General features: G+C 69.7%; 218 protein-coding genes and 5 tRNA genes (1 of these 223 only partly in view). 102 read left to right on the top strand and 121 right to left on the bottom strand.

Translation table 11 applies throughout. The annotated features are described in order from the left end of the window. The 3 genes in view from trpC to ACO06I_RS04940 are tightly spaced (each overlapping or abutting the next) and all read right to left on the bottom strand, a layout consistent with a single transcriptional unit that may run on beyond the window. Positions 1 to 305 carry the 5' portion of an indole-3-glycerol phosphate synthase TrpC gene (gene trpC / locus ACO06I_RS04950; protein ID WP_421931489.1) on the bottom strand. It extends 484 nt beyond the left edge of the window, so 305 of the gene's 789 nt are visible here — the first part of the coding sequence; the start codon lies at positions 303 to 305; the stop codon falls past the left edge of the window. Next, positions 302 to 1,318, bottom strand: coding sequence for an anthranilate phosphoribosyltransferase (gene trpD / locus ACO06I_RS04945; RefSeq protein ID WP_421931488.1), 1,017 nt, complete (start codon positions 1,316 to 1,318; stop codon positions 302 to 304). The genes trpC and trpD overlap by 4 nt, the downstream gene beginning before the upstream one ends. Continuing rightward, a complete protein-coding gene (locus ACO06I_RS04940) occupies positions 1,318 to 1,908 on the bottom strand; it encodes an anthranilate synthase component II (protein ID WP_421931487.1) in 591 nt (196 codons plus the stop codon). The genes trpD and ACO06I_RS04940 overlap by 1 nt, the downstream gene beginning before the upstream one ends. 80 nt (positions 1,909 to 1,988) lie before the next feature. On the opposite strand from ACO06I_RS04940, the gene ACO06I_RS04935 reads away from it, so the two are divergent. After that, positions 1,989 to 2,189 carry a hypothetical protein gene (locus ACO06I_RS04935; protein WP_304699897.1) on the top strand — a complete coding sequence of 67 codons (201 nt, stop codon included), beginning with the start codon at positions 1,989 to 1,991 and terminating at the stop codon, positions 2,187 to 2,189. 9 nt (positions 2,190 to 2,198) lie between these two features. Here the strand turns inward: ACO06I_RS04935 and trpE are convergent, their stop codons facing one another. Together trpE and ACO06I_RS04925 are read right to left on the bottom strand one after the other, a co-directional pair. Further along, entirely contained in the window at positions 2,199 to 3,731 is a 1,533-nt protein-coding gene (gene trpE / locus ACO06I_RS04930; protein WP_421931486.1) for an anthranilate synthase component I, read from the bottom strand. Next, the gene (locus ACO06I_RS04925) at positions 3,728 to 5,659 is read right to left on the bottom strand and encodes a SurA N-terminal domain-containing protein (protein ID WP_421931485.1); all 1,932 of its coding nucleotides are present in this window, start codon (positions 5,657 to 5,659) and stop codon (positions 3,728 to 3,730) included. The genes trpE and ACO06I_RS04925 overlap by 4 nt, the downstream gene beginning before the upstream one ends. 137 nt (positions 5,660 to 5,796) lie before the next feature. Here ACO06I_RS04925 and tpiA point away from each other — a divergent pair, with 137 nt between their 5' ends. After that, positions 5,797 to 6,540 carry a triose-phosphate isomerase gene (gene tpiA, locus ACO06I_RS04920; protein ID WP_421931484.1) on the top strand — a complete coding sequence of 248 codons (744 nt, stop codon included), beginning with the start codon at positions 5,797 to 5,799 and terminating at the stop codon, positions 6,538 to 6,540. A 22-nt stretch (positions 6,541 to 6,562) separates the two neighbouring features. Here tpiA and ACO06I_RS04915 read toward each other — a convergent pair whose 3' ends face one another. Further along, positions 6,563 to 7,687 (bottom strand): esterase-like activity of phytase family protein, encoded by a 1,125-nt coding sequence (locus ACO06I_RS04915; RefSeq protein ID WP_421931483.1) that lies wholly within the window; start codon positions 7,685 to 7,687, stop codon positions 6,563 to 6,565. Positions 7,688 to 7,791: 104 nt separating this feature from the next. On the opposite strand from ACO06I_RS04915, the gene ACO06I_RS04910 reads away from it, so the two are divergent. Next, positions 7,792 to 8,718 (top strand): oxygenase MpaB family protein, encoded by a 927-nt coding sequence (locus ACO06I_RS04910; protein WP_421931482.1) that lies wholly within the window; start codon positions 7,792 to 7,794, stop codon positions 8,716 to 8,718. A gap of 128 nt (positions 8,719 to 8,846) precedes the next feature. On the opposite strand, the gene ACO06I_RS04905 is transcribed toward ACO06I_RS04910, so the two are convergent. Both ACO06I_RS04905 and ACO06I_RS04900 read right to left on the bottom strand, forming a co-directional pair. Then, positions 8,847 to 9,257: a VOC family protein gene (locus ACO06I_RS04905; protein ID WP_421931481.1), complete on the bottom strand. Its 411-nt coding sequence runs from the start codon at positions 9,255 to 9,257 to the stop codon at positions 8,847 to 8,849. Positions 9,258 to 9,288: 31 nt separating this feature from the next. Next, positions 9,289 to 9,804 (bottom strand): GNAT family N-acetyltransferase, encoded by a 516-nt coding sequence (locus ACO06I_RS04900; protein ID WP_421931480.1) that lies wholly within the window; start codon positions 9,802 to 9,804, stop codon positions 9,289 to 9,291. Positions 9,805 to 9,917: 113 nt separating this feature from the next. On the opposite strand from ACO06I_RS04900, the gene secG reads away from it, so the two are divergent. The 3 genes from secG to rpmF all read left to right on the top strand — a co-directional run bounded on the left by secG (position 9,918) and on the right by rpmF (position 12,449). Then, positions 9,918 to 10,343: a preprotein translocase subunit SecG gene (secG, locus tag ACO06I_RS04895; RefSeq protein WP_421931479.1), complete on the top strand. Its 426-nt coding sequence runs from the start codon at positions 9,918 to 9,920 to the stop codon at positions 10,341 to 10,343. A gap of 148 nt (positions 10,344 to 10,491) precedes the next feature. Further along, positions 10,492 to 12,132 carry a CTP synthase gene (locus ACO06I_RS04890; RefSeq protein ID WP_421931478.1) on the top strand — a complete coding sequence of 547 codons (1,641 nt, stop codon included), beginning with the start codon at positions 10,492 to 10,494 and terminating at the stop codon, positions 12,130 to 12,132. 134 nt (positions 12,133 to 12,266) lie between these two features. Continuing rightward, positions 12,267 to 12,449, top strand: coding sequence for a 50S ribosomal protein L32 (rpmF, locus tag ACO06I_RS04885; protein ID WP_304701635.1), 183 nt, complete (start codon positions 12,267 to 12,269; stop codon positions 12,447 to 12,449). A gap of 99 nt (positions 12,450 to 12,548) precedes the next feature. Here the strand turns inward: rpmF and ACO06I_RS04880 are convergent, their stop codons facing one another. After that, positions 12,549 to 12,791, bottom strand: coding sequence for a hypothetical protein (locus tag ACO06I_RS04880; protein ID WP_421931477.1), 243 nt, complete (start codon positions 12,789 to 12,791; stop codon positions 12,549 to 12,551). Positions 12,792 to 12,966: 175 nt separating this feature from the next. On the opposite strand from ACO06I_RS04880, the gene eno reads away from it, so the two are divergent. From eno to lpdA, 11 genes are all read left to right on the top strand, one after another. Next, positions 12,967 to 14,247, top strand: a complete 1,281-nt coding sequence (gene eno / locus ACO06I_RS04875; RefSeq protein WP_421931476.1) for a phosphopyruvate hydratase — start codon at positions 12,967 to 12,969, stop codon at positions 14,245 to 14,247. A gap of 266 nt (positions 14,248 to 14,513) precedes the next feature. After that, entirely contained in the window at positions 14,514 to 15,068 is a 555-nt protein-coding gene (locus ACO06I_RS04870) for a cytochrome b (protein ID WP_421931475.1), read from the top strand. Between the two features lie 84 nt (positions 15,069 to 15,152). Further along, complete coding sequence (locus tag ACO06I_RS04865; protein WP_421931474.1) at positions 15,153 to 15,827, top strand: VIT1/CCC1 transporter family protein; 675 nt, start codon at positions 15,153 to 15,155, stop codon at positions 15,825 to 15,827. 249 nt (positions 15,828 to 16,076) lie between these two features. Next, on the top strand, positions 16,077 to 16,373 hold the full coding sequence (locus tag ACO06I_RS04860; protein WP_421931473.1) for an FtsB family cell division protein: 297 nt from the start codon (positions 16,077 to 16,079) through the stop codon (positions 16,371 to 16,373). Between the two features lie 173 nt (positions 16,374 to 16,546). Next, complete coding sequence (gene pdhA, locus ACO06I_RS04855) at positions 16,547 to 17,608, top strand: pyruvate dehydrogenase (acetyl-transferring) E1 component subunit alpha (RefSeq protein WP_421931472.1); 1,062 nt, start codon at positions 16,547 to 16,549, stop codon at positions 17,606 to 17,608. After that, on the top strand, positions 17,605 to 19,002 hold the full coding sequence (locus ACO06I_RS04850; RefSeq protein WP_421931471.1) for a pyruvate dehydrogenase complex E1 component subunit beta: 1,398 nt from the start codon (positions 17,605 to 17,607) through the stop codon (positions 19,000 to 19,002). Before pdhA ends, ACO06I_RS04850 begins: the two co-directional genes overlap by 4 nt. Continuing rightward, the gene (locus ACO06I_RS04845) at positions 18,999 to 19,400 is read left to right on the top strand and encodes a GFA family protein (protein WP_304701642.1); all 402 of its coding nucleotides are present in this window, start codon (positions 18,999 to 19,001) and stop codon (positions 19,398 to 19,400) included. Before ACO06I_RS04850 ends, ACO06I_RS04845 begins: the two co-directional genes overlap by 4 nt. Continuing rightward, positions 19,397 to 19,831 carry a GFA family protein gene (locus ACO06I_RS04840; protein WP_421931470.1) on the top strand — a complete coding sequence of 145 codons (435 nt, stop codon included), beginning with the start codon at positions 19,397 to 19,399 and terminating at the stop codon, positions 19,829 to 19,831. The genes ACO06I_RS04845 and ACO06I_RS04840 overlap by 4 nt, the downstream gene beginning before the upstream one ends. Positions 19,832 to 19,834: 3 nt before the next feature. Then, positions 19,835 to 21,166 carry a pyruvate dehydrogenase complex dihydrolipoamide acetyltransferase gene (locus ACO06I_RS04835; RefSeq protein WP_421931469.1) on the top strand — a complete coding sequence of 444 codons (1,332 nt, stop codon included), beginning with the start codon at positions 19,835 to 19,837 and terminating at the stop codon, positions 21,164 to 21,166. A gap of 9 nt (positions 21,167 to 21,175) precedes the next feature. Continuing rightward, positions 21,176 to 21,652 carry a glutathione peroxidase gene (locus ACO06I_RS04830; RefSeq protein ID WP_421931468.1) on the top strand — a complete coding sequence of 159 codons (477 nt, stop codon included), beginning with the start codon at positions 21,176 to 21,178 and terminating at the stop codon, positions 21,650 to 21,652. After that, positions 21,652 to 23,061, top strand: coding sequence for a dihydrolipoyl dehydrogenase (gene lpdA, locus ACO06I_RS04825; RefSeq protein WP_421931467.1), 1,410 nt, complete (start codon positions 21,652 to 21,654; stop codon positions 23,059 to 23,061). The genes ACO06I_RS04830 and lpdA overlap by 1 nt, the downstream gene beginning before the upstream one ends. Here lpdA and ACO06I_RS04820 read toward each other — a convergent pair. The 4 genes from ACO06I_RS04820 to ACO06I_RS04805 form a co-directional block, all read right to left on the bottom strand. Next, positions 23,058 to 24,293, bottom strand: a complete 1,236-nt coding sequence (locus ACO06I_RS04820) for an acetyl-CoA C-acetyltransferase (RefSeq protein ID WP_421931466.1) — start codon at positions 24,291 to 24,293, stop codon at positions 23,058 to 23,060. The genes lpdA and ACO06I_RS04820 overlap by 4 nt on opposite strands. Positions 24,294 to 24,386: 93 nt before the next feature. After that, entirely contained in the window at positions 24,387 to 24,782 is a 396-nt protein-coding gene (locus tag ACO06I_RS04815) for a DoxX family protein (protein ID WP_421931465.1), read from the bottom strand. A gap of 65 nt (positions 24,783 to 24,847) precedes the next feature. After that, positions 24,848 to 26,404 (bottom strand): AMP-binding protein, encoded by a 1,557-nt coding sequence (locus ACO06I_RS04810; RefSeq protein WP_421931464.1) that lies wholly within the window; start codon positions 26,402 to 26,404, stop codon positions 24,848 to 24,850. Between the two features lie 98 nt (positions 26,405 to 26,502). Further along, positions 26,503 to 27,522, bottom strand: coding sequence for an alpha/beta fold hydrolase (locus ACO06I_RS04805; RefSeq protein ID WP_421931463.1), 1,020 nt, complete (start codon positions 27,520 to 27,522; stop codon positions 26,503 to 26,505). 153 nt (positions 27,523 to 27,675) lie between these two features. On the opposite strand from ACO06I_RS04805, the gene lipA reads away from it, so the two are divergent. Together lipA and ACO06I_RS04795 are read left to right on the top strand one after the other, a co-directional pair. Then, entirely contained in the window at positions 27,676 to 28,638 is a 963-nt protein-coding gene (gene lipA / locus ACO06I_RS04800) for a lipoyl synthase (protein ID WP_421931462.1), read from the top strand. 4 nt (positions 28,639 to 28,642) lie between these two features. Continuing rightward, on the top strand, positions 28,643 to 29,086 hold the full coding sequence (locus ACO06I_RS04795; RefSeq protein ID WP_421931461.1) for a type II toxin-antitoxin system RatA family toxin: 444 nt from the start codon (positions 28,643 to 28,645) through the stop codon (positions 29,084 to 29,086). Here the strand turns inward: ACO06I_RS04795 and ACO06I_RS04790 are convergent. Further along, on the bottom strand, positions 29,083 to 29,574 hold the full coding sequence (locus ACO06I_RS04790) for a CinA family protein (RefSeq protein ID WP_421931460.1): 492 nt from the start codon (positions 29,572 to 29,574) through the stop codon (positions 29,083 to 29,085). The genes ACO06I_RS04795 and ACO06I_RS04790 overlap by 4 nt on opposite strands. A gap of 83 nt (positions 29,575 to 29,657) precedes the next feature. On the opposite strand from ACO06I_RS04790, the gene ACO06I_RS04785 reads away from it, so the two are divergent. After that, positions 29,658 to 31,955: a fused MFS/spermidine synthase gene (locus ACO06I_RS04785; protein ID WP_421931459.1), complete on the top strand. Its 2,298-nt coding sequence runs from the start codon at positions 29,658 to 29,660 to the stop codon at positions 31,953 to 31,955. On the opposite strand, the gene ACO06I_RS04780 is transcribed toward ACO06I_RS04785, so the two are convergent. Continuing rightward, positions 31,952 to 33,097, bottom strand: a complete 1,146-nt coding sequence (locus ACO06I_RS04780) for a bifunctional 2-C-methyl-D-erythritol 4-phosphate cytidylyltransferase/2-C-methyl-D-erythritol 2,4-cyclodiphosphate synthase (RefSeq protein ID WP_421931458.1) — start codon at positions 33,095 to 33,097, stop codon at positions 31,952 to 31,954. The two genes, ACO06I_RS04785 and ACO06I_RS04780, sit on opposite strands and share 4 nt — an antisense overlap. 92 nt (positions 33,098 to 33,189) lie before the next feature. Between ACO06I_RS04780 and dusB the strand changes: the two genes are divergently transcribed. The 9 genes from dusB (at position 33,190) to ACO06I_RS04735 (ending at position 43,365) form a co-directional block, all read left to right on the top strand. Continuing rightward, positions 33,190 to 34,200, top strand: a complete 1,011-nt coding sequence (gene dusB / locus ACO06I_RS04775) for a tRNA dihydrouridine synthase DusB (RefSeq protein WP_421931457.1) — start codon at positions 33,190 to 33,192, stop codon at positions 34,198 to 34,200. Continuing rightward, complete coding sequence (locus tag ACO06I_RS04770) at positions 34,197 to 35,318, top strand: two-component system sensor histidine kinase NtrB (RefSeq protein WP_421931456.1); 1,122 nt, start codon at positions 34,197 to 34,199, stop codon at positions 35,316 to 35,318. Before dusB ends, ACO06I_RS04770 begins: the two co-directional genes overlap by 4 nt. Next, positions 35,315 to 36,745 (top strand): sigma 54-interacting transcriptional regulator, encoded by a 1,431-nt coding sequence (locus tag ACO06I_RS04765; protein WP_304701655.1) that lies wholly within the window; start codon positions 35,315 to 35,317, stop codon positions 36,743 to 36,745. The genes ACO06I_RS04770 and ACO06I_RS04765 overlap by 4 nt, the downstream gene beginning before the upstream one ends. Before the next feature lie 85 nt (positions 36,746 to 36,830). Then, entirely contained in the window at positions 36,831 to 39,068 is a 2,238-nt protein-coding gene (locus ACO06I_RS04760; protein WP_421931455.1) for an ATP-binding protein, read from the top strand. Next, positions 39,058 to 40,449 carry a sigma-54-dependent transcriptional regulator gene (locus tag ACO06I_RS04755; protein ID WP_421931454.1) on the top strand — a complete coding sequence of 464 codons (1,392 nt, stop codon included), beginning with the start codon at positions 39,058 to 39,060 and terminating at the stop codon, positions 40,447 to 40,449. Before ACO06I_RS04760 ends, ACO06I_RS04755 begins: the two co-directional genes overlap by 11 nt. Positions 40,450 to 40,521: 72 nt before the next feature. Next, positions 40,522 to 41,385: a D-amino-acid transaminase gene (locus ACO06I_RS04750; RefSeq protein ID WP_421931453.1), complete on the top strand. Its 864-nt coding sequence runs from the start codon at positions 40,522 to 40,524 to the stop codon at positions 41,383 to 41,385. A 103-nt stretch (positions 41,386 to 41,488) separates the two neighbouring features. Next, entirely contained in the window at positions 41,489 to 41,737 is a 249-nt protein-coding gene (gene hfq / locus ACO06I_RS04745) for an RNA chaperone Hfq (RefSeq protein ID WP_421931452.1), read from the top strand. Beyond that, positions 41,734 to 43,047, top strand: a complete 1,314-nt coding sequence (gene hflX / locus ACO06I_RS04740; RefSeq protein ID WP_421931451.1) for a GTPase HflX — start codon at positions 41,734 to 41,736, stop codon at positions 43,045 to 43,047. Before hfq ends, hflX begins: the two co-directional genes overlap by 4 nt. A gap of 15 nt (positions 43,048 to 43,062) precedes the next feature. Next, positions 43,063 to 43,365 (top strand): hypothetical protein, encoded by a 303-nt coding sequence (locus ACO06I_RS04735; RefSeq protein ID WP_421931450.1) that lies wholly within the window; start codon positions 43,063 to 43,065, stop codon positions 43,363 to 43,365. Here ACO06I_RS04735 and mazG read toward each other — a convergent pair. Further along, complete coding sequence (gene mazG / locus ACO06I_RS04730) at positions 43,362 to 44,162, bottom strand: nucleoside triphosphate pyrophosphohydrolase (protein ID WP_421931449.1); 801 nt, start codon at positions 44,160 to 44,162, stop codon at positions 43,362 to 43,364. The two genes, ACO06I_RS04735 and mazG, sit on opposite strands and share 4 nt — an antisense overlap. 208 nt (positions 44,163 to 44,370) lie before the next feature. Between mazG and ACO06I_RS04725 the strand changes: the two genes are divergently transcribed. Continuing rightward, a complete protein-coding gene (locus ACO06I_RS04725) occupies positions 44,371 to 46,185 on the top strand; it encodes a methyl-accepting chemotaxis protein (protein ID WP_421931448.1) in 1,815 nt (604 codons plus the stop codon). Here ACO06I_RS04725 and ACO06I_RS04720 read toward each other — a convergent pair. From ACO06I_RS04720 to ACO06I_RS04695, 6 genes are all read right to left on the bottom strand, one after another. Beyond that, positions 46,170 to 46,667 (bottom strand): hypothetical protein, encoded by a 498-nt coding sequence (locus ACO06I_RS04720; RefSeq protein ID WP_421931447.1) that lies wholly within the window; start codon positions 46,665 to 46,667, stop codon positions 46,170 to 46,172. The genes ACO06I_RS04725 and ACO06I_RS04720 overlap by 16 nt on opposite strands. A gap of 95 nt (positions 46,668 to 46,762) precedes the next feature. After that, on the bottom strand, positions 46,763 to 47,122 hold the full coding sequence (locus ACO06I_RS04715) for a hypothetical protein (RefSeq protein ID WP_421931446.1): 360 nt from the start codon (positions 47,120 to 47,122) through the stop codon (positions 46,763 to 46,765). A gap of 233 nt (positions 47,123 to 47,355) precedes the next feature. Then, complete coding sequence (locus ACO06I_RS04710; RefSeq protein WP_304696930.1) at positions 47,356 to 47,565, bottom strand: cold-shock protein; 210 nt, start codon at positions 47,563 to 47,565, stop codon at positions 47,356 to 47,358. Positions 47,566 to 47,800: 235 nt separating this feature from the next. Beyond that, positions 47,801 to 48,886 (bottom strand): lipocalin-like domain-containing protein, encoded by a 1,086-nt coding sequence (locus ACO06I_RS04705; RefSeq protein WP_421931445.1) that lies wholly within the window; start codon positions 48,884 to 48,886, stop codon positions 47,801 to 47,803. Then, positions 48,886 to 51,462, bottom strand: coding sequence for an FtsX-like permease family protein (locus ACO06I_RS04700; protein WP_421931444.1), 2,577 nt, complete (start codon positions 51,460 to 51,462; stop codon positions 48,886 to 48,888). Before ACO06I_RS04700 ends, ACO06I_RS04705 begins: the two co-directional genes overlap by 1 nt. Then, positions 51,452 to 52,138 carry an ABC transporter ATP-binding protein gene (locus tag ACO06I_RS04695; RefSeq protein ID WP_421931443.1) on the bottom strand — a complete coding sequence of 229 codons (687 nt, stop codon included), beginning with the start codon at positions 52,136 to 52,138 and terminating at the stop codon, positions 51,452 to 51,454. Before ACO06I_RS04695 ends, ACO06I_RS04700 begins: the two co-directional genes overlap by 11 nt. A gap of 86 nt (positions 52,139 to 52,224) precedes the next feature. Between ACO06I_RS04695 and mobA the strand changes: the two genes are divergently transcribed. From mobA to ACO06I_RS04650, 9 genes are all read left to right on the top strand, one after another. Further along, on the top strand, positions 52,225 to 52,782 hold the full coding sequence (gene mobA, locus ACO06I_RS04690) for a molybdenum cofactor guanylyltransferase (protein WP_421931442.1): 558 nt from the start codon (positions 52,225 to 52,227) through the stop codon (positions 52,780 to 52,782). Between the two features lie 111 nt (positions 52,783 to 52,893). Continuing rightward, positions 52,894 to 53,472, top strand: a complete 579-nt coding sequence (locus ACO06I_RS04685) for an ANTAR domain-containing response regulator (protein ID WP_421931441.1) — start codon at positions 52,894 to 52,896, stop codon at positions 53,470 to 53,472. Then, positions 53,469 to 54,530 (top strand): CmpA/NrtA family ABC transporter substrate-binding protein, encoded by a 1,062-nt coding sequence (locus tag ACO06I_RS04680; RefSeq protein WP_421931440.1) that lies wholly within the window; start codon positions 53,469 to 53,471, stop codon positions 54,528 to 54,530. The genes ACO06I_RS04685 and ACO06I_RS04680 overlap by 4 nt, the downstream gene beginning before the upstream one ends. A 213-nt stretch (positions 54,531 to 54,743) precedes the next feature. After that, positions 54,744 to 55,967, top strand: coding sequence for a nitrate/nitrite transporter (locus ACO06I_RS04675; RefSeq protein ID WP_421931439.1), 1,224 nt, complete (start codon positions 54,744 to 54,746; stop codon positions 55,965 to 55,967). An 11-nt stretch (positions 55,968 to 55,978) separates the two neighbouring features. Next, positions 55,979 to 58,441 carry a nitrite reductase large subunit NirB gene (nirB, locus tag ACO06I_RS04670; protein WP_421931438.1) on the top strand — a complete coding sequence of 821 codons (2,463 nt, stop codon included), beginning with the start codon at positions 55,979 to 55,981 and terminating at the stop codon, positions 58,439 to 58,441. Beyond that, entirely contained in the window at positions 58,438 to 58,779 is a 342-nt protein-coding gene (locus ACO06I_RS04665; protein ID WP_304696921.1) for a nitrite reductase (NAD(P)H) small subunit, read from the top strand. Before nirB ends, ACO06I_RS04665 begins: the two co-directional genes overlap by 4 nt. Before the next feature lie 2 nt (positions 58,780 to 58,781). Beyond that, positions 58,782 to 61,457: a molybdopterin-dependent oxidoreductase gene (locus tag ACO06I_RS04660; protein ID WP_421931437.1), complete on the top strand. Its 2,676-nt coding sequence runs from the start codon at positions 58,782 to 58,784 to the stop codon at positions 61,455 to 61,457. Position 61,458: 1 nt separating this feature from the next. Continuing rightward, complete coding sequence (gene cobA / locus ACO06I_RS04655) at positions 61,459 to 62,238, top strand: uroporphyrinogen-III C-methyltransferase (protein WP_421931436.1); 780 nt, start codon at positions 61,459 to 61,461, stop codon at positions 62,236 to 62,238. Between the two features lie 14 nt (positions 62,239 to 62,252). Further along, positions 62,253 to 62,858, top strand: a complete 606-nt coding sequence (locus tag ACO06I_RS04650) for a hypothetical protein (RefSeq protein ID WP_421931435.1) — start codon at positions 62,253 to 62,255, stop codon at positions 62,856 to 62,858. A gap of 429 nt (positions 62,859 to 63,287) precedes the next feature. Here the strand turns inward: ACO06I_RS04650 and ACO06I_RS04645 are convergent, their stop codons facing one another. The 3 genes from ACO06I_RS04645 to folE are packed head-to-tail and all read right to left on the bottom strand — an operon-like array spanning position 63,288 to position 65,171. After that, the gene (locus tag ACO06I_RS04645) at positions 63,288 to 63,806 is read right to left on the bottom strand and encodes a DUF4142 domain-containing protein (RefSeq protein WP_421931434.1); all 519 of its coding nucleotides are present in this window, start codon (positions 63,804 to 63,806) and stop codon (positions 63,288 to 63,290) included. A gap of 58 nt (positions 63,807 to 63,864) precedes the next feature. Continuing rightward, complete coding sequence (locus ACO06I_RS04640) at positions 63,865 to 64,554, bottom strand: RNA polymerase sigma factor (RefSeq protein ID WP_421931433.1); 690 nt, start codon at positions 64,552 to 64,554, stop codon at positions 63,865 to 63,867. Beyond that, complete coding sequence (folE, locus tag ACO06I_RS04635; protein WP_421931432.1) at positions 64,551 to 65,171, bottom strand: GTP cyclohydrolase I FolE; 621 nt, start codon at positions 65,169 to 65,171, stop codon at positions 64,551 to 64,553. The genes ACO06I_RS04640 and folE overlap by 4 nt, the downstream gene beginning before the upstream one ends. A 336-nt stretch (positions 65,172 to 65,507) precedes the next feature. Between folE and ACO06I_RS04630 the strand changes: the two genes are divergently transcribed. Further along, complete coding sequence (locus tag ACO06I_RS04630; protein WP_421931431.1) at positions 65,508 to 66,872, top strand: flavin-containing monooxygenase; 1,365 nt, start codon at positions 65,508 to 65,510, stop codon at positions 66,870 to 66,872. On the opposite strand, the gene ACO06I_RS04625 is transcribed toward ACO06I_RS04630, so the two are convergent. The 6 genes from ACO06I_RS04625 to ACO06I_RS04600 are packed head-to-tail and all read right to left on the bottom strand — an operon-like array spanning position 66,869 to position 71,728. Next, positions 66,869 to 67,471, bottom strand: a complete 603-nt coding sequence (locus ACO06I_RS04625) for a formyltransferase family protein (protein ID WP_421931430.1) — start codon at positions 67,469 to 67,471, stop codon at positions 66,869 to 66,871. The genes ACO06I_RS04630 and ACO06I_RS04625 overlap by 4 nt on opposite strands. Next, positions 67,471 to 68,295 (bottom strand): MBL fold metallo-hydrolase, encoded by an 825-nt coding sequence (locus tag ACO06I_RS04620; RefSeq protein ID WP_421931429.1) that lies wholly within the window; start codon positions 68,293 to 68,295, stop codon positions 67,471 to 67,473. Before ACO06I_RS04620 ends, ACO06I_RS04625 begins: the two co-directional genes overlap by 1 nt. Further along, positions 68,292 to 69,068: a TatD family hydrolase gene (locus ACO06I_RS04615; RefSeq protein ID WP_421931428.1), complete on the bottom strand. Its 777-nt coding sequence runs from the start codon at positions 69,066 to 69,068 to the stop codon at positions 68,292 to 68,294. The genes ACO06I_RS04620 and ACO06I_RS04615 overlap by 4 nt, the downstream gene beginning before the upstream one ends. A 7-nt stretch (positions 69,069 to 69,075) precedes the next feature. Next, positions 69,076 to 70,074, bottom strand: coding sequence for a DNA polymerase III subunit delta' (locus ACO06I_RS04610; protein WP_421931427.1), 999 nt, complete (start codon positions 70,072 to 70,074; stop codon positions 69,076 to 69,078). Then, positions 70,067 to 70,714 (bottom strand): dTMP kinase, encoded by a 648-nt coding sequence (tmk, locus tag ACO06I_RS04605; RefSeq protein WP_421931426.1) that lies wholly within the window; start codon positions 70,712 to 70,714, stop codon positions 70,067 to 70,069. Before tmk ends, ACO06I_RS04610 begins: the two co-directional genes overlap by 8 nt. 39 nt (positions 70,715 to 70,753) lie before the next feature. Beyond that, entirely contained in the window at positions 70,754 to 71,728 is a 975-nt protein-coding gene (locus tag ACO06I_RS04600) for a septal ring lytic transglycosylase RlpA family protein (protein WP_421931425.1), read from the bottom strand. 158 nt (positions 71,729 to 71,886) lie between these two features. Between ACO06I_RS04600 and ACO06I_RS04595 the strand changes: the two genes are divergently transcribed. Beyond that, positions 71,887 to 73,515 (top strand): sensor histidine kinase, encoded by a 1,629-nt coding sequence (locus ACO06I_RS04595; protein ID WP_421931424.1) that lies wholly within the window; start codon positions 71,887 to 71,889, stop codon positions 73,513 to 73,515. A gap of 17 nt (positions 73,516 to 73,532) precedes the next feature. After that, positions 73,533 to 73,886 carry a response regulator gene (locus tag ACO06I_RS04590; RefSeq protein WP_421931423.1) on the top strand — a complete coding sequence of 118 codons (354 nt, stop codon included), beginning with the start codon at positions 73,533 to 73,535 and terminating at the stop codon, positions 73,884 to 73,886. 2 nt (positions 73,887 to 73,888) lie between these two features. Here the strand turns inward: ACO06I_RS04590 and ACO06I_RS04585 are convergent. Beyond that, a tRNA-Ser gene (locus ACO06I_RS04585) sits at positions 73,889 to 73,978 on the bottom strand. A gap of 9 nt (positions 73,979 to 73,987) precedes the next feature. Continuing rightward, entirely contained in the window at positions 73,988 to 74,557 is a 570-nt protein-coding gene (gene efp, locus ACO06I_RS04580) for an elongation factor P (protein WP_421931422.1), read from the bottom strand. Positions 74,558 to 74,664: 107 nt separating this feature from the next. Here efp and epmA point away from each other — a divergent pair, with 107 nt between their 5' ends. After that, the gene (gene epmA / locus ACO06I_RS04575; RefSeq protein ID WP_421931421.1) at positions 74,665 to 75,711 is read left to right on the top strand and encodes an EF-P lysine aminoacylase EpmA; all 1,047 of its coding nucleotides are present in this window, start codon (positions 74,665 to 74,667) and stop codon (positions 75,709 to 75,711) included. On the opposite strand, the gene ACO06I_RS04570 is transcribed toward epmA, so the two are convergent. From ACO06I_RS04570 to ACO06I_RS04545, 6 genes are all read right to left on the bottom strand, one after another. Then, positions 75,708 to 76,103 carry a hypothetical protein gene (locus ACO06I_RS04570; protein ID WP_421931420.1) on the bottom strand — a complete coding sequence of 132 codons (396 nt, stop codon included), beginning with the start codon at positions 76,101 to 76,103 and terminating at the stop codon, positions 75,708 to 75,710. The genes epmA and ACO06I_RS04570 overlap by 4 nt on opposite strands. Continuing rightward, positions 76,100 to 76,498, bottom strand: coding sequence for a hypothetical protein (locus ACO06I_RS04565; RefSeq protein WP_421931419.1), 399 nt, complete (start codon positions 76,496 to 76,498; stop codon positions 76,100 to 76,102). The genes ACO06I_RS04570 and ACO06I_RS04565 overlap by 4 nt, the downstream gene beginning before the upstream one ends. 31 nt (positions 76,499 to 76,529) lie before the next feature. Beyond that, positions 76,530 to 77,021: a hypothetical protein gene (locus ACO06I_RS04560; RefSeq protein WP_421931418.1), complete on the bottom strand. Its 492-nt coding sequence runs from the start codon at positions 77,019 to 77,021 to the stop codon at positions 76,530 to 76,532. 126 nt (positions 77,022 to 77,147) lie between these two features. Next, positions 77,148 to 77,492 carry a hypothetical protein gene (locus ACO06I_RS04555; protein ID WP_421931417.1) on the bottom strand — a complete coding sequence of 115 codons (345 nt, stop codon included), beginning with the start codon at positions 77,490 to 77,492 and terminating at the stop codon, positions 77,148 to 77,150. Between the two features lie 83 nt (positions 77,493 to 77,575). Then, the gene (locus ACO06I_RS04550) at positions 77,576 to 78,130 is read right to left on the bottom strand and encodes a hypothetical protein (protein ID WP_421931416.1); all 555 of its coding nucleotides are present in this window, start codon (positions 78,128 to 78,130) and stop codon (positions 77,576 to 77,578) included. Positions 78,131 to 78,508: 378 nt separating this feature from the next. Next, a complete protein-coding gene (locus ACO06I_RS04545) occupies positions 78,509 to 80,209 on the bottom strand; it encodes a class I adenylate-forming enzyme family protein (protein WP_421931415.1) in 1,701 nt (566 codons plus the stop codon). 92 nt (positions 80,210 to 80,301) lie between these two features. Between ACO06I_RS04545 and ACO06I_RS04540 the strand changes: the two genes are divergently transcribed. Both ACO06I_RS04540 and ACO06I_RS04535 read left to right on the top strand, forming a co-directional pair. Beyond that, entirely contained in the window at positions 80,302 to 81,459 is a 1,158-nt protein-coding gene (locus ACO06I_RS04540; protein WP_421931414.1) for a Gfo/Idh/MocA family protein, read from the top strand. Positions 81,460 to 81,580: 121 nt separating this feature from the next. After that, positions 81,581 to 81,826 carry a hypothetical protein gene (locus ACO06I_RS04535; protein ID WP_421931413.1) on the top strand — a complete coding sequence of 82 codons (246 nt, stop codon included), beginning with the start codon at positions 81,581 to 81,583 and terminating at the stop codon, positions 81,824 to 81,826. On the opposite strand, the gene hisC is transcribed toward ACO06I_RS04535, so the two are convergent. Continuing rightward, positions 81,823 to 82,881, bottom strand: coding sequence for a histidinol-phosphate transaminase (gene hisC / locus ACO06I_RS04530; protein ID WP_421931412.1), 1,059 nt, complete (start codon positions 82,879 to 82,881; stop codon positions 81,823 to 81,825). The two genes, ACO06I_RS04535 and hisC, sit on opposite strands and share 4 nt — an antisense overlap. Positions 82,882 to 82,925: 44 nt before the next feature. Here hisC and ACO06I_RS04525 point away from each other — a divergent pair, with 44 nt between their 5' ends. Next, the gene (locus tag ACO06I_RS04525) at positions 82,926 to 83,360 is read left to right on the top strand and encodes a cupin domain-containing protein (RefSeq protein WP_421931411.1); all 435 of its coding nucleotides are present in this window, start codon (positions 82,926 to 82,928) and stop codon (positions 83,358 to 83,360) included. Between the two features lie 223 nt (positions 83,361 to 83,583). Here the strand turns inward: ACO06I_RS04525 and ACO06I_RS04520 are convergent, their stop codons facing one another. Further along, positions 83,584 to 84,555, bottom strand: coding sequence for an SDR family NAD(P)-dependent oxidoreductase (locus tag ACO06I_RS04520; RefSeq protein ID WP_421931410.1), 972 nt, complete (start codon positions 84,553 to 84,555; stop codon positions 83,584 to 83,586). Between the two features lie 166 nt (positions 84,556 to 84,721). Between ACO06I_RS04520 and ACO06I_RS04515 the strand changes: the two genes are divergently transcribed. The 3 genes from ACO06I_RS04515 (at position 84,722) to ACO06I_RS04505 (ending at position 87,839) form a co-directional block, all read left to right on the top strand. Further along, the gene (locus ACO06I_RS04515; RefSeq protein WP_421931409.1) at positions 84,722 to 85,114 is read left to right on the top strand and encodes a hypothetical protein; all 393 of its coding nucleotides are present in this window, start codon (positions 84,722 to 84,724) and stop codon (positions 85,112 to 85,114) included. A 74-nt stretch (positions 85,115 to 85,188) separates the two neighbouring features. Continuing rightward, positions 85,189 to 87,114, top strand: coding sequence for a M61 family metallopeptidase (locus tag ACO06I_RS04510; RefSeq protein ID WP_421931408.1), 1,926 nt, complete (start codon positions 85,189 to 85,191; stop codon positions 87,112 to 87,114). Positions 87,115 to 87,116: 2 nt separating this feature from the next. Continuing rightward, complete coding sequence (locus tag ACO06I_RS04505; RefSeq protein ID WP_421931407.1) at positions 87,117 to 87,839, top strand: GNAT family N-acetyltransferase; 723 nt, start codon at positions 87,117 to 87,119, stop codon at positions 87,837 to 87,839. A gap of 180 nt (positions 87,840 to 88,019) precedes the next feature. On the opposite strand, the gene ACO06I_RS04500 is transcribed toward ACO06I_RS04505, so the two are convergent. Continuing rightward, positions 88,020 to 89,597, bottom strand: coding sequence for a metallophosphoesterase (locus tag ACO06I_RS04500; RefSeq protein WP_421931406.1), 1,578 nt, complete (start codon positions 89,595 to 89,597; stop codon positions 88,020 to 88,022). 183 nt (positions 89,598 to 89,780) lie between these two features. Here ACO06I_RS04500 and ACO06I_RS04495 point away from each other — a divergent pair, with 183 nt between their 5' ends. The 4 genes from ACO06I_RS04495 (at position 89,781) to ACO06I_RS04480 (ending at position 92,948) form a co-directional block, all read left to right on the top strand. Then, positions 89,781 to 91,319, top strand: coding sequence for a sensor histidine kinase (locus ACO06I_RS04495; RefSeq protein WP_421931405.1), 1,539 nt, complete (start codon positions 89,781 to 89,783; stop codon positions 91,317 to 91,319). A 2-nt stretch (positions 91,320 to 91,321) separates the two neighbouring features. Beyond that, entirely contained in the window at positions 91,322 to 92,014 is a 693-nt protein-coding gene (locus ACO06I_RS04490; RefSeq protein ID WP_421933598.1) for a response regulator, read from the top strand. Positions 92,015 to 92,125: 111 nt separating this feature from the next. Then, positions 92,126 to 92,482 carry an ArsR/SmtB family transcription factor gene (locus ACO06I_RS04485; RefSeq protein ID WP_421931404.1) on the top strand — a complete coding sequence of 119 codons (357 nt, stop codon included), beginning with the start codon at positions 92,126 to 92,128 and terminating at the stop codon, positions 92,480 to 92,482. Then, positions 92,472 to 92,948 carry an SRPBCC family protein gene (locus ACO06I_RS04480; protein ID WP_421931403.1) on the top strand — a complete coding sequence of 159 codons (477 nt, stop codon included), beginning with the start codon at positions 92,472 to 92,474 and terminating at the stop codon, positions 92,946 to 92,948. The genes ACO06I_RS04485 and ACO06I_RS04480 overlap by 11 nt, the downstream gene beginning before the upstream one ends. A 52-nt stretch (positions 92,949 to 93,000) precedes the next feature. On the opposite strand, the gene ACO06I_RS04475 is transcribed toward ACO06I_RS04480, so the two are convergent. The 4 genes from ACO06I_RS04475 to ACO06I_RS04460 all read right to left on the bottom strand — a co-directional run bounded on the left by ACO06I_RS04475 (position 93,001) and on the right by ACO06I_RS04460 (position 99,497). Then, positions 93,001 to 94,911, bottom strand: coding sequence for a potassium transporter Kup (locus ACO06I_RS04475; RefSeq protein ID WP_421931402.1), 1,911 nt, complete (start codon positions 94,909 to 94,911; stop codon positions 93,001 to 93,003). Positions 94,912 to 95,035: 124 nt separating this feature from the next. Continuing rightward, on the bottom strand, positions 95,036 to 97,504 hold the full coding sequence (locus ACO06I_RS04470) for an ATP-binding protein (protein ID WP_421931401.1): 2,469 nt from the start codon (positions 97,502 to 97,504) through the stop codon (positions 95,036 to 95,038). Between the two features lie 140 nt (positions 97,505 to 97,644). Next, positions 97,645 to 97,995, bottom strand: coding sequence for a cupin domain-containing protein (locus ACO06I_RS04465; RefSeq protein WP_421931400.1), 351 nt, complete (start codon positions 97,993 to 97,995; stop codon positions 97,645 to 97,647). A gap of 62 nt (positions 97,996 to 98,057) precedes the next feature. Next, positions 98,058 to 99,497: an MFS transporter gene (locus ACO06I_RS04460; RefSeq protein ID WP_421931399.1), complete on the bottom strand. Its 1,440-nt coding sequence runs from the start codon at positions 99,495 to 99,497 to the stop codon at positions 98,058 to 98,060. An 82-nt stretch (positions 99,498 to 99,579) separates the two neighbouring features. Between ACO06I_RS04460 and ACO06I_RS04455 the strand changes: the two genes are divergently transcribed. Beyond that, on the top strand, positions 99,580 to 99,810 hold the full coding sequence (locus ACO06I_RS04455) for a sulfurtransferase TusA family protein (protein WP_421933597.1): 231 nt from the start codon (positions 99,580 to 99,582) through the stop codon (positions 99,808 to 99,810). Here ACO06I_RS04455 and ACO06I_RS04450 read toward each other — a convergent pair. After that, positions 99,782 to 100,732 carry a YihY/virulence factor BrkB family protein gene (locus ACO06I_RS04450; RefSeq protein WP_421933596.1) on the bottom strand — a complete coding sequence of 317 codons (951 nt, stop codon included), beginning with the start codon at positions 100,730 to 100,732 and terminating at the stop codon, positions 99,782 to 99,784. The two genes, ACO06I_RS04455 and ACO06I_RS04450, sit on opposite strands and share 29 nt — an antisense overlap. Before the next feature lie 344 nt (positions 100,733 to 101,076). Between ACO06I_RS04450 and ACO06I_RS04445 the strand changes: the two genes are divergently transcribed. Further along, complete coding sequence (locus ACO06I_RS04445) at positions 101,077 to 102,150, top strand: substrate-binding domain-containing protein (protein WP_421931398.1); 1,074 nt, start codon at positions 101,077 to 101,079, stop codon at positions 102,148 to 102,150. A 57-nt stretch (positions 102,151 to 102,207) separates the two neighbouring features. Here ACO06I_RS04445 and ACO06I_RS04440 read toward each other — a convergent pair whose 3' ends face one another. Together ACO06I_RS04440 and ACO06I_RS04435 are read right to left on the bottom strand one after the other, a co-directional pair. Continuing rightward, positions 102,208 to 103,341, bottom strand: a complete 1,134-nt coding sequence (locus tag ACO06I_RS04440; protein WP_421931397.1) for a CaiB/BaiF CoA transferase family protein — start codon at positions 103,339 to 103,341, stop codon at positions 102,208 to 102,210. Between the two features lie 66 nt (positions 103,342 to 103,407). Continuing rightward, the gene (locus ACO06I_RS04435; protein ID WP_421931396.1) at positions 103,408 to 104,184 is read right to left on the bottom strand and encodes an SDR family NAD(P)-dependent oxidoreductase; all 777 of its coding nucleotides are present in this window, start codon (positions 104,182 to 104,184) and stop codon (positions 103,408 to 103,410) included. Between the two features lie 134 nt (positions 104,185 to 104,318). Between ACO06I_RS04435 and ACO06I_RS04430 the strand changes: the two genes are divergently transcribed. Next, entirely contained in the window at positions 104,319 to 105,641 is a 1,323-nt protein-coding gene (locus tag ACO06I_RS04430; protein ID WP_421933595.1) for a diguanylate cyclase domain-containing protein, read from the top strand. Positions 105,642 to 105,783: 142 nt separating this feature from the next. Here ACO06I_RS04430 and mfd read toward each other — a convergent pair whose 3' ends face one another. Genes mfd through ACO06I_RS04415 form a run of 3 tightly spaced genes read right to left on the bottom strand, consistent with a single transcriptional unit; the run spans position 105,784 to position 110,232 of the window. Further along, the gene (gene mfd, locus ACO06I_RS04425; RefSeq protein ID WP_421931395.1) at positions 105,784 to 109,290 is read right to left on the bottom strand and encodes a transcription-repair coupling factor; all 3,507 of its coding nucleotides are present in this window, start codon (positions 109,288 to 109,290) and stop codon (positions 105,784 to 105,786) included. Then, the gene (locus tag ACO06I_RS04420; RefSeq protein WP_421931394.1) at positions 109,280 to 109,570 is read right to left on the bottom strand and encodes a succinate dehydrogenase assembly factor 2; all 291 of its coding nucleotides are present in this window, start codon (positions 109,568 to 109,570) and stop codon (positions 109,280 to 109,282) included. Before ACO06I_RS04420 ends, mfd begins: the two co-directional genes overlap by 11 nt. Positions 109,571 to 109,620: 50 nt before the next feature. Next, entirely contained in the window at positions 109,621 to 110,232 is a 612-nt protein-coding gene (locus ACO06I_RS04415) for a hypothetical protein (RefSeq protein WP_421931393.1), read from the bottom strand. Between the two features lie 77 nt (positions 110,233 to 110,309). Here ACO06I_RS04415 and recG point away from each other — a divergent pair, with 77 nt between their 5' ends. Next, positions 110,310 to 112,385 carry an ATP-dependent DNA helicase RecG gene (gene recG / locus ACO06I_RS04410; protein ID WP_421931392.1) on the top strand — a complete coding sequence of 692 codons (2,076 nt, stop codon included), beginning with the start codon at positions 110,310 to 110,312 and terminating at the stop codon, positions 112,383 to 112,385. Here recG and ACO06I_RS04405 read toward each other — a convergent pair. From ACO06I_RS04405 to kdsA, 5 genes are all read right to left on the bottom strand, one after another. Continuing rightward, positions 112,382 to 113,308 carry an alpha/beta hydrolase gene (locus tag ACO06I_RS04405; protein ID WP_421931391.1) on the bottom strand — a complete coding sequence of 309 codons (927 nt, stop codon included), beginning with the start codon at positions 113,306 to 113,308 and terminating at the stop codon, positions 112,382 to 112,384. The two genes, recG and ACO06I_RS04405, sit on opposite strands and share 4 nt — an antisense overlap. Before the next feature lie 63 nt (positions 113,309 to 113,371). Continuing rightward, complete coding sequence (locus tag ACO06I_RS04400; protein WP_421931390.1) at positions 113,372 to 114,553, bottom strand: DUF3089 domain-containing protein; 1,182 nt, start codon at positions 114,551 to 114,553, stop codon at positions 113,372 to 113,374. Positions 114,554 to 114,556: 3 nt separating this feature from the next. Continuing rightward, positions 114,557 to 115,555 carry an ADP-glyceromanno-heptose 6-epimerase gene (gene rfaD / locus ACO06I_RS04395; protein WP_421931389.1) on the bottom strand — a complete coding sequence of 333 codons (999 nt, stop codon included), beginning with the start codon at positions 115,553 to 115,555 and terminating at the stop codon, positions 114,557 to 114,559. Beyond that, on the bottom strand, positions 115,552 to 117,012 hold the full coding sequence (gene rfaE2, locus ACO06I_RS04390) for a D-glycero-beta-D-manno-heptose 1-phosphate adenylyltransferase (protein ID WP_421931388.1): 1,461 nt from the start codon (positions 117,010 to 117,012) through the stop codon (positions 115,552 to 115,554). Before rfaE2 ends, rfaD begins: the two co-directional genes overlap by 4 nt. Positions 117,013 to 117,067: 55 nt before the next feature. Continuing rightward, positions 117,068 to 117,919, bottom strand: coding sequence for a 3-deoxy-8-phosphooctulonate synthase (kdsA, locus tag ACO06I_RS04385; protein ID WP_421931387.1), 852 nt, complete (start codon positions 117,917 to 117,919; stop codon positions 117,068 to 117,070). A 191-nt stretch (positions 117,920 to 118,110) separates the two neighbouring features. On the opposite strand from kdsA, the gene ACO06I_RS04380 reads away from it, so the two are divergent. From ACO06I_RS04380 to sseA, 3 genes are read left to right on the top strand one after another with little or no spacing between them, the layout of a single operon-like run. Then, positions 118,111 to 119,364, top strand: a complete 1,254-nt coding sequence (locus tag ACO06I_RS04380; RefSeq protein ID WP_421931386.1) for a class I SAM-dependent methyltransferase — start codon at positions 118,111 to 118,113, stop codon at positions 119,362 to 119,364. 43 nt (positions 119,365 to 119,407) lie between these two features. Continuing rightward, positions 119,408 to 120,406 carry a cysteine synthase A gene (locus ACO06I_RS04375; protein ID WP_421931385.1) on the top strand — a complete coding sequence of 333 codons (999 nt, stop codon included), beginning with the start codon at positions 119,408 to 119,410 and terminating at the stop codon, positions 120,404 to 120,406. Then, entirely contained in the window at positions 120,403 to 121,239 is an 837-nt protein-coding gene (sseA, locus tag ACO06I_RS04370; RefSeq protein ID WP_421931384.1) for a 3-mercaptopyruvate sulfurtransferase, read from the top strand. The genes ACO06I_RS04375 and sseA overlap by 4 nt, the downstream gene beginning before the upstream one ends. A 10-nt stretch (positions 121,240 to 121,249) precedes the next feature. On the opposite strand, the gene ACO06I_RS04365 is transcribed toward sseA, so the two are convergent. Together ACO06I_RS04365 and ACO06I_RS04360 are read right to left on the bottom strand one after the other, a co-directional pair. Further along, positions 121,250 to 122,524 (bottom strand): cytochrome P450, encoded by a 1,275-nt coding sequence (locus tag ACO06I_RS04365; protein WP_421931383.1) that lies wholly within the window; start codon positions 122,522 to 122,524, stop codon positions 121,250 to 121,252. A gap of 113 nt (positions 122,525 to 122,637) precedes the next feature. Continuing rightward, entirely contained in the window at positions 122,638 to 123,735 is a 1,098-nt protein-coding gene (locus tag ACO06I_RS04360; protein WP_421931382.1) for an amino acid ABC transporter substrate-binding protein, read from the bottom strand. A gap of 86 nt (positions 123,736 to 123,821) precedes the next feature. Between ACO06I_RS04360 and metC the strand changes: the two genes are divergently transcribed. Beyond that, the gene (gene metC, locus ACO06I_RS04355; protein ID WP_421931381.1) at positions 123,822 to 124,979 is read left to right on the top strand and encodes a cystathionine beta-lyase; all 1,158 of its coding nucleotides are present in this window, start codon (positions 123,822 to 123,824) and stop codon (positions 124,977 to 124,979) included. Between the two features lie 4 nt (positions 124,980 to 124,983). Here metC and ACO06I_RS04350 read toward each other — a convergent pair. The 3 genes from ACO06I_RS04350 to ACO06I_RS04340 all read right to left on the bottom strand — a co-directional run bounded on the left by ACO06I_RS04350 (position 124,984) and on the right by ACO06I_RS04340 (position 125,487). Next, positions 124,984 to 125,060, bottom strand: a tRNA-Arg gene (locus ACO06I_RS04350). Positions 125,061 to 125,069: 9 nt separating this feature from the next. Next, entirely contained in the window at positions 125,070 to 125,375 is a 306-nt protein-coding gene (locus ACO06I_RS04345) for an ETC complex I subunit (protein ID WP_421931380.1), read from the bottom strand. A gap of 35 nt (positions 125,376 to 125,410) precedes the next feature. Beyond that, positions 125,411 to 125,487, bottom strand: a tRNA-Pro gene (locus ACO06I_RS04340). Positions 125,488 to 125,612: 125 nt separating this feature from the next. Here ACO06I_RS04340 and ACO06I_RS04335 point away from each other — a divergent pair. Further along, positions 125,613 to 125,771, top strand: coding sequence for a hypothetical protein (locus ACO06I_RS04335; RefSeq protein ID WP_421931379.1), 159 nt, complete (start codon positions 125,613 to 125,615; stop codon positions 125,769 to 125,771). Here ACO06I_RS04335 and ACO06I_RS04330 read toward each other — a convergent pair. The 9 genes from ACO06I_RS04330 to ACO06I_RS04290 form a co-directional block, all read right to left on the bottom strand. Further along, positions 125,768 to 126,205 carry a PaaI family thioesterase gene (locus ACO06I_RS04330; RefSeq protein WP_421931378.1) on the bottom strand — a complete coding sequence of 146 codons (438 nt, stop codon included), beginning with the start codon at positions 126,203 to 126,205 and terminating at the stop codon, positions 125,768 to 125,770. The two genes, ACO06I_RS04335 and ACO06I_RS04330, sit on opposite strands and share 4 nt — an antisense overlap. Beyond that, positions 126,202 to 126,996 carry a glutaminyl-peptide cyclotransferase gene (locus ACO06I_RS04325; protein ID WP_421931377.1) on the bottom strand — a complete coding sequence of 265 codons (795 nt, stop codon included), beginning with the start codon at positions 126,994 to 126,996 and terminating at the stop codon, positions 126,202 to 126,204. Before ACO06I_RS04325 ends, ACO06I_RS04330 begins: the two co-directional genes overlap by 4 nt. Before the next feature lie 72 nt (positions 126,997 to 127,068). After that, positions 127,069 to 127,698, bottom strand: a complete 630-nt coding sequence (locus ACO06I_RS04320; RefSeq protein WP_421931376.1) for a cold-shock protein — start codon at positions 127,696 to 127,698, stop codon at positions 127,069 to 127,071. 174 nt (positions 127,699 to 127,872) lie between these two features. Continuing rightward, positions 127,873 to 127,947, bottom strand: a tRNA-Glu gene (locus ACO06I_RS04315). Between the two features lie 92 nt (positions 127,948 to 128,039). Then, positions 128,040 to 129,845, bottom strand: coding sequence for a single-stranded-DNA-specific exonuclease RecJ (gene recJ / locus ACO06I_RS04310; protein ID WP_421931375.1), 1,806 nt, complete (start codon positions 129,843 to 129,845; stop codon positions 128,040 to 128,042). Next, the gene (gene glpX, locus ACO06I_RS04305; RefSeq protein ID WP_421931374.1) at positions 129,845 to 130,798 is read right to left on the bottom strand and encodes a class II fructose-bisphosphatase; all 954 of its coding nucleotides are present in this window, start codon (positions 130,796 to 130,798) and stop codon (positions 129,845 to 129,847) included. Before glpX ends, recJ begins: the two co-directional genes overlap by 1 nt. A 51-nt stretch (positions 130,799 to 130,849) precedes the next feature. Further along, positions 130,850 to 132,139, bottom strand: coding sequence for a homoserine dehydrogenase (locus ACO06I_RS04300; RefSeq protein ID WP_421931373.1), 1,290 nt, complete (start codon positions 132,137 to 132,139; stop codon positions 130,850 to 130,852). Between the two features lie 82 nt (positions 132,140 to 132,221). Further along, entirely contained in the window at positions 132,222 to 133,442 is a 1,221-nt protein-coding gene (locus tag ACO06I_RS04295) for an LL-diaminopimelate aminotransferase (RefSeq protein WP_421931372.1), read from the bottom strand. Between the two features lie 109 nt (positions 133,443 to 133,551). Next, positions 133,552 to 133,986, bottom strand: a complete 435-nt coding sequence (locus tag ACO06I_RS04290) for a hypothetical protein (RefSeq protein ID WP_421931371.1) — start codon at positions 133,984 to 133,986, stop codon at positions 133,552 to 133,554. A gap of 111 nt (positions 133,987 to 134,097) precedes the next feature. Here ACO06I_RS04290 and phaC point away from each other — a divergent pair, with 111 nt between their 5' ends. Continuing rightward, on the top strand, positions 134,098 to 136,146 hold the full coding sequence (gene phaC / locus ACO06I_RS04285; protein ID WP_421931370.1) for a class I poly(R)-hydroxyalkanoic acid synthase: 2,049 nt from the start codon (positions 134,098 to 134,100) through the stop codon (positions 136,144 to 136,146). Position 136,147: 1 nt separating this feature from the next. Further along, entirely contained in the window at positions 136,148 to 136,399 is a 252-nt protein-coding gene (locus ACO06I_RS04280; protein WP_421931369.1) for a UvrB/UvrC motif-containing protein, read from the top strand. On the opposite strand, the gene ACO06I_RS04275 is transcribed toward ACO06I_RS04280, so the two are convergent. The 5 genes from ACO06I_RS04275 to rplM all read right to left on the bottom strand — a co-directional run bounded on the left by ACO06I_RS04275 (position 136,396) and on the right by rplM (position 139,670). Continuing rightward, on the bottom strand, positions 136,396 to 136,974 hold the full coding sequence (locus ACO06I_RS04275; RefSeq protein WP_421931368.1) for a histidine phosphatase family protein: 579 nt from the start codon (positions 136,972 to 136,974) through the stop codon (positions 136,396 to 136,398). The two genes, ACO06I_RS04280 and ACO06I_RS04275, sit on opposite strands and share 4 nt — an antisense overlap. A gap of 146 nt (positions 136,975 to 137,120) precedes the next feature. Further along, positions 137,121 to 137,615 (bottom strand): peptide-methionine (R)-S-oxide reductase MsrB, encoded by a 495-nt coding sequence (gene msrB / locus ACO06I_RS04270; RefSeq protein WP_421931367.1) that lies wholly within the window; start codon positions 137,613 to 137,615, stop codon positions 137,121 to 137,123. Between the two features lie 62 nt (positions 137,616 to 137,677). After that, entirely contained in the window at positions 137,678 to 138,625 is a 948-nt protein-coding gene (argC, locus tag ACO06I_RS04265) for an N-acetyl-gamma-glutamyl-phosphate reductase (protein ID WP_421931366.1), read from the bottom strand. A 96-nt stretch (positions 138,626 to 138,721) separates the two neighbouring features. Then, entirely contained in the window at positions 138,722 to 139,192 is a 471-nt protein-coding gene (gene rpsI, locus ACO06I_RS04260; RefSeq protein ID WP_304701864.1) for a 30S ribosomal protein S9, read from the bottom strand. A gap of 4 nt (positions 139,193 to 139,196) precedes the next feature. Further along, positions 139,197 to 139,670 carry a 50S ribosomal protein L13 gene (gene rplM, locus ACO06I_RS04255; RefSeq protein WP_304701863.1) on the bottom strand — a complete coding sequence of 158 codons (474 nt, stop codon included), beginning with the start codon at positions 139,668 to 139,670 and terminating at the stop codon, positions 139,197 to 139,199. A 230-nt stretch (positions 139,671 to 139,900) separates the two neighbouring features. Between rplM and ACO06I_RS04250 the strand changes: the two genes are divergently transcribed. Next, positions 139,901 to 141,310, top strand: a complete 1,410-nt coding sequence (locus tag ACO06I_RS04250) for an alkaline phosphatase PhoX (RefSeq protein WP_421931365.1) — start codon at positions 139,901 to 139,903, stop codon at positions 141,308 to 141,310. Here ACO06I_RS04250 and ACO06I_RS04245 read toward each other — a convergent pair. Continuing rightward, the gene (locus tag ACO06I_RS04245; RefSeq protein ID WP_421931364.1) at positions 141,307 to 142,338 is read right to left on the bottom strand and encodes a COX15/CtaA family protein; all 1,032 of its coding nucleotides are present in this window, start codon (positions 142,336 to 142,338) and stop codon (positions 141,307 to 141,309) included. The genes ACO06I_RS04250 and ACO06I_RS04245 overlap by 4 nt on opposite strands. A gap of 137 nt (positions 142,339 to 142,475) precedes the next feature. Between ACO06I_RS04245 and ACO06I_RS04240 the strand changes: the two genes are divergently transcribed. Further along, the gene (locus ACO06I_RS04240; protein WP_421931363.1) at positions 142,476 to 142,724 is read left to right on the top strand and encodes a GlsB/YeaQ/YmgE family stress response membrane protein; all 249 of its coding nucleotides are present in this window, start codon (positions 142,476 to 142,478) and stop codon (positions 142,722 to 142,724) included. Positions 142,725 to 142,744: 20 nt separating this feature from the next. Next, positions 142,745 to 142,942, top strand: a complete 198-nt coding sequence (locus ACO06I_RS04235; RefSeq protein WP_421931362.1) for a DUF2842 domain-containing protein — start codon at positions 142,745 to 142,747, stop codon at positions 142,940 to 142,942. Between the two features lie 45 nt (positions 142,943 to 142,987). On the opposite strand, the gene ACO06I_RS04230 is transcribed toward ACO06I_RS04235, so the two are convergent. Beyond that, positions 142,988 to 143,064 (bottom strand) — tRNA-Pro (locus ACO06I_RS04230). Between the two features lie 82 nt (positions 143,065 to 143,146). Here ACO06I_RS04230 and ACO06I_RS04225 point away from each other — a divergent pair. Continuing rightward, entirely contained in the window at positions 143,147 to 143,632 is a 486-nt protein-coding gene (locus tag ACO06I_RS04225) for an SRPBCC family protein (RefSeq protein ID WP_421931361.1), read from the top strand. On the opposite strand, the gene ACO06I_RS04220 is transcribed toward ACO06I_RS04225, so the two are convergent. From ACO06I_RS04220 to ACO06I_RS04195, 6 genes are all read right to left on the bottom strand, one after another. Next, the gene (locus tag ACO06I_RS04220) at positions 143,629 to 144,054 is read right to left on the bottom strand and encodes a MerR family transcriptional regulator (RefSeq protein ID WP_421931360.1); all 426 of its coding nucleotides are present in this window, start codon (positions 144,052 to 144,054) and stop codon (positions 143,629 to 143,631) included. The two genes, ACO06I_RS04225 and ACO06I_RS04220, sit on opposite strands and share 4 nt — an antisense overlap. Positions 144,055 to 144,066: 12 nt before the next feature. Next, the gene (locus ACO06I_RS04215) at positions 144,067 to 144,369 is read right to left on the bottom strand and encodes an integration host factor subunit alpha (protein ID WP_304701856.1); all 303 of its coding nucleotides are present in this window, start codon (positions 144,367 to 144,369) and stop codon (positions 144,067 to 144,069) included. Between the two features lie 135 nt (positions 144,370 to 144,504). Further along, positions 144,505 to 145,500, bottom strand: coding sequence for a beta-ketoacyl-ACP synthase III (locus ACO06I_RS04210; protein WP_421931359.1), 996 nt, complete (start codon positions 145,498 to 145,500; stop codon positions 144,505 to 144,507). Continuing rightward, a complete protein-coding gene (gene plsX, locus ACO06I_RS04205) occupies positions 145,478 to 146,542 on the bottom strand; it encodes a phosphate acyltransferase PlsX (RefSeq protein ID WP_421931358.1) in 1,065 nt (354 codons plus the stop codon). Before plsX ends, ACO06I_RS04210 begins: the two co-directional genes overlap by 23 nt. An 85-nt stretch (positions 146,543 to 146,627) precedes the next feature. Then, a complete protein-coding gene (locus tag ACO06I_RS04200) occupies positions 146,628 to 147,158 on the bottom strand; it encodes a YceD family protein (RefSeq protein ID WP_421931357.1) in 531 nt (176 codons plus the stop codon). Continuing rightward, on the bottom strand, positions 147,155 to 147,685 hold the full coding sequence (locus ACO06I_RS04195) for a ubiquinol-cytochrome C chaperone family protein (RefSeq protein ID WP_421931356.1): 531 nt from the start codon (positions 147,683 to 147,685) through the stop codon (positions 147,155 to 147,157). Before ACO06I_RS04195 ends, ACO06I_RS04200 begins: the two co-directional genes overlap by 4 nt. Positions 147,686 to 147,790: 105 nt before the next feature. Between ACO06I_RS04195 and ACO06I_RS04190 the strand changes: the two genes are divergently transcribed. Beyond that, positions 147,791 to 148,276, top strand: coding sequence for an outer membrane protein assembly factor BamE (locus tag ACO06I_RS04190; protein ID WP_421931355.1), 486 nt, complete (start codon positions 147,791 to 147,793; stop codon positions 148,274 to 148,276). A gap of 77 nt (positions 148,277 to 148,353) precedes the next feature. On the opposite strand, the gene ACO06I_RS04185 is transcribed toward ACO06I_RS04190, so the two are convergent. The 9 genes from ACO06I_RS04185 to glyA all read right to left on the bottom strand — a co-directional run bounded on the left by ACO06I_RS04185 (position 148,354) and on the right by glyA (position 156,108). Continuing rightward, positions 148,354 to 150,483: a sodium-translocating pyrophosphatase gene (locus ACO06I_RS04185; protein ID WP_421931354.1), complete on the bottom strand. Its 2,130-nt coding sequence runs from the start codon at positions 150,481 to 150,483 to the stop codon at positions 148,354 to 148,356. Positions 150,484 to 150,669: 186 nt separating this feature from the next. Then, positions 150,670 to 151,137 (bottom strand): hypothetical protein, encoded by a 468-nt coding sequence (locus tag ACO06I_RS04180; RefSeq protein ID WP_421931353.1) that lies wholly within the window; start codon positions 151,135 to 151,137, stop codon positions 150,670 to 150,672. Positions 151,138 to 151,182: 45 nt separating this feature from the next. After that, positions 151,183 to 152,124 carry a thiamine-phosphate kinase gene (thiL, locus tag ACO06I_RS04175; RefSeq protein ID WP_421931352.1) on the bottom strand — a complete coding sequence of 314 codons (942 nt, stop codon included), beginning with the start codon at positions 152,122 to 152,124 and terminating at the stop codon, positions 151,183 to 151,185. Beyond that, the gene (gene nusB / locus ACO06I_RS04170; RefSeq protein WP_421931351.1) at positions 152,108 to 152,569 is read right to left on the bottom strand and encodes a transcription antitermination factor NusB; all 462 of its coding nucleotides are present in this window, start codon (positions 152,567 to 152,569) and stop codon (positions 152,108 to 152,110) included. The genes thiL and nusB overlap by 17 nt, the downstream gene beginning before the upstream one ends. Beyond that, positions 152,566 to 153,027 (bottom strand): 6,7-dimethyl-8-ribityllumazine synthase, encoded by a 462-nt coding sequence (gene ribH, locus ACO06I_RS04165; protein WP_421931350.1) that lies wholly within the window; start codon positions 153,025 to 153,027, stop codon positions 152,566 to 152,568. Before ribH ends, nusB begins: the two co-directional genes overlap by 4 nt. Before the next feature lie 38 nt (positions 153,028 to 153,065). Further along, positions 153,066 to 153,656 carry a riboflavin synthase gene (locus ACO06I_RS04160; protein WP_421931349.1) on the bottom strand — a complete coding sequence of 197 codons (591 nt, stop codon included), beginning with the start codon at positions 153,654 to 153,656 and terminating at the stop codon, positions 153,066 to 153,068. Continuing rightward, a complete protein-coding gene (locus ACO06I_RS04155) occupies positions 153,657 to 154,301 on the bottom strand; it encodes a RibD family protein (RefSeq protein ID WP_421931348.1) in 645 nt (214 codons plus the stop codon). Between the two features lie 3 nt (positions 154,302 to 154,304). After that, entirely contained in the window at positions 154,305 to 154,778 is a 474-nt protein-coding gene (gene nrdR / locus ACO06I_RS04150; RefSeq protein ID WP_421931347.1) for a transcriptional regulator NrdR, read from the bottom strand. A gap of 40 nt (positions 154,779 to 154,818) precedes the next feature. After that, complete coding sequence (glyA, locus tag ACO06I_RS04145; RefSeq protein ID WP_421931346.1) at positions 154,819 to 156,108, bottom strand: serine hydroxymethyltransferase; 1,290 nt, start codon at positions 156,106 to 156,108, stop codon at positions 154,819 to 154,821. Between the two features lie 176 nt (positions 156,109 to 156,284). On the opposite strand from glyA, the gene ACO06I_RS04140 reads away from it, so the two are divergent. Continuing rightward, positions 156,285 to 156,716 (top strand): MucR family transcriptional regulator, encoded by a 432-nt coding sequence (locus ACO06I_RS04140; protein ID WP_421931345.1) that lies wholly within the window; start codon positions 156,285 to 156,287, stop codon positions 156,714 to 156,716. 115 nt (positions 156,717 to 156,831) lie between these two features. On the opposite strand, the gene ACO06I_RS04135 is transcribed toward ACO06I_RS04140, so the two are convergent. From ACO06I_RS04135 to ACO06I_RS04105, 7 genes are all read right to left on the bottom strand, one after another. Beyond that, positions 156,832 to 157,965, bottom strand: coding sequence for a hypothetical protein (locus ACO06I_RS04135; RefSeq protein WP_421931344.1), 1,134 nt, complete (start codon positions 157,963 to 157,965; stop codon positions 156,832 to 156,834). A 43-nt stretch (positions 157,966 to 158,008) separates the two neighbouring features. Then, complete coding sequence (locus ACO06I_RS04130) at positions 158,009 to 158,767, bottom strand: helix-turn-helix transcriptional regulator (RefSeq protein WP_421931343.1); 759 nt, start codon at positions 158,765 to 158,767, stop codon at positions 158,009 to 158,011. 48 nt (positions 158,768 to 158,815) lie between these two features. Then, positions 158,816 to 160,045, bottom strand: coding sequence for a 5-aminolevulinate synthase (gene hemA / locus ACO06I_RS04125; protein ID WP_421931342.1), 1,230 nt, complete (start codon positions 160,043 to 160,045; stop codon positions 158,816 to 158,818). A 169-nt stretch (positions 160,046 to 160,214) separates the two neighbouring features. Then, entirely contained in the window at positions 160,215 to 161,102 is an 888-nt protein-coding gene (gene mmsB / locus ACO06I_RS04120) for a 3-hydroxyisobutyrate dehydrogenase (protein ID WP_421931341.1), read from the bottom strand. 33 nt (positions 161,103 to 161,135) lie between these two features. Then, on the bottom strand, positions 161,136 to 161,891 hold the full coding sequence (locus ACO06I_RS04115; protein ID WP_421931340.1) for a class I SAM-dependent methyltransferase: 756 nt from the start codon (positions 161,889 to 161,891) through the stop codon (positions 161,136 to 161,138). 56 nt (positions 161,892 to 161,947) lie between these two features. Beyond that, the gene (locus ACO06I_RS04110; RefSeq protein ID WP_421931339.1) at positions 161,948 to 162,997 is read right to left on the bottom strand and encodes an enoyl-CoA hydratase/isomerase family protein; all 1,050 of its coding nucleotides are present in this window, start codon (positions 162,995 to 162,997) and stop codon (positions 161,948 to 161,950) included. Then, positions 162,994 to 164,133: an acyl-CoA dehydrogenase family protein gene (locus tag ACO06I_RS04105; RefSeq protein WP_421931338.1), complete on the bottom strand. Its 1,140-nt coding sequence runs from the start codon at positions 164,131 to 164,133 to the stop codon at positions 162,994 to 162,996. The genes ACO06I_RS04110 and ACO06I_RS04105 overlap by 4 nt, the downstream gene beginning before the upstream one ends. 73 nt (positions 164,134 to 164,206) lie before the next feature. Here ACO06I_RS04105 and ACO06I_RS04100 point away from each other — a divergent pair, with 73 nt between their 5' ends. The 4 genes from ACO06I_RS04100 to ACO06I_RS04085 are packed head-to-tail and all read left to right on the top strand — an operon-like array spanning position 164,207 to position 166,444. Continuing rightward, the gene (locus ACO06I_RS04100) at positions 164,207 to 164,686 is read left to right on the top strand and encodes a hypothetical protein (protein WP_421931337.1); all 480 of its coding nucleotides are present in this window, start codon (positions 164,207 to 164,209) and stop codon (positions 164,684 to 164,686) included. A gap of 11 nt (positions 164,687 to 164,697) precedes the next feature. After that, positions 164,698 to 165,714 carry a porphobilinogen synthase gene (gene hemB / locus ACO06I_RS04095; RefSeq protein WP_421931336.1) on the top strand — a complete coding sequence of 339 codons (1,017 nt, stop codon included), beginning with the start codon at positions 164,698 to 164,700 and terminating at the stop codon, positions 165,712 to 165,714. Beyond that, the gene (locus ACO06I_RS04090) at positions 165,711 to 166,094 is read left to right on the top strand and encodes an NUDIX hydrolase (protein WP_421931335.1); all 384 of its coding nucleotides are present in this window, start codon (positions 165,711 to 165,713) and stop codon (positions 166,092 to 166,094) included. The genes hemB and ACO06I_RS04090 overlap by 4 nt, the downstream gene beginning before the upstream one ends. Before the next feature lie 23 nt (positions 166,095 to 166,117). Further along, entirely contained in the window at positions 166,118 to 166,444 is a 327-nt protein-coding gene (locus ACO06I_RS04085) for a hypothetical protein (protein ID WP_421931334.1), read from the top strand. A gap of 110 nt (positions 166,445 to 166,554) precedes the next feature. Here the strand turns inward: ACO06I_RS04085 and ACO06I_RS04080 are convergent, their stop codons facing one another. Further along, a complete protein-coding gene (locus tag ACO06I_RS04080) occupies positions 166,555 to 167,061 on the bottom strand; it encodes a GNAT family N-acetyltransferase (RefSeq protein WP_421933594.1) in 507 nt (168 codons plus the stop codon). A gap of 92 nt (positions 167,062 to 167,153) precedes the next feature. On the opposite strand from ACO06I_RS04080, the gene ACO06I_RS04075 reads away from it, so the two are divergent. Beyond that, complete coding sequence (locus ACO06I_RS04075) at positions 167,154 to 167,483, top strand: hypothetical protein (protein ID WP_421931333.1); 330 nt, start codon at positions 167,154 to 167,156, stop codon at positions 167,481 to 167,483. Here the strand turns inward: ACO06I_RS04075 and ACO06I_RS04070 are convergent. Together ACO06I_RS04070 and ACO06I_RS04065 are read right to left on the bottom strand one after the other, a co-directional pair. Next, complete coding sequence (locus ACO06I_RS04070) at positions 167,480 to 168,019, bottom strand: GNAT family N-acetyltransferase (RefSeq protein WP_421931332.1); 540 nt, start codon at positions 168,017 to 168,019, stop codon at positions 167,480 to 167,482. The two genes, ACO06I_RS04075 and ACO06I_RS04070, sit on opposite strands and share 4 nt — an antisense overlap. Beyond that, the gene (locus ACO06I_RS04065) at positions 168,016 to 168,873 is read right to left on the bottom strand and encodes an NAD(P)-dependent oxidoreductase (RefSeq protein WP_421931331.1); all 858 of its coding nucleotides are present in this window, start codon (positions 168,871 to 168,873) and stop codon (positions 168,016 to 168,018) included. Before ACO06I_RS04065 ends, ACO06I_RS04070 begins: the two co-directional genes overlap by 4 nt. 87 nt (positions 168,874 to 168,960) lie before the next feature. Between ACO06I_RS04065 and ACO06I_RS04060 the strand changes: the two genes are divergently transcribed. Together ACO06I_RS04060 and ACO06I_RS04055 are read left to right on the top strand one after the other, a co-directional pair. Then, positions 168,961 to 169,863 carry a flagellar motor protein MotB gene (locus ACO06I_RS04060; RefSeq protein ID WP_421931330.1) on the top strand — a complete coding sequence of 301 codons (903 nt, stop codon included), beginning with the start codon at positions 168,961 to 168,963 and terminating at the stop codon, positions 169,861 to 169,863. Between the two features lie 86 nt (positions 169,864 to 169,949). Continuing rightward, positions 169,950 to 170,711 (top strand): arginyltransferase, encoded by a 762-nt coding sequence (locus ACO06I_RS04055; protein WP_421931329.1) that lies wholly within the window; start codon positions 169,950 to 169,952, stop codon positions 170,709 to 170,711. On the opposite strand, the gene ACO06I_RS04050 is transcribed toward ACO06I_RS04055, so the two are convergent. Continuing rightward, on the bottom strand, positions 170,708 to 173,047 hold the full coding sequence (locus ACO06I_RS04050) for a glucose/quinate/shikimate family membrane-bound PQQ-dependent dehydrogenase (protein ID WP_421931328.1): 2,340 nt from the start codon (positions 173,045 to 173,047) through the stop codon (positions 170,708 to 170,710). The two genes, ACO06I_RS04055 and ACO06I_RS04050, sit on opposite strands and share 4 nt — an antisense overlap. A 124-nt stretch (positions 173,048 to 173,171) precedes the next feature. Here ACO06I_RS04050 and ACO06I_RS04045 point away from each other — a divergent pair, with 124 nt between their 5' ends. Next, on the top strand, positions 173,172 to 174,032 hold the full coding sequence (locus ACO06I_RS04045) for a pirin family protein (RefSeq protein ID WP_421931327.1): 861 nt from the start codon (positions 173,172 to 173,174) through the stop codon (positions 174,030 to 174,032). Between the two features lie 22 nt (positions 174,033 to 174,054). On the opposite strand, the gene ACO06I_RS04040 is transcribed toward ACO06I_RS04045, so the two are convergent. Next, the gene (locus ACO06I_RS04040) at positions 174,055 to 176,349 is read right to left on the bottom strand and encodes a TonB-dependent receptor (RefSeq protein WP_421931326.1); all 2,295 of its coding nucleotides are present in this window, start codon (positions 176,347 to 176,349) and stop codon (positions 174,055 to 174,057) included. A gap of 298 nt (positions 176,350 to 176,647) precedes the next feature. Here ACO06I_RS04040 and ACO06I_RS04035 point away from each other — a divergent pair, with 298 nt between their 5' ends. From ACO06I_RS04035 to ACO06I_RS04020, 4 genes are all read left to right on the top strand, one after another. Next, positions 176,648 to 177,319, top strand: a complete 672-nt coding sequence (locus tag ACO06I_RS04035) for a chromosomal replication initiator DnaA (protein WP_421931325.1) — start codon at positions 176,648 to 176,650, stop codon at positions 177,317 to 177,319. Between the two features lie 63 nt (positions 177,320 to 177,382). Next, entirely contained in the window at positions 177,383 to 179,590 is a 2,208-nt protein-coding gene (locus tag ACO06I_RS04030) for an RNA degradosome polyphosphate kinase (protein ID WP_421931324.1), read from the top strand. Further along, positions 179,571 to 181,064, top strand: a complete 1,494-nt coding sequence (locus ACO06I_RS04025) for a Ppx/GppA family phosphatase (RefSeq protein WP_421931323.1) — start codon at positions 179,571 to 179,573, stop codon at positions 181,062 to 181,064. The genes ACO06I_RS04030 and ACO06I_RS04025 overlap by 20 nt, the downstream gene beginning before the upstream one ends. Before the next feature lie 4 nt (positions 181,065 to 181,068). Further along, positions 181,069 to 182,055, top strand: coding sequence for an NAD(P)-dependent oxidoreductase (locus ACO06I_RS04020; RefSeq protein WP_421931322.1), 987 nt, complete (start codon positions 181,069 to 181,071; stop codon positions 182,053 to 182,055). Positions 182,056 to 182,605: 550 nt separating this feature from the next. On the opposite strand, the gene ACO06I_RS04015 is transcribed toward ACO06I_RS04020, so the two are convergent. Both ACO06I_RS04015 and rnd read right to left on the bottom strand, forming a co-directional pair. Continuing rightward, positions 182,606 to 183,001, bottom strand: coding sequence for a YccF domain-containing protein (locus ACO06I_RS04015; protein ID WP_421931321.1), 396 nt, complete (start codon positions 182,999 to 183,001; stop codon positions 182,606 to 182,608). Next, on the bottom strand, positions 183,002 to 184,180 hold the full coding sequence (gene rnd / locus ACO06I_RS04010) for a ribonuclease D (protein ID WP_421931320.1): 1,179 nt from the start codon (positions 184,178 to 184,180) through the stop codon (positions 183,002 to 183,004). Between the two features lie 71 nt (positions 184,181 to 184,251). Between rnd and purM the strand changes: the two genes are divergently transcribed. Both purM and ACO06I_RS04000 read left to right on the top strand, forming a co-directional pair. Further along, complete coding sequence (gene purM, locus ACO06I_RS04005) at positions 184,252 to 185,277, top strand: phosphoribosylformylglycinamidine cyclo-ligase (protein ID WP_421931319.1); 1,026 nt, start codon at positions 184,252 to 184,254, stop codon at positions 185,275 to 185,277. 118 nt (positions 185,278 to 185,395) lie between these two features. Next, positions 185,396 to 185,593, top strand: a complete 198-nt coding sequence (locus ACO06I_RS04000; protein ID WP_421931318.1) for a hypothetical protein — start codon at positions 185,396 to 185,398, stop codon at positions 185,591 to 185,593. On the opposite strand, the gene ACO06I_RS03995 is transcribed toward ACO06I_RS04000, so the two are convergent. Continuing rightward, positions 185,568 to 186,236 carry a glutathione S-transferase family protein gene (locus ACO06I_RS03995; RefSeq protein ID WP_421931317.1) on the bottom strand — a complete coding sequence of 223 codons (669 nt, stop codon included), beginning with the start codon at positions 186,234 to 186,236 and terminating at the stop codon, positions 185,568 to 185,570. The genes ACO06I_RS04000 and ACO06I_RS03995 overlap by 26 nt on opposite strands. A gap of 122 nt (positions 186,237 to 186,358) precedes the next feature. On the opposite strand from ACO06I_RS03995, the gene ACO06I_RS03990 reads away from it, so the two are divergent. Continuing rightward, positions 186,359 to 187,477, top strand: a complete 1,119-nt coding sequence (locus ACO06I_RS03990; RefSeq protein ID WP_421931316.1) for a serine hydrolase domain-containing protein — start codon at positions 186,359 to 186,361, stop codon at positions 187,475 to 187,477. Here the strand turns inward: ACO06I_RS03990 and ACO06I_RS03985 are convergent. The 4 genes from ACO06I_RS03985 to ndk all read right to left on the bottom strand — a co-directional run bounded on the left by ACO06I_RS03985 (position 187,464) and on the right by ndk (position 191,149). After that, on the bottom strand, positions 187,464 to 188,243 hold the full coding sequence (locus ACO06I_RS03985; RefSeq protein ID WP_421931315.1) for an enoyl-CoA hydratase/isomerase family protein: 780 nt from the start codon (positions 188,241 to 188,243) through the stop codon (positions 187,464 to 187,466). The genes ACO06I_RS03990 and ACO06I_RS03985 overlap by 14 nt on opposite strands. Beyond that, positions 188,240 to 189,463, bottom strand: coding sequence for a CoA transferase (locus ACO06I_RS03980; protein WP_421931314.1), 1,224 nt, complete (start codon positions 189,461 to 189,463; stop codon positions 188,240 to 188,242). Before ACO06I_RS03980 ends, ACO06I_RS03985 begins: the two co-directional genes overlap by 4 nt. A gap of 7 nt (positions 189,464 to 189,470) precedes the next feature. Next, the gene (locus ACO06I_RS03975; protein WP_421931313.1) at positions 189,471 to 190,634 is read right to left on the bottom strand and encodes an acyl-CoA dehydrogenase family protein; all 1,164 of its coding nucleotides are present in this window, start codon (positions 190,632 to 190,634) and stop codon (positions 189,471 to 189,473) included. A gap of 95 nt (positions 190,635 to 190,729) precedes the next feature. After that, positions 190,730 to 191,149 carry a nucleoside-diphosphate kinase gene (gene ndk, locus ACO06I_RS03970; RefSeq protein WP_421931312.1) on the bottom strand — a complete coding sequence of 140 codons (420 nt, stop codon included), beginning with the start codon at positions 191,147 to 191,149 and terminating at the stop codon, positions 190,730 to 190,732. Between the two features lie 242 nt (positions 191,150 to 191,391). Between ndk and ACO06I_RS03965 the strand changes: the two genes are divergently transcribed. From ACO06I_RS03965 to ACO06I_RS03930, 8 genes are all read left to right on the top strand, one after another. Next, positions 191,392 to 193,272: an ABC-F family ATP-binding cassette domain-containing protein gene (locus ACO06I_RS03965; protein ID WP_421931311.1), complete on the top strand. Its 1,881-nt coding sequence runs from the start codon at positions 191,392 to 191,394 to the stop codon at positions 193,270 to 193,272. 76 nt (positions 193,273 to 193,348) lie between these two features. Continuing rightward, the gene (locus ACO06I_RS03960; protein WP_421931310.1) at positions 193,349 to 194,809 is read left to right on the top strand and encodes a sensor histidine kinase; all 1,461 of its coding nucleotides are present in this window, start codon (positions 193,349 to 193,351) and stop codon (positions 194,807 to 194,809) included. A 118-nt stretch (positions 194,810 to 194,927) separates the two neighbouring features. Continuing rightward, entirely contained in the window at positions 194,928 to 195,794 is an 867-nt protein-coding gene (cpaB, locus tag ACO06I_RS03955; RefSeq protein WP_421931309.1) for a Flp pilus assembly protein CpaB, read from the top strand. Between the two features lie 14 nt (positions 195,795 to 195,808). After that, complete coding sequence (locus ACO06I_RS03950) at positions 195,809 to 197,134, top strand: type II and III secretion system protein family protein (protein WP_421931308.1); 1,326 nt, start codon at positions 195,809 to 195,811, stop codon at positions 197,132 to 197,134. Further along, entirely contained in the window at positions 197,131 to 198,312 is a 1,182-nt protein-coding gene (locus ACO06I_RS03945; protein ID WP_421931307.1) for an AAA family ATPase, read from the top strand. The genes ACO06I_RS03950 and ACO06I_RS03945 overlap by 4 nt, the downstream gene beginning before the upstream one ends. After that, entirely contained in the window at positions 198,312 to 199,718 is a 1,407-nt protein-coding gene (locus tag ACO06I_RS03940; RefSeq protein WP_421931306.1) for a CpaF family protein, read from the top strand. The genes ACO06I_RS03945 and ACO06I_RS03940 overlap by 1 nt, the downstream gene beginning before the upstream one ends. Beyond that, positions 199,715 to 200,674 carry a type II secretion system F family protein gene (locus ACO06I_RS03935; protein WP_421931305.1) on the top strand — a complete coding sequence of 320 codons (960 nt, stop codon included), beginning with the start codon at positions 199,715 to 199,717 and terminating at the stop codon, positions 200,672 to 200,674. Before ACO06I_RS03940 ends, ACO06I_RS03935 begins: the two co-directional genes overlap by 4 nt. 4 nt (positions 200,675 to 200,678) lie before the next feature. After that, a complete protein-coding gene (locus ACO06I_RS03930) occupies positions 200,679 to 201,611 on the top strand; it encodes a type II secretion system F family protein (RefSeq protein WP_421931304.1) in 933 nt (310 codons plus the stop codon). Here ACO06I_RS03930 and ACO06I_RS03925 read toward each other — a convergent pair. Further along, positions 201,604 to 202,494, bottom strand: coding sequence for a LysR substrate-binding domain-containing protein (locus ACO06I_RS03925; RefSeq protein WP_421931303.1), 891 nt, complete (start codon positions 202,492 to 202,494; stop codon positions 201,604 to 201,606). The two genes, ACO06I_RS03930 and ACO06I_RS03925, sit on opposite strands and share 8 nt — an antisense overlap. A 117-nt stretch (positions 202,495 to 202,611) precedes the next feature. On the opposite strand from ACO06I_RS03925, the gene ACO06I_RS03920 reads away from it, so the two are divergent. The 6 genes from ACO06I_RS03920 to ACO06I_RS03895 all read left to right on the top strand — a co-directional run bounded on the left by ACO06I_RS03920 (position 202,612) and on the right by ACO06I_RS03895 (position 209,181). Continuing rightward, the gene (locus ACO06I_RS03920; RefSeq protein WP_421931302.1) at positions 202,612 to 203,997 is read left to right on the top strand and encodes a cytochrome P450; all 1,386 of its coding nucleotides are present in this window, start codon (positions 202,612 to 202,614) and stop codon (positions 203,995 to 203,997) included. Positions 203,998 to 204,302: 305 nt separating this feature from the next. Beyond that, complete coding sequence (locus ACO06I_RS03915; RefSeq protein ID WP_421931301.1) at positions 204,303 to 205,607, top strand: glycosyltransferase family 4 protein; 1,305 nt, start codon at positions 204,303 to 204,305, stop codon at positions 205,605 to 205,607. Next, positions 205,601 to 206,320: a class I SAM-dependent methyltransferase gene (locus ACO06I_RS03910; RefSeq protein WP_421931300.1), complete on the top strand. Its 720-nt coding sequence runs from the start codon at positions 205,601 to 205,603 to the stop codon at positions 206,318 to 206,320. Before ACO06I_RS03915 ends, ACO06I_RS03910 begins: the two co-directional genes overlap by 7 nt. Further along, positions 206,317 to 207,366, top strand: coding sequence for a hypothetical protein (locus ACO06I_RS03905; RefSeq protein WP_421931299.1), 1,050 nt, complete (start codon positions 206,317 to 206,319; stop codon positions 207,364 to 207,366). Before ACO06I_RS03910 ends, ACO06I_RS03905 begins: the two co-directional genes overlap by 4 nt. A gap of 69 nt (positions 207,367 to 207,435) precedes the next feature. Then, positions 207,436 to 208,395 (top strand): acyl-CoA thioester hydrolase/BAAT C-terminal domain-containing protein, encoded by a 960-nt coding sequence (locus ACO06I_RS03900; RefSeq protein ID WP_421931298.1) that lies wholly within the window; start codon positions 207,436 to 207,438, stop codon positions 208,393 to 208,395. Positions 208,396 to 208,407: 12 nt separating this feature from the next. Continuing rightward, positions 208,408 to 209,181 carry a MerR family transcriptional regulator gene (locus ACO06I_RS03895; protein ID WP_421931297.1) on the top strand — a complete coding sequence of 258 codons (774 nt, stop codon included), beginning with the start codon at positions 208,408 to 208,410 and terminating at the stop codon, positions 209,179 to 209,181. Positions 209,182 to 209,716: 535 nt separating this feature from the next. Here ACO06I_RS03895 and ACO06I_RS03890 read toward each other — a convergent pair. Beyond that, entirely contained in the window at positions 209,717 to 210,316 is a 600-nt protein-coding gene (locus ACO06I_RS03890) for a YdeI/OmpD-associated family protein (RefSeq protein ID WP_421931296.1), read from the bottom strand. Next, entirely contained in the window at positions 210,309 to 210,920 is a 612-nt protein-coding gene (locus ACO06I_RS03885) for a class I SAM-dependent methyltransferase (protein WP_421931295.1), read from the bottom strand. The genes ACO06I_RS03890 and ACO06I_RS03885 overlap by 8 nt, the downstream gene beginning before the upstream one ends. 77 nt (positions 210,921 to 210,997) lie before the next feature. Between ACO06I_RS03885 and ACO06I_RS03880 the strand changes: the two genes are divergently transcribed. Together ACO06I_RS03880 and ACO06I_RS03875 are read left to right on the top strand one after the other, a co-directional pair. Beyond that, entirely contained in the window at positions 210,998 to 212,335 is a 1,338-nt protein-coding gene (locus ACO06I_RS03880) for a M28 family peptidase (protein WP_421931294.1), read from the top strand. A 58-nt stretch (positions 212,336 to 212,393) separates the two neighbouring features. Further along, positions 212,394 to 212,702 carry a glycine zipper 2TM domain-containing protein gene (locus ACO06I_RS03875; protein ID WP_421931293.1) on the top strand — a complete coding sequence of 103 codons (309 nt, stop codon included), beginning with the start codon at positions 212,394 to 212,396 and terminating at the stop codon, positions 212,700 to 212,702. 12 nt (positions 212,703 to 212,714) lie between these two features. On the opposite strand, the gene ACO06I_RS03870 is transcribed toward ACO06I_RS03875, so the two are convergent. Next, positions 212,715 to 213,098 (bottom strand): hypothetical protein, encoded by a 384-nt coding sequence (locus ACO06I_RS03870; protein WP_421931292.1) that lies wholly within the window; start codon positions 213,096 to 213,098, stop codon positions 212,715 to 212,717. A 52-nt stretch (positions 213,099 to 213,150) separates the two neighbouring features. Here ACO06I_RS03870 and ACO06I_RS03865 point away from each other — a divergent pair, with 52 nt between their 5' ends. Continuing rightward, entirely contained in the window at positions 213,151 to 213,861 is a 711-nt protein-coding gene (locus ACO06I_RS03865; RefSeq protein ID WP_421931291.1) for a hypothetical protein, read from the top strand. On the opposite strand, the gene ACO06I_RS03860 is transcribed toward ACO06I_RS03865, so the two are convergent. From ACO06I_RS03860 to ACO06I_RS03840, 5 genes are read right to left on the bottom strand one after another with little or no spacing between them, the layout of a single operon-like run. Next, a complete protein-coding gene (locus ACO06I_RS03860) occupies positions 213,854 to 214,810 on the bottom strand; it encodes an alpha/beta fold hydrolase (RefSeq protein WP_421931290.1) in 957 nt (318 codons plus the stop codon). The genes ACO06I_RS03865 and ACO06I_RS03860 overlap by 8 nt on opposite strands. Positions 214,811 to 214,865: 55 nt before the next feature. Next, positions 214,866 to 215,186, bottom strand: coding sequence for a peptidase inhibitor I78 (locus ACO06I_RS03855; protein WP_421931289.1), 321 nt, complete (start codon positions 215,184 to 215,186; stop codon positions 214,866 to 214,868). Next, on the bottom strand, positions 215,183 to 215,632 hold the full coding sequence (locus tag ACO06I_RS03850; protein ID WP_421931288.1) for a DNA polymerase III subunit chi: 450 nt from the start codon (positions 215,630 to 215,632) through the stop codon (positions 215,183 to 215,185). Before ACO06I_RS03850 ends, ACO06I_RS03855 begins: the two co-directional genes overlap by 4 nt. 2 nt (positions 215,633 to 215,634) lie before the next feature. Then, positions 215,635 to 216,315 (bottom strand): alpha/beta fold hydrolase, encoded by a 681-nt coding sequence (locus tag ACO06I_RS03845; RefSeq protein WP_421931287.1) that lies wholly within the window; start codon positions 216,313 to 216,315, stop codon positions 215,635 to 215,637. Between the two features lie 9 nt (positions 216,316 to 216,324). Then, positions 216,325 to 217,785: a leucyl aminopeptidase gene (locus tag ACO06I_RS03840; protein WP_421931286.1), complete on the bottom strand. Its 1,461-nt coding sequence runs from the start codon at positions 217,783 to 217,785 to the stop codon at positions 216,325 to 216,327. Positions 217,786 to 217,936: the final 151 nt, after the last annotated feature.

Below are 217,936 nucleotides of genomic sequence, written 5' to 3'. Positions count from 1 at the left end.
CCCTGGAAGCTGGGCCCGTCGGTCAGCACCGAGAGGCAGGCCGCGCCCCCGGCCTCATAGGCGCGGGCGAGCGCCGGCGGGTCGAAGTCGGCGCGGATCAGCCCCTTGGAGGGCGAGGCCTTCTTGATCTCGGCGATCAGGGCCAGGCGACCCGGCGCGTGGGCGCGTTCCAGGGCGGCGCGGAAGCCCCGCGGCGCGGAGGCCCGGGCCGCGGCGGCCTCCACCTGGGCCACGGTGCGCAGGGCCTTCCGCTCGGCGACCTCGTCACGCTTGTAGGCGGCGATCTTGGCGAGGATGTCGCTCACGGTACGCTCGTGATGGCCACGAGCTGCTCCAGGGCGCGCCTGGCCCGGCCGTCGTCGATGACGGCGCGCGCCAGGTCGATCCCGTCGCGCAGGGTCTCCACCTTCTCCCCCACCAGGAAGGCGGCGGCGGCGTTCAGCAGCACGATGTCGCGATAGGCCCCGGTCTCGCCGTCCAGCAGGGCGCGCAGGGCCACGGCGTTCTCGGCCGGCGTCCCCCCGGTCAGGTCGGCCAGGGCCGCCCGCTTCAGGCCCACGGCCTCAGGGGTGACGGTGAACAGCCGCGACTGGCCCTCGCGCCATTCGGCCACGACCGTTTCCCCCGTGGTGGTCATCTCGTCCATGCCGCCGCCGTGGACGACCCAGGCCCGCTCGGTCCCGAGCGCGCCCAGCACGCGGGCCAGGGGTTCGACCCAGCGTTCGGCGAAGACCCCCATCACCTGGCGCTTGGCGCCGGCCGGATTGGTCAACGGTCCCAAGAGGTTGAACAGGGTTCTGAACCCCAGCTCGGCCCGGATCGGCGAGACGTGGCGCATGGCGCCATGATGGGCCTGGGCGAACATGAAGCAGATGCCGGCCTCGTCCAGCGCCTGCAGCTGGCGCTCGGTGGAGGCCGAGATGTCGACCCCCAGCTCGCTCAGCACGTCGGCCGCGCCGGAGCGTGAGGACAGCGCCCGGTTGCCGTGCTTGGCGACCTTCAGGCCGCCGCCGGCCGCCACGAAGCCCACGGCGGTGGAGATGTTCAGGGTGTGCAGGCCGTCGCCGCCGGTGCCGCAGACGTCGATGACGTCATGGGGGTGGTCCAGGGTCACGGCGGCGCGGCGCATGGCCCGCGCGCAGGCGGTGATCTCGCCGACGGTCTCGCCGCGCAGGCGCATGGCGGTGATGGCCGCGGCCACCTGGGCCGGGGTCGGCTCGCCCCGCAGGCAGGCGGCGAAGAAGTTTCCGGCGTCCTCCTCCGACAGGGTCGCGCCGTCGGCCAGCAGGCCCAGCAGAGGCTTGAAGGCGTCGGACATCAGGCCGGGACGGTCCGCGGCGCGCCGGCCAGGTCCAGGAAATTGGCCAGCAACTGGTGGCCGCCCTCGGTGGCGATGGATTCCGGGTGGAACTGCACCCCGTGGATCGGCCGGGTCCTGTGCTGGAAGCCCATGACCTCGCCGTCGTCGGTCCAGGCGGTGACCTCCAGGACGTCGGGCAGGGTCTCCTTGGCCACCGACAGGCTGTGATAGCGGGTGGCGGTGAAGGGGTTGGGCAGGCCGGCGAACACCCCCTTGCCGGTGTGGTGGATGGGGCTGGTCTTGCCGTGCATGATCGCCTTGGCGCGCACCACCTCGCCGCCGAAGGCCTGGCCGATGGCCTGATGGCCCAGGCAGACCCCCAGGATCGGCAGGTCCTGCGGCGCGCCGGTGATCAGGCCCAGGCAGATGCCGGCCTCGTTGGGGGTGCAGGGGCCCGGCGAGAGCAGGATGCCGTCCGGCTTCAGCCCCAGGGCCCCCGGAACCGTCAGGGCGTCATTGCGATAGACGAGCGTCTCCGCCCCCAGCTCGTTCAGATAGTGGACGAGGTTGTAGGTGAAGCTGTCGTAGTTATCGATGACCAGGATCATGATCGTCCATCTAGGCTGTAGGCGCTCCTGCGCCAAGTCCGCGCATTGCGCCGGGTGCAAGTTGAGCGGAGGCTGTGGCCATGCCGCCCGCTGATTCCGTCCTCGACGCCGACCAGATCGCCCGCGCCCGCCTGTTGCTGGCGACGCCGGCGGCCAAGGAATCGATGTGGCCGGTGCTCTGCGCCGCGGCCTTCGCGGCCTCCACGGCCCTGACCCTGGCCACCGCCATGATCCTGGCGCCGCCGGTGATCACCCAGCACGTCGTGCAGGGCGACCGCTAGGCGCCTCGACTAGACGAAGCGCCAGCTTTCCTCGGCCGCCCGGCGCAGGGCGCGGGCCTTGTGCAGGGTCTCGTCGTACTCGGCGTCGGGATCGCTATCGACCACCACACCGCCGCCGGCCTGGACGTACATCATCCCGTCCTTGAAGCAGGCGGTGCGCAGGACGATGCAGGTGTCCACCGAGCCGTCGGCGCCGAAATAGCCGACGGCGCCCGCATAGGCGATGCCGCGCTTCTCCAGCTCCAGCTCGTCGATGATCTGCATGGCCCGGACCTTGGGCGCGCCCGAGAGCGTGCCGGCGGGCAGGGCGGCCATCAGCACGTCCACGGGATCCAGGCCCTCGGGCGCGTCGCCCTCGACATTGGAGACCAGGTGCATGACGTGGCTGTAGCGCTCCACGAAGAAGCTGGCGGTCACCCGCACGTGCGACCCCTTGGAGGGCGTGGGCGGCTCGTTGGCGCCCGGCTTGTTCAGCATCGCCACCCGGCCCACGTCGTTGCGGCCGAGGTCCAGCAGCATCAGGTGTTCGGCCCGCTCCTTGGGGTCGGCGATCAGCTCGGCCTCCAGGGCCAGGTCCTCCTCCGGCGTCGCGCCGCGGGGACGGGTGCCGGCGATGGGGCGGATGGTGATCTTGCCGTCCCGCAGCCGCACCAGGATCTCGGGGCTTGAGCCGGCGAGCTGGAAGTCGCCGAAGTTCAGATAGAACAGGAAGGGCGAGGGGTTCATCCGCCGGAGCGACCGGTAGAGGGCGAAGGGATCGCGGCTGAAGGGCGCGCGGAACCGGTGGCTGGGCACCACCTGGAAGATGTCGCCGGCGCGGATGTAGTCCTTGGCCCGTTCCACGATGGCCCGATAGTCCTCGCGGCTGACCGGGGTGGTGAAGGCGTCGGGCTCGGCCACGCCGTCGCCGGAGAGCGGCGGGGCGGGCTTGCGGAAGTCGTCCATCACCCCCTCCAGCCGCGCCTGGGCCGCGTCGAAGGCCGCCCGCGCCGACAGCCCGTCGGGCCGCACGGTCGTCACCAGGATGATCTCCTGGGCGATGGCGTCGAAGATGGCGACGATGGAGGGCCGGATCATCAGGCCGTCGGGCAGGTTCAGGGGGTCGGGATTGACGTTGGGCAGCTTCTCCACCAGCCGGATCATGTCGTAGCCGATGGCCCCGAACACGCCGGCCGACATCGGCGGCAGGCCCGCGGGCAGGTCCAGGCGCGATGCGGCCACCAGGTCGCGCAGCGAATCCAGCGCGCCGCCCTTCTGGGTCACGAACTGGCCGGCGGCGATGCCGGCGCCCTGCGCGATCTCGGCCACGTCGCCCCGGCACCGCCAGACGAGATCGGGCTTCATGGCGATCACCGAATAGCGGCCCCTCCAGGCGCCGCCCTCCACGCTCTCGAACAGGAAGGCGTAGGGCCGCCCGTGGGCGATCTTCAGATAGGCCGAGACCGGGGTCTCGAGGTCGTCGATCAGACGGGTCCAGACGACCTGCGGCGCGCCTTGGGCATATTTCTGCTCAAAGTCCGCAAACGCAGGTTCGATCGTCACTTCGCCGTCTCCGTCTTGGCCGCCTTGGCGTCCTTCTTGGTCTCGAGGGGTTCGAGGCCCAGCGCGATGCGCGCATTGTTGGCATTGGTCTTCACCTTCACCAGGGACCGCGCGGCCTTGCGGGCGTCCTCCTGGATCTCGCGGAAGGTCCCCTCGGTCATCTGGGGGCGGCTTTCCTCGGTGATGCGGGCCAGGGTCGGGCCGGTGGGGGCGCGGACCGCCTCCAGCTTGCCGACGATCAGGCCGAAGGTTGTAGCCTCGGCGGTGAACACCTCGCCGGACTTGGCGTTGAAGGCCTTGATCAGGGCGTCGCGGGACAGGATCTTGTTCTGGCCGGCGTTCTGGCGGTCGATTCCGGTGGCGCGGCCCACCTGGCCCCCCACCGTGGCGGCGACGGCCTCCAGGCTCTCACCCTTGCGCACCCGGGCGGCCAGCTCGTCGGCCTTGGCCTGCAGGCGCTTGACCATCTCGCGCATCATCCAGACGCGGGTCAGCTGCGGCTTGACCTCGGCCAGCGGCGGCATGGCCTTGGGGATGATCTTGTCGACGCGGACGGCGTAATACTCGCCCTGGCCGGCTTCCTCGACCTCGCTTTCGCCGCCCTGGGGCAGGCTGAAGGCGCTCTTCAGCAGCTTCTCGTTCACGCCGGGCACGGGCTGGCCCTGCGGGCTGCCGCCCTGTTCGGACACCGGGCCAATGGTCAGGACCGGCACATTGGCCTTCTTGGCGGATTCGGCCAGGTTGGCGCCGCTGTCGTGGGCGTCCGAATAGGCCTGGCTCATGGCGTAGACCTTTTCGGCGGCCGCGTCCTTGCGCAGCTCGGCCTCCAGTTGCGGACGGATCTGGTCGAGGGTGACGGCCTGACCAGGCGTGATCTTGCTGACCGCGATCACCGCGAAGCCGAGGTCGCCCTTCACCGGGGTGATCTGGCCGACGGGCAGGCGGAAGGCGGCTTCCCCGACCTTGGGGTCGGCGATCGCCGTGCGCGGCTTGTCGGCATAGGTGATGGCGTCGACCCCCAGGGACTTGGCGATGGCGGCCGGCGCCTCGCCCTTGGCCAGGCGGGCGGCCACGGTCTGGGCCGCGGCGGCGTCCTTCACCGGAATCTGGATCAGGCTGCGGGTCTCGGGCTTGGAAAGGGTGTCGCGGCGATATTCGAAGCGCTTCTGCAGCTCTGCGGGATCGATCGGCAGATCGGCGCTGACCATGGAGGGGCTGAAGCGGACCACGGTCAGGACGCGGAATTCCGGACGGGTCAGGGCCGCGGCGTTTTCCTGCATCAGGGTGGTGAGTTGGGCGTCGGTGGGCAGGGGCGGCGGGGCCACCGTGCGCGGATCGACGGTGAAGTAGCCGACATCGCGGCTTTCCAGCCCGTAGATGGCGCCCAGGGCGGTATAGGCGCGCGGCACCCGCAGGCCGTTGGCGAAGGCCGAGGCCAGGTGCGCCTCGGCGATCTGGTCGCGCATGATCATCTCGAAGGCTGGCGGGGTCAGGCCGTTCTCGCTCAGGCGCTGGGCGTAGAGGGCCTTGTCGAAGCGGCCGGAGACCTGGTCGAAGAAGGCCGGAATCTTCTGCAGCTCGCGGGTGATCAGCACGTCGGAGGGCCGCACGCCGATCTTCCACAGCATCTCGCCGAAGGCCTCGCGGTTGGCGACGTCGTTCAGCACCCGGGTGTCCAGGCCGTTGGCGGCGGCCACCTCGTTGGTGATCGGCTGGCCCACCTGCTGCTCGGCGCCTTTGCGGAAATTGTCGAACTCCCGCTTGAAGTCGGTGGCCGAGACCTTGCGCGACCCGGCAGTCACCACGGAATTGGAGACCCCGCCCTTGAAGACGTCATGAATGCCGAAGATGGCGAAGCTGACGATCAGCAGGCCGATAAGAACGGCGGCGACCCAGGATTTGGCGAAGGTGCGGACGGCGGCGAGCATGTGGACGGTCTTCCTGGCCCCGCGGGGCGAGCATCGGAACGGGCGGTATAGTGGAGGCCGCTTGGCCCCCGCAAGCGCGTGACAGAAAACACAAGGCGCCTTACTCGCCCAGGGAACACGACAAAAGCGAGGCCTTGATGACCGCCCCCACCCCCCTGATCGCCGGAAACTGGAAGATGAACGGGGATTCCGCGTCCCTTGGGGAGGCGCTGGCCACCGCCGCCGGCCTCGGATCGACCAAGGCCCGCGTCGCCATCTGCCCGCCCGCCACCCTGGTTTCCCGCATGGCCAATGCGCTGAAGGCCACCAATGTGCTGGTGGGTGGCCAGGACTGCCGCGCCGAGGCCGCCGGCGCCTATACCGGCGACATCGCCGCCAGCATGCTGGCCGACGCCGGCGCCGAGCTGGTGATCCTCGGCCACTCCGAACGTCGCAGCGGCTATGGCGAGACCGACGCCCTGGTGGCCGCCAAGACGGTGGCGGCCCTCGCCGCCGGCCTGGAGCCCATCGTCTGCGTCGGCGAGACCCTGGAGCAGCGCAAGGCCGGCAAGGCCCTGGAGGTCGTCACCGGGCAGGTGAGGGGCTCTCTGCCCGCCGACCTGGCCGGCCAGGCCTTCTGCGTCGCCTATGAACCCGTCTGGGCCATCGGCACGGGTCTCACCCCCTCCACCGAGGAGATCGTCGAGGTCCACCGCGCCATCCGCGCCACCCTGACGGACGTCTTTGGCGCCCACGGCGCGACGGTGGCCATCCTCTACGGCGGCTCGGTGAAGCCCTCCAACGCCGCCGAGATCCTCCACGCCGACGAAGTGGGCGGCGCCCTGGTGGGCGGCGCTTCGCTGAAGGCCGCCGACTTCCTGGGAATCATCGGCGCGGTCTGAGGCTGAGGCGGCCCCGGTTCAGCTAAATCACCGCCCGGTCGAACCGCACCCGGAAGAACCGCGTCTCCACGCCCTCGATGCCGAAGTCGTTGTCGTTCACCAGCAGGAGTTCGCGGTCCGACAGCGCGATCATGCCTTCAAGGTCCGGGGCGACCTCCGGAGCCTCGTCGCTGGTGAAGATCAGCTCCTTGTCGAGCACCTCGGCGCCGGTCAGGTCGACCGCGTAGACCTTGCTGGTATGGGTGATGCGCTCCAGCACCAGCAACCGGCCGGAGCCCACGCACAGCAGCTCACCGATCTTCAGGTCGCTGGGCGCCACCGGTCCCGCCGCGAGGTCCCTCAGGAAGCTTTCCGGGGGATCGAGGGGATAGCTGTGCTCGGCCAGCAGCGCGCCGGACACCGCGTCCAGGGTCCATATCCGCGCGGCTCGGGCGTCGTCGCCCTCGAAGGCGCTTTGGAACCCGACATAGAGCCGCGTCTCGTCGTGCGACACCGCCAGGCCTTCGAACCCGCGGTTGAGCCGCCGGCGGCTCGCCATGGACGGCAGGATGTCCCGCCCGCCGGCCGCCACCAGCCCCTCCGGCGTCCAGCGCAGATCCACCACGCCATCGGCCCGCACCTTCATCAGTGATGGCCCGTATTCCTCCGCGACCCAGAACGAGCCGTCGGTCATGGCCACGACCGCCTCGCTGTCGGCGCCGTTCGGATCGGCGCCCAGGGGCCGGCCATCCAGGTCGAACAAAGGCTCCATCGCTGCGGCGTCGCCGCCGGGCAGGGGCAGGCCGGTGATCGGCGCCCCCGAAGCCGCCCGCAGCGGCAATGTCCTCAGCCACTCGACCCGGTTTCCCGTGATCTGCAGTTCCGACAGGCTCGGCCCGAACTCGGGCATCGGCAGAATCTTGGCGCCCGGCACATCGCGCAGGTGGGTGAGCCCCTGCACGCCATAGATATTCCGAGCCTGATCCACCTTCAGGTTGGGGCCCCGGTCTCCCAGCGCCCATAGTCGTCCGGGCCGATCGCCGGGGCGTCGCGTCAGGCCCGAGCCTAGCCCCAGGGTGGCGCGCAGCACCTGGTCGGGCAGCACCACCTCGCCCAGCGAACGATCCTGCCAGGCCAGCCGTTCGACCGTGAAGCGCGGCGGCGTCATGCAAATCCTTCTGAAGCGGCCTGTCGGATTCGATAGCTTGAACCGCGCCTGCGCATCGCGACGATCCTCCGGATCGCAGAGCGTCGCCACACCGGAGTTCGACCATGACCGAAATGACCTCCTATCTCGGCTGGAAGATCGACTACGGCCAGCCCTTGGGGGAGGCGGCCTATCTGCAGCCCGGTTCGGTGCACTGGCGGGTCTACAAGAACCCCATCGCCCTGGCGGTCGGCGGCGTCGCCGCGGTGCTGCTGGAGTTCGCCGACGCCCGCATCTGCTCCGGGGTCTGGGACCATTCCACCTACAAGGCCGACCCCATCGGCCGCTCCAAGCGCACCGGCGTGGCGGCCATGGTGGGGGTCTATGGCCCGCAGAGCGCCGCGCGCCGGGTGATCCAGGGCGTCTCCAACATGCACGCCAGAGTCAAGGGCGCGACGCCCACGGGCGAGGCCTACAAGGCCCTGGATCCGGAACTGCTGGACTGGGTCAGCGCCACGGCGGCCTACGGCTTCCTCAACGCCTATGACCGGTTCGTCTCGCCGGTCTCGGAGGCCGACAAGACCCGCTTCTACGAGGAGGGCGGGCCGATCGCCCGGCTCTACGGCGTGCAGTACGCGCCGAAGTCCACCGCCGACTTCCTGGGCATGATGGACAGGCTCGTCGACCGCTTCGAGCCGCACCCCATCGTCGAGGAGTTCCTGGCCATCATCCAGTCGGGCCAGGCCGCGCCGGGCCTGCCCAAGTTCCTGCACCGGGCCCTGGCCCGCGCCTCGGTCTCCCTGCTGCCGCCCATCGTGCGCGAGAAGCTGGCCCTGGGCCCGGAATACGACCTGACGGGCGCCGACCGCCTGGCCCTGAAGATCGCCGGCAAGCTGGCCGACCGCATCCCGGTCCGCGATTCGGCGCCGTGCCAGGCCAGCAGGCGCCTGGGGCTGCCGGAGAACTTTCTCTATCGCAGCCGGCGCGCGCAGGAACGCCTGCTGGCGGCCCGCGCGACACCCACCCAAAGTGTCATCCCGGTTTCCGCGTAGCGGAAGACCGGGACCCAGAAGCACCGATCCATCCTGCACGCCCCGCGCATCTGGGTCCCGCACTTCCGCGCCTGCGGCGCTCCATGCGGGATGACACAATGGAGCACGGGGTGACACAGTGGAGTGGCCTAAGGCCCCTTCAGCTCCACCGTGTTCCCCTCGGGGTCCTGCAGGTAGATCGACAGGCCGTCGCCGTGGGCCCCGTAGCGGGGGCCCTCCTCGCTGATGGCCACGCCATGGGCGGCCAGATGGGCGCGGATGACGGCGTCGTCGAAGCCCGTGACGGTCAGGCAGAAATGGTCGAGGTTGCGGCCCTCATTGCCCGGCGCAGCGCCGCCCAGGGCGCCCAGCTTCCCGTCGATCGTCACCAGGTCGATCAGGCTGGCCCCGGCCCGTAGATGGGTCAGGCCGAGCTCCGGACGGTCCCAGTCCACGGAACATCCCAGGACGTCGGTGTAGAAGGCGATCATCGAGGCCTTGTCGCGGATGCGCAGGACGATGTGGTCGAAGCCGGCGAGTTGAAGCGGATGGTCGGTCATGGGTCTCAGATAGTCCGTTCAGGTCGCAAGGCTAGAGCAGCAGGCCGAACAGACGGCAGTCGCGGCGGTCGCCGTCGCGCAGGACGTGGCCGCGCAGCAGGCCCTCTTCCTTGAAGCCCAGCTTCTCCAGCAGGGCGTCGGAGCGCCGGTTGCCCAGGTGGGTGCGCGCCGTCAGCCGCCGCAGGCCCGTCGACGCGGCGTAGGCGATGACCGCCCGCATGGCCTCCACGGCGTAGCCTTGTCCCCAGGCGCCGCGTCCCAGCATGAAGCCGACCTCGGCGCGCTTGTGCCAGCGGTCGATGTCCGACAGGTCGCAGCAGCCCAGGAATTGCTCCCCCTGCAGGGTGCGCATGGCCCAGTAGAGCGCCCGGCCCCCCGCCATGTCCTCAACCTGACCGGCGACGATGGCGCGGACCAGGTCGGGATCGTCGATTTCGGGCACGTCCCAGTGGGCCATGACCTCGGCGTCGTTCATCAGGGGAAACAGCAGATCGGCGTCGGAGACCTCGAGGGGACGGAGGTTCAGGCGTTCGGTTTCGAGAATCATTGGTCTTGCCCGCGACGTGCGACGCCCTAGCTATGGCCTTGCGCGCATCTCAGTGGTAGAGCGCGCGCTTCATTTCGGCTCCGCTCCTTCGGCCGAGGCTATCGGACGTACACATGCTGCTTGGCATCCTTCTCACCATCCACATCATCGTCTGTGTCTGCCTCATCGTCGTGGTGCTGATGCAACGCTCGGAAGGTGGAGCGCTCGGCATGGGCGGCGGACCGACCGGTTTCATGAGCGCCCGCGGCGCCGGGGACCTGCTCACCCGCGTCACCTGGATCCTGGGTTCCACCTTCTTCGTGCTCAGCCTGGCGCTCACCCTGCTGTCGGGCCGCCAGGGCGCGGCGGAGTCCGTCGTCGACCGCATGAAGGTCGAGTCCATCGACCCCAACAAGCTGAACCGCGCTCCGCAGCCGCAGCCGGAGAGCCCCAGCGCGGCGCCGGCGCCCCTGACCGCCCCGACCCCGCAGGTGCGCAATCCCTTCACCGGCGAGGCGGAGGGGACGACCCCGGCCGCGCCCGCCCCCGCCAAGCCCTGATCCGATCGCCATGGTCGATCTGGCGTCGGCGCCGCGCACGCGGCGTGATCCCTCATGGGTGGGGCGAGGTGCGGCGTTTGCGCCCGCAAGCAAGTTTCACGAATCACCACAGCGCGCGCGCTGCGAATCACGGCTAATCTGAACGCCCATGACGCGGTACATTTTCATCACCGGCGGCGTGGTCTCCTCCTTGGGGAAGGGTCTGGCCTCCGCGGCGCTCGGCGCGCTCCTGCAGGCTCGGGGCTACAAGGTCCGCCTTCGCAAGCTCGACCCCTATCTCAACGTCGATCCGGGGACGATGAGCCCCTATCAGCACGGCGAGGTCTTCGTCACCGACGACGGCGCCGAGACCGACCTGGACCTGGGCCACTACGAGCGCTTCACCGGGGTGAACGCCACCAAGGCCGACAACATCACCACCGGCCAGATCTACAAGACCATCATCGAGAAGGAGCGGCGCGGCGACTATAACGGCGCCACCGTCCAGGTGATCCCGCACGTCACCGACCAGATCCGCGAGTTCGTGCTGTCGGACCCAGGGGAGGGCGTCGACTTCGTCCTGGTGGAGATCGGCGGCACGGTGGGCGACATCGAGGGCCTGCCGTTCTTCGAGGCGATCCGCCAGCTGGGCCAGGAGCTGCCTCGCGGCCACGCCTGCTACATCCACCTGACCCTGCTGCCCTACATCAAGACCGCCGGCGAGATGAAGACCAAGCCGACCCAGCACTCCGTCAAGGAGCTGCGGTCCATCGGCATCCAGCCCGACATCCTGCTCTGCCGCTGCGAAATGCCCATCCCCCAGGGCGAACGCCGCAAGATCGGCCTGTTCTGCAATGTGCGCGAAAGCGCCGTCATCCAGGCGATGGACAGCGCCAACATCTACCACGTGCCCCTCGACTATCACGAGCAGGGCCTGGACCGGGAGGTGCTCGACGTCTTCGGCATGGCCGAGTCGGCGCCCGCGCCGGACCTGACCCGCTGGAAGGCCATCTCCGCCAGCCTGACCAATCCGGACGGCGAGGTGAACATCGCCATCGTCGGCAAGTACACCGGCCTCACCGACGCCTACAAATCCCTGGTGGAGGCCCTGATCCACGGCGGCGTCGCCCAGAACGTGCGGGTGAGGTTCGACTGGATCGAGGGCGAAGCCTTCGAGCGGGAGGAGGGGCTGATCGCCCAGCGCCTCACCGACGTCCACGGCGTCCTGGTCCCCGGCGCCTTCGGCGAGCGCGGCTCGGAGGGCATGATCCGCGCCGTCCAGTTCGCCCGCGAGCACATGATCCCCTATTTCGGCGTCTGCTTCGGCATGCAGATGGCCATGATCGAGGCGGCCCGGAACCTGGCCGGCATCGAGGGCGCCTCCTCCACGGAGTTCGGCCCCACCGCCGAGCCCATCGTCGGCCTGATGACCGAGTGGACCAAGGGCAATGAGCGCCAGGTCCGCAAGGAGGGCGACGACCTGGGCGGCACCATGCGCCTGGGGGCCTACGAGGCGGTCCTGACGCCCGGCTCCAAGGTTTCGGAGATCTATGGCGGCCTGACCATCAGCGAGCGCCACAGGCACCGCTACGAGGTCAATATCGACTACCGCGACCGCATCGAGCAGACCGGCCTGGCGTTTTCGGGCCTGTCGCCCGACGGCGTCCTGCCGGAAATCTGCGAACGCAGCGACCATCCCTGGTTCATCGGCGTCCAGTTCCACCCTGAGCTCAAGAGCCGTCCCTTCGAGCCCCACCCCCTGTTCGCCAGCTTCATCGGCGCCGCGAAGGACCGCTCGCGGCTGGTCTAGGTCGGGGGTGAAGACGCGATCTCGGTTTCAGGGCCTTCGGCGCTTGAAACGAAGCGGGGTTTGCGTCATACACCCGCGCTCACGTCGGCGGCCCCGGGCCGCCGCTTCCATTTCCACGCCTGAGAGATTCTCCCATGGCCGTTCCGAAACGCAAAACTTCCCCCTCGCGTCGCAACATGCGCCGCAGCCACGACGCCCTGGGCGCCAACTCCTATGTCGAGGACAAGGAAACCGGCGAACTGAAGCGCCCGCACCACGTCGACCTGAAGACCGGCATGTACAAGGGCCGCCAGGTCATCACGCCGAAGGAAGACTAGTCTTCCTCGCCGCCCTCACGGGCGCGCGGCGTCTTCGAGCTTGAAGATCAGAAAGCCACCCGCTGCGGGCTCCGCGGCGGGTGGCTTTGCCTTGGGCGCTCAATAGCCGGCGTAGCGGATTCCGGCCCGGGTCTCGGCGATGGCCGCGTCGGTGGCCGAGATCGCCGCGGCGCGGTGGCCCCCCTTGTCGTTGTTGGCGGCGATCAGGTGCGCGCGCGCGCCCTGCAGGGCGTCCAGCGCCGCCGCCATCTGCGGCTGGGCCGCCGTGGCGCGCCCGATCAGGGCCCCAAGGGCCATGGCGGCGGCGACGCCGGCGATGTTCAGCTTGGTCTTCGGTGTCATCTGGGTCTCCGGGTATGTCTCCCCCCACGGTGACGGTGCGCCCGCCGCCCCAGGCGGGGTACTGGCGAATTTTGGGCCGCCGGCCGCCCTCCGAACCCCCCACAGGATTTGCCCCGCGGCCCGAAGCTGGCTAAGGGTCGCGCGCCTTTTCTCAATGCCCACCCCGGGGACTTCCATGACCGAGATCGTCGACATCACCGCCCGCGAAATCCTCGACAGCCGCGGCAACCCGACGGTCGAGGTGGACGTGGTGCTGGAGGACGGCTCGATTGGCCGCGCCGCCGTGCCGTCGGGCGCCTCCACGGGCGCCCACGAGGCGGTGGAGAAGCGCGACGGCGACAAGAGCCGCTACGGCGGCAAGGGCGTCCTGCAGGCGGTCGACGCCGTCAACGGCGAGATCTACGACGCGCTCTCCGGCTTCGAGGCCGAGGACCAGCGCCGCCTCGACACCCTGCTGATCGAGCTGGACGGCACCCCCAACAAGTCGCGCCTGGGCGCCAACGCCATCCTCGGCGTCAGCCTGGCCGTCGCCAAGGCCGCGGCCACCGCCGCCGACCTGCCGCTCTACAAGTATGTCGGCGGAGTCTCGGCCCGCGTCCTGCCGGTGCCGATGATGAACATCATCAATGGCGGCGCCCACGCCGACAACCCGATCGACATCCAGGAATTCATGATCCTGCCCACCGGGGCGGTCACCTTCGCCGAGGGCCTGCGCATGGGCGCGGAGATCTTCCACGGCCTGAAGAGCGCGCTGAAGGCCGCCGGCCACAACACCAATGTCGGCGACGAGGGCGGCTTCGCCCCCAACATCGCCACGGCGGAAGAGGCGCTCGCCTTCATCGTCAAGTCCGGCGAGGCCGCCGGCTACAAGGCCGGCCGCGACTTCGTGCTGGGTCTGGACGTCGCCTCCACCGAGTTCTTCAAGAACGGCAAGTACGAGATGACCGGGGAGGGCAAGAGCCTCGATCCCTCCGGCATGGTCGACTACCTGGCCAACCTGGTCTCGGCCTTCCCGATCGTCACCATCGAGGACGGCTGCGGCGAGGACGACTTCGAGGGCTGGAAGCTGCTGACCGACAAGCTGGGCGCCAAGGTCCAGCTGGTGGGGGACGACCTCTTCGTCACCAATCCCAAGCGCCTGGCCATGGGCATCGAGAAGGGCCTGGCCAATTCGATCCTGGTGAAGGTCAACCAGATCGGCACCTTGTCGGAGACACTTGACGCCGTGGAGATGGCCCACCGCGCCGGCTACACCTCGGTGATGAGCCACCGCTCCGGCGAGACCGAGGACTCCACCATCGCCGACCTCTCCGTCGCCGCCAATTGCGGGCAGATCAAGACCGGGTCCCTGGCCCGCTCCGACCGCACCGCCAAGTACAACCAGCTGCTGCGCATCGAGGAAGAGCTGGGCGACCAGGCGGTCTATCTCGGCCGCGCCGCCCTCAAGGGCCGCTAGGGCCGGGACTCAGTAGGCCGAACCCCACCCCGTCATCCCGGCTGCAGCGTAGCGGAGAGCCGGGACCCAGGGGCCCAGCGCATGGCCCCTGGGTCCCGGATCGACCTACCGGCCGTCCGGGATGACGCAGAGAATTGGCTAGGGGGTTTGATCGCGGTCGCCCCGACCAAATTCGAAGCCAAATGCCTCAAGCGTCGCTATTGACGCCGGTCAAGGCGGCGCGCGGACCCCTGGGGCATGGCGGACGGGAAAACCGGAGTCCCGCCATGTCCCTTCGCAACACCCGCGCCGCCTATGGCTGGGCGGCCATCGCCCTCCACTGGATCAGCGCGGTCGGCGTCACCGCCCTCTACCTGCTGGGCGAGCAGATGGAGGAGGCGCCGGACCGGGCCGCCAAGATCGCCGCCCAGAACCTGCACGTCTCGGTCGCGGTCCTGCTCTTCACCTTCCTGGCCGCCCGTCTGCTGTGGAGCGTCTCGCAGCCCCATCCCCGGCCTCTGGAGCAGAATGTCTGGCTGCATCGGGCCGCCATGGCGGTGCAGGTCCTGTTCCTGCTGATGATCGCGGTGTTGCTGATCACCGGGCCGCTGGCGGTCTGGTCGGTCGCCCGGCCGATCCAGGTCTTCGATCTCTTCGCCATCCCCAGCCCCTTCCCGGTGCGAATCGGCTGGCTGCACGAAGCCGCCGAGGAGGTGCACGGCGCGGCCAGCAAGCTGTTCTGGCCGCTGATCGCCCTGCACGTGGCCGGCGCCCTGAAGCACCTGGTGATCGATCGCGACGGGACCCTGCAGCGGATCCTGTGGGTCAAGCGCGCCGGATAGGGCTAACCTCGCCCCGCCTTCTTCGCTCCGGCCAGGCCGGCGTCTCAGCCCCAAAGGGTCAGCATGGTTCGATCTCACCGCGAAATGCACCTCATCGAGCGGGTCGGCTGGCTGCGGGCCGCGGTCCTGGGCGCCAATGACGGCATCGTCTCCACCGCCAGCCTGATCGTCGGCGTCGCCGCCGCCGCCCAGGGGCGCAGCGAAATCCTCGTCGCCGGCGTGGCGGGCCTGGTGGCCGGCGCCATGTCCATGGCCGCCGGTGAATATGTCTCGGTCAGTTCGCAGTCCGACACCGAGCGGGCCGATCTCGCCCGGGAGAAGGGCGAACTGGCCACCCAGCCGGAGCTCGAGCTGGCGGAGCTGGCGGGAATCTACGCCGAGCGCGGGGTCGAACCCGGCCTGGCGCGCGAGGTGGCCCGTCAACTGATGGCCAAGGACGCCCTGGGAGCCCATGCCCGCGACGAGCTGGGCATCTCCGAGATGACCACGGCCAAGCCGGTGCAGGCGGCCATCACCTCGGCGCTCACCTTCGCGACCGGGGCGGCCCTGCCGTTGGTCCTGGCCATCGTGACGCCGCTTCCGGCCCTGGTTCCGGCGGTCTCTGCGGCCTCCATCGCCTTCCTGGCCCTGCTGGGCGGGGTGGGGGCGCGGGCCGGCGGCGCGCCGATCTGGAAGGCGGTCGCTCGAGTGACCTTCTGGGGCGCCATGGCCATGGCCCTGACGGCCGGCGTCGGAGCGGTGTTCGGCGTCGCGGCCTAGGGGGCTCAACAGCGCGCCGGCTTGCCAAGACAATTCCGTCATCCCGGACGGCCGTCAGGCCCGGCTCTCCGCTTCGCTGCGGCCGGGATGACGGGAATTTGTCGGAGTGCGACCACGCCTCAGGCCCCGCCCCAATATCCTCAATCCGATGCGACCCTTGGCCCCGCGGCCTCAAGCTTGACCGCAACGCAATATTAAACATGAAGCGTCACCCTGACCGGGTCCTGAAACGCGTTTGATTCCAAGCCAGTGCTCGCACGAATTCGCCCCTATCTGCCGACCGCCGCCCTGGCCTTCCTGATCTTCTATTTCGGGTTCCACGCCTTCACGGGCGATCGCGGCCTGCTGTCGTCGGATCTGCGCGACGCCACCCTGGCCGCCAAGATCGCCGAACTGAACAAGGTGCGCATTGAGAGGCAGGATCTTGAGGCCCGCGCCCGCCTTTTGCGCGACACCAGTCTTTCGGCCGATCTGCTGGAAGAGCGGGCTCGTTCCCTGCTAGGTTTCGCCGACCCGAGAGACTATGTGATCCGGGTGAAGCCGTAGGGCGGATTCGTTCGTTCCAGGGTGCGATGGCCGTGACCGGAGACCGGTCTTTGGCCTTTATCGCGCTCTACAGAAGGTTTGGAGCGTTATAGCTTCGACCCTGAAGCGATGACGCTCCACAGGACGACTGACTCGGGAACGAGGCCCCAGTGGCGAACTCCACGGAGAAACGAATGGCGCGCGGGCAGGCAAGCTCGACTTCCAAGCGGAAGAAGAATGACACCGGTGTCACGGCTGATGGCGCCGGGGGCGCCGCGGAGGGGCCGGTGACCCAGGAAACCTTGCTCAAGTTCTATCGCGACATGCTGCTGATCCGCCGCTTCGAGGAGCGGGCGGGCCAGCTCTACGGCATGGGGCTGATCGGCGGATTCTGCCACCTCTATATCGGCCAGGAAGCCATCGCCGTCGGGGTGCAGTCCATCAAGCAGCCGGGCGACCAGGTGATCACCGGCTACCGCGACCACGGCCACATGCTGGCCTGCGGCATGGATCCCAAGGAGGTCATGGCCGAGCTCACCGGCCGCTTCACCGGCTCCTCCAAGGGCAAGGGCGGGTCGATGCACATGTTCTCGACGCAGGCCGACTTCTACGGCGGCCACGGCATCGTCGGCGCCCAGGTCAGCCTCGGCACGGGACTGGCGCTGGCCAACCGCTACAAGGCCAACAAGAAGGTCGCCTTCACCTATTTCGGCGATGGCGCGGCCAACCAGGGCCAGGTCTATGAGAGCTTCAACATGGCCACGATCTGGAAGCTTCCGGTCGTCTATGTGATCGAGAACAACCAGTACGCCATGGGCACCTCGATCGAGCGGTCGTCCTCCGAGACCCACCTCTACAAGCGCGGCGCCTCCTTCCGGATTCCGGGCGAGGAGGTCGACGGCATGGATGTCCTGGCCGTGCAGGCCGCCGCGCGGAAGGCCGCCGAGCACGCGCGCTCCGGCGAAGGCCCCTACATCCTGGAGATGAAGACCTACCGCTACCGCGGCCACTCCATGAGCGACCCGGCCAAGTACCGCACGCGGGAGGAGGTCGACGAGGTGAGGAAGACCCGCGATCCCATCGATCATCTTCAGGAATTGCTGGAGCAGAAGGGCTGGGCCGACGAGGCCGCGCTGAAGGCCATCGACGCGGAGGTCAAGCGCATCGTCGCCGACGCCGCCGAGTTCGCCCGCACCTCGCCCGAGCCCGAGCTCTCCGAGCTCTATACCGACGTCTATCTGGAGGCCGCCCAGTGACGGACGTCCTGATGCCCGCGCTGTCCCCCACCATGGAGGAGGGCACGCTCGCCAAGTGGCACGTGAAGGTCGGCGATTCCGTCCGCTCCGGCGACGTCATCGCCGAGATCGAGACCGACAAGGCCACCATGGAGGTGGAGGCCGTCGACGAGGGCGTGGTCGAGGCGATCCTGGTTCCGGAAGGGACCGAGGAGGTCAAGGTCAACACCCCCATCGCCCGCCTGTCGGGAGAGGCCGGGGCGGCCGCTCCCGCGCCCAAGGCCGATGCGCCCGCTCCTGAGGCCGAACCGGCCGCCAGCGGGGATCCGGAGAAGCAGGCGCCCGAGGCCGCCAGGCCGCAGCCGGAAGGCGAGGGGGCGACTGCCGTCGTTCCCAGGCCCGCCCTGCGCGATCCGGAGCTCCCCGAGGGGGTGAAGCTGGTCAAGACCACCCTGCGCGACGCCCTGCGCGACGGCATGGCCGAGGAGATGCGCCGCGACGAGACCGTCTTCCTGATGGGGGAGGAGGTCGCCCAGTACCAGGGCGCCTACAAGGTCTCCCGCGGCCTGCTGGAGGAGTTCGGCGACCGCCGGGTCATCGACACCCCGATCACCGAGCACGGCTTCGCCGGCCTGGGGGTCGGCGCCGCCATGGCGGGTCTGAAGCCGATCATCGAGTTCATGACCTTCAACTTCGCCATGCAGGCGATCGACCACATCATCAACTCGGCGGCCAAGACGCTCTACATGTCCGGCGGTCAGATCAAATGCTCGGTCGTGTTCCGCGGACCCAATGGCGCGGCGGCCCGCGTCGGCGCCCAGCACAGCCAGGACTATTCGGCCTGGTACGCCCAGGTGCCGGGCCTGAAGGTGGTGGCGCCCTATGACGCCGCCGACGCCAAGGGGCTGCTCAAGGCCGCCATCCGAGACCCCAACCCCGTGGTCTTCCTCGAGCACGAGATGCTCTACGGGGTGGAGTTCGACGTGCCCGAGGGCGACTGGCTGGTGCCGATCGGCAAGGCCAAGGTCCGCCGTGAGGGGACCGATGTCACCATCACCGCCCACTCTCGCGCCGTGGGCATGGCCCTGGAGGCCGCCGAGCGCCTGGCGGGCGAGGGGATCGAGGCCGAGGTCATCGACCTGCGCACCCTGCGCCCGCTCGATCACGAGACGGTCGTCGAAAGCGTCAAGAAGACCAATCGCCTGGTCACGGTCGAGGAGGGCTGGGGCCCCATGGGCGTCGGCGCCGAGGTGATCGCGCGCGTCCTGGAGCACGCCTTCGACTATCTCGACGCCCCGCCGGCCCGGGTGCATCAGGAAGACGTGCCCATGCCCTACGCGGCCAACCTGGAGGCGTTGTCCCTGCCCTCGGTCGACAAGATCGTGAAGGCGGTGAAGGCGGTCACCTACCGATGAGCGGGGACGGCTTCACCTGGCGCGCCGGCGGCTGCCACTGCGGCGGCGTGCGGTTCGAGGTGGCCTTGCCGGAGGTCGTCGAGGCCCAGAGCTGCAACTGCTCCATGTGCGCCAAGTCCGGCTTCATCCACATCATCGTGCCCGAGAGCCGTTTCCGCGTGACCAAGGGCATGGAGCGGCTGGCCGAGTACAGCTTCAACACCCGGGTGGCCAAGCACCTGTTCTGCGCCGAATGCGGCATCAAGAGCTTCTACCGCCCGCGCTCCAACCCGGACGGCTGGTCGGTCAACGCCCGCTGCCTGGACGAGGCCGCCAGGCTCGATCTGACCGCCTTCGACGGCCAGAACTGGGAGGCCAACGCCGACCAGCTCGCCCACCTGTCGCTGGAGCCGTCATGACCACCCTGGCCGGCCATTGCCATTGCGGCGCGATCCGGGTGGCGTTCGAGCCCGGCCAGCCGCTGGGCGACCTGCCCCTGCGCGCCTGCCAGTGCGGCTTCTGCCGCCGCCACGGCGCGGCCACCACCAGCGATCCCGCCAGCCGCCTGCATATCGAGGCTTCGCCCGGCGCGCTGAACCGCTACCGGTTCGGCCGCCGCCAGGTGGACGCCCTGCTGTGCGGGGAATGCGGCGTCTATGTCGCCTCCGTGCTGGCGGTGGATGGCCACGCCTTCGCCACCTTGAACGTCGCCGGCGTCGCCCTGGCGGGCTTCGAGGGCCGAACCCCCGATCCGATCTCCTATGACGATGAAACCGATGCGGCGAAGCTCGCCCGGCGCCAGGCGCGCTGGACGCCCACCGTCCTCGTCGAAACCAGCCCGAGCGCCTGACCCATGCCCATCGACATCCTGATGCCCGCGCTGTCGCCCACCATGGAGGAGGGGACCCTCGCCAAGTGGCACGTGAGGAAGGGCGACGTGGTGAAGTCCGGCGATGTCATCGCCGAGATCGAGACCGACAAGGCCACCATGGAGGTGGAGGCCGTCGACGAAGGCGTTGTGGACGCCATCCTTGTCCCCGAGGGCACGGAGAACGTGAAGGTCAACGCCCCCATCGCCCGGCTGTCGGGGGAAGGCGAGGCGGCGTCGCCACCCCCTCAGTCGCAGCCTGCGGCTGCGCCAGCTCCCCCGAAGGGGGAGCAAGTGGCTCCGACTCCCGCCGCCAAGGCAGAGACCAATTCCTCCCCCATCGGGGGAGGGGAACCGCGTAGCGGTGGAGGGGGCGCGGCCCTTCCCGCCGCACAGAGTTCCGGCGGCCAACGCGTCTTCGCCTCGCCGCTCGCCCGCCGCATCGCTGCCCAGAAGAACCTCGACCTCACCGCCCTGAAGGGCTCCGGCCCCCACGGCCGCATTATCAAGCGCGACGTCGAGGGCGTGGCTCCCGGCGCCGCCAAGGCTCCGGCGAGGGCCGGCGCAGCGGCCTCGACCACGGCCCCGCGCCAGGTGCTCAGCCTGGCCCAGATGGGCATTCAGGACGGCTCCTACGACCTCGTGCCCCTGGACGGCATGCGCAAGACCGTCGCCCGCCGGTTGACCGACAGCTTCCGGGACGTGCCGCACTTCCCGCTCACCATCGACCTGGAGATCGACGCCCTGCTGGCTGGCCGGACCAAGATCAACGCCATGCTGGAAAAGCAGGGGGTGAAGGTCAGCGTGAACGATCTGGTGATCAAGGCCTGCGCCATCGCCCTGAAGCAGGTGCCCGAAGCCAACGCCTCCTACTCGCCGGAGGGGATCGCGATGCACCACCACGCCGACATCGCCATGGCCGTGGCCATCGACGGCGGCCTGATCACCCCGATCATCCGGGCGGCCGAGACCAAGGGCCTGGCGGCCATCGCCACCGAGGCCAAGGACCTGGCGGCCCGGGCGCGGACCCGCAAGCTGAAGCCCGAGGAGTTCCAGGGCGGCACCTTCTCCGTCTCGAACCTCGGCATGTTCGGAATCAAGGCCTTCGCCTCGATCCTCAATGAGCCCCAGGGCGCCATCCTCTCGGTGGGCGCGGGCGAGCAGCGCCCTGTCGTGAAGAACGGCCAGTTGGCCATAGCCACGGTCATGACCGTGACCCTGACCTGCGATCACCGCGTCGTCGACGGGGCCATCGGCGCCCGCTGGCTGCAGGCCTTCAAGGTGCTGATCGAAGATCCCATCACGATGATCGTCTAGGAGCCGGGCATGAGCATCTATGATTTCAGCGCCCAGACTCTCGACGGCGCCGCTGCGCCGCTGGCCGCCTATCGCGACAAGGTGGTCCTGATCGTCAACACCGCCAGCAAGTGCGGCTTCACCCCGCAATACGAGGGGCTGGAGGAGCTTTATCGCAAGTACAGGGACCGCGGCCTGGTGGTCCTGGGCTTCCCCTGCAACCAGTTCGGCGCCCAGGAGCCGGGAAACCCCGACGAGATCGCCAACTTCTGTTCGCTGACCTACGAGGTGGACTTCCCGATGATGAGCAAGATCGACGTCAACGGGCCCCAGACCCATCCGCTCTACGCCTACCTCAAGAAACAGAAGAAGGGCGTGCTGGGCACGGCCAACGTGAAGTGGAACTTCACCAAGTTCCTCGTCGACCGGAAGGGGGAGGTGGTGGACCGCTTCGCCCCCACCGTGACGCCCAAGTCGCTGGAAAGCGCCATCGAGGCCCTGCTCTGATGGCCGACTCCTTCGATCTCATCGTCATCGGCTCGGGCCCCGGCGGCTATGTCACCGCCATCCGCGCCAGCCAGCTCGGCCTGAAGACCGCCATCATCGAGCGCGAGGCCCTGGGCGGCATCTGCCTCAACTGGGGCTGCATCCCCACCAAGGCCCTGCTCAAGTCGGGCGAGGCCTATGAGAACCTCTCCCACCTGGCCGACTACGGCATCAAGGTGGAGAAGGCCTCCTTCGATTTCACCGGCATCATCAAGCGCTCCCGCAAGGTCGCCGCCCAGCTCAATTCCGGCGTCGCCTTCCTGATGAAGAAGCACAAGATCGAGGTGGTGGAGGGGACCGCCCGGCTGGAGAAGGGCTCCCCCGCCCCCAAGGTGGTGGTGGCGCTGAAGGCCGGCGGCTCGCGCACCCTGACCGCCAAGAACGTCATCCTGGCCACCGGCGCCCGGGCCCGCACCATCCCCGCCGTGGGGCTGGAGCCGGACGGCGACCGCGTCTGGACCTATCGGGAGGCCATGGCCCCCAAGGCCGCGCCCAAGTCCGTCATCGTCATCGGCTCAGGCGCCATCGGCATCGAGTTCGCCAGCTTCTACCGCGCCCTCGGCGCCGAGGTGGTGGTGATTGAAGCCCTGCCGCGAATCCTTCCCGTGGAAGATGAGGAAATCTCCACAACCGCCCGCAAAGCCTTCGAAAAACGCGGCATCAAGTTCCGCGTCGGCGCCCAGGTGGAGAAGGTCGAGAAGCCGAAGTCCGGCGGCGTGCGCGTCACGACCGCCAGCGGTGGAACGTCCGAAATCCTGGAGGCCGAGGTCGCCATCGTCGCTGTCGGCATCGTCGGCAATGTCGAAGACATGGGCCTGGAAGCCCTGGGGGTGGAGATCGACCGCACCCACGTGGTGACCGACGAGCACGGCGGCACGGGCGTGCCCGGCCTCTACGCCATCGGTGATGTCGCCGGCCCGCCCTGGCTCGCCCACAAGGCCAGCCACGAGGGCGTCCACTGCATCGAACACATCGCCGGCCTCGCGCCGTCGAACCTCAACGCTCCGATCCCGGGCTGCACCTATTCGACCCCGCAGATCGCCTCGGTGGGGATCACGGAAGCGGGCGCCAAGGAAAAGGGGATCGCCGTCAAGGTCGGCCGCTTCCCGTTCCGCGTGAACGGCAAGGCCATCGCCTCGGGCGAGACCGAGGGCTTCGTGAAGACCATCTTCGATGAGAAGACCGGGGCCCTGATCGGCGCCCACCTGATCGGCGGCGAGGTCACCGAGATGATCCAGGGCTTCGCCCTGGCCATGACGCTCGAGGCCACCGAGGCCGAGCTGATCGCCACCGTCTTCCCCCACCCGACGATGAGCGAGGCCATGCATGAGGCCTCGCTCGACGCCTATGGTCGGGTCCTACATATCTAGATTCGCTCGATGATCGCCGCCGGGGCCATGCCGCCGGCGGCGCACAGGGTGGCCATGCCGACCGACAGGTCGCGGCGTTCCATCTCGTCCAGCAGGGTGCCCAGGATCATGGCCCCGGTCGCCCCGATCGGGTGACCCAGCGCGATGGCGCCGCCGTTCACATTGACGATGGCCGGATCGACGTTCAGGTCGCGCATGAACTTGATCGGCACCACGGCGAAGGCCTCGTTGATCTCGACGAGCTGGATGTCCTTCATGGTCATGCCGGCCTTGGCCAGCGCCTTGCGGGCCGCCGGGCCGGGGGCGTTCAGCATCAGCTCGGGCGAATCGCCCGCGGTGGAGACCGAACGAATCCGCGCGCGGGGCTTCAGGCCATGCGCCCGGGCGTATTCCGGCGAGGCGATGACCACGGCGCCGGCGCCGTCCACCACGCCCGACGAGTTGCCGGCATGGTGCACGTGGTTGATCTTCAGGTCGGGATAGGTCGCTTCCACCAACTTGCGGAAGGACAGGCCCTCCTCGTCCAGCGGCACGTCATAGAGGGTCGCGAAGGCGGCCTTCAGGGCCGCCAGTCCCTCGGCGGTCGTGCTGGCGCGGGGATATTCCTCCCGATCCAGGGCGACGCTGCCGTCGTCGTTGTAGACGGTGACCAGGCTGCGGTCGAAATAGCCGTTGGCGATGGCGTGGGCCGCGCGGCGTTGGCTTTCCAGCGCCAGCGCATCGACGTCCTCGCGGGTGATGCCCTCAAGGGTGGCCACCACGTCGCCGCAGACGCCCTGGTGCGGCTGGGGGTGGATCGCGCGAAGGTGGGCGTTGCCGGAGTCCAGGGTCGGCCCCACGGGGCGCTTCAGAGTCGAGCCATAGGACATCGACTCAACGCCGCCGGCCACCACCAGGTCCTGGGCGCCGGACATCACGCCCATGGCCGCCAGGTTCACCGCCGTCAGGCCCGAGCCGCAGAAGCGGTCCAGGGACATGCCGGCCGCCTCGTTGGCGTAACCGGCGTCCAGGGCCGCCATGCGGGCGATGCAGGAGCCCTGCTTGCCGAACTGGGTGCCGCACCCGGCGATGACGTCGTCGATGTCGGCCGTATTGAGGTTGTTGCGCTCCGCCAGGGCCTTCAGCACCGTGGACAGGATGCGTTGCGGATGGACGCCCGACAGCGCGCCCTTCTCAGGCTTGCCCACGCCACGGGGGGTGCGGGCGACGTCGATGATCCAGGCCTCGGTCATAGGGTGATCCCCTCAAGCTCAGTTTGCGCGCAAGCGCCGATCGAGGGGCGACCATGGACCCGGCGACCCCACGGCAGCCAAGCGCCGATTTCGTCAGGGCTTCTTGCGCGCCAGGGCGTCGACGCTCCATTCCCCGCCACCGGCCAAGGCCAGGTAGAGGAAGGTGAAGCAGTAGAGCACCGCGGCCTCGCCGCCGTTCAGGGCGGGATAGAATCCCGCCGGGGCGTGGGCCATGAAATAGGCCACGGCCATCTGGCCCGACAGGATGAAGGCCACCGGCCGGGTGAAGAAACCAAGCGCCAGCAGGGCGCCGCCGCCGATCTCCAGGCAGGCCGCCGCCAGCAGCAGGGTGGGGAGGGGATCGGGGGCCCCGGGCTGGGCCGCCGGGAAGTGGAAGATCTTCATCAGCCCGTGCTCCATGAAGAGCAGGGCGGAGACGATGCGCAGCAGGCTCAGGACGCGCGGCGCCCAGACGTCCAGGTTCGGCATGGCTTCCTCCACGCGCCTTCACGGCGCTTGAGCGAAGGAGCCGCCTTCCCCGACCATCCGTCAAGCTAGGCGGCGCGGCGGCCCTCGGCCTCAACCATGCGCTGGATCACCACATAGTCGGTCTTGCCGGTCCCCAGCACGGGCACCTCGGGGACCTTGATGATCTTCTTGGGCACGTTCAGCTCCGAGGCGCCGATGGCCTTGGCGTGGGCCACCAGGGCCGTCGAATCGGCGTCACGGCGGTCGGTTACCAGGATCAGGCGCTCGCCCTTGCGGGCGTCGGGCATGGCGATCACCGCGTGGCGGCTTTCGGGCCAGACGGCGACGGCCAGGTCCTCTGCGGCGGTGAGGGAGACCATCTCGCCGCCGACCTTGGCGAAGCGCTTCACCCGGCCGCGGATCGTCACCCAGTCGTCGTCGGAGATATCGACCACGTCGCCGGTGTCATGCCAGCCGTCGGCCAGGGGCTCCACCGAGCCATCGGGCCTCAGATAGCCGCTCATCACATTGGGGCCGCGAACATAGAAGCGGCCGCCGCCGGGAATGCCCTCCACCGGCTCCAGGCGCGTCTGGATGCCCGGCAGAAGGCCGCCGACGGTGCCACGGCGGTTGTCGATGGGCTTGTTGACCGCGATCACCGGCGCGGCTTCCGTGGCGCCGTAACCCTCGAGGACGGGCACGTCGCCGAACCTGTCCCGGATGAGGTTGTGGGTCTCTTCTCGAACCTTTTCCGCGCCGCAGACGATGAACTTCAGATTCGCCAGCTCGTCATATTCGGCGACCCGTGCGTACTGGTTCAGGAAGGTGTCGGTGGCCAGCAGGATGGAGGCCTTGGAGTCCTTCAGGAGCGGCGGGATGACCTTGGTGTGCAGGGGCGAGGGGTACTGGAACGCCTTCATGCCGGTCAGGATCGGCAGCAGGGCGCCGCCCGTCAGGCCGAAACAGTGGAAGGTGGGCAGGGGATTGAACATCACCCAGTCCGGATCCAGCGGGATGTGGGCGGCGATCTGGTAGACATTGGCCACCAGATTGGCCTGGCTCAACACCACGCCCTTGGGGGCGCCGAAACTGCCCGAGGTGAACAGGATCACCCCCGGATCGCCCGGCTGGGTCTCGGCCACGAAGGGCTTGGGGAAGGCCGCGGCGGTGGCGGCGAACAGCTTGTCGGCCAGGCCGATCTTCTGCCTCACGTCCTCAAGGTAGGTGACGGTGGAGACCTCCTCCAGGGCGTCGATCAGATCGTGAAGCTGGCCCTGCTCGATGAACCGGTTGGCGGTCAGCACCCGCTTGACCCCGGCCAGCTTGCAGGCGGCCTTCAGGTTCCGGATGCCGGCCGTGAAGTTCAGCATGGTGGGCACGCGGCCAAAGGCGTGCAGGGCGAAGAAGGTCACCACGGCGGCCGAACTGGCGGGCAGCATGACGCCCACCCTTTCGCCCTTCTCCGTCATCGCCGCGATCTTGCGGCCGAGCGCGAAGGCGGCCCGGACAAGGTCGGTATAGGACAGCGGATTGCGCTCCTGGTCCTCCAGGATGAGCTTCTTCGCGCCGTACCTGGCGCGAGCGTCGAGCAGAGCGTCGAACAGGGTCCGTTCGCTCTCAAGCGGATCAAATGTACGCGACAAAGGCGAAGACCTCCCCGATCGGATCGCCGTTTCTTGGAACCTAAGCCTATCGTCGGGGGTCGCCATTGCAAGGATACGTTACAAACCGTGAGGTGGTTTCACGGGGTAGGCGGAGAATTTTCCTCGGGAATCGCGGCGGGGACGGGGGTTGCGGCTGCAGGCGGCGCGACTTCCGCGGCGCGTTCGGCGTCGACCTTGGCGGCGATATAGCCGCTCACCTCGTCCATCCAGGGCTGGCGGAAGCGGTCCTGTTCCAGATGCAGGGCCGGCCAGGCGCCGGGAATGGCCACGGAGCGGCAACGGGGAAGGGCCTTGCAGAGAGCCAGGTTGGGGGCCGCCGTGCGCGCCGGCAGCAGCATCAGGACGTCGGCCTTCACCAACCCAACATCGGTCTCCACCGCGCGGCTGGCCGCCTGGTGCGCGCCGCGCCAGCCGAGGCTGGCCGAGGACATGCGCAGGTCGGGATTGGCGGTCTGCCAGGCCTGCTGCACCCGTCCGCGCCAGGCGTCGTGGGTGAGGCCTTGGCCCCGGGCGTCCGGTGACGACCGGCTCCAGGGTCGCCAGTCGGGAGAGGGCAGGCGGCCCAGTCCGGCCCGTCCGGCCAGGGCCTGGGCGGAGTCGGCGCTTACCGCCTTGGGCGCCAGGGCTGGGGAGGAGACGATCACTCCGTCGGCCTTCAGGCCCGTCTCCACGGCCCGCAGGGCGACGATCGCGCCGTCGGCGTGGCCGAGCAGGATCAGGGGCTTGGTGTCCACCGGCCGGATCACCACCCGGACCAGGGCCCGCAGATTGGCGACATCGGGATCGAAGCTGGGAACGAAGCCCAGGTCGCGGGGCAGGGTGTAGCGGGCCGAGCCCCCCTGGCCGGCGCGCTCCAGGATCCAGACGGTGTAGCCTCGGCGGATCAGGTCCGCGGCGGTCTCGAACCAGGCCTCGGCCGACTCCCCATAGCCCGGCAGGATCACGACGGTCGCCCGCGGCGCCCGCCAGCCTGCGGCGACGCCGTAGCGCTGGGCGGGCTTGCCGCCGGTCTCGATCAGGCCCCAGGCCCAGCCCTCGGGCGGATAGAAGCGCGGACTGAGGGACGGCGGGGCCTGGCTTTCCGCGAACGGGCCCATCACATCGCTCCGGCCGCACGCCGCGAGCAACAGGAGCAGAGCGGCGACGGCGAACGCGCGGACCATGCCGTGTTTGACCCCAGATCGCCGCCGTGGCGCAAGGCCGCTCAATCACGGCTTGATCCGGGAGCCTCGAACGCCGATTTAGGGGTCATGGCGACCGTCATCGACACCGTCACCGGCGCAAGGCCGCGACACCCCGAAAAGCAGTCACGGCCCGACACGCCGATGCTGCGCAAGCCCGAGTGGTTGCGCGTGCGCGCGCCGGGCTCCCCGGGCTATGCGGCGACACGGGCGACGGTGAAGGAACACGGCCTCACCACGGTCTGCGAGGAGGCCGCCTGCCCGAACATCGGCGAGTGCTGGTCCATCAACCACGCCACCATGATGATCATGGGCGACACCTGCACGCGGGCCTGCGCCTTCTGCAATGTCATCACCGGCAAGCCCCAACCCCTGGATCCCACCGAACCCGCCCGCGTCGGCGATGCGGTGGCCAAGATGGGGCTGAAGCACGTGGTCATCACCTCTGTCGACCGCGACGACCTAGCCGATGGGGGCGCGGCGCACTTCGCCGCCGTGGTGCGCGCGATCCGCGCGGCGGCGCCTGCCACCACCATCGAGATCCTGACCCCGGACTTCCTGCGCAAGCCAGTGGCGGCGGCGGAGCTGGTGATCGACGCCAAGCCCGACGTCTTCAACCACAACCTTGAGACCGTGCCGCGCCTCTACCTCTCTATCCGTCCCGGCGCGCGATACTTCCACTCCCTGCGCCTGCTGGAGCGGGTGAAGGAGCGCGATCCCGAGCAGTTCACCAAGTCGGGCCTGATGGTCGGCCTAGGGGAGACCAAGGAAGAGGTCATGCAGGTGATGGACGACATGCGTTCGGCCGGCATCGATTTCCTGACCATCGGCCAGTACCTGCAGCCGACCCGCAAGCACGCCGCCATCGATCGCTACGTGACCCCCGACGAGTTCCGCGCCTATGAGGAGATCGCCCGAGCCAAGGGCTTCCTGATGGTCTCGGCCAGCCCGCTGACCCGCTCGTCGCACCACGCCGGCGAGGACTTCGCCAAGCTGCAGGCCGCCCGCCGGGCCAAGGACGCCGCGGCCTAAGCGCTTGCGCCATCACGTCGCCAGGACGCTGCCCTATGCGCCGGAGCAGCTCTTCGCCCTGGTGGGCGACGTCGAGTCCTATCCCCAGTTCGTGCCCTGGGTCACAGGCATGCGGACGTGGAACGCGCGCACCGACAGCCAGGGCCTGAGCTGGGTGGACGCCGAGGCCAGGGTCGGTTTCGCCTTCCTGAAGGAGAGTTTCTCCACCCGGGTGCGGCGCGATCCGGACGGCCGCCAGATCGACGTCGCTCTGTTGTCCGGACCGTTCAAGACCCTGCGCAACCAGTGGCGGTTCGAGCCCGACCCCGCCGGAACCCGCGTCGAGTTCGACATCGAGTTCGCGTTCAAGTCGCGAATGCTGGAGGCCCTGTTGGCCGCCAATTTCGGCCACGCGGTCGACAAGCTGATGGAATGCTTCGAGGCCCGCGCCAAGGCGCTCTACGGCTAGGTCATCCGGTCGCGCAGGGCCTGGAGGGCGGCCTGGACGGCCGCGAGCTGGATCTCCGAACGGGTTTCGTACTGGAAGAATTCCTGGCGGTGCATCAGGCCGTGATTGGTCCGCGCCGTGGCGATGTGGACCGTGCCCACCGGCTTGAACGACGTGCCGCCGTGCGGGCCCGCCACGCCGGTGATGGCCACCGATATGTGGGCGTTCGAGGCCTCCAGGGCGCCCTCCGCCATCATCCGGGCCACCGGCTCGGAGACGGCGCCGAGGTCGGCCAGCAGGTCGCCGGGAATGCCAAGAAGTTCCTGCTTGGCCCGGTTGGTGTAGGTGACGAAGCCGCGCTCGAAGACGTCCGACGCGCCGGAGATCGAGCAGATGGCCCCGGCCACCAATCCCCCGGTGCAGCTCTCCGCTGTGACGATGCGCAGATTGCGCTCGCGGGCCTCGTCGATCAGCAGTCGCGCCAGGGTCTCGATCTCGAGGGAAAACATGCGGCGTGACTCCGACAAAGCTAGGCAAGGGTGAGGCGAGACCACAACATCGCCGCGACCCCGGACACAAGACGATTCGAGACATGACCACGCAGGACGCCGCCGCCAATACCGCCGCGGACCGATCGCCGGCCCTGTTCGCCATCACCGTCTTCGCCAGCGCGGGCCTGGTCTTCCTGGTCGAACCGATGATCGCCAAGCTGGTCTTGCCCTTGCTGGGTGGCGGGCCGTCGATCTGGAACACCAGCCTGGCCTTCTTCCAGGTCGCCCTCCTGGCCGGGTACGGCTACGCCCACCTGCTGCAGCGGGTCCGGTCGATCCGCCTGCAGGCGGGCCTGCATCTGGCCGCCATGGTGCTGGCGGCCCTGGTCTTGCCCCTGCACGTCACAGGGGTGTTCGGCGCGCCCAGTTCCGAGCACCCGGCCCTCTGGCTGCTGGGGGTGATGACCGTCTCCATCGGCGCCCCCTTCGCCGTGCTCTCGGCCACCGCCCCTCTGGCCCAGGCCTGGCACGCCCGCACCCTGCATGCCGCGACCGGGACCGAGCCCTACGCCCTCTACGCCGCCAGCAATCTCGGCAGCCTGCTGGCCCTGCTGGCCTATCCGATCCTGGTGGAGCCGCTGGCGACCCTGCACGGCCAGGCGGTGGGCTGGAGCCTGGGCTACGGGGCGTTCGTCCTGCTGATGGCCGCCCTTATGGTCTTCGTGACCCGCGCGGGGGGCGAGGCGACCCCGGTCGTGGTGGTGGCGGGCGACACCGTCGAGGCGGCGCCCAGCTGGCGCGATCGCCTGACTTGGGTCGTGCTGGCCGCCATCCCCTCCAGCCTGATGATGGGGGTGACGACCCACCTGGCCACGGACGTGGCCTCGGCGCCCTTCCTGTGGGTGATCCCGCTGGCGCTCTATCTGGTCACCTTCATCATCGCGTTTTCCACCAAGCCCGCGATATCGGAGCAGACCACCCTGATCCTTCAGGCCGCGGCGGTGGCCGCCTGCGCCTCGATCCTGCCCTTCAAGGCCAGCAACCTCTTCCTGCAGCTCTTCATCCACCTCTCGGCCTTCTTCCTGACGGCCCTGATGTGCCACCAGGCCCTGGTGGCGCGCCGCCCGGCGCCCGGACACCTGACCGGCTTCTATCTCTGGATGTCCTTCGGCGGCGTGGTGGGCGGCGGGTTCAACGCCTTCCTGGCCCCGGTGATCTTCAACAATGTCTGGGAATATCCCCTGATCCTGGCCCTGGCCTGTCTGGTCCGGCCCTGGGGTGAAGGGCCGGTGGAGCGCTGGCGCTGGGTGACCCTCGCCCTGGGGTGCCTGGCCGCGGCGGGCGCGCCCCTGGCCACCATGGCCGCCTATAGCGGCGAAATCGGCCGGGCCCATCTGATGGGAACCACGGGCCACGACCTGATGCTTCTCCTGGTCAAGGTGTGCCTGGCCGCGGCCGTGGTCTGCGCCTTCCTCGTGCGCCGGCGGGGCATCGTCTTCTTCGGCCTCATCGCGATCATCTCGCTCGCCGCGGAGGGGGCCGGCGACAAGGTTGACGTGCTCAAGAGCTGGCGCAGCTTCTTCGGCGTGGTGCGGCAGTCAGAGCTGAAGCTTCCGGAGATGGGCGGCACGGTGCGCATGCTGTCCCACGGCACCACCTTGCACGGCGCCCAGGCCCAGGACCCGCGCTGGCGCTGCCGTCCCCTGGTCTATTACGCCCCGGAGACGCCGATCGGCCAGGTCTTCACCGAGGTGGAGCGGCGCAAGCCGGCCCTGCGCATCGGCGCCGTGGGCCTGGGGACCGGCGCTGTGGGCGCCTATACGCGCCCGGGCGACCGGCTGACCTTCTTCGAGATCGATCCGCTGGTGATCCGGATTTCCAGCGATCCGGCCCATTTCAGCTACACGACGACCTGCGCCAAGGGGAAGATCGACTATGTGGTGGGCGACGCCCGCCTGACCCTGGCCAAGCAGCCGAGGGACCAGTTCGACATCCTGCTGATCGACGCCTTCTCCTCCGACAGCGTCCCGGCTCACCTGCTGACCGTCGAGGCCATGCGCGGCTACCTGTCCCGCATCAAGCCCGACGGCGTGCTGATCCTGCACCTGTCCAACCGCAACCTCGACCTGCGCAGCCCGGCCATGGCCGTGGCCTACGCCGCCGGCGGCGAGGCGCTGCTGCAGCGGCACGACGCGGCCAAGAGTTCGCCCATGCTGTGGGAGTCCTCCGAGGACGCCCTGATCGTGGCGCGAAACGCCAAGGCGCTGGCGCCCTTCGCGGCGGACCCGCGCTGGAAACCCACCGAGCCCGTGCTCGTGCGCCCCTGGACCGACGACTACACAAACCTGATCGGGGCGCTCTACGGGCGCATGAAGGAACGCTGGGCCTGGCTGCCCTAGAGGGGCGTCTCGACGGTCGCGACCGCCTGGGCCATCAGGCCTTCGCCGCGGCCGGTGAAGCCCATCCCCTCGGTCGTGGTGGCCTTCACGCTGACCCGGTCCAGGGGCAGGCCAAGCAGGTCCGCCAGCCGGGCGCGCATGGCGTCGCGGTGCGGGCGGATCTTGGGACGCTCGCAGATCAGGGTGACGTCGACATTGACGATCAGGCCGCCCTTGGCCGCCACCAGGCCCGCGGCGTGGAGCAGGAAGCGGTCGGAGGATGCGCCCTTCCATTGCGGATCGCTGGGCGGGAAGTGTTCGCCGATATCGCCTTCGCCGATGGCGCCCAGAAGGGCGTCGGTGAGGGCGTGCAGTCCGGCGTCGGCGTCCGAGTGGCCGATCAGGGTCTGATCGTGGTCGATCCTCACCCCGCAGAGCCACACCGCCTCGCCTGGGCCCCAGCGGTGGGCGTCGACCCCGAACCCGGTGCGGGTGATCCGGCGGCCGCCGGCCAGGTGTTCGGCCATGGCGAAGTCCTCCGGATAGGTCAGTTTCATCAGCAGGGGATCGCCGGCGACCAGGGCCACCCTGCCGCCGGCCCGCTCCACCACCGCGGCGTCGTCGGTGGGCTCGGCGTCGGCGGGCCAGGCGGCGTAGGCGTCCAGGAGGGTGCGGTAGCTAAAGGCCTGGGGCGTCTGGGCCCGCCAGAGACCCTCACGGGAGACGGTCTCGACGATCACCTCGGCGCCGCGCTTCAGGGTGTCGGCGACGGGCAGGGCGGGAACGGCGCCGTCGGCGTCCGCTAGGGCCGCCAGCAGGCGTTCGACGTGCGTCGTGGTCACGAAGGGGCGGGCCGCGTCGTGGATCAGCACGGTCTCGTCGTCGGCCGCCGACAGGGCGGCGAGGCCCGCCTGCACCGATTCAGCCCGCGTTGCGCCGCCGGCGACGGCTTTCCAGCCCGTTAGTCCGGCAAGCGCCTCGGTTGCATCCGTCATGCGCTCGCCGGCGGTGACCACGATGATTTCTCGGGCTCCGGCGCGGGCCAGGGCCTCAACCGACCAGCGTAGAATCGGCCGCCCACCCAGACTGCGCCAGGGTTTGGGAACTCCTGGCCCAGCCCTCGTGCTCGAGCCTGCGGCGACAACGACGGCAGAAAAGTTCATGGCGACGTTGTTTAGAGGGCGATCGTGTCCTGTCTAGGCTTTACGGCGCCGCACAATATGCCTAAAAAGACGGCGATGGGGTTGATTACAAAATGAGCAACACGCTCACAGTCGGGGATGTCGAGGTGTCGGGGCGGGCGTGGATCGCGCCCATGACCGGCGTTTCGGACCTTCCGTTCCGCAAGGCCGCAAGCAAGCTTGGGGCCGCCTATGTGGCCACCGAGATGGTGGCCAGCGCCGAGTTCTCCCGCGGCCGGCCTGATGTCGTGCGCCGCGCCGCGGTGGGCGAGGGGCTGCCCCTGATGGTGGTCCAGCTGGTCGGCCGCGATCCGGCGCTCATGGCGCGTGGCGCCGTCATGGCCGCCCAGGCCGGCGCCCAGATCATCGACCTCAACTTCGGTTGTCCCGCGAAAGAGGTCACCGGCGGCGCCCAGTCCGGCTCGGCCCTGATGCGCGAGCCTGACCTGGCCGAGGCGATTGTCGCCGCGACGGTGGACGCCGTCGACGTGCCGGTCACCGTCAAGATGCGCCTGGGCTGGGACGACACCTCGAAGAACGCGCCGGAGATCGCCGCGATGGCGCAGCGTCGCGGGGCCAGGGCGGTCACGATCCACGGCCGCACCCGCAGTCAGTTCTACAAGGGCGTCGCCGACTGGAGCGCCGTCCGCGAGGTGAAGAGCGCAGTCTCCATTCCGGTGATCGTCAACGGCGACATCGTCGACGGCGCCACCGCCCGCGAGGCCCTGGCTCAATCGGGCGCAGACGGGGTGATGATCGGGCGCGGCGTCTATGGCCGCCCCTGGGTCGCAACCCAGATCGAGACCGAATTGAACGGCGGGACCTTCGTCGAACCCGACGCCGAGACCCGTCTGGGCATCGCCCTGGAGCACTTCCGGGACAGCCTGAATTTCTACGGCGACCGCCTGGGCCTGCGGATCTTCCGCAAGCACCTGGCGTCCTATGTCGATAACGCGCCTTGGCCCATGCAGGCCGAGGCCAGGCAGATCGCACGTTCCGCGCTCTGCCGCCTGGAGGATCCCGCCCTGGTCGAGGAAGGCCTGATCGCGCTCTGGCGCGATCCTCAAACGAGATTGGCGGCATGAACAGTCGAACAAGGGCCGCAACCAGCGGCGTGAACATGGACGTCCTGAAGGCCGCGGCCTTCGACCTCTCCCCCGAACCGGCCCTGGTCGTGAACGCCGACGGCGCACTGGTGGCGGTCAACGAGGCCGCCGAGGCCCTGTTCGGCCAGGGGCTCAGCCTGCTGACCCGCGGCCGCTTCGGCGCCGCCCTGCCGGAAGGCTCGGCCCTGGTCTCCCTGCTCAACCGGGCCCTGGAGGAAGATGCTCCGGTCCGCGAGCGCGGGGTGGAGATCAGCCTGTTCGGTCACCCCTCCTTCGAGGCCGACGGCGCGGCCGCGCCCCTGGGGGATGGCTCGGTCCTGCTGACCCTGCACGTCAAGGGCGGGGCCCTGGGCGGCGAGCGCACGGGCGCCGAGGCCGCCGGCCTGCGCACCATCGTGGGCCTGGGCCGCATGCTGGCCCACGAGATCAAGAACCCGCTGATGGGCATCCGCGGCGCGGCCCAGCTGCTGAAGGCCGGCGCCAAGGCCGAGGACACCCCGCTCGCCCAGCTCATCGTCGACGAGACCGACCGCGTCCGTCGCCTGGTGGACCGCATGGAGGCCTTCTCCGACGACGCCCTGCCGGTCTGCACCCCGATCAACATCCACCAGGTTCTGGACCGCGTCCGGGCCCTGGCGGTCAACGGCTTCGCCGACGGCCTGGTGATGAAGGATCTCTACGATCCCTCGCTGCCGCTGACCTATGGCGACGAGGATCAGCTGATCCAGATCTTCCTGAACCTGGTGAAGAACGCGTCCGAAGCCGCCCACAGCCGGGGCGACAATCGGGGCGAGGTCACCATCCATACCGCCTACCGGCACGGCGTCCGGGTTCGGGCCGCCAAGGGTCAGGCCCTGCGCGGGGCGCCCCTGGAAATCCGCATCCAGGACAACGGCCCCGGCATTCCCGCCCACCTGCGCGAAAGCCTGTTCCAGCCCTTCGTCACCACCAAGGTCAATGGGGCGGGCCTCGGCCTGGCCCTGGTCTCCAAGCTGGTCTCCGGACACGGCGGCCTGATCGATTTCGAATCCGAGCCTGGCCGCACGATCTTCCGCGTGCTGCTCCCCATCGCATCTGAAGAGGACGTCTCGGCATGAACGCGATCGCCAACGCCAACAAGAAGATCCTGATCGCCGACGACGACTCCTCGATCCGTCTGGTGCTCAGCCAGGCCTTCACCCGCCTGGGCTATCAAGTCCGCGCCACCGGCAACGCCACCACCCTGCTGAAGTGGGTGTCGGATGGGGAAGGGGACCTGGTCGTCACCGACGTGATGATGCCCGACGAGAACGTCTTCGACGTGCTGCCGCGCATCCGCAAGGACCGCCCCAAGCTGCCGGTCATCGTGATGAGCGCCCAGAACACCCTGCTGACGGCGGTCAACGCCGCCGAGGTGGGCGCCTTCGACTACATCTCCAAGCCCTTCGACCTGGACGACATGACCTCGGCCGCGCGGCGGGCGCTCGCCAAGCCCGCGGACTCCGAGGCCTCCAAGGCCCAGGCCCGCGCCGTGCGCGACGAACGCCTGCCGCTGATCGGCCGCTCGGGTCCGATGCAGGACGTCTACCGCACCATCGCCCGCCTGGTGGGCGCCGACCTGACGGTCCTGATCCTGGGCGAGTCGGGCACCGGCAAGGAGCTGGTGGCCCGGGCCCTGCACGAGATGGGACGCCGCAAGGACGGCAAGTTCGTGGTCATCAACCTGGCCGCCGTGCCCCGCGAGCGGGTGGAGACCGAGCTGTTCGGACGCGAGGACGGCGACCACGGCAAGCTGGTGGAGGCCGACGGCGGCACCCTGTTCCTGGACGAGATCGGCGACATGCCACTGGACGCCCAGACCCGCCTGCTGCGCGTCATCGACGGCTCGGAGCCGGCGCTCAACCCCAAGACCGGCCGCCGGCCCAATGTGCGGATCATCGCCGCCACCAACCGCGACCTGCGCGGCCTGATCCAGCAGGGCCTGTTCCGCGAGGACCTGTTCTTCCGGCTCAATGTCGCCCCTCTGCGCCTGCCGCCGCTGCGCGACCGGGTGGAGGACATCCCCGACCTGGCGCGGGCCTTCCTGCTGCGGGCCAACCGCGAGGGCCTGCCGTCCAAGACCATCGACGCCGCGGCCCTGGAGCGCCTCAAGCTGCACTTCTGGCCGGGCAATGTCCGCGAGCTGGAGAACCTGATCCGCCGCATCTGCGCCCTCTACGCCGAGGAGCTGATCAGCGCCCGCATCGTCGAACGCGAACTGGCCGACCAGCAGCCCCAGGTCCAGGGGCAGGAGGGACCGGTGACCCTGGCCACCCTGGTGGAGCGTCATCTCGGCGGCTACTTCGCCGAGCAGCCGGACGGCCTGCCGCCCGCGGGGCTCTATGACCGGGTGCTGGAGGAGATCGAGCGTCCCCTGATCCAGCTCACCCTGACGGCGACGCGGGGCAACCAGGTCCGCGCCGCCGAGATCCTCGGTCTCAACCGCAACACCCTGCGCAAGAAGATCCAGGACCTCGGGGTGGAGATGGCGCGCGGACGTCGTTGACGGTCGGCTTCCTGACGCGGATGTGAAGCATTCCCGCAACAACCTGTTGAGTTGGGGGCACAGTTCCGCCTAGGGTCGCCGCGTTATGGCGTCCCTGACCCACGACGGCGAGAATCCTCGAGCGCCGGCCGCGCGGCTGTGGCGGGCGATACAGTCACGCTATGTGCTTGGCGGGGGCTATGCGCTGGCCCTGCTGCTGACCGGCGTGGCCATCCTGCTGGCCGCCTCACCTCCCGAAACCGGTCCCCTGGCGCCGGCCAGCAAGAACATCCTGGTGCTGCTGGGCTTCAACCTGGTGCTGATCCTTGGCTTGGCCGGGATCATGGGGGCGCGGCTCGTGGCCCTGCTGGACGCGCGCTCCATGGACGCCGGCGCCCGCCTGCACCTGAGATTCGTGGCCCTGTTCGCCCTGGCCGCCGTGGCGCCGGCCGTGGTGGTGGCGCTGTTCTACGGTGTCCTGGTCAATCGCGGCGTCGAGAACTGGTTCTCCGAGCGGGTGCAGACCGTGGTGGAGAACTCCGCGACGGTGGCGAGGTCCTATGTCGAGGACCAGAAGCGCTATATCGGCGACCACGTGACCCTGATGGCCGTGGACCTGAACCGCGCCGCCCCGGCCCTGCAGTCCAGTCCCATCACCTTCAGCCATTTCCTGGCCTACCAGGCCTCCTATCACGCCTTCCCGGCGGCCTATCTGATCGACCGCGAGGGCCGGGTCCTGGCCCGCGCCGAGGCCGGCGACGCCCCGGCCTATGTCACGCCCCCGGACTCCAGCTTCAAGGCCGCCGACGAGGGCGACATCTCGGTGCCGGCCTTCGATTCGGCCGACCTGATGCGGGCGGTCTACAAGCTGTCGGCCTATCCCGACGCCTATCTCTACGTGGCCCGGCCGGTGGAGAAGGGGATCATCAACCACCTGACCGACGCCGACGCCTCCCTGGTCTCCTATCGCGAGGCCGCTCAGAGCCGGCAGAGGATCCAGGCGGTCTTCGCCCTGTCCTACATGGAGACCGCCCTGCTGGTGCTGGTGGGCGCCGTCTGGCTGGGCATGGCTGCGGCCAACGCGATCTCCGGGCCCGTGGGCCGTCTGGTGCAGGCCGCCGGCCGGGTGGCCAGCGGCGACCTGACGGCCCGGGTAGATGCTGAGAACGATCCTGATGAGATCGCGGTGTTGTCTCGTGCATTCAATAGTATGACCCACGATCTTCAGGCCCAGCAGGCCGCCCTGCAACGCGCTCGGGACGAGGCCGACCAGGACCGCCAGTTCATCGAGACCGTGCTGGCCGAAGTGTCCGCGGGCGTGATCGGCCTGGATTCCGAGGGCCGCATCTCGGCGGCCAACCGCCAGGCCAGTGAGCTGCTGGGCCTGGGCGAGGCGCCGGCGCGCGGCCGCAAGCTGGCGGAGATCGCGCCGGAGTTCGCCACCATCGCCGACAACGCCCGCAAGGCCGGCGAGGCCGAGGAGGAGGTGGATGTCGAGCGCGACCGCGAGACCCGCCGCCTGCGAGTCCGCGCCAGCCGCAGCGAAAGCGGCCTGGTCCTGACCTTCGACGACATCACCCGCCTGGTCTCGGCCCAGCGGAACGCCGCCTGGCGCGACGTCGCCAGGCGCATCGCCCACGAGATCAAGAACCCGCTGACCCCGATCCAGCTCTCGGCCGAGCGCCTGCAACGCAAGTTCCGCAAGGGGGTCGCCGCCGAGGACCTGGAGATCTTCGACCGCTGCACCGACACCATCGTGCGCCAGGTGGGGGACATCGGCCGGATGGTGGACGAGTTCTCCTCCTTCGCCCGCATGCCCGCGCCGAAGTTCGCCGAACAGGACCTTGTGGAGTTGTTGCGGGCCGGGGTCTTCGCCCAGCGGGTGGCCACCCCCGACATCGAGATCGACCTGGTGGAGCCCTTGCCGGCCACCACCCTGATGGCGGATGGCCGCATGCTGGCCCAGGCCCTGACCAATATCCTGAAGAACGCCTCGGAGGCCGTGGCCGCCCGGGTGGCCGAACAGCCCGAGCCCCGGGGCCGGATCGTCGCCGAACTGATCTCAGACGGATCCGGCGTCTGCGTCGCCATCGAGGACAACGGCGTAGGCCTGCCCGAGAAGGACCGGGACCGCCTGACCGAGCCCTATGTGACGACCCGCGAGAAGGGGACGGGCCTTGGTCTGGCCATCGTCAAGCGGATCCTCGAGGACCACGGCGGGGAACTGATTCTGACCGACGCGAAGCGCGGACGCGGCGCGCGCGCGCTCCTGAAACTTCCGACGACGGCGCGGGTGAGCGCCGTCACCGACGATCGCGGCTTAGAGGTGACCAATGGCGGCTGATGTTCTGGTAGTCGACGACGAGGCGGACATCCGCGAGCTGGTGGCCGGCATCCTGTCGGACGAAGGCTACGCCGTGCGCACGGCCAACGACTCGGAGTCGGCGCTCGCCGCCATCCGGGCCCGCAAGCCGGCCCTGCTGATCCTCGACATCTGGATGCAGGGCGGGGGCATGGACGGGTTGGAGCTGCTGGACATGCTCCGCACCCTGGACGCCGACATTCCGGTGATCATGATCTCCGGCCACGGCAATATCGAGACCGCCGTGAGCGCCATCAAGCGCGGCGCCTACGAGTTCCTGGAGAAGCCGTTCAAGTCCGACAAGCTCTTGCTGACCGTCGAGCGGGCCCTGGAGACCACCAGCCTCAAGCGCGAGAACCGCCGGCTGCGGACCCAGGCCATCATGCCCGACGGCCTGGTGGGCAGGTCCATGGCCACCCAGCAGCTCCGCAGCCTGATTCCGAAGCTGGCCGGCGCCAACAGCCGCGTCCTGATCGCCGGTCCCCCCGGCGCCGGCAAGGAAACCGTCGCGCGCATGATCCACGCCGCCAGCGCCCGGGCCAAGGCCGAGTTCGTGGTGATCAGCGCCGCCGGCATGACCCCCGAGCGCATGGACCTGGAGCTGTTCGGCGAGGAGGCGGAGAACGGCCGCCCGGCCAAGATCGGCGTCTTCGAGCGCGCCCACACTGGCACCCTCTATCTGGACGAGGTGGCCGACATGCCCTTCGAGACCCAGAGCCGCATCCTGCGGGTGCTGGTGGAGCAGCGGTTCCGCCGGGTCGGCGGCGACAATGACGTGCAGGTGGACGTCCGGGTGGTCTCATCCACCTCGCGGGACCTGCGCGAGGAGATCGCCGCCGGACGGTTCCGCGAGGACCTGTTCCATCGCCTGAACGTGGTGCCGGTGACGGTGCCGGGTCTGGCCGAGCACCGGGAGGATATTCCGGAGCTGGTGGACTATTTCATCCAGCGCATCTGCGAGGCGACCGGCATGCCGCGCCGCAGGCTCGCCGACGACGCGCTCGCCACCCTGCAGGTCAAGGCCTGGCCCGGGAACCTGCGCCAGCTTCGCAACAATGTGGAGCGCATGCTGATCCTGGCCTCCGGCGATCCCAGCGAGCCGATCAGCGCCGACATGCTGCCGGGAGACTCGTCGCCCTCGGACCAGGGCTCGTCCCTGGGCGCCGACCGGATCATCGCCCTGCCGCTGCGCGAGGCCCGCGAGGTGTTCGAACGGGAGTACCTCAACGCCCAGATGCTGCGGTTCTCCGGCAACATCTCGCGCACCGCGGCCTTCATCGGCATGGAGCGTTCGGCCCTGCATCGCAAACTGAAGTCGCTGGGCCTGTCCGGCGCCCGACCTGTGGAAGAAGAGGACGCCTGATGGGACTGCTACGCCAAGGCTTCGCAGGCCGCATCCCCAATCCTTTGAAGCTCACGAAGGGAGCGAAATAGGATGGGCCGCATCGCCTATGTGAACGGTCGCTTCTCGCGCCATGCCGACGCCGTGGTCCATATCGAGGATCGGGGCTATCAGCTGGCCGACGCGGTCTATGAGGTCTGGTCGCTGTTCGACGGCAAGCTGGCCGATCCGGAGGGGCACTTCGCCCGCCTGGAGCGGAGCCTGGGCGAGTTGAAGATCGCCATGCCCATGAGCCGCCGGGCGCTGACCATGGTCCTGAAGGAGACGGTGCGTCAGAACCGGATCCGCGAGGGCATGGTCTATCTGCAGGTCGGCCGCGGCGTGGCGCCGCGCGACCACGCCTTCCCCCATCCCGACACCCCGCCCAGCATCGTGGTCACGGTGAAGGCGGTGGACCGGGTGGCCACAGAGGCCAAGGCGGCCAAGGGCGTCTCGGTGATCACCCTGCCGGAGAACCGCTGGGGCCGGTGCGACATAAAGACCGTCGGCCTGCTGCCCAACGCCATGGCCAAGCAGGCGGCCAAGGAGCGCGGCGCGGCCGAGGCCTGGTTCGTCGACGAGATGGGTCTGGTGACGGAGGGCGCGTCCTCCAACGCCTGGATCGTCGACGCCGACGGGACCGTCCGCACTCGCGCCACCAACGCAAACATCCTGCGCGGCGTCACCCGCTACAGCCTGCTGGACATCCTGAGGGAGCAGGGGATGAAGGTCGACGAACGGCCCTTCACCCCCGACGAGGCCAAGGCGGCCAAGGAGGCCTTCATCACCGGCGCGGGGGCCCTGGTCCTGCCCGTGGTGGCGGTCGACGGGGCGCCCGTGGGCGACGGAACCGTCGGTCCAGTGGCGATGAAGCTCCGGAGCCTCTATATCGAGCGTGCGCGAGCAACTGCGATCTGAGGCCAACGGGGCGATTGCGCCGGTCACAGAGAGCGGTCTAGCGTCCAACTTGTGTGTGGCGACCGGTTTGCGGACGCCGATCCAAAACAAAGGGCGAAAAGCCATGTCGAACGAAAAGAAACAAAACCTGCAGGACACGTTCCTGAACAGCGTGCGCAAGTCGAAGACGCCGCTGACCATCTTCCTGGTGAACGGCGTCAAGCTGCAGGGCGTGGTGAGCTGGTTCGACAATTTCTGCGTGCTTCTCCGCCGCGATGGCCAGTCGCAACTGGTCTACAAGCACGCCATCTCGACCATCATGCCGGCTCAGCCCGTGCAGCTGTATGAGCCGGCGGAAGACGAGGTCGATTGAGTTCAAAATCCATAGATCGCGAGGCGCCTGCCCAGCAGGCCATCGTCATCCACCCCGCCCGTGATGAGCGGGGCACGTCCCGGACCGCCGAAGGGCGACTGGAGGAGGCCGTCGGCCTGGCCCAGGCCCTGGACCTCGAGATCCACGACGCCTTCGTCGCGCCGTTGCGCAAGCGCGTGCCCGCGACCCTGTTCGGCAAGGGCAAGGTCGAGGAGATCGGCAAGCTCCTGGAGGACGCCGAGGCTGATGTCGCGGTGATCGACGACGCCCTGAGCCCAGTCCAGCAGCGGAACCTGGAGAAGACCTGGAAGGTCAAGGTCATCGACCGGACGGGCCTGATCCTGGAGATCTTCGCCCGCCGGGCGCGAACCCGCGAGGGCCGCCTGCAGGTGGAGCTCGCGCGCCTCTCCTACGAGAAGTCGCGCCTGGTCCGCACCTGGACCCACCTGGAGCGTCAGCGCGGCGGGGCCGGGGTGATGGGCGGGCCTGGGGAGACCCAGATCGAGACCGACCGCCGGCTGATCGCCGACAAGATCGTCAAGCTGAAGAAGGACCTGCTGGAGGTCCGCCGCACCCGGGACCTGCAGCGGGGCGCCCGTCAGCGGCATCCGTACCCGGCCGTGGCCCTCGTGGGCTACACCAACGCCGGCAAGTCGACCCTGTTCAATCGCCTGACCAAGGCCGAGGTTGTGGCCGAGGACATGCTGTTCGCCACCCTGGATCCCACCATCCGGATGCTGGACCTGCCCGACGGGCGGCCCGCCATCCTGTCGGACACCGTCGGCTTCATCTCCGAGCTGCCCCACGAACTGGTGGAAGCGTTCCGCGCCACCCTGGAGGAGGTCAAGGAGGCTGACGTGATCCTGCACGTGCGCGACATCTCCAGCGAGGAGACCGACGCCCAGGCCCAGGACGTCCGCACCGTGCTCTCACGTCTCGGCGTGGACATGGAGGAGCGCCGTCTGATCGAGGTCTGGAACAAGATCGATCTGGTGGAGCCCGAGGCCCGCGAGCGGCTGATCGGCGACGCGCGCCGGGCCCATCCCCCGGCGGTCACGGTCTCGGCCGTCACCGGCGAGGGCTGTGACGAGCTCCTGGCCCTGGTCGCAGAGATGGTGGACGAGGCGCCGGCGGTGGAGATCGTGGCGCCGCCCAGCCAGGGCGCGGCGGTGGCCTGGCTCTATCGCCATGGCCGGGTTCTCGAACGGGCGACCGAGGACGACGGTGGCACGCGGCTTGCTGTCAAACTCAGCGCCCAAGCCCTGGGCCAGTTCGAACAACTCTTCCCGCAGGCCCACCTGCGGGCCTGACCCCGGAGCCGGCCCTTGGACTACATCCCGATTCAGCCTGGCCGGCGGCGCGCGCCGCGGGAGCTGATCCTGATGAGCGGTGTGGAGGGGCTGCTGGCCCTCGTCGCCGGCTGGGTGGCCCTCGCGAGAACGCCTGTCCAGGAGACCGCCGATCACCGCGAGCTCATCGTGGCGGCGGCCGGAAACACCCTGCCGCTGGCCCTGCTGGTCTTCCCGGCCCTGGCCTGGCTCGCCTTTCATCGCCGCGCCGACGGCGCGGTCTGGCCTCTCTTGTGGAGCCCGGCCCTCTGGGCGGTGTTGATGATCGCCGGTTCCTAGAGCCTTTCGGCCGCCTTCGCCGCGTCCCACAGGGCGTCCATCTCGGCCAGGTCGGACTGGTCCGGGGTCTTGCCCCGCGCCTTCAGCGCCGCCTCGATGAAGCGAAAGCGGCGGGCGAACTTGGCGTTGGTGGCGCGGACGGCGTCCTCCGGATCGATCTCGAGGGTGCGCGCGATATTGGCCACGACGAAGAGCACGTCCCCCAGCTCGTCGCGGGCCTTGGCCACGTCGCCGGCCGCGATCTCCGCCTTCAGCTCCGCCACCTCCTCATCCAGCTTCTCCAGCACCTGATCCACCGAGGGCCAGACGAAGCCGACCCCGGCCGCCCGGCGCGACAGCTTCACAGCGCGCGTCAGGCCCGGCAGGCCGACGGGGACGTCGTCCAGCAGGCTCTGGTCGCGTCCCTTGCCGGCGCGCTCCTGGGCCTTGATCACCTCCCAGGCGCGGGTCTGTTCGGCGCTGCTGCGCTGGGCCTCCTGGCCAAAGACGTGGGGATGGCGGCGGATCATCTTCTCGGAGATGGCGGTCGCCACGTCGTCGAAGGAAAAGGCGCCCTGTTCCTGCGCCATGCGGGCGTGGAAGACCACCTGCAGCAGCAGGTCCCCCAGCTCGTCGCGCAGGTCGGTCAGCTCGCCCCGCTCGATGGCGTCGGCCACCTCATAGGCCTCCTCCACCGTATAGGGGGCGATGGTGGCGAAGGTCTGCTCCAGGTCCCACTCGCAGCCGCCGTCCGGGTCCCGCAGGCGGGCCATGATGCCCAGCAGGCGGTCGATCGGGCGCTGGTTGGTGTCGCGCATGGAGATCCTCGGCTAGGTCGCGGTCCGACAGCGGACATCCCTGTGGCGCGGCGGTGATCTGACCGTGGGGGGCTGGCGGAGGCAAGGTGGTTTTGGGTCGGCGGCAGACATCGCGTCGCACCACCAGGGGGTGTAAGGGCGTCGTTAACCAAGTCCGCCACAGGCTCGCCGAACGACCTCTAGAGTCGGTGGAATGGGGGAGGGCGTCATGCGCCTCCGAATATCCAGGGCCATTGGCCTGATTGGCGCGCTGGTGTTCGCCGCCATGCTCGCCAGCGTCGGCGCGAGCTTCTACGCCATCCAGCAGCTTCGGGTCGGCGGGCCGCTCTATGAGCGGATCATCCTGGGCAAGGACCTGGTGGCCGACATCCTGCCGCCGCCGGAATATGTGATCGAGGCCTATCTCGAGGCGCGCCTGGCCATCGACAATCCCGCGGGCGTGGCCCAGTCGAAGGCGCGGCTGAAGCAACTGCACAAGGACTATGACGACCGCCACGCCTACTGGCTGGCCGCGCGCCTGCCCGTGAACCTCAAGCGCGAGATGGTGGAGACCTCCCACGCCCAGGTGCAGAGGTTCTGGCGGCAGGTGGAGGACGACTACATCCCGGCCCTGGAGCGAGGCGACAAGACCGGCGCGCAGGCGTCCCTCGACGAGATCGCCGGCTCCTACGCCGCCCACCGGCTGGTGGTCGACCGCATGGTGGTCGCCAGCAATGCGATGAACGCGGCCGTCGAGGGCCAGGCGGCGCGCCAGCGGACCGTGCTGCTGACCCTGGCCTCCAGCCTGGCCCTGTTCGCCGCCGCGGCCCTGGCCGCCGGACTCTGGGCGATTCGCGCCGGACTGGTGGGGCCGCTGGTGCGCATGACGCGCGTGATGAGCCGCCTGGCCGCCGGCGAGCATGATCAGGAGACCCCCTTCAAGGCCCGGGGCGACGAGGTGGGCGAGATGGCCCGGGCTGTGGAGGTGTTCCGCGCCGCGGCCACGGAGCGCGAGGCGCTGGAGGCCCGTGGGATCCAGGAACGCGCGCGGGCCGATCAGGCGCGTGACCAGAACGCCGCCGAGCGCGAGGCCGCCAGCCTGTCCCGCGAGGGGGTGATGGTGGCCCTGGCCGGCGGTCTGGAACGGCTTGCCCTCGGCGATCTCGACTGCCGCCTACCGGAGGAATTCCCCAGCGAATACGAGGCGCTGCGGGGGAACTTCAACACCGCCATCCTCGAACTCGCCCAGACCCTGGGGGTCATCGCCGGCGCCACGACCCAGGTGCGCACCAGCGCGGCCAGCATCTCCCAGGCGGCCGACGATCTCTCACAGCGGACCGATCAGCAGGCTTCCTCCCTGGAGGAGACCGCCGCGGCCCTGGAGCAGATCACCGCCACCGTCCGCCAGACCGCCGAGGGCGCCGAACAGACTCGCCAAGTGGTGGCCGAGGCCAACGAGGTGGCGGAGCGCTCCGGCGCCATCGTCGGCGAGGCGGTCGGGGCCATGGAGCGCATCGAGCGATCCTCCCGGGAAATCGCCCAGATCGTGGGCGTGATCGACGAGATCGCCTTTCAGACCAATCTGCTGGCCCTGAACGCGGGGGTCGAGGCCGCCCGGGCCGGGGACTCCGGCAAGGGGTTCGCCGTTGTGGCCCAGGAGGTGAGGGGCCTGGCCCAGCGCTCTGCGGAGGCGGCCAAGGAGATCAAGGGTCTGATCGCCATCTCGACCGGCGAGGTGGAGACCGGTGTCGGTCTGGTCAACAGCGCCGGTGAGGCCCTTTCGGCGATCACCGGCAAGGTGGCGCAGATCAACGACCTGGCCCTGGAGATGGCCGCCTCGATCCGCGAGCAGGCCACGGGCCTGGCCCAGGTCAATCTGGCGGTGACCGAGATGGATCGCACGACCCACCACAACGCGACCATGGTGGAGGAGACCACCCGCGCCAGTCACGCCCTGGCCGGTCAGGCCGAGGCGTTGAACGGGATGGTGGCGCGCTTCGGCGCCGGTCATCCGCCGGCGAGCGCGGTTCAGCGGGCGGCGTAGGTCTCGCCACGGCCATAGCGGTAGGCGAAGCGGTCGAAGGCGTAGTTGGCGTCGGCCCAGGTCGGCTTGCGCCAGGCTTCGCGGATGTCGCTCTCGTACCATTGGAAGTGGATGGGCGTGACCTCGCCCTCCACGGAGATGGCCTGGCCATCCACGGTGGCGCCGCCGATGCCGAAGCTTTCATAGGAGAGGCCGGGCTTCTTGCCGAGCTGGCGCATGGTGGGCCGGTTCGGTTTCGCGTCGGTGAGCACCAGTTCCATGCGGCCGCCGGCCAGGACACCGGTGCGTTCCAGCTCGCGCTGGACGTCGCGGCGCAGTTCCGCGGCCAGGCGCTGGACGTCCTTCTCGCCGAGATCCTCGACGGCCTTCTTGTGAAGCTCAGGACCGATCTGGACGTCGACGCTGGCCACGGTGGACAATGGGGCGGCGGTGGCCGATCCCGCGGTCAGGACGGTGATGGCGGAGGCGATGAGCAGGCGCATGGCGGGCTCCGGGTCAGGCGCAAATCCGGGGCGGACCAAGCCGCCCCGCCGCCATGAAGGCCCGCAAGCGTGGCCTTACTGTGGCGGAGCCGTGCTCAGGCGGCGGTGGCCGCCGCGGCGACCTTCGGCTTGGCCTTGGCGCGGGTCTTCTTGACCTTCACGGGCGGGGCCACCGGCTCGGGCTCGGGCTGAGGGTCGAGATCCAGCACGCTGACCGGAATGTTGCCGACGATGACGCGCACGCCCACGAAGCGCATCTGGCCGTCGACGAAGGAAACCTCGTCCAGGCCGACATCGGGGCTGCGCTTGATGAGGGACTCGTCTCGGAAGGTCAGGCGCAGGGCCATGGTCTCGCGCGAAACGCCGTCGGCCTCGCCCTTCGCGACAGCGTCACGAAGATCGTCGATGGTGGGTCCGCGGGTGTTCACCGGTGAGACCTTGTAGGACTTGATCATAGTTCGCCTTTCTTCCCCGATGGGCCCCACAAGGCGCGGGACGCGGTTCGGGCAGGTCGGCGGGGTGGGCGAGTCGCCGGCAGGGCTCCTGCGGGGAGCGAGCTGCAACATAGCACGAACCCGGCCCGCCGGGGGGTCTTTGTCGTAGAACCGACAGACAAAAGAAAACGGGCCGGCGCGAGGCCAGCCCGTCTGACGTTCAGAGCTCCGCTCAGGCGGACGCTCGGTCGGTCTTATGCCGCAGTGAGTTGCCCGGCGGACATCTTGCCGCTGCGCTGGTCACGCTCGAGCTCGTAGCTCAGCTTTTGACCCTCATGGATCGAGCCGAGGGTCGAACGTTCAACGGCCGAAATGTGGACGAACACGTCGCCGCCGCCATTTTCAGGCTCGATGAAGCCGAAGCCCTTTTGGGCGTTGAACCACTTAACAGTTCCGGTAGCCATAGTCGTTTAGTCCTAGCAATAGTGTATTCGGCTGGCAAAGCGCCGCCGCAGAATCAAAGTTCATGATGGTAGGGAGGGTAACTTCGGGGCTCCACCGGGGTGGGCCGAAATCGCTAGCCGCGCCAAATCGAAATTCGATGGGGCGCGTATCCCATGAATAGGTGAGATTAGCAAGGATTCATTGGCGTAATGGCCAAGCATCTGCGCGAAATTCTGTTTCGGGCGAGCGAAATCCTCACATCTTCAGCGGCGAAACATAGCCGGTGAGTTCCAGATAGCCCCGCGCGCCGGGCGCTCGAACCGCCCCTTCCCAATAGACGGGGCCGCCGGTTCGGCGGCTGTCCAGTTCCTGGTCGTCGAACAGCGGGGTCAGACGCCAGCGCCGCTCGCCGGCCGGCGTTCGCACCACCAGCTCCCGCTGCACGGGATAGCGGCCGCCGGTCCGCGGCGATCGCCAGATCCGCTCCGTGGTGAAGCTGACGTCGCTAGGGCCCAGATGCGCCGTCGCCCCGCCCGCGGAGCGCAGGGAGCCCCCGGCCCAAACCGTCTGGCCCGCGGCGTCGCGCACTCGGAACGCCGTCAGAGCGCCGCCGTCGTCCAGGTTGAGCCCCACCCAGTCCCAGCCCACGGCCTTGGGGTCCAGCAGGGTGGATGACCATTCATGGTCGAGCCAGGCTTCGCCGGTGACCTTCACCCGCTTGCCACCCTGGATGACGCTCCCCGTCACCTTCAGGTGCGGCAGACTGTAATAGTGGCTCGCCTGGGAGGGCAGGGGCCCCTTGCGGCTGAACCCGCGGTCGCCCTGCAGCAGGACCGGTTGGGTGGGGGCGAAGGCGAGGTCCAGGGTGAAGTCGTCGGCCTTGGCCCGGGCCTGGAAGCGATTGTCCGGCCCCCGCGCCAGCCGCCAGTCGTCGATGACGATGTCGGCGTCGCCGACCTTGGCCTGCGCCAGGCCCAGTCCCGCCCGCGCCATGCGCCCGTCGTGCTGCAGCCTGCCGAGCTTGGGGTCAGACAGGCCGGCATGGGCGAACAGGATCTGCTTGGGCGCGAAGGCGCTGGGATTGCGCTGGTCCACCGACAGACGGCTGCGGAAGAAGGTGACCTGGAACCCAAGGTCGCGGCCATCCTGCGTCTTCAGCCAGCCGGTGACGTACCACCACTCGGTCCGGTAGTCGGGATGGGCGCCGTGGTCGGCCGGGAAGCTCAGGGCCTGGTCGGGACGGACGGGCGGAAACACCGGCATCACCGGGGCGTCCGGCGCCGCGGCCAGCAACAGGACCGCCAACAGGGCCAGGCCTGCCCGCTTGAGACCTCGGGCCATCACCAATCCTCCCGCACGGCGCGCACCGCGTCGCCCGACAGGGCGCGGCGCCCGGCCAGGACCGCCGTGCCGGCGCCGGCCGCCACCAGGGCCACCGCCAGGCTGGCGAACAGGCCAAGCGGCAACCGGGTCTCCATCGTCCAGTGGAAGGACTGCGGATTGACCACGTGGATCAGCACCTGGCTCATGGCCAGGCCAAGGCCCAGGCCGGCGATCACGCCCACCGCCCCCAGCAGCGCGCCCTCGGCCGCCAGCATGGCCATCACCTGGCGGCGCAGGACGCCGACGTGGCGCAGCATGCCGAACTCCTTGGTGCGCGCCAGGGTCTGGGCCGAGAAGGTGGCCGCCACCCCGGCCAATCCGACGACGATGGCGATGGCCTCCAGGGCGTAGGTCAGGGCGAAACTGGAGTCGAACAGCCGCAGGGCGAGCGCCCGCATCTGCCGGGTCTCGAAGAACTGCACCTGGGCGGCGAGCGGGGCGGGCAACAGGGCCCGCAGGGTCTTGGTCGCCTGGTCCGGGGTGACCCCGGGCGAGAGGTCGAGGGACGCCTCGGTGCGCAGGTCGTCCCCGGTCAGCCGGGTGTAGTCGGCGCCGTCCATGGCGATGGCGCCGGCCTGGCGGGCGTAGTCGCGCCAGATTCCCCCGATGAAGACCTGGGAGCTGCCGCCCCCGAGCGGCAGGATCATGCGTTCGCCGACCTTGCGGCCATAGAGCCGGGCGGCGGGTTCGGAGAGCCAGACCGGCGTCACCCCCGCCGGCGCCTCGACCACGGCGCCGATCATCGGCAGCTTGTCGGCGGGCCGTCGCCGATCCACCGGTCTCACCAGCAGGATCAGGGGCGGCATGTCAGGCGACAGCCTTACCGGCAGGGTCTTCTGGAACAGGGCCGTCTCCACCCCCGGGGCGGCGGCGAGCTTGGCCCGCAGATCGGGATCAAATCCGCCGCTCTCCACCCGGAACAGCAGGTCCGAGGGCAGGATGTCGTTGAGCCAGTCGTCCACCGAGCCGCGCAGGCTGGCCACCATCACGGCCATGGCCACCATTAGGCTGGTGCTGGCCACGATGCCGCACAGCGCCACGGCGGCCTGGGCCGGGGCGCCCCAGAGCCGCTGGATCGCCAGGTCCAGGACCAGGACCCGCCGCGCCGGACCGCGCAGGGGTGACAGCAGCACGCGGGCCAGCCAGGGCATGGCCGCCACGCCGCCCGCCAGCATCAGGCCGATGGAGAGATAGCCGAACAAGGGCAGGCCGCCGAGCGCCGGCAGGAAGGCCGCCAGGGTCCCGGCCGCCAGCAGACCGACGCCCCACCAGGCCGCGGGCCGGGCGTCGGGGTCATTGCGGTCGCCGATGTCCTTCAGCGCTATGCCCGGCTGGGCGCGGGCGGCCTCCATCGCCGGCAACAGGCTGCCGATCAGGGCCGCGGCCAGGCCAAGAGCGAAGAAGATCAGGGCGGGCGTTGGGGTGATCACCAAGTCCGGCGTCGTCCCGCGGAAATAGCCGCCGCCCAGGTCGCCCCCGAGGAATTTCAGCGTGCCGACCGCCACGCCAAGTCCGAGCGCCAGGCCCAGCACCGCGCCAACCCCGCCCACCAGGGCGCCTTCGACGAAGACCTGGGCCAGCAGGCCGCGGCGCTCCAGGCCCAGGACCCGCAGCAGGGCGAATTGCGGCCGGCGGCGCGCCACCGACAGCGACTGGGCCGAATAGACCAGGAATCCGCCGGTCAGCAGGGCCATCAGGGCCAGCATCTCCAGATTGACCCGATAGGCCTTGGTGAGGTTGTCGCCGCGGCGGGCCTCGGACTGGGCGGTGACGATCTGGGCGTCGGCGGGCAGGCGCGCGCGCAGGGCGGCCTGCACCGTCTGGGGGTCAGCGCCGGGGGCGAATTTCAGGTCGATGCGCTGCAGGCGGCCCAGGCTGCCGAAAAGCCACTGGGCGGCGGCGATGTCGATCACCGCGATCTGCTGCTCGGAGGACGCCTGGGACAGGACTCCTGCAACCGCGAAGGTCACGGTCCGGCCCGCGGCGGTAAGGGTGACGGTCTCGCCCACCTTGCGCCCGCTCGCGGCCAGGGCGGCCGGCGACAGGGCGATGGCGCGGGGGTCGAAGACGCTCTCGGGCACGAAACCGCTCGCGCCGTCGGCCGCCTGGACCGCGCCGCGGCCCAGCAGGGTCGGGGTGACCGCGGCGGCCCGGAGGGGGTCGATTCCCAGCAGGGTCAGGCCGCCGCCCTCCAGGGACTGGGACGGCCCCGCGCCGAAGCGGGCGTGCAATTCCACGACCGGACTGGCCGCGGCGATCCCCGGCGCCCGGGCCAGGATGGGATAGAGGTTCTCGTCGAAGCCCAGGGGCGTGGTGGCGTGGACCTGCAGGTCGGCGTCGGCGTTGACGGTCCGCACCGCCCGGGCGAGTTCGTTCTGAGCCGAGCCGTTGATCAGGTGAACCGCGAAGCCCAGGGCAACGCCGATGGCGATGGCGAGCGCGGCTGTGACCACGCGGCCTGGATGGGCGCGCCACTCCCCCACCATCATCCAGGCCAGGGCCGTGCGGCTGAGGGGCCGGCGTTCAGCCGTCATGGCGCGCGACGAGGCCCTCGCGGGTCAGAGTCAGGCCCCGGTCGGCCACCGCCGCGGCCCGCTCGGAATGGGTGACGAGGATCGCCGCGGCGCCGAAGCTGCGCACCTGGGCGACGAAGAGGTCGAGGATGCGCGCGGCGGTCTCCGGGTCGAGATTGCCGGTCGGCTCGTCGGCCAGGACCAGGGCGGGGCGGTGGACCAGCGCGCGGGCCAGAGCCACCCGCTGCAGTTCGCCGCCGGAAAGCTGGGCGGGGCGATCGTTGGCGCGTCCGGTCAGGCCGATGGCGTCCAGCAGCGCGGTCGCCCGCCGGGTCGCCTCGCCGGCCTCCACCGACTGCAGGACCAGGGGCAGGGCGACATTCTGGGCCAGGGTCAGGTGGGGCAGGATGTGGAAGGCCTGGAAGACGAAGCCGATCCGATCGCGCCGCAGTCGTGTGCGGCCGTCGTCGTCGAGGCTCTGCAGCGCCATCCCGTCTATGGCCACCTGGCCGCTGTCGGCCTGATCCAGGCCGGCGATGAGATTGAGCAGGGTCGACTTGCCCACGCCGGACTCACCCATGATGGCGACGATCTCGCCGGGGGCGACCTGGAGGTCCAGCCCCTCGAACAGGATGCGGCCGCCAGGGACCGACTTGCGCAGGGCGGTCAGGGACAGGACCGGGGACGAAGCACTCATGGCGCGCAAACTATCCCGAGCCGGGCGCCGCGCGCGCGGCCTTTCTGGCGGCTTGACGCTGTCTGGCCCGACGCGACACTGAGGCGATGTCGGACAACGCTCCCAGCCGCCTCGGCGCCATCATTCTGACCGGGGGCGCCTCGCGCCGGATGGGAACGGACAAGGCGCTTCTGCCATGGGGCCGCGTCCGCGCCATCGACCGGGTCGTGGCCCTGGCGCGGAGCGCGGGCGCGGTGCGAATCGTGACGGCCGGGGAGGGGGACTTCGGGCTGCCCCGCGCGCCGGACCCCGCACCCTTCAGTGGCCCGGTGGCCGGCGTCCTGGCCGGGTTGGCCCTGCTGGGCGAGGCGCTGGACCGGGTCCTGATCCTCGCGGTTGACGCCCCGACCTTGACCGCCGAGGACCTGGCGCCGCTTCTGGACACCCCAGGGCCGGGGGCGGCCTTCGCGGGATTCCCGGTGCCCATGGTGATCGATCCCGCCGCGGTCCCCGCCGATATCGGCCAGGACTGGCCGCTGCGGCGGCTTGTCGAACGCGCGGCCCTGGCCCAACTCGCCGTGGCCGCCAACGCCGCCGATCGAATCCGCGGCGCCAACACGCCGGCGGAGCGCGCGCGGCTGTTGAAGCTCGCGGGACTGGGCTGAACGCCTAAACCGTGGGCGAGGGGCGCCCGCAAAATAGACGACTTGCGCATGTCATGCCCCGCCGACACAGGCTAAGGCTTGCCGCCGCTCACCCCCAGCTAGAAGCGGCCCATGCGCGTCCTCGTTATTGATCCCGATCCAGCCCGCGCCGCGCTGGTGGCCGAGGGCCTGCAGGGCGTCGATCCCCTGGAGGTCCGGCAGGCGGCGGTCTTCGACGCCGAGGCCCTGGCCGGATTCTCCCCCGACATCATCGTCATCGCCTGCGACAGCGCCGACCGCGATATCCTGGAGAGCTTGCGCGAGGCGGGTGAGACCAATCCCCGCCCCGTGGTGATGTTCGCCGATCGCTCCGAGCCGGGCCTGGCCGAGCAGGCCATACGCGCCGGGGTGGCGGCCTATATCGTCGATGGCCTGGCGCCGGGGCGGGTGCGCTCGATCCTGGAAGTGGCCATGACCCGCTTCTCCTTGATGCAGCAGCTCCGCGGCGACCTGGCCAAGGCCAAGGCCAATCTGGAGTCGCGCAAAGTGGTGGACCGGGCCAAGGGCCTGCTGATGAAGGAGCGCGGCCTGGACGAGGACGGCGCCTACAAGCTGCTGCGGAAGCTCGCCATGGACAAGGGCCGCCCGATCGGCGCGGTGGCCGCCGACCTGCTGACCTTCGCGGGCGTGCTGAAGGGAGACGCCTCGTGAGCGCCCTGACCCTGGGGTTCATCCCCCTGACCGATTGCGCGCCGCTGATCGTGGCCCAGGACCGGGGCCTGTTCGCCGCCGAGGGCCTGGACGTGGCCCTCAGTCGGGAAGCCTCCTGGGCCACCATCCGCGACAAGGTGGCGGTGGGCGCGCTCGACGCCGCCCACATGCTGGCCCCCATGACCCTGGCCGCCACCGCCGGGATCGGCGAGCCGGCCGCGCCCATGCTGGCGCCCCTGGCCCTGGCGGTGAACGGGGCGGGCGTCACCCTCTCCAACCGCCTGATCCACGCCCTGCCCACCGGCGCCGAGACGCCGCAAGAGACCGCGATGGCCCTGGCCGGCTTCATCGCCCAGGGCCGCGCCGCCGGTGAGCCGCCGCTCACCTTCGCCGTCGTCTTCCCCTTCTCGATGCACATGTACGCCCTGCGCTACTGGCTGGCCTCGGCCGGCGTCGATCCGGACCGGGACGTCCGCCTGGTGGTGGTGCCGCCCCCGCGCATGGTGGAGCAACTGCGCACCGGCCAGGTGGATGGCATCTGCGTCGGCGCGCCCTGGAACACGGTGGCCAGCCGTGGCGGCCTGGGTCGGGTGGTGCTGCGCACGTCGCAGTTCTGGCCCGCCGGCCCGGACAAGGTGCTGGGGGTGACGGCGGAGTTCGCCCGGCGCGAGCCGCAACACCTCCAGGCCCTGCTGCGCGCCCTGGTCCGGGCCCAGGCCTGGTGCGACGCCCCGGAAAATCACCGCGACCTCGCCGACCTCCTGAGCCGCCCCGAATATGTGGGCGCGGAGGCCGACGTCATCGCGCCCGCCATCGCCGACGAGCTCGTTTTCCACCGCGACGGCGCCAGCGTGCCGCGCCTGGAGCACGCCCGCTGGTTCCTGGACCAGATGCGCCGGTGGAATCAGATCGGCCCGGAGGTGGACGCGGCCGGCCTGGCCACGGCCGTCTATCGGCCGGACCTGGCGCTGGAGGCGCTACGGGCCACCGGACTCGCCACGCCGATCCTGCCGGCCCCTGGACCGCTGTTCGACGGCAAGACCGCGGGATCCGCCTAGTCTTTCACCAGACCCCATCTTTGGGCGCCTCGAAATTGAGCGGGTAGGGCGAACTTCCCCGCGCGCCCCTCGCCACGCCTGACAGCAGTCATGTTGCAGTGCGTCATGAGCTCAGGCCCACGGACAACGAGGTTCGCGGCTGATCGAGAAGACCGCTCGGATGCGGTCACCCCAACGGCGCCGTCGCCGCTCTCGTTCACCCGAGGTTTGTCCATGTTGAGCCGCTCCTTCCTCAAGTCGGGCCACACGCCGACCCTGTTCGCCGCCTTCCTCTATTTCGACTTCAGCTTCATGGTCTGGGTGCTCCTGGGCCCGCTGGGCGTGGCGATCGCCAAGGAATTCCACCTCGACCCCGCCCAGAAGGGTCTGATGGTCGCCGTGCCGGTGCTGTCGGGCGCCCTGCTGCGCCTGGTGGCTGGGGTCATGGTCGACCGCATCGGTCCCAAGCGCACCGGCCTCATCGGACAGGCGATCGTCCTGACCGGCCTGGCCACCGCCTGGCTGCTGGGGGTCCACAATTATCACCAGGTCCTGGCCCTGGGCGTCCTGCTGGGCGTCGCCGGCGCCTCCTTCGCCGTGGCCCTGCCGCTGGCCTCGCGCTGGTACCCCCAGGAACACCAGGGACTGGCGCTCGGCATCGCCGGGGCCGGCAATTCGGGCACCGCCCTGGCCGCCCTGTTCGCGCCGCTGCTGGCCAAGTCCTTCGGCTGGACCAATGTCATCGGCCTGGCCATGCTGCCGCTGCTGGTGGCCTTCGTGGTCTACCTGCTGTTCGCCAAGGACGCCCCCGAGCAACCCGCGCCCAAGCGGCTCGGCGAGTACCTCGAAGTGCTCAAGGTTCCCGACGCCTGGTGGCTGATGCTGCTCTACAGCGTCACCTTCGGCGGCTTCGTGGGCCTGTCGTCCTCCCTGACCATCTACTTCAACTCCGAATATGGCCTCGACCCGGTGATCGCCGGCTTCTTCACCGCAGGCTGCGTCTTCGCCGGGTCCTTCGTCCGGCCCGTCGGCGGGGCCCTGGCCGACCGCTTCGGCGGGGTACGGACCCTGATCGTGGTGCTGGGTCTCGCCGCCGTGGGCCTGGCCACCGCCAGCTTCCAGATGCCCAGCGCCTGGATGGCCCTGGCGGTGCTGCTGCTGAGCATGGCCGCCCTCGGCGCCGGCAATGGCGCGGTCTTCCAGCTCGCCCCCCAGCGGTTCCGCAAGGAGATCGGGGTGATGACCGGGTTCATCGGCATGACCGGCGGGATCGGCGGCTTCTATCTCGCCTCGACCCTTGGCCTGGCCAAGAAGCTGACCGGCTCCTACCAGCTGGGCTTCCTGGGCTTCGCGGCCCTGGCCCTCTTCGCCCTGGTGGCCCTGACGAGCCTGAAGAACCACTGGCGCGCTGTCTGGCCGACCCTGGCGCCCGCCGACTCCATGCCGGTCCGGGTCTGAGGGGCATCACCATGCAAGCGTTCAAGCAACGACTCGTCGTCATCGGCAACGGCATGGCCGGCTGCCGGGTGGTGGAGGACATCCTCAAGCGCGACCCCGACCGCTACGAGATCAACATCTTCGGGGCCGAGCCGCGGGTGAACTACAACCGCATCATGCTCTCGCCGGTCCTGGCCGGGGAGAAGGCCTTCGAGGACATCGTCATCAATGACGAGGCCTGGTACCGCGACAACGCCATCACCCTGCACGCCGGACGGGCCGTCACCGGCGTCGACCGGGCGACGAAGACGGTCACGGCCGAGGGCGGGCTCGTCGTTCCCTACGACCGGCTGATCCTCGCCAGCGGTTCGGATCCGGTGCGCCTGCCGCTGCCGGGCGCCGACCTGAGGGGCGTGGTCACCTTCCGCGACCTCGACGACGTCGATCAGATGGTGGCCGCCGCCGACGCCGGTGGCGCGGCCGTGGTGATCGGCGGGGGCCTGCTGGGCCTCGAGGCCGCCTACGGCCTGGCCAAGCGCGGCATGAAGGCCACCGTCGTCCACCTGATGGACGTGCTGATGGAGCGCCAGCTCGACAGCGCCGCGGGCTTCCTGCTCACCGAGGCCCTGGCCCAACGCGGGGTGGAGACCGTGCTCTCGGCCCAGTCGGAGGCGATCCTCGGCGAGGACGGCAAGGTCAGCGGGCTGAAGCTGGCCGACGGCCGGGTCCTGCCCTGCTCGATCCTGGTGATGGCCGTGGGGATCCGACCCAATACGGCGCTCGCCCAGGCGGCGGGGCTGGCGGTCGGCCGCGGCGTGGTGGTCGACGACCAGATGCGCACCGACGATCCGGACATCTATGCGGTGGGGGAGTGCGCCGAACACCGGGGCGTCGCCTACGGCCTGGTGGCCCCCATCTGGGACATGTGCAAGACCCTGGCCGCCGCCCTGACCGGCGACGAGGCCAGCGCCTATGGCGGTTCCATGCTCTCGACCCGGCTGAAGGTCTCCGGCGTCGACGTCTTCTCGGCCGGCGCCTTCGCCGGCGGCGAGGCCTGCGAGGACATCGTGTTCCGCGACGCCGGGCGCGGGGTCTACAAGCGGGTGGTGCTGGAGAACGGCAAGGTCGCCGGCGCGGTGCTGTTCGGCGACGCCACGGACGGCGGCTGGTACTTCGACCTGATGCGCCAGGGCGCCGATGTCACCGGCATCCGCGAGACCCTGATCTTCGGTCAGGCCATCACGGAGGGCCTGTCGGGCCTGGACCCTAGTTCGGCCGTTGCGGCCATGTCCGACGACCAGGAGGTCTGCGGCTGCAACGGCGTGTGCAAGGGCCAGATCACCGGCGCCATCACGGGGCAGGGGCTCTCGACCCTCGACGCGGTCCGCGCGGTCACCAAGGCCTCGGCCTCCTGCGGCTCCTGCACGCCGCTGGTGGAGAAGCTTCTGAAGCTGACCCTGGGCGACGGATTCCAGGTCCAGACCGGCCCGGCCCCGATGTGCAAGTGCACGGGCCACACCCACGACGTGGTCCGCCGGGCCATCCTCGAGGGCGAGCTGAAGTCGATGCCGGCCATCCACCAGGCCCTGGAATGGAGCACGCCGGATGGCTGCGCCTCGTGCCGGCCGGCGCTGAACTATTACCTGCTCTGCGCCTGGCCGGGGGCCTATCAGGACGACAAGCAGTCGCGCTTCATCAACGAACGGGTTCACGCCAACATCCAGAAGGATGGCACCTATTCCGTCGTCCCACGGATGTGGGGCGGCATGACCTCGCCGGCCGAGCTCCGCGCCATCGCCGACGTGGCCGACAAGTTCTCGATCCCCGCGGTCAAGGTCACCGGCGGCCAGCGGATCGACCTGCTGGGGGTCAAGAAGGACGACCTGCCGGCCGTCTGGGCCGACCTCAACGCGGCGGGCATGGTCTCCGGCCACGCCTACGCCAAGGGCCTGCGCACGGTGAAGACCTGCGTCGGCTCCGACTGGTGCCGGTTCGGGACCCAGGACTCCACGGGCCTGGGCATCCGGCTGGAGAAGTTCATGTGGGGGTCCTGGACCCCGGCCAAGGTCAAGCTGGCGGTCTCCGGCTGCCCCCGCAACTGCGCCGAGGCCACCTGCAAGGACGTGGGCGTGGTCTGCGTCGACTCCGGCTTCGAGATCCATGTCGGCGGCGCGGCCGGCCTGCACATCCGCGGCACGGAGATCCTCACCAAGGTCGGCACCGAGGACGAGGCCGTCTGGACCATCTGCGCCCTGGTCCAACTCTATCGGGAGCAGGGCTGGTACCTGGAGCGGATCTACAAATGGATGGATCGCGTCGGCCTGGACGCCATCAAGGCGGCGCTCGCCGATCCGGACGACCGCCGGGCGCTCTACGACCGCTTCGCCTATTCCCAGCGCTTCGCCCGCATGGACCCGTGGGCCGAGCGGGTGGCGGGGCGCCACACCGACGAATTCACCCCCCTCAGCCGCCGCCTGGAGTTCGAACCCGCATGAACGCCATCGTCCGAGAACCCGTCTGGATCGATGTCGGCGCCGTCACCGACATTCCCCGCCGCGGCGCGCGCCGCCTGCCCAGTCCCCGGGGCGATGTCGCCATCTTCCGCACCGGCGACGGGGCGGTCTTCGCCCTGATGGACGCCTGCCCGCACAAGGGCGGCCCGCTGAGCCAGGGCATCGTCCATGGCCAGTCGGTGACCTGCCCCCTGCACGGCCGGGTCATCGACCTGGCGACCGGGGAGGGGGTCGGCGCCGACAAGGGCGGGGGCTGCGCGCCGGTCGTCCCCCTGGAGGTGCGCGACGGCCGCCTGCTGCTGCGTCTCGACAGGATCTAGCCATGGCCGACGGCGCCCTGACCCCGGCGACCGCCACCACCTGCCCCTATTGCGGGGTCGGGTGCGGCGTCGAGGCGCGCGCCGAGGGCCGCAGCCTGGCGGTGAGCGGCGACCTGCGTCACCCGGCCAACGCCGGCCGCCTCTGCTCCAAGGGCTCGGCCCTGGGGGCGACGGTGGGTCTGGAGGGCCGGCTGCTCACCCCGATGATTGGCGAGCGCGAGGCCAGCTGGAGCGAGGCCACGGCCCTCGTGGCGCGGCGCTTCAGCCAGACCATCGCCCGGCACGGCCCGGACTCCGTGGCCTTCTATGTCTCCGGCCAGCTGCTGACCGAGGACTACTACGCCGCCAACAAGCTGATGAAGGGCTTCATCGGCTCCGGCAATATCGACACCAATTCCCGGCTCTGCATGGCCTCGGCGGTGGCGGCCCACAAGCAGGCCTTCGGGGCCGACCTGGTGCCCGGCTGCTATGAGGATCTGGATCTCGCCGACCTGGTGGTGTTCAGCGGCCACAACGCCGCCTGGACCCATCCGGTGCTGTTCCGGCGCATGGAGGCCGCGCGGGGCAGGGGGCAGCGGCACGTCGTCATCGATCCGCGCCGCACCGACACCGCCGAGGTGGCCGATCTGCACCTGGCCCTGGCGCCGCAGACCGACGTGCGGCTGTGGAACGGCCTGCTGGCCGACCTGATCCGCCGCGGCGCGATCGACCGGACCTATATCGCCGAGCACGTGAACGGCTTTGCCGCCGTGGAGGCCGCGCTTTGCGAGGCCGACCAGTCCCCGTCGGCCGTCGCCGCCGACTGCGGCCTGGCGCTCGGCGACCTGGAAACCTTCTTCCAGATGTTCGCGGAGACCCCAAAAACCGTCAGCCTGTTCTCCATGGGCGCCAACCAGTCGGCTCAAGGGGTCGCCAAGGGCCTGGCCATCCTCAACGCCCACCTGGCCACCGGCCGGATCGGCAAGCCTGGCGCCTGTCCCTTCTCCATCACCGGCCAGCCCAACGCCATGGGCGGGCGCGAGACCGGCGGCATGGCCAATACGCTGGCCGGCCACATGGACTTCGCCCCCGCCGACGTCGCCCGCGTGGCCCGCTTCTGGGGCGCGCCCGAAACCGCCGCCAAGCCGGGTCTCAAGGCCGTCGACATGTTCGAGGCGGTGCGTGACGGGCGCATCAAGGCCATCTGGATCATGGCCACCAACCCGGCGGTCAGCATGCCCGACGCCACCCGCGTTCGCGAGGCCCTGGCCAACTGCCCCTTCGTGGCGGTCTCCGACTGCATGGCCGACACCGACACCATGGCCTTCGCCCACGTGAAGTTGCCGGCCCTGGCCTGGGGCGAAAAGGACGGCACGGTCACCAATTCCGAGCGCCGCATCTCCCGCCAGCGCGCCCTGTTCCCGGCGCCCGGTCAGGCGCGCCCGGACTGGCGGATCATCGCCGAGGTGGCCGAGGCCATGGGGTTCGGCGACGCCTTCGCCTGGACCAGCCAGGCCAGCGTGTTCCGCGAATGGGCGCGCCTGACCGCCTTCGAGAACACGGACCGCACCCTCGATCTGGCGGGCCTCGTGGGCCTGTCCCGCGATGAGTATGACGACCTTCGCCCCGTCCAGTGGCCGGTGGGCTCCGATCGGGCCGGCACGCCACGCCTGTTCACCGACGGGCGCTTCCAGACCGCCGACGGCCGCGCCAACATGGTCCCGGTCCAGGCCAAGGGGCCGGCGACGGCCTGCGACCCGGCCTATCCACTCTCCCTCAACACCGGCCGCATCCGCGACCAGTGGCACACCCTGACCCGCACAGGCCTGGCGGCCGACCTGTGGCGCCATGCGCCCGAGCCCTTCGTCGAGATTCACCCCGAGGACGCCGCCGCCGTCGGCGTGGGGCAGGGGGCGTTGACCCGCGTGCAGACGGCTCGCGGCGAGGCGGTGGCCATCGCCCGCCTCACCGACCGCCAGCGGCGGGGCGGGGTCTTCATGCCCATGCACTGGACCGACGCCTACGCCCCCTCGGGCCGCTCCAATTCCCTGATCGCCCCCAATATCGATCCCACCTCCGGCCAGCCGGAGTTCAAGCACACCCCGGCCCGGGTGCGGGCCTATCGCGAGACCTGGAAGGGCTTCCTGATCTCCCGCCAGGCCTTCGCGGCCCCCGAAGGCGCCGAGCTGATCTGGCGGCGAATCCCCCAGACCGCCTGCACCCTGCACGAGTTCGCCGGCCGCGGTGACGAGGCGGAGCGCGAGGTCCTGCGCCGCGCCCTGGGCGAGCCGGCCGGGGAACTGCTGACCTACGGCGACCCCGCCACTGGCGCGCGCCGCGAGGCCTGGATCGCCGGCGGCCGCCTGGAGCGGGTGCTGTTCATCGCCACCGGCGGCGCCCTGCCGCCCCGCGATTGGCTGGCGGAGCTGTTCGAGCCCGCGATCCTGCCGGCTGAGGCCCGCGCCACCCTGCTGTTCGGCCGCCCGCCCGGTCCTGTCATCGACAAGGGCCCGATGGTCTGCGCCTGCCTGAAGGTCGCGGCCCGCACCATCGACCAGGCCGCCCTGGCCGGCGCCGCCACCGTCGAGGCCGTTGGCGCAGCCACAGGGGCCGGGACCAACTGCGGGTCCTGCCGGCCCGAGATCGCCCGCCGCCTCGCCGCCTTCACCCCCGTTCGGGAGACCCAGGATGCCGCATGACATGGGATATGACATCGGAGAGGTTCTGCTGGTGGGCGCGGGTCCGGGTCCCGTCGACCTGATGACGGTCCGCGCCCTGCGCGCCGTGGAGAGCGCCCAGGCCCTGCTCTATGACGCCCTGGTGGGGGAGGAGATCCTCACCCTGGCGCCTCAGGGCTGCCTGCGCATCCAGACCGGCAAGCGCGCCGGGCGAACCAGCATGAAGCAGGAGACCATCAACCGCCTGATGCTGCGCCTGGCCCGCCGGGGCCTGCGCGTGGTGCGGCTGAAGGGCGGCGATCCGTCGATCTTCGGCCGGGTGGGGGAGGAGCGCGCCTTCCTGCAGGGCCACGGGGTGCCGGTCCAGATCGTCCCGGGCGTCACCGCGGCCTGCGCGGCGGCGGCCCAGTTCGGTTTTCCCCTGACCCATCGCGGCCAGGCGCGCCGCGTGGTGTTCACGACCGCCCGGCTCGAGGCCGGCAAGCTGGCCCTGGACTGGCGCGCCGCCGCCGATCCGGAGGCGACGCTGGCCATCTATATGGGCGGCGGCGCGGCCCAGGCCCTCAGTGAGGCCCTGATCGCCGCCGGTCGCGCGCCTTCGACCCCGGTCCTGGCGGTGGAGAGCGCCGGCGGCCCGCAGGCGCGCCTCGCCAGCGGCCGGCTGGAGGGCCTCGGGCCCCTGTGCGCGCCGGCCCATGGCGGGCCGGTGCTGATCGTGGTGGGGGAGGTGGCCGCCCTGGCCGACGGCGCCCTCGACAGCTTGGCCCTGGGCGGATCAAGCTTGGAGCGACGCACCGCCTGAGTCCCGGAGCCCGCATGGACATCGCCGCCTATGTCGACCGCTGGCGGACCTCCACCTTCGGGCGCCTGACAGACCCGCCCTGGACCGTGACCCAGGCGGCGGAGGCCCACATCGGCGCCGCCATCGCCGGCCTGGCGGCCCCCTATGTGGTTAATGGCGACGTCGCGATCCACGCCTCGGCCACTGTCGAGGCCGGCGCGCTCGTCAAGGGGCCCGCCATCATCGGTCCGCGCTGTTTCGTGGCCGCCGGCGCCTATCTGCGCGGCGGGACCTTCCTGGACGAGGACTGCATCGTGGGGCCGGGCGCGGAGCTGAAGACCAGCTTCATGTTCAAGGGCTCCAAGCTGGCGCACCTGAACTTCGTCGGCGACTCCATCCTGGGCGCCGGGGTCAATATCGAGGCCGGCGCCATCGTCGCCAACTACCGCAACGAGCTGGAGGACAAGGCCATCCGGATCGTCGTGGACGGTCGGGTGATCGAAACGGGCGTCGACAAGTTCGGCGCGCTGCTGGGGGACGGCGCACGGGTCGGGGCCAATGCGGTGATCGCGCCCGGCGCGGTGATCGCCCGGAACGCCCGCGTGCCCAGGCTGTCCCTGGTGGACCAATATCCGCGCTGAGGGGCACTGGAGAGCCAGGGCGCCCGGGATCGCCGCATCCATTGTCTATGCCGGTTAGAAATGTCGCGCTGGCTGCCATTTAGACATGTCAGGGCAGCGCTCGACGGGGGGAGGGGGTGACTTTCAGAGTGAGCGTCATGCCGGGATGATAGCGGCAGTAGACACGGACCGTGCCGGCCTTTGACAGGCGCACGGTCGCCTCACCCTTAGGCCGCAGGTCTAGGTCGAAGCTAGCGTCGCGGGACGTCGCCGAATGCTGGAAGATGTCCCGATTGCGAAACGTGACCTGGTCCCCAACCCTCAATCCCGCCGGTGCGGGCCCAAATGCCATATTCTGCAGGAGGATCACCTTAGGGGGCGGCGAAGCCGCCCCCAGAACGATTGCGACAACGGCGCAGAGCACAGCATGCGAAGCGAGGCGACGAGACGTCACTTGATTTGACCGGCAAGATGTTCGGCATGAGCCTGGTGCTCGGAGAACAGTTTCAGCCCGGTCTGTAGCAGGCTCTTAAGCTCGCCATTGTTGGCGTTGGGGATAAGGACGTCTGACAGCGCGCCATTCACGGCCCCGTGGTAGGCAATCTCGTTGGCGACATAAGCGCGATCGAAGGCTACGCCGCTCAGCCCCGCGAGTTTCGCCCGCTCGGCAATCGCGGCCTTGACCAGGCCTTGGCTGGTCGAATTGTCCTCTGGCGTTACGCCAAGTTTGCGGACCAGCGCCAGAGCTTGCTCGTTCACCGCAGCGTGGTCGCGAACCATCTCTTCGGCGAAGGCCCTGACAGCTGGGCTCTTGGCCTTGGTGATAGCGAGTTTGCCGACGCTGATGTCGATTTCGCCAGCCGTATAGGCGATGTGGGCAATCTGGGGGTCAGTTGGCGTGGCGGCCGCGATGGCGGTGGCTGGCAAGAGCAAGGCGAGCATAAAGCCGAGCGTGGTGAGGGATTTCATCGAAGGTCTCCGGATCGGGCGCCCTTTGCGCCTCGACCCATTGGATGGCGATCGGCCGCTATGGTTCCCTGGGCCGGCAAACCGCTTGCACGATACGCACTGTCATCGCCTCGCAGGCGGCCCCAGCGAAGGGAAAGGTTCCCGCCAGCGCGGCGCGCATTTCCGGGCCCAAGGCTTCGCGAAGTCGACGGCGCGCTCGCAACCGACGGGTCTTGACCGTTCCGAGGGGGATCTCCAGCAAATCCGCCATCGCCTCGGTGCTGAGGCCCTCGACGTCTCCGAGCACGAAGGCCAGCCGGAAATCCTCTGGAAGGTCGCTTATCGCCGCCTCCAGCAGCCGGCGGATTTGCTCGCGGGCCAGCGCAGCCTCGGGGGTGTCGGCGGTCGATCCGCCAGCCATCTTCGCTTTGTAGACCTCCAGCATCACCACTTGCTCCCCCGCGTTGGCGCGGGCGCGGGCCAGCCGCCGACGCCGTTCCAAAGCCTCGTTGATCAAGATCCGCGTTAGCCAGGTGCTGAGTTGCGAGCCCCCTCGAAACTCAGCCATGGCGGCGAAGCTCTTCAGATAGGCGGACTGCACGGCGTCTTCGGCCTCGGCCCGATCTTTCAGGATCGCCCAGGCGGTTCTGAACAGGCGTTGATTATTGGCCTGCGTGAAGGCGCGGACCGCTTCGGGGTCGCGAGCCTTAAGCCGGTCGGCCAAGACAAGGTCGACATCCACCGGCAGATCGTGGTTGCTCAGCGTCATGCGACCCCCGTCGAGCCGCCATACTCGGCCCCGAACGCCTCTAGGCGCAAGGCGGGGTCGGTCTTGAAGGCGCCTCGCCAGCAGCGGGTCACCATCAGGGCGTTTGGATGGTTTACACCGCGCGTCGTCATACAGGCATGGCGCGCGGCGACGATCACCCCGACACCCTTTGGCTCCAACGCTCCCTCCAGCGTCAGGGCGAGTTGCCGGGTCATGCGCTCTTGGATCTGTAGGCGACGACCGAAAACGTCGACCAGCCGCGCCAGTTTGGAGACGCCGACGACTCGCCCCGCCGGTCGATAGGCGATGTGCACCACGCCTGTAATCGCCGCCATGTGGTGTTCACAGGTCGAGACGAGGGGGATATCGCGCAATACGACGGTGTCGTCATAGCCTTCCGTGTCCTCAAAACTCCGAGCGAGGACAGCGGTTGGATCAAGGTTATAGCCTGCAAACCATTCGTTGTAGGCGCGCACCACGCGCGCAGGAGTCTGGAGAAGGCCCTCACGGTCCGGATTTTCGCCGATACCCAGGATCAAGGTGCGAACCGCAGCCTCCATTTCGGCGGGGGTCGGTCGCTCGGCCAGCGTGGTCAGGGGTTGTGGGCCAAAGTCCATAGTGGGTTCCTCGTGTGGCGTGCTGCGCCCATTGGACGGCGCTGACGCGTTGAGGTTCCCGGCCGCAGATCAAACTGGTGCGGTGAAGCCGCCTCGGTGACGCGACGCAGCTTATCGAAGGTGCGGTCGCGCATGCTGCGGCCCTTGAGGCGGATCGCCAAACGTCCATCGGGAAGGGCCACGATCTCGTCCCTCTGGCCGATACATCCATTTCTCGCCTAAGGAATATTATCGGAAATCGGAAGATGGCGTTGCGGCATGCCGTCGGGTGACCTTTGACGGCCCCAGGCCCGCTGCCTAGGCTTCCCAGCCGCACAGAAGACCAGGAGTTCCGCCGTGAGCCAACTGCCCAAGGCCTGCATCATCGGCGCCGGATGTTCCGGATTCACGACCGCCAAGCGGCTGAAGGACTTCGGCATTCCCTACGACTGCTTCGAGGTGTCCGACGACATCGGCGGAAACTGGTACTTCAAGAATCCCAACGGCATGTCGGCCTGTTACGAGAGCCTGCACATCGACACCTCGAAATGGCGCCTGGCCTTCGAGGATTTCCCGGTCCCGGCCGACTGGCCCGATTTCCCGCATCACGCCCAGCTGCTGCAGTACTTCAAGGACTATGTCGACCACTTCGGCCTGCGGGAGACCATCACCTTCAACACCGGGGTCGAAAAGGCGCGGCGCACGCCGGACGGCCTGTGGTCGGTGACGCTTTCCACAGGTGAAACAAGAACCTACGACGTGCTCTTCGTCTGCAATGGCCACCACTGGAGCCCGCGCATCCCGGAATATCCGGGCGAGTTCGACGGCCCGGCCTTCCACAGCCACGCCTATTCCGACCCCTTCGATCCGGTCGACATGCGCGGCAAGAACGTCGTGGTGGTGGGCATGGGCAATTCGGCCATGGACATCGCCTCGGAGCTCGCCCAGCGGCCCATCGCCAAGAACCTTTGGGTCTCGGCCCGCCGCGGCGTCTGGGTGCTGCCGAAATACATGAACGGCAAGCCGGCGGACAAGTCGGCCATGCCGTCCTGGATGCCCCGCAAGCTGGGCCTGGCCATGGCCCGCAGGGTGATCAAGAAAACCCTTGGAAACATGGAGGACTATGGCCTTCCGAAGCCCGATCACGAGCCCTTGGAAGCTCATCCTTCGGTGAGCGGCGAGTTCCTCACCCGCGCCGGCTGCGGCGACATCAAGTTCAAGCCGGCCATCAAGGCCCTGGAGGGCAAGCGGGTCCGCTTCGCCGACGACAGCGTCGAGGAGGTGGACGCCATCGTCTTCGCCACCGGCTACGACATGCGCTTCCCGTTCTTCGACGATCCGGACCTGGTTCCGGACGCCGATCACCGCCTGCCCCTGTTCAAACGGATGATGAAGCCCGGCGTGCCGAACCTGTTCTACATGGCCCTGGCCCAGCCCCTGCCGACCCTGGTGAACTTCGCCGAGCAGCAGACAAAGCTGGCCGCGGCCTATCTGGCTGGCCGCTACCTGCCGCCCTCGCCCGCCGAGATGGAGACGATCATCGCCAAGGACGAGCAGACCCATCTGGGTCAGTACTACCAGTCCAAGCGCCACACGATTCAGGTCGACTTCGGGACCTATGTCGACGACCTGCACCGGGAGATCGCCCGCGGCGAGAAGCGCGCCCGGGCGGCGGGAAACTCCCTGCCCGTTCCGGCCCGCGCCGGTCTCACGGCGGCCTAGCCGGGAAGAACCAGCCCGCCGGCGGCGATGGCCTGCAGGGTCTCGACGAAGAACAGCGGCTCCAGGGCGGTGATCCTCGCCTCCAGGCTGTCGGCGGTCTCACCCGGGTTCAGGGCCAGGTCCCGGCGCGCCAGGATCGGGCCTCGGTCGTATTCCTCGTCCACCAGGTGGATGGTGACTCCGCTGGCCGGGACGCCGGCGGCGATCACCGCCTCATGCACGCGCCGGCCATACATCCCCTCCCCGCCGAACTCGGGCAGGCGGCCGGGGTGGATGTTGAGGACGCGGTTTCGGTAACGGGCCAGGGTCGCCGGCCCCAGCTTGCGCAGGTAGCCCGACAGCACGATCAGTTCGACCCCGGCGGCCGCCATGGCGTCGCGCAGGGCCAGGTCGGCGGCCTCGGGATCCTTCTCCGTCGGCAGGCAGAGGCTCTCGATCCCGTGGGCCTGGGCGAACTCGAGGGCCGCGGACTTGCGGTTGTTGCTCACCACCAGCCGCGCCTCGGCAGGCAGGGCGCCCGCCGCGATCGCCGCCACCACGGCGCGCATGGACGAGCCGTTGCGGGAAGCGAGAAAGCCCAGCTTAAGAGGCGGTATCATCAAAGAAATCTGCCGCCCAGTTCATGTTCGAACCGCAGGCCGTCATAGGCCGGCTCGACCCCCTCGGGCAACTGCGCCTTCAGGTCTTCGTAGTCCAGGTCGATATGCATGTTGGTGAGGATGGCGCGCCGGGGCCGCAGGCGCTCGATCCAGTGCAGGGTGCGCTCGACATGGGCGTGGGTCGGGTGCGGCCGCCAGCGCAGGGCGTCGACGATCCAGACGTCGAGGTCGCTCAGGGCCTCGAAAGCCGCGTCGTCCAAGTCCACCACGTCGCTGGAATAGGCCACGCCACCGAACCGGTAGCCCACCGAGCGGACCAGGCCGTGGTCCTGGTCGAAGGTGACCACGGGGATCACGCCCGAGGGGCCGTCCACGTGCCAGGGCTCGCCGTGCGGCGGGATCGGCTGCAGGTCGGCGATGGGGGGATAGCCGCCCTCCCCCTCGAAGATGTAGCCGAAGCGGCGACGGGCCGAGATGGCGGTGGCCGCGTCGCTGTGGCAGGGAATCCGCGTCCGCTGGCCCAGGGCGAAGGCGCGGATGTCGTCGATGCCGTGGATCTGGTCGGCGTGGTCGTGGGTCAACAGCACGGCGTCCAGCCGCCGCGCACCGGCGTCGGAAGTCTGCCCCACCAGGTCGGGCGAGGTGTCGACGATCACCGTGGTGGAGCTCTCAGGGCTCTCCCCGGGACGGCGCACCAGCAGGGAGCAGCGGCGGCGGCGGTTCTTCGGATTGCCGGGATCACAGGCGCCCCAGTCGCCGTCGGCCCGCGGCACGCCGCCGGAGGAGCCGCAGCCCAGGATGGTGAACTCCAGCACGCCGCTCACGGGTGGGGAATCCGGTTGAACAGAGCGAAGAAGGCGGCCTCGGTCCGCGCCTCGGCCTCGTCCCGAGACCAGCCGCGAATCTCCGCCAGCTTGACCAGGACATCGGGCAGATAGGCCGGCTCGTTGCGGCGTCCGCGATGGGGAACCGGCGCCAGATAGGGGCAGTCAGTCTCCACGATGATCCGGTCGGCGGGCATGTCGCGCACGACGGAGCGCACGTCCTCTGCGGCCTTGAAGGTGGCGATGCCCGAGACCGAGAACCAGGCGCCCAGGGCCGCGGCCCGTGCCGCGAGTTCCGCGCCGGAGGTGTAGCAGTGCATCAGGATGCGGAAGGCGCCCCTGGCGTGCTCCTCCTCCAGCATGTCCCCCATCACCTGATCGGCCTCGCGCGTGTGGACCACCAGCGGCAGGCCGGTCTCGCGCGCCGCGGCGATGTGCTGCCGAAAGACGGCCGCCTGGATGTCGCGGGGACTGAGGTCATAGTGGAAATCCAGTCCCGTCTCCCCGATCCCCACCACCCGCGGATCGGCGGCGAAGTCGGTCAGGGCCCGGGCGGTCAGGTCGGTATGGTCCTTGGCCTCGTGCGGATGGGCGCCCACCGTGCACCAGATGTCCGGCTGATCGGCCAGGGCTCGAACCGCGGGGAAGTTCGGGATCTTGTCGCAGATGTTGACCATCAACCCGACGCCGGCGGCGCGGGCCCGGGCGATCACCGCCTCGCGGTCCTCGTCGAATTGCGGGGCGTGCAGGTTGACGTGACTATCGATCAGCATGACGGGCTCAGGCGCGCGCGGCGTCACGCAGTTCGGAAAGCGCCGTGAAGAGGGCGTCCGTGCGGTCGAGGTTCACGGCTTCGACGTCGCGCGGCAGGCGCTGCAGCGTCTCCCACGCCGAGGCCCAGCGATCAAGGGCGCCATAGCCCTCATTGGCCTGGGCCAGAACCTGGGCGTGGACCCGCTCGGCCAGGCGCTCGAACAGCAGGTTGAACTGGTTCGCCCCCTCGCCGCCGCGGAACCTGTCGGCCAGGGACAGGGCGGCGGCCTCGTCGATCTTCGGCAGGTCGCGGAGCAGCTCCTTGGCCGCGTCGTCGATGGCCACGGCGCCGGCGTTGGCCAGCGCCCAGGCCCGCCCCGGCGCTCCGCCCGACATCCGCGCCAGGCGGATGGCGTCCTCGGCGTTGGCCTGGGTGTGGGCCTGGACGAAGGCGGCGGTCGCGGCCTCGGGCAGGCCGTGGAAGCCCAGCCTGCGGCAGCGCGAGCGGATGGTGGGCAGCAGACGGCCCGGCGAATGGGAGACCAGCAGCAGCACCCCGCTGGGGGGCGGCTCCTCCAGGGTCTTGAGGACGGCGTTGGCGCTGTTGGCGTTGAGGTCGTCGGCGGCGTCGATGATCGCCACCCGGTGCGGTGCGCTGGCCGGGGACTTGGAGAAGAACTCCGAGAGCTTGCGGGCCTCGTCCACCGGGATGACCTTGCGCGGCTTGCCGTCTTCGCCGACCCGTTCCAGCACCAGGATGTCGGGATGGGAGCGGGCCATCATCTGCCGGCTGACCGGATCTGCGGGATCGGCCCCCAGGATCCCGTAGTCCGGGGCGGGCGCGGCCCCCAGCAGCCGGCGCGCGGCGCGATAGGCGAAGGTGGCCTTGCCCACGCCCTCGGGGCCGGTCAGCAGCCAGGCATGGTGCAGCCGGCCCCGCGCGCGGCTGGCCTCGAAGGCCTCTTCCGCCGCCTCGTGCCCCTGCAGGCGGAAGACGTCGCGGGGATGGGGAATCTCGTCAGCCATGGGGGCGCAACCGATCCGACACCGCCGCCCAGACATCGGTCTCCACCGCCTCGAGGGTTCCGGCGGCGTCCACCAGGACACAGCGCTCCGGCTCGGCCGCCGCGATCTGGCGGAAGGCGGCGCGCAGGCGCTCGTGGAAGGCCAGGCCCTTGGACTCGAACCGCGTCTCGGCGTGGCCGGACGCGGTGGCGTGCATCTCGGCCCGGGCCAGTCCAACCTCCACCGGCAGGTCGAAGACCAGGGTCAGGTCGGGTCGAACCGCGCCCAGCACGTGGGTCTCCAGGGCGGCGATCAGCTCCGGCGCCACGTCGCCCGCCCCGCCCTGATAGGCGCGGGTCGAATCGGCGAAGCGGTCGCAGACCACCCAGGCGCCGCGCTCCAGGGCCGGGGTGATGGTGCGCTCGATGTGGTCGCGGCGCGCGCCGTACATCAGCAGGGTCTCGGTGATCGGGCTCCAGCGATCGGCCGAACCGGTCAGGACCAGCGCGCGAATGGCCTCCGCGCCGGGCGAGCCCCCGGGTTCACGGGTGGCGACCACCTCGACCCCGGCCGCCTCCAGCCGCGCGACAAGGCGCCGGACCTGGGTGGATTTCCCCGCCCCTTCCCCGCCTTCGAACGTGATGAACCTGCCGCGCGCCACCGGCGCAACATGGCGGCTCCGCGCCGTTTGTCCAGAACCCTAGAAGGGACGCAGCACCCGGGCCTCGGCGAAGCCGTAGGACGCGACCTTGTCGCGCAGGCCCCAGGCCTCGCCCTCGTCGGCTCCCCCCTGCAGGACGACGCGATAGAGCGTCACCCCGTCGGCGCGTTGCAGGGGCTCGATGGTGGCCACCCCGGCGCCGGAAAGCTGGTTGGCGACCCGCTGGGCGTTGGCCGGGTCGCTGAAGGCGCCGGCCTGCACCCGGTAGGCGCTGGCCGCCGCGACCTTCGGCGCGCCGCTGAACACGGGCGCCGCGGACGAGACCGGCGGAATCTGGGTGGGGGCGATGGCCGCCCCGGTGATCGGCGGCAGGCTCGCCGAGGCCACCGCCACCGGGGTGGGCGGCGCATAGGCCGGCAGCGGCGGGACATAGGCCGGTAGGGCCGGCGGCGGCGTGGTGTTGCTGGCGTAGCGCATGCCGGTGTCCGGGCCGCCCAGGGTGGCGGGGCCGATATACTTCACCCGCACATTGGCCAGGCCCTTGCGGTCATAACCGAGTTGGCGCGCCGCCTCGTGACTCAGATCGATCACCCGGCCGCCGACGAAGGGGCCGCGATCATTGACCCGCACCTGAATCTTCTTGCCGTTGTCGAGGTTGGTCACCTCGACGATCGACGGCAGCGGCAGGGTCGTGTGCGCAGCCGACACCGCGTGCATGTCGAAGATCTCGCCATTGGCGGTCGGCTTCATGTGGAATTCGTCGCCGTACCAGGAGGCGACCCCGGTGGCGTCGTACTGCGGATCCTCATGGGGGACGTACCAGACGCCCGCCACCTGATAGGGCGATCCCACCTTGTATCGGCCCCCGGCCCCCGAGGGCGCCGTCCCGGGTGTGACGCCGGGCAGCTTGCTGGCCAGGCGCGGGTGGGGCGTGGCGCAGGCCGCGAGCGCGGCGCTGGACATCAGGATGAGGACGAGATTGCGCCCGACGGCGCTGTGGCGATGGGCGAACATGGTCGCAGATCCTTCTTCCCGAGCGCCCCCCAGCGCACGGTTCTTGCCCGCGACCATGCGCGCCAAGGCTTTGAACTGCGGTTAAGGAGGATGGTTAATCCGTTAAGGTTGTGGATCGCGCCTCCTGGGGCCCGAGTCGCCCGTTGCGAGGTCTGCCGATGACGTTCTGGGAATGGCTGCTGAACCCGTCGGGCCTGACCCCGCACGGCTTCTGTCTGAGCTGGGCGCCCGGCCTGGTGGCCCTGCACGCGGGCTCCGACGCGGCTATCGGCCTGGCCTACTTCTCCATCCCCCTGGCCATCGCCGCCTTCGTCGGCCGCCGGCGTGACCTGGAATACGGCTGGGTGGCCTATCTCTTCGTGGCCTTCATCGTCGCCTGCGGCGCAACCCACCTCATGTCGATCCTCACCCTATGGGTCCCGTCCTACGGGATCGAGGGGCTGATCAAGCTGGTGACCGCCCTGCTCTCCATCGCCACGGCCGTGGTGCTCTGGCCGCTGCTGCCCAAGGTGGTCGCCCTGCCCTCCGCCGGCCAGTTGGCCGAGCTGAACCTCCAGCTCGCCGCCACCGTGTCCCAGCAGGGGGAGACCGCCGCCCGTCTGCGGGAGAGCGAGGCCCAGGTGCGGGCGGCCAATCTCGAGCTGGAGCGCCGGGTCGCCGACCGGACCGCCCAACTGCAGGCGGCCAACCTGCAACTTACCGAGGCCCTGGCGAAGCGCTCCCTGGCGGAGCAGGCCCTGGCCCGCAACGAAGCCGAGTACCGGGCCAGTTTCGAGGCCGCCGCGGTGGGGAAGGTCCAGACCGATCCGCTCACCGGCCGCTTCATCCGGGTCAACCGGGCCTTCGCCCATATGCTGGGCTACGAGCCGGAGGACCTGATCGGCCAGGACGGCTGGCGATTCACCTGGCCGGAGGACCTGGAGGACGGCAGGGCGGGCTACGCCCGCCTGCTGGCCGGCGAGATCGACACCTATCACCGCGAGAAGCGCTACCTGCGGCGGGATGGCCAGCCGATCTGGGGCCGGCTGTCGGGATCGATCGTCCGCGACCCCGAGACGGGCGACCCCCTCCTGTCGGTCGGCGTGGTGGAGGATATCGACGAGCGACACAAGGCCCTGGCGGCGCTGGAGGCCGCCAAGCGGGACCTGGAGGCGATGGTGGAGACCCGCACCGCCGCCCTGGCCCAGCGCGACCTGCTGCTGCGCGAGGTCTATCACCGGGTGAAGAACAATCTGCAGGTCATCGACAGCCTGCTGATCATGCAGGCCCGCGAACTCGCCGACCCCGCCGCCCGCGAGGCGGTTCTGGGCCTCCGCAGTCGGGTCTACGCCCTGGGCCTGGTGCATCACCAGCTGATGGGCTCGCCGAACCTCAGCACCTTCGATATCGCCCCCTTCCTGCAGGAATTGTCGGCCAATGTGGTGGAGGGTGGCGCGGCCGGGGGAATCCAGCTCAAGGTTGAGGCCGCCCCGCTGGAGGTTGGCCTCGACTTCGCGATCCCCCTCGGGTTGCTGGTGACCGAACTGGTGACCAACGCCCTCAAACACGCCTTCCCGACGGGGACCGGACGCATCGATGTCCTCCTGGAGCGCAGCGAGGATGGGCAGGTCGCCCTTATCGTGGCCGACAACGGCCAGGGCTATCGCGTCGATGAGTCCGCCGCGCCGGCGGGCCTCGGCGCCCGCATTATCAAGGGCCTGGTGGCCCAACTGGGAGGAACGATGACCGTGCAGGCCGAGAACGGAACGCGCTGCGAGATCCGCGCGCCAGCGCCGGTGGCGCCGTGAGCGACCTGAATGCGTGCGTGTTGATCGTGGAAGACGAGTTCCTGATCGCCGAGGGCCTGCGGCTTCAGGTCGAGGACATGGGTCTGACGGTCTGCGCCGTCGCCGCCACCGCGGAGGACGCCATCAGCCTGGCCCAGGCCCACCGGCCCTATCTGGTGCTGATGGATATGCGCCTGCGGGGGCTGAAGGACGGGGTCGACGCCGCCCTGGCGATCAATGCGACGGTGGGGTCGAAGATGATCTTCGTCACCGGCTCGCGGGAGCCGGCCACCATGGAGCGGATCCAGATGGACCACCCCTCGGCGGTGCTGTTCAAGCCGGTCTCCGACCGCCAGCTGCAGGCGACCATCAACGGTGTCCTGGCTGGCTAGGATGGCGGACGGGGTGGGATTCGAACCCACGGTGGGCTCTCACCCACGGCGGTTTTCAAGACCGCTGCCTTAAACCACTCGGCCACCCGTCCTGGTCCGGACTAGTCCTTGGCGCGTTCCACGTAGGAGCCGTCCTCGGTGAGGATCACAACCCGGGTGCCCGGCGCGATATAGGGCGGGACCATGGTGCGCAGGCCGTTGGACAGCACGGCGGGCTTGTAGGAGGACGAGGCGGTCTGGCCCTTCACCGAGGGCTCGGTGTCGACGATCTCGAAGGTGGCCAGGCGCGGCAGGGACAGGGCGATCGGCACCTCGTTGTGGGTCGAGAGCTGGACGGTCATGCCTTCCTGCAGATAGGGGGCGGCGTCGCCGACGACATCTTCGGTGGCGGTCAGCTGGTCGTAGTTCTCGGGGTTCATGAAGTGGAACCCGTCGCCGTCCTGATAGAGGAAGGTGTGGTCGCGTTCGTCGACGAAGGCCTTCTCCACCTGCTCGGTCGTGCGGTAGCGCTCCGACACCTTCACCCCGTCGGAGATGCGGCGCATGTTGAGCTGGGTCACCGGGGTGCCCTTGCCGGGGTGGATGTTCTCGGCGCTGAGGACCACGTAGAGCTTGCCGTCCATATCGACGACGGAGCCCTTGCGGAGGGAGCTGGCGGCTACTTTCGGCAAGTCATTCGTCCTTTGGTCGCGCGGGCCATCGGCCGGCGCGTTGTGCTAGGTTCCTGCGCTCCTATAGCGATCCGGGCCAGGATCGCCAGCGTCTTGGAGCCGCGACCTTGACCAGCCCCCTGCCCTCGCCCTGGTGGCGGCCCGAGAACCATCAGGACCGGCGGCCCTTCCTGCTGGCCCGCAACGCCATCCAGAGGGCGATCCGGGGCTGGTTCGAGGGCCAGGGGTTCACCGAGGTGGACGCCGCGGCCCTGGCCGTTTCGCCGGGCAACGAGGCCCACCTGCACGCCTTCGCCACCGAGGCGATCACGACGGACGGCCAACGGTCGCAGCTCTATCTGCACACCTCCCCGGAGTTCGCCTGCAAGAAGCTGCTGGCGGCGGGCGAGACGCAGATCTTTGATTTCGCGAAGGTTTGGCGCAACCGGGAGCGCGGGCCCCTGCACCATCCCGAGTTCACGATGCTGGAATGGTACCGCGCCGAGGCGCCCTACGAGACGCTGATGGACGACTGCGGAGCCCTGCTGGCCCTGGCGGCGGAGGCGGTGGGAGCGGAGTCCCTGCGGTTCCGGGGCCATGCCTGCGACCCCTATGCGGAGGCCGAGCGGGTGACGGTGGCGCAGGCCTTCGAGCGGCACGCCGGGATCGACCTCTTCGTGTCGGTCTCCGCGGATGGAACAGTCGACCCCTTGGCGCTAGCGGGCCAAATGGCCGAGCGGGGGATCCGGACGGCGGCCGACGACACCTGGTCCGATATGGTGTCACGGGTTCTGGTGGAGAAGGTCGAGCCGCACCTGGGGATGGGCCGACCGACCATCCTCTACGAGTACCCGACGAAGGAGGCCGCCCTGGCGCGTCCGAAGCCGGGAGACTCCCGAGTTTCCGAGCGATTTGAATTATATGCGTGCGGCGTCGAACTGGCCAACGCGTTTGGCGAACTGACCGACGTTGACCAACAACGTGACCGACTGACCGACGAGATGGACGAGAAGCAGCGGGTCCACGGCGAGCGCTATCCGATCGACGAGGACTTCCTGGCGGCGCTGGCGGTGATGCCGGAGGCCAGCGGCGCGGCCCTGGGCTTCGACCGCCTGGTGATGCTGGCCACCGGGGCGTCGCGCATCGACCAGGTCATCTGGACCCCGGTCCCCTAGGGCTTCATCGCGCAGACCTGCGCCGCCAGCTGCTGGAAGCCGCTGGTGTAGTCGGTCCAGGGGGCGGCCGGGCTCGGCTGGGCGGCGTTGATGAGGCCGCCGCCGAGGGCGTAGTTGGCCCCGCTGAGGAAGGTCGCGGTCCTGGCCTGGCAGTCGAAGGCCACCTGATGGGTCGACCAGGCCACCGGGGTCGGAAGGCCGTTGAAGGGGGTCGGGGTGTCGTAGAGGGTCCCCACCGAGGTGGTCTTCACGGTCCCCTGGGTGCGGACCTCGCCGGAGGTGAAGGACCAGGCGCCGAGGCTGTCGCGGGCCACGCCCTCGTAATAGGGCGCCGCGGCGCTCCCCTGCAGGGCCAGGGCCAGGCCGGCGGTCAGGATCAGGGGCCCCATCATTGCGCCGTCAGGCCGGCGGTCTCCATGACGCCGTCCGGCCCCGGCACGCCGGTGACCGTGACCGACATGGTGCCGCTGCCGCCGCCGTTGTCCTGCACGTTGAAGACCACGATGTTGGGCTGTTTCAGGGTGATGAGCTTGACCCGGGTGAAACCGCCGTCGGTCCCGTTGACCAGGGGCTTGGTGTAGGTGGTGAAGCCGTCGGCGTCGGGCGCCGGGATCTCCGAGGCCGGGCGGCAGCCGAAGAACCGGATGGGACCGGCGGTGGGGTCCACGGCCCAGGCGGCGTCCGCCAGGCACTTGGGGTCCAGGATGATCCCCGCCCCGCCCATGGCCGAGGCGCTGGATCCGGTGGTCAGGGCGAGCAGGGTCGCCGCCAGCAGAAGCCGCTTCATTGTCGTCTCTCCAGGAAGTTCGGGCGGCGGCTCAGGAGGCCGGGGTCAGGCCCAGGGTGATGGTGTAGCGCATCTGCGCCGCGGTCGGATGGCAGCTGGCCACCGGGGCGTCCGACGGGCAGACCCCCTTGGGGGTGCTGTAGTTGACGCTGACGGCCACGGCCTGGGCGGCCTTGCGATAGCCCATGGCCGTGCCGGTGGGGCCGTCGGCGGCGGCGTTGTTGTCCGGCGCCCAGCCGCGCCCCTGCATCATGGCGTCCAGCTTGGCGGCCACCGCCTGGAAGCTGGTCCCGAACACCTTGCCGGACCCGGTGAAGGTGATGGTGCAGCCCGGGGCGTCGGCCTGGCCCGGATAGGAGACCGGCCCCAGGGCGGCGGTGGAGGTGGATGACAGCGTCGCCTCGGCCCCCGACTTGAGCGCCAGGCAGGCGGCCGGGACCGGCGTCGCGGCCTGGGCCGCCAGGGGCGCCAGGGCGACCAGGGCCACGAGCCCCGCCTTACGAAGACCCACCAGACGGCGCATGACCAACCTCCCGCGTTTGGAAAGGAGGGTCCGTCAGGCGCCGGGACCTGACAAGCGAGGGATAACCCGAATTGTGGACACCCCGCCCCGCCGGTCGGGGCCGGGGCCCCTGGGTGGCGATGACTCCTAGTCGTTGCGCCGCGGCTGCCACCAGACGCCGGAGTCGGCGGCCATGGGCGCGTCGAGGGCGTAGCACATGAAGAGGGCGGTCCCGTCCAGGACGTTGCGCGCCTTCTGCTGCTCTCTCAGTTCCGCGACGCGGGCCTCGCAGGCCGGGCGGGTGGCGAAGGGTCCCTCGATCGGACCGTAATAGTGCTCGGTCGGATTGCCGCTTCGGTCGTCGCGGCCGACGACATAGGTGCTGTAGACCACGACGTACTGTCCCGGCCCGTTATAGACCCCGGCCGCCGCGGGGGCGGCGCCTAGGGTCAGGAGCCCCAGGCCCAGGGCGACGCGAAGGTACTGGCGCATGCAAACCTCCAGATCGGACGCGAGGCCGCGCCCCGCGAGGGAGAGGCTAGGCCCTTTCCCGAGGGGCCGCGAGGGCCGGGGCCCTAGTTGGGAGCGACGCAGATATAGTCGCCGTTATTGCCCTTCTTGCAGGTGAAGGTGGGCTCCGTGGTGGCGATGGTGTCGATGATCTGGTGGCCGCTGCCGTCCTGGTGGGCGAACTTATGGTAGTGCCGGTGGGTGTTGAAGCTCGACTTCAGCGCCGCCAGGTCCGCCGTCATGGCGGTCTTCGCGGCCGCCAGGTCCGACTTCACAGCCAGGATGTTCCCAGCGTTGGCGAAGCCGTTGACCGAGGTGGTCTTCAGGCCGCTGTTGAGCCCGGCGATGTCCTTGGCCTGGGCCGCGGTCTGGCCCTGCAGGATCTGCACCTGCTGCTGCAGGGTCGCCACCTGGCCGCGCAGCAGATTGACCTGCTTGAGCAGCTCCATGGGATCGGCGGCGCTGGTCATCGGGCCGTTGGGCATCTGGAGCTGCGGGTTGGTCGAAGGCTGGGCCGGCGCGATGCGGATCGGCGCCATCGGGCGCTGGGCCCAGGCGGCGGGCGCGGCCAGGGCCAGGGCGGCCAGGGAGACCCCCAGCAGGCGGAGCGGCTTGGTCATCGGATGGTCCCCCATTTCGGCCGGTTCATTCGGCGTCCCCGACGCTAGCACAATCGAACACCGGTCGACGAACGTGCATCCGTGAGGCGAGTGGGGGGGCTTGGGTCCTGGCGGTCGGGGCGGGCGGCCCGTGTCGTCTATGTCGATCCCCCTCCGGCGCGAACCTTCGGTCCGCGCCACCTCCCCCACATCGCGCTGCGCGCTGGGGGAGGATCTTGGGCGAAGATGCTCCCCCACTGGGGGAGCTGGCGGCGAAGCCGACTGAGGGGGACTTTGACTCTTGTTAGCCGCGTGTCGACTACGTCGATCCCCCTCCGGCACGGACCTTCGGTCCGCGCCACCTCCCCCACATCGCGCTGACGCGCTGGGGGAGGATCTCTAGGCGGCGTCCTCGATCTTCAGGCTTTCGCGCAGGGCGCGCTTGAGGAACTTGCCCGAGGCGTTGCGCGGGATGGCCTCGTCGAGGAACCAGACGTAGCGGGGGACCTTGTGCTTGGCCATCAGGGCCACGCAGTGGGCCCGCAGCTCGTCGGCGGTGAGGCTGTGGCCGGGGCGGAGCAGGACGGCGGCGCCGACCTCCTCCCCCAGACGCTCGTCGGGGACGCCGAACACGCAGACCTCGGCCACGGCCGGGTGGCGGTAGCAGGTGGCCTCCACCTCGGCGCAATAGACGTTCTCGCCGCCGCGCAGGACCATGTCCTTCTTGCGGTCGACGATAAAGATGAAGCCGTCCTCGTCGATGCGGGCCACGTCGCCGGTGTGCAGCCAGCCGTTGGTGATGCTCTCGGCGGTGGCGTCGGGGCGGTTGAGGTAGCCCTTGATCACCGGTGCGCCCTTGACCCAGAGCTCGCCGACATGGCCCGGCGGCACTGTCTGACCGTCGTCGTCCACGCAGCGGGCCTCGAAGGTGGGCATGGCCGGGCCGCAGCTGTCGGGCTTGTCGACGAAGAAGTCGGCGCTGACCGAGGTGATGATGCCGCAGGTCTCGGTCATGCCGTAGCCGGTGTTGGGCCGGGCGGTGGCGACGGCGGCGTCGATCTTGGCCACCAGGTCGGGCTGCAACTGGGCGCCGCCCCCGCCAAGCGACAGCAGGCTGGAGGTGTCGGTCGTGGCGAAGTCCTGGTGGGTGATGACCTCGCGGGCCATGGTGGGCACGCCGCTCATGGCGGTGATCTTCTCGCGCTCGATCAGCTTGAGGGCCTCGCCCGGATCCCACTTGTACATCAGCACCATCTTGCCCCCGGCCGAGGTCAGGGCGTAGGCGGCGCAGTTGTTGGCGGTGACGTGGAACAGCGGGGTGACGATCAGGCCCGCGGGCACGCCCGGGACCGGGGCGGCGGCCGGGTCGATGCCGTTGGCCCGCATGGTGGCCAGGCCCTGGACCTGGCCGGAGAAGCCCATGTTCATCAGGTTGGCGACGCAGCCGCGATGGGTGAGCTGGGCCCCCTTGGGGAAGCCCGTGGTGCCGGAGGTGTAGAAGATGCAGGCGTCGGCGTCGGGGTCGATCTGGACGTCGGGCATGTCGCCGCCGCGGCGGGTGACTTCGCTGAACGGCAGGACCCCCTCCGGCGGATTGTCCATGCGGGTGACGATCAGGCGGATGCCCTGCGCCATGGCCGGGCGCTCCAGGATGCGGGCCAGGCGCTCCTCGTCGCAGAAGACCACCTTGGGGCTGGAATCCTTGAGCCCATATTCCATCTCGTCGGTGACCCACCAGGCGTTCATGCCCACGCAGGCGACGCCGATGGAGACGCAGGCCCAGTAGATCAGCATCCATTCGGGATAGTTGCGCATGGCCACGGCCACCCGGTCGCCGGGGCGAACGCCCTCGGCCCAGAGCCAGGCGGCGATGGCGTTCACCTTCTCATGGGCCTGGGCGTAGGTGATCCGCTCGTCCTGGTAGACCAGGTAGTCGCGGTCGCCATAGGCGGCGGTGGCGAGCCAGACGGCGCGGATATTGGGCGGGGCGTGCTTGAAGCTGCGGATCGTATTGCCGCGCACCTCGATCTCTTCGATCTCGAAGGGCTGCCCCGGCGCCGTCAGCTCGGCCCAGGCCTGCTTCAGTTCCTTGTAGTGCATGTTCCGTCCCGACGTTTTTTGATTTTTGGCTGAAGCTCCATAGTGTCGGAATTCCGTAGGGTGCGCCAAGCGGGAAACGGGGGAAGCGCCAGATGAAGACCTATCGCGTCGGGGTGATCGGCCTGGGCCAACGGATCGCCCACGTGCTGGCCGCCATGAAGGAGGTCGGCTGGAACCTGGAGGTGGCCGGCCACGTCGACCCCGCGCCGGTGGGGGCGCCGATCCTGGCCGCGGCCGGGATCGATCCGGGGGTCAGCTACCCCTCCCCCGGCGCCCTGCTGCACGACGGGCCCTATGACCTGGTGATGATCGGCACACCCAACCACCTGCACATGCGCCATCTGGGCCTGGCCATGGCGGCGGGCTATCCGATCTTCGCCGAGAAGCCGATCGTGCGCACGGTGGAGGAGACCTACGCCCTGGCCCGCGCCCTGGCCGAGCCCGGCCGCCCGCCGCTGTTCATCGGCCTGGTGATGCGCTCCATGCCCATCGTCCGCGAGGTGATCAGGCGGGTGGACTCGGGCGAGCTGGGGGAGATCATCTCCATCGACGCCACCGAGCACCTGAACGTCGAGCACGGCGCCTATCTGGCGCGCAACTGGCGGCGCAAGCAGGAATGGGGCGGGTCCTACCTGCTGGACAAGGTCTGCCACGACTTCGATATCTTCGGCCGCATCGCCGGGGCGCGGGCCGCCAAGGTGGCGAGTTTCGGCGGGCGGCGGATCTTCACCTCAGAGCGGGCGGGCGCGCCGCGCACCTATGACGACGGCAGCCCGGCCTATGTGGCCACCGATCCCGGCTGGATGGGCGCCAACGACGCCTTCGAGAGCGACATGGACGTCACCGACCACCAGACCGCCATGGTGGAGTACGAGAACGGCGTGCGGCTGTCCTTCCACGCCAACAGCCACGTCAGCCTGCCCGAGCGCCGCTGGTACGTGGCCGGGACCGACGCCACCCTGATCGCCGACCTGGTGCGCAACAAGCTGATGATCCGCCGCACGCTGAGCCGCGAGAAGCCGGAGCGGATCGAGTATGGCGGGGTCACCGCCGACAGCCACAACGGGGCGGACCAGGCGATGGCCCGCGACCTGCTGGCGACCCTGGAGACCGGGGCCGCGTTCCCGGTGACGCCCTATGACGCCATGGAGGCGGGGCTGACGGTGATGGCGATCGACGAGGCGATGGCCGAGGGGACGATGCTGGACTGCGGGGCGATGTGGGCGGGGTTGGATGAGGCGCGGGGGTGAGGGTGCGGGTTTCCTCCACCCGGCGAAGGTCGAGGCAAGGTGGAGGAACCCCGTCCCGCGCTTTACAGATCCCGCGCGGCGTATGACGCTCCCGGTCGGATCCATGGCCTGGGAGGGCGCGATGGCGACGGACATGACGTCGGAGGAGCTGGAGGCCGGCCTGAGAAGCGGGTCTTCCATCGACAGCTTCGAGCACCGCAGCGACGAGAACGAGGACGACTATATCGTCGCCCAGCTCTACCGGACGTCGGACGGGCGGCTGTTCCGCTATGTGGAGAGTTCGGGCATGGACTCGACCTTCTCCGGGGCCGGCGAGTTCGGCCAATGGCTCGAGGCCTCCGAACAGGCGGGCTGGAGCCGGTTCTAGCCGGTGATCTCCGCCAGGGCCGCCCGCAGGCTGTCGGTCTCTTCCTGCGTCCCCACCGTGATCCGCAGATGGTCGGCGATCCTCGGCGCGTCCCAGCGGCGCACCAGGATGGCGCGCTCGCGCAGGGCGGCGGCCAGGGCCGCGCCGCCGTGATCCGGATGCCGTGTGAACACGAAGTTGGCGGCGGACGGGAGGGTCTCGAAGCCGAGGGCGGCGAGGCCCTCCACCAGCTTGGCGCGCGTGGCGATGATCGTCGCCAGGGTCTGTCGGAAATACCCCTCGTCCTGCACCGAGGCGATGGCGCCGGCCTGGGCGGGGCGGCCGAGCGGGTAGGAGTTGAAGCTGTCCTTCACCCGGGTGAGCGCCGCGATCAGGTCGGGATGGCCGAGCGCATAGCCGACGCGGAGGCCGGCGAGCGCGCGGCTTTTGGAGAAGGTGCGGACCACCAGCAGGTTGTCGTGCTTCGCGATCAGGGGGACGGCGGTCTCGGCGCCGAAGTCCACATAGGCCTCGTCGATGACCACGGGGGCGTCCGGATGGTCGGTGAGCAGGGTCTCGATATCGGCCAGCGGCAGGGCCACGCCGGTGGGGGCGTTGGGGTTGGGCAGGATGATGGCGCCGGCCGGCCGGCGGTAGTCGGCGACGCGGACCTGGAAGGCCTCGTCCAGGGGGATGGTCTCCGCCTCGATGCCGAACAAGCGGCTGTAGACCGGATAGAAACTGTAGCTGATGTCGGGGAACAGCAGGGGCGCGTCGTGCTTCAGCAGGGCGGCGAAGGCGTGGGCGAGGACCTCGTCGGAGCCATTGCCGACGAAGACATTGGCGGACTCCAGGCCGTGATAGGCGGCGAGCGCCCGGCGCAGGGCCGTCGCCTCGGGGTCCGGATAGAGCCGCAGGGAATCGCGGGCCTCGGCGGCCACGGCGGCGAGCGCCTTGGGCGAGGGAGGAAGCGGGCTCTCATTGGTGTTGAGCTTGATGAGGCCGGCGATTTGCGGCTGCTCGCCCGGGACATAGGGCGAAAGGGTGCGGGTCAGGTCGCTCCAGAGGCGGCTCATGGAATCTCGCGCTAGGATGGCGGGGCAAGCGGGAGGTCTGTGACATGGAAACCCAGGTTCTGCACCTGTCGGCGGTGGAGATGATCCCCTGGCGCGACCGGGCGCGCGGCGACGCCATCAAGCCGCACTGGTTCGAGGGCCAGGTCGAGGGGCGGCTGGCCAAGCCGCTGGGGATCACCCAGTTCGGGGTGAACCTGGTGACGCTCGCGCCCGGCGCCTATTCGGCCCTGCGCCACTGGCACGCCGCCGAGGACGAGTTCGTCCACGTGCTGGCCGGTGAGCTCGTGCTGATCGACGAGACCGGCGAGCACGTGCTGACCGCCGGGTCGTCGGCGGGGTTTCCGGCCGGCGTCGCCAACGCCGACCACCTGGCCAACCGCTCGGATGCGCCCGCCACCTATCTGGCGGTGGGGTCGCGGCGGCCGGGAGAGGAAGAAATCAGATATCCGGACGACGACTTCGGGCCAGTGACGAAGTAGGCGCCCTGCCCTCTCCAATCACGTCATCCCGGCCGCAGCGCAGCGGAGAGCCGGGACCCAGGGGCGGTGCGCTGGGCCCCTGGGTCCCGGCTCGGCCTAACGGCCGTCCGGGATGACGGGTTGGGCTATCCTCCGGCCCGCGTCTGGCGACGCGGGCGTTCGTTGCGGCGATCGACAAGCCGTTGTCGATCGCATGCGGCTCGCGAGCGCGAGCCGCCGCGCCTCACCCGCCCAGCTTCCACCCTGCCGCCTTGACGAAGGCCTCGTAGAAGGCGGGTTCGTAGGCGGCTTCGGGGTCCTTGCGGACCCATTCATCCAGCAGGTGGGCGTCGTCGCCCACCAGGATGCGCCAGCGTTGCGCCTTCACCCCGTCGAGGATGACGGTGGCGGCGGCCGCGGCGGTCATGGGGGCGTCCTCCAGGAAGCGGCGGGCGGCCTCGGCCACCATGGCCTGGATGGCGGCGTCGGGAACCTGGGCGGCGTCCACCCCGGCGGCGGCCATGCGGGCGCGGGCCACCTCGATCTCCTCGGGGCTCAGGGCGTCGGCCTCGGTCCCGACCTGGACCTTGCGGGAATTGGCGACGATGGAGGTGCCGATGTGGCCGGGCATGACCACGCTGGCCTTCACGTGGGGGGCGGTCAGCCGCAGGTCGGTGATCAGGGCCTCGGTGAAGCCCTTCACCGCGAACTTGGCCGCCGCGTAGGACGTGTGGGAGGTGTTGGGGCCGATGCTGGCCCAGAAGCCGTTGACGCTGGAGGTGTTGACGATGTGGGCCTCCGGCGCGGCGATCAGCATGTCCAGGAAGGTGCGCACCCCCAGATAGACCCCGCCCCAGCAGACATTGAAGGTCCGCTCCCAGGCCGCGCGGCTGTCGGTGACCATGCTGCCGCCGCCGCCGATGCCGGCGTTGTTGAACAGCAGGTGGATGTGATCGGTCTGGTGCTGATCCTCGATCTCCCGGCGGAACCGCTGGAGCTGGGACTCGTCGGAGACGTCGGCCAGGTGGGCGGTGATCCGCACGCCCTGGGGGATGCGGTCGGCCGTCGCGAGCGCGATGGTCTCCTTCATATTGGCCGCCGAGACGTCGCACATGGCGACATGGCAGCCCTGGGCCACCAGCTGGCGGGCCAGTTCGCGGCCCATGCCGGTGCCGCCGCCGGTGACGACGGCGATCTTGCCGGTGAAGTCCTGCATCGCGCTCTCCCTTGAGGCGCTGTTCGCGCGCCCTTGGCGGGAGCTTGAACCCCGGCGGGCGCGGGCGGAAGCGTGACCCTGCGTCAGTGGGGCGGGGTTAAGCGGTATTCACCGTGTTTTTTGGCCGGGTGTTCACGCGGCGAGGGCAGGTTCAGTCCGAACAGGAATGGACGCCATCCCTTTGGATCAGGTCAGCAAAATCGCCAATGCGGGTGGGATCTCCGCCAGGGTGATCCTCGACGCCTTCGACCGCTGGCTCAGCCATCGGGTGGCCGAGGCGCGCGGGGCCGGCATGGACCTCGCCTTCCACGACCGCGAGTTCGACATCGCGCCGGGCCGCGACCCGGCCCTGGTGGGCTGGAGCCACGTCCTGCTGGCGCCGGGCGCCAAGCCGCCGCCGGGCCAGGACTGGACCGTCTACCGCCTGCAGAACCAGGGCCTGACCCACAGCGCCGGCGTCGGCGTGCTGAACCAGGACGCCCTGCGCACGGCGCTGGAGGCCCTGGGTTACGGCGCCTATCTGGGCGATCCCCCCGCCAGCGCCGCCTCGGGCGCCTGACGCCGGATTTGCCGTGGGCGCGTGGGGGTATCAGGATGGGGCAAAGCCCTCCTGATTCAGAAAGTCCGCCGCCCTTGAAACGCGCGCTCTTCGCCGCCGCCGCCCTGCTGCTCAGCAGCGGCGCCGCGCTCGCCCAGTCCGCCGGCCCACAGCCGGTTCCCCTGCCCGCCCCCATCCCCGCGCCGCAGGACAGGCCCTATCCGGGCCTGATCACCCTGTCGGTGGACGCCACCGACCTGGACCGCCGGATCTTCCGGGTGAAGGAGACCATCCCCGTGGCCCAGCCGGGGCCCATGACCCTGCTCTATCCGAGCTGGATCCCCGGCAACCACGCCCCGCGCGGCCCCATCGACAAGCTGGCGGGGCTGGTGATCACCGGCGCCGACAAGCCGCTGGAGTGGACCCGCGACCCCGTCGACGTCTCGGCCTTCCACATCGACGTGCCGGCCGACGTGAAGTTCGTGGAGCTGAACTTCCAGTACGTCTCCCCCACCGATCCCGACCAGGGCCGGGTGGTGGTCACTCCGGAGATGATGAACGTCCAGTGGTTCGCCCTGGCCCTCTATCCCGCCGGCTATTTCACCCGCCAGATCCAGATCCAGCCCCATATCCGCCTGCCCGACGGCTGGTCCTTCGCCACCGCGCTGGAGGACCGCGACAGCGTCCGCGAGATGGTCCGCTTCAAGCCCGTCAGCTTCGAGACCCTGATGGATTCCCCCATGTTCGCGGGGCGTTACGTCAAGAAGCTCGACCTCGATCCCGGCGGCCGCTCGCGGGTGACCCTGAACGTGGTGGCCGACGATCCGAGCCTGCTGGAGATCAAGCCGGCCCAGCTGGCGGCGCACCGGGCCATGGTGGCCCAGGCCGACAAGCTCTATGGCGCGCGCCACTACGACCACTACGACTTCCTGTTCGCCCTGTCCGACCGCATGGGCGGGATCGGGGTGGAGCATCAGCGCTCCAGCGAGAACGGCACGGCGCCGCGCTATTTCCTCGACTGGGACAAGCTGCCGGCCACCCGCGACCTGCTGCCCCACGAATACACCCACAGCTGGAACGGCAAGTACCGCCGCCCGGCCGACCTGTGGACCGCCAACTTCAACACCCCGATGCGCAACAGCCTGCTCTGGGTCTATGAGGGCCAGACCCAGTACTGGGGCTATGTCCTGGCCGCGCGCTCGGGCCTGCTTACCAAGCAGGAGGCGCTGGACGCCATCGCGGCGACGGCGGCGGCCTATGACAACCGGGTGGGCCGGTCCTGGCGGGCCATGGAGGACACCACCAACGACCCGATCATCTCCGCCCGCCGGCCCCAGGCCTGGACCAGCTGGCAGCGCAGCGAGGACTATTATTCCGAGGGCCAGCTGATCTGGCTGGACGCCGACACCCTGATCCGCGAGCAGTCCAAGGGGAAGAAGTCGCTGGACGACTTCGCCAAGGCCTTCTTCGGGGTCAATGACGGCGACTGGGGCCAGCTCACCTACGACTTCGACGAGGTGGTGAAGACCCTCAACGCCGTGCAGCCCCATGACTGGGCGGGGTTCCTGAAGACCCGGCTGGAGGGCCACGGCCCCGGCGCGCCCCTGGATGGGGTGACCCGCGGCGGCTACCGCCTGGTCTATGGCGAGACACCCACCGACTACGCCAAGAGCAACGAGACCCGGCGCAAGATCACCGACCTGACCTATTCGCTGGGCCTGACGCTGGGCAAGGACGGCGAGCTGGCGGCGGTGCAGTGGGAGGGACCGGCCTTCAAGGCGGGCCTGGCCGACGGCATGAAGCTGATCGCGGTGAACGGCCTGGCCTATGACGCCGACCGGTTGAAGGACGCGGTCACCGCCGCCAAGGGGGGCAAGGACCCGCTGGAGCTGCTGGTGAAGTCCGGCGAGCGCTATCGCACCGTGAAGATCGATTACCACGGCGGCCTGCGCTACCCGCGCTTCGAGCGGGTGGCGGGGACCCCTGCCCGGCTGGACGACATCCTGGCGCCGCGGAAATAGCGGTGACGCTCGCCCTGCTGGAGACCAATCTCGCGACGACCTTCGTGACCTCCGAAACCGGGCGGATCGTGTCGGAGGACGAGCCTGGCCTGCCGCCCGGACCGCGCCTCTATCTGGCAGGCTGCCGGTACGGCACGCGGGTCCGTCTGCGCCACGACGTGGACGACGAGACCGCGCGGATCATCGAGGCTCTAGTGGCGCGCGAGGGGCCGTGGGTGGATCCGGCGACCGACCCCGCCTGCCTGGCGGAAATGCTGGCCCGGCTGACGCCGGTGGAGAGCGTCAGCCGGTCGATCCTCTACCGCCTGCCCCACGGCCTGACCCAGGAGGCCGGGGCGACGATCCTGCGCGGGGACACCGCCGAAGGCCGGGCCTGGCTGGCGCGGCTGGCGGAAAGCGGCATGCCGCAGCACCTGCTGGACGCGGGCTTTCTCGGCGCCGGGGACTTCTGGGAGCCCTGGTGCGTGGCCCTGGAGGAGGAGACCATCGCAGCCATGGCCTTCGCCGCGCGGATCGGACAGCAGGCGGCCGAGGTCGGGGTCTACACCTTCCCTGGCTTCCGAGGCCGCGGCCTGGCGGCGGCGGTGACGGCGGCCTGGTCGGGCCTGGCGGAGCTTGTCGACCGGCCGCTGTTCTACAGCACGTCGGTGACCAACCTCTCGTCCCAAAGGGTGGCGGCGCGGCTCGGGCTGCCGGTGTTCGGGGCGGCGATGCGGGTGACGTAGTCGTCCGGTGTCATCCCATTCGTCGGTGCCATCCCGGCCGCAGCGAAGCGGAGGGCCGGGACCCAGAGGCGCGGGGCTTGTCGGAGAAATCGGCGCCTCTGGGTCCCGCACTTCCGCGCCTGCGGCGCTCCATGCGGGATGACACCTTGGATGAAGCGGCGCCGCGCGAGGTCGCGACTCTCAGACGCTGAACCGCACGAACAGCGGATGCCCGGCGCGGGGCGCGACGTTGGGGGCGGCCCAGTCCTTGCCGCCGACGCGGGCGACGAAGGGGGCGCCGGAGGCCTGGTTGGCCGCCACGCCGGTGGGACAGGCGAAGCGCAGCTCCAGGGGCGGTCCGTCCGCGCGGTCGTAGGTGACGATCCCCTCCGAGCCGCGGGCGCCGGCGTTGTCCTGGATCCAGAAGCGGGTGACGTGGCCCCTGGGGATGACGGGGGGCGGCGCCACCACGTAGCGGCCGTGGGCGTCGACGGTGGCGCGGCGGACCAGGTCGGCGGTCCCGCGGGTGTTGTCCACGGTGACATAGGTCGAATAGTCGAGGGTCGGGCCGTAGACGATGCTGTCCTGCGGGGCGGCGTGGTCCTCGATGACATAGGCGCCCGAGGCCTGGGCGGTCACCTGGCGCAGGCGGGCGGTGAGGCTCACGGTGTCCACCTCGATGAAGGTGGGGTGCTTGGTCCCGATGTCGGCGCGGCTGGGGCAGTCGAAGCCGGTGTTCACATAGTTGATGAAGCCGTCCCTCAGGCCCGACCGGGGCTCGTGGGTGTGGCCGAACACCACCAAGTCGGCGCCGGTTTGCAGGGCCAGGCGCTGGGCGAACCAGGGCAGGTAGTGGCCGTCGATATCGGCGGCGGCGGCCTTGGCCGCGGAGATGTCGCCCCCCACTGCGCCCGCCCAGCGGCCCCACAGGCCCTGATAGACCCGCTTCACCTCCCCCAGATTGGTGGTCCGGCCGTCCGGCAGCAGGATGGGTTCGGCCTCGGTGATGCCCGTGACCTTCACCGCGTAGTTCACCGCCGACTCGATCAGCGAGCCGTTGATGGAGCCGGCCAGTTTGGAGAGCTCGATGCCGTTGGGCGCGCCCTGGTCGGGCAGGTCGGCGACGCTGCGCCCCGGCGGCAGGTCGCGCTCCAGCATGAAGGCCACCGAGCGGGTGACGAAATGGCCGAGCGGAATGGGGGCCAGCGGCGTGGCTAGGTCCGGGGCGTTGAACATGGTCCAGCGGTGGCCGTGGGAACAGGCCAGGCGGCGGTCGGGCGCCAGCGGGAAATAGACCTCCTCGTCGCGCAGCTGGATGGGCCAGCCCTCGCGGCTGGCGACAAGGTCCAGGTCGCGCTGGGTGATCCCCATGTCGTGGTTGCCCGGCACATAGGTCACCCGCCCCTTCAGAGCCGACAGCGCCTGGGCGAGCTTGCCGCCGGGACCGAAGATGGCCGGATTGGCCGCGGCGATCTCCCGGAAGCCCGGCGGCCGGCGCCGCGGGGCGTAGGTCCAGAAGTCCACGAAGTCGCCGAGGATGATCAGCTCGCGGATCTCGCCCGCGCCGGCGATCACATAGTCCAGCAGGGCGGCGAGATAGGGCTCGTGGAAGTCGCGCTGGTACCAGACGGTGGGGGAGTTGTCCCCGATGTGGACGTCGCTGAGGAAGACGATCTTGGTCCGGCCGGGCCCGATCGGCGGCAGGGCGGCGGCGGCCTGGCTCGCGAGCGCGCTGGCCGCGGCGCCGGCGACGACCGCGCGACGGTTGATGCGAGGCATTGGCGCGCCCTCCCCCGTGTCCGGAGGCGATTACAGCATGGCCAAGCTGGAGCGTGAACCTGGCGATAAGTGGGGGGAAATTCGCGCCTCAGGGGCGCCGAAGGCCGGAGCCCTCAGCCGCAAACAGGTGTCCCCCGAGCCCGGGCGCCGGTAGGATCGAGGCGGGCAGCGATCGGCGGCGGCATGGCGACGGACTCCAACCTGACAGACGCGCCACCCGTCCCGCGCCGCCGCGCCTGGACAGGGGATGTCGCGGGCTATGGGGCCTCGGCGATCCTCGTCGCCGCGGCCAATCTCATCGCCCACCTGGCGGCCGATCAGCTCACCGGCGCCAACCTGGCCATGCTGTTCCTGGCCAGCGTGCTGCTGAGCGCCTTCTGGTTCGGGTTGGGCCCCGCCCTGCTGGCCGCCTGCGCCGCGGCCCTCAGCTACAACTTCTTCTTCCTGGTGCCGCGCCTGAGTTTCCGGATCGAGCGCCCGGCCGACCTGCTGACCTTCGTGGTGTTCTTCGCCGTGGCGACCTCCACCGGATGGCTGGCGGCCCGGGTGCGCGCCCAGGCCCGCAGCGCCGCGCGCCGGGCCCGGGAACTCGCCGCTCTGTTGGAGGCCAGCAGGGGTCTTTCGGCCGCCGCCAGTCCCGACGAAGCCGCCCGCATCCTGGCGCAACAGGCGGGCCTCGCCGCCGGCCGGGCCGCCATCGTCCTGCTGCCGGAGGCCGACGCCCTGCGGTTGGCCGCGGGCCCCGAGGGCCTGACGGAGCTGGCCGACACCACGCGGATCGCCGCCCGCCAGGCCTGGGAGACCGGCGCCGGCAGCGCCGACCAGGCCGGCTGGAGCCTGCGGCCGCTGCAGGGGCTGCGCGAGCGGGTCGGGGTGATCGGCCTGCGCGGTGCCTCGCCCCTGTCGCCGGAGCAGGAGGGACTGCTCACCGCCCTGTTGCACCAGGGCGCCGTGGCGCTGGAGCGGGCCAACCTGGCGGCCGCCGCGGCGGAGGTGGACGCCCTGCGCAAGGCCGACCATCTGCGGTCGGCCCTGCTCAACTCCATCAGCCACGATTTCCGCACCCCCCTGGCCACGGTGCTGGGCGCCTCGACCACCCTTCTGGACTACGAGGCGAGCCTGAAGCCCGGGGTGCGGCGGGACCTGCTGCAGAGCATCGCCGAGGCGGCGCGGCGGCTGAACCGCTATGTGGGGGACCTGCTGGACATGAGCCGGCTGGAGGGCGGCGCCCTGACGCCGAGGCGCGAGCTCACCGACGTGCGCGCGGTCCTGGCCTCGGCGCTCGCGCGGCTGGAGGCAGGGCTGGAGGGCCGGCGGATCACGCGCGACTTCGCCCCGCAGCTCTCGCCGGTCAGCGCCGACCCGATGCTGCTCGAGCAGGCGGTGCTGAACATCATCGAGAACGCCGCGGCCTACAGTCCGCCGGGCGCGTCGATCGAGCTGGCCGCCCATGAGGATATGGGCCATGTGCTGATCTCCATCGAGGATCAGGGGCCCGGGATTCCGCCGGAGGGATTGGACAAGGTGTTCGACCGATTCCGCCGCTTGGAGCAGCCGACCGACCGGGGGCGCGGCCTGGGGCTGGGGCTGTCCATCGCCAAGGGCTTCGTGGAGGCCATGGGGGGGCGGATCGCCGCCACCAGCCCCGTGGCCGAGGGCCGGGGCACGCGCATCCTGATCGTCCTGCCCAAGCCTCATCCGACGCCGAGGGCGCTGCTGTGACCCTGCGCCCGCGCATCCTGGTGATCGACGACGAGCCGCAGATCCACCGGTTCCTGACCCCGGCCCTGGAGGCGGCGGGCTTCGAGCCCATCCGCGCCGACACCGCCGCCGCCGGCCTGCAGGAGATCGCCCGCCGGGCGCCCGACGCGGTGATCCTCGACCTCGGCCTGCCGGACATGGACGGCAAGACGGCGCTCACCAAGGCGCGGGCCTTCTATGCCGGGCCGATCCTGATCCTGTCGGCCCGTGACCGCGAGGTGGAGAAGATCGACGCCCTGGACCTGGGCGCCGACGACTATGTGGAGAAGCCCTTCGGGGTGGGCGAGCTGCTGGCCCGCCTGCGGGTGGCCCTGCGCCGGGGCCAGCCGGGGGACGCCGCGCCGCGGGCGGTGCGCGCCGGGGCCCTGGAGATCGACCTGGCCATGCACGCGGTGCGCCGCGATGGGGCGGCGGTGCGGCTGTCGCCCAAGGAGTTCGACCTGCTGGCCCGGCTGGTGGAGGGCGGCGGCAAGGTCATAACCCACCGCCAGCTGCTGACGGCCGTCTGGGGTCCCGCCCACGTGGAGGACACCCCGTACCTTCGGGTCTTCGTCGGGCAGCTGCGGCAGAAGCTGGAGCCCGACCCCGCACGGCCCCGCCACATCGTCACCGAACCGGGGGTGGGGTACCGGTTCCTCGCCGGAGACGACGCCTAGGCTGGCGGGATGCGGCCGCGGACGACCGTCCCGCCCCCTTCCGGCGCGCATTGACGGGCGCGGTCCGCCACCGTATTCAAGTAAACACTTAAATATCTCACGGAGCCGAACGTGCCGTCCTCGCCGTCGCTCAGCGACACCTTCTCGGCCCTTGGCGACGAGACCCGGCTGGCGATCCTCAGCCGGTTGGCCAGCGAGGGCGACATGACCGTGCAGGAGATCGCCAGCCCCTTCGCCATGAGCCTGGCGGCGGTGTCGCAGCACCTGAAGGTGCTGGAGCGCGCCGGGCTGATCGCCCGCGGGCGCGACGGCCAGAAGCGCCCCTGCCGCCTGAACGCCGAGCGCCTGGCCGAGACGGCGCGCTGGTTCGATCACACGCGCGCGGCCTGGGAGGGGCGGTTCGACCGGCTGGAGCGCTTCCTCGCGCAATCCCCACACGTCTCGAAAGGAGAAGACAATGAGCCATGACCCCCTCGCGACCTGGGCGCTCGATCGCGAGATCGTGCTGTCGCGCGTGATCGCCGCGCCGCGCGCCAGCGTGTTCCAGGCCTTCACCGATCCGAGCCAGATCACCCGCTGGTTCGGCCCGGAGGGCTTCACGACCGAGACCCTGGAGATCGACATCCGCGAAGGGGGCCGCTGGCGGTTCATCTATACCGGCCCGGACGGAACCCGCTGGGACAACCGCATGGTGTTCCTGCGCGTGGATGCGCCGAGGCTATTGGAGATCGAGCACGGCTCGGACCTGGACGACGATCCCGCGCGGTTCCACACGACCATCACCTTCGATGAGCAGAGCGACGGCAAGTGCGTGCTGACCATGCGCCAGTTGCACCCGACCAAGGCGCAGCGCGACGCCGGCATCGGCTTCGGCGCGGTGGAATACGGCTACCAGACCCTCGACAAGCTCGCGCGGCATCTGGGCGTGGGGTGATCGGACCTTCCAGTCCGCCGGACCGCGCCACCGCGTTCCGGGGACCCCACACCTAGACGGTCACCTGAGCCCCCATCTCCACGACCCGTCCGGGAGGAATCTGGAAGAAATCCGTGGGATTGGCGGCGTTCTTCATCAGATAGATGAAGAGCTTGTCCTGCCAGAGCGGCATGCCCGGGCCACGCCCCGGCAGCACCGAGCGGCGGCCGAGGAAGAAGGACGTCGCCATGATGTCGAACTTCAGCCCCTGGCGGCGGGCCGTCCCCAGGGCCTTGGGCAGGTTGGGCTGCTCCATGAAGCCGTAGCGCACCGTCACCCGGCTGAAGTCGGGGGTGAGGGTCTGGATCGCCACCCGCTCGTCCTCGGGCACGCGGGGCCGGTCGGCGGTCTCCACCGTCAGGATGATGTTCTTCTCGTGCAGCACCTTGTTGTGCTTGAGGTTGTGCATCAGGGCGACGGGAGCGACGTCGGCCTGGGAGGTGAGGAAGATGGCCGTGCCGGGCGTCCGGAACGGCGGGCGCGCGCGCAGGGTCTCCACCAGGTCGGCCAGGGGGATGGAGTCGCGCTGGGTCTTGTCGGCCAGGATCCGCACCCCCTTCAGCCATGTCCAGATCACCAGGACGACGCCGGCCCCGATGACGAGGGGGAACCAGCCGCCCTGGACGATCCGCAGGACGTTGGAGCCCAGGAAGACCAGGTCGATGCAGAGGAAGGGGATGACCAGGGCCAGGCTGGCGGCCAGGGACCACTTCCAGCGCCGGCGCTCGATCACGAACAGCAGCAGGACGGTGACCACCATGGTGGCGGTGACGGCGATGCCATAGGCCGAGGCCAGGTTCGAGGAGTTGCGGAACATCACCAGCAGCCACAGCACCCCGACCATCAGGAAGCCGTTGACGGCCGGCACGTAGATCTGGCCCGCGACGGTCTCGCTGGTGCGCCGGATGTTGATGCGCGGCAGCAGGCCCAGTTGGGTGGCCTGCTGAGTCATGGAGAAGGCGCCGGTGATCACCGCCTGGCTGGCGATCACGGTGGCCGCCGTCACCAGGATCATCACCGGCCAGTAGAGCGCCTGGGGGATCATCCGGAAGAAGGGGCTCTCGGCGGCGGACGGGTCGATCAGCACCAGGGCGCCCTGGCCCAGATAGTTGATCATCAGACAGGGGAAGGCCACCAGCAGCCAGCCCGCGCGGATCGGCCCCTTTCCGAAGTGGCCCATGTCGGCGTAGAGCGCCTCGGCGCCGGTCACCACCAGGAAGACGCTGCCCAGGATGGCGAAGCCCAGCAGCCCGTTCTCCACCAGCAGGCGCACGGCGTAGACCGGGCTCAAGGCCAGCAGGATCTGGGGCGCCTGGACGATGTAGATCAGGCCGAGCGCCGCCAGGACCAGGAACCAGACCAGGGTGATGGGTCCGAAGAAGCGGCCCACGGCCGCTGTCCCGTGCGACTGCGCCAGGAACAGGCCCGTGAGGATCACCGCCGCGGCCGGCAGGGCGTAGGGGGCGAACAGCTGGCCCACCCCCGGCGCCAGGGCCAGGCCCTCGGTGGCCGACAGCACCGAGATGGCCGGCGTGATCAGGCCGTCGCCGTAGAACAGGGCCGCTCCGCAGACCCCGAGGATCAGCACCAGGCGCGAGCGGCGGCCCAGGGCGTTCTGGGCCAGGGCCATCAGGGCCAGGGTGCCGCCCTCCCCCTTGTTGTCGGCCCGCATGACGAGGGCGGTGTATTTGAGGGTGACGATCAGCAGCAGGGCCCAGAAGACCAGGGAGACCACCCCGAACACCGCCAGATCGCTGGCGCCGCCCTTGGCGTGGGCCAGGGCCTCCTTCATGGCGTAGAGCGGGCTGGTGCCGATGTCGCCGAACACCACCCCGATGGAGCCGAGGGTCAGTGTCCAGAAGCGCGCCGGCCCCGCCCCCGTCCCGCCGGGCGAGACCTCGCCCGCCACCTGTTCCGACGCCATGCCGACCTCACGCGCTCACCGCCCCTCAAGGAGGCGGCCCAGGAAGTAGCGCGGGCGCGCATAGGGGGTCGATGCGGGATCGGCCCCCGGGACATAAGGGCCGCATAAGGATCGCCCGGCGCGCCTAGGCGACTTCCCGGCCCGCCCGGCCCTGTTCGGCAGCCAGGACGCAGGCGACGATGGTGTCGATCAGGGCGGTGGCGCGGATCGGCTTGGAGAGGTGCTGGTCGGCCCCCGCCTCGCGGCCGGCGCGGACGTGCTCGTCCATGGCGTTGGCGGTGAGCATGATCACCGGGGTGCGCGGCAGGCCCTGGGCGGCCTCGAACTCCCGCAGCAGGGTGGTGGCCGACAGACCGTCCAGCTCCGGCATCTGCATGTCCATCAGCACCACGTCGTAGCGGCCGGCCCTCAGGCGCTCGATGGCCAGCTGGCCGTTCTCGACGATCTCGGGCTCGACGTTCACCGACTGCAGGATGAGCTGGACCACCTTCTGGTTGGTGGGGTGGTCCTCGGCCAGGAGGATGCGGCAGCCGGAGAGATCAAAGCCCGCCTCGGGCTCCGCGGGGGCGGCGGCGTCCACCGCCTGGGCCGCCTCCAGGGGCAGGACGAAGCTGAACACCGAACCGACGCCGGGGGTGGAGTCGACGCGGACGGCGCCGCCCATCAGCTCCACCAGGGAGCGACTGATGGCCAGGCCCAGGCCGGTGCCGCCGAACCGCCGGCGGATGGAGGCGTCGGCCTGCTCGAAGCGGCGGAACAGGCGGGCCTTCACCTCGTCGTCGAAGCCGATGCCGGTGTCGGTGACCGAGAAGCGGACCTGGCCGTCCTCGGCGCTCACCGCCAGACGGACCGTGCCGGCGGGGGTGAACTTCACGGCGTTGGAGAGCAGGTTGGAGAGCACCTGGGTCAGGCGGACCTGATCGCCGACGAAGGCGCCGCGGACCGCCTCGGCCACGCTCCAGGACAGCTCCAGACCCTTGGACTCCGCCGAGGCCCGGTGCAGCTCGGCGATGCGGCGGACGACGGCCTGCATGTCGAAGCTCTCGTGGGCCAGCTTGATCTCGCCGGCCTCGATCTTGGAGAAGTCGAGGATGTCGGTGAGCACCTGCTCCAGCAGGCGGCCGGAGGAGACGATGAGCTCGGCCAGCTCACGGCTCTGCGGGGTCTTCTGCTGGGCGGCCAGGGTCTCGGAGATGGCGATGACGCCATTCAGCGGCGTGCGCAGCTCGTGGCTCATATTGGCCAGGAAGCGGGACTTCTCGGCGTTGGCCTTCTCCAGGTCGGCGGTGCGGTCGCGGACCCGGTCCTCCAGACTGGCCAGCACCGCCTCGACCTTCTCGCGCTCGCCGCGCAGGGCCTTGGCCAGGACCCCGATCTCGTCGCGGCGGACCTCGACGTCGCTGACGTCGGGCCGGACGCGGATCCCGAAGGCTTCCGGCTCGCAGGAGGCGGCCAGGCGGCTCAGGGGCCAGACGATGGTGCGGCGTGCGAGCGCCACCACCAGCAGGGTCTGGATCAGGGAGGCGATGGCCCCCAGCAGCAGCACCCAGGAGGCCGACTTGGCCGCCGACCAGGCGATGGAGGACTTGGGATAGGTGAGCAGCAGGTACCAGTCGGGCCCGGCCAGGCGGCCATAGGCCACCACCTGGCGGCCGTCGGGGCTGCTGATCACGCCATGGGCCTGGCCGTCCTTGCGGATGGCCTTGACCAGGACCTTGAGGTTCAGCTTGCGCTCGTAGCCGGCGATGGTCGCCTCCGAGGCGCGGCCGGGGGTGGCGAAGCCGGGATAGGCGATCAGCTCGCCCTTCCCCGTCACCACCAGGTTCGAGGCGCCCGGCAGGGTGTTGCGGATGGCGTTGAGGAAGAAGCCGGTGAGCTCGATGGACGAGCCGAAGGAGCCCACATAGCGGCCGTTCACATAGGCCGGGGTCAGGCAGCCGGTCGCCAGGCGCTCGCCCTTCTTGTCCTGGATCAGGCGCTGGAGGTTGGTGCAGCGGGTCACCCGGGCCGGGTCGTTCCGCGGCAGGGTGATCTGGGCCATCTCCTCCTTGGAGACGTCGAGGTTCGCCGGCGCCTCGCGGCGGTAGAACATCAGGTGGTCGGGACGGTCGGGGCCGAACATCACCAGCCGCAGGGGATCGGGCTGGAAGAAGTAGAAGTTGTCGTACTCGCTGCGGGCGGCCTGGCCGAAGTCGGAAACCACGGAGAAGGCGGCCGCCAGGGCGCGGCGATCGGCGAGGCTGGCGGCGTCGGCCTGGCCGATGAAGGCGCCCATGCCATAGATCCAGCGGCCGGAGGCGGTCAGGTGGCCGGTGAACAGCTCGTCGCGGCTGCGGCGCGATCCGTCGCCCTTGGCCGGAAAATAGTCGTCGGTCAGCCGCACGACATTGGCGTCCGACAGGTGGTTCATCCGCCGCTCCAGCTCGACGCCGGCGGCCCTGTGCAGGTTGGTGAGGTTGGTGAAGCGCTTGTCGATGTTGGAGCTGCGCTCGCGCACATAGTCCGACAGATAGCCGATCTGCCGCTTGGACAGTTCCTGCTGGAAGACGACGAAGGCCCCCAGCGATCCCAGGATGGTGACCGCGAGCGACATCAGTCCGACGCTGATCAGGAATCTGCGTGAGAGAGATTTCATCGCTGCGCCGGCCGCCCCCACGGAAAGCGCGAGGCTAAACGCGGAGTCCTTGCGCTCTGGTTTACGCCGGCCGCCGCGCTCAACCTGGAGGACGCCCTCTATTCGCCGCCCTTCGGGCCCCAGAAGATGACCCAGGCGGCGAAGTCGTCGCTGAAGAACTCGAACCGATGCGCGGCGCCGGCCTCCACGAAGATGGCGTCGCCGGGCCCGAACACCCGCTCGTCCCCGTCCTTCACGAAGCGGCCGGCTCCCGAGGTCACGACGTAGAGCTCGTCACGGTCGTGGGGGGACTGGGTGTCGGCGCCCTTCGGCGCATAGAGGCCGATGTCCATGCTCCCGTGGGCGAAGCGGCGCACGTAGCGCATCGCGGCCTCCTCCGGCGGCAGGGCCTCCTCGGCATGCGCCAGGGGGATCAGCCAGTCGTCCTGGATGTCTTCATCGTCGGCCATGTCGTCCTCCGCCAGCGGCTGCGCCTATTCTGGACCCAGCCGTGCGGCGGGGACCACCCGTGCTAGGGGACATCCTGGAGGGACAGCGGCGGCGCCACCTCCTCCAGGGACTTGCGCTCGGCGTCGATCCCCAGGACCAGTTCGACCCCAGCGGCCAGGATCATCAGCCCGCCCCCCAGCAGATAGCCCCAGAGGATCTGGCCGCGCTCGCCGGTGTCGATCAGGGCGCCGAACAGGGCCGGTCCCCCGACCCCGCCCAGCAGGGTCCCGAAGGCGTAGAACAGCGAGATCGTCACCGCCCGGATCTCCAGGGGGAAGCTCTCGCCGACGGTGAGGTAGGCCGCGCTGGCCCCGGCCGAGGCGAAGAAGAAGATCACGCTCCACGCCGCCGTCTGGGCGGTCGCCGAGAGCAGGCCCTGCGCGAACATCCAGCCGGTCAGGCACATCAGCACCCCGGCCAGGCCGTAGGTGGCGGTGATCATCACCCGACGCCCCAGGGTGTCGAACAGGTGGCCCAGTAGCAGCGGCCCCATGAAGTTGCCGAGCGCGAAGGGCAGCATGAACCAGCCGATGGCGCCCGGCGCGATCCCGTAGAACCGCGTCAGGATCAGGGCGTAGGTGAAGAAGATGGCGTTGTAGCAGAAGGCCTGGGTGGCCATCAGCACCACGCCGAGCACCGTGCGCTTTGGGTAGAGCCGGAACAGGGTGGCGGCGATCGTCAGCCAGGAGGTGCGGTGGTCGCCCCGCAGGCGCAGGCTGGGCAGGTGGTGGTGCGGCGGGGTGGGTAGGCCGGTGTGCCGGGCGACCCGGCCCTCGATCTCCTCCACCACGGCGTGGGCCTCGTCGGCGCGGCCGTGGGTCATCAGCCAGCGGGGGCTCTCGGGGATGAAGCGGCGGACATAGATGATCACCAGGGCCAGCAGCCCGCCGATGATGAAGGCCGCCCGCCAGCCCCATTCCTGGGGCACGAGGTTCGGGTCCAGAACGATGATGGAGCCGATGGCCCCCAGGGCCGCGCCGATCCAGAAGCTGCCGTTGATCACCAGATCGGTGAAGCCGCGCCGCCGGGCCGGGATCAGCTCCTGGATCGCCGAATTGACCGCCCCGTACTCCCCGCCGATCCCCGCCCCGGTGAGGAAGCGGAAGACCATGAAGGACCAGAAGTCCCAGGAGAAGCCGGTGGCGATCGTGGCCACCAGATAGACCCCGACCGTGAGGGTGAAGAGCTTGCGCCGCCCGAAGGTGTCGGTGAGCCGGCCGAACACCAGGGCGCCCAGCACCGCCCCCAGGATATAGGCGCTGCCGGTCAGGCCGATCTGGGTGTCGGTGAGGTTGAGGGCGGTGGGGCCGGCGATGGCCGGGGAGAGCGACCCCACCAGGGTGACCTCCAGCCCGTCGAGGATCCAGGTGATCCCCAGGGCGAACACCACCAGCCAGTGGAACCGGGTCCAGGGCAGCCGGTCCAACCGGGCGGGAATATGGGTGGTGAAGGCCTCCGCCATCGCTGCGTCTCCTCGGGCTCGGAGGCTCAACGCATGAAGGCCAAGCTTGGGTTCCGGGGTGGGGTTGGGCTATGGCTCGCCCATGGCCAACGAGATCATCGTCGACGCCCGCGGACACCGGTGCCCGGTCCCTACCCTGCGCCTGCGGCGGGCCCTGGAGGACGCGCCGCCCGGCGCCCTGGTGCGGCTCTACGCCGACGACCCTCTGGCGCGGATCGACGTGCCGCACTTCGCGGCCGGCGCCGGGTTCGAGCTGGTGGACAAGGGCGAGGCGGAGGGAGCCCTCAGCTTCCTGATCCGGAAACCAATCTAGCCTTGTCTCCCCGCAGGTCCGGCAGCAGGGCCGTGCGGTGCTCGTCCATGGCCAGCTCGATCTCGGTGGCCAGCGCGCCGCCGAAGAAGATGGCGTTCACCGTCCAGGACAGCCAGATCAGGAACACCACCACGGCGGCCACCGAGCCGTAGGTGGCGCCCAGATGGGCGATCTGCTCGACATAGAAGGCGCTGGCCCAGGACATGAACAGGCACAGCAGGGCCGCGGCCACCCCGCCGGTGATGGAGGCCTTCCAGGCCACCGGCCGGCTGGACATGGCGAAGCGGTAGATCAGGCTCATGGCGAGCGTGATGCCGAAGCTGGCCCAGGTCCATTCGCTGAACAGCCAGGGCGCGCCCGCCAGGGGCTTGAGGTCGAAGGCCGCGGCGATGAAGCGGAGATAGAAGAACACCGTCGAGAGGAAGCCCAGCAGCACGAAGGCCGCGATCAGCACCAGCAGGGCCATGATGTTGAAGCCCAGGAAGCCGCGGGGGGTCTCCTCGTCATGGATGAAGGACAGGCCCGCCAGCAGGGCCTTGAATCCCCGGTGGGCGGCGTAGGAGCCGATGATCAGGGCCACGCCGCTCTGGGCCGATACCGCCTCCAGGGGCGCGTGGGCCAGGCGGATCAGCTCGCCCTCGAACAGCCCCCGGGCGCCGGGAGGCATCAGGCGGGCCAGCATCTCGGCCTGGTTGGCGGCCTGGCTGGCGTCGGCGAAGAAGGAATAGATTCCCACCATGATGGCCAGGCCCGGGAAGACCGCCAGCAGGACGAAGAAGGATACGCCGCCGACATAGAGCATCACGTCGCGGCCCCAGAGCCGGGTGAGCGCCTTGCCGTTGACCGTCAGGGTGCGCCGCAGCCAGTGCAGCGGATCCCAATCGATGGCTCGCAAACGCTGGATCTGGCCCCGGATCGACATCGCGCGGAAGGTGATCAAGACCGGTCAATTAGGCAAGCCGCGATCTGACGCGGCGTAAAACCCAAAGCGGCGCGCCACCGGAAGGGGTGGCGCGCCGTCGATGGGCGTGTCGTACCATCGGATCGGCCGCCGCTCGAGGGACGGGAATGGGCGACGACCAACCTGGGGACAGATTGACCCCGCGCCGCTGAACCCAGGCTGAACGGCGCTCACGGAACGTGTTCACTTTTCGGCCGCGTCACGCCACTGTCGCATAAGCTTCAAGAAGGGGTGATAGCTGCGCGCTTGAGTTCGATTGGCGCCCATCCCCCAGGCGCCCCCTCTCGGAAACAGGATCCTTCGCCATGAAGACCGCCCTCTACCTCGCCGCCGGCGCGGCCCTCGTCCTCAGCGCCTGCGGGCAGAAGACCGAAGGGGCCAAGGCCCCCAGCGGCGGCGGCGGAACCCGCGCCCAGGTCTGGGCCGCCGGCTCGTCGACCGTCTTCCCCTTCGCCACCCGCGTGGCCGAGAACGTGGCCCGCAGCGGCGGCGGCAAGGCCGCTCGCGTCGAATCGCTGGGCACCGGGGGCGGCTTCAAGCTGTTCTGCGGCGGCACGGGGTCTGACTTCCCCGACATCGCCAACGCCTCGCGGCCGATGAAGAAGTCGGAATACGACAAGTGCGTCGCCGCCGGGGTCACCGACATCGTCGAGATCAAGATCGGCTATGACGGCATCGTGGTGGCCAACGACAAGAAGGGCCCCACCTACGACCTGCACCGCGAGCAGCTCTACCGCGCCCTGGCCGCCGAGGTCCCGTCGGGTTCGGGCTTCGCCCCCAACGCGGCCAAGACCTGGGACGCCGTGGCGCCGGGCCTGCCCAAGGAAGCGATCCTGATCTATGGCCCGCCGCCCACCTCCGGCACCCGCGACGCCTTCACCGAGCTGGCCATGGAGAAGGGCGCCGAATCGGTCCCGGCCCTGGCCGCCCTGAAGAAGGCCAACGAGGACGACTTCAAGGCCAAGTCCCACACCATCCGCTCCGACGGGGTGTGGATCGACTCCGGCGAGAACGACAACGCCATCGTCCAGACCCTGGAGAAGACCCCGCATTCGCTGGGCGTGTTCGGCTATTCGTTCCTCGAGAACAACATGGACAAGGTGAAGGGCGCCAAGATCGAGGGCGTCGCCCCCACCTTCGAGACCATCTCCAGCGGCGCCTATCCCCTGTCCCGCTCGCTCTTCATCTATGTGAAGAAGTCCAATGTCGGGGTCACGCCGGGCCTGCGCGAGTTCCTCGACGGCTTCGTCTCCGACGCCGCCACCGGCAAGGGCGGCTACCTGCAGTCCCGTGGCCTGATCCCGCTGCCGGCGGCCGACCACGACGCCCAGAAGGCGGTGGTCAAGGACCTGAAGGTGATGACCGCCCCTGCGTCCTAGGGCGCTCGACAACAATTCACGTCATCCCGGCCGCAGCCGGGATGACGTGGGTTGCCCCTACCCGTTCATCACGCCGGCCGCCTTGAGCGCGTCGATCTCCCCGGCCGAGAAGCCCCAGTCGGTGAGGGCCTCGCGGTCGTGGGCGCCGGTGGCGGGGGGCGGACCCTGGATGGCGCCGGGCGTGGCCGAGAAGCGCGGCGCGGGCGCCGGCTGGACCACGCCGGCCACCTCCACGAAGGTGTTGCGGGCGACGTTGTGCGCATGCTTGGGCGCCTCGTCGAGATCCAGCACCGGGGCGAAGCAGACGTCGGTGGCGTCCATGATGGCGCACCACTCGGCCTGGGTCTTCTTGCCGATCACCTCCGCCAGCTTGGCGCGCAGGTTGTCCCATTCGCCGCGGTTCATCTGGGCGGCGAAGGCCGGGTCGGTGATGCCGGTCTTCTCCAGCAGCAGGGCGTAGAACTGCGGCTCGATGGAGCCGATGGAGATCCACTTGCCGTCGGCGCACTGGTAGGTGTCGTAGAAGTGGGCGCCGCCGTCGAGCATGTTGGCGCGGCGGTCATTGGTCCAGATCCCGCTGGCCTTCATGCCGTAGAACATGGCCATCAGGGAGGCCGCGCCGTCGCTCATGGCGCAGTCGATCACCTGGCCCTTGCCGGTCTCGCGGGCGCTGATGATCCCGGCCATCAGGCCGAAGGCGAGATAGAGGGCCCCGCCCCCGAAATCCCCCACCAGGTTCAGCGGCGGCACGGGCTTGTCCTTGGTGCCGATGGCGTGGAGCGCGCCGCTGATGGCGATGTAGTTCATGTCGTGGCCGGCGGCGTTGGCGTAGGGCCCGGTCTGGCCCCAGCCGGTCATGCGGCCGTAGACCAGCTTGGGATTGCGCTTGAGAGCCACATCGGGGCCCAGGCCCAGGCGCTCCATGACGCCGGGACGGAAGCCCTCGAACACCGCATCGGCGCCCTCCATCAGCTTCAGGCAGGTCTCGATGGCCTGGGGGTTCTTCAGGTCCAGGCCGACGGAGCGGCGGCCCCGCGCGCTGACATTGGCCGGCGAGGCGCCGCCGGTTCCCTTGCGGTCGATCCTCACCACATCGGCGCCCAGGTCCGACAGCAGCATGCCGCAGAAGGGGCCGGGCCCGATCCCGGCGAACTCGATGATCTTCAGTCCGGTCAGCGGTCCCTGGCGCATCGTCTCAACTCCCATTGGATTTTGCGCCAGCTTAGCGCCAATGACGTGCGGTCAGCCAAGCGGCGCCTATCCCCCGCCCGGCAGGGACTGGCCGTCGTCGATGGTGATCAGGCTGCCGGCGATGGCGCGGGCGGCGGGGCCGGCCAGCATCATGAAGGCGGCGTCCAGGTCCGAGGCCTCCATCAGCCGGCGGCGCGGGAAGCCCTTGAGCTGCTTCTGGCCGCCCTCGGTGGCCCACCAGGACGCATTGATGTCGGTCTCGATATAGCCGGGGGCGAGCGCGTTGACCGCGATGCCGCGCCGCGACCACTCGCGCGCCAGGCTGCGGGTGAGCATGGCCACCGAGGCCTTGGACGCATTGTAGGCCGACAGCCCCGGCAGGGTGGTGTGGCTGGCGATGGAGGCGATGTTGACGATGCGCGCCGCCCCCGCCTCGGCGGTCCCGTTGGCGAACATCAGGCGGGCGGCGGCCTGGGCGGCGAAGAACACCCCCCGCACATTGACGTCGAAGGTGCGGTCCCAGTCCTCGATGGAGAGGTCCAGCGCCAGCCCCTCCCCGCCGACCCCGGCGTTGTTGATCAGGATGGAGACCGGCCCCAGGGCCGCCTCGATCTCGGCGAAGGCGGCGGGAATCGAGGCCGCGTCGGCGACATCCAGCCGCAGGGCCATGGCCTGGCCGCCCGCGCCGGCGATCTCGCCGGCCAGGGCCTCGACCATGTCGAGCCGGCGGGCGGTGACCGCCACGGCGACGCCGGCTCCGGCCAGCAGGCGGGCGAAGTGGGCGCCGAGCCCGCCGGACGCCCCGGTGATGATGGCCGTCTGGCCCGTCAGAACCTTATCCACTGTGTTTGCTCCCCAGCCGCGACGTTCGCGTCCCTGTCGCGGTCGCGCGCCTCTGTATATTCTGTCTCGTCGCGATTCCCCCCTATAAGGGGCGGGTCGGCGCGCGCGTTATTTCAAGGGTTTGAGGAATGGCATTGGGCGTCCATGCGCGGGTTCTGATCGTCGCGCGCGACGACGCCCTGGCGGGACCCCTCGCCGAGGGCCTGGACCGGCTCGGCTGGCGCACGGTCACGGCGCGGGGGCCCTATGCGGCCATCGCCGCCCTGGGGGACCTGCAGGTGGAGGCCGCCATCGTCGACCTGGCCAGCGGCGGCCACGAGGCCCTGACCCTGGCCAAGCGCCTGAAGGCCGCCTGCGCCCCGCGCCGCCTGCCGGTGATCGCCATCGGCGCGCCGGGCCCCGAGCTGGACGGCCACAACTTCGACCTCACCCTGACCGCGCCGGTGCATCCGGCCCAGGTGGTGCTGCGCCTGGAGACCCTGGTGCGCATGGCCATCGCCGAGGAGGAGTTCGAGCTTCGCACCGAGACCTTCAGCGAGCGCGGCCGCCGGCTGGAGACGCCCGAGCCCGATCCCAGCCCCTTCCGGGTGCTGGCCATCGGCGAACCCGCCCCGCAGTTCCTGGCGCTCTCCAACGCGCTCACCGGCTCGGGCGCCGAGGTGGTGGGGGCCTTCACGGCCTATACGGCCTTCGACTATCTGCACGAGCGGCCCTTCGACGCCGTGGTGCTGTGGGCCGGGGACAATAGCCAGGAGGCGCTGTCCATCGCCGCCGGCATGCGCCGCAACACGCGGCTCTATCACACGCCGGCCCTGCTCTACATGAAGCAGGAGAGCTATGTGACCATGTCGGAGGCCTATCACCGGGGCATCTCCGACGTCGCCTCGCCGGAGACCGCCGAGACCGAGACCGCCAAGCGGGTGATCGAGCTGGCCCGCTCCTATCGCCGCCAGACCGCCATCCGCAAGGCCCTGGAGAAGGCCCGCGCCTCGGGCCTGATGGACCCGGCGACGGGCCTCTTCACCCGGGACCTGTTCGCCACCCATCTGGGCCGGCTGGCTCAGGCCTCGCGCCTGCGCAACCGGCCGCTGTCGGTCTGCGTGCTCAAGGTCTCCGAGCGCCCCGACGTCGAGAACGCCCGGCGCGGCGGCTGGCTGGACCGCGCCATTCCACAGATCGGCTCGATGATCGGCCGCCTGGTTCGCGTCGAGGACACCGCCGCCCGCCTGGGGCCGGAGGTCTTCGCCCTCGCCCTGCCCGCCACCCCCCAGGCCTCGGCCCGTGCGGCGGGCGAACGCATCGCCGCGGTGATCGGCTGCACGGCCTTCGAGGCCGGCGAGGGCAAGGCGCCCTTCGTGGTGGAGTTCGACATCGGCGTCGCCGAGGTCAATCTGGCGACGGGGGTGGGCAAGGCGCTGGAGGAGGCGGCGGCGCGGGCGGTGGAGAAGGCGGGCTAACATCCTCTCCGCTCATCCCCGCGAAAGCGGGGACCCAGGCTTTTTCTCCGGTCGAAGTCCTGGCGCGCCTTGAGCCGATCGAACCCAGCAAACCAAAACACCTGGGTCCCCGCTTTCGCGGGGATGAGCGGAGTTGCCGCGGCTAGGCCGCGACCGCCGCCCCGGCCAGCTTGGCCAGCTCGCTCAGCACGCGCTCGGCGGCGTTGAGGCGCTGTTCCGGGGTCTCCCACTCGCCCTTCACCACCACCTTGTGGTCGGGACGGATCTTCCAGGCGACGGGGTTCTTCTGGATGAAGCCCATCAGCCCCATGGGGTTGGGGAAGTCGTCGCCGCGGAAGGTGACCACGGCGCCTTTGGGCCCCACGTCGATCTTGGCGACATTGGCCTCGCGGCAGAGGCCCTTGATGGCCACGACCTTCAGCAGCTGGCCGGCTTCCGGCGGCAGGGGACCGAAGCGGTCGATCATCTCGGCCGCCAGGGCCTCGCGGTCGCCGGACTTCTCGGCGTCGGACAGACGGCGATAGAGGGACAGGCGCACGTGCAGGTCGGGGACATAGTCCTCGGGGATCAGCACGGCCGCGCCGGTGTTGATCTGCGGCGACCAGCCGCGATCGGTGGCCCCCTCCCCCTTGCCGGCCAGTTCCTTCAGGTCGTTGACGGCGTCCTCCAGCATCTGCTGGTAGAGCTCCACGCCGATCTCGCGGATGTGGCCCGACTGCTCCTCGCCCAGCAGGTTGCCGCCGCCGCGCTGGTCCAGGTCGTGGCTGGCCAGCTGGAAGCCGGCGCCCAGGCTGTCGAGGGACTGCAGCACCTTCAGGCGGCGCTCGGCCGAGATGGTGATCTGCTTCTCGGCCGGCGTGGTCATGTAGGCGTAGGCCCGCGCCTTGGCCCGGCCGACCCGGCCGCGCAGCTGGTAGAGCTGGGCCAGGCCGAACATGTCGGCGCGGTGGATGATCAGGGTGTTGGCCGTCGGGATATCCAGGCCGCTCTCGACGATCGTGGTCGACAGCAGGACGTCGTACTGGCCCTCGTAGAAGGCGCTCATCACGTCCTCCAGCTGGGTCGGCGCCATCTGGCCGTGGCCGACCACATAGCGGACCTCCGGCACCTGCTCGCGCAGGAACCGTTCCAGCTCCGTCAGGTCGGAGATGCGGGGCACGACGTAATAGGCCTGGCCGCCGCGGTACTTCTCCCGCAGCAGGGCCTCGCGGATGACGATGGGGTCGAAGGGGGTGACGTAGGTGCGCACCGCCAGGCGGTCCACCGGCGGGGTGGCGATGATCGACATCTCCCGGATGCCCGACAGCGACATCTGCAGGGTGCGCGGGATCGGCGTGGCGGTCAGGGTCAGCATGTGCACGTCGGCGCGAAGCTCCTTGAGCTTCTCCTTGTGCTTGACCCCGAAGTGCTGCTCCTCGTCGACGATCACCAGGCCGAGGTTCTTGAAGCCCACCTGCTTGGAGAGCACGGCGTGGGTGCCGACGATGATCTCCACCTCGCCGTTCTTCAGCGCCTCACGGGTCTCGGCGGCCTCCTTCGGCGGCACCAGGCGCGACAGGCGGGTGACCTTGATGGGCCAGCCCTGGAAGCGCTCGGTGAAGGTCTTGTAGTGCTGGCGCGCCAGCAGGGTCGTCGGCGCGACGATGGCCACCTGCTGGCCGCTCATGGCCACCACGAAGGCCGCGCGCAGGGCCACCTCGGTCTTGCCGAAGCCGACGTCGCCGCAGATCAGGCGGTCCATGGGCTTGCCGGCGGAGAGATCCTCCAGGATGTCGCCGATGGCCGAGAGCTGGTCCTCGGTCTCCTCGTAGGGGAAGCGGGCGCAGAACTCGTCGAACACCCCGTGCGGCGGATCCACCGGGTCGGTGTGGCGGGTGGCGCGGGCCGCGGCGATCTGGATCAGGCCGATGGCCATGTCCCGCAGGCGTTCCTTCGCCTTCGCCTTGCGCGCCTGCCAGGCCGCCCCGCCCAGGCGGTCGAGCTGCACCCCGTCGCCCTCCGACCCATAGCGGGTCAGCAGATCGATGTTCTCGACGGGCAGGTAGAGCTTGGCCTCGGCGCCGTATTGCAGCTCCAGGCAGTCGTGGGGCGCGCCCTGGACCTCGAGGGTCTTGAGTCCCTCATACCGGCCGATGCCATGGTCGATGTGGACCACCAGGTCGCCGGGGCTCAGGGACGAGGCCTCGGCCAGGAAGTTGGCGGCGCGGCGCTTGCGGCGCGGCCGGGCCAGGCGGTCGCCGAGGATGTCGGTCTCGGAGATGACCGCCAGGGTCTCGGTCTCGAAGCCGGACTCGAGCGGCAGGACGACCCGCTGGGGGAACTTCGGGTTGGCGGCCTTGGCCGCGTCCCAATAGGGCGCCTGGGTGACGTTGGTCAGGCCGTGGTCGGCAAGCATGACGCCGAGGCGCTCCGAGGAGCCCTCCGACCAGGAGGCGAACAGCACGCGCTTTCCCGCCGCGGCCAGGGCGCGGGCATGGGCGGCGGTGGCCTCGAACAGGTTCACCGAGTCCTGCTGGCGCTCGGCGACGAAGGTGCGGCCCTGGCGGGCGCCCATGTCGACCACCACCTCGCCCTCGGCCTCCTGGAAGGCGGAGAACCGGCGCGTGGCCCGTTCGGCCAGGCGGGCGCGCCATTCCTCGGCGGTGAGATAGAGCCGGTCCGGCTCCAGGGGATGGTAGTGGACCTTGCGGTCGGCCTGGGCGCGGGCGTCGTAGGCGTCGGCGATCATCGCCAGGCGCTCGTCGCGGGCCTGGGTGGCCAGGTGGTCGATGCCGATCAGGGCCGAGCCCGGCAGGTAGTCGAACAGGGTGGCCATGTCCGGGTAGAACAGGGGCAGCCAGTGCTCCATCCCCGCCCGCCGGCCGCCGCCGCTGACCGTCTCATAGAGCGGATCGCCGCCGGGGGCGCCGAAGGCCTCCACATAGCCGCGGCGGAAGCGGGAGATGGCGTCCTTGTCCAGCAGGGCCTCGCTCACCGGATGGAGGCTGACCTCCTTGAGCTGGCGAGTGGAGCGCTGGGTCTCGGGATCGAAGCCGCGGATGGATTCCAGGGTGTCGCCGAACAGGTCGAGGCGCACGGGCTCCTCGGCGTTGGGCGGAAAGACGTCGATCACCCCGCCGCGGATGGCGAACTCGCCGCGCTCGGAGACGGTGGAGGCCCGCGCATAGCCGTTGACGGCGAAGTAGCGCTCCAGGTCGGCGATCTCCACCACATTGCCGGTGCGGGCCGAATAGGCCGCGCCTTCCACGGAATCCTTGGGCGGGACCCGCTGCATGATGGCCGCCGCCGTGGTGACCAGCAGGCTGGGCTTCTTGGCGTCCACCCCTTGGGCCAGACGGGCGAGCGTGGTCATCCGCTGGGCGGCGACGCCCGGGGACGGGCCGGTGCGGTCGTAAGGGAGGCAGTCCCAGGAGGGGAACTGCAGAATCTCGATGCCCTGGGCGAAGAAGCGGAAGGCGTCGATGAAGGCCGAGAGCCGCGAGCCGTCGCGGGCCACGAACACCGACAGGCCGCCGCGGGCGCGGGCGATATCGGCCATCACCAGGGCGTCGAAGCCCTCGGGCGCGCCGATCAGGTCGAGGCGGCCGGGATCCTGGCTGATGCGCCGCGTGTCGGCCGCGCTCGGCCCGCGCGAGCCGTCAGCCGCCATGACCGTCGCCCCGGACTTCGTGAACCTTGAACCGGAAGGCTTTGATCTTGTTCAGCAAGGTCCCGTCGAATTCCGCCGGAACGTCGGCCCGTTCCATGATCCATTCGTAGAGATCGTGGTCGGGCTGCTCCAGCAGCACCTCGAAGAGGTCGACCTCGTCCGGCGCCAGATCCTGGGCATGGGTGTCCGCGAACGGCCCCAGAATGAGGTCCGCTTCCCTGAAGCCCCTGTGCCACGCACGGAACTTCAGTTTTCGCAGGCGGGTATCGTCAATCGACATGTGGACGGGCCGATATAGGGCGGCCCGTCCCTCGACGCCAGTCTTCTAGGTCAGTCGCCGCCGAACCAGTTGAAGGACAGGTTCTTGAAGGGGGTCTGGCCGATCATCAGGCCGGTGCGCAGGACCGTCTCCTGGGCGCCGGGGCCGGCGGCCCGAGCCCGCTTCAGGGCCGCCATGTCGACGGTCCCGTCCAACTGGACCACGCCGAGGGTGGCGTCCTTGCCGGTGAACCTCAGGTCGCCCCCACCGATCTTGTAGCTGGTGGGCAGGACCCGGATGGTCTTGGCGTAGGTCGTCTGGCCCATTTCGTTCTCGCCGTTGGCGCTGGTGACGTCGACGAAGTCGAACATGATGGGGGCGGAGGGGCCGTCCCGGGCGCCGCCTTCCCAGGCCGTGAAGTCCTCCTCGAGGCCGAAGCTGATGTTCTCCAGTCGCCAGTTCCCGACCTTCACCTCGGTATTGGGGATGTAGTAGCCGAAGACGTCCTCCCCCTTCACGTGGCTGAAGCCGCCCGCCGCCGGGGCCGGGACGGCGGCCGGCGCCGCGGCGGGGGCCGCGGGCGGCTGGAAGCCCGAGCTGGAGGCCTCGGTCTGGCCGCCGGATTGCTGGTTACAGCCGGCCAGCGAGGCGGCCAGGGCCGCGGCGGTCAACAGGTTGCGCATAGGATTCTTCCCCCAAAGGTCGGCGGGAGATCATCATGGGCGGCGGCGGGCGTCCAGCTTCACGCTATGATCGCCCCATGCGGCCCGAGATTCTGTTTCCCCTCTTCGCCCCGGTCACCACGCTGAAGGGCGTGGGCGCCCGCGTGGCGCCGCTGCTGGAGAAGCTGGCCGGGCCCATCGTGCGCGACGTGCTGTTCCTGGCGCCCCACTCGCTGGTCAAGCGCCGCGAGACCACGGTGGTCGACGCCGTCGAGGGCGAGGTCCAGACCTTCCGCGTGGAGATCGACGCCTACCAGGTCCCGCGCAGCGCCCAGCAGCCGTGGAAGATCAAGACCTTCGACGGCACGGGGACCCTGGACCTGATCTTCTTCGGCAGTTTCGGCGGCCAGCTCCAGGCCAAGCACCCGGTGGGCTCCAAGCGCCTGATCTCCGGCAAGGTGGAGCGGTTCGGCCTGACCCTGCAGATCGCCCATCCCGACTACATGCTGCCCCTCGACAAGGCCGACGAGATCCCCGAGGTCGAGGCCATCTATCCGGCCACCGCCGGCCTGCCCGCCCGCACGGTGCGCAAGTTCGCCCTGGAGGCCCTGTCACGCGCCCCCGACCTGCCCGAATGGCAGGACCCGGCCTGGATCAGGCAGGAAGGCTTCCCGAGCTGGAAGGACGCCCTCACCCGGCTGCACGCCCCCTTCACCGAGGCCCACCTGCTGCCCCAGGCCGCCCATATCCGCCGGCTGGCCTTCGACGAGCTGCTGGCCCACCAGCTGGCCATGGCGCAGCGCAAGGCCGACCGCCGCGCCGAACCGGCCGAGAAGATCGCGCCGGGGTCGATGGCCGCGGCCATCGTCGCCGACCTGCCCTTCAAGCTCACCGGCGCCCAGGAACGCGCCCTGGCCGATGTCCGCGCCGACTTCGCCGCCGGCGAGCGGATGAGCCGCCTGCTGCAGGGGGACGTGGGCTCGGGCAAGACCGTGGTCGCGATGCTGGCCATGGCCGACGTGGCCGCGGCCGGCGCCCAGAGCGCCCTGATGGCCCCCACCGAAATCCTCGCCCGGCAGCACTACGAGACCCTGGCGGGCCCGCTGGCCGCCCACGGGATCACCGCCGTCCTGCTGACCGGGCGCGACAAGGGCGCGGCGCGGGCCGAGAAGCTGCGGGCCATCGCCAGCGGCGCGGCCCAGGTGGCCGTCGGCACCCACGCGCTTTTCCAACAAGGGGTGCATTTCCAGGGGCTCCAGTTGGCCGTGGTGGACGAGCAGCACCGGTTCGGCGTGGCCCAGCGCCAGCTGCTGCAGGCCAAGGGCGCCTCGGTCCACCTGCTGGCCATGTCGGCCACGCCCATCCCCCGCACCCTGGAGCTGACGGTCTATGGCGACCTCGACGTCAGCCGCATCGACGAGAAACCGCCCGGCCGCACCCCGGTGGCGACGCGGGCTGCGCCCATGACCCGGGTGGACGAGGTGGAGGCCCGGCTGCGGGAGGCCGTGGCCGGCGGCGCCCAGGCCTTCTGGATCTGCCCCCTGGTCTCGGAGTCCGAACTGGTGGACCTGAAGGCCGCCGAGCAGCGGGCCATCGAGCTGCGGGCCAGGATCGGTCCCGGGGTCGGCCTGGTGCACGGCAAGATGACCGGGCCGGAGAAGGACGCCGTCATGGCCGACTTCGCCGACGACAAGATCAAGGTGCTGGTGGCCACAACCGTGGTGGAGGTGGGGGTCAATGTCCCCAACGCCACCATCATGGTCATCGAGCAGGCCGAGCGCTTCGGCCTGGCCCAGCTTCACCAGCTGCGCGGCCGGGTCGGCCGGGGGCGGCGGGAGAGTTCCTGCGTGCTGCTCTACGACCCGCCCCTGTCGGAGACCGCCCAGAAGCGGCTGGATATCCTGCGGCGCACCGACGACGGATTCCTGATCGCCGAGACCGACCTGGAGCTGCGGGGCGGCGGAGATGCGCTCGGCCTGCGCCAGAGCGGCTTCCCGGCCTATGTCTTCGCCGACCCCTTCGCGCACCGCGACCTGATCGCCGCGGCCGGCGACGACGCCCGCATGATCCTCGCCCGCGATCCGGAGCTCACCAGCGAACGCGGCAAGGCCCTGCGGGTGCTGCAGGAGCTGTTCGACTGGCGGGCGAGCTCGCCGCTGAAGGATGCGGGCTAGGCGCCCGGGACGCAGCGGGTGCTGTCGGGGGCGGCCAGCTCCCGCCTCAACCAACCCGAAATGCGACCCAGGACCTCCTCGATATGCGCGCCGCCGTCAGGGTCGCGCATCTGGTGGTCGTAGCCGGGGAACTCCCAGTAGGTCAGATTGCAGCGACCGGCCTGGCGAACCCCGTCCCGCGCCAGACGCGCCGCGGCGACCGGGGCCGACCTGTCGCGCTCCCCATGCACCACCAGGATCGGGGTCTCCACCGCCAACAGATCGGCCAGCAGATCGTGGTCCAGGATGTCGGCCCACCAGCGATAGGAATTGCCGCCCCAGACCTCGGCGCTCTGCGGGGCGGCCTCAACCCGGGCGAACACCGCCTCGGCCTCGGCCCAGACGGGCGGCGGCACGGCCAGCTTGAAGGTCTTCCGGAACGCCTGGCCTGGGCCCGTCGAGAAGATCACCGTCGCGCTGGGATGGACGCGGGGCGCCAGCAGGGTCACGGCCGCCCCGCCCTCGGAGCCGCCGAACAGGACAAGCTGGCCGTTCCACCAGGGCTCCCTCTCCACCAGGGCCAGGACTCGCTGATAGTCCTCCACGCGCTGGCTGATGGTGTGGTGGGCGTAGAAGGTGGGCGAACAGCCGTCCTGCGTCGCGGCGGGCTTGCTGTGGGGCGCGACGCCGTACTTCTCCACGGTCAAGACGGCGAAGTCCGGCAGGAGGCCCTTGCCGCGCTCGATGTTGGCGTTGTCCAGGACCGACTCGCAGCCCGAGCCCTGGGCGAGCAGCAGGAGACCCTGCTTGGCGCCGCCCGCCCTGCGGTCCAGGGTCCAGTCGATCAGGCTGCCATCGGGTCGCGCTGTCTGACCGGCCCAGGCTGGCCCCGCCAGAAGTGCGGCGGCGGCGGCGAGGCTCAGACAGGTCCGCATCCAGGTCATCGCCTCGCTCCCCCTCTATCCTGAAGGCAGGATCGGGGCGAGCCTGGCTGGAATTGTGGCGGATCAGTCGATCCGGCGCACCGTCGAACCCTTCACCGTCCGCACCTCGGTGATGGGGGGCGCGGGGCGGGCGAAGTCGGGGTTGGAGGTGAGCGCCACGACGCGGGCCTTCGCGTCGGCCTCGAGGTCGCCGTAGAAGAGGTTGTAGCCGGGCGCCTTGCGCTTGTCGGCCCAGGAGCCGGCGCTCTTCAGCATCTTGGGCTTGGGCCGCGAGACCCGCAGGATCCCGCCCTCGCACCTCGCCGAGACCTGGCGGGTGAGGAAGGCGGGCCGCGCGCCCCACTCCAGTCCGGTGGCGTTGGCCGCCCCCTGGTTCAGCTTGGCCGGGGCCTCGGCATTGGTGACCGCTCCCAGCAGCGGATTGAAGCAGAGCGGCGCGCGGCCGGCGAGGTTCTGCAGGTCGCCGCGGGAGTCCCAGACCAGGGAGCGGTCCTTCAGGGCCTGGACGCGTTCGATGTCGCGGTCGAAGGCTGAGGCCCAGGCGGCCAGGCAGCCGGCCTCCCCCGGCCGCAGGCAGGGCGGCAGGGGCGGGTCGTCGGCGGGCACGACGGTCTCGATCAGGTAGGCGGCCGCCAGCCTGGCGCGGACGGCGGGATTGGGGCTGACCTCCTCGGCCAGCAGGCGCGAGGCCATCGTGCCCCCCTGCTCCACCCCGACGATGATGAAGGGGCGGCCCTTGTTGTCGGCGGCCATGTACTGGCGGAAGGCGGCGGCCACGTCGGCATAGGCGAAGCGGCGGGCGTCGCGGGCGTCCTCCCTCAGGGTCAGCAGGGTGTAGAGGCTGGCCTGGCGGTAGCGGGGGGCGAACAGGCGGCCCACCCGGACGAAGGGCCCGGCATAGTTGGGGGCCACCACCCGACGGAAGAACTTGTCGGCCGGCACGTCGTCGATGGGACTGTTCCAGTCCCGGCCGCCGTCGAAGGTGGTGGGGGCGACGAAGAAGACGTCGGCGGGAGGATCGCCCGCGGTCCAGACGTCCGGCTTGGCGGGCAGCAGGGCCCAGGCCGCGCGCTGGGTGTAGTCCGGCGCCGGCGGCGGGCGGTAGGTCTGGAAGGGCTCCTTGGGGTCCAGGGCGTTGCTGGCGATGTCGTCACGCCAGACGAAGGCGGCCATGACCACCAGGGCCAGGAAAGCCACGGCGGCCGCGGACACCAGACGCTTGAAGCCCTTGGGACGCTGCGCCATCGCCTACCTGTAGGGGTCGGGCTGGGCGAGGTAGTTCTGGACGTAGTCGGTGATGCCGTCCTCGAGCGGGGTCATGGGCTGGTTGAAGCCGGCGGCCTTGAGGCGGTCCATCTTGGCCTGGGTGAAGTACTGGTACTTGTCGCGGATGGCCGGCGGCATGGGGGTGTATTCTATTCTGGCGGGCTTGCCGGCGGCGGCGAAGACGGCCTTGGCCATGTCCTCGAAGGTGCGCGCGGTCCCCGAGCCCAGGTTGTAGACCCCGTTGACCTGCTCGGACTTGGCCAGCCAGGCCACCACGTCGGCGACGTCGCGGACATAGACGAAGTCGCGGGTCTGGCCGCCGTCGGCGATCCCCTCGCGGTAGGACTTGAACAGCTGCACGGCCTGGCCGCCCGCGACCTTGGGCCAGATCTGCGAGGCCACCGACTTCATCGAGTGCTTATGCTCCTCGTTGGGGCCGTAGACGTTGAAGAACTTCAGGCCCACCCACTGAGGCGGGGCGTAGTCGCGGGCCGCCTGGCGGGCGGCGAACAGATCAAACAGCGCCTTGGACCAGCCATAGGTGTTGAGCGGACGCAGGGCGGCCAGGGAGGCCAGGTCGTCCTTGTCGTCGAAGTCCGTCGCGTCGCCGTAGGTGGCGGCCGAGGAGGCGTAGACGAAGCGGCGCTGGCGGTCGGCGCACCAGCGGAACAGATCCCGGCTCAGGGTGAAGTTGGCGTGGACGATCTTGTCGGCGTCCGGCTCGGTGGTCGAGGAGACCGCCCCCATGTGGACGACGATCTCGATGTCGCGCCAGCGCTTCTCCAGCCACTCGAACATGGCCTCGGGCGCCACGAAGTCACCGATCGGGTGCTTGGCGATGTTGCGCCACTTGCCGAGGTCGGCCTCCAGCAGCCAGTCGCAGACCACCACGTCCAGGCTGGGGTCTTCCGCCAGCTTGGCCACGATATTGGAGCCGATGAAGCCGGCCCCGCCGGTGACGAAGGCGATGCGGCGGGTCATGTGGTCTCCTTGGCGGTCATGCGGGCGATGGCCGCGGTGGTGGAATAGCCCTCGACGATCTGGGCCAGGCGCACCTCGCCGCCCCAGGCCTTGACGAGGTCGCCCCCCACCACCTGGTCTTCCGAATAGTCGGCGCCCTTGATCAGCACCTCGGGCTGGGCGGCCTCGATCAGCCGGATCGGGGTGTCCTCGTCGAAGGGCACCACCAGGTCGACACAGCCCAGGCCGGCCAGAACCATGGCCCGGCCCTCCAGGTCGTTGACCGGACGGCCCTCCCCCTTCAGCGCCTTGACCGAGCGGTCGGAGTTGAGCCCCACCACCAGGCGGTCGCACCAGGACCGAGCCTGGTTCAGATAGGTGACGTGGCCCCGGTGCAGGATGTCGAAACAGCCGTTGGTGAAGCCCACCCGCAGGCCCTTGGCCCGCCAGCGGGCGATCTCGTCGGCCATCCGCTCGGGCGTGACGATCTTGTGCTCGGCCGGGGCCATGTGGGCGGTGAGCGCGGCCTCGATCAGCTCCTCGGGCAGGACGGTGGCGGTGCCGGCCTTGCCCACGGCCACGCCGGAAGCCAGCATGCCAAAGGCGATGGCCTCGGCCATGGGGGCGTCGGCGGCCAGGGCCAGGCCCAGCGCGGCGAGCGTGGTGTCCCCGGCCCCGGAGGCGTCGAACACCTCGCGGGCCGCGGTGGGGAAATGGACCACCGCCTGGCCGCGGACCGCCAGGCTGATGCCCTTGGCGGCCCGGGTCACCAGGATGGCCTTGGCCTCGCACAGCGACAGGGCGTGGGCGAGCGCCGCCTCGATCTCGGCGTTGGTCGCGGTGGGCAGGCCGGTGGCGTAGGCCAGCTCGGCGGCGTTGGGCTTGATGACGTCCACCGCGCCATAGCGCAGGAAGCTGCGGGCCTTGGAGTCGACGATCACCGGGCAGCCGGCCGCGCGGCAGGCGGCGATCACCGCGTCGGTGACGACCCCCTTGCCATAGTCCGACAGCAGGATGGCCCCGGCTCCCCTGGCCACGTCGGCGATGGTGCGCACCAGGCGCTGCTCCACATCGCCCGTCGCCGGATGGCTGTGCTCCAGGTCGACCCGCAGCAGCTGCTGGCCGCCGGAGACGAAGCGGGTCTTCAAGGTGGTCGGCCGGTCCGGATCGGTGACCAGGAAACCCTCGATGCCGGTCTTGTCGCCGATCAGCCGCAGGGCCTCGTGACGCTCGGCGTCGCCGCCCACCAGGCCGATCAGGGCCACGTCGCCCCCCAGGGCGGCGACGTTGCGCGCCACATTGCCCGCCCCGCCCAGCATCACCAGCTCACGCTCGCGCGCCAGCACCGGGATCGGCGCCTCCGGCGACACCCGCGTCACCGAACCATAGACGAACCGGTCCACCATCAGGTCGCCCACGCAGACCACGCGCTGGCCCGAAAGGCGGCTGAGAAGCTGCTGCAGGGTCGAGAGATCCATGGGTCCGCCTGTGCGGTCTTGCGCCGTCGCGGTCAAGACGCCGCCCCTTATGGCATCAGGAACGCGCCGTATGAATGGCTTTCAAAGCGCGCAGCAGGCCCTCGGCCCGGTCCAGCGGCAGGGTGCTCGGCCCGTCGCAGAGCGCGTCGTCGGGGCTGGGGTGGAATTCCAGGAAGACGCCGTCCGCGCCCGCGGCGACCGCGGCCATGGCGATGGTGGGCACCCCTTCGCGCCGGCCGCCGGTCGAGGCGCCTTGGGTGCGCGGATCGGCGCCCGGGAGTTGGACCGCGTGGGTGGCGTCGATGGTGACCGGGACGCCGAGCTTCTGCATCTCGCCGATGCCCAGCATGTCCACCACCAGGTTGTTGTAGCCGAAGGTGGTGCCGCGCTCGCAAAGGATGCTGATCTGGGCGCCGCCAAGAGCCTCACGGACCTTGTCCACCATCTGCTTGGTGTCCCAGGGGGCCATGTTCTGGGACTTCTTCTGGTGCAGCAGGCCACCCCGGCTGTGGGTCGCCCGCGCCGTGGCGACGACCAGGTCGGTCTGCCGCCCCAGGAAGGCCGGGATCTGTACGATGTCGGCCACCTCGGCCACCGGCTCGGCCTGGCTGACCTCATGCAGGTCGGTGCAGATCGGCACGTCGAATTCGTCCTTGATGGCCTGGAGGATCGCCAGGCCCTTTTCGAGCCCCGGCCCGCGGTAGCTGTGGATCGAGGAGCGGTTGGCCTTGTCGAAGCTGGCCTTGAAGACGAAGGGCAGGCCCAGGTCGCGGGTGATCGCCTTCAGATGCCGGGCGGTGACGCGGGCCAGCTCGAGATCCTCCAGCACGTTGAGGCCGGCGATCACGAACAGCGGCTGGCCTTCGCCGATCGAGATGTTCCACTTGTTCAGGGTCAGGACGGCCATGGACGGGGCTCCGGTCGGTCAGGGGCTTTGCGGTCGGCGCCTAAGTGGCGCGGGGACGGGCTCTTCACAAGCGCCAATTGATGGCCTGCATCCGTGACCCAAACAGGGCCGTAGGTTCAGCAAGGGCCACTCGATTTTTCCCGACGCCAATCCAGTGTTAGTATCCAGTTAAGAGATCGGGAGTTGCGACCATGACCCTGGCGCATGAATCGTCCCTCGTGGCCCTCGCGGCCTCCCCCCGCGCCTTCCGCAGGCTGCCGGCCCTGGCCGACGTGCCGGAGATCTTCCGCACCGCGCTGCGGCTGATGGCGCGCAACTGGATGGCCGGCGAACTCACCTTCGTCATGCCCAACGGCCACGAGCTGAAGCTGGAGGGCGAAGGCGGTCCCCAGGCGCGGATCGTGGTGCGGGATTTCCGGTTCATCCGCCGGGCGCTGGCGGCCGGCGACATCGGCTTCGCCGAGGGCTATGCAGCCGGCGAGTGGGACACCCCCAACCTGACCGCCGTGCTCAGCGTCTTCTCCCTGAACTATGACAACCTGCGGCGGATCACCCAGGGCAACCCGGTCGTGGGCGTGTTCAACTTCATCAATCACGCCCTGCACAGCAACACCCGCCGGGGGTCGAAGCGGAACATCCACGCCCATTACGACCTGGGCAACGACTTCTATTCCCGCTGGCTCGACCCCAGCATGACCTACTCCTCGGCCCGCTTCGACCACGCCGGCCAGAGCTTGGCCGACGCCCAGCGCAACAAGTACGCGACGCTCGCCCAAACCATGGATCTGAAGGCCGGCCACAGCGTGCTCGAGATCGGCTGCGGCTGGGGCGGCTTCGCCGAGTTCGCCGCCAAGGAGGTGGGCGCCAAGGTCACCGGCATCACAATCTCCCAGGCCCAGTACGACTTCGCCCGCAAACGGATGTTCGACCAGGGCCTGGCCGAGAAGGCCGACATCCGGCTGATCGACTATCGCGACGTCGAGGGAACCTTCGACCGGGTGGCCTCCATCGAGATGTTCGAGGCGGTCGGCGAACGCTACTGGCCCACCTATTTCAACAAGATCGCCCAGGTCCTGGCGCCCGGCGGTCGGGCCGGCCTGCAGATCATCACCATCCAGGAGGCGCTGTTCGAGGACTACCGGCGGCGCGCCGACTTCATCCAGAAATACATCTTCCCCGGCGGCATGCTGCCTTCGGAGAGCCGCCTGAAGGCCGAGACCGACAGGGCGGGCCTGTCCTGGACCGGCATCTCCCGCTTCGGCCAGGACTATGCCGACACGCTGGCCCAGTGGGCCGAGCGGTTCGACGCCCGCTGGGACGAGATCAAAGTCTTCGGCTTCGACGAGAAGTTCCGCAAGATCTGGCGGTTCTATCTGAGCTACTGCGACGCCGGTTTCCGCACCGGGCGGACCGACGTGGTGCAGCTTGGCCTGTCAAAGGCCTGACCGCCCCCTGTTCTGGAGCGCCGACGCCCCTTAAGTAGCGGGGATGACCGTCGCACACAGCGTCCTGGACGCCATCGGAAACACGCCGCTCATCCGCCTGGCCCGCGCCAGCGAGGCCACGGGCTGCGAAATTCTCGGCAAGGCCGAGTTCATGAACCCCGGCCAGTCCGTGAAGGACCGGGCGGCGCTCTACATCATCCGCGACGCCGAGCGGCGCGGCCTGCTGAAGCCCGGCGGGCGGATCGTGGAGGGCACGGCGGGCAACACCGGGATCGGCCTGGCCATGGTCGCCGGGGCCAGCGGCTACAAGACCACCATCGTCATCCCCCGCACCCAGAGCCAGGAGAAGAAGGACGCGATCCGCCTCCTGGGCGCCGATCTGGTGGAGGTGGACGCGGTCCCCTACTCCAACCCCGACAACTATGTCCGCTATTCCGGGCGTTTGGCGGAGGAACTTAACGCGAAGGAGGCGGCCGGCGCCGTCTGGGCCAACCAGTTCGACAATGTCGCCAACCGCCAGGCCCACGTCGAGACCACGGGACCGGAGATCTGGGCCCAGACCGGCGGCAAGGTCGACGGCTTCATCTGCGCCGTCGGCTCGGGCGGCACCCTGGCGGGCATCGCCCAGGCCCTGCGCGCCGAAAAGCCCGACGTGGCCATTGGCCTGGCCGACCCGCACGGGGCCTCCCTCTACAGCTGGTTCACCGACGGCGAGCTGAAGTCGGAGGGGACCTCCATCAGCGAGGGCATCGGCCAGGGACGGATCACCGCCAACCTGGAGGGCCTGACCATCGACCACGCCTACCGCATCGGCGACGAGGAGATGCTGCTGGCCATCTACGACATGGTCGAGCACGAGGGCCTGGTGATGGGCGGCTCTACGGGGATCAATGTGGCTGGCGCCATCCGCATGGCCCGGGACCTGGGCCCCGGCCACACCATCGTGACCATCCTGTGCGACCAGGGCGCCCGCTATCAGAGCAAGATCTACAATCCGCAGTTCCTGAAGGAGCGGGGCCTGCCGGTCCCCGGTTGGCTATGACCGATCCCCTCGTCTCCACCGACTGGCTGGCCGCGAATCTGGGGAAAGTCCAAGTGGTGGACGCCACCTGGTTCATGCCCAACGAGGGGCGCGAGGGACATGCCGACTATCTGGCGGCCCACATTCCCGGCGCGGTGTTCTTCGACATCGACGCCATCGCCGACAGGACCGTCGACCTGCCCCACATGCTGCCCACGGCGGAAGACTTCGCCGCGGCCGCGGGCGCCCTTGGCCTGTCGCGGGACGCCACGATCGTGGCCTATGACAGCTTCGGCATCCGCTCGGCGGCGCGGGTCTGGTGGACCCTGAGGGTGATGGGATTTCCGAAGGTGTTCGTCCTGGACGGCGGCCTGAAGAAATGGCTGGCCGAGGGCCGGACGACGGAAGGCGGTCAGGCCGCCCTGCCCCCTACGACCCTGTCGCCCAGCCTTGACGCGGGCCTGGTCCGCGACCTGGGCGCGGTGAAGAACCTGCTGAACTCCAAGGCCGCCCAGTTGGTGGACGCCCGTGGCGCGGCGCGTTTCCGCGGCGAGACGCCCGAGCCCCGCGCCGGCCTGCGCTCGGGCCACATGCCGGGCGCCCGCAACACCCCCTTCGACAGCCTGCTGAACCCCGACGGCACGATGAAGTCCGCCGAGGATCTGAACCCCCTGTTCCGCGCCGCCAAGGTCGATCTCGCCGCCCCCATCGTCACCACCTGCGGCTCGGGCGTCACGGCGTCCGTGGTGGCCCTGGCCCTCGCCCGGCTGGGACGGGAGGACGTGGCCGTCTATGACGGCTCCTGGACCGAATGGGGCGGCCGCAGCGACACGACCGTGGTGACCGGTCCTTGAGGGCCGCCGCCTAGTTCCGCGTCGGGATCCGCACCGGCAGGGTCTCGTAGCCCTTCACGAACACCGAGTGGGTCCGCTGCGGTTCGTCCATCACCTCGACCGTGGGGAAGCGGGCCAGGATCTCCTCCCAGATGATCTGCAGCTGCAGCTCGGCCAGGCGGTTGCCCACGCAGCGGTGGACGCCGAACCCGAAGGACAGGTGCTGACGGGGCCGTTCGCGGTCGATGATGTAGTTGTCGGGATTGGCGATGACCTCGTCGTCGCGGTTGCCCGAGACGTACCACATGGCCACCCGGTCCCCCTTGCGGATGGTCTTGCCGCCGATCTCGTGATCCTCGGTGGCGGTGCGGGCCATGTGGGCCAGCGGGGTCTGCCAGCGGATGGTCTCCGACACCATGGAGGGGATCAGGGCCGGGTTCTCCCGCAGCTTGCGGTACTGGGCCGGGTTCTGGTTCAGGGCGTAGATCGAGCCGGAGATGGTGTTCCGGGTCGTGTCGTTGCCGCCGATGATCAGAAGGGTGACGTTACCGTGGTACTCATGCTCGTCCATGTCCCGCGTGGCCGGGTTGTGGGCCAGCATGGAGATCATGTCGAACTTGGGCTCGGTGGCCTTGATCCGGTCGGCCCAGAGGCCGTCGAAGGCGTCGAAGCAGTTGGTGAGCTCGCTGCGCTTCTGCTCCCAGCTCTCGCAGACCCCGTGGCCGGGCGGGTTGGTCATCATGTCGGACCAGTAGGTCAGCTTGCGACGGTCCTCGAAGGGGAAGTCGAAGAGGGTGGCGAGCGTCATGGCCGTCAGTTCCTTCGAGACCAGGTCCACCCAGTCGAAGGTCTCGCCGATCGGCAGGCCGTCCAGGATGGCGCCGGCCCGCTCGCGGATCACCGGGGCCATCTGCGCCAGGTTGTGGGGCGCGACGGCGGGGCTGACCGCCTTGCGCTGCACGTCGTGCTTGGGCGGGTCCATGGAGATGAAGCTGGGACGGGTCGGACGTCCGGCCGATTCGGCCTTGGATTCCAGGCTCTGCAGGACGATGCCATCGGCCGAGGAGAACACCTGGTGATTGGTGTCGATGGCCATGATGTCGTTGTACTTGGTGATCGACCAGTAGGGGCCGTAGTCGCTCTCGGCGGTGTAGTGGACCGGGCTTTCCCGGCGCAGGCGCTCGAACTGGGCCCACATGGCGTCCTGGCTGAACAGTTCGGCCTGGGCGGGGTTGAGCTGGTCCAGAGGCAGGGCGGCGGCCTGCTCGCGGGCCTCATGGCGGATGTCGACGGACCCGTCGCTCATGGTGGTTCTCCCTGACTGGCGAGGCCTCATGGGCGCACGCTCTCTTGTCGTTGGGTCAATCACGACGAACCGAACACTGTATTGCAAGGGCCATCTGGCGACGGCCGCGCGCCCTACCGCACCGGCGGCGGGTAGTGCAGGCCCGGCTGCGGGGCGTTCCACAGGGCGTTGAGGCCGCGCTCCAGCTTCAGGGCCGAGCCCTGCCCCAGGTTGCGGCGGAAGATCTCGTCGTAGGACCCCACCTGATGGATGGCCTGGAAGCCCCAGTCGGCCTTCAGCCCCAGTCTCTGACCGAGATCGCCCTCCACCCCGAGCAGGCGGCGCACCCGCGGGTCGGGGGAGGAGTCGCGGGCCTTGGCCACGTTGGCCGCGTTGAGCTTCAACTCCTCGCCCAGCATCACGGCGTAGACGCTCCAGCGCACGATGTCGGTCCAGGCCGGGTCGTCCTGGCGCACCACGGGGCCCAGGGGCTCCTTGGAGATCACCGTCGGCAGGATCACGTGGGCGTTGGGGTTGTTCATCAGCGACCGGGCCGAGGCCAGGGCCGAGACGTCGGCGGTGAAGGCGTCGCAGCCCTCGGCCTGGTAGGTGTCGCGGGCCTCGGCTTCGCTGGCCACCACCACGGGCCGGTAGGTCAGGCCACGCAGCTTGAAATAGTCGGCCAGGTTGTCCTGGCTGGCGGTGCCGGCCTGGACGCAAATCCGCGCGCCGTTCAACTCGTCGGCGCTGGCGAGCGCCAGGGCCCGGGGGGCCAGGAAACCCTGGCCGTCGAAATAGGTCACCACGGGGAAATCCAGCCCGCCGGCGTCGCGGGCCAGGGTCCAGGAGGTGTTGCGCGACAGTACATCGATCTTGCCGCTGTTCAGGGCGGCGAAGCGGTCCTGGGCCGGGATTGGCGTGAACCGCACCGCCTTGGAGTCGCCGAGCACCGCGGCGGCCACCACGCGGCAGACATCGACGTCGAAGCCGCGCCAGCCGCCCTTGTCGGCGGCGAAGGCGAAGCCCGCCAGGCCCGGATGGACGCCGCAGGCGAGCCAGCCGCGGGCCTTCACCGCCGCCAGGGTCGGGCTGGCCTTGGCGCGCAGCACCTGGGTGGCGGGATCGGTGGCGGTCACGGCGGTGGCCGCGGGCGCCGTGGTGGACTTCGACCCATCCCCGCAGGCGGCCAGCCAGAGGCAGAGACCCAGCGCCAGGGTTCGTCGTTTCCACATGCGGCGCTCCTTGATCACAGGCCTCCCGAAGGCTCTAAGGGGTTCGAGGCATTGTCGCCCCTGTTCGTTCCGAGCCGTCAACCCGCATGGCCGAAGAAACCCGCCTGATCCGCGCCGGCGCCGCCCCCAAGTCGCTCGCCAAGACCGTGGGTCCGCCGATCCAGAAGGGCTCCACGGTCCTGCTGCCCAACGCCGAGGCCCTCTATGACGACGAGGGATTCATCACCTATGGCCGCCAGGGCCTGGCGGCCCACGACGCCCTGCGCGACGCCCTGTGCGGGATGGAGGGGGCGGAAGGCGTATGCCTCTACCCCTCGGGCCTGGCGGCGCTCACCGGCGCGATGCTGGCGGTGCTGAAGGCCGGCGACGAGGTGCTGGTCACCGACACCATCTACAAGCCCACCCGCCGGTTCTGCGACCATGTGCTGAAGCGGTTCGGGATCGGAGTCCGCTATTTCGATCCGCGCGAGAGCCCCGAGGACCTCGTGGCCGGTGCGGGCGCGGCCACGCGGCTGATCGTCATGGAAAGCCCGGGCTCGCTGTCCTTCGAGATGCAGGACCTGGCCGCGGTGGCGCGACTGGCCCGGGCGCGGGGCATCCTGACCCTCGCCGACAACACCTGGGGCGCGGGCTATCTGATCAAGCCCCTGGCCCAGGGCGTCGACATCAGCGTCCAGGCGCTCACCAAGTATGTGGGCGGCCACTCCGACGTATTCATGGGCTCGGCGGCGGCCTCCGATCCGACCCTGGTGGGCCAGCTGGAGAACGGGATCACCCATCTGGGCTGGGCCGTGGCGCCCGAGGACGCCTACCAGATGCTGCGCGGCCTGCGCACCCTGCCCGTCCGTCTGGCGCGGCAGGGCAAGAGCGGCCTGGCCATCGCCGCCTGGCTGCGGGAGCAGCCGGAGGTGGCGGAAATCCTCCACCCCGCCCTGCCCGGCTGTCCCGACCACGACCTCTGGGCGCGGGACTATGTCGGCGCCTGCGGCCTGTTCGGCTTCGTGTTCAAGCCGGGGGCCGACGGGGCGGTGAACGCCTTCCTCGACGCGCTCGACCTGTTCGGCTTGGGGTTTTCCTGGGGCGGGTTCGAAAGCCTGGCCATCTCGTGCGATCCCCAGCTCCATACCCGCAAGCACCGCCGCGACTATGGCGGCCCGCTGATGAGGCTGCACATCGGCCTGGAGAACGCCGAGGACCTGATCGCCGACCTGCGGAAGGGCCTGGACGCCTTCCGTTCGGCTTAGACCCTGGCGCGCCCTGCAGGACTCGAACCTGCAACCGCCTGCTTAGAAGGCAGGTGCTCTATCCAGTTGAGCTAAGGGCGCTTGGCGGACCTAGTGGGTCCAGGGCTGCTTGCGGTTGAAGGCGAAGTTGTCGGCGTAGGCCTTGATGATGCGCTTGGCCGGCTTGGGATCAAACAGCTGGAAGGCGATGCCGTGGGCCTGGGCGTAGGCCACGGCGTCCTCGGCGGTGTCGAAGGACAGGCGGATCTGGCCGTCGGTGTCCTTGGTCTGGATCCAGCCCATCAGCGGGTCGGCGGCCCGGGCGTCCTCGGGCGCGAACTCCAGCAGCCAGTCCTTGGTCTTGGCCTTGCCGGACTGCATGGCGTTCTTGGCCGGACGGTAGATGCGCGCGAGCATGTGGATTCCTGGCGATGACTTCGTTTGGCCGGTGCTGGTCGGGGCGAGAGGATTCGAACCTCCGACCCTCTGGTCCCAAACCAGATGCGCTACCAGGCTGCGCTACACCCCGAAAAGCACCGGCGGCCGTGGGATATAAGGCTTTGGCCTTTCCCGCAAACGATAGGAGGCCGCAGGCGGCGATGGCTCGACCTTTGCACCCCGCCCCTGCTAGGTCTCGGACCAGGGGTGGAAACAATGCTGAGCGCAAAGCCGAAGTCGAAGCGGTCTCGCCGCATGGAGATGCGCAAGCGCGCCCAGTTCTGGGATCGCAACGCTGAGCGGGTGCGCCTGCTGCTGATCGGCGGCGGCGCCATCGCCCTGGCCAGCCTGGTGGCGAAGATGGCCCTGGGTTAGCCCGGCGCGCGCCGGTGCATCAGCTTGAACACCCCTGAGGCGCGCACCACGTCATGGCCGCCGACATAGGCGCGGCCCTCCACGAAGGCCACGTCCCGGGTCGCGCGGGTGACGCGCGCATCCCCCATCACCCACTCCCCCACCCGCGCCATGTGCAGGAAGTCCACCGACAGGTGGATGGTCACCGAGCGGGTCTGGGTCTCGCGCCAGACGGCGGCGGCCAGCAGGCCGTCCAGGAAGGCGGTCAGCATGCCCCCATGCACCAGGCCAAGGCCGTTGGCGTGGCGCTGCTCGGCGAAGAATGCCTGCTCGGTCAGCTCCCCCTGCTGGGCCCGATGATAGTAGGGGCCGTTGATGGTGGAGAAGTCGCCGCGGCCCTGGGAGCGGATGAAGCCCTCCGGCGGGACGATCTCGGCGGCGGGATCGGGTTTCATGGCGCGGCGGCTTTCACGGGTTTCAGGACGATCTCGTACAGACGGGGCCAGTTCTTGCCGGTCACGAACAGGCGGTCGTGGTCCCGATCATAGGCGATGCCGTTGAGCACCGCGTCGGGACCGCGTCCGGGGCCGGTCTCGGGCAGGCCGCTCATGTCGATCCAGCCCTTCACCGCGCCCGTGCGGGGGTCGATGCGGGCGATGCGGTTGGTCAGCCAGATATTGGCCAGGATCTCGCCCCTCACCCACTCCAGCTCGTTGAGGTTGGGGACCGGGCGACCGTCGGCGGTCACCCGCAGGCGGCCGGTCTCCCTCAGGGTCCTGGGGTCCAGGAACCTCAGGGTCGGGGTCCCATCGCTCATGATTATGCGCTTGCCGTCCTGGGTCAGGGCCCAGCCCTCGCCGGGATAGCGGAAACTGCCCTTCTGGGCGAAGCTCTTCAGGTCCCAGCGGAAGCCGACCCCATCGCGCCAGGTGAGGCTGATCAGTTCGCCGCCCCAGTTGACGATGCCCTCGCCGAAATAGGCCGGCGAGAGGGCCTTGGATTGCAGCACCACCCCGTCCTTCAGCCGCACCTTGCGGATCGAGGATCGGCCCTCGAGGCCGGTGCTCTCGAAGAGGACGCCGTCCAGATAGAACAGGCCCTCGGTGAAGGCGCCGGTGTCGTGCGGATAGGTCGCGCGCACCTCATAGCCCTGAACCGGGACCAGGGCGGCGGCCGGACCGCCGGCCATCACCGCGAAGAGGGCCAGACACAGCGCGGCCAGCGGCCGGAGGATCGAAGACGGCAAACCAGGCTCCCTGGGCGAGGACGGGCCTATCCTTTGCGGGAGCGTCGTGGCGGAGGCAAGGCGCGGCCGGCCTCAGGCCATGCCGATCGACTCCAGTTCGGCCACCACCAGGCCCTTGGGCCCTTCGGCGAAGCGGACCATGACGTCGTCGCCGGGCTGCAGGTCCTCGATGCCCGAGCGGCGCAGGGTCTCGATGTGGACGAAGATGTCGCCCGGCTCGCCGTCGCGCACCACGAAGCCGTAGCCCTTGGCGCGGTTGAACCATTTGACCTTGGCCCGCTCCAGGGGCCCGCGCGCCTGGGGCGTGGGCCGGGGGCTGCGGGCCTGGAAGCCGCTGTTGGGACGGTCGAAGCCGCCGTGGCGGTCGAAGCCGTCGCGGTCGCGCCGGAACCCGTCGTCGCGGTTGCGGCGCTCGGCCGGCGGCGGGGCGGAACTCTCGTCCAGGTCCACCACCTCCGACACCTGCCAGCCCTTGGGCCGGCGGATCACGTCGCAGACGATGATCGCCCCCTCCAGGGCGTTCTCGCGCCCGGAGTTACGCAACGAGGTCACATGCAGGAGAACATCTTTCAGGTCGGTCTGGCCCGGATCGTCAGGAACGATGAAGCCATACCCCTTGCCCGCGTCGAACCACTTGATCCGCCCACTGATCCGCACCGCGTCTTCGTGCGAATCCACACCCTCGTATTCGTAACCAGACATTTGCCCCTCTGGCCCGATCTCCAAATCCCTACGGATACTGGCCAGTCATAACACTGTTCTCGTAACAGGAGAGCCGTCAATGGGGGTTTTTCACCCAAATGCACGCATCTGGTGTGTTTCTCGCGCAATGCGCGATGCTTGGGCGTTCGCCGTCGCCTCAGGGGCGGTTTCGCGTGGCAGTCCCTAGGGGAGTCGAACCCCTCTCTCCAGGTTGAAAACCTGGCGTCCTAACCGATAGACGAAGGGACCGCAGCGGCGAAGGGCGGCTCTATATCTGCGTTCCTGGGGGTGCGCAAGCGCACTGAGCCAGACTTGTCGCAGTTCCCCACAATGGTCGCGCTTCACCCCACCCGGCGCAGGTCGGCGACGTCCTCGATCTCCAGCTCGACGCTGGAACGCCCCTGCCAATCGTCGGGCTTCAGACGGCCGACCACGTGCAGGCCCCCGCCCTCCGCCAGCAGGCGGGCCCCGATCTCTGTGCCCTCCGAGCGCCAGGCCACGGCCTTCAGCTTGCCGCCGGAACGATCGGTCAGGGTGACCCGCACATGGCCACCCTTGAGCGCCATGGCCCGCTCCACGCGGACATCGGACAGGGCGAAGACCGGCTCGGGATTGCCCGGGCCGAAGGGCGCCATCCGCTGGAAGCTCGCATAGAGGGCGCGGTCGGCCCCGCCGGTGGTGATCAGGGCGTCGATGTCCAGGCCGTCCTCGGCCGCGGCGACCTGGCTCTCGTCGGCGAGGCGCTCGCAGAGGAAGGCGCGCAGGTCGGGAATGGTGTCGGGCTTGATGCTGAGTCCCGCGGCCATGGCGTGGCCGCCACCGGCGATCAGCAGGCCCGCCTCATAGGCGGCCTGGACGGCGCGTCCGAGGTTCACGCCGGGCTGGGACCGGCCCGAGCCCTTGCCGACATTGGCCGCCCGGTCGATCCCGATGACCATCACCGGCTTGCGATAGCGCTCCCGCAGGCGTCCGGCCACGATGCCGATCACGCCGGGATGCCAGTCGTCGGCGGCCACCAGCAGCACCGGCAGGTCGGCCTGGTTGCTCTCCCGCTCGATGATCCGCACCGCCTCCTCCAGCACCTCGCGCTCGACTTCCTTGCGTGAGGCGTTCAGGGCGTCGAGCTCGGCGGCCAGGTCCGCCGCCTCGCGGGGGTCGTCGGTGGAGAGCAGGCGCGCGCCCAGGTCGGCGCGGCCGATGCGGCCGCCGGCGTTGATGCGGGGCCCCAGGACGAAGCCCACATGGAAGGCGCTGGCCGGCCCCTGGCTCTTGGCGACCTCCAACAGGGCCTTGAGGCCGGGATTGCGCCAGCCGGACATCACCTTCAGCCCCTGGGAGGCCAGGGCCCGGTTGAAGCCCACCAGCTGGGTCACGTCGCAGATGGCCCCCATGCAGGCCAGGTCCAGCCACTGGCGGATATCGGGCTCGGGGCGCTCGGGGCTGAACAGGCCCTGTTTGCGGGCCTCGCGGTTGAGGGCGGCCAGCAGGACGAAGGTGACGCCCGCGGCGGCCAGCACCCCCTGCCCCGACCCGCAGCCGGGCCGGTTGGGATTGACCAGGGCGGTGGCGGGCGGGACCTCATCGCCGCGCATCAGATGGTGGTCGATCACCACCACCTCCAACCCGATCTCCACGGCGTAGGTGACCGCCTCCATGGCCGCCGCGCCGCAGTCGACGGTGATCACCAGCTCGACGCCTTCGTCCTTCAGGCGGCGAAAGGCGGCCGGCGACGGGCCATAGCCCTCGGTGATACGATCGGGGACGTAGATGCGCAGGGGCGCCCCCATGGCGCGGGTCCACCGCACCAGCTGGGCGGCGCTGGAGGCCCCGTCCACGTCGTAGTCGGCGAACACCGCCATGGGGCGGCCCTTGGCCACGGCGTCCACCAGGATCTGGGCGGCCTTGTCCATGTCCATGAAGCTGGAGGGATCGGGGAACAGGGCCTTGAGGGTCGGGTTCAGATAGTCCTGGCCCCCGCCGTCCTCGACCCCGCGGGAGGCGAGCGCCCGGGCCAGGGGCTCGGGCAGGCCCAGCGCCATCTCATGACGGCGCACGGTCTCGGGGTCCGCGGCCCGCTCGCGCCACAGCCGGCCGCTGAGCGACCTGGTGACGCCCAGATAGCCCGCCGGGGTGGAGCCGTCGGCCATCACACGGGCCGTTTCATCCGCACTTCGCGCACGGTCTGGGTGGCGGAGTTCATGACGATGGTGTGGGTGTGGACGAAGCCGTCCTCATAGTGAACGCCGTCCAGCAGGGCCCCGTTGGTCACACCGGTGGCCGAGAAGATGGCGTCGGCGCGGACCATCTCGTGCAGGTCGTACTTGCGGTCGAAGTCGGTGATGCCGATCCGCCGGGCGCGGGCCTTCTCGTCGGCGTTGCGGAACACCAGGCGGCCCTGGAACTGGCCGCCCACGCACTTCAGCGCCGCGCAGGCCAGCACCCCCTCGGGCGCCCCGCCCTGGCCGACATAGAGGTCGACGCCGGTGGAGGGGTCGGCGGTGTTCATCACCCCGGCCACGTCGCCGTCGGTGATCAGATAGACCCTGGCGCCCACGGAGCGGACGCTGGCGATGAGTTCGGCGTGCCGGGGTCGGTCCAGGATGCAGACGGTGATCTCGGTCGCCTCGACACCCTTGGCCTCGGCGAGGGCCTGGACGTTCTGCGCGGCGCTCTTGTCCAGATCGATGATCCCGGCCGGATAGCCGGGGCCGCAGGCGATCTTGTCCATATAGGTGTCGGGGGCGTTCAGCAGGGTGCCCTTGGGCGCCCAGGCCATCACGGCGAGCGCATTGGCCATCGCCTTGGCCGTCAGGGTGGTGCCTTCCAGCGGGTCGAGGGCGATGTCGATCTTGGGGCCTTTGCCCCGGCCGACCTTCTCGCCGATGTAGAGCATGGGGGCTTCGTCGCGTTCGCCCTCCCCGATCACGATCTCACCGTCGATGTCCAGGTCGTTCAGGGCCGTGCGCATGGCGTCGACAGCCGCCTGGTCCGCTTCCTTCTCGTCGCCCCGGCCCACCAGTTTCCAGGCGGCGATGGCGGCGATCTCGGTCACCCGGACGGCGTCGATGACCAGCCCGCGATCCAGAATTTCGGAACTCATGAACACGTCTCCTGCCGGAATCCGGCATAGCCGGCGACTATCGTGAGATTCTCAGATGCGCGCGATGCGCAACAGCCGTGGCCTCTCCAGCACCGAGGGCAGATTCGCGATGCGGTCGATCGCCGCCGTGAGCACCGATTCGGCCACCGCGTGGGTGGTCAGCACGATGGGCACGCCGTCGGCGTTCTCCACCGGCTTCTGCAGGAAGCTCTCGATGGAGACCCCCGCCTCGGCCAGGGTTTCGGAGACCGCGGCGATGACGCCGGGCTCGTCCTTGACCATGAAACGCAGATAGGCCCGGCCCATGCTCTTGGAGGGGTCGACCGGGGTGAAGGGCTTGAGTTCGCCGGCCGGTTTCTGGAAGACCGGGCGCACCGCGCCGGTCATCACGTCGGCGATGTCGGCGGCCACGGCCGCGGCGGTGGGGCCAGACCCGGCGCCGGGGCCCTGGATATAGATGGTGCCGATCCGGGTTCCCTCGATGAAGAGGGCGTTCAGCGCCCCGCCGGCCTGGGCCAGGGGGTGGTTGATGGGGGCGAGCGAAGGATGCACCCGCACCAGCACGCCGTCCGGGGAACGGTCGGCCGAGGCCACCAGCTTGACCCGGTAGCCCAGGTCGCGGGCCAGCTTGATGTCCATCAGGTCGACGCCGTCGATGCCCTCGATCTCCGCCGCGGCGAAGGTGGGCGCGCAGCCGAAGGCCAGCGCCGCCAGGATGGAGATCTTGTGGGCGGCGTCGAAGCCGCCGACGTCCATGGTGGGGTCGGCCTCGGCGTAGCCCAGGCGCTGGGCCTCGGCCAGCACGTCGGCGAAGGCGCGGCCGCCGGAGTCCATCTCGGTCAGGATGAAGTTGCAGGTGCCGTTGAGGATGCCGGCGACCGACTTGATGTCGTCGCCGACCATGGCCTCGCGCAGCATCTTCACCGCCGGGGTGCCGCCCATGACGGCGGCCTCGAACAACAGGGGCACGCCCTTGGACTCGGCCAGCAGGGCGAGTTCCGCCCCGTGCTCGGCGATCAGGGCCTTGTTGGCGGTGACCACCGGCTTGCCGGCGTTGAGGGCCGCCTCCACCGCGGCCTTGGCCGGGCCGTCGGAGCCGCCGATCAGCTCGACGAACAGGTCGTTGTCCGGCGACCGGGCCAGCTCCACCGGATCGTCGAACCAGGGCAGGTTTGAGATGTCGAAGGGCCGGGGCCGCGAGCGCGAGCGCGCCGAGACCCCGGTCACCACGGCCTGGCCGCCAGCGGGCGCGAAGCCCGGCCGGTCGGACAGGAAGTTCAGCAATCCGCCGCCGACCGTCCCCAGGCCCGCGACGCCGATACGCCAGTTTTTACCACTCATCCGTCCTACGCTCCTTCAGAGCTTCGGAGGATTGATCCTCCATCCACACGGCCATGTCCTCCGCAGCCTCGGCGAAGGACGATCATTGAGCCGCCAGGGTGTTGTGGGCCCGGCCGAGGATTTCCTCGGAATTGGCCAGGAACTTCTTCACGTTGCGCGCGGCCTGACGGATGCGGTGTTCGTTCTCCACCAGGCCGATGCGGACATAGCCCTCGCCGTACTCGCCGAAGGCCACGCCGGGGGCGACGGCGATGCCGGCCTCCTCGATCAGCAGCTTGGCGAACAGCATGGAGCCGGCGTCCTTGTACTGCTCGGGCAGAGGCGCCCAGGCGAACATCGAGGCGGGGGGCGACGGGATGTCCCAGCCGGCCCGCTTCATGGAGGTCACCAGGGTGTCGCGACGGCTCTTGTAGGTGGCGCGGATCTCGTCGACGCAGTCCTGGGGACCGTTCAGGGCCGCGGCGGCGGCCACCTGGATCGGGGTGTAGGCGCCGTAGTCGAGATAGGACTTCACCCGGGCGAGCGCGGCGCACATGCGCTCATTGCCCACCACCATGCCGACCCGCCAGCCGGCCATGGCGTAGGTCTTGGACAGGGAATTGACCTCGACGGCGATGTCCTTGGCCCCGTCCACCTGCAGGATGGAGGGCGGCGGGTTGTCGTCGAAATAGATCTCGGAATAGGCGATGTCGGAGAGCACCAGCAGGTCGTGCTTCTTCGCCAGCGCCACGGCCTCCTTGTAGAAGTCCAGGTCCACCCACTGGGCCGTCGGGTTGGACGGATAGGACAGGATCAGGACGCTGGGGGCCGGGCTGGAGTGGCGCATGGCGGCGCTGACGCCCGACAGGTACTCCTCCGGCGACGGGGCCGGCACGTGACGGATCACCCCGCCGGCCATGATGAAGCCGTAGGCGTGAATCGGATAGGCCGGGTTCGGGCAGAGGATCACGTCGCCGGGGGCGGTGAGCGCCTGGGCCAGGTTGGCGAAGCCCTCCTTCGACCCCAGGGTGGCGATCACCTCAGTGTCGGGGTTCAGGGTCACGCCGAAGCGCTTCTTGTAGTAGCCGGCCATGGCGCGGCGCAGGCCGACGATGCCCTTGGAGGCCGAGTAACGCCCGGCCTTGGGGTCGCGGGCGGTCTCGATCAGCTTGTCGACGATGTGCTTGGGCGTCGGCATGTCGGGATTGCCCATGCCGAAGTCGATGATGTCCACACCCTGGGCGCGCAGTCGCGCCTTGATGCGGTTCACCTCTTCGAAGACGTAGGGCGGAAGGCGTCGGATACGATGGAATTCGGGGGTCATTTTGAGCTCGGGCCGCGTGCCTCGCGGCGGTAGGGAGCTGAAGTCGCACATGGCTGGTCCCCGTACGGGGCCCCGCCAAGCAGGTTCAAATTCGTTCGCCTCCGCGGGCCTATCTGGGCGGCGGAGGCGGTGTAGCTCGCGCCCGCTGCGCCTTGGCGAAGGCTTCGGTCTCCGCCGTGGTGGAAATGGCTTCCGACTCGGGACCGGCCATGTCGCGGGCGCGGCCGGCGAAGGCCTCGGTGCCGGTCAGGGTCCAGGTCGAGGGCGCGGTCTCGCGCATCAGCTGGGCGCCGGCCACCTCAAGCTCGTCGGCGGCGCGGCCGAAGGCTGGCAAGGGGCGCACGTCGGCGGGAACCGGGGGAATGTCGGCGAAGGTGGGATAGGTCGTGCGGGCGCGGGCCGCGCTGGCCACCTGGGCGGCGATCGGTGAGCTCGGATCGACCTTGGCGGTCACGAAGGGGTTGGAGACGGCGCAGCCGCCGAGCAGGCTCGCGCCGCAGACGCAGGCCAACAGCCCGGTCCGAAAGGTTCCGAGGCGACTCATCACGAAAAGTCTAGGCGACGCGTTCATCTAGGCGCTGGTCTTATGCCATGATTGCTTCGGGCGAAAGAGCGCGAGCGCCAAGCCTTGAAGACAACACGGGAGAAGACGGTCATGAGCAAGCAGCCGACCAAGACCAAGGCCGCCAAGGCCAAGTCGTCGGACAAGGCCAAGACCGCCGCCAAGGCCGAGGCCTCCCCCAAGAAGACCAAGACCGCCGAACCCAAGACCAAGGCGCCCAAGGCCAAGCCGGAGGCGGCGCGCGCCGAGGCGCCCCGCGTCGAGCAGCCCCAGGCCGGGGCGCCTCGCCCCGAGGCGCCGCCCAGGGTGAGCCCCGCCGCCGCCGCCGCCTTCGGCGCCACGGTGGACTTCCCGCCCGCCAAGCTGACGCCTGAGCAGCGGGACATGATGGAGAAGCTGTCGGCCAACCTGGCCCGCGCCGCGCTCACCGCCCAGGGCGCCATCGCCGAGGCGGCGCTTCGCCAGGCCGAGCGTCCGGCCGCCCTGCAGCCCGACCCCTTCCACGTGGCCCCCGCCCTCACCGACGTCATGGGCCGGCTGGCCTCCCAGCCCGACCGCCTGGTCCGCGCCCAGGCCGACCTCTTCCAGCGTTATCTGGAGCTCTGGCAGACCGCCGCCCGCCGCGCCGCGGGCGAGACCGTCGATCCCATCGTCACCCCGGCCAAGGGGGACAAGCGCTTCAACGATCCCGACTGGAACGACAATCCGGTCTTCGACGTGATCAAGCAGTCCTACCTGGTCACCTCCAACTGGCTGAACGCCCTGGTCTCCGAGGTCGACGGCGTCGAGCCGATGACCAAGCGCCGGGTCGAGTTCTTCATGAAGATGCTCACCGACGCCTTCTCGCCCTCGAACTTCCTGGTCTCCAACCCGGCCGCCCTGCGCGAGGCCATGTCGACCCAGGGACAGAGCCTGTTGCAGGGCATGGAGAACTTCGCCGCCGACCTGACCCGCGGCGGCGGCCAGCTGGCCATCAGCCAGACCGACTACGACATGTTCAAGATCGGCGAGAACGTCGCCACCGCCCCGGGCAAGGTGGTGTTCCAGAACCAGGTGCTGCAGCTCCTGCAGTTCAACCCGACCACGGAACAGGTCTTCGAGATCCCGCTGGTGATCTTCCCGCCCTGGATCAACAAGTTCTACATCCTGGATCTGCGCCCCGAGAACTCGATGATCCGCTGGCTCACCGACCAGGGAATCACCGTCTTCGTCGCCTCCTGGGTCAATCCGGACGTGGAGATGGCCGCCAAGACCTTCGAAGACTACATGCAGCAGGGCATCTACGAGGGCACGGCGGCGGCCATGAAGCAGGCCGGCGTCAGTCAGGTGAACACCGTCGGCTACTGCATCGGCGGCACCCTGCTCTCGGCGACCCTGGCCCACATGGCGGCCAAGGGCGACAAACGGATCGCCTCGGCCACCTTCTTCGCCGCCCAGCAGGACTTCGCCGAGGCCGGCGACCTGTTGCTGTTCACCAACGAGGACTGGCTGGGCGACCTGGAGAAGCAGATGGACGCCGCCGGAGGCGTGCTGTCAGGCCAGGCCATGGCGGAGACCTTCAACTCCCTGCGGGCCAATGACCTGATCTGGTCGTTCTTCGTGAACAACTACCTGATGGGCAAAGAGCCCAAGCCCTTCGACCTGCTGTTCTGGAACTCCGACCAGACCCGCATGCCCAAGGCCCTGCACCTGTTCTACCTGCGCAAGTTCTACGGCGAGAACGCCTTGGCCAACGGCAGCCTGGTGATGGACAACATCAAGCTGGACCTGTCGAAGGTGAAGACCCCGGTCTATGTCCAGTCGTCCAAGGAAGACCACATCGCCCCGGCCCGATCGGTCTATCGCGGCGCCAAGCTGTTCGGCGGGCCGGTGACCTTCACCCTGGCGGGCTCGGGCCACATCGCCGGCGTGATCAACGCCCCGGTGGCCAACAAGTACCAGTTCTGGTCCAACCCCGAGCTGCCGGCCACCGTCGAGCAATGGATGGAGAAGGCCAAGGAGACCCCCGGCTCCTGGTGGCCCCACTGGGCGGCCTGGCTGAAGGCCAAGTCCGGCGGCATGGTCCCGGCCCGCGACCCCGCCAAGGGGCCCCTCAAGCCCCTGGAGGACGCGCCCGGCTCCTATGTGAAGGTGAAGTCCTAGGGTGACCAAGACCATCGCCGAGCTGCAGCGCGAGATGGCCCAGGCGATGGACCATCAGGAATACGAACTGGCCGCGACGCTGCGCGACCAGATCGCGGCCCTGCAGCCCGGCTCGATGATCAGGATTCAGCAGCCCGGCCAGATGGGAGTGGGCACGGATCAGCAGGCGCTGAAGCCACCGAAGGGCTGGAAGCCGCCGCCGAAGCCCGACCTGATGACCCGAGGCCACAAGCCGCGCGGCGGGAAGCGCTAGTCGGGGATATTCCGCCACCCCGCCACCAGCCCGAAGCTCGCCCGGTCGATCTCGATCCAGCACCCGCCGCCAGGGTGTTGGGGCTTGTCCTGCTCGCCAATCGCCGCGCCCTGCAGGTGGGCCATCAGCAGTTCGCCGACCCCGCCATGGGCCACCACCACGAGGTCGCCGCGGGTCGGCTCGTCGCGGGCCAGGCGGCGCATCGCGGTGACGATGCGGTCCTGGGCGTGGCGGGCGGTCTCCCAGCCGCGCACGCTTTCGTCGGGCTTGCCGAAGAACTGCGCCACCACCTCCCAGAACTCCGGCGGGGCGATGTAGCCGGTGGCCGAGCGATCGTTCTCGCCGAGGTCCGGATCGATGCGGTGCGGCACGCCCAGGCGCGTGGAGATGATCGCCCCGCCGTCCAGGGCCTTCTGCTCACCGCTGGACCAGACCGCCGTGACGCGCCCGTCCGCCAGGCGCTCGGCGAACAGGCCGGCGCGGCGGCGGCCTTCGGGCGTCAGCGGCCAGTGGGGCACCGGGACGGCGGGGTCGATGACCACCTGCGGGTGGGTCAGATAGTAGATGCGTGGCACTCAAACTCTCCAAGGGTGTCATCCCGGAAAGCCTGAAAGGCTTGTCCGGGACCCAGACGCGCGGGGTCCTCAGGAAAGATCGGTGTGTCTGGGTCCCGGCCTTCCGCTGACGCGGAAACCGGGATGACACAGAAGGGGGACCTTCGTCAGCCCGGCACGAACCGCAGCGCCACGCCGTTGTTGCAGTAGCGCAGGCCGGTGGGGCGCGGGCCGTCGTTGAAGACGTGGCCCTGGTGTCCCAGGCACTGGGCGCAGTGGTATTCGGTGCGCAGGATGCCGATGGCGAAGTCGGGCTTCTTGATCAGGCCGCCGCCGATGGAGGTGAAGAAGGAGGGCCAGCCGGTGCCGCTTTCGAACTTCGCCGTGCTCTTGAACAGGGCCCAGCCGCAGCCGGCGCAGACGAAGGTCCCCCTGCGGTGCTCCTTCAGCAGCGGGCTGGTTCCCGGCCGCTCGGTGTCCTCGTGGCGCAGGACGCGATAGGCGTCGCCCGGCAGCCGCGCCTTCCACTGGGCGTCGGTGAGCTTCTTCCACTTTGGATCGGGCGCCGGCAGGGCCGCGGCGAGGGCCGAGGCGCCCGGCGCGAGCGCCAGGGTCAGGGCCGAACAGGCGAGGAAGCGGCGACGGTCGAGGAGCTGGGTCATGTCAGGTCATACGTGGCGGAGCGCGCGAAGGTTTCACGCCCGCCCCTCCCCGTCCACAGCCCCTAGAGCCCGGCGGCCTCATCCAGGCCCAGCATCAGGTTCATGTTCTGCACGCAGGCGCCCGAGGCGCCCTTGCCCAGATTGTCCAGCAGGGCCACCAGGCGGGCCTGGCCCTCGGCCGGGTTGCCGAACACGAACAGCTTCATGCGGTTGGTGCCGTTCAGCCCCTCGGGATCCAGCGTCTTGGTGGCCTGCGCCTCCTCAAGGGAGGCGACCTCCACGAACTGCTCGCCCTCATAGCGCTCGGCCAGGGCCTCCTGGAGGTCGGCCAGGCTCGGCGTCTTGGGCAGGGCCCACAGGTGCAGCGGGATCTCGACGATCATGCCCTGGTGATAGCGGCCCACGGCCGGGGTGAAGATCGGCCTGTGGACCAGGCCGCCGCGGTCGGCGATCTCCGGCACGTGCTTGTGGGAGAGGCCCGTGGCGTAGATCCGGTAGGCGACGGTGGTGTAGTCGGGCGCGCTCTCATCCTCGAACTCGGCGATCATCTGCCGCCCGCCGCCGGAATAGCCGGAGACAGCATTTATGGTGAGAGGCTGCTCGGCCGGCAGCAGGCCAGCGTCCACCAGGGGGCGGATCAGGGCGATGGCCCCCGTCGAGTAGCAGCCGGGATTCGACACCCGCTTGGAGGCCGCGATCGCCGCGCGCTGGCCGACGATGGCCTCGGGGAAGCCATAGGCCCAATCCGGCGCGACCCGGTGGGCGGTGGAGGGATCGACGATCTTCACCGCCGGATTGGTGATCAGGCTGACGGCCTCCTTGGCCGCATCGTCGGGCAGGCACAGGATCACGATGTCCGCGCCGTTCAGCAGCTCGGCGCGGGCGGCGGCGTCCTTGCGCTTGGCCGGATCGATGGAGAGCAGCTGCAGGTCGGCGCGGCCCAGCAGCCGCTCGCGGATCTGCAGGCCCGTGGTGCCGGCCTCGCCGTCGATGAATACCGTGTGGGTCATGACTTGCTCCTGATCGAGCCGAATTCCAGATAGCAGAAGGGGCGCCCCGGTTTCCCGAAGCGCCCCTTTGCAAAACGCGAGTGAACGCGCGCGGGTTTAGCGCTTCGAGAACTGGAAGCTGCGTCGCGCCTTCGCCTTGCCGTACTTCTTCCGCTCGACCACGCGGCTGTCGCGGGTCAGGAAGCCGTGCGGCTTGAGCACCGGGCGCAGGCCCGGCTCATAGTAGGTGAGCGCCTTGGACAGGCCGTGGCGGATCGCGCCGGCCTGGCCCGACAGGCCGGAGCCCTGCACCGAGACGACGACGTCGAACTGGCCGACCCGGTCGGTGACCTGGAAGGGCTGGGCGATCATCATGCGCAGCACGGGACGGGCGAAGTAGATTTCCTGGTCGCGGCCGTTGATCGTGACCACGCCCTTGCCGGGCTTGATCCAGACCTTGGCGATCGCGTTCTTCCGCTTGCCGGTGGCGTAGGCGCGGCCGAACTTGTCGATCTTTTGCACGGCCGGCTCGGCGGCCGGTTGCGAGGAGAGGCTTTGCAGGGCCTCGAAGCCTTGGGGTTCGGACATCTGCTTACGCGCTCCGCACGTTCTTGGCGTTCATCTCTTTGAACGCGATGGTCTCGGGGGCTTGCGCCTCATGCGGATGCTCGGGCGAATTGTAGAGCCGCAGATGGGTCATCTGGGCGCGCGCCAGGGGGCTTTCCTTGGGCAGCATGCGCTCGACAGCCTTTTCCAGGATGCGTTCCGGGAACTTGCCGTCCAGGATCTGGCCGGCGCTGCGCTGCTTGATGCCGCCGGGGTGACCGGTGTGGCGGTAGTAGATCTTGTCGGTCAGCTTCTTGCCGGTGAACTTCACCTTGTCGGCGTTGATCACGACGACATAGTCGCCGCAATCCACGTGCGGGGTGTAGTCAGGGCGGTGCTTGCCGCGAAGACGCATGGCGATGAACGAGGCGAGGCGGCCGACGACGGCGTTCTCGGCATCGATCACGATCCACTTCTTCGTGACGTCGGCGGGCTTCAGAGAAGCCGTCGTCTTCATCATGGGAACGGGTCCGTAATAGAGGTGGGACCAGGAGATCCCGACGAAAGAGGCGCGCTGATACGTCGGCTGGCCCCGCCTGTCAACAGTTCCGATCGGCCGATCGGCGGAAATCCTTACGCCATAAGGGTTTCCGAGATCGGGTATTTGAATACCGCGTCAAACGAACGTCACGCGACTGTGGTGCAAGCTGCGCAAGCGGCGCCGCCACGGCGCCCCAGCCCGGATGCCCCATGTTCACCTCGCGACGCCAGCTGATCCGCGCCACCGCGGCCACCCTCGCCTTCTCCGGCTTCTCCCGCTTCGCCGCCGCCCAGGACAAGGGGGTCGAGGGCTATCGGAGCGAGGTGGCGGGCTATGGTCCCCTGCGCCGCGATCCGGCGGGGCTCTTCGACCTGCCGGAGGGCTTTTCCTACACCGTGGTCTCCAAGGCCGGCGACCCCATGAGCGACGGGCTGGTCACCCCCTTCAAGGCCGACGGCATGGGCTGCTTCGCCCTGGACAACGACCGCGTCGCCCTGGTGCGCAACCACGAGGTCAAGCCCACCGACACCCGCATCACCGCTTTCGGCCCCGACAGGGCCCTGGCCGGCAAGGTCGCGGCCGACCGGATCTATGACCGGGGCGACGACGGCATGCCCTTCGGCGGCGGGACCACCACCCTGGTCTACGATCTGCGCAAGAAGACCCTGGAGCGCGCCCATCTCAGCCTGGCGGGCACCTCCACCAACTGCGCCGGCGGGATCACCCCGTGGGGCTCTTGGCTGTCCTGCGAGGAAACCACCCAGAACAAGGGCCAGGAAGCCCAGAAGGACCACGGCTGGGTCTTCGAGGTCCCGTCGCGGGGCAAGGGTCTGGCCGATCCGATCCCGCTGACGGACATGGGCCGCTTCCGCCATGAGGCCGCCGCGATCGATCCCCGCACGGGCGTCGTCTACATGACCGAGGACATGGGCGACGGGTTCGGCCTCTTCTACCGCTACCTGCCCAAGGACCGCACGAGGCTGGCGGCGGGCGGCCGGCTCCAGGCCCTGTGCCTGCCCGAGGGCGCCGACGCCGATCCGCGCAACTGGGAGACCCCCTACTGGAAGGTCGGCGACTCCAAGGCCGTCCACTGGGTCGACATGGACGGCGTCGATAACCCTTACGAGGACCTGCGCTATCGCGGGCACGCCAAGGGGGCGGCCTGGTTCGCCCGCGGCGAGGGCATCTATTACGGCCAGGGCGAGATCTATTTCGCCTGCACCAGCGGCGGCCCGGCCGGCGGCGGCCAGGTGATGCGCTATGTCCCCAGCCCCCAGGAGGGCCAGGCCGAAGACGCCGGCGGCCGGCTGGAGCTGTTCGCCCAGCCCACCGATATCGCGGTGATGGAGATGTGCGACAACATCGCCGTGGCGCCCTGGGGTCACCTCTTCGTCTGTGAGGACAAGATCGGCGGGGTCAATTTCCTGCGCGCCATCACGCCCCAGGGGAAGATCTACACCATGGCCCGCAACGCCGCCCTGCTGGGGGGCGACACCGCCACCAACGCCGAGCTGGCGGGGGTCTGCTTCTCGCCGGACGGCACGACGATGTTCGTCAATGTCTATTGGCCGGGGATGACCCTGGCCATCACCGGCCCGTGGGCGAGTTTCCGCAGCTAGGGCCGCCGCACCCGCCAGGCGAAGGCGGTGGCGAAGGCCAGCAGCAGGGCCGCGGTGATCTGGTGCAGCAGGCCAAGCCAGAGGGGGACGCCGGCCATCAGGGTGGCGATCCCCAGGCCCGCCTGGATCACGACCACGCCCCCAAGCACCAGGGCCAGGGCCTTGGCGCCGGCCGGCAGGTAGCGGGAACGCTGGGCGGCGACGGCGGACGCCAGGACGACGATCAGCAGCAGATAGGCCATCAGCCGGTGGTGGAGTTGCACCGCCCCCTGGCTGTGGGCCAGGGTCGCCCAGAGACCGGCGCCCGCATAGTCCTTGGGGAACAGGGCGCCGTTCATCAGCGGCCAGTCGTTATAGACCAGCCCCGCGTCGTTGCCGGCCACCAGGGCCCCCAGCAGGATTTGCACATAGATCAGCCCGGCCAGGCCGAAGGCCCGCAGGTTCCAGGGGCTGGGCACGGTCTGGCGCGGCGCGCCGGTCCAGGCGTCGAGCCCCGTCCAGACCAGCCCCGCCAACAGGGCGAAGGCCAGGCCCAGGTGCAGGGTCAGGCGCTCGGGCGCCACCGAGACCCGGTCCGACAGCCCGCTGGCCACCATCCACCAGCCCACCAGGCCCTGCAGCCCGCCCAGGCCGAACAGCACCGCGCAGCGCCAGATCAGCCGCTTGGGGATCTGCCGCCGGATCAGGAAATAGGCGAAGGGCACGGCGAAGGCGGCGCCCACAAGGCGGCCCAGCAGCCGGTGGCTCCATTCCCACCAGTAGATGGCCTTAAAGGCCTCCAGGCTCATGCCCTTGTTGAGCTGCTGGTACTGGGGGATCTCGCGGTAACGCGCGAATTCCTCGTTCCAGTCCCCGGCCGACATCGGCGGGAGGGCGCCGGAGACCGGTTTCCACTGGGTGATGGACAGGCCTGAGTCCGTCAGGCGCGTGGCTCCGCCCACCACGACCATGGCCAGGACCAGGAGGGCGACGGCGAAGAGCCAGATGGCGACCGGCCGCGACCGATCCGAGCGAAGAAAAGACGTCATGGGGGGTGACTAAGAGCCTTTCGAGGCGTTCCTGGGGCGACCCTTACCTTGAGACCCCGGCGCGCGTCCACGCTTGCGCGCGTCATCCGAACCGGGGATGGTCAAAGCAAGCCAGACGGGGGCGTTGAGGCGATTTCATGGACGGCGTCGGGCTGTTTGGCGAGATCCTGATCGGGATGCTGGCGGGGTGGATCGCCGCCCTGGCGCTCGGCCGCCGCCACAGCCTGTTCGTCTACATGGCCGTGGGCCTGGTGGGCGCCATGCTGGGCCGGGTGATCGCTGGGGGTCTGGAGATCCGCCTGGTGGGCTTCATCGGCAGCCTGATCGCCGCCACCGTGGGCTCGATCCTGTTCCTCGCCCCCTTCGCCATCTTCCGCCGGCGTTAGCCGCGCCCTATACCGGCGCCATGAGCGCACGTGTCCGGAAGTTCGTCGGCGGGATAGGCATCCTGGTTTTCCTCGCCGCCTATATCTGGGGGATGAGCACGCTCAGCGAGTACGTGCCCGACCAGTGGGCCCTGAAGCTGGCCTTCTTCGCCGTGGCCGGCATCGGCTGGGGCGTGCCCATCCTGCCGCTGCTGTCCTGGATGAACCGGGGCCGGTAAACGAAAAGGGCGCCCTCTTGCGAGAGCGCCCCTTCGGCCTTCCGATGGTCGGAGCGACAGGATTCGAACCTGCGACCCCTTGACCCCCAGTCAAGTGCGCTACCAGGCTGCGCCACGCTCCGACATCGGCAAGGCGGCCCTTCTAACCTCTTGCGGCGCATGGGCAAGCTGAATTTCCCGCCGCGGCGATCATTGAGGATGAGCATGGCTGAGGTGATGGAACCGATCGAGCTGAGCCTCACCGTCGCGGCCCTGCCCGACCGCGCCTTCGACCTGTTCCAGGCCCGGTTCGGCGCGTGGTGGCCGACCGACTACACCTATTGCGGCCAGGGCGGCCTGACGCCCGACTTCATCGGAATCGGCGATGCCGAGGGCGCGATGTGCTCGGAGATCGGTCCGCACGGCTTCCGCGTCGACTGGGGCCGAACCCTGACGTTCCATCCCGGCCGCCACCTGGCCTTCCTGTGGCAGATCGGCCCGGACTCCACGCCCCAGCCCAATCCCGACCTGGCGAGCATCGTCGAGCTGCTGTTCGTGGCCGATGGCGAAACGACGACGGTCACCCTCACCCACCGCGCCTTCGAGCGCCATGGCGAGGGGGCGGAGGACTATCGGGCCGAAATGGCCAGCGAACGCGGCTGGCCGCTGCTGCTGGCGCGGTACAGGGCCTTCGTGGCGGACAATCCCTAGCGCCTCAACAGGGCGTCCAGGCGTCGCTTGGCGGCCTGCAGGTCGTCGAGGGCGAAGACCAGGCGTTCGCGGCCCTCGGCGTCGAGATGGACGGCCGACAGGCCTAGGACCGGCCCCTCGTCGCGGGCGGGCGGCGGGGACGGCGCGCGCTCCCCGTTGGCGGCGGCCAGCAGGCGCTTGAGTCCCTGCTCCTTGTGCAGGCGCTGGACACCCTTGATGGTGTAGCCATCGTCGTGGAGCAGGGTCTTGACCCCGCGCAGCACCGCGATGTCCTGCGGACGGTAGAAGCGGCGGCCGCCGGCTCGCTTCATCGGGCGGATGAAGGAGAACTTGGTCTCCCAGAATCTCAGCACATGCTGGGGCACGCCCAGCTCGTCGGCCGCTTCCGAAATGGTGCGAAAGGCGTCCGGGCCCTTGGCCACAGGGGCGCCTGGCTACTTTCCGAGGGCGCGGTCTACTCGCGCCTTCATGACCTGCGAGGCGCGGAAGCCGATCACGCGGCGCGGCTCGATGGCCGCGGGCTCCCCCGTCTTGGGATTGCGCCCCATGCGGGCGCGCTTGGCGCGGACCTGGAAGACGCCGAATCCCGAAAGCTTGACCTGCTCGCCACGCTCCAGCGCCTGGGAGGCCAGTTCCAGCGTACGTTCGACCAGTTCGGAACAATCCTGGCGGGTCAGGCCCACTTCTTCGTGAACCGCCTCACACAGGTCGGCTCGCGTCACCGTCGCGCCCTTCATACTCGCCCCTGCCCCTACTGAACCACCACCGACGAGACGCAATCGCAGAAAACGTCGGAGAACCGTCATGACCTGATTGTCGCATCAGGTCAAAGACTTCAAGGCGCAGATTGGGGAATCGGCTGAGGCTTTCGCCTAGAGGCGCACCACGCAGGCGCCCCAGGTCAGGCCCCCGCCCATGGCCTCCATCAGCAGAAGCTGGCCGGGCTTGATGCGGCCGTCGGCCACCCCTTCGGCAAGCGCCAGCGGGATGGAGGCGGCCGAGGTGTTGGCGTGCTTGGCCACCGTGGAGATGACCTTCTTGTCGTCGATGCCCAGCCGGCGGGCCACGCCCTCCAGGATGCGCTGGTTGGCCTGGTGCGGGATGAACCAGTCGACCTCCGACACCTCGATGCCGGCGTCCGCGGCCGCGGCGACCACGGCTTCGGAGATGTTCACCACGGCGTGGCGGAAGACCTGGTTGCCCTGCATCCGCAGGTGGCCGATCTGGCCGTTGGTGGAGACCCCGCCGTCGACATAGAGCAGGTCCTGCTTGGCGCCGTCGGCGCGCAGGGCGAAGCCCAGCAGGCCACGGTCGGCGGTGCCGCCGTCGCCCTCCCCCGGTTCCAGCACCACGGCCCCGGCCCCGTCGCCGAACAGCACGCAGGTGCCGCGGTCGGTCCAGTCCATCAGCCGCGTCATGCTCTCGGCCCCGATCACCAGGGCGCACTTGGACCGGTTACGAGCGACAAAGCCGTCGGCGGTGGAGAGGGCGAAGACGAAGCCCGAGCACACCGCCTGGACGTCGAAGGCGATGCCCACCGGACAGCCCAGCTTGCGCTGGACGATGGTGGCCACCGCCGGGAAGGTCAGGTCGGGCGTGGTGGTGCCCACGATGATCAGGTCGACGTCGGCGGGCGTCTTGCCGGCGGCGGCCAGGGCGCGCCTGGCGGCCTCGACGGCGAGATCGGAGGTCGGCTGGTCCGGCGCGGCGCGGTGGCGCTGGCGGATGCCGGTGCGCTCGATGATCCACTCGTCGCTGGTGTCGACGACCTTGGCCAAATCGGCATTGGTGACGATCTCGTCGGGCAGATAACCCCCGACCCCGGTCACGACGCTACGCAGGACTCTAGTCAACTTTTGCGGCTCCATCGACGGCCGGTGCGCTCGACTCGGCCACGGCGGCGGTGAGCCGCGTCATATTCTTTTCGACCTCGCTGGCGAAGTCGCTTTGCGAAAGGCTGGCGGCCATGGCGATGGCGTCGGCGAAGTCCTGGGCCTTGGCGCCCCCATGGGACTTCACCACCACGCCATTGAGGCCCAAGAGGGGCGCGGCGCGCGGCGGGTTCAGTTTCCGCCCGAACCGGCGCAGGCCTGCCCGCGCCAGCAGGGCGCCCGCCGTAGTGATCAGGGAGCTGGTGAGGGCGGCCCGCAGCTCGGCCTCCACATACCGTCCGGTGCCCTCGGCGGCCTTGAGCATGATGTTGCCGGTGAAGCCGTCGGTGACGGCCACGTCGACGGTGTTCTTCGACAGGTCATCGCCCTCGATGAAGCCGCGATAGTCCAGGTCGAACCTGCCCGAGCGCAGGATGGCGTGCGCCAGGCGCACCTCCTCGTGACCCTTCACGTCCTCGGACCCGACATTGATCAGGCCCACCGTGGGCTTGGCCACCCCGTGGAAGGCGCGGTGGAAGGCCTCGCCCATGATGGCGAACTCCACCAGCCGCTCGGCGTCGCAGTCGATATTGGCGCCGACGTCCAGCACGGTGGTCAGGCCCTTGGCGCCGGGCCAGCTGGCCACCAGGCAGGGGCGGTCGACGTCGACGCTCATGCGCAGGATCAGCTTGGAGATGGCCATCAGGCCGCCGGTATTGCCCGAGGAGACCGCGGCCACGGCCTCGCCGGTCTTCACCGACTCCACCGCGTTCCACATGGAGCTGCCCTTGCCGCGGCGCAGGGCCACGGCGGGCTTCTCGTCCGAGGCGATGACCTTGTCGGTGTGACGGACCTCGACCTGGCTCGCCAGGCCCGGGTGGCGCCCGAGCTCAGGCGCGAGGACGGCCTCGTCGCCGTGCGCCAGGAACCGGGTGGTCGGCGGCATCGCCTTGGCGGCGAGCGCCAGGGCCGGCACGGTCACGGAAGGTCCGTGGTCGCCCCCCATCGCGTCTATGGAAATGACCAGGGTTCGGGTCAAAACGTTGCGTCCAGCCCCCTATTGCGACCGCGCCGGGACGATACAGCCCAGGCCGGACGATGCAAACCGCCCAGGCGGAGCGCGCTCATTCCCCCTCGCCCTTGAGCTTCTTGAGCGCGGCGAAGGGCGAAAGGTCGGTGGTGTCCGGCTGGTAGTCGAAGGTCGCCCCGGGCTTACGGGGAAAGGGATCCATCTCCAGGGCCAGGTGCTCGATGAGGTAGGCCGAAAGGTCGATCTCCTCGTCGGCCAGGACGTCCGGCGGATCGGGGTCGTCGGGGTCGAACTCCAGTTCGACGGTGGCGGCCTCCGACTCAGCCGGGGCGTTGGGGCTGCCGGCCGGGACGACGCGGAACTCGATGTCGGCGCTCAGGGCCTGCTCGAAGGGCTCCAGGCTGACCCCGCAGATCTGCTCCACCACGGCGTCGAACTGGCCGAGGATTTCGGCGCCGTCCAGCCAGGGATGGACCGTGATGTCGGCGGTCAGGGCCGGCAGGCTCTCCAGCCCCACCTCCTTGGCGATCAGGGCGCGGGTCTCGGCGTCGGGCTCCAGGCGCAGCTTCACCGGACCCTTGGACAGCTCGCCCAGGCGAATCGTCTGTCTCCAGGCGCGTTTCATGCGGGGCTCCAGACGGCGTCGCCGGCCAAAAGGGCCTCCAGGGGCTGGGCCGCCAGGGCGGCGCGCTGGGCGATCACATAGTCGGCCAGCCGTGGCAGGGCCGCCGAATCGGTCCCGGCGTAGACGGTGCGGATCAGCAGGGCGTTCAGGGCGGCGGTGTCGGGCAGCGATTCGAAGGCGGTCTCGTAGGACTTCACCCGGCCGTAGAAGGCCTCCCCCAGCTTGCGCATCTTCTTGCCCACCGACAGGTCGCCAACCCCCATCTCGCGCAGGGCGTCGTCCAGGGAGGCGACATAGGTGTCGAACAGGGCCTGGGAGGTGTCGCTGGCCTGCGGCCCCTGGCGGCGCAGGCGATCCAGCAGCAGGAAGACGTGCAGGGTGTAGATCTCGAAGCGTCCCTCCACCGTGTCGGGGGCGCCCAGCACCTCGTACAGGGCCGGCGTCCGGGCCTGGGTCACCACGCCGGCATAGAGGGCGCGACCCGCGGTGAGGGTCGGCTTGGGGCGGAACAAACGGTCCAGAAGCATCTTGGCCTCGATTTCGCCCGAAGGGGCCTTTAAGGGCGGCATTGCAGTAAGGGGCCGCGAGCGATAGGTCAAAGCCCAGGAAAATTGAACGGGTGTGGTCCGCACATGTTTCGCAGTGTCGCTTTCGCCGCTATCGCCGCCGGCCTCATGGCCACGGCCGGTTGCGCGCCGATCACCACCTACTCCGGATTCCAGGCGATCGACGCCAATCCGAAGGACGTCAAGGTAGGGACCGACACCAAGTCGATGGTCCGCGGGCGGCTGGGGTCGCCCTCGGCCACCTCGACCTTCGACCCGAACGTCTGGTTCTATATCGACCAGGTCAAGGAGACCGTGGCCTTCCGCATGCCGAAGACCACGCGGCGCGACGTGACCGCCATCGCCTTCAACAAGGACACCGAGGTGGTGGAGAGCGTCAACCAGTACAGCCTGAAGGACGGCAAGGTCATCGCCTTCAACGGCCGTGAGACCCCGACCCGGGGCCGCGAGCTGACCATCTTCGAACAGCTGATCGGCACCGTCGGCCGCGGCACCATGCTGCCCAACCAGGACGACGGCGTCCCCGGCAACCGCCCGGGCGACCGCCGCTAGACGAGCCGCCGCATCGCACGAAAAACGCCCCGGAGATCGCTCTCCGGGGCGTCGTTCGTTTCGGCTGGAGGGTCGGCTTAGCCGACCACCCCGTGGGCCAGGACCGCCAGCAGCAGCAGAGCCACGATGTTGGTGATCTTGATCATCGGGTTCACGGCGGGACCCGCCGTGTCCTTGTAGGGGTCGCCGACGGTGTCGCCGGTCACCGCGGCCTTGTGGGCCTCGGAGCCCTTGCCGCCGTAGTGGCCTTCCTCGATCAGCTTCTTGGCGTTGTCCCAGGCGCCGCCGCCCGAGGTCATCGAGATGGCCACGAACAGGCCCGTCACGATCACGCCCATCAGCATGGCGCCGAGGGAGGCGAAGGCGTCGACCTTGCCGGCGATGGCCTTGATCACGAAGAACAGGACGATCGGCGAGAAGACCGGCAGCAGGGAGGGCACGATCATCTCCTTGATCGCGGCCTTGGTCAGGATGTCCACGGCGCGGCCGTATTCCGGCTTCACCTCCCCGGTCATGATGCCGGGGTTCTCACGGAACTGACGGCGGACCTCTTCCACCACCGACTCGGCGGCGCGGCCCACGGCGGTCATGGACATGCCGCCGAACAGGAAGGGCAGCAGCCCCCCGAACAGCAGGCCGACCACGACGTAGGGGTTGGACAGGTCGAAGGCCACAGCGCCCAGGCCGTCGAAGAACGAGCCCGGCTCGGCGTTGGCCGCGAAGTACTTCAGGTCCTCGGTATAGGCCGCGAACAGCACCAGGGCGCCGAGACCGGCCGAACCGATCGCATAGCCCTTGGTGACCGCCTTGGTGGTGTTGCCGACGGCGTCCAGGGCGTCGGTGGTGACGCGGACTTCCGGCGGCAGGCCCGCCATCTCGGCGATGCCGCCGGCGTTGTCGGTGACCGGACCGAAGGCGTCCAGGGCGACGATGAAGCCCGCCAGGGACAGCATGGCCGTGGTGGCGATGGCGATGCCGAACAGGCCCGCCAGGCCGTAGGTGACGATGATGCCGACGATGATCACCATGGCCGGGGCCGCGGTGGACTCAAGGCTCATGGCCAGGCCCTGGATCACGTTGGTGCCGTGGCCGGAGACGCTGGCCTTGGCCACCGACTTCACCGGGCGGAAGCCGGTGCCGGTGTAGTACTCGGTGATCACCACGATCAGGGCGGTGACCACCAGGCCGGCGATGCCGCAGTAGAACAGCTCCTGCGGACCGAAGGTCTTGTCGCCCACCGTCAGGGTGGCCGGGACCAGCTTGTTGATGACCCACCAGATGGCGCCGACCGACAGGACGCCGGTGACGATGAGGCCCTGATAGAGGGCGCCCATGATGTTCTGGGACTTGCCCAGGCGCACGGCGAAGGTGCCGATGATCGAGGTGACGATGCAGACGCCGCAGATGGCCAGCGGCAGCAGCATCATGTTGGTGACCACCTCCACGTTGTCGCGGAAGAAGATGGCGGCCAGGACCATGGTGGCGACCGTGGTCACCGCGTAGGTCTCGAACAGGTCGGCGGCCATGCCGGCGCAGTCGCCGACATTGTCGCCCACGTTGTCGGCGATGGTCGCGGCGTTGCGCGGGTCATCTTCCGGAATGCCGGCCTCGACCTTGCCCACCATGTCGCCGCCGACGTCGGCGCCCTTGGTGAAGATCCCGCCGCCGAGGCGGGCGAAGATCGAGATCAGCGAGGCGCCGAAGCCCAGGGCGACCATGGAGTCGACCACGTCGCGGCTGGTGTTCTCCAGGCCCAGGGGACCGGTGAGCACCGCGTAGTAGCCCGCCACGCCGATCAGGGCGAAGCCGGCCACCAGCATGCCGGTGATGGCGCCGGAGCGGAACGCCAGGGACAGGCCCTTGGCCAGGCCTTCCGAGGCCGCCTGGGCGGTGCGGACGTTGGCGCGGACCGAGATGAGCATGCCCACGAAGCCGGCGGCGCCCGACAGGATGGCGCCGGTGGCGAAGCCGATGGCGGCCAGCGGACCGATCAGCAGATAGGCGGCGATCAGGACCACCACGCCGACCATGGCGATGGCGGTGTATTGGCGGCGCAGATAGGCCTGCGCGCCCTCCTGGATCGCCGCGGCGATTTCCTGCATGCGGGCGTTGCCGGGCGAGGCCCGCATCAACGATGCTGTCTGGACGATGCCGTAGAGCACGGCCAGGAAGCCGGCGGCGATCACCAGCTCAAGCGTTAAACTCATAATCTGAAAGCCCCTTTTGCGATTGCGCGGAGGGGGGACGACGGCAGCCTAAGGCGCGCCCGTCGGTATGTTCCCGGCCCCATGGTGTTTCCCCAGTTGGAGCGCCTTTAGGCGACGCTCCTTATTTAAGACCGTGAAAGTGCCAAAACTGCTGCGCCGAAGCAACGGCGCGTTGGAATTGGCCGCTCAGGGCTGGATTTCGGTCCGCGCGCCCCAGGTCTTGGGGTCCGGCAGGCCGGTGCGTTTCTTGGGGGATTGCGAGACGACGATGACGCCCTTGACGTCCTTGGCCCCGCCGATGGCGATGGCTTCCCGCAGCAGGCTGGCCTTCAGCTTGGCCTCGTCGATCTTGGTGTAGTCGCTGTCCAGGGTGAAGGGCGTGCGATGTCCGGCGCGCACCAGGGCGTCACGGAAATAGGGCTCCCGCGTGCGCAGCTTGCCGGTGTTGGCCAGGGTCGAGAGCTGGACCCGCACCGAGACGAAGACGTAGTTCACCAGGACGCCGCGGGCGACCACCGGCAGGGCCACGGGCGCCAGGTCGACATACTGGCCGACATCGGGCTTGCCCTCGCCCTCCTTGGGCTTTTCCGACGCCCGGGCGGACCCGGCGAACAGGCCCAGGGCGGCGGCGGCGAGGAGGGCGCGGCGAAGCATGGGCCCACCTTCGCGCAATATGGTTTCCGGAAGCTTGCGGGCGCCTCAGCCGTGGCGCCAGCCGCCGGGCCCGGCCTCGAGCACCGCCCCGCCGGCTCGGACCTCGACCCCCTCGCCGTCCGTCACCTCGCCGATCACGGTGAGGCCCAGCAGGGCTGGCTGATCCGCCGGCGCGGTGCAGACGATCTCGTAGTCGTCGCCGCCGGTGGCCAGCCGCAGGCGGGCGGCGGCAGGGTCGGACTGGGTCGCCAGCCAGGCCCGCGCCGGGCCCGACAGCGGCATGCGGTCCAGATCGATGCGCATGCCCACGCCGCTGGCCTTGGCGATATGGCCGGCGTCGGCGATCAGCCCGTCGGAGACGTCGGCCGCGGCGCTGGCATAGGCCCGCAGCACCTCGCGCAGGTCCAGCCGGGGCGTCGGCAGGCGATGGCCCTCGGGCAGCCAGCGGCGGTCCAGCTCGCCCCAACCGGGGCCCCAGTCCAGCCAGCCGTCGCCGATCGGGCCGCTCACCAGCACCAGGTCCCCAGGCCTGGCGCCCGCCCGGCGGATCATCTTCCCCGCCGGGACCCAGCCCAGCAGGGTCATGCAGACCGTCAGCGGCCCGGGGGTGGAGACGGTGTCGCCCCCCAGCAGGATGACCCCGAAGGCCCGGCCATCCTCGTCCAGGCCGCGGGCGAAGGCCTGTCGCTGCTCCCAGCCGAAGTCGGCGGGCCAGGCGGTCATCAGCAGATAGCCGTGCGGCTCCGCCCCCTTGGCGGCGAGATCGGAGAGATTGGCCCGCATCAGCCGCCGCGCGATGATGTCGGGCGGGTCGTCGGGTTGGAAATGCACCCCGGCCACCAGGGCGTCCTTGGTGACCACCAGGTCGAAGCCCGGCCGCGAGGGAATGACGGCGGCGTCGTCCAGCAGATCGAAGGCCTCCGCCGCCCCGCGGGTCAGGGGGCGGAACAGCCGGGCGATCTGCTCGAATTCATCCGGCGCGGACATCCTGCGCCACCTTGTCGAGGGCGCCGTTGACGAAGCCCGGCTCGGGCCCTTCGAAGAAGGACTTGGCCAGTTCGACATACTCGTCGATCACCACCTCGACCGGCACGTCGCCGCGGTGGGAAAGCTCGTAGGCGCCCGAACGCAGGATGGCGCGCACCGTGGCGTCCAGCCGGTCCAGCTTCCAGCCGGCGGCCAGGCGCCTGACCACGGCGGCGTCGATCTCGCGCTGGCTCTCCACCACGCCGCGCACCAGCTCGGCGAAGAAGGCCTCGTCGGCGGCGGCCAGGGGGTCGCCCTCCCCGTCGCCCTCGATGCCGCGATCGAAGCGGTGATCGGTGAACTCGCGGATCACCGCCTCCACCCCGACCCCGGAGACTTCCATCTGGTAAAGCGCCTGGACGGCGGCCAGGCGCGCCACCGAGCGGGCCTGCTTGGGCTTGCTCATCGGGCCTGCCCGCCCATCAGCTGGCTCTTCAGGGAGATCATGGTGAGGGCGGCGCGGGCCGCGCCGCCGCCCTTGTCGCCCTCACTGATCTTGGCGCGCGCCCAGGCCTGCGCCTCGTCCTCGACGGTGAGGATGCCGTTACCGATCGCCAGACGCTTGCCGATCGTCAGGTCCATGATTCCGCGGGCTGACTCGTTGGAGACGATCTCGAAGTGATAGGTCTCACCGCGGATCACCGTGCCAAGGGCGACATAGCCGTCGTAGCGAACGCCTGTGGCGCCGCCCTCTTCGGCGAGGGCGATGGCCCCCGGGATCTCCAGAGCGCCAGGCACGGTCACCACATCATATTCCGCACCTTGCGAGGTGATGGCGTCGGCGGCGCCCTGCAGCAGGGCGTCGGCCAGGTCGGAATAGAAGCGCGCCTCGACGATGAGGATGCGGATTTTGTCTTCGAGCATGGGTTCTTTCCGGAGCGCGGCCGAGTTGGCCGCTCCCTTTAGGCTGTTTCTCGCCAGCGGGCGAGATACCGGGCCAGCATGTCGATCTCTAGATTGACCCGGGAGCCCACTTCCAGGGTTCCGAGCGTGGTCACGTCCCAGGTGTGGGGGATCAGATTCACCCCGAAGACGTCGTCCTCCACCTCGTTCACGGTGAGCGAAACGCCCTCGACGGTGATGGAGCCCTTGGGCGCGATGAAGCGATGCAGGGGCCGGGGAACGCGGACCTTCACCCGGTGGCTGCCGCCTTCGCTCTCGATGGAGACCACCTCGCCAATCCCGTCGACATGACCCGAGACGATGTGGCCGCCGAGTTCGTCGCCCACCCGGGCGGCGCGCTCCAGATTGACCGGGCGGCCTTCCTTCCAGTCCGACAGGGTGGTGAGGGACAGCGTCTCGCCGGAGACCTCGACGGCGAACCAGCCGTCGGCCTTCTCGACAACGGTCAGGCAGCAGCCGTCATGGCTGATGGAGGCGCCGATCTCGACGGTGGAGAGATCGAGTTTCGTCTCGATCTCAAGTCTGAGGTCGCGGTTGGTTTCGCGGACGGCGCGGACGCGGCCCACATCGGTGACGATGCCGGTGAACATTCAGATCCTCTCGTAGCGTTCCCACACATCGGGACCCAGCACGTGAAGATCAACCCGCTTAAGCTTCGGCGCGTCGGAAAGCGCCTGGATGGCCAGGGCGCCGATCCCCGGCCGCCCCTCCCCGCCGATGATGATGGGGGCTCGGAACCACTCCAGGGCGTCCACCAGGCCGCAGCGCAGGAAGCTGGCGGCCACATGCCCCCCGCCCTCGACGAACAGGCGGCTCAGCCCCTCGGCGGCCAGGGCGCGGACCACGTCGTGCAGTTCGGGCCGCTCGTCGCCCACGGCATGGACCCGCAGGACGCGGACGCCGGCCTCGGTCAGGCGCGCTTCCGGCGGCGTGGTGGCGATCAGATAGGTCGGGATCTCGCGGGCCGTGGCCACCAGCTTGCAGCCGTCGGCCAGACGCTGGCGGCTGTCGAGCACTACCCGGGCGGGATGGGGGCCGTCATAGCCCGGCAGGCGGACGGTCAGTTCCGGGTCGTCGGCCAGGGCCGTCTCGACGCCGACCACGACCGCGTCATGCTCGGCGCGCAGGCGGTGGACCGTTTCACGCGACTGCGACCCGGTGATCCAGCGGCTCTCGCCGGTGGCGGTGGCGATGCGGCCGTCCAGCGAGGTGGCGAGCTTGAGGGTGACCGGCACGGATCAGGTCTCGTCGTCGACCTGTTCGCTCAGGCCCTCTTCCCCCAGGAAGGTGGCGAACTCGCCGGCCTCGCGGAAGTCGCGATAGACCGAGGCGTAGCGGACATAGGCCACGTCATCGAGGGCCTTGAGCTGCTTCATCACCATCTCACCCACGGCGGAGGACGGCAGCTCGGTCTCGCCCATGCTCTCGAGCTGGCGCACGATGGTGGAGATCATCTTCTCGATCCGCTCGGTCTCGATGGGCCGCTTGCGGGTGGCGATGGCGATGGAGCGCGCCAGCTTGTCGCGTTCGAAGGGCGTGCGCCGGCCCGACCGCTTCAGGATGGTCAGCTCGCGAAGCTGCACCCGCTCGAAGGTGGTGAAGCGGCCCCCGCATTCGGGACACAGCCGGCGGCGCCGGATGGCCGCGCCGTCTTCCGACGGGCGGCTGTCCTTCACCTGGCTTTCGAGATGACCGCAGAACGGGCAGCGCATGATCTAGCCCTTCCGGCCAATCCAACCCCTATTAGAGGGATTAGCTGTAGATCGGGAAGCGTTTCGTCAAGGTCAGGACCTCGGCCTTCACCTTGGCTTCAATGGCGGAATTGTCGCCGCCGGCTGCGACGCCATCCAGAACCTCACCGATCCAGGTCCCCACCTGGCGGAATTCAGCGGGCCCGAAGCCCCGCGTCGTGCCGGCCGGGGTGCCGACCCGCAGGCCCGAGGTCTGCATCGGAGGAAGCGGATCGAAGGGGATGCCGTTCTTGTTGGTGGTGATGCCGGCCCGCTCAAGGGCGATCTCGGCGTCGGCGCCGGAGACGTTCTTGGGCGTCAGGTCCACCAGCATCAGGTGGCTGTCGGTGCCGCCGGAGACGATCTTGAAGCCGGCGATCTGCAGGCTCTCGGCCAGGGCCCGGGCGTTGTCGACCACCTGGCGGGCGTAGAGCTTGAACTCCGGACGCAGGGCCTCGCCGAAGGCCACGGCCTTGCCGGCGATGACGTGCATCAGGGGCCCGCCCTGCAGGCCGGGGAAGACCGCGGAGTCGATCTTCTTGGCCCACTTCTTGGAGTTGGTGAGGATCATGCCGCCGCGGGGGCCGCGCAGGGTCTTGTGGGTGGTGGTGGTGACGATGTGGGCGTGGGGGAACGGGTTGGGATAGGCGCCCCCGGCCACCAGGCCGGCATAGTGGGCGATGTCCACCATCAGCAGGGCGTCCACGCTGTCGGCGATCTCGCGGAACCGGGCGAAGTCGATGGCCCGCGAATAGGCCGAGCCCCCGGCGATGATCACCTTGGGCTTCTCGGCCAGGGCCACCTCGGCGGCCTGGTCGTAGTCGATCAGGTGGTCCTGCTGGCGCACCGCGTAGGCCACGGGGCGGAACCACTTGCCCGACTGGTTGACGCTCTTGCCGTGGGTCAGGTGCCCGCCCGCGGCCAGGTCCATGCCCATGAAGGTGTCGCCGGGGCTCATGGTGGCCATGAACACCGCCTGGTTGGCCTGGCTGCCCGAGTGGGGCTGCACATTGGCGTATTCGCAGCCGAACAGCTGCTTGGCCCGGTCGATGGCGATCTGCTCGACCTCATCCACCACCTCGCAGCCGCCGTAGTAGCGTTTGCCCGGATAGCCCTCGGCGTACTTGTTGGTCAGGACCGAGCCCTGGGCCTGCAGGACGGCGCGGGAGACGATGTTCTCCGACGCGATCAGCTCGATCTGATCCTGCTGGCGCTTCAGCTCCCGGGTCAGGACGCTGGAGACGTCCGGATCGCTCTCGGCGACCGGGGCGGTGAAGAAGGCGTCGATGAAATTGGCGGCTTGGGCGGTCATGGGTGGGCCTTTCGGGAATCTGGGGAGGACGGGCCTGGGCGGCTCTTTAGCGCCTTGGGCGCTGGGGACCAAATGCTGGGAACAAAGTCGGACAGAGGACGTTGTCGCCTCACCGGAGGTGCACGAGCGATCCTGCCCCTGACGGAACAGCTCGGTTTGTACCCAGGGGGCGCGTGATGAGTATCGAGAGGGAAACCGATGAGGGGGCGGGCGAGGAAGTGTTGTCCCTGGCCACCGACATCGTCTCGGCCTTTGTCAGCCGCAACAGCGTGGCGCAGAGTGACCTGCCCGACCTGATCCGTTCGGTGCACCAGGCCCTCTCGGGTCTTGGCCACGCGGCCGTCGCCCTGCCCGAGGAGCGGCCGAAACCCGCGGTTCCCATCAGCAAGTCGGTGCAGCACGACTTCATCGTCTGCCTGGAAGACGGCAAGAAGCTGAAGATGCTCAAGCGCTATCTGCGCTCGCGCTTCGACCTGAGCCCGGATGACTATCGTCGTCGGTGGGGTTTGCCGCCGGACTATCCGATGGTGGCGCCGGCCTATGCGGCGCGGCGCTCGGACTTCGCAAAGCAGATCGGCCTGGGCCGGGGCGTGCGGCGGCGGAGTTGAGGTGGGCGGTCTGGCCGCCCGATCGTTCAGATGAAAAGCGAAGTTGAGGCTTCTCCGAAGCGGTGAGGACCGCTTCGGTATGCGCTCTCAGGGGGAAATTCGCAAGCCGCGCCCCTCACGGCCTGGGCCCCGCCCGCACGGCCGCCGGGACCAGGGCCTCGATCTTCCCGGGCGCCAGGCGCCCCTCCCGGACCATGCGGTCGAGGAAGGTCACGTAGTCCTGGCCTGACTCCAGGAACTTCTCCTGCTTCATCAGCACGTAGATCGCCGCGGCCATGACGTGCAGGCCATCGTCAGCGGCGCGCCAGCGCTCGCCGGCGTCCCCGCCCTTGAAGGCAAAGCCGATCCTCTCGTTGATCACCTGGTCCAGGGCCTGGGTGGAGTCCTCGTCGAACAGGCCCTCGATGGTGTTGTAGCCAAAGGAGGCGTTGTGTCCCTGGAACCGCGCCTGGACGAAGGGATCGGCCCGCGCCACCGCGATGGCCGCCAGCACCCGCGGGTCCTTGGAGTCGAAGGGCGGATGCAGCATCTCGTGCACCGAGGTCCCGCCGACGATCGAGAGCACCCGGTCCTTGGGATAGGTGGGATCGGTCAGGAAGCGGTCGCCGGTGACCCGGATGCCGTGCGGGCGGCAGTAGCGGGCGGCCACCACCTGGATCTCCCCGCTGTCGAGCCTGCGGCCGAGCACCTGCTCCACCAGGGGCATGACGTCGGTCTGCTCCAACTTCGGGGCGATCTCGGCCAGGGCGGCCTTCACCGGCCCCTCGGCGTCGGCGCGCCAATAGGCGGGGAAGTCGATGTCGCGATACCAACGCAGCACCGTCAGAATATCGGGCCGCAGGGCCTCGAATCGCGCCCAGGCCGTGTCGTCCCAGAAGCGGCTGGCCTGCAGCCGCGCCTTCATGGCGGCGGGGTGCTCGGCGGCGGCGATCAGCTCGGGCAGGGTGTCGGCCTCGGCTGCGGAGAAGGTCAGGGCCAGCCAGGCCGAGGCGATGTCGCCCTCGGCCTTGGACCGGGCCGTGATGGCCTTGAAGGCCGCGCGGGCCTGCGGGGTCAGCTTCGCGCCGAGTTCGTCATGCTGCTTCTGATAGTAGGGCACGTAGAAGGGATCGTCGGCCATGACGCCGGCCAGGCAGAGGGCGTCAAAGGTCACCGAGGGCGTGAACTTCCACTGGGTGTGCTGGGCGGCCTGGGCTTGACCGCTGATGAGGGCGGCGCCGAGGGCGAAGCCGAGAAGGGTGCGTTTCATGCCCGCATCCTCCCCTGCCCCGGCGCGGCGATCTTGAACGGGATTAGCGCGCGGCGCGCCGATAGGCCGAGGGTGACAGGCCGCTGAAGGCCCGGAACTCCCGGCTCATATGGGCCTGATCGGCATAGCCATGATCGAGGGCCAGGCCGGACAGCGGCTCTGTCCCCAGGCGCAGGTCCAGGCACAGGCCGATGAGCCGGCGGCGGCGGCGGTAGGCGCCCAGGCTCATTCCCATCCGCGCCCGGAAGGTGCGCGCCAGGTGGTTCGGATGGCGTTGAGCGACGGCCGCCAGCGAGCCCAGGCTCCAGTCGGCGGCGGGCGCATCGTCGAGGGCCTGCAGCACCCGCCCGATGCCCGTCGGATCGTCGGCGACCCGCGGCCGGGTCAGGAGGTCCAGCACCTCGGCCTTCAGGCTGGCGCCGGCGAGCCGGTCCCCCTGCCCGCCCTTGGCGACCTCGGCGGCAAGCTCTTCGATGGCGCGCGCCATGTCCGGCCCGGCGGCTCTCGCCAGGGAATCCGGCGCACTCTCGATGTGAAGGTTCAGGCAGAGCGCGCCGCGCGGCCCGAAGGCGTCGGCATGACGCTGGCCGGCGGGATGGACGATGACCTGGCCCGCCGACCGTTGCGCCTCGCCGCGCGGGTCCTGTTCGCGGAACCCCCCGGCCAGCACGGCGCAGACATAGGCGCTGGCGTGCTCGTGCATCGGCAGGGCGTGGTCGGGGCTGTGGCGGCTGAGGGTCACCCCGGCCACGGGGCCGCAGGCGACCTCGCCATAGGTTTCACCGGCGAGAAGCGATGTCATGGCGCGAGCCTAGCCCGCGCCCCAACCGGCTTCCGAGTGAATTCGCGGTTAGGCCGCGTAGCCGCCGACGCGCTTGATGTTGCAGTGGGCCCACAGCATCTCGAGCGTCCTGGCCAGGTCGTCCATCATGGCGTCGGTGTGGGCCGGCGACGGGGTGAAGCGCAGGCGCTCGGTCCCGCGGGGCACGGTGGGATAGTTGATGGGCTGGACATAGACCCCGTGCTCTTCGAGCAGGATGTCGCTGATCATCTTGCAGTGGTGGGGGTCGCCCACCAGCACCGGGACGATGTGGCTCTCCGAGGGCATGACCGGCAGGCCGGCCTTGGCCAGCTTGGCCTTCAGGGCCGCGGCGCGCTCCTGGTGGGCCACGCGGACCTCGTTGTGATCCTTCAGATAGCGGATCGAGGCCACGGCCCCGGCGGCGAGCGCCGGCGGGATCGAGGTGGTGAAGATGAAGCCGTCGGCGAAGGAGCGGATGGCGTCGACGATCACCGCGTCGGCGGCGATGTAGCCGCCCATCACCCCGAAGCCCTTGGCCAGGGTGCCCTCGATGATGTCGATCTGGTCCATGACGCCGTCGCGCTCGGCCACGCCGGCGCCGCGGGGACCGTACATGCCCACCGCATGGACCTCGTCCAGATAGGTCATGGCGTTGTACTTCTTGGCCAGCGCCACCATCGCCCGCATGTCGGTGATGTCGCCGTCCATGGAATAGACGCTCTCGAAGGCGATCAGCTTGGGGGTCTGCGGCGGGACCTGCGCCAGCAGCTCTTCCAGATGGGCCAGGTCGTTGTGGCGGAACACCCTGCGCTGCTCGCGCTTGCCGGCCCGGATGCCGGAGATCATCGAGTTGTGGTTCAGCTCGTCGGAGAACATCACCAGACCCGGCAGGATCTTGTAGAGGGTCGACAGCGAAGCCTCGTTGGACACATAGCCCGAGGTGAACAGCAGGGCGGCTTCCTTGCCGTGCAGGTCGGCCAGCTCGGCCTCCAGCTCGACATGGTAGTGCGTCGTGCCCGAGATATTGCGGGTGCCGCCCGAGCCCGCCCCGGCCTCGTCGATGGCCTGGTGCATGGCGTCCAGCACCACCGGGTTCTGGCCCTGGCCCAGATAGTCGTTGGAACACCAGACCACGACCTCCGAAGAGGTCCCGTCCTCACGCGTCCAGGTCGCCTTCGGGAACTGACCGCGATGACGCTTCAGGTCGGCGAAGACCCGATAACGTCCCTCGGCATGAATCTGCTCGAGAGCGGTGCGAAACGCGGCCTTGTAATCCATCGACTGAATTCCGGTCGCGCGTTCGACGATCTCGCGCCGCAACCGGTCCCCTTAGCTTCGCCGGGCTTATCGCGCCGCCCGGACCTGTTGTCTACAATCCGTCATGTCGCAATCGCGCACATTTCGTGAGCGTCCGCGCAGGTTTCGTGAAGCGTCACCGTAGGTTCCCCTACGGCATTCGCCCGCGGAACATCTCCAGGATGGCCGAGAAGTCCTTTCCCCCGCCCCCAAGCCGGTCGAACAGGGCGTAGAGCCCCTCGGCCTGGGCGCCCAGGGGAGCGGCCGCGCCGGCCTTGGCGGCGGCCTCCTGGGCCAGCTTCAGGTCCTTGAGCATCATGGCCGTGGCGAAGCCGCCCTCGTAGTCGCGATTCGACGGGGCCGCGGGCACCTGTCCGGGCCAGGGGCTGTAGTTGGACAGCGACCAGCACTGGCCGGAGGACTTTGTGGCGATCTCGAAGAAGCGGTCGGCGTCCAGGCCGAGTTTCTCGGCCAGGGCGAAGGCCTCGCACACCCCGATCATCGAGATCCCCAGCACCATGTTGTTGCAGATCTTGGCCGCCTGCCCCGCCCCGTGATCGCCGGCCCGGATGACCGCGCGGGCCATGGGATCCAGCGCCCCCTCGACGGCGGCGAAATCGCCCTCGTCGCAGCCCACCATGAAGGCCAGGGTCCCGCCCTCGGCCGCCGCCGTGCCGCCGGACACCGGGGCGTCGGCGAACCGGAACCCCTGGGCCTTGGCCTCGGCCGCCACCGCCCGGGCGCTCTCCACGTCGATGGTGGAGCAGTCGATCAGCAGGGCGCTCTTGGGCGCCTTGGACAGGATCTCACCGGCATAGACCGCCCGGACGTGGGGTCCGGCCGGCAGCATGGTGATCACCACCTCGGCGTCGGCCACCGCCTCCCCCGCCGAGCCGGCCGTGCGGCAACCCGCCGCCACGGCCTTCTCCAGCGCCTGGGCCGACAGGTCGAAGGCCGCCACGGCGTGGCCCGCCTTCGCCTGGTTGGCGGCCATGCCGCCGCCCATGTTTCCCAGACCGATGAACGCGATCCGCGTCATGGGCGCGACACTCCTCTAACGACTCGAACGGCCCTATTTGGGCTTGCGGAACTTGTAGATGAACTGGTCGGTGTGGCCGCGCAGGGTGGGGTCGAAGACCATCTTGGTGTGGTCGTCAGTGGTGTTGCGCAGGACGGTGCTTTCGCCCTCGTACTTGAAGCCGGCCGCGGCCAGCTCGCTCTTGACGATGGCCGGGTCGATCCGGTGCAGCTTGTCGGCGGTGTCGAGGGGCGCGCCGTCGGCGGCGACATGGTCGAGGACGATATAGACCCCGCCCGGCTTCAGGGCCGCGAACACCGCCTTGTTCACCTTGGCCACGTCCAGGTTGAAGCGGGCCAGGTGCAGGTCGTGATAGTTCTGCGAGGTCCAGATCACGTCGGCCTGGGTCGGCAGGGCCAGGGTCTCGAAGCTCGCCTGCACCACCTTGATGTTCCCATAGGCCGGGTCGGCGGCCACCGCGAGGATCGGGTTGGGCTTGGCGTCCGGAGCGGGCGTGGCCGGCGGGGCGTTGATCACCGCATAGACCACGCCCTTGGGCCCCACCGCCTTGGCGAAGATGCGGGTGAAGTAGCCGCCGCCAGGCAGGAAGTCGGCCACAGTCTGGCCGGGCTTGATCCCGGCGAATTCGAGCATTTCGGCGGGCTTGCGGTCGGCGTCGCGCTTGGTGTCGGCCTCGGGCCGCGCCTTGTCGGCCACGGCGGCGACCACGGCGGGGGACGGCGCGGCCTGGGCGACGCCCGTCGAAAGCGCCAGCACCGCCACGGCGGCCAGCATCAGGTTACGTCTCATCGGTTTCCTCCGAAGGTTGTTCGTCGAGATAGCATTCGGCGCTCGCCGTCGTCTCGTTACAGTCCAGTTAGGGGCGACCAGGCCTCGTCGGAAGGCAGGGGGGCGAAGATACCGTCCAGCATGGCCTCGGTGACGCCCTCCAGGGTGGCGGGGTTCCACTTGGGGGCGTTGTCCTTCTCGACGATCACCGCCCGCACGCCCTCGATGAAGTCGTGGCGCCGCACCACCCGGGCGCCGATCCGGTATTCCATCTCCATGTTCTGCGCGAAATTCCCGGCCTTGGCCCCGAGGGCCAGTTGCCGGAAGGCGACCTTCAGGGTCTGGGGCGACTTGGTGGCGAGGACCTTGAGCTGTTCGACGGCCCAGTCGGTCCCGGCGGCCTCCAGGGCCGCGACGATGGCCTCGACGCTCTCCAGGCCGAAGATGTGGTCGATCTCGTCCTGGTGCTGGGCCAGGGGCGGGCGGCCGGCGTCGCCCTCGAACTGGGTCAGCAGGGTCTCCACCGCCGCCGGATCGGCCAGCAGGGCGGTCTTGAACGCCTCCACCTCCCCGCTCGGGATGAAGTCGGTGGCGATCCCCACCAGCTCGCAGTCGGCCGCCTTCAGCCGCGCCCCGGTGAGCGCCAGCCACAGGCCGATGTGGCCCGGCATGCGCGGCAGGAACCAGCCGCCGCCCACATCCGGGAACAGGCCGATGCCAGTCTCGGGCATGGCGAAGGTCGTGCGCTCGGTGGCCACCCGGTATTGCGAGGGCGCGGCCAGGCCGACCCCGCCGCCCATGGTCACCCCGTCCATGATCGCCACCACCGGCTTGCGGTAGGAGAACAGCAGGTGGTTGAGGCGGTACTCCTTGAAGAAGAACTCGCGCGCCGCCTTGCCGTCGGCCGCGCCGCTCTCGGCCAGCATGCGGATGTCGCCGCCGGCGCAGAAGCCGCGCTCGCCGGAATGATCCAGCAGCACCAGATCCACGCCCGGATCGTCCCGCCATGCCAGCAGGGCCTCGGTGAGCAGTTCGCACATGTTGGTGGTGAGGGCGTGCAGCGCCTGGGGACGGTTGAGCGTCAGGCGCCCGACGCGGCCCTCGATGCGGACCAGGACTTCACTCATTGGCGCAGCAGCTCCCGGGCGATGATCACCCGCATGATCTCGTTGGTGCCTTCCAGGATCTGGTGGACCCGCAGGTCCCGCACGATCCGCTCCAGCGGGTAGTCTTTAAGATAGCCGTAGCCACCATGCAGTTGCAGGGCCTGGTTGGCGACCTCGAACCCGGCGTCCGTCGCGAAACGCTTGGCCATGGCGCAGTACTGGGTGGCCTTGGGATCGCGGGCGTCCAGGGCCGCGGCGGCCCGGCGCACCATCAGGCGGGCGGCGTCAAGCTCGGTGGCCATGTCCGCCAGCCGGAACTGCAGGGCCTGGAAGTCGGCCAGGGCCTGGCCGAACTGCTTGCGGGTCTGGAGATAGTCCTTGGCCGTATCCAGGGCGAACTGGGCGCCTCCCAGGGAGCAGGAGGCGATGTTGATCCGCCCCCCGTCCAGACCGGCCATGGCGAAGCGGAAGCCCTCCCCCTCTCCGCCCAGGCGGTTGGCCTCCGGCACGCGGACCCCGTCCAGGTTCACCTGGGCTGTGGGCTGGGCGTTCCAGCCCATCTTGCGCTCCTGGGCCCCGAAGGAGACCCCCGGCTGGTCCTTCTCGACGACGAAGGCCGAGACCCCCTTGGCGCCCGCCGCGCCGGTGCGGGCCATGACCAGGTAGATGTCGGAGGTCCCCGCCCCGGAGATGAAGGCCTTGGAGCCGGTCAGGACGTAGTGGTCGCCGTCCTTCTTGGCCGTCGTCGCGAGCGCGGCGGCGTCAGATCCCGAGCTCGGCTCGGTCAGGCAGTAGGAGGCGATCAGCGCCATGCTGGTCAGCTTCGGCAGGTAACGCTGGCGCAGGTCGTCGGAGCCGAACCGGTCGATCATCCACGAGACCATGTTGTGGATCGACAGGAAGGCCGCGGTCGGCACGTCGCCATAGCTGAGCTGTTCGAAGACGATGGAGGCGTCCAGCCGGCTGAGCGCCGAGCCGCCCACGTCCTCCTGGACATAGAGGCCGGCGAAGCCGAGGCCCGCGGCCTTGCGCAGCACGTCGACCGGGAAGTGCTTGTCCTCGTCCCAGCGGGCCGAGTGGGGCGACAGCTCCTCGGCGGCGAAGACGCGGGCGGCGTCCTCGATGGCGCGCTGATCGTCGGTGAGGGTGAAATCCATGGGGGCCTCGAAGCGGTTGGCTTGAGGAACTCGCTCCGCTGGCGCAACCTGTCAACGAGCGGGAGTCGCGGGCATGACGGAACACCTGGGCGGGCGTGACCCGGAGGCGGCGCGAAATCTGGCGCTGATCAACTACGGTCTGCTGTTCGCCTCGATCTTCTTCGCCGGGGTTCCGGCCCTGATCGCGGTGATCATCGCCTATTCGCAGCGCGACGAGTCTCCGCCCTCGGTCCGCTCCCACCACGACTTCCAGATCAAGATCTTCTGGGTGGCCTTCGCCCTGACCATGGCCGCCGGCGCCTGCGGCCTGGGGGCTTTGATCAGCGGGGTGGGCGAGCTGATGGAGTTCACCCGGGTCAACGGCTGGGACGGCTTCTCCACCATCAATATCGACCTGTCGCGCCTGGCCATCGATGGCCGGATCGTCGCCCTGCTGGTGGCCGCGGTGGTCCTGTCCCTGCTGGCCGGGGTCTGGCTGATCGCCGCCCCGGCCATCGGTTTTATCCGCCTGGTCTCGGCGCGAGGGATTGGCCTGACCTCGCCCGCGGCCTAAACACCCCGGCCATGACCAACACCCATCTCGCCGCCTACCCCGCCCTGCGCCTGCGCCGCCTGCGTCAGGCCGACTGGATCCGACGCCTGGTGCGCGAGAGCGTGCTCACCCCGGCCGACCTGATCTGGTCCATGGTGGTGCACGAGGGCGAGGGCGAGATCCCGGTGGGCTCCATGCCCGGCGTGGCGCGCCTGTCGGTCAAGGAGGCCGCCAAGGCCGCCGTCGAGGCCCGCCGGCTGGGCATTCCGGCCATCGCCGTCTTCCCCCACATCGACGGCGCCAAGAAGGACGCCGCCGGCACGCTCGCCCATGACCCCAACGGCCTGGTGGCCACCGCGGTCAAGGCCATGAAGGACGCCGCCCCCGAGGTCGGGATCCTGTGCGACGTGGCTCTGGACCCCTTCACCGACCACGGCCACGACGGCCTGATCGAGAACGGCAAGATCCTCAACGACCCCACGATCGAGACCCTCATCCGGCAGGGGATCATGCAGGCCGAGGCCGGCGCCGACATCCTGGCGCCCTCGGACATGATGGACGGCCGCTGCGGCGCCTTAAGAGGCGCCCTGGAAAGCGCGGGACTCCAGGACGTTATGATCATGTCCTATGCCGCCAAGTACGCCTCGGCCTTCTACGGCCCGTACCGCGAGGCCATCGGCTCGGGCAAGCTCGGGACCGGCTCGGTGGACAACCCCGGCGACAAGAAGACCTACCAGATGGACTTCGCCAATTCCGACGAGGCCCTGCGCGAGGTCGCCCTCGACATCGCCGAGGGCGCCGACATGGTCATGGTCAAGCCGGGCATGCCCTATCTGGATATCGTCCAGCGGGTGGTGGAGACCTTCGCCATGCCCACCTTCGCCTTCCAGGTCTCCGGCGAGTACGCGATGATCAAGGCCGCCACCCAGAACGGCTGGCTGGACGAGGAGCGCGCCATTCTGGAGAGCCTGGGCGGCTTCAAGCGCGCCGGAGCGGCTGGGGTCATCACCTATTTCGCCCCGGTCGCGGCCCGGCTGCTGGGGGCGTGAGCCAGATCTCCATCGTGGCGGCCCTGATCCGCGACGATCAGGGTCTGTTGCTCACCGTCCGCAAGCAGGGGACCAGCGCCTTCATGCTGCCCGGCGGCAAGCGCGATCCCGGGGAGGACGACCTCACCGCCCTGGCCCGCGAACTCGCCGAAGAACTGGGCTGCGTCCTGGTGGATAGCCGCGCGCTCGGCGTCTTCACCGCGCCGGCCGCCAACGAGCCCGACACCCGGGTCGAGGGCGCCATCTATCACGCCACGGTCACCGGCCCCATCGCGGCCCAGGCCGAGATCGCCGAGCTGCTCTGGATCGATCCCGCCGCCCCGCCCGCCGTGCGCCTCGCGCCGCTGCTGGAAACCCAGGTCCTTCCCCGGCTATCCTAGACGCCCGCATCCTGGAGACGATCATGCCGAAGTCCCTGATCCGCACCGCCCTCGCCGCCGGCCTCCTGGCGCTCACGATGGCCGCCTCGGCCTCCGCCAGTTCCGACGACGCCTGGGCGGAGTTCCAGAAGGAGGTCGCCACCCGCTGCAAGGCGGCGGCGACCAAGGACTCCGGCGTCAAGACCTGGGTGGTCTCGGTCTCGGCGTTCGGCAGCCAAAGCTACGGCATGGCGGTCCTGACCGGCAAGGCGCAGGGCGGCGTTCCCGTGAAGTACGCCTGTGTCATGAACAAGCAGACCAAGGCCACCGAGGTCGCCGGCGGCGAGCCCTCCGGCTGGGCGAGCCGCTAGAGCCTTTTAGGGTCAGATGAAATCATCTGACCCGCTCAAAAAGGCTCTGAATCCAAAAAGAGAGAGCGCGTCGGACGGGTTAGCCGGCTTCCACCTAACCCTGACGCGCTCTAGACTTCGGAGACGAAGTAGCGGCTGTCGCCACCGTGGTCCGGCAGGGTGATCATGCCCTCGAACCTCAGGCCGATCTTCTCCAGCACCCGGATCGAGCCGTCGTTGTCCGGCTTGGTGATGGCCACGATGCGCCCCAGGCCCAGGGTCCTGCGCCCATAGTCCAGCACCGCCGCCCCGGCCTCCGAGGCGTAGCCACGCCCTGAGAACCGCGCCAGGAAGGCGTAGCCGATGTCGGGGTCCTCCAGGACGTCGCGCTTGATCAGGCCGCAGATGCCCACCGGCTCGCCGGTGGCCTTCAGGCCCACCCACCACAGGCCGAAGCCCTGCTTGGCGTAGCTCGCGGCCGGCCCGTCGATGACGTAGCGCTGGGCGTCCTCCAGGCTCCGGACCTCGCGGTCGCCGATGTTCTGCAGGAAGCCCGGCTCGTTGAGCAGTTCCAGGATGAAGGCGTCGTCGTCCGGCGTCAGGTGCCGCAGGAACAGCCGATCCGTCTCCAGAACCATCACCGACACGCCACGCTCCTCCTCGCCGCCCTAGGGATGTCGGAATATACCGCCAAGTCGATTCCCACCGACAGAGCGAAGACGCGAACCCCATGGCAGACGACCGCACCCCGCCCGCCAGTGACGACCAGCTCCAGGAACGGATCCTCTCGACCTCCGGCACCATGGTGGGGGTCTGCGCCACCCTGATCGGGCTGGTGAAGGTGGTGGAGCGCGGCGGCGGGCTCAGCCATGTGGACGAGTACGCCGGCTGCGCGGCGGTGATCTTCGTGTTCAGCGCCTTTTTCGCCTATCTGGCCATCCGCGCGCCGCGCCGGGGCAAGATCCACGAGGCTTTCGGGGCCATCGCCGACCTGCTGTTCGTCGCCGGCCTGATCGCGCTGGCCGCAATCTCGGTGATGTTCGCCTATGACCTCATCTAGGACACGGGTTGAACCTGGACCGGGCGGCTGAAGAACAGGGCGAACTCCCCCTCCGACGGCGTGGCGTCATAGAGGGTGAGGTCCAGGCCGGTCAGGGCGAAGCCCAGGGCCTGATAGGCCGCGACGCCGGGCGGGTTGTGGTTGCTGGTCTCCAGCCAGACATGGCGGGCGCCGGCGGCCCGGGCGTGGTCCAGCACGGCGTCCATCAGCCGGCGGCCGAGGCCCTGCCCGCGCCGGCCCGCGTCCACATAGAAGTGCCAGAGCACCAGCCGCCGGTTCCAGGCCTGGAAGCCCACGGCGGCGAACCCGATGATCTGCCCCCCGTCGGCGGCCACCCAGGCGGTGTCCCAGGGACGTTCGGGATCGTCCAGGTCGTCGAGGGGGAACCGCTTGATGACGGTCTGCGGGGCGGAGCGCAGGACGATCCCCTGCGGTCCGGCGCTCGCCGCCAGCACGTTGGTGCTCTGCACGGCGGTGTCGATCGCCGCGATCCCCGCCGCGTCCTGCGGCAGGATCGCGGGCCGGATCAAGGTCACGGTTGTTCCAGTCTGGCCACCAGGCTGGAGGTGTCCCATCGCCGTCCGCCCATCGCCTGGATCTCGCCGTAGAAGCCGTCGATCAGGGCTGTGGCCTCAAGTGTCGCGCCGTTGGCCGCGGCCTCGTCCAGCACCAGGCCCAGGTCCTTGCGCATCCAGTCCACCGCGAAGCCGAAGTCGAACTTCCCCTCGGCCATGGTCTTCCAGCGATTGTCCATCTGCCAGGACTGGGCCGCGCCCTTGGAGATGGCCTCATAGACCTCCAGCGGATCGAGGCCCGCGCGCTTGGCGAAGTGCATGGCCTCGGCCAATCCCTGGACCAGGCCGGCGATGGCGATCTGGTTGACCATCTTGGTGACCTGGCCGGCGCCGGGCTCGCCCATCCGCCGCACGGCCTTGGCGAAGGCCGCGATCACCGGTTCGGCCCGGGCGTAGGCGGCCGCGTCGCCGCCGCACATGACGGTGAGCTGGCCGTTCTCGGCCCCGGCCTGGCCGCCGGACACCGGCGCATCGACGAAGAACCGGCCCTCGCGGCCCGCCAGCTGCGCCATCTCGCGGGCGACCTTGGCCGAGGTGGTGGTGTGGTCGACGATGATCCCGCCCGCCGCCATCGCCGGCAGGGCCTGGGTCACGACGCCGCGGACGTCGTCGTCATTGCCGACGCAGAGGAAGACGATCTCGGCGTCCCTCGCGGCCTCGGCGACGGTCGATCCCGCGCGGCCGCCGTGGCTGCCGACCCAGCGCGACGCCTTCTCCGGGCTGCGGTTGAAGACCGCCACCTCGTGGCCGGCCTTGGCCAGGTGCCCCGCCATGGGGAAGCCCATCACCCCCAAGCCCACGAATGCGACCTTCATGCCTCACGTCCTTCTCACAAACTCAACGCCATCTTAACGAGCCTCACCGCACCTTGCGCTGGAATCAGCGTTAACCGGGTTTGAATCATGGCTGTCGGCGAAGCCCCTATCCTGATCAAGAAAATCAAGAAGGGCGGCGGCCACGCTCACCATGGCGGCGCCTGGAAGGTGGCCTATGCGGACTTCGTGACCGCGATGATGGCCTTCTTCCTGTTGATGTGGCTGATCAACACCACCAGCCCCGAGCAGAAGCGCGGCATCGCCGACTATTTCGCCCCGGCCAGCGTCTCGGAGACCACCTCCGGCTCCGGCGGCATCCTGGGCGGCACGGCGCTCGGGGAAGACGGCGCCAAGAGCGCGGGCTCGATGTCGATCATCGAGGAGATGTCCCCGGAATCGAAGAACCCCGACGACGGCAAGAGCCAGGACGCGGCCAAGGCCGTCGACGCCGAGGCCTCCACCCAGGCCATGAAGGAGGCGCTGGAGAAGCGTGAGGAGGCCGCCTTCGCCTCGGCCGCCCAGTCCCTGCGCCAGTCGCTGCAGGACATGCCGGAACTGGCCGAGCTGTCGAAGAACATCATCATCGACCAGACCCCCGAGGGCCTGCGCATCCAGCTCGTCGACCAGGAGGGCCGCTCGCTGTTCAACGAAGGTCAGGTCCAGCCCAACGACCGCGCCAAGCTGCTGCTGCGGGCCGTCGCCAAGATCGTCAACCAGCTCCCCAACCGCATCAGCATCTCCGGCCACACCTCGGCCAGCATGAACGGGCGCAAGGCCGACACCGACTGGTCGCTGTCCTCCAGCCGCGCCGACGCCTCACGCCGGGTGCTGCAGGGATCCGGGGTGGACGCCGACCGCATCTACCAGGTCTCAGGCAAGGCCAATTCCGAGCCGCTGTACCCGGACGATCCCACCCTGCCCGGCAACCGCCGGATCGCCATCGTGCTGCTTCGCGAGGCGCCGGTCCTGCCGCCGGACCACGGGCTCTAGGCCGTGACGTTCGGAACACTTGCGCAACCCCACGGCATGACGCCTAATCGGGTCAGGCGCAGTGGTTCGAAAGCGATCGCAAGTCCGTGACGCAACATTTTCCGACCCGACAGCTCAGGTTCTTCCTGACGGCGCCGAGCCCCTGTCCGTACCTTCCCGAACGTCATGAGCGGAAGGTCTTCGCCCACCTGCCCCTGTCGGACGGCGCCACGGTCAACGACTCGCTGACCCAGGTCGGCTTCCGCCGCTCCCAGAACATCGCCTACCGCCCGGCCTGCGAGTCCTGCTCGGCCTGCGTCTCGGCCCGCATCCCCACCGCCGACTACGTCTTCTCCCGCTCGGAGCGGAAGACCCTGGCGCGCAACGAGGACATCGAGCGCCATCTGGTGGAGGCCGAGGCGACCATGGAGCAGTTCGACCTGCTCCGCCGCTACCTCCTGACCCGCCACGCCGACGGCGGCATGGCCGAGATGACCTGGCCCGACTATGTGGCCATGGTCGAGGACACCGCGGTCCGCACCCACATCATCGAGTACCGCCTACGCTCCAAGGATGGCGGCCCCGGCGACCTGATCGCCTGCGCCCTCGTGGACCTGATGAGCGACGGCCTGTCCCTGGTCTACAGCTTCTACGACCCGACCCTCGCCCGCCGGAGCCTTGGCTCCTTCGTGATCCTCGACCATGTGATCCAGGCCGGCCTCACCGACATGCCCTATGTCTATCTGGGCTACTGGGTCCGGGGCTCGGAGAAGATGGACTACAAGGTCCGCTTCTCCCCCATCGAGCTCCTGCGTCCCGAAGGCTGGTCCCTGATGTCGGCCCGCGACCGGCACGTCGACAAGGCCTAGGACCGCGGCAGCGCGTAGGCGACCAGGTAGTCGCCCATCTTCGTCCCCAGGCTGCCGTGCCCGCCCGCGGCGGTCAGCACGATCTGACGGCCATCGGCCGTCGCATAGGTCATGGGCGTGGTCTGCGCCCCGGCCGGCAGCCGGGCCTGCCAGAGCTGGCGGCCCGTCGTCACGTCATAGGCGCGGATGTAGCGGTCCAGGGTCCCGGTAAGGAAGGCCACCCCGCCGGCGGTCATGATCGGTCCGCCGAGGCTGGGGACCCCCATCTTGAACGGCAGGGGCACGGGGGAGGAATCCCGCACGGTGCCGTTCCGGTGCATCCAGGCGATCTTGCCCGAGACCAGGTCCACCCCCGCCACATAGCCCCAGGGCGGCGCCTGGCACGGCAGGCCCAGGGGCGATGTCAGGGGATGCAGTTCCACCGCATAGGGGGCGCCGTACATAGGGTTGCCGCCGCCCTCGCTGGAGGCGCCGAGCGGACGCGTTCCGCCGCCCTCCCCGACCCGGCGCGGGATCAACTTGGAGACGAAGGCGAAGTAGTCCGGATTGGCGAAGGCCACCTGGCGCGCCGGATCGACAGCCAGGCCGCCCCAGTCGAACACCCCGAAATTGCCGGGATAGACCAGGGAGCCCTTCACCGACGGCGGCGTGAAGATCCCGTCATAGCGAAGCTCGGCGAAGCGGATGCGGCAGACCAGCTGGTCGAACAGGGTCACCCCCCACATGTCGCGCCCCTCCAGCGGCCGCTTGGGCAGGAAGGTCAGGGCGGAGAAGGGCTGGGTCGGCGAGGTGCGGTCGCCGGGCGCCGCCCCCCGCGGGACCGCACGCTCCACCACCGGAATGATGGGCGCCCCGGTGGCCCGGTCGAGGACGTAGATGTCGCCGCGCTTGGTGGAGGCCACCAGGGCCGGGCGACGCCCCGACGGGGTGTCGATGTCCACCAGGCTGGGCTGGCCGCCGATGTCCATGTCCCACAGGTCGTGATGGACGGTCTGGAACACCCAGCGCAGCTTTCCGGTGGCAACGTCCAGGGCCACGACGGCGCTGTTGAACCGTTCCGGGGTCGGCTGGCGGTGGCCGCCGAACTGGTCGGGGGTCTGGTTGCCCATGGGCAGGTAGATGAGACCGAGGGTCTCGTCGACGCTGGACACGCCCCAGCTGTTGGGGGAGTTGCGGGTGTAGGCATGGCCCGGGCCGATGGGGGCGGTCTGGTCCGGATTTCCGGCATCCCAGTTCCAGACCAGGGCGCCGGTCCGAACGTCATAGGCGCGCACGACGCCGGAGGGCTCGCGGGTCGAATAGTTGTCCGTCACCTCTCCCGCGATGATCACCAGGTCCTTGGTCACGACGGGAGGCGAGGTCGAATAGTAGAAGCCGTGCTGGCGCTCGGGCATGCCGGTCCAGAGATCCACGGCCCCGCCCTGGCCGAACCCCGCGCAGGGCTTGCCGGTGGACGCGTCCAGGGCGATCAGCCGCGCGTCCGCGGTCGGGAGGAAGATGCGCTCGCCGCAGGCGCCGCCCGGAACGGCGTCGCGGTGGTAGGACACCCCGCGGCACGTCAGGTGCTGCAGGTTCTTGGCCACGGCGATCTTGGGGTCATAGCGCCAGAGCGGCTTGCCGGTGGCGGCGTCCAGCGCGATGGCCCAGTCGTGGGGCGTACAGATATAGACTCGGCTCCCCACCTTCAGGGGCGTCAACTCGAAGGTGGTTTCGGTCGGATCGCCCGGTCCCTGCAGATCGCCGGTGCGATAGGTCCAGGCCACCTTCAGGCGACTCGCATTGTCCGGCGTGATCTGGGTCAGGGGCGAGTAGCGATCGCCATGGCCGGTCCGGCCATAGGAGGTCCAGTCCCCCGCGGGGACATCGTCGGCCGCGACAGCGACCGGGCCGCGAGGCCCCGGCAGCCGGCCGGCGACCTCATGCTCGTCGGAGATGAGGGCGGCCACCCCGACCACCGCGGCGAGGCCCAAGGCGCCGGCCAGCGGCGCCCACGCCCGACGACCGCCCAGCGGCCGGGTCACCAGCGGCAGGAGCAGAAGCCCGCCGAGCACGAAGATCACATCGCCCCGCGCCGCCAGAGGCCACCAGTCCAGGCCGATCTCCCACACCGCCCAGACGAGGGTGCCCAGCACGACAGCGGCGAACAGCCAAAGCGCCTCGGCCTTGCGGGCCGCCAGGAGCACCCCGGAGGCCAAGACCGCGAGGCCCGCGATCAGATAGTACCATGAGCCGCCGAGGGCGATCAGCTGGGCGCCCCCCACCCCCATCGCCAGTCCAACGAGCCCGAGCAGCGCGCCCGCCGCCAGCGGCGCGCGAGGGGTGTGTTCAGTCGCCATCACGTCCTCGGGGTTTGGTCTGCTGACCAACGCCCGGAGCGTGGCCTTGGGTCCATCTTGGCGGCAGAAAAGCTCTCGTCCCGCGAGCTTGGAGAACCTATCTGGGTGGGCAGAGGACAGCCCCATGACCGACAAGACCCTCCAGGCCCTGCACCCGGCCCTGCGCGACGACATCGGCGACCTGGTGACCCGTCGCCCCGTCCCGGGCCCGCGCGTGGAACAGGTCGATCCGTTCCTGTTCCTGAACCACCACGGCCCTCAGACCTATCCCGTCAACAATCAAGGCCTGCCCTTCGGCCCCCATCCGCATCGCGGCTTCGAGACGGTGACCTTCATCCTGGAGGGCGACCTGGCCCATCACGACAGCGCCGGCCACGAGAGCATCATCCGGGCCGGGGGCGTGCAGTGGATGACCGCCGGCAGCGGTCTGGTCCACGCCGAGGTCTCCCCCGACGACTTCAAGCGCCGCGGCGGGCCGCTGGAGCTGTTGCAGCTCTGGGTGAACCTGCCGGGCCGCCTGAAGATGAGCCCGCCGCGCTATATCGGCCTGCAGCAGGACGAGATCCCCGCCTGGCGCACACCGGACGGCCTGACCACCGTCCACCTGACCTCCGGAAGCTGGGACGGCCACACTGGGCCAATCACCTCGCTCACCGGCGTCAGCCTCGCCACCGTCGACCTGCGGCCCGGCGGCCGGGTGCGGTTCGCCGATCTCGGCGGCCGCAGCGTCTTCCTCTATGTGGTTCGAGGCCAGGTCGAGATCGGCGGCGCGGCGGCGCCGGCCTTCAACCTGGTGCAGCTCAGCGACGCCGGCGACGCCGTCGAGATCGCCTCGGCGACCGGCGGCCTGGTGCTGTTGGGCCACGCCGAGCCCATCGGCGAGCCCGTCGTCGCCCACGGGCCCTTTGTGATGAACACCCGCGAGGAGATCGTCCAGGCGATCACCGACTACAACGCCGGCAAGTTCGACGCCGCGGTGGGCTGAGCCCCCGCGGCGCCGTCACGGTCTAGAACTCCGCCGACAGGGTGAACTGGATGGTCCGGCGCGGGCCGGGGCGGAAGCTGGCCGGGGTGTTGGTGGTGGTGCTCACCGTGCCCAGATAGTCCTCGTCCAGGATGTTATCGACATTGACCCGGGCCTTGATCTGCTCGAACGGCCCGGCGCCGAACCCGTCGCCCAGGTCGAGATAGGCGTTGTAGATCGTGTAGCCGTCGGTCTCCTCGCTGTTCACGAAGTTGGTGAAGCGCGAGCTGATGTGGCGGGCCGACAGGTTGAACACCGCGCCCTCGACCGGCTCGAAGGTGACCCCGCCGGTCCACAGCCATTCGGGGAAGTCGGGCACCCGCTTCCCGGCGATGGCGAAGGTGGCGAAGTTGTCCTGGAACTCGGCGATATTGTAGCTGAGGTTGGAGTTGAAATAGACCTTCCCGCCCAGGAACTCGGGCTTCCACTGGCCGCTGAATTCCGCCCCGTGCGCCTTCACCGCCCCGACGTTCTGATAGAATGTCTCGGTGGTGGATGACCCCGGCACCACGGCGGCGAAGGCCTGCAGACGGTTCTCGAAGCTGGTCTGATAGGCCACGATCGAGGCGTTGAAGGTCGGCCGGTTGGCGCGGTAGCCGATCTCCCAGTTGGTGGAGGTCTCGGCCTCGGGTCCGGGCGCCGCCGGGCTGGCGGCCGAGAAGATGTCGTCGGCGCCGCGCGGCAGGGCCATGTTCTCCGAATAGGAGGCGAAGATCTGATCGCGGCTGTTGACGTCGAAGACGGCGCCCACCTGCGGCAGGAAGTTGTCCTCCCAGGTCTTCGAGATCGAGGGCCGGCGGCTGGCGATGAAGTCGGCCGGGTTGCGGTAGCCCTGGATATTGTAGTCGACGCTCAGGCTCTTGAAGCCAAGGTCGATGTGCAGGCGCTCGTCCAGCAGGCTGAGGGTGTCCTTGACGAAGAACTCCACCGTGTCGCGGGTCGAGGTGTAGTTGCGCTGCAGGTGGACCGGCTCGTTCAGTAGCGGCGCGCCGTCGGGGCTGCCGCCGACCTGGTTATAGCGCTGCTGAGTGCGGTGGTAGTCGTCGTTCTCCAGCCAGACCCCGGCCGACAGGGCGTGGACGCCGAGGTTCCAGGTCAGCTTGGCGGTGACGCCCTGGCGCGTGCCGTCGACGGTGGACAGGCCGTACTGCAGGCCCTTGGGGGCGAACAGGCCCGGGATGATCAGCCGCTCGTTGTTGTAGTTGGTGAGCGAGGTGGCATAGGCCTCGGGCGAGACGCCGTAGCCTTCCTTGGACTCATAGTAGCCGCCCAGGGTGAGGTTCAGGGCCCCGCCGATCGGGGTTTCATAGGTCAGGCCGTACAGGTGGTCCTGCCGGCTGTTCACCGCCTGCTTGTAGTACTGGTTGTAGGCGGTGTTGGAATAGGTGATCCCCGGGCTGGTCACCGGCAGCACCGGCACATAGCCCAGATAGGCGAAGTCGCGCCCCGAGCGCCCGAACAGGTCGCCGGCCGTCCCGGCGTACTGGGCCTTGGTGATCGACGGTGAGTCGTAGTCGAAATAGTCGTTGTGGACGGTCTGGAAGGTGATGGCCCCCTCCCCGATCTCCCAGCGCAGCTTGCCCTCATAGTGCTTGCGGTCGATGTCGCCCGGGCCCCGCCACAGGTCGCCGTGGATCCAGGAGCCGCTGACATAGCCGGAGAATCCGTTGTGCTCGCCCAGGTCCAGGCGGGCGAAGGTGCGCTGCAGGTTGTCGCTGCCGCGGCTGTAGCTGACCACGCCGCCGAATTCCTTGTCCGGAACCTGGGTCAGGTAGCTGACGATGGGGCCGAGCGAGGCGTAGCTGGGCAGGCCCACGTCGCCCGACCCGGCCGAGGCGGTCACCCGCAGCAGGTTCTCGTTGTCGACATAGCGATAGATCGGGCTGCCGCCGAACTGGTCGCTGCGGCCCATGGGGATGTTGTCCAGCAGGAAGCCGATCTGCTGGAAGTTGAAGGCCCGCACCGAGACCGAGTTGCCGAACTCGTACATCCCGAGCGCGTCATTGGCCTGGACGTTGAAGCCCGGCAGGGACTCCAGCATCTTCAGGCCCGTGACGCCGGCCGGGGCCGAGAGCAGGGCCTCGCGGGTGATGGCGACGGTGGCGGTGGCCTGGTCGGTGCCGATGGCCACCGAGGCCTCGGAGACCCGGCTGCCGGTCACCACCAGCTCATCCACCGTGCCGGCGGTCTGGGCCAGGGCCCAGGTCGGCGCGCCCAGCGCCATCGTCACGGCCGCGCCGCACATCAACGCCCCACGGCGCAGGTTCGAAGTTTTCATCATGCTATCCCCAGCTCCCCCGTTCGGGGTGATGGGGATAGGTGGCGCAAGGGCGACCACCCCTCCAACCGGCCAGGTGTCGGTATGGCGAGGTTTGATGGGATTTGAACCCCAGACGCGCAGTCCGGCCACGCGTCTGCACGCCACGCGGCGCCCGTGGTCTAACGCTCCCGCTCGGCGGTCTCGCCGCGGCGCCGCCGGCCGATCCATCCCCAGTTGCCGACGCTGTCCGCATCGACCCCGCGCGACGCCGCCGCTAAGGTCACCCGGTGACCGCGCCCGCTCGAAGAGACCCCTAGTGCGACAGCTCCGCCTGAGCCTCAGGCGCCCCGTGTCCTATGCGCGCCGCGAGTTCAGCCAGGGGCCCTCCAACGCCCAGGCGATCGCGGCCCTCGACGCCTGGCCCGCCTGGCACGGCGGCTGCCTGGTGCTGGTGGGGGCCGAGGGGTCCGGCAAGACCCACCTGGCCCGGGGCTGGGCCGCCCAGGCCAAGGCCCTGGTCCTGGACCGCACCGCCACCGACGTCTCCGCCGCCAACGGCCGCCCGGTCCTGGTGGAGGATGTCGACCGGGGTATCGACGCCGAGACCCTGTTCCACCTGATCAACATGGCCGGCCATGATGGCGGCAGCCTGCTGCTGACGGCGCGGCTGGCGCCGGCGGCGTGGCCCGCCGAGCTGCCGGACCTGCGGTCGCGCCTTAACGCCCTGCCCGTCGCCCTGATCGAGGAGCCCGACGACCAGGTCCTGGAAGGTGTCTTGAGAAAATTCTTCCGGGAGCGGAGCATTCGCCCGCCCAAGGAGGTGTTTCCCTACCTCCTGCGTCGCATGCCAAGGTCGATCCCGGCCGCCCGTGAAATCGTCAAGCGTCTGGACGAGGCCGCCGACGACGAACAGCGGCCCATTTCGCGGGCGCTTGCACGACAGATTCTTGAAGATGATACGGAGAATCTTGACCTTTTCGAGGGATGACTTGAAGCCTCAAGTGGGTTGGGCCAGAACAGGTCCGATCTCCAGTTCCGGGAATGTCGACCCATGACCTATGCCGCGCCCATGCGATCCGACGGTGTCGAAGTCGCGCGCGAACCCCTGGGTCTGGACACCGAGCTGCTGGCTTCGCCGGCCCGGTTCTTCAACCGCGAACTCTCCTGGCTGGCCTTCAACAAGCGGGTGCTGGGGGAGAGCCAGAACGCCCGCCATCCGCTGCTGGAGCGCCTGCGCTTCCTGTCGATTTCGGCCAACAACCTGGACGAATTCTACATGGTCCGCGTGGCCGGCCTGAAGGCCCAGGTCCGCGAGGGCGTGCGCGTCGTCAGCCAGGACGGCCTCACCCCGGCTGAGCAGCTGGAGCGGGTCAATTCCGAGGCCGCCGACCTGATGGCCGGCCAGCAGACCCGCTGGCGCGAACTCTGCGTCGAGCTCACCGGCGAGGGGCTGCACGTGGTCTCGCCCCAGGAGGTGACCCCGGCGGAGAAGGCGGCCCTCGAGGAGACCTTCGTCAGCCGGCTGTTCCCGGTCCTGACGCCCCTGGCCATCGACCCGGCCCACCCCTTCCCCTTCATCCCGAACCTGGCCTTCTCCCTGGCGCTGAAGCTGCGCCGCCAGTCGGACGGCCGCCTGCTCTACGCCCTGGTCCCGATCCCGGCCCAGGTCGCCCGCTTCTGGCAGCTTCCGGCCACGCCCACGCGACGGCGCAAGCCCGAGCGGCGGTTCATCTCGCTGGAGAACATGGTCTCCATCTTCCTCGACCACCTGTTCCCCGATTGCGAGATCGAGGCCCAGGGCGTCTTCCGCCTGATCCGCGACAGCGACATCGAGATCGAGGAAGAGGCCGAGGACCTGATGCGGGAGTTCGAGGCGCGCCTGAAGCAGCGCCGCCTGGGCTCCGTGGTGCGCGTCGAGATCGAGCAGGCCATGCCCCAGGAGCTGCGGGACTTCATCGTCACCAACCTGCACGCCCGCCAGGACGATATCCTGATGATCGACGGCCTGCTGGGTCTCGACGAGCTGTCGCAGCTCATCCCGCCCGACCGCGCCGACCTGAAGTTCAAGGCCTTCGAGCCCCGCTTCCCCGAGCGCATCCGCGACCACGCCGGCGACTGCTTCGCCGCGATCCGCGAGAAGGACATCCTGGTCCACCACCCCTTCGAGAGCTTCGACGTGGTGGTCCAGTTCCTGCGCCAGGCGGCCCGGGACCCCAATGTCCTGGCCATCAAGCAGACCCTATACCGGACCTCCTCCGACAGCCCCATCGTCGCGGCCCTGATCGAGGCCGCCGAGAACGGCAAGAACGTCACCGCCCTGGTGGAGATCAAGGCCCGCTTCGACGAGGAGGCCAACCTCAAGTGGGCGCGGGATCTGGAGCGCGCCGGGGTCCATGTCGTCTTCGGCTTCGTGGAGTACAAGACCCACGCCAAGCTCTCGATGGTGGTCCGCAAGGAGGGCGACAACCTGCGCACCTACTGCCACTTCGGCACCGGCAACTACCACCCGGTCACGGCGCGTATCTATACCGACCTGTCCCTGTTCACCACCGACCCGGCCCTCGGCCGCGACTCCGCCCGCCTGTTCAACTACATCACCGGCTACGCCACCCCCGACCGGCTGGAGAAGCTCTCCTTCTCGCCCATCACCATGAAGCACGACCTGCTGGCCCTGATCGGCCAGGAGGTCGCCAACGCCCAGGCTGGCAAGCCCGCCGCCATCTGGGCCAAGCTCAACTCCATCGTCGACCCCGTGCTGATCGACCGCCTGTACGAGGCCAGCCAGGCCGGGGTCTCCATCGACCTGGTGGTGCGCGGCATCTGCTGCCTGCGCCCCGGCGTCGTCGGCCTGTCGGAGAACATCCGGGTCAAGTCCATCGTCGGCCGCTTCCTGGAGCACTCCCGCATCGTGGCCTTCGCCAACGGCGCCCCCATGCCCTCGGCGGAGACCCGCGTCTTCATCTCCTCGGCCGACTGGATGCCGCGCAACCTCGACCGCCGGGTGGAGTGCCTGACCCCGGTGGAGAACCCCACGGTTCACCAGCAGGTCCTGCAGCAGATCATGGTCGCCAACCTCAAGGACGAAGCGCAGAGCTGGACGCTGGACGGCGAGGGCCGCTATACCCGCGATCCGTCGTGGGACCACCCGGGCGCCTTCTCCGCGCACGAGTACTTCATGACCAATCCCAGCCTGTCGGGCCGGGGGCAGAAGGTGAAGGACATGCCGCGCGCGATCGATCATGTGGCCACGCACGGATAGTCCCCCCGGTCGCCAGGCCGCCGTCATCGACCTGGGTTCGAATTCCGTCCGTCTCGTCATCTACCGGCTGGAAGGCCGGGCGATCTGGACCGTCTTCAACGAGAAGGCCCTGGCCGGCCTCGGCCGAGACCTGACCGCCACCGGCCGCCTGTCGCCCGAGGGCGTGGAGACCGCCATGGCGGCCATGCGCCGCTTCCGCGCCGTGCTGGACGGCCTCAACGCCTCGGAGATCATGGTGGTGGCCACCGCCGCCGTGCGCGAGGCCGCCGACGGCCGCGACTTCCTGGCCCGCATCCAGGCCGAGACCGGCCTGCGGGTCCGCATCCTGTCCGGCGAGCAGGAGGCCCGCTACGCCGCCCTCGGCGTCACCGCCGGCCAGCCGGACGCCAAGGGCGTGGTGGGGGACCTGGGGGGCTCCAGCCTGGAGCTGATCCGCCTGGACGACGGCCAGTCCGGCGACGGCGTCACCCTGCCGCTCGGCCCCTTCGCCCTGGGCGCCCCCCGCGCCCTGGACGTCGAGCGCACCCGCAAGCGGATCGACGCGGCGCTGGCGCCCCTCCACCAGAAGTTCGCCACCCCGCAGTTCCAGGCCGTCGGCGGGGCCTGGCGCAACCTGGCCCTGCTGCACATGATCATGGCCGACTATCCCCTGCGCGTGGCCCACCAGTACGAGATGACCCGCGCCGACGCCGTGGACGTCGCCCGCTTCGTCAGCCGCCAGTCCCGCGGCTCCCTGGAGCGCATCCAGGGGCTGTCGAAGAAGCGCTTCGACACCCTGCCCTATTCGGCCCTGGTGCTGGACGCCCTGATCGAGCGGCTTGGGGTGGAGAAGGTGGTGATCTCCGCCTATGGCCTGCGCGAGGGCCTGTTGCTGGAGGCGATGGCCCCGGAGACGCGCGCCCGCGATCCCCTGATCGAGGGCTGCGAGGCCCTGACCGCCGTGCGCGGCCTTTCCCACGACCTGGGCCTGGCCCTGGAGACCTGGCTGACCCGGGCCTTCGCCAAGCTGCCGCCGGTGTTCGGCGAGCGCGACGCCATCCTGACGGCGGCGGCCTGCCGCCTGGCCGACCTGGGGGCGCGCCTGCACCCCGACCATCGCGCCGACCTGGCCTTCGACCAGGTGCTGCGGGCGCCCATCGCCGGCATGACCCATGCGGAGCGCGCCTTCCTGGCCTGCGCCGCCTTCGCCCGCCACTCCAGCGCCCCGGTGACCCCCGAGCCCGGGACCATCGCCAAGGTGCTCTCCAACGAGCGTCGCCAGCGGGCCCGGGCCCTGGGCGCCGCCGTGCGCCTGGGCTGCGACCTGTCGGGCCGCAACGCCACCCTGCTGCCCCACGCCAGCCTGGTGATCGACGACACCCGCCTCAGCCTCACCGCCGACGAGGGCTGGCGCGACATGCTGCTGGGGGAACAGACCGCCAAGCGCGCGGCCACCCTGGCCCAAGCCCTGAAACTCAAGCTCGAAATGGCCTGACCCGATGCAGCTCCTCCTCACCGCGGCGGCCTATGAGCGGGTGAAGGCCCGCATCGCCCCCTTCGTCGGCGATCTCGACATCGTCACCCTGACCGGGCCGGAGAGCTTCCAGCGCGATGGCGCCGACATCCCCGCCGAGGAGGTCGATCCCGAGATCGTCTGGACCACCCTGGACGCCTATGGCGGCGGCCAGCTCCCGGCCCTGATGGGCAGGGTCCTGAAGGGCTCCAAGGCCCGGTGGATGCAGACCTTCAACGCCGGCATCGACGCCCCGATCTTCAAGTCGGTGATGGCCAAGGGCGTGCGGCTCTCCAAGAGCAACGCCCAGGCCGTGGCCATCGCCGAATATGTGGTGGCCCACGGCCTGGCCCTGATCGTCCCCATCGACGCCCAGCGCGCGCTGCAGGCGTCCCGCACCTGGAAATCGACCCCCTATCGCGAGGTGAGCCAGACCCGCTGGGCCATCGTGGGAGCGGGCGCCATCGGGGCGGAGATCGCCCGGCGCATCAAGCCCTTCGGCGTCCACCTCACCGTCGTGCGCCGCAGCGACAAGGCCGACCCCCTGGCCGACGCCACCGTCACCATGGCCGGCCTGCCCGATATCCTGCCCCAGACCGACGTCGTCGTCCTGGCCTGCGCCCTCAACGACGAGACGCGCGACATGGCCGACGCCGCCTTCTTCGCCGCCATGAAGCCGGGCGCGATCCTGATCAATATCGGTCGCGGCGGTCTGGTGGACGAGGACGCCCTCAAGGCCGGCCTGGAGGCCGACAAGCCGGGCCACGCGGTGCTGGACGTCTTCCAGACCGAACCCCTGCCGGCCGATCACTGGATGTGGGATCACCCCAAGGTGCGGATCAGCGCCCACACCTCCAATTCCGGCCAGGGGACGCCCGCCCGCGGCGACCAGCTGTTCGTGGACAACCTCAAGCGCTACCTGGCCGGCGAGCCCCTGATCAACGAGGCCGCCCCCAGCGAGGTGGGGCTCTAGCCAAGAGCGCATAGCAAGAGGGCGACACGTCGGTCGCCCGACATGCCGCCCTCTCATCCAGCTCCCTTGCGGGATCTGCGTCTCCAAGGTCGGCCGCCGCGTCGACTTGCAGGTCGCCCTGCGCCTCTTCGCCCTCGGCCGGTGTCCTTCGGTCGGTCGCCGTCGGGTCGCCCCGTCAGTCTCCGGCCTGGAACCTTCCGCCCGCCTGGTGGTCCGGTTTCCCGATCCGCCCGCGCCGCGGTCCCTCTCGACCTCATGACGGTGCGCTCGTCTCCGATTTCCGGCAAGCGGGGTTTCGACGGGCCCGGTGGGCGCGCGGTGGATAGGCGGTGCAGGACCTGGGGACGGCGGCCGGCCGGGCCAACATCGGTCGGGCGCGGGGGATATCCACCGCTTGTTCGCTCACCCCCCAACTGTCATCCCGGAAAGCGCCCAGCGCTTGTCCGGGACCTAGACGCGCGGGGCGCGCCGGAGAGATCGGTGCGTATGGGTCCCGCACTTTCGCGCCTGCGGCGCTGCATGCGGGATGACACCCTGGGCGGCGGCCGTCTCAGACCTCGACGACGGTCTTGCCCACCGGGGCCAGGGAGATGATCGCCAGTTTCACGTTCTGGACCGCAAAAGGGATGCCGATGATGGTCACCGCCTGGGCGACCGCCAGCATCAGGTGGCTGAGCGCCAGGTACCAGCCCCCGAGGATGAACCACACCACGTTCATCAGGAAGCCGACGCCCCCCGTGCCCAGGTCCTCGCGGCCGGTGTGCAGGTCCCGCGCCGCCACCTGCCGCCCGAACGGCCAGGCGCTGAACCCGGCGATCCGGAAGGCGGCGAAGGCCCAGGGCAGGCCGACGACGGTGATGGCCAACAACACTCCGGAGAGCATCCACAGCAGGCCCGAGAGCCAGCCGCCGAAGACGAACCACAGGAGGTTGAGCAGCAGGCGCATCTATTCCGCCGCGCTGACCTTCGGCGCGCGTCGGACCTCGACCACCCGCACCCGCGTGCCGTCCAGCACCAGGGCCAGTTCGCCGCGCTTAAGCTTCAGGGCGTCCTCACCGAAGGCCTCGCGCCGCCAGCCGGTCAGGGCCGGGGTCTTGGCATCGTCGTCATTGGCGATCTGTTCGAGATCCGAGACGGTGGCGATCAGCTTGGAGGCCACCCCCGCGTCCTCGGCTCGCGCCTTGAGCAGCACCTTGAGCAGCTCCACCACGGCGCCGGCGGCCGGCGAGGCGGCGATCTTGCTGCGCTCGATCACCGGCGCATAGGCGTCGGGGTCCTTCAGCGCCTCCTTGATGGCGTCCAGCAGATCCGGTCCGAAACGCGAGCCTGAGAATCCCTTGGGCACCGAGCGCAGGCGGTCGATGGCCCCGGCGTCGGTCGGCGCCTGGGTGGCCAGCTCGTCGATGGCCTCGTCCTTCAGGATGCGGCCACGCGGCTGGTCCCGCTGCTGGGCGGTCCGCTCGCGCCAGGCGGCCACGGCCTTGTAGACCGCCAGGTATTTCGAGGTGTGCCGCCGCGGTTTGAGGCGCTTCCAGGCGTTCTCCGGCTCCACGTCATAGACGGCGGGATCGCAGAGGTTCTGCATCTCGTCGTGGACCCAGGCCAGGCGGCCTTCTTTTTCCAGCCGCGCCTTGAGGATCGGATAGAGCGCCGCCAGGTGGGTCACGTCGGCCAGGGCGTAGGTCAACTGCGCCTCGGTCAGCGGCCGGCGGGCCCAGTCGGTGAAGCGGCTGGACTTGTCCAACTCGATCTTCAGCATCTGTCGAACCAGGGCGTCATAGGCGATCTGCTCGCCATAGCCCGCGGCCATGCCGGCCACCTGGGTGTCGAACAGAGGCTTGGGCATCGCCTTGAGATTGTTGAAGATCTCCACGTCCTGTCGGGCGGCGTGGAACACCTTCTCGATGCTCTCGTCGCGGAGGATCGCCAGGAACGGCTCGAGGTCCAGGCCTTCGGCCAGGGGATCGATAACGGCTTCGGCGTTCGGGGCGGCGGCCTGGATCAGACAGAGCTTGGGCCAGTAGGTCGTCTCGCGCATGAACTCGGTGTCCACGGCGACGAAAGGCTGGCCTTTGATTTTGTCACAGTACGCCGCCAGTTCGGCGGTGGTTGTAATCGGCGTCATCAATTAGCTATAGCCCCGCGCACGCCCGAGTCTGCAACCCCGGCGGCGAATTTCTTGAGGCCTATTTCACCATGACCGACCGTCCGAACGGCCTCACCTATGCTCAAGCTGGCGTGGATATCGACGCGGGCAATGCGCTGATCGAGCGCATCAAGCCCCTGGCCAAGGCCACGCGGCGGCCCGGGGCGGACGCCGCCCTCGGCGGCTTCGGCGCCCTCTTCGACCTCAAGGCGGCCGGCTACGCCGATCCCCTGCTGGTCTCCACCACCGACGGCGTCGGCACCAAGCTGAAGGTGGCCATCGAGACCGGCATGCACGACACGGTCGGCATCGACCTGGTGGCCATGTGCGTGAACGACCTGCTGGCCCAGGGCGCCGAGCCCCTGCTGTTCCTGGACTACTTCGCCACCGGCAAGCTCAATGTCGAGGAAGCCGCCCGCGTGGTGGGGGGTATCGCCGAGGGCTGCCTCCAGGCCGGCGCGGCCCTGGTGGGGGGCGAGACCGCCGAGATGCCCGGCATGTACGGCGAGGGCGACTACGACCTGGCCGGCTTCTCGGTCGGCGCGGTGGAGCGCGGCGCGGTCCTGCCCCGCATGGACGACCAGCAGGCCGGCGACCTGATCATCGGCCTGGCCTCCAGCGGCCCCCACTCCAACGGCTACTCCCTGGTGCGCCGCATCGTCGAGCGTTCGGGCCTGGCCTGGACCGACACCGCGCCCTTCGACGAGAACCTGAGCCTGGCGAAGGCGCTGATGGCGCCCACCCGGATCTACATCAAGAGCGTCCTGCCCCAGATCAAGGCCGGCCGGATCAAGGGCTGCGCCCACATCACCGGCGGCGGCCTGATCGAGAACCCGCCGCGCGCCATCGCCCAGGGGCTGGAGGCGCGGTTCGACTGGAACGCCTGGCCCCTGCCCCCGGTCTTCGCCTGGATGCAGCAGGTGGGCGGGGTCTCCGACCACGAGCTGCGCCGCACCTTCAACTGCGGGGTCGGCCTGATCCTCATCGTCGCCCCGCAGGACGCCCCGGAGGTGCTGGAAGGCCTGCTGGCGGCCGCCGAGGACGCCTTCGTCTGCGGCGAGCTGGTGGCGGCCTGAAGGGCGCAACTTCGCCACAACTGCGACGAATTGCTGCCAAGCTACGGTAAATAAACGAATTTGGCGGAACCTGCCCTCGGTCCCACGCGTAACTCACAACGTGGAATTGAGGCTTGAAATGTCGCGTGACGAACAGATCGACCGGGAGGCCCTAGGCCTCTGGCGCGCCCTGAGGGACGGTCCGCCGCCCTTGGGCGTACACGGCGGCGAGCTGCTGAGCATGCTCATCGGCCAGTCCGGCGCGCCGCCCTATGAGCGCCTGCACTCCCCCCACCTGCGCGACAGCCAGATCACCCGGCCGCCGCCGCGGTCATGAATTGCGGGACCGGCCGGCCGATCGAGGTCAGGTAGTCCATCATGGCGCCGGCCACCTGACGCACCGCCGGCCGCGAGGCCATGGCCTCGCGCCAGGCCAGCAGCAGCGGCGTCTCGCGCCCCATCACCGCCCCCATCCGCTCGCCGAACAGGCTGGCCATGAAGAAACCGATGTCGGCGTAGCTCAGGGTCCCGGCCAGGAAGGCGCGGTCGGCCAGCAGAGCCTCCATCTCGCCATAGAAGGCCGCCGCAGACGCCCGCGCCGCCACGGCGGCCGGATCCTCCGGCGTGGCCTGCAGGCCCATCAGGGCGATGATGTGCGGGAAATAGACCTCGTCGGCCCGATGCTCCAGCAGCCGGGCCGCCGCGCGGGCCTTGGGATCGACGGGCCACAAGGCGGGCTCCGGCGAGAGATGCTCGAAATATTCGAGGATCTGGGTGGAATCGAAGATCTCCAGTTCGCCGTCGATCAACACCGGAACCTGGCGCTTGGGATTGATCCGCACGACATCGGGATGCTTCGGCTCATAGCCCCGCTGCGGATCGTAGGGGACCATGAAGACCTTCACCGGCAGGCCCTTCTCCAGGGCCGCGATCTCCACCTTGGCGCCGAACATGCTCAAGGGACCGGAATAGAGGCGCATGACCAGGCTCCCGCTTATGCACCACGCGGAACATATCACGAACACAGGTTCGTGGCAAGTCGCCGGGCGACTGTCCAAAGCGTAAGTTGACCGGCGCCGAAGCTGAGCCTTAGCTCGCCGACATGACCACCACCTCCCGACGCGCCGTCCTGCTGGCCGGCCTGGCCGCCCCCTTCGCCGCCCACGCCGAGACCCCGACCTCCACGGTCCTCGCCAAGGCCATGGAGGGCACGGCGACGCCGGGCATGGCCGCCCTGCTCCTGCGGGACTTCAAGGCCCGGCCCGAACTGGTGGCCGGGATCCGCCGCCTGGGCCGCCCCGCCCTCGTGCGCCCCGGAGACCGCTGGCACCTGGGCTCCAACGGCAAGGCCATGACCGCCACCCTCATCGCACGCCTGGTGGAGCGCGGCGTGCTGGCTTGGGACAGGCCGCTCGATCAGATGCTGCCCAGCCTGGCGGCCACGATGCGCCCGGAATATCGCGGCGCGACCCTGCCCGACCTCCTGTCGCACCGCGCCGGCCTGCCGGAAAACCACGACGACATGGCCTTCTTCAACCGCTTCTACGCCGACAAGGCGCCGCTGCCGGCCCAGCGCCTGCGCTATCTCACCACCGCCCTGGCCGACGCCCCCGCCGGCCCCCCGCGTGGCGACATGATCTATTCCAACACCGGCCTGCTGACCGCCGCGGCCGTGGCCGAGCAGGCGACCGGCAAGCCCTTCGAAGACCTGATCGTCCAGGAAGTCTTCAAGCCCCTGGGGATGAATTCCATCAGTTTCGACCAGTATGGTGGGGCCAACGAGCCCTACGGCCACGTGGACGGCCGCCCGGCCGACAAGGTCACCGACGTCAATCCGCGCATGTTCGCCCCGGCCGGGGCCATGCGCCTGACCATGGGTGACTGGGGCCGCTTCTGCATCGACCAGATGCGCGGCGAGCACGGCCAGGGGAAGCTGCTGAAGACTGAGACCTACCGCTTCCTGCACACCGGCCAGGGCGACACCCGCTCCGCCCTGGGCTGGGGCGCTTCTCCGCGTCCCATGGGCCTGACCGGCCCGGCCCTCACCCACGCAGGCTCCGACGGCAACTGGTACGCCCTGGTGGTGCTGTTCCCGCAGACGGGATCGGGCGCCCTGGTGATCGCCAACGCCGGCGACAGCATGGGCGGCGACAAGGCGGCGATGGCCGCCACCCGGGCCCTGGCCGCCACGGTGGCCGCCGCTGCGCCTACCGCCCCTTGAAGTCCGGCGACCGCTTCTTATTGAAGGCCGCCACACCCTCGCGCCGGTCCTGCGTGGTGAAGAGGTGGTTGTAGGCCTCCAGCTCAAGGGCCATGGCCCGGTCCAGGGGCAGGACCGCCCCGCCGCGCACGACCCGCTTGAGCGCCCGCACCGACAGGGGCGCCTTGGCCGCGATCAGGGCGGCCCGCTCCAGCACCTGGGGCAGCAGGGCCTCGGGCGGGCAGACCCGGTTGACGATCCCCACCGACAGGGCCTCGGCGGCGTCCACCGGCGCGCCGGACATCAGCATCTCGGCGGCCCGCCGCTCCCCCACCGCCCGGGTGAGCAGCTGGGTGCCCCCCAGGCCCGGTATGATCCCCAGCCCGGCTTCGGGCAGGCCGATCCGCGCGGTCTCCGAGGCCCAGGCGAAGTCGCAGGCCAGCGCCATCTCCGCGCCCCCGCCCATGGCCGCCCCGTTGATCGCCGCGATCAGCGGGAAGGGACAGGCCAGCTGGGCGCGGATCATGTCCTCGAACAGGCGGTGCTGCTCGCCCCAGGCCGCGTCGGTCATGCCGTCGCGCTCCTTCAGGTCGGCCCCGGCGCAGAAGAACCGCCCGGCCCCGGTCAGCACCACGGCGCGCACCTGCTCGTCGTCGGCGATCCGCAGCCATAGGGCCAGCAGCTCGCGGCCCATGGCGGTGTTGAGCGAATTGGCGGCCTCGGGACGCGACAGCGTCACCACCAGCAGGCCGGGGGCGGTCTCTTCAACGGCGATGGTCTGGTTCATTTGCCCTCCGGTCCGGCGACGATCCTGGCGTCGTGCAGCTTGGCGATCTCGCCGCCCGACATCTTCAGCAGCTGCGACAGGACCTCGTCGGTGTGCTGGCCGAGCTTGGGGGCCGGAAGAACCTCACCCCGCAAGTCCTGCGGAATGGTCGCCATGGCGCCGGGCGCCGGATAGCTCAGGCCGCTGGGGTGGCGGATATCCTGGAACACCGGATTGGCCTTGAAGAGGCGCGGATCCTCCAGCGCCGCCTCCAGGGTCTGGTAGGCGCCCCAGGTCACCCCGCCGGCGTCGAAGGCGGGCGTCAGCTCGGCGGCGGTGCGGCCGGCGAAGGCCCGCTCGAACAGCGGATAGAGCCGCGCCCGATGGATGAACCTCAGGCCCTCGTCCGTGGCGAAGGACACACCGAGTTCGGCCTCCACCGTCGCGACCTCGGCCACGATGCCCAGGGTCTCCAGGGCCTTGCTCCACTGTTTCGGGGTGATGGCCAGCAGCATCAGCTTCACCCCATCCCTGGTGGTGAAATCGCGGCCGAAGGCGCCGTAGATGTCATTGCCCATCCGTGGCCGCTGATGGCCCGCCAGCAGGGTCTCGGCGGTGAAGCCGAGGTTGGCCATGGTCGCCGCCCCGATGTCCGACAGCGGCGCGCGGATCTCCCGGCCGCCCTGCCCGCGCGTCCGCGCCAGGAGGGCGGACACCAAGGCGAAGGCGCAGTAGGCGCCGGTCAGCAGGTCCCAGGCCGCCAGCACGTGGTTCACGGGGCGCTCGTCCCCCACCGGCCCGGTCATCAGCGGCAGTCCCAGGGCCGAGTTGATGGTGTAATCCATGCCCTGGGACCCGTCGGCCCAGCCCATCACCCGCACGCAGATCAGGTCGGACCGGATCGCGCTGAGCTTCTCGTAGGACAGGAAGCCGTCGACCGGGAAGTTGGTCACGAACAGACCGCCGTCCTCGCCGGGCGCGGCCGCCAGCCGCTGCGCCAGCTCGCGCCCCTCGGGCCGTGCCAGGTCCAGGGCCACCGACTTCTTGCCCTTGTTCAGTCCCTCCCAATAGAGGCTGTCGCCTTCGGGCGAGAGCGGCCAGCGTCGGAAGTCGGGTCCGCCGCCGATATTGTCGAAGCGGATCACCTCGGCGCCCATCTGGGCCAGGTAAAGCCCGCAGGTCGGCCCCGCCACGAAGGCCGAACCCTCCACCACCCTCAGGCCCTTGAGCAGGTCGTACATGCTGACCTCAGAACGACTTGGGCATGCCGAGCACGTGGGTGCCCACATGGCTCAGGATCAGGTTGGTGGAGATGGGAGCCACTTGATAGAGCCGCGTCTCGCGGAACTTGCGCTCGATGTCGTACTCCTCGGCGAAGCCAAAGCCGCCGTGGGTCTGCAGGCAGGTGTCGGCGGCGTACCAGGAGGCCTCCGAGGCCACCATCTTCGCCATGTTGGCCTCGGTGCCGCAGGGCTCGCCGGCGTCGAACATCGTCGCGGCCTTGTCCACCATCAGCGAGGCCGCGGTCATCTGGACATAGGCCCGGGCGATGGGGAACTGCACCCCCTGGTTCTGGCCGATGGGCCGGCCGAACACCTCGCGCTCGGTGGCGTAGGCGCTGGCCCGGTCGATGAAGAACTTGGCGTCCCCGACACACTCCGCGGCGATCAGTATTCGCTCGGCGTTCATGCCGTCCAGGATGTAGCCGAAGCCCTTGCCCTCCTCGCCGATCAGGTTGGCGGCGGGCACCTCCATGTTGTCGAAGAACAGTTCGGTGGTGGCGTGGTTGAGCATGGTCCGGACCGGCTTGATGGTCAGGCCGTTCCCCACCGCGGCGCGCATGTCCACCAGCAGGACGCTCATCCCGGCGGTCGGCTTGGCCGCGTCCTCCCGCGCGGTGGTGCGGCAGAGCAGGATCATCAGGTCGGAGTGCTCCGCCCGGCTGATCCACAGCTTCTGGCCATTCACGATGTACTTGTCGCCTTCGCGCCGGGCGAAGGTGGAGATGCGGGTGGTGTCGGTGCCGGCGGTGGGTTCGGTGACCCCGAAGGCCTGCAGGCGCAGCTCGCCGCTGGCGATCTTCGGCAGGTAGGCCCGCTTCTGCGCCTCGCCGCCGTGCCGCAGCAGGGCGCCCATGGTGTACATCTGGGCGTGACAGGCGCCGCCGTTGCAGCCCGAGCGGTGGATCTCCTCCAGCACCGCCGTGGCCGCGCCCAGGCCCAGGCCCGACCCGCCATAGGCCTCGGGGATCAGCACCGACAGGAAGCCGGCCTCCGTCAGGGCGGTGACGAACGCCGTGGGATAGGTGCGGTCGCGGTCCAGGGCCCGCCAATAGGCGCCCGGGAACTGCGCGCAGAGCCGGCGCACCGCCTCGCGGATCTCGGGGAAGGTCTCACCCGCTGCTGCGCCCACGAAAAAGCCCTCCCTGCGACCAGCCTCAGCTAGCGCATGGAGGGCTCCTTGGAAACGGTGACGCGGCGTCGTCCTGAGGGACGGCGCTCTCGCCCTTAGCCGACGATGTCTTCGTCCTTGAAGAACTGGGCGATCTCGATCTTGGCGTTCTCGACGCTGTCCGAACCGTGCACCGAGTTCTCGCCGACGTTCAGGGCGAACAGCTTGCGGATGGTGCCGGGGGCGGCCTGCTCGGGGTTGGTGGCGCCCATGACTTCGCGATAGCGGGCCATGGCGTTGTCGCCTTCCAGGACCTGCACGACCACGGGGGCCGAGGTCATGGTCTCCACCAGTTCGCCGTAGAAGGGACGCTCGGCGTGCACTTCGTAGAACTTCTTGGCTTGGGCTTCGGTCATCTTGATCCGGCGCTGGGCGACGATGCGCAGGCCCGCGTCTTCGATCACCGCGTTGATCTTGCCGGTGAGGTTCCGCTTGGTGGCGTCCGGCTTGATGATCGAGAAGGTGCGTTCAGTCATGGTCTTGGCTTGTTCTTTGTATCTGAGGCGCGGCCGTCCGCGCCGAAGGGTGCGGGCTTATAGCCGCACCGGGTGACAGCGCCAAGGCAGGTTGCGCGCGACGCGGGCCCCGACCTCTGATATGGAGCCCCCGTCATCGGAGAGACGGTTGATGCGACCCTAGTCAACGCCGCGAGCGAAGACGTCCAGCGGACGGCCACCGGGCCGGCCGTTCACTCAACCTGTTTTGTAAGTCCGATCCCATGCTGCAGATCCATGAACTCGTCTTCGACTCCTGGGGCCGTCGTTTCTTCGACGAGGCCACCATCAGCCTGCCCGTGGGGTCCAAGGTGGGCCTGGTGGGCCGCAACGGCGTCGGCAAGTCCACCCTGTTCAAGCTGATCCTGGGCCAGCTGCACCAGGGCTCGGGGGAGATCGGCTACCCCAAGGCCGCCCGCATCGCCTCGGTGGATCAGGAACATCCGGCCACCCCGGTGACCCTGCTGGACACGGTGCTGGCCGCCGACGTCGAGCGCGAGACCCTGATGGCCTCCCTGGACACCGCCGAGCCGGAGCACCTGGGGGAGATCTACGCCCGCCTCAGCGACATCGGCGCCGACCGCGCCCCCAGCCGGGCGGCGGAAATCCTTTCCGGCCTCGGCTTCTCCCACGCCGACCTGGCGCGGCCGATGGCGGAATTCTCCGGCGGCTGGCGGATGCGCGTGGCCCTGGCCGCGGCCCTGTTCGCCGAGCCCGACCTGCTGCTGCTGGACGAACCCACCAACTATCTCGACCTCGAAGGGGCGCTCTGGCTGGAGGCGCGCCTGAAGAAATATCCCAACAGCGCCATCATCATCAGCCACGACCGCGAGATCCTGAACAACTCGGTGGACCACATCCTCCACCTGCATTCGGGCAAGCTCGACCTCTATCCCGGCAACTACGACAACTTCGAGGTCCAGCGCGCCGAGCGGGCCCGTCTGCTGGAATCCAACAAGTCCAAGATCGACGCCCAGCGCGCCCACCTCCAGGCCTTCGTCGATCGCTTCCGCGCCACGGCGTCCAAGGCGACCCAGGCCCAGTCGCGCCTGAAGCAGCTGGCCAAGCTGCCGCCGGTCTCCATCGTCGCGGCCGAGCGCACCGCCCCCTTCATCCTGCCCTCGCCGGAGCGGCCGGTGGCCCCGCCGCTGATCCGCCTGGAGGGCGCCTCGGTGGGCTATGACGGCTCGCCGATCCTGCGCAATCTGGACCTGCGCCTGGACCTGGACGACCGCATCGGCCTGCTGGGCGTCAACGGGGCCGGCAAGTCGACCTTCGCCAAGCTGGTGGCCGGCGCCCTGACGGTCATGCACGGCGACCTGCGCCGCGACCGCCGCCTGAAGGTGGGCTGGTTCCACCAGCACCAGATCGAGGCGCTCGATCCCTCCGACACCCCGCTGGAGATCATCCGCCGCGCCATGCCCGAGGCCAGCGACGCGGCCCGCCGCTCGCGCCTGGCCCAGTTCGGCATGGGCGTCCAGAAGGTGGAGACCACGGTCGCCAACCTGTCCGGCGGCGAGCGCGCGCGCCTGCTGCTGAACATGGTGGCCATGGAGGCCCCCCACCTCCTGATCCTCGACGAGCCCACCAACCACCTGGACATCGACAGCCGCCGGGCCCTGCTGGACGCCCTGAACGAATACGCCGGCGCCGTCATCCTGATCACCCACGACCGTTCGCTGATGGAGCTGGTGGCCGACCGCCTCTGGCTGGCCGCCGACGGCACCATCGCCCCCTTCAACGGCGACATGGACGACTACGCCAAGCTGGTGATCGATCGCGCCCGCCAGGCCGCCAAGGGCCCGTCCCAGGTCCCCCAGGCCGCCGCCCCGCCGCCGCCGCCCAAGCCCGTCCTCAAGGCCAAGGTCCCCACCGGCACCGCGCGCCGCCGCGCCGAGCAGGCCGAGGCGGCCCTGGCCCGCGCCACCGCGTCGGTCGCCGAGATCGACAAGGCCCTGACCGACCCCAACATCTTCACCAAGGATCCCGCCAAGGCCGCCCGCCTGGGCGCCGACCGGGTCAAGGCCCAGGCCGCCCTCGACGCCGCCGAGCAGGAGTGGATCGAGGCTGTCGAGGCCTATGAGGCCCTGAAGACCGACGCCTGACCTGGGGCGGTTACGCCTTCACAGGCCCGCCCGATCCACTCTAGGCTGTGGCGTTCGTCGCGCTGAGGCTGTGGTCATGTCTGAACTGGACGAGCTGCGCGCCTCGAATGCGGCCCTGCAGGCCCGTGTCCAGGCCCTGGAGGCGGCCCTGGCGGCCAAGCCCCAGATGGAGCGGGCGCCGATGTTCGCCCTGCTCCGGGCCATGCCGCTGCAGATCGCGGTGGTGGACGGGCAAGGGATCTGCGTCTTCGCCACCGCCAATTTCCACCCCTGGCTGGCGGACGATGGGATGCCGGTCCACGGGCGGCCCTTCCTCGAGGCCCTGGTTCCAGCCCTGCGCCCGATCGCCGCCGAGCTCCTGGCCACGGCCGCCGGCGGCCCCCAGCGACGCGATCTCACCCTCACCGACCGCCAGGGCCAGCCCCGCGACCTCCAGGTCACGGTGAGCCCCCGCCAGATCGGCCCCGACAAGGTCGACGGCGCCGTCTGGATCGCGCAGGACCTGACCCATCACCGCCTGGCCGACGAGGCCCTGCGGCTCAGCGAGCGCCGCCTCAGCCTGGCCACCGAGGCCGCCGGCCTGGGAGTCTGGGACTGGGACCTGGCCACCGGCGAGGTGATCTATTCCGACCAGGCCAAGGCCATCTTCGGCTTTCCCGTCGACCAGCCGGTAAGCTTCGAGATGGTCCGCGAGCTTGTCCACCCGGACGATGAGGCGGTCACCGAGGCCATGGCGCGACGCGCCACCGATCCGGACCTGCGTGAAAAGGTCTCCTACGACTGCCGCATCGTGCGGCCCGACGGCGCCGAGCGCTGGCTGCTGGCCCACGGCGAGGCCCTGTTCGAGGACACCCCGGAGGGTCCGCGCGCGGTCCGCTACGTCGGCGCCATCCAGGACATCACCGAGCGGGCCCGCGCCGCCGAGCGCCGGCAGTTCCTGATCAACGAGCTGAACCACCGGGTGAAGAACACCCTGGCCACCGTCCAATCCATCGCCCGCCAGACCCTGCGCACCGGCCAGAGCCCCGGCGAGGCCCGCGGCCTGCTCACCGCCCGGCTGATCGCCCTCTCCGGCGCCCACGACATCCTGACCCGCGAGAACTGGGAGACCGCCGACCTGCGCGACATCGCCGCCCAGGCGCTCGGCCCCTTCGAGCCTGAGGCGGGCGCGCGGTTCGAGGTCCAGGGACCTTCCGTGCGCATCGCGCCGCGGGCGGCTGTCGCCCTGGCCATGGCCCTGCACGAGCTGGCCACCAACGCGGCCAAGTATGGCGCGCTCTCCACCGAGACGGGCCGGGTCTCGGTGACCTGGAGCCTGGCCGCCGGGGACGGCCAGTCCCGGCTGGTGCTGGACTGGCGCGAGCGGGCCGGCCCGCCGGTGACCCCGCCGTCGCGCAAGGGTTTCGGCTCCCGCCTGCTGTTGCAGGGACTGACCGCCGACCTCGGGGCGGCGGCGCAAATTCGTTACGAACCGGGCGGTCTCACCTGCCGCATCGACGCCTCGCTGATCGCCGCCACCGCCTTCGAACCGGCCTGAGCCCGCGATCCGACCAATTAAGGTTTACAATCGCACACCCTCTTTATTCGCCGTATTGCAAGAGGCCCCCACCCATAACCCCCTGACAGTTCGACGCTATTAGCACCAGGGGTGGGGCATGAGGCTCGTTACAATCGGCAGCTTGGGGGCCTCGGTCGCCCTGGGTCTGGGGGCCATCATCGTGGCCCGCGTGGCCCTGCCGGACACCGGCAAGGTCCAGGCCGCCCCCGCCGCGGTCTCCCCCATGGCCAACGCCGTCTCCGTGGTGGTCGCCGCCCGCGATATCGCCTATGGCGCGCGGCTCGACGCCGGACAGCTCAAGCTGATCCAGGTGCCCCGCGACGCCGCGCCGGCCAACGCCTTCAGCTCGGTGGCCCAGGTCCTGGCCCAGGATCACGGCGGCGCCCCGGTGGCCCTGACCCTGATCGCCGCCCGCGAACCCCTGCTGCCGGCCAAGCTCAGCGGTCCGGGCGCCCGCCCGTCAGTCGCCGCCGAGATCGCGCCGGGCATGCGCGCCTACGCCATCGGCGTCACCGACATCTCCGGCGTCGGCGGTCACGCCCTGCCCGGCGACCACGTCGATGTGGTGATGATGCGCAACCTCACCCCCGACGGCCCGCACAAGGTCCTGCAGTCCCAGCTGGTGGTCCAGAACGTCCGCGTCCTCGGGGTCGACCTTAACGCTGATCCGACCTCCACCAAGGCCGAGAAGCCGTCGACCACCACCCTGGAGGTCAGCGTCAAGGACGCCCAGAAGCTGGCCATCGCCGCGGAGATGGGAACCCTTTCGCTCGCCCTGCGCCCCCTCGGCTCATCCGACGTCGAGCCGGTCGCCGAGGTGGCCTCGGCCGCGCCACGCAGCCCGGGCCACGTCCGCCGCGCCCGCTCCGCCGGCGCCCCCTCGGGCGGCCACATCACCATCGTCGAAGGCGAAAACAGCGCCGCCCCGGCCGCCCCGGCCGCCAGCCCCAAGCCCGCGGCCTAAGGAACATCCCCCCAATGCTCCGCTCCACCCTTCTCGGCGCCCTGGCCGCCACCTTGGCCATCGCCACGGCCCTGCCCGCCGCCGCCGAACAGTTCTCCAGCGAGGCCGCCCGCTCGCGGGTCATCACTGTGCCCCGCAACAAGTCCGCCTCCTTCCGGCTGGACGCCCCCGCCAGCAAGATCGTGGTGGCCCAGCCCGAGACCGCCCAGATAGTCGCCACCACCGACCGCAGCTTCTATGTGCGCGGCAAGCAGCTCGGCTCCACCAACCTGCTGATCTACGGCGCCGGCGGCGCCCTGCAGGAGGTGGTGGACGTCCGGGTCGGCTACGACGCCGACGCCCTCCAGGCCGACCTGGCCGCGGCCCTGCCCGGCGAGATGATCGAGGTGCGCAACCTCGGCGAAGGCCTGCTGCTGGCCGGCGACGTCTCCACCACCGCCGCGGCCGCCAAGGCCAAGGCCCTGGCCGAGAAGTTCGCCCCCGACTCCGTCACCTCGGCCCTCACCGTGCGGGCCTCGCAGCAGGTGATCCTGGAGGTCCGCGTGCTGGAGGCCAGCCGCTCCTCGCTCAAGGACATCGGCTTCAACATCAACGCCAGCAACAACACCACCTTCGCCCTGCAGACCGGCTCGGGCCTGATCGGCAACTCCGCCCCGCAGGGTGCGCTCAGCATCGGCGGCTCCATCGGCACGGCGCGCATCGACCTGGTTCTGCGCGCCCTGGAGGAGAAGGGCGTCATCCGCACCCTGGCCAAGCCCAACCTGGTGGCCCTGTCCGGCGAGAAGGCCAGCTTCCTGGCCGGGGGCGAGTTCCCCTTCCCCGTCCCCAACGGCCGCGACACCGTCACCATCGAGTTCCGGCCCTTCGGCGTCACCCTCAACTTCCAGCCGACGGTGCAGGACAATGGCCTGATCCGGCTGCAGGTGGCCCCCGAGGTCAGCCAGCTCGACAGCCGCACCTCCCTGAAGCTGAACGGCATCGAGATCCCCAGCCTGATCGTGCGCCGCGCCAACACCACCGTGGAGCTGCGCTCGGGCGAGAGCTTCGCCATCGCCGGTCTGTTCCAGCAGGACTACTCCAACTCGGTCCGCCAGCTCCCCGGCGCTGGCGAGGTGCCGGTCCTGGGCGCCCTGTTCCGCTCCTCGCGGTGGAAGAAGGCCGAGACCGAGCTCGTCATCATCGTCACCCCCCGCATGGCCGGCGCCGACGACTACAAGGCCGACCCTGCGGTCCTGGCCGGAAACGAGGCCACCGCCATCGACCTGATCCTCAACGGCCTGTCCCTCGACAAGCCGCTGTCCAAGGTCGACGGCCGCACCAAGAGCGGATCGCCCTCATGAGCAACTGGAGCCTCCTGGGCCGCCGGGTCCTGGCCATCGGCGACAGCCTGGCCCCCCTCTCGCGCGGCCCCCTGTTCGGGGCGGCCATGGAGGTCGCGGGCCTCGATCGCCTCGCCGACCTGCGGCCGGGCATGACCGACCTGATCCTCATCGACGCCGACAGCGCCGAGCCGGCCGCCCTGGCCGCCGCGGTGGCGACCCTGGCCGACATCCCGGCCCTGCCCCCGACCCTGTTCCTCGGCGGCCATCTGCCGGTGGGTCTGGTCCGCGCCCTGATGCGCCTGCCCCACGCCGACGTGGTGGAGGCGCCCTACACCAACGAGCAGCTGCAGAACGCCATCTACGCCCTGCTGGACCAGGCCGCGGCCCAGGCGCCGGTGGCCTCGGGCCACCAGTCGCGCTGCTGGACCGTGCTGGGCGCGGTCGGCGGCGCCGGCGCCACCATGCTCTCCATTGAGATCGCCAGCGCCCTGGCCGCCAAGTCGCCGCGGGACTCCAGCGTCTGCCTCATCGACCTGCACCTGGCCGACGGCGCCTGCGCCGCCTATCTCGGCGCCACCCCGGCCATGGGCCTGGCCCAGTTCGGGCCCGCCGCCGAACGCATGGACGCCGCCCTGCTGGCCGCCTTCGCCAGCCCCGTGAGCAAGGGCCTGGACCTGCTGGCCTGCCCCCGCGATCCCACCGCCTTCTCCGCCATCTCCCGCGAGGCGGTGCTGCGCATCCTGGAGATCGCCTGCGACTCCTATGACCACGTCGTCCTCGACATGCCCCGCCACCGCCATGGCTGGACCCTGGAGGCGCTCTCCGGCTCCGACGAGGTGCTGGTGGTCTCCGAACTGACGGTGCCGGCCCTGCTGGCCGCCCGCGCCCTCTCCGACGAGGTGGAGGCCGCCGCCGCCCTTCGCCCCCGCATCGTGCTCAATCGCCTGGCCAGCCGCATGTTCGGCCCAGCCCCCTCCACCGCCGAGGCGGAGAAGGCCCTGCAGCGCAAGGCCGACGGCGCCATCTCCTCCGACTGGGAGGCCGCCGCGGCCTCGGTCAATCTGGGGGGCGCCATCAGCCAGCACCGGCCCAAGTCCAAGATCGTCCGTGACGTCGGGGGCCTGGTGGATCGCCTGCTGGCCGAACGCGGCCGCCGCGCGCCCCTGGCGGTTCCCGCCGCGTCGCGAGCCGCCTGATGGGACGCTTCAGCCCCGCCAAACCGGTGGTCCTCGAGGTCGTCGAGACCGAGGCTCCCGCGCCCGCCCCGACCCCGGAGCGCGTCGCCGCCGTCGCCGCCGCGGCGTCCGCCGCCTCCACGGCGCTCGCCGAAAGCCAGATGCTCGACATCAAGCTGAAGTTGCATGCGCAACTCATTGAGGAGCTTGACCTTTCGAAACTCGAGAAGGTCGGTGAAAAGGAAATCCGTCGCCAGGTCATGGCCCTGATCGGCGACTTCGCCCGCGCCGAGCGCCTGGCGCTCAACACCGCCGAACTCGAGGAGCTGGGCTCGTCGGTCTATGACGAGATGATGGGCCTGGGGCCGCTGGAGCCCCTGCTCAAGGATGACAGCATCAATGACATCCTGATCAACGGCCCCTTCCAGGTCTATGTGGAGCGGCGCGGCGAGCTGGAGCCCACCGCCGTGCGCTTCCGCGACAACGACCACCTGTTGCGCATCGTCAACCGCATCGTCGCCGGGGTGGGCCGCCGGATCGACGAGAGCCAGCCCATGGTCGACGCCCGCCTGCCCGACGGCAGCCGGGTCAACGCCGCCATCGCCCCCATCGCCATCGACGGGGCCTGCGTCTCGATCCGCAAGTTCTCCAAGAAGCCGTACACCCTGGAGAAGCTGGTGGACGTGGGCGCCATGCCCCAGTGCGTCGCCGACTTCCTGCACGGCGCCATCAAGGCCCGGGTCTCCACCGTGATCTCCGGGGGCACCGGCTCGGGCAAGACCACCCTGCTCAACGCGCTCTCGGCCGCCATCAGCCACAAGGAGCGGCTGATCACCATCGAGGACGCCGCCGAGCTGCAGATGCAGCAGCCGCACATCGTGCGCCTGGAGACCCGTCCCCCCAATATCGAGGGCAAGGGCGAGATACGGCAGCGGGAACTGGTGAAGAACGCCCTGCGGATGCGTCCCGACCGGGTGATCCTGGGGGAGGTCCGGGGCGAGGAGGCCTTCGACATGCTCCAGGCCATGAACACCGGCCACGAGGGCTCGATGGCCACCATCCACGCCAACACCCCGCGCGACGCCATCACCCGCCTGGAGCAGATGGTGGCCATGTCGGGCATGAAGCTGAGCCCCGAGGCCGTGCGCGGCCAGATCGCCTCGGCGGTGGGGCTGATCATCCAGATCATGCGTCTGTCGGACGGCAAGCGGAAGCTGATGAGCGTCACCGAGATCACCGGCATGGAGGGCCAGGTGGTGCAGATGCAGGAGATCTTCTTCTTCAACCGCCTGCACACCTCCGCCGACGGCGCCGTGCACGGGGAGTTCCGCGCCAGCGGCCTGCGCGCCCGCTGCCTGGACGAGATGACCCGCCGCGGCATCGCCTACGACACCGCCAACTTCGACCCCTCGAAGGTGCTGGGATGAGCTTCGACGCCTCCAGCGCCTATCTGGTCCTGGTCTTCGCGGCGGTCTTCGCCGCCTGCCAGGCCGCCTTCGGCCTGTTCAGCACCGCCAAGGTCAAGCGCAAGGTCAACCAGAGGCTCAAGGTCTCCGAGCGCATCGGCGGCATCCAGGAGCTGGTGGTGGAGCTGCGCAAGCAGCGCGGCCTCACCGCCGCCGGCGACCTGCGGGCCGGGGTGAAGTGGCTGGCCGAACTGATCGTCCGCTCCGGCGTGCCCTATGATCCTCGCAAGTGGCTGATGGCGGTGATCGCCGCGGCCGTGGCCGGCGCGATCCTGATCGTCGTGGTCAGCCACAGCCTGCTGATGGCGCCGGTGGGCGCCCTGCTGGTGGGCGGCGCCGGCCCCGTCTTCTTCCTGAAGTTCATGGCCGCCCGCCGGTCCAAGGCCCTGGGCCACCAGCTGCCCCAGGGGCTGGAGATCATCGTCCGCAGCCTGGAGGCCGGTCACCCGGTCCCCACCGCCATCCAGCTCGTCGGCCGCGAGATGGCCGACCCTATCGGCTCGGAATTCGGCATGGCCGCCGACGAGATCGCCTATGGCGCCACCCTGGAACAGGCCATCGGCCGCATGTCCCAGCGCTGCCAGCACCCCGACGTCGACCTCTTCGCCGCCACCGTGCGCCTGCAGGAGCGGGCCGGCGGCAACCTCACCGGCCTGCTGAAGCTCAACGCCGCCACCGTGCGCGAACGCCACCGCATGCGCCTGAAGATCAAGGCCGCCTCGGCCGAGGGCCGGATCTCGGCCATCATCCTCACCGCCGCCCCCTTCATCGCCGGCGGCGCCATCAGCCTGATGTCGCCCGACTTCTACGGCGAGGTCATCGGCGAACCCTTCATCCAGACCGGTCTCCTGGCCATGTTCATCTGGGTGGCCATCGGCAACCTGATCATGCGCCGCATGGTCGACATGCGGATCTGAGCCCATGGACCTCCAGACCCTGATCCTCTGGTTCGGCCTGGCCATGGTGGCCGGCGGCCTGCTGGGCGGCGGCGTCCTGGCCGCCGGTGAGCTGCGTGTGCGAGCCCTGCGCAAGGCCCGCTTCCAGGACCCGGCGGCGCCCCCGATGGGCGAGGCCCGCGGCGAGGTCCGCATCCTTGGCCAGGTGACCGCCAGCGTGCGCCGCCTGGGCCAGCAGGCCGCCGTCCGCGACCCCTCCAAAGTCTCCGACGTGCGCATGCGCCTGGTTCGCGCCGGCTTCTTCGGCCGCGAGGCGCCGATCTACTATCTGGGCGCGCGGGCCGCCGCCCTGGCCCTGGCCACCCTGGGGACCATCATCCTGCTGCCCTTCGCCCTGCAGCCGGGCCGGGGCATGGCGCCGGTGCTGCTGGCCGCCATCCTGGCCCTGCTGGCGCTGCTCGGCCCCGACCAGGTGCTCTCCATGCGCCAGAAGGAGCGCGAACGGGAATATGCCGACGGCTTCCCCGACCTGCTGGACCTGCTGGTGGCCTCGGTGGAGGCGGGCCTGTCCCTGGACGCCGCCGTCGGCCGGGTCACCGACGAACTGGTCCGCCGCTATCCGCGCCTGACCGTCCACCTGCGGATGCTGACCCTGGAGCTACGGGCCGGCAAGTCGCGCAAGGAGGCCTGGACCGCCTTCGCCGACCGCCTGGGCATCGACGACGCGCGCGCCTTCGCCACCATGCTGCGCCAGGCCGAGGACATGGGCACCAGCCTCGGCGAGACCCTCTCGGTCTTCTCCCAGGACATGCGCCAGAAGCGGATGCTGCGGGCCGAGGAGAAGGCGCTCGCCCTGCCGGTGAAGCTCACCGTCCCGCTCATCCTGTTCATCTTCCCCTGCCTGCTGGGGGTCCTGCTGCTGCCGGCCGCCTACCGGCTGATGCACGTCTTCAACTAGGGTCGGACACGGTCGCCGCCTCCTCCAGCAGCCAGTCGCGGAAGGCCGCGGCGGCGGGCTTGGCCGGGCCCGGCGGCAGGATCAGGTAGAACTGGGCCGGCGTCCGCACGAACCCGACCGGGGCGGCCAGCCGCCCGGCCTCGATGTCGGCGGCCACATAGACAAAGGGGCTCAGGCCCACCCCCAGCCCCGCCACCGCCGCCTCCAGCATGTAGAACAGGTGCTCGAACTCCCGGTTCTGCGCCGCCTCCGGCAGGGCGATGCCGGTGTGAGACTCCCACTCGGCCCAGGCCTGCAGGTGCGGCCGGGTGTGCAGCCGCGGCAGGCTGGCGAAGGCCTTCACCCCTGGTGTTCCCCCCGTCAGCTGCGGCGCGGCGACGGGCCCGTGGAAGTTGTCCAGGAAGCCGATGGCCTCCCCGCCGTGGGCCGGGACGTGCTCGGTCAGGCGGATGGCGGCGTCGTAGCGCTCGCGGGCGAAGTCGGCCGGGGCGAAGCTCTCGGTCACCCGCACCCTCAGGCCCGGATGCTGGTCGTGGAACGACCCCAGGCGGGGGATCAGCCAGCGCATGGCGAAGGTGCCCAGGCAGGAGAGGTGCAGCTCGGCGGCGTCCGCCGACTTCAGCTCGGCCAGGGTTCGCTCCACCCGGTCGAAGGCCCCCGACAGCGAGGCCGCCAGCCGCTCGCCGGCGTCGGTCAGCTTCAGCCGGTGCCGCGGCCCCTCGGTGAGCGGCAGGCCCACGGCCAGCTCCAGGCTGCGGATCTGCCGGCTGACCGCCCCGTGGGTGACGCAGAGTTCGTCGGCCGCCGTGGTCATCTTGCCCAGCCGGGCGAAGGCCTCGAAGGCGCGCAGGGCGGTCAGGGGCGGAAGCGAACGCTTGGTCATCGCCGTCTCATGTGAGGCCAGATCACAAGAACAACACGGTTATATCGTTTGTTGCGCTGCATCAAATTCGCTCATCTTCCGGTCGAGCCGAAACGCTCGCGACCGAGGGGATTGGTCATGACCGACACCGCCGTCCTGGGCTCCGCGCCCTTCCGACCTGCCGCGCCCGAACAGCCAGAGGACTGGCGGCCCACCTGGCGGGTCTTCGTCGACAGGGAGGCCCAGAACCCGCTGAACGGCTGGCCCAAGGAGGCCTTCGAGCACCACCATCACGCCCGCCGCGTCTTCCACCTGCGCTACCACTTCATCAGCGATCCCGACGCCATCAAGAAGGTGCTGCTGGACCGGGTCGCCGACTACCCCAAGCCCGGCCTGGTGAAGAAGATGCTGGCCCCGGCCATGGGCGAGAGCCTGCTGACCACCGAGGGCGTGGCCTGGCGCGAGCAGCGCCGGATGATGGCGCCGGTCTTCACGCCGTCCATGGTCACCGAGTTCACCCCGATCTTCGGCCAGATCGCCGCCCGCACCGCCGACCGCTGGGCCACCGCCGACAGCGATGTCATCGACGTGGCGGCCGAGTGCCTGCGCACCACCTTCGACATCATCAACGCCACCCTCTTCTCCTCCGAGGCCGGCCTCTCGGTGGAGGAGTCGGCCGGCCACATCGCCGCGGTGATGGCCGCCACCGGCCAGTATCGCCTGGGGGTGGTGCTGGGCGCGCCCTGGCTGGACCAGAACCCCGTCCAGTGGCGCGGCGCCGCCGGCCGTCGCTTCATCATCGGCCGGCTGGCGGCGTTCATCGCCCGGCGCCAGGCCGATCCCGCCCCGCCCCAGGACTTCATGACCCGGGTGATCGACGCCTTCGCCCAGAGCCACCCGCCCCGGGAGGCCGCCCAGCTGGCCCTGGACAACGCCGTCACCTTCCTGGGCGCCGGCCACGAGACCACCGCCAACGGCCTGACCTGGGCCCTCTACCTGCTCAGCCGCGACCGCCAAGCCCAGGAATGGGCCGGCGAGGAAGCCCGCGAGGCCTGGGACGCCGGCGGAACCCCGGAGGAGATCCTGGCCCGCCTGCCCTATCTGAAGATGGTCTGGGAGGAGACCCTGCGCCTCTATCCCCCCGCCCTCCGCATCGACCGCGAGGCCGCGGTGGAGGACGAGCTCTGCGGCCACGCCGTGCGCAAGGGCGACCAGATCTCCATCTGGCCCTGGATCGTCCACCGCCACCGCGCCCTCTGGGACCAGCCGGAGCTGTTCAACCCGGAGAACTTCCACCCCGAGGCCAAGGCCGGCCACCACCGCTTCCAGTACATCCCCTTCGGCGCCGGCCCCCGGGTCTGCATCGGGGCGGCCTTCGCCCAGGCCGAGGGCCTGCTGGTGCTCTCCCACTGGCTGGCCCGGTTCCGCTTCCGCCCCGCCGCCGGCCACACCGTCGAGCCCACCGGCGACATCGCCATCCGCCCCAAGGGCGGCCTGCCCCTGATCGTGGAGCGGGCGGGATAGGTTCGGGGCGAGGGCGAACAAACATGTGTCATCCCGGAAAGCGCGAAGCGCTTGTCCGGGACCCAGACGCGCAGGGTTTTCAGGATAGATCGGTGCATCTGGGTCCCGCACTTCCGCGCCTGCGGCGCTCCATGCGGGATGACACCCGTTGTTGTTCGCGAGGTTCGTGGTTCAGGGGCCGGCCCTCAGCTTCTGCCCACCCACGCCCGCCAGCCGACACAATTCCGTCCTGAAACAACATTCCGGGTCCATACCCGGCATTCGACCTAGTCCTTTCGCCTGCTGGCGCGTTAAGGACATCGGCGATGCTGAAAACACCCTCTCCCCCCGTCGGCGTCTCCGAGACGCGTGCGCCCTCCGGGGCGCTCGATCAGCCGCCCCTGCGCATAGCCTTCCTCTCCTATCGCTCCGATCCGCGGGTCGGCGGCCAGGGGGTCTATCTCAGCCAGGCCGCAGCGGCCCTGGCCGCCCGGGGCCACAGCGTCGACATCCTCTCGGGCCCGCCCTATCCGGACGTCCCAGCCGGCGTGCGCCTCATCAAGCTGCCGTCGCTGGACCTCTACAACCAGCCGCACAACGGCCACCGCGCCCTGCGCTGGAAACACCTGCTGAGCTGGACCGACACCGCCGAATATCTCGGCCACTGGGCCGGCAAGTTCATGGAGCCCTGGAGCTTCGGCCGCCGCGCGGCCAAATACCTGCGCGCCCACCGCCGCGACTACGACGTGGTGCTGGACAACCAGTCCCTCAGCCTGGGCCTGCTGGAGATCGAGCGGGCCGGCCTGCCGGTGGTCGGCGTCGTCCACCACCCGATCCGCCGCGACCTGGAGCTGGCGCTCGCCGCCGAGCCCAAGTGGGGCATGCGCCTGCTGATCGCCCAGTGGTACTCGTTCCTGAAGATGCAGGAGAAGGTCGCCCCCCGGCTCGACGAGGTGATCCTGGTCTCCGAGGCCGCCGCCCGCGATGTGGCGCTCTGCCTGGACGTCGACCCCCGGGTGATGAGCGTCATCCACCTCGGCATCGACCAGGACATCTACAAGCCCCAGCCGGACATCCGCCGCCGGGACAACCGCATCCTCACCACCGCCAGCGCCGACGTGCCGCTGAAGGGCCTCAAGCACCTCATCGAGGCCTATTCCACCCTGCTGGAGACCTATCCGCGCCTGGAGCTGGTGGTCATCGGCAAGCTGCGCGAGGGGCCCACCGCGCAGATGCTGGACGACCTCAACCTGCTGGACCGGGTCAGCTTCATCCACGACCTCAGCAACGAGGAGGTGGCCGAGCAATATGCCCGCGCCACGATCTGCGTGACCCCCTCCCTCTATGAAGGCTTCGGCCTGCCCGCCGCCGAGGCCATGAGCTGCGGCGCCCCGGTGGTGGTCACCGACGGCGGGGCCCTGCCCGAAGTCGTCGGCGACGCCGGCGTCGTCGTGCCACGGGGCGACAGCGCCGCACTCGCCCGCGCCATCGCCGCCCTGCTGGAGGATCCCGCCCGCCGCGCCGACCTGGGCGCCGCCGCCCGCCAGCGGGCCCGCACCGCCTTCTCCTGGACCCGGGTCGCCGCCGCCTACGAGACCGTCCTGCGCCGGGCCGTGGCCCGCAAATGCTGACCGTCCGCCTTGAGACCCTGGACCTGAAGGCCGGTGACTGGGTCCTGGACCTGGGCTGCGGCGAAGGCCGCCACGTCCACGGCTTGCACATGATCCCCGGCGTCAATGTGGTGGGCCTGGACCTCGACATCCCCAGCCTCATCAAGGCCCGCGACGGCCTCGACCATCTTCCGCCGATCGCGGCCGAGGGGGCTGCATCCTTCCTCTCCGGCGACGCCTACCGCCTGCCCTTCGCCGACGCCGCCTTCGACGTGGTGATCTGCTCGGAGGTGCTGGAGCACCTGCATGAATACGACAGGGCGCTCGCTGAGATCCGCCGCGTGCTGAAGCCCGGCGGCCGCTTCGTCCCCACCGTGCCCCGCGCCTGGCCCGAGCGCATCTGCTGGGCCCTGGCCCCCGGCGCCGGGGGCTATGCCGACCAGCCCGGCGGCCATGTCCGCATCTTCCACGAGCCGGACCTTCGCAAGTCCATCAGCGACCTCGGCTTCGCCTATCGCGGCAAGCACTACGCCCACGCCCTCCACGCCCCCTACTGGTGGCTGAAGTGCGCCTTCTGGGACCGCCGCGACGACCATCCCCTGGTGAAGCTCTACCACCGCTTCCTGGTCTGGGACCTGATGGACCGCCCGGCCTTCACCCGCATCCTCGAGGCGGTGACCGCGCCCCTCATGGGCAAGAGCGTGGCGCTGTACTTCCGCAAGGCCCCGGCATGAGCCTGGCCTTCGACCGGGTCGGCGGCCCGCTCGCCCCCTACGGCGGCGCCCTGGACGTCATCCTGGTCCAGCAACAGGCCAACGGGGCCATCCCCTGGTTCGACAAGGGGCCCTGGGATCCGTGGAACCATGCCGAATGCCTGATGGCCCTGGGCGCCATGGGCGAGTTCGACGCCGCCGACCGGGGCTTCGAATACCTGGCCTGGTCGCAGGAGCAGTCCGGCGCCTGGCTCGGCGAGTACGGCAACACCCTGCCCATGGCCGACCGCCTGCATATGGCCCGCACCCCCGCCGCCGCCTTCCGGGACTCCAACTTCGCCGCCTACCCCGCCGTGGCCCTGTGGCACCGCTACAGGCTCGACAACGATCTGGCCTTCGCCCGCCGCTACTGGCCCATGATCAGGTCGGCCATCGACTTCGTGCTGACCCTGCAGCATCCAGACGGCGATATCTCCTGGAGCCAGGAGGCTTTCGGCACGGGCGCCGACGACGCGGTCCTGGCCGGCAACGCCTCGATCCACAAGAGCCTCGACTGCGCCCTGAAGCTCGCCGACCTGGTGGGTGACCCGCAGCCGGCCTGGCGCTTGGCCAAGGATCGCCTCAGCCACGCCATCCGCAACGCGCCCCACCGCTTCGACCGCCTGCAGGACCGCTCCGACTTCGCCATGGACTGGTACTATCCGGCCCTGGCCGGGGTGCTGTCGCCCGGCGCCTCCTTCGCCAGGCTCGAGGCCCGCGCCCCGCGCTTCGCGGTCCTGGGGCGCGGCTGCCGCTGCGTGGCCAGCGAGCCCTGGGTGACGGTGGCCGAGTCCTGCGAGCTGGCCATGGCCCTGCTCGGCCTCGGCGCCCGGGCCGCCGCCTGCGCCCTGCTGGACTCCCAGCTCAATCACCGCGACGAAGACGGCGCCTTCTGGATGGGCTGGCAGTTCGCCGAACAGATCGTCTGGCCCCGCGAACGCCCCACCTGGACCCAGGCCGCCGCCATCCTGGCCTTCGACGCAAGGCTGGGCGCCTCGGCGGCCCATGATGTCCTGACCGGGCGATAGGCCTTGACCCGAACCTAAGGTCCGGGTGCAGCTTGACCGTCGACCGAAGCCTCGGACGACGGAGACCCCATGAATTCAGATCGTCGAAGCCTGCTCCGGCGCGCCACCGGCCTGGGCCTCAGCCTGGCGGCGTCGCGCTCAGCGGCTGCGACGGTGTCGGTGCTGGAGGTGCGCGCCCGGGGCCTGGTCGGCCGCTTCTACACCCTGCCAGGCGCCAGGCGCCGCCCGGGTGTCCTGATGCTGAACGGTTCTGATGGCGGCCTGCCCGCCGAGAAGGACGCTCTAGACCTCGCCGCCTCGGGCTACCCGACCCTGGCTCTCGCCTATTTCAAGAACTGGAGCGGCCAGCCGGCCGGACTCCCCGACAGCCTCAACGAAATCCCGCTGGAATATCTCTTCCGGGGGCTCGAGTGGCTGCGCGCCCGGCGCGAGGTCGGGCCCGTGGCGGTGATGGGCCTCTCGCGCGGCGGGGAGCTGGCCCTGCTGCTGGGCGCCCTGCGCCCCGACGTGGCCGGGGTGATCGCCTTTTCCCCCAGCAGCCGCGTCTGGAGCGGACTGCCGCCAAGGAGCGGCCCGCCCTCCGCGCCGAAGCCGGCCTGGACCCTCAAGGGCAGGCCCGTCGCCTTCCAGGTCGCCGCCGCGGCGGCTGGAACGTCGATGCGCCGGTGGTTCGAACAAGCGCGCCCGCTGGACGCCGCGGTGATCCCGGTGGAGCGCATCCGCGGCCCCGTCCTCCTGGTCTCCTCCCGCGCCGACACCATCTGGCCGGCCGCCGTCTATGCCGACGAAATCGAGGCGCGGCTCCGGTCGCGCAATTTCCGCCATTCTGTGACCAATCTGCAGTTCGACAAGGCCAGCCACCTGCTGATGGGGCCCGGCCCTGGCCTCACGACGATGGAGATACCGGGCGGTGGGTTCAGCTTCGCCTTCGGTGGAGACGCCCAGGGAACCGAACGCGCTCGCGACGCCGGATGGACCGCGGCCAAGTCTCTCCTCGACGGCCTTGATCCCCAGACCCGCCGGCGCTGAGGCGCGTCACTGATGCGGCCGGGAGAGTTCAAGCCGATCGAGATCGCCCGGCGCACCGGCGTCACCATTCGCGCCCTGCGCCTCTATGAGCAGCACGGCCTGCTGAAGCCCCGCCGCGACGCCAAGGGCTGGCGGATCTACGACGTCGAGGTCATCGCCCGCCTGCACCAGATCCTGTCCTTGAAGCGGCTGGGCCTGGCCCTCGCCCAGATCGGCGAGCTTCTCGGCCGCCGGGGCATCGATCTTGCCGCCACCCTCGAGGTGCAGGAGGCCGCCCTGCGCGCGCAGCAGGGGCAGCTGGACTCCGCCCTGGCCGCGATCCGCGGCGCCCGGTCCCGGCTGGCCGCGGGGGACGCCCTGGCGATCGATCTCCTCATCGACCTGACCCGCCAGGCCGCCCAGCCCAACCCGGAGCATTGGGGCGAGGCCTTCGCGCCCCTGATGCGCCAGCACCTGCGGCCTGAACAGATCGAAGACCTGGCCGCCCGCGACGCCTTTACCGCCGACGCAGCCAATGGCCGGCTGTGGGAGGGTCTGGTGGCCGAGGCCCGGGCCCTGATCGGCAGCGATCCCTCCGCGCCGGCCGCCCTGGACCTCGCCCGGCGGTGGCGGACCGCCCAGGCGCGGTTCACCGGCGGCGACCCCGCCCTTACCGCGGGCCTGCGGGCGGTCTGGCGCCAGGCGGTCTCCGACCCGGCCCTGGCCCCCAACGTCCCCATCGACGCGGAGATCTTCGACTTCGTCCTCGCCGCCGGCCTGATGCTGAAGGCGCGCGAAGAACCCTAGAGGGTTTCAGACCGCTCCGGCGTCGGTCAGGGCCCTCGGGCGTCGAGAAGTAGCTGACGAAATGGATCGCGATGAACGAAGCGATGAGGATCGGGACGGCGATCTGGACCCAGCGATTGCGCACGAAGATCGCCACCAGGCACAGACCGACGCTGGGCATGGCCCTGGCGAAGGTCGCCCATTCGAAGTGGCCAGACAGCAGGGTCATATTGATGATCGCGCCGCGGATGAGATAGCCGATCAACGCGGCGATGTAGCGGCGTCGGTTCTCCAGATGGAAGGCCCACGGGTCGACCGGAGCGTCGGAGGACGTCGCGGGCGCTGACAGCACCGCGGCGTAGAAGAGCGATGTCGGCCCGCTGAGCACCACCAGCAGCGACACCAGGCTCCAGGCCGGCGCGTCGCGCAGCATCCATAGGCTGCCCCACAGATCGATGTGGCAGGCCAGGATGATGACCAAGGTCGGCGACCAGCGCACACCGCCAGCCGAGTTCCAGGTGGCGACAGAACGCCAGCGTCGCTCAGAGCCCCTACGCTACGACGACCGCTTTGCCTTGCGAGGGTGGATCGTGTCACCTCGGCTCAGCATGCTCACCAGCTCGGCGATCTTGGCGGCGCGCTTCTCCGGGGTCTTGGCCTGCTGCACCCGGTAGAGGATCGCGAAACGGTTGGCGGAATCCAGCGCGTCGAACAGGTCTCGCGCCGCGGGTTCGGCGTGCAGCGCGGCCATCAGGTCGGCGTCCGGCTCGGCCTTGCTCTGGGCCGGATAGGCCGCCGCCCAGCGCCCGTCCGCCTTGGCCTCGTCGACCTGCGCTCGTCCGCGGGGATGCATGAGGCCTGCCTGCTCCAGCCTTTCGACTCGCTCGCGGTTGATCTGCGACCAGGCGCTCCGGGGCCGCCGTGGCGTGAAGCGGGTCTTGAAATAATGGGCGTCGATGCTGCCGAGTTGGCCGTCCACCCAGCCATGGGCCAGGGCGCAATCTATGGCGTCCGACTTGCTCACCGTCGGCTCCGGCGCGCCCTGCTTGGCGAACCGCAGCCAGGCGCCGGGCGACGTCTCCCCCTGCGCCGACAGCCACTCGCGCAGCGCCTCCGCATCGGCGAAGGTCAGAAGAGGCAGATCATCCTTAGGCACGCCGCAGCACCCGCAGGCTCTTCACCGCCCCCACCTCTTCGAACAGGTCCGAGGCCAGGGCCCGCTGGTAGATCTCGAACGGCGGTCGCCCCCCGTCCGCCGGATCGGGAAACACGTCGTGGATCGCCAGGGTCCCGCCCGCCATCAGGTGCGGCGTCCAGTGACGCCAGTCCCCGAGCGCCGCCTCCATCGTGTGGCCGCCGTCGATGAACAGGAAACTGAGCGGCGTCGCCCAGGCCTTGGCGATCAGGGCCGAGCGGCCCACCACCGGGAACACCACCTCCTCCAGCCCCGCGCGCCGCAGGGTCGTGCGCAGGAACGGCAGGGTGTCCATGGCGCCGGCCGCCGCATCCCACAGCTCGGCGTCGTGATACTCCCAGCCCGGCTGGTTCTCCTCCGAGCCGCGATGGTGATCCACCGAGAACAGCACCCCGCCCGCCGCCTGGCAGGCCGTCCCCAGATAGACCGCCGACTTGCCGCAATAGGCGCCGATCTCCAGGCATGGTCCGCGCGGCGCGCAGGCCAGGGCCGCCTCGTAGAGGGCCGCCCCCTCCGCCGGGTCCATGAAGCCTTTGACGCTGTCGATATCGATGGGGAGTTTCATGGGGCCTCACTAGCAGAGGCGGTTCGCAAGCGCGCGTCCGTGGCGTAACAGTCAGGACAGATTTGCGAAGGTCCCCCATGCGCCCCATCCTGCTGACCGCCCTCCTCGCCTTCCCCCTGCTCACCGCCGCGGCCAAGCCGCAGCCCGAACTGGTCCAGATCGCCAAGGCGGTCCAGCAGGATCGGTTGAAGGCCACCATCACCCGGCTGGTGGGCTTCGGCACCCGCCACACCCTGTCGGACCGCGCCTCGCCTACCCGCGGCATCGGCGCCGCCGAACGCTGGACCGCCGCCGAGTTCGAAGCGATTTCAAAGGACTGCGGCGGTTGCCTTACCGTCGCGGTTCCGAAGCAGACCTTCACCGGCAAGCGCGTGCCCAATCCGACCGAGATCGGCGCCATCCTCGCCATCCAGAAGGGGACCACCGATCCAGACCGGGTGATCGTCATCTCCGGCCACATCGACAGCCGCGTCACCGACGTCATGAACGCCACAGCCGACGCGCCCGGCGCCAATGACGACGGCTCCGGCACGGCCGCCGTCATCGAGGCCGCCCGTGTGCTGTCGAAGCACAGGTTCCCGGCCACCCTGGTCTTCGCGGTCCTGGAGGGGGAGGAACAGGGCCTCTATGGCGGCAAGGTCCTGGCCGCCTACGCCAAGGACCACGGCTGGAGGGTCGAGGCCGACCTCAACAACGACATCGTCGGCAACACCCATGGCGCCAGCGGCGTCCACAACGACCGCCAGGTCCGCGTCTTCTCCGAGGGCACCAAGGCCGTCGAGACCCCCGACCAGGCCAATGGCCGCCGCTACAACGGCGGCGAGGTCGACTCCCCCTCGCGCAACCTCGCCCGCTTCGCCGACGGCCTGGCCGAGACCTATCTGAAGGGCCTCGACGTGGTGATGGTCTACCGCACCGACCGTTATGGCCGCGGCGGCGACCAGGTGGAGATGCTCAACGCCGGCTTCCCCGCCATCCGGGTCACCGAGGCCGCCGAGCACTACGACCGCCAGCACCAGGACCTGCGCACCGAGAACGGCCGCCCCTACGGCGACACCATCGAGGGCGTCGACTTCCCCTATCTGGCCAAGGTCACCCAGCTCAACGTCGTGATGATGGCCGCCCTGGCCAGGGCCCCGGCGCCGCCCGAGGACGTCAAGATCGAGGGCGCCGTCTCCCCCGACACCAAGGTCGCCTGGTCCGCCAGCCCCGGCGCGGCGGGCTACCGGGTCCACTGGCGCGCCACCACCGCCCCCCGCTGGGAGCATGCCAAGGACACCACCGCCACGGCCGAAACCCTCAAGGGGGTGGTGATCGACGACTGGTTCTTCGGGGTCTCGGCCATCTCCGCCGACGGCTATGAGAGTCCGGTGGTCTTCCCCGGCGCGGCGGGGTCCTTCAGCGTCGCCAAGTAGCAACCTTCAGCGGCCCTAGGGGTTAAGTCGCCTGACCGACACCCTAGGGAGACACCCCATGCGCAAGCTCTTCGCGCCCACCGCCCTGATCGCCACCGCCATCGCCATGGCGTCCATGCCCGTCGCCGCCGACGCCCGCACCCGCACCCACAAGGTCTGGGTCTGCGAGAAGAACGTTCGCCACGCCGCCAACACCGGCACGGTGGTCGGCGCCGTCGGCGGGGCCCTGCTGGGCAGCGCCGTCGCCGGTCACGGCGCCAAGACCGAGGGCGCCGTCATCGGCGCGGGTCTCGGCGGCCTCACCGGCCACCAGCTGGCCAAGAAGAACGCCAAGAAGAACTGCCACTACGTCTATCGCCGCTACTAGGAGCGTATGCCCTCAGGGGGCATAGCTGGAGCGCGCCTTCACACCCCAGTGGCCGTTCTCCAGCGTGATCACATAGATTGAATCGAACCCGCCAATCACGCTGCCGTCCTTGCGGTAGCGGGTGAAGCGGGTGTCGATGTGCACCTTGTCGGCGCCCGCGTGGATCACGTCCCGCCGCTCCCAGGCCGAATGGTCCCACTCCGCCAGCGCGCCCTTGTCGAACATGCCGGGCTTGTGGTCGCCGGCCTGCAGGATCACCAGGGTCCCCGAGGCCAGGCGCACGCTCGGGAAGTTGAAGGTGGCGTCCCAGCGCGCCACGTCCCGCGCGTTGAACCCCGCCATGAACTCGTCCAGCACGCCCTGCGCGGCGGCGATCTCGGCTGCGAACTGCGCCATCGTCTTCTCCCTCTTTGCTGCTAGCATCGCGGCCAAATCCAGGGAGGCAAGCATGAACAAGCTGATCATCGGCGGCGCGGCGGCGCTCATCGCGCTGGGCGCGCTGACCACCACCGCGGTCGTCGCCAAGGAACGCTCCAAGATGACCTTCTTCATCACCAGCGTCGGCCCCGGCAAGGGCGGCGACCTGGGCGGGCTGAAGGGGGCCGACGCCTGGTGCCAGAAGCTGGCGACGGAGGCCGGCGCCGGCGACCACCCATGGCGCGCCTATCTCTCGGCGACGGACTCCAAGGGCAAGGCCATCAACGCCCGCGACCGCATCGGCAAGGGTCCCTGGTTCAACGCCAAGGGCGTGCAGATCGCCGCCAGCCTCGACCAACTGCACAGCGAGGCGGCGCTCACCGGCAAGGCCAATTCCCTCGACGAGAAGGGAAATCCCGTTAAGGGCCGCGGCGACAGCCCCAACCAGCACGACATGATGACCGGCTCGCTCGCCGACGGTCGCCTGGCCCCGCCGGTGGCCTCCCCCCTGCCCGCCAACGCCCCGGCCGGGACCCCCGCGCCGGTCGCGCCGCCGAACCTGACCTGCAACAACTGGACCTCCTCGAGCGCCAGCCGGACCATGCTGGGCCACCACGACCGCCAGGGCGGCGGCCAGAACCCCACCTCCTGGAACGCCGCTCACCAGAGCCGCAGCTGCTCGCAGCCCGACCTGGTGGCCACCGGCGGGAACGGCCTCTTCTACTGCTTCGCGATCAAGTAGCGGGGAGCGAGGCGAGGAAGGCCTTCAAGTCGGCCACGGACTTGTCGGGGATCTGCTCCATCGGCACGTGGCCGACGCCGGGATAGGTGATCAGCTTGGCGCCGGGGATGGCGCCGGCCAGGCCGCGCCCGGCGGCGACATCGATCACCGTGTCGGCCTCGCCGTGCATCACCAGGGTGGACGTCTTGATGGTCTTGAACACCGCGTTGTCGATCCGCCGCTGCGGGCCGTCGCGGCCGGAGGTCAGGATCGCCCGGTGCCCTGGCGCCAGCGCCAACTCCACATAGCGGTCCACCAGGGCCGGCGTGACGATCTTCTCGTCCACATAGGCCGACCTCAGCCCCTTGGCCGCCAAGGGCCGGGGATTGATGTTGCGCAGGAAGGCGCGGCCCACCGGGTTGCCCAGCAGCTTGAAGACCACCGGCGGCTTTTCCTTGCCCTTTTCCTCGCGAGGCCAGCCGGCGGCGTCCACCAGCACCAGGCCGCGCAACCGCTCGGGATGGGCGAGCGCATAGGCCCAGGCCACCCCACCGCCCATGGAATTGCCGACGATGACGAAGCGGTCGGCCTTGAGGTTGCGGGTCAGTTCGTCAACCACCGCCACATTGGTCGCCTGGGCCGCCACATAGCCCTCGGGCGCCCGCGTCAGGCCGTGGCCCGGCAGATCCAGGCTGATCACCCGGTAGTCCGGCGCGAGCCGCGCCACCCAGGGCTCCCAGGTGTGCAGGGAGGCCGCGAACCCGTGCACCAGCACCACGGTGGGTCCGTCGGCCCTGCCCTGGTCGCGGTAGTGGACCCGCAGGTCGCCCGGCAGGTCCATATAGTGCGACGCCGGCCCGCCGTACTTGGCTTCCAGGGTGGCGTAGGGGATGTCCTTGGCGGTGATCCCGCATCCGGCCAGGACCAGGCTCGCGCCCAGCACCGCCAACAGTCCAATCACCCTCTGCATGCCCGTCCCCCGTTTGGGGCATGAGCGCAGACTGACCCTTGGTCAGGTCAACCGCCTAGCCGCACTTCACCTCTTTCACGATCCCGGTCTGGGCGTCGTAGAAGAAGTTCAGCCGCCGGGGATTGTAGTCCATGGTCACCGGGCAGGTGGTGCAGGCCACCCGCTGCAGGGCCGGCAGCACCGGGATCGGGATCTCGGTCCGCGAGCGGCCGACATATTTCTGGGCCTCGGCCGCGCCGCACTGGTCGGCCGGCGGGGGCGGCGACGGCGCGGGGCGGTAGGGCGCCGGCGGAGGCGGCGCGGGCTGCGGCGCGTCGCTGGCGCAGGCGGCCATCAGCAGGGCCAGGCCTGCGCCCGCCAGGATCTTGAGTTTCATGCCTGTTTCTCCCAACCGCGTCCCTGCTGCTTCCAATAGGAGGCGGGCAGGCCCTTGGCCTTCACCGCGCTCCACTGGCGGCGGGCGAGCGCCACCGCCGCCTCGTCCCCGCCATCGAACAAGATCACGCACCGGGCGTAGTCGCCAAGCTCCCCGGGCTCGGCCCCGTCCACCAGGAACAGGGCGTCGGCCCCGTTGGGGTTCTCGGTCCCCGTGGTGAGCAGGATCGGTTGCCGCGCCGCCCCCGGCTCCTCGGCCGGGGCGTGGGGCAGGAAGCTCTCGTCGCGATAGGCCCACAGCCAGCCGTCCAGATGCTCCACCCGCTGCGGCCCGACGGCCCGGACAATGGCCTTCCAGCCCCGCGCCAGGGTCTTTTCCAGCAGTTCCGGCAGGGCCTGGTCCAGGCCCGTCCGCTCCAGGTGGTAGAACCACACCTCGCAGGCCATGCTCAGCCCCGCACCAGGTTGATCAGGGCCGCGGCCACCTCGGCCGGATGGGTCATCATCGCCAGGTGATGCCGGTCCAGTCTCAGGGTGGCGATGCCGTGGGCGCGGGCGACGGCCGCCTCGTCCTCATAGGCCTTGGAGAGCCGCAGATAGGCCCAGCCCACGTCGTCGGGCAGGTCGAGTTCGGGCTCGGCCTCCTCCAGATAGGCCATGGGGGTCGGCGTCAGCTCGGCGAGGAAGGCCTCGCGCCCCGCGCCCTCCGGCAGGGTGGCGGCCAGGGCGCCGGCCGGGAACCACTGGTCCCAGGGCGGGGCGCAGCCGTCGCGGGCGGCCTCCCTCAGAGTCCGCCCCAGGGCCTCGCCGGCGGTCTCGAACCAGCAGCGGCCGGGATTGGGCAGGATGGCGTCGAGGAAGATCACCTGGCTTACCGTCCCCTGCGCCGCCGCGGTCACCGATGTGGCCAGGGCCCCGGCGCCGGAATGCGCCACCAGCACCACCGGGTCCATGGGGGCGATCTGCGCCGCCACGCTCCGGGCCAGGGCCGGGAAATAGGGCGGGCTTACCCCGGCGAGGGCCGGCAGCCTGGGCGCGGCGGCCCAGACCCCCAGGTCGGCGAAGGCGTCGATCGCCGGCCGCCAGCAGCTGGCGCCCACCAGGGGGCTATGCAGCAGGGCGAAGCGCAAGGCGGGCGATCAGCCTTCGTACTTGTCGGCCACCATGCGGTTCAGCAGCCGCACGCCGAAGCCGGTGGCCCCGTCGGGGATGGTGGGGACGGTCGAGGGCTTCTTCCAGGCGGTGCCGGCGATGTCCAGGTGGGCCCACGGCACGCCGTTGACGAAGCGCTGGATGAACATCGCCGCGGTGATCGAGCCGCCGGGACGGCCCCCGGTGTTCTTCATGTCGGCGATCATCGAGTCGATGTTCTTGTCGTAGTGGGCCGGCAGCGGCATGCGCCACAGGGGCTCGCCCTCCGCGCCCGACGCGGCCATAAGATTCCCGGACAACTCGTCGTTATTGCTGAACAACCCGCCCACATCGTCGCCCAGCGCGATGATGATCGCGCCGGTCAGGGTGGCGAGGTCGACCATGAACTTCGGCTTGAACCGCTGCTGGCAGTACCAGACGGCGTCGGCCAGGACGAGGCGGCCCTCGGCGTCGGTGTTGATGATCTCGATGGTCTGGCCCGACATGGAGGTCACCACGTCACCCGGACGCTGGGCGTTGCCGTCGGGCATGTTCTCCACCAGGCCCAGGATGCCCACGGCGTTGACCTTGGCCTTGCGGCCGGCCAGCACGTGCATCAGGCCCGAGACGGCCGCCGCGCCGCCCATGTCGGTCTTCATGTGCTCCATGTTGTCGGCGGGCTTGATGCTGATGCCGCCGGTGTCGAAGCAGACGCCCTTGCCGACGAAGGCGATGGGCTGGGCCTTCTTGTCGTCGGCGCCGTTCCACTTGAGGATGGCCAGCTGGCTCTCGCGGATGCTCCCCTGCCCGACCCCCAGCAGCGAGCCCATGCCCAGCTTCATCATCTCGGCCTCGCCGAGGATCTCGACCTCCAGGCCCAGCTCCTCCAGCTGCTTCACGCGCTTGGCGAACTCGGCGGGATAGAGGACGTTCGGCGGCTCGGAGACCAGGTCGCGGGCGAAGCTGATGGCGTCGGCCAGGGCCGCCAGGTCGGCGAAGGCGGTGACGGCGGCGTCCGCCTCGGCGGTCACGACCTCGGTCTTGACGATGGAGGGCTTCTTCTCGGCCGCCTCCTTGGTGCGGTACTTGTCGAAGCGGTAGGCCGCCAGCCGCACCCCGAAGGCGGCCCGGGCCGCCTTGGCCGCGTCGGCGCCCGGCAGCACCACCCGCAGGGTGGTCAGGCCCGAGGTCTTCACCGCGGCATAGGCCGAGGCGGCCGCGGTCTCGGCGGCCATGGCGTCGAAGTCGCCGGCCTTGCCGGCGCCCACCAGCACCACGCGGGCGGCGTCCGAGCCGGAGGGCGCGAGCACGTCCAGGGTCTGGCCCTTGCCGCCGGTGAAACGGGCCCCGGCCAGGGCCTTGGCGAAGGCGCCGCCCTGGGCGGAGGCGGCCTCGCCCTCGAACACGACGATCGCCAGGGCGCTCTTTTCACCAAGCGCGGCGTCAGCCGCGACGAACTGGATATCCATGAATTTCTCTCAAACGTCTCAACCCGGCGCAGCGTGCGCCCTGAATCCTTCCCAGCCTCGCCGTTCGTGCGGCGGTTGTGTGGCGGGGCGACGCATGGTTTAGAGCAGCTTCCCGTTCCGGGCGCGGCAAATATCTTGGCCTGCCCTATAT

This window comes from Phenylobacterium sp. (assembly GCF_965229015.1).
Lineage (GTDB): Bacteria > Pseudomonadota > Alphaproteobacteria > Caulobacterales > Caulobacteraceae > Phenylobacterium.
Note: the sequence above shows the minus strand (reverse complement) of the source record. Positions and strands in the feature narration are given on the sequence as shown.

What these genes read in the sequence shown, in the direction of transcription:
- ACO06I_RS04870 (WP_421931475.1), top strand. Translation starts at nt 14,514, where the DNA reads ATGTCCCTTCGCAACACCCGCGCCGCCTATGGCTGGGCGGCCATCGCC.
- ndk (WP_421931312.1), bottom strand. Translation starts at nt 191,149, where the DNA reads ATGACTGAACGCACCTTCTCGATCATCAAGCCGGACGCCACCAAGCGG.
- ACO06I_RS03935 (WP_421931305.1), top strand. Translation starts at nt 199,715, where the DNA reads ATGAGCTTCGACGCCTCCAGCGCCTATCTGGTCCTGGTCTTCGCGGCG.
- ACO06I_RS04420 (WP_421931394.1), bottom strand. Translation starts at nt 109,570, where the DNA reads ATGTCGATTGACGATACCCGCCTGCGAAAACTGAAGTTCCGTGCGTGG.
- ACO06I_RS03840 (WP_421931286.1), bottom strand. Translation starts at nt 217,785, where the DNA reads ATGGATATCCAGTTCGTCGCGGCTGACGCCGCGCTTGGTGAAAAGAGC.
- ACO06I_RS04815 (WP_421931465.1), bottom strand. Translation starts at nt 24,782, where the DNA reads ATGCCGAACCTGGACGTCTGGGCGCCGCGCGTCCTGAGCCTGCTGCGC.
- ACO06I_RS04785 (WP_421931459.1), top strand. Translation starts at nt 29,658, where the DNA reads ATGACCACGCAGGACGCCGCCGCCAATACCGCCGCGGACCGATCGCCG.
- ribH (WP_421931350.1), bottom strand. Translation starts at nt 153,027, where the DNA reads ATGCTCGAAGACAAAATCCGCATCCTCATCGTCGAGGCGCGCTTCTAT.
- ACO06I_RS04115 (WP_421931340.1), bottom strand. Translation starts at nt 161,891, where the DNA reads ATGAGACGTAACCTGATGCTGGCCGCCGTGGCGGTGCTGGCGCTTTCG.
- ACO06I_RS03860 (WP_421931290.1), bottom strand. Translation starts at nt 214,810, where the DNA reads ATGCAGAGGGTGATTGGACTGTTGGCGGTGCTGGGCGCGAGCCTGGTC.
- ACO06I_RS04910 (WP_421931482.1), top strand. Translation starts at nt 7,792, where the DNA reads ATGACCGAAATGACCTCCTATCTCGGCTGGAAGATCGACTACGGCCAG.
- ACO06I_RS04345 (WP_421931380.1), bottom strand. Translation starts at nt 125,375, where the DNA reads ATGCTCGCGCGCATCTACCGTCCGGCCAAGAACGCCATGCAGTCCGGC.
- nrdR (WP_421931347.1), bottom strand. Translation starts at nt 154,778, where the DNA reads ATGCGCTGCCCGTTCTGCGGTCATCTCGAAAGCCAGGTGAAGGACAGC.
- ACO06I_RS04245 (WP_421931364.1), bottom strand. Translation starts at nt 142,338, where the DNA reads ATGACGTCTTTTCTTCGCTCGGATCGGTCGCGGCCGGTCGCCATCTGG.
- rpmF (WP_304701635.1), top strand. Translation starts at nt 12,267, where the DNA reads ATGGCCGTTCCGAAACGCAAAACTTCCCCCTCGCGTCGCAACATGCGC.
- ACO06I_RS04335 (WP_421931379.1), top strand. Translation starts at nt 125,613, where the DNA reads ATGCTGAGCGCAAAGCCGAAGTCGAAGCGGTCTCGCCGCATGGAGATG.
- secG (WP_421931479.1), top strand. Translation starts at nt 9,918, where the DNA reads ATGCTGCTTGGCATCCTTCTCACCATCCACATCATCGTCTGTGTCTGC.
- ACO06I_RS04710 (WP_304696930.1), bottom strand. Translation starts at nt 47,565, where the DNA reads ATGGCTACCGGAACTGTTAAGTGGTTCAACGCCCAAAAGGGCTTCGGC.
- ACO06I_RS03870 (WP_421931292.1), bottom strand. Translation starts at nt 213,098, where the DNA reads ATGGCGCAGTTCGCAGCCGAGATCGCCGCCGCGCAGGGCGTGCTGGAC.
- ACO06I_RS04595 (WP_421931424.1), top strand. Translation starts at nt 71,887, where the DNA reads ATGACGTTCTGGGAATGGCTGCTGAACCCGTCGGGCCTGACCCCGCAC.
- metC (WP_421931381.1), top strand. Translation starts at nt 123,822, where the DNA reads ATGGCCGAAGAAACCCGCCTGATCCGCGCCGGCGCCGCCCCCAAGTCG.
- recG (WP_421931392.1), top strand. Translation starts at nt 110,310, where the DNA reads ATGCGGCCCGAGATTCTGTTTCCCCTCTTCGCCCCGGTCACCACGCTG.
- ACO06I_RS03985 (WP_421931315.1), bottom strand. Translation starts at nt 188,243, where the DNA reads ATGAACCAGACCATCGCCGTTGAAGAGACCGCCCCCGGCCTGCTGGTG.
- ACO06I_RS04570 (WP_421931420.1), bottom strand. Translation starts at nt 76,103, where the DNA reads ATGATGGGGCCCCTGATCCTGACCGCCGGCCTGGCCCTGGCCCTGCAG.
- ACO06I_RS04845 (WP_304701642.1), top strand. Translation starts at nt 18,999, where the DNA reads ATGAGCGGGGACGGCTTCACCTGGCGCGCCGGCGGCTGCCACTGCGGC.
- ACO06I_RS04865 (WP_421931474.1), top strand. Translation starts at nt 15,153, where the DNA reads ATGCACCTCATCGAGCGGGTCGGCTGGCTGCGGGCCGCGGTCCTGGGC.
- ACO06I_RS04195 (WP_421931356.1), bottom strand. Translation starts at nt 147,685, where the DNA reads ATGCTTCTGGACCGTTTGTTCCGCCCCAAGCCGACCCTCACCGCGGGT.
- ACO06I_RS04905 (WP_421931481.1), bottom strand. Translation starts at nt 9,257, where the DNA reads ATGACCGACCATCCGCTTCAACTCGCCGGCTTCGACCACATCGTCCTG.
- ACO06I_RS04330 (WP_421931378.1), bottom strand. Translation starts at nt 126,205, where the DNA reads ATGAAACCCGATCCCGCCGCCGAGATCGTCCCGCCGGAGGGCTTCATC.
- ACO06I_RS04695 (WP_421931443.1), bottom strand. Translation starts at nt 52,138, where the DNA reads ATGAGTGCTTCGTCCCCGGTCCTGTCCCTGACCGCCCTGCGCAAGTCG.
- mfd (WP_421931395.1), bottom strand. Translation starts at nt 109,290, where the DNA reads ATGGCGGCTGACGGCTCGCGCGGGCCGAGCGCGGCCGACACGCGGCGC.
- msrB (WP_421931367.1), bottom strand. Translation starts at nt 137,615, where the DNA reads ATGACCCAGCTCCTCGACCGTCGCCGCTTCCTCGCCTGTTCGGCCCTG.
- tpiA (WP_421931484.1), top strand. Translation starts at nt 5,797, where the DNA reads ATGACCGCCCCCACCCCCCTGATCGCCGGAAACTGGAAGATGAACGGG.
- ACO06I_RS04890 (WP_421931478.1), top strand. Translation starts at nt 10,492, where the DNA reads ATGACGCGGTACATTTTCATCACCGGCGGCGTGGTCTCCTCCTTGGGG.
- ACO06I_RS03960 (WP_421931310.1), top strand. Translation starts at nt 193,349, where the DNA reads ATGTCTGAACTGGACGAGCTGCGCGCCTCGAATGCGGCCCTGCAGGCC.
- ACO06I_RS04060 (WP_421931330.1), top strand. Translation starts at nt 168,961, where the DNA reads ATGGCTGTCGGCGAAGCCCCTATCCTGATCAAGAAAATCAAGAAGGGC.
- ACO06I_RS04065 (WP_421931331.1), bottom strand. Translation starts at nt 168,873, where the DNA reads ATGAAGGTCGCATTCGTGGGCTTGGGGGTGATGGGCTTCCCCATGGCG.
- ACO06I_RS03920 (WP_421931302.1), top strand. Translation starts at nt 202,612, where the DNA reads ATGACCGACACCGCCGTCCTGGGCTCCGCGCCCTTCCGACCTGCCGCG.
- ACO06I_RS04675 (WP_421931439.1), top strand. Translation starts at nt 54,744, where the DNA reads ATGTTGAGCCGCTCCTTCCTCAAGTCGGGCCACACGCCGACCCTGTTC.
- ACO06I_RS04200 (WP_421931357.1), bottom strand. Translation starts at nt 147,158, where the DNA reads ATGAAACGCGCCTGGAGACAGACGATTCGCCTGGGCGAGCTGTCCAAG.
- ACO06I_RS04290 (WP_421931371.1), bottom strand. Translation starts at nt 133,986, where the DNA reads ATGAGTCGCCTCGGAACCTTTCGGACCGGGCTGTTGGCCTGCGTCTGC.
- ACO06I_RS04520 (WP_421931410.1), bottom strand. Translation starts at nt 84,555, where the DNA reads ATGCAGGACTTCACCGGCAAGATCGCCGTCGTCACCGGCGGCGGCACC.
- ACO06I_RS04755 (WP_421931454.1), top strand. Translation starts at nt 39,058, where the DNA reads ATGGCGGCTGATGTTCTGGTAGTCGACGACGAGGCGGACATCCGCGAG.
- cpaB (WP_421931309.1), top strand. Translation starts at nt 194,928, where the DNA reads ATGAGGCTCGTTACAATCGGCAGCTTGGGGGCCTCGGTCGCCCTGGGT.
- mazG (WP_421931449.1), bottom strand. Translation starts at nt 44,162, where the DNA reads ATGCGCGACACCAACCAGCGCCCGATCGACCGCCTGCTGGGCATCATG.
- ACO06I_RS04400 (WP_421931390.1), bottom strand. Translation starts at nt 114,553, where the DNA reads ATGGCGCAGCGTCCCAAGGGCTTCAAGCGTCTGGTGTCCGCGGCCGCC.
- ACO06I_RS04665 (WP_304696921.1), top strand. Translation starts at nt 58,438, where the DNA reads ATGAACGCCATCGTCCGAGAACCCGTCTGGATCGATGTCGGCGCCGTC.
- purM (WP_421931319.1), top strand. Translation starts at nt 184,252, where the DNA reads ATGACCGACCGTCCGAACGGCCTCACCTATGCTCAAGCTGGCGTGGAT.
- ACO06I_RS03885 (WP_421931295.1), bottom strand. Translation starts at nt 210,920, where the DNA reads ATGAAACTCCCCATCGATATCGACAGCGTCAAAGGCTTCATGGACCCG.
- ACO06I_RS04495 (WP_421931405.1), top strand. Translation starts at nt 89,781, where the DNA reads ATGGCGACGGACTCCAACCTGACAGACGCGCCACCCGTCCCGCGCCGC.
- ACO06I_RS04235 (WP_421931362.1), top strand. Translation starts at nt 142,745, where the DNA reads ATGAGCGCACGTGTCCGGAAGTTCGTCGGCGGGATAGGCATCCTGGTT.
- ACO06I_RS04450 (WP_421933596.1), bottom strand. Translation starts at nt 100,732, where the DNA reads ATGTCGATCCGGGGCCAGATCCAGCGTTTGCGAGCCATCGATTGGGAT.
- ACO06I_RS04770 (WP_421931456.1), top strand. Translation starts at nt 34,197, where the DNA reads ATGAACAGTCGAACAAGGGCCGCAACCAGCGGCGTGAACATGGACGTC.
- ACO06I_RS04160 (WP_421931349.1), bottom strand. Translation starts at nt 153,656, where the DNA reads ATGTTCACCGGCATCGTCACCGATGTGGGCCGCGTCCGCGCCGTCCGC.
- ACO06I_RS04190 (WP_421931355.1), top strand. Translation starts at nt 147,791, where the DNA reads ATGTTTCGCAGTGTCGCTTTCGCCGCTATCGCCGCCGGCCTCATGGCC.
- recJ (WP_421931375.1), bottom strand. Translation starts at nt 129,845, where the DNA reads ATGGCCGACGGCTCCACCCCGGCGGGCTATCTGGGCGTCACCAGGTCG.
- ACO06I_RS04540 (WP_421931414.1), top strand. Translation starts at nt 80,302, where the DNA reads ATGAAGACCTATCGCGTCGGGGTGATCGGCCTGGGCCAACGGATCGCC.
- ACO06I_RS03880 (WP_421931294.1), top strand. Translation starts at nt 210,998, where the DNA reads ATGCGCCCCATCCTGCTGACCGCCCTCCTCGCCTTCCCCCTGCTCACC.
- ACO06I_RS04105 (WP_421931338.1), bottom strand. Translation starts at nt 164,133, where the DNA reads ATGGATTTCACCCTCACCGACGATCAGCGCGCCATCGAGGACGCCGCC.
- ACO06I_RS04465 (WP_421931400.1), bottom strand. Translation starts at nt 97,995, where the DNA reads ATGGCCGACGATGAAGACATCCAGGACGACTGGCTGATCCCCCTGGCG.
- ACO06I_RS04700 (WP_421931444.1), bottom strand. Translation starts at nt 51,462, where the DNA reads ATGACGGCTGAACGCCGGCCCCTCAGCCGCACGGCCCTGGCCTGGATG.
- ACO06I_RS04820 (WP_421931466.1), bottom strand. Translation starts at nt 24,293, where the DNA reads ATGACCGAGGCCTGGATCATCGACGTCGCCCGCACCCCCCGTGGCGTG.
- ACO06I_RS04210 (WP_421931359.1), bottom strand. Translation starts at nt 145,500, where the DNA reads ATGGAGCCGCAAAAGTTGACTAGAGTCCTGCGTAGCGTCGTGACCGGG.
- ACO06I_RS03905 (WP_421931299.1), top strand. Translation starts at nt 206,317, where the DNA reads ATGAGCCTGGCCTTCGACCGGGTCGGCGGCCCGCTCGCCCCCTACGGC.
- ACO06I_RS04250 (WP_421931365.1), top strand. Translation starts at nt 139,901, where the DNA reads ATGTTCACCTCGCGACGCCAGCTGATCCGCGCCACCGCGGCCACCCTC.
- mobA (WP_421931442.1), top strand. Translation starts at nt 52,225, where the DNA reads ATGTCGGACAACGCTCCCAGCCGCCTCGGCGCCATCATTCTGACCGGG.
- ACO06I_RS04610 (WP_421931427.1), bottom strand. Translation starts at nt 70,074, where the DNA reads ATGGCTGACGAGATTCCCCATCCCCGCGACGTCTTCCGCCTGCAGGGG.
- ACO06I_RS03915 (WP_421931301.1), top strand. Translation starts at nt 204,303, where the DNA reads ATGCTGAAAACACCCTCTCCCCCCGTCGGCGTCTCCGAGACGCGTGCG.
- ACO06I_RS04050 (WP_421931328.1), bottom strand. Translation starts at nt 173,047, where the DNA reads ATGGCGACTGAACACACCCCTCGCGCGCCGCTGGCGGCGGGCGCGCTG.
- eno (WP_421931476.1), top strand. Translation starts at nt 12,967, where the DNA reads ATGACCGAGATCGTCGACATCACCGCCCGCGAAATCCTCGACAGCCGC.
- ACO06I_RS03865 (WP_421931291.1), top strand. Translation starts at nt 213,151, where the DNA reads ATGAACAAGCTGATCATCGGCGGCGCGGCGGCGCTCATCGCGCTGGGC.
- ACO06I_RS04840 (WP_421931470.1), top strand. Translation starts at nt 19,397, where the DNA reads ATGACCACCCTGGCCGGCCATTGCCATTGCGGCGCGATCCGGGTGGCG.
- glyA (WP_421931346.1), bottom strand. Translation starts at nt 156,108, where the DNA reads ATGACCGCCCAAGCCGCCAATTTCATCGACGCCTTCTTCACCGCCCCG.
- ACO06I_RS04460 (WP_421931399.1), bottom strand. Translation starts at nt 99,497, where the DNA reads ATGGCGGAGGCCTTCACCACCCATATTCCCGCCCGGTTGGACCGGCTG.
- rpsI (WP_304701864.1), bottom strand. Translation starts at nt 139,192, where the DNA reads ATGTCCGAACCCCAAGGCTTCGAGGCCCTGCAAAGCCTCTCCTCGCAA.
- ACO06I_RS03895 (WP_421931297.1), top strand. Translation starts at nt 208,408, where the DNA reads ATGCGGCCGGGAGAGTTCAAGCCGATCGAGATCGCCCGGCGCACCGGC.
- ACO06I_RS04545 (WP_421931415.1), bottom strand. Translation starts at nt 80,209, where the DNA reads ATGCACTACAAGGAACTGAAGCAGGCCTGGGCCGAGCTGACGGCGCCG.
- ACO06I_RS04015 (WP_421931321.1), bottom strand. Translation starts at nt 183,001, where the DNA reads ATGCGCCTGCTGCTCAACCTCCTGTGGTTCGTCTTCGGCGGCTGGCTC.
- ACO06I_RS04100 (WP_421931337.1), top strand. Translation starts at nt 164,207, where the DNA reads ATGACGGAACACCTGGGCGGGCGTGACCCGGAGGCGGCGCGAAATCTG.
- ACO06I_RS04650 (WP_421931435.1), top strand. Translation starts at nt 62,253, where the DNA reads ATGGACATCGCCGCCTATGTCGACCGCTGGCGGACCTCCACCTTCGGG.
- folE (WP_421931432.1), bottom strand. Translation starts at nt 65,171, where the DNA reads ATGGACTTTGGCCCACAACCCCTGACCACGCTGGCCGAGCGACCGACC.
- ACO06I_RS04180 (WP_421931353.1), bottom strand. Translation starts at nt 151,137, where the DNA reads ATGCTTCGCCGCGCCCTCCTCGCCGCCGCCGCCCTGGGCCTGTTCGCC.
- hemA (WP_421931342.1), bottom strand. Translation starts at nt 160,045, where the DNA reads ATGGATTACAAGGCCGCGTTTCGCACCGCTCTCGAGCAGATTCATGCC.
- mmsB (WP_421931341.1), bottom strand. Translation starts at nt 161,102, where the DNA reads ATGACGCGGATCGCGTTCATCGGTCTGGGAAACATGGGCGGCGGCATG.
- ACO06I_RS03855 (WP_421931289.1), bottom strand. Translation starts at nt 215,186, where the DNA reads ATGAAACTCAAGATCCTGGCGGGCGCAGGCCTGGCCCTGCTGATGGCC.
- ACO06I_RS04615 (WP_421931428.1), bottom strand. Translation starts at nt 69,068, where the DNA reads ATGCTGATCGATAGTCACGTCAACCTGCACGCCCCGCAATTCGACGAG.
- lipA (WP_421931462.1), top strand. Translation starts at nt 27,676, where the DNA reads ATGGCGACCGTCATCGACACCGTCACCGGCGCAAGGCCGCGACACCCC.
- ACO06I_RS04405 (WP_421931391.1), bottom strand. Translation starts at nt 113,308, where the DNA reads ATGACCTGGATGCGGACCTGTCTGAGCCTCGCCGCCGCCGCCGCACTT.
- ACO06I_RS04225 (WP_421931361.1), top strand. Translation starts at nt 143,147, where the DNA reads ATGGCTGAGGTGATGGAACCGATCGAGCTGAGCCTCACCGTCGCGGCC.
- ACO06I_RS04780 (WP_421931458.1), bottom strand. Translation starts at nt 33,097, where the DNA reads ATGAACTTTTCTGCCGTCGTTGTCGCCGCAGGCTCGAGCACGAGGGCT.
- ACO06I_RS04765 (WP_304701655.1), top strand. Translation starts at nt 35,315, where the DNA reads ATGAACGCGATCGCCAACGCCAACAAGAAGATCCTGATCGCCGACGAC.
- ACO06I_RS04515 (WP_421931409.1), top strand. Translation starts at nt 84,722, where the DNA reads ATGGACGCCATCCCTTTGGATCAGGTCAGCAAAATCGCCAATGCGGGT.
- ACO06I_RS03900 (WP_421931298.1), top strand. Translation starts at nt 207,436, where the DNA reads ATGAATTCAGATCGTCGAAGCCTGCTCCGGCGCGCCACCGGCCTGGGC.
- ACO06I_RS04835 (WP_421931469.1), top strand. Translation starts at nt 19,835, where the DNA reads ATGCCCATCGACATCCTGATGCCCGCGCTGTCGCCCACCATGGAGGAG.
- ACO06I_RS04365 (WP_421931383.1), bottom strand. Translation starts at nt 122,524, where the DNA reads ATGAGCGACGGGTCCGTCGACATCCGCCATGAGGCCCGCGAGCAGGCC.
- ACO06I_RS03980 (WP_421931314.1), bottom strand. Translation starts at nt 189,463, where the DNA reads ATGTACGACCTGCTCAAGGGCCTGAGGGTGGTGGAGGGTTCGGCCTTC.
- ACO06I_RS04185 (WP_421931354.1), bottom strand. Translation starts at nt 150,483, where the DNA reads ATGAGTTTAACGCTTGAGCTGGTGATCGCCGCCGGCTTCCTGGCCGTG.
- ACO06I_RS04940 (WP_421931487.1), bottom strand. Translation starts at nt 1,908, where the DNA reads ATGATCCTGGTCATCGATAACTACGACAGCTTCACCTACAACCTCGTC.
- ACO06I_RS04915 (WP_421931483.1), bottom strand. Translation starts at nt 7,687, where the DNA reads ATGACGCCGCCGCGCTTCACGGTCGAACGGCTGGCCTGGCAGGATCGT.
- ACO06I_RS03990 (WP_421931316.1), top strand. Translation starts at nt 186,359, where the DNA reads ATGACCACCACCTCCCGACGCGCCGTCCTGCTGGCCGGCCTGGCCGCC.
- ACO06I_RS04535 (WP_421931413.1), top strand. Translation starts at nt 81,581, where the DNA reads ATGGCGACGGACATGACGTCGGAGGAGCTGGAGGCCGGCCTGAGAAGC.
- ACO06I_RS04900 (WP_421931480.1), bottom strand. Translation starts at nt 9,804, where the DNA reads ATGATTCTCGAAACCGAACGCCTGAACCTCCGTCCCCTCGAGGTCTCC.
- phaC (WP_421931370.1), top strand. Translation starts at nt 134,098, where the DNA reads ATGAGCAAGCAGCCGACCAAGACCAAGGCCGCCAAGGCCAAGTCGTCG.
- pdhA (WP_421931472.1), top strand. Translation starts at nt 16,547, where the DNA reads ATGGCGCGCGGGCAGGCAAGCTCGACTTCCAAGCGGAAGAAGAATGAC.
- ACO06I_RS03940 (WP_421931306.1), top strand. Translation starts at nt 198,312, where the DNA reads ATGGGACGCTTCAGCCCCGCCAAACCGGTGGTCCTCGAGGTCGTCGAG.
- ACO06I_RS04805 (WP_421931463.1), bottom strand. Translation starts at nt 27,522, where the DNA reads ATGGGCCCGTTCGCGGAAAGCCAGGCCCCGCCGTCCCTCAGTCCGCGC.
- hfq (WP_421931452.1), top strand. Translation starts at nt 41,489, where the DNA reads ATGTCGAACGAAAAGAAACAAAACCTGCAGGACACGTTCCTGAACAGC.
- ACO06I_RS04640 (WP_421931433.1), bottom strand. Translation starts at nt 64,554, where the DNA reads ATGACGCTGAGCAACCACGATCTGCCGGTGGATGTCGACCTTGTCTTG.
- hemB (WP_421931336.1), top strand. Translation starts at nt 164,698, where the DNA reads ATGACCAACACCCATCTCGCCGCCTACCCCGCCCTGCGCCTGCGCCGC.
- ACO06I_RS04140 (WP_421931345.1), top strand. Translation starts at nt 156,285, where the DNA reads ATGAGTATCGAGAGGGAAACCGATGAGGGGGCGGGCGAGGAAGTGTTG.
- ACO06I_RS03910 (WP_421931300.1), top strand. Translation starts at nt 205,601, where the DNA reads ATGCTGACCGTCCGCCTTGAGACCCTGGACCTGAAGGCCGGTGACTGG.
- ACO06I_RS03965 (WP_421931311.1), top strand. Translation starts at nt 191,392, where the DNA reads ATGCTGCAGATCCATGAACTCGTCTTCGACTCCTGGGGCCGTCGTTTC.
- dusB (WP_421931457.1), top strand. Translation starts at nt 33,190, where the DNA reads ATGAGCAACACGCTCACAGTCGGGGATGTCGAGGTGTCGGGGCGGGCG.
- ACO06I_RS04550 (WP_421931416.1), bottom strand. Translation starts at nt 78,130, where the DNA reads ATGACCAAGCCGCTCCGCCTGCTGGGGGTCTCCCTGGCCGCCCTGGCC.
- ACO06I_RS04020 (WP_421931322.1), top strand. Translation starts at nt 181,069, where the DNA reads ATGCAGCTCCTCCTCACCGCGGCGGCCTATGAGCGGGTGAAGGCCCGC.
- ACO06I_RS04565 (WP_421931419.1), bottom strand. Translation starts at nt 76,498, where the DNA reads ATGAAGCGGCTTCTGCTGGCGGCGACCCTGCTCGCCCTGACCACCGGA.
- ACO06I_RS04380 (WP_421931386.1), top strand. Translation starts at nt 118,111, where the DNA reads ATGACCCTGGCGCATGAATCGTCCCTCGTGGCCCTCGCGGCCTCCCCC.
- hisC (WP_421931412.1), bottom strand. Translation starts at nt 82,881, where the DNA reads ATGAGCCGCCTCTGGAGCGACCTGACCCGCACCCTTTCGCCCTATGTC.
- ACO06I_RS04080 (WP_421933594.1), bottom strand. Translation starts at nt 167,061, where the DNA reads ATGGTTCTGGAGACGGATCGGCTGTTCCTGCGGCACCTGACGCCGGAC.
- ACO06I_RS04720 (WP_421931447.1), bottom strand. Translation starts at nt 46,667, where the DNA reads ATGCGCCTGCTCATCGCCTCCGCCATCACCGTCCTGACCGCGGGATCG.
- ACO06I_RS04830 (WP_421931468.1), top strand. Translation starts at nt 21,176, where the DNA reads ATGAGCATCTATGATTTCAGCGCCCAGACTCTCGACGGCGCCGCTGCG.
- ACO06I_RS04660 (WP_421931437.1), top strand. Translation starts at nt 58,782, where the DNA reads ATGGCCGACGGCGCCCTGACCCCGGCGACCGCCACCACCTGCCCCTAT.
- sseA (WP_421931384.1), top strand. Translation starts at nt 120,403, where the DNA reads ATGACCGATCCCCTCGTCTCCACCGACTGGCTGGCCGCGAATCTGGGG.
- kdsA (WP_421931387.1), bottom strand. Translation starts at nt 117,919, where the DNA reads ATGGCCGTCCTGACCCTGAACAAGTGGAACATCTCGATCGGCGAAGGC.
- cobA (WP_421931436.1), top strand. Translation starts at nt 61,459, where the DNA reads ATGGGATATGACATCGGAGAGGTTCTGCTGGTGGGCGCGGGTCCGGGT.
- ACO06I_RS04600 (WP_421931425.1), bottom strand. Translation starts at nt 71,728, where the DNA reads ATGTTCGCCCATCGCCACAGCGCCGTCGGGCGCAATCTCGTCCTCATC.
- ACO06I_RS04030 (WP_421931324.1), top strand. Translation starts at nt 177,383, where the DNA reads ATGACCTATGCCGCGCCCATGCGATCCGACGGTGTCGAAGTCGCGCGC.
- ACO06I_RS03930 (WP_421931304.1), top strand. Translation starts at nt 200,679, where the DNA reads ATGGACCTCCAGACCCTGATCCTCTGGTTCGGCCTGGCCATGGTGGCC.
- ACO06I_RS04725 (WP_421931448.1), top strand. Translation starts at nt 44,371, where the DNA reads ATGCGCCTCCGAATATCCAGGGCCATTGGCCTGATTGGCGCGCTGGTG.
- ACO06I_RS04045 (WP_421931327.1), top strand. Translation starts at nt 173,172, where the DNA reads ATGACCGACAAGACCCTCCAGGCCCTGCACCCGGCCCTGCGCGACGAC.
- ACO06I_RS03995 (WP_421931317.1), bottom strand. Translation starts at nt 186,236, where the DNA reads ATGCGCCTCTATTCCGGTCCCTTGAGCATGTTCGGCGCCAAGGTGGAG.
- ACO06I_RS04880 (WP_421931477.1), bottom strand. Translation starts at nt 12,791, where the DNA reads ATGACACCGAAGACCAAGCTGAACATCGCCGGCGTCGCCGCCGCCATG.
- rfaE2 (WP_421931388.1), bottom strand. Translation starts at nt 117,012, where the DNA reads ATGGATCTCTCGACCCTGCAGCAGCTTCTCAGCCGCCTTTCGGGCCAG.
- ACO06I_RS04685 (WP_421931441.1), top strand. Translation starts at nt 52,894, where the DNA reads ATGCGCGTCCTCGTTATTGATCCCGATCCAGCCCGCGCCGCGCTGGTG.
- ACO06I_RS04085 (WP_421931334.1), top strand. Translation starts at nt 166,118, where the DNA reads ATGCCGAAGTCCCTGATCCGCACCGCCCTCGCCGCCGGCCTCCTGGCG.
- ACO06I_RS04025 (WP_421931323.1), top strand. Translation starts at nt 179,571, where the DNA reads ATGTGGCCACGCACGGATAGTCCCCCCGGTCGCCAGGCCGCCGTCATC.
- nusB (WP_421931351.1), bottom strand. Translation starts at nt 152,569, where the DNA reads ATGAGCAAGCCCAAGCAGGCCCGCTCGGTGGCGCGCCTGGCCGCCGTC.
- ACO06I_RS04925 (WP_421931485.1), bottom strand. Translation starts at nt 5,659, where the DNA reads ATGCTCGCCGCCGTCCGCACCTTCGCCAAATCCTGGGTCGCCGCCGTT.
- ACO06I_RS04645 (WP_421931434.1), bottom strand. Translation starts at nt 63,806, where the DNA reads ATGAAATCCCTCACCACGCTCGGCTTTATGCTCGCCTTGCTCTTGCCA.
- ACO06I_RS04625 (WP_421931430.1), bottom strand. Translation starts at nt 67,471, where the DNA reads ATGATACCGCCTCTTAAGCTGGGCTTTCTCGCTTCCCGCAACGGCTCG.
- ACO06I_RS04500 (WP_421931406.1), bottom strand. Translation starts at nt 89,597, where the DNA reads ATGCCTCGCATCAACCGTCGCGCGGTCGTCGCCGGCGCCGCGGCCAGC.
- glpX (WP_421931374.1), bottom strand. Translation starts at nt 130,798, where the DNA reads ATGAGTTCCGAAATTCTGGATCGCGGGCTGGTCATCGACGCCGTCCGG.
- ACO06I_RS04110 (WP_421931339.1), bottom strand. Translation starts at nt 162,997, where the DNA reads ATGAGTGAAGTCCTGGTCCGCATCGAGGGCCGCGTCGGGCGCCTGACG.
- ACO06I_RS04525 (WP_421931411.1), top strand. Translation starts at nt 82,926, where the DNA reads ATGGAAACCCAGGTTCTGCACCTGTCGGCGGTGGAGATGATCCCCTGG.
- ACO06I_RS04440 (WP_421931397.1), bottom strand. Translation starts at nt 103,341, where the DNA reads ATGCGCCAGGGACCGCTGACCGGACTGAAGATCATCGAGTTCGCCGGG.
- ACO06I_RS04075 (WP_421931333.1), top strand. Translation starts at nt 167,154, where the DNA reads ATGGCAGACGACCGCACCCCGCCCGCCAGTGACGACCAGCTCCAGGAA.
- ACO06I_RS04415 (WP_421931393.1), bottom strand. Translation starts at nt 110,232, where the DNA reads ATGCGCAACCTGTTGACCGCCGCGGCCCTGGCCGCCTCGCTGGCCGGC.
- thiL (WP_421931352.1), bottom strand. Translation starts at nt 152,124, where the DNA reads ATGTCCGCGCCGGATGAATTCGAGCAGATCGCCCGGCTGTTCCGCCCC.
- ACO06I_RS03925 (WP_421931303.1), bottom strand. Translation starts at nt 202,494, where the DNA reads ATGACCAAGCGTTCGCTTCCGCCCCTGACCGCCCTGCGCGCCTTCGAG.
- ACO06I_RS04135 (WP_421931344.1), bottom strand. Translation starts at nt 157,965, where the DNA reads ATGAAACGCACCCTTCTCGGCTTCGCCCTCGGCGCCGCCCTCATCAGC.
- ACO06I_RS04000 (WP_421931318.1), top strand. Translation starts at nt 185,396, where the DNA reads ATGTCGCGTGACGAACAGATCGACCGGGAGGCCCTAGGCCTCTGGCGC.
- ACO06I_RS04320 (WP_421931376.1), bottom strand. Translation starts at nt 127,698, where the DNA reads ATGTCTGGTTACGAATACGAGGGTGTGGATTCGCACGAAGACGCGGTG.
- ACO06I_RS03850 (WP_421931288.1), bottom strand. Translation starts at nt 215,632, where the DNA reads ATGGCCTGCGAGGTGTGGTTCTACCACCTGGAGCGGACGGGCCTGGAC.
- ACO06I_RS04470 (WP_421931401.1), bottom strand. Translation starts at nt 97,504, where the DNA reads ATGTCGCTCGCGGTCACCATCCTGGGATCGCTGGGGGCCTTCGTCGTC.
- ACO06I_RS03875 (WP_421931293.1), top strand. Translation starts at nt 212,394, where the DNA reads ATGCGCAAGCTCTTCGCGCCCACCGCCCTGATCGCCACCGCCATCGCC.
- nirB (WP_421931438.1), top strand. Translation starts at nt 55,979, where the DNA reads ATGCAAGCGTTCAAGCAACGACTCGTCGTCATCGGCAACGGCATGGCC.
- ACO06I_RS04300 (WP_421931373.1), bottom strand. Translation starts at nt 132,139, where the DNA reads ATGAGTGGTAAAAACTGGCGTATCGGCGTCGCGGGCCTGGGGACGGTC.
- ACO06I_RS03945 (WP_421931307.1), top strand. Translation starts at nt 197,131, where the DNA reads ATGAGCAACTGGAGCCTCCTGGGCCGCCGGGTCCTGGCCATCGGCGAC.
- ACO06I_RS04705 (WP_421931445.1), bottom strand. Translation starts at nt 48,886, where the DNA reads ATGGCCCGAGGTCTCAAGCGGGCAGGCCTGGCCCTGTTGGCGGTCCTG.
- ACO06I_RS04790 (WP_421931460.1), bottom strand. Translation starts at nt 29,574, where the DNA reads ATGTTTTCCCTCGAGATCGAGACCCTGGCGCGACTGCTGATCGACGAG.
- ACO06I_RS04480 (WP_421931403.1), top strand. Translation starts at nt 92,472, where the DNA reads ATGAGCCATGACCCCCTCGCGACCTGGGCGCTCGATCGCGAGATCGTG.
- ACO06I_RS04360 (WP_421931382.1), bottom strand. Translation starts at nt 123,735, where the DNA reads ATGTGGAAACGACGAACCCTGGCGCTGGGTCTCTGCCTCTGGCTGGCC.
- argC (WP_421931366.1), bottom strand. Translation starts at nt 138,625, where the DNA reads ATGACCCACACGGTATTCATCGACGGCGAGGCCGGCACCACGGGCCTG.
- rplM (WP_304701863.1), bottom strand. Translation starts at nt 139,670, where the DNA reads ATGATGAAGACGACGGCTTCTCTGAAGCCCGCCGACGTCACGAAGAAG.
- ACO06I_RS03950 (WP_421931308.1), top strand. Translation starts at nt 195,809, where the DNA reads ATGCTCCGCTCCACCCTTCTCGGCGCCCTGGCCGCCACCTTGGCCATC.
- ACO06I_RS04475 (WP_421931402.1), bottom strand. Translation starts at nt 94,911, where the DNA reads ATGGCGTCGGAACAGGTGGCGGGCGAGGTCTCGCCCGGCGGGACGGGG.
- ACO06I_RS04555 (WP_421931417.1), bottom strand. Translation starts at nt 77,492, where the DNA reads ATGCGCCAGTACCTTCGCGTCGCCCTGGGCCTGGGGCTCCTGACCCTA.
- ACO06I_RS04375 (WP_421931385.1), top strand. Translation starts at nt 119,408, where the DNA reads ATGACCGTCGCACACAGCGTCCTGGACGCCATCGGAAACACGCCGCTC.
- ACO06I_RS04445 (WP_421931398.1), top strand. Translation starts at nt 101,077, where the DNA reads ATGAAGACCGCCCTCTACCTCGCCGCCGGCGCGGCCCTCGTCCTCAGC.
- rfaD (WP_421931389.1), bottom strand. Translation starts at nt 115,555, where the DNA reads ATGACCCGCCGCATCGCCTTCGTCACCGGCGGGGCCGGCTTCATCGGC.
- ACO06I_RS04215 (WP_304701856.1), bottom strand. Translation starts at nt 144,369, where the DNA reads ATGAAGGGCGCGACGGTGACGCGAGCCGACCTGTGTGAGGCGGTTCAC.
- ACO06I_RS04040 (WP_421931326.1), bottom strand. Translation starts at nt 176,349, where the DNA reads ATGAAAACTTCGAACCTGCGCCGTGGGGCGTTGATGTGCGGCGCGGCC.
- trpD (WP_421931488.1), bottom strand. Translation starts at nt 1,318, where the DNA reads ATGTCCGACGCCTTCAAGCCTCTGCTGGGCCTGCTGGCCGACGGCGCG.
- ACO06I_RS04455 (WP_421933597.1), top strand. Translation starts at nt 99,580, where the DNA reads ATGGCCAACGAGATCATCGTCGACGCCCGCGGACACCGGTGCCCGGTC.
- rnd (WP_421931320.1), bottom strand. Translation starts at nt 184,180, where the DNA reads ATGACGCCGATTACAACCACCGCCGAACTGGCGGCGTACTGTGACAAA.
- ACO06I_RS04935 (WP_304699897.1), top strand. Translation starts at nt 1,989, where the DNA reads ATGCCGCCCGCTGATTCCGTCCTCGACGCCGACCAGATCGCCCGCGCC.
- ACO06I_RS04715 (WP_421931446.1), bottom strand. Translation starts at nt 47,122, where the DNA reads ATGATCAAGTCCTACAAGGTCTCACCGGTGAACACCCGCGGACCCACC.
- ACO06I_RS04760 (WP_421931455.1), top strand. Translation starts at nt 36,831, where the DNA reads ATGGCGTCCCTGACCCACGACGGCGAGAATCCTCGAGCGCCGGCCGCG.
- ACO06I_RS04560 (WP_421931418.1), bottom strand. Translation starts at nt 77,021, where the DNA reads ATGCGCCGTCTGGTGGGTCTTCGTAAGGCGGGGCTCGTGGCCCTGGTC.
- lpdA (WP_421931467.1), top strand. Translation starts at nt 21,652, where the DNA reads ATGGCCGACTCCTTCGATCTCATCGTCATCGGCTCGGGCCCCGGCGGC.
- ACO06I_RS04130 (WP_421931343.1), bottom strand. Translation starts at nt 158,767, where the DNA reads ATGACATCGCTTCTCGCCGGTGAAACCTATGGCGAGGTCGCCTGCGGC.
- ACO06I_RS04295 (WP_421931372.1), bottom strand. Translation starts at nt 133,442, where the DNA reads ATGACCCCCGAATTCCATCGTATCCGACGCCTTCCGCCCTACGTCTTC.
- ACO06I_RS04240 (WP_421931363.1), top strand. Translation starts at nt 142,476, where the DNA reads ATGGACGGCGTCGGGCTGTTTGGCGAGATCCTGATCGGGATGCTGGCG.
- ACO06I_RS04750 (WP_421931453.1), top strand. Translation starts at nt 40,522, where the DNA reads ATGGGCCGCATCGCCTATGTGAACGGTCGCTTCTCGCGCCATGCCGAC.